Below are 221,021 nucleotides of genomic sequence, written 5' to 3'. Positions count from 1 at the left end.
TCCCACTACTTATTTGGTGGACACCACTTTGTCTAATTCGTCAGATTCTGACCAGACGGTTCAGGCTGTACGCTTACCACTATTTTATCCCTGTTGAATTTGGTTAAGCCGGTGCAGACGCGCCGGGAAACGCACACCTGAACCGGCACAATAAAATACAATACAACCCCCTGTTACTGGAGATACGAATGGAATGACGAGGCAGCCTGTCAGTCACAGGGGGCTGTTGGCATAAAATCAACGGAAAGGCCACCAACACCGGAATTAAGCTCCACAGTCCCCGCACTGGCAATCCATTCCCGGGAAAGGCATCACCGCAAACTGCTCCGGAGGCAACCATTACAGCCTCTGTAACGGATTATCAGCCCTGGCATCTTCCGACGGCACCTCCTGCCGCCCCCACGCCCTGCTGTATACCCCGGTACCGCAGCGTGGGCAGCACTTTTCCCCCTCATAATCTTCGTCACACATCACACAAAACCACTTTCTCACCTTCACCGTATAATCCGGAACCGTCATGCCCTGCAGATGCAAACGACGGGCCTCTTTCTCCGCCGGGTCAAGCCAGGTACATCGCAGCAGGATTTTTTCAGCGACAGTCATCTGGTCATGTTCAAACCACGGTGGTTGTCCGTCATTGCCCCGCTGAAGTGTTAACGGGCATCCACAGGACACACAGCACAAAACGTCCTGTCGGTTGTGCTTCGCAGCTTCTTTCGCCGTAACAAAATGGCCTTTGCTGTCATTCGCCATATAACAGTTCAGAATTCGCATATTTCCTCCTGAGTTGTCCGGGGAATACTGAATCCTCCGGTCTGGCAGTGTGTGCAGTACTGCTCCCCATAATAATCGTGGTGACATTGTCTGCAGTGCCAGCTGGCTTTACGCACCACGGGTAAGGCATCCGGTACGAATTGCTGCAGACGTTTAATCAACTGTATTTCTCTGCGCTCCGGCCTGACATAAGGGCACTGTTGACCGTGCTCTGTCAGCCTGTCGTCAGTGTGTTCAAACCAGGGAAGTTCAGTGTCGTATTGCGGATGGTATCTGAGTGCACTGCCACACAAGTGGCAGGTGTAGTGAGCATAAGGTGCGGCCTGTGCAGTACGGGCGCCCGTCAGACGTCCGTTGCCATCAAGAGCGATAAAGGATTTTGCGTACATAGTCATATTCCTTAGCCGCCAGACGACACGCAGGCAACAGCCGTCCCGGTACGGGCAGCGTGGTCAGGGTGTGAATGGCGGTTCAGTTAAAATCTGGACTGGAGTTTGGGTAAAGCAGGCTGGTTGCTGTTACAGCACTGTGGTTGTCACACAATGGAACACTGACGTAAAAAACAGTCAGTGGGCGAGTGGATACATCGTTGCCGCCAGACAACAACCCATACTTTTGGTTTGCCGGATATTGGCGCGCCAGTCGTGCTCAACTCCGGCTACAGCCAAAATTGCGCTCACCGGTGCAGTGAGCTTTGGTATACTCCTTCGCCAGATAGTCAGCACGTTCCAGCACTTGCTGAAAGCCGGTGTCATCATTACGCGCCAGCCACACCGCCGGCCAGGCCGGAAAATGCACCAGCGTGGCATGGCACCCGACATCCACTCCCAGGGCACTGCACCACGCCTGTTTAATCATCCCGGCCAGAGACTCCGGAGCGCGGTAATCACCGGCACGACACCAGGTATCCCGGTTGACCAGCAGCATCAGGTGATAGTGTTTTTTACCTTTGCACTCCCCAAACTCCCGGGCCCAGACGTAATGCAGGGTTGTGGGATGCACGCGTTTACCTTCCCGATGCTTACGTTTCTGGTAAGCGTCGATTCGGGCTTTCAGGGCATTGATGAAGCGGGATATCACAGCTGCGTCCGTTGCTGCCGGTACATCCGGGAGACGCAGGTCAACCCGCAATGCCGTCAGGCGGGGATGAACATTCAGTGCGTGCCGCACCGTCTCACGAATACGTTGCTGCCAGAAGGGGTTGTATTTGTAGGTCATGGTTAAATCTCCGTATGGTTCATACGGAATAGCCACGTCGTAAAAAATGCGCAGAGTCCCTGAAGTGACCTCCGGCAGGACACTGTCTCAGGCACTCTGTGATAACCCGAACGGTCGTCTCCGGACTGACGGTTGAATTTTCAGCGTTGTTTTTTTAATGTAAAAAATCGGTTACGGGTAAGGCTGTGAGGAGGGAGTGATGGTGATACGCAAAAAGAAGTGCAGGGACTGTGGAAACGCGATTACTCATAATACAGTGTGTTGCCCGTATTGTGGTTCTGTCGACCCCTTCGGCTACTACCGGAATACAGACCGTATCGTTACCATACTGCTGGCGCTGATTATTGTGGTCCTGCTGACTACTGTCAGCGTCAGTGTGTGTATACTGTGTAGCTGGTGAGATAACGGTTCATGTATCCCCTGAGCTGACAGTGTACCGTGTATATTAAGCGTAACCGACAGGTTCTCCTTCATACCATATTAAATTTTTCCAGGTATTGCCGCTGCCTTATTTCGTCCCATAAAGGAAAACTCATCTGGGTTTCTGACAAATACGCGAAACTCACAGCCCCTCAATATCAACCACACGTTGTAAGCCGGTAATACCTGAAAATCAGCCTATTACCGCCCACGCCTCCGGCACCATTCCCTTTTGATTTCGAATTCTTTGTTGTCGCTATACCGCTTAATGTTCCCGGTCCTCCGGTGCAGATAACACCGGACTTATCGTAGCGCTGGCTAAAAGTTCAGGTGACCAGAAGGAAGCAGGAACACGATCGTAAAGTTTGCGGTCAGTTCCGTCAGTCGGTGGGCAACCGCAGAGTTACGGGCTTCCAGGTCCACAGGAGTGAGTCTATAACGCGTGTGAAAAATCATTTTTTCTGGCGTTGACAGAACACATTACAGGCTGCCACTTACCCGGTGTCCCGCAATACAGCCTTAGTGTTCCGTTATCGGGGATCCGGACGCACCGCAACAACCGGGGAAGTATTTCTGGTTTAGAGCTGTGTCAAGAGGGATTTCTCAGCCCCTCACTCACCGGCTCAGTCTCAGAGCAGGAGCATTAATACGCTCAGTTCATGTCTTATACAGGAATGGGCACAGGGGGAGCTGGCGTGTCACTGCTGATTTTACGCATCAGCGTTCATGTATTTGCACTCTGATACAGAATGCTTCACAGCGCTCTGTTACCGGAGAGATTTACTCTCTTAGCTTACTCTGGCAAATCCTTTACGTTACTCTCTGATGACTTCTTATATTTATAATACCAATCAGACAGCCTTATCCCATCGGTGATATCAGTCTCCTCCTCGCCAGGAACGGGCTGACTCACTGTAACCACCTCCGAAAACAACTCTGCAATTATCAGAACGCTAGTTTTCCCCTTGTCTCACGAAAGTCCTCCCTCCTTTATCGCGCGTGCGTGCGGAAGCATCTTTTCGCAACAACCACCCGGGATTCCGCTACGGCTCTGCCATCGCAATCCCCCCGTTTATCTCCGGACAGCCACATTCCCGATTATTTTTTACGTTTCTCCCCGGTTGTTATGCCAGTGAAGGTGGCGCGCTGTTTTCATGACCACACCGGCTGGTTTAACAACATCCGGAGGAACATTCTCATGGCTACCCCTGTTTCGCTGATGGATGACCAGATGGTCGACATGGCGTTTATCACTCAACTTACCGGCTTAACCGATAAGTGGTTTTACAAACTCATCAAAGATGGGGGCTTTCCTGCCCCCATCAAAATGGAGCGCAGCTCCCGCTGGCTGAAAAGTGAAGTGGAAGCCTGGCTGCAGGCGCGTATTGCACAGTCCCGTCCGTAATTTCTGACCGTTATCCGTTCACCCGCAGCAGACGTAATCTCCGGCCTGCCGGCGGCATTCTGCTGCCTGTTATATCCCCGTGAGGAATATGAAAATGAAACAACAGTATCAGACCCGCTACGAATGGCTCCACGAAAGCTACCAGAAATGGCTGACCGGCTTCACCCGGCACGCCGTATCCTGGGGCGTGTGTCATCCGAATATCTACTACTTCCATAATCTGACGCCCGGTTGGGTGTCATTCAATGGTGAAAAACCGGAGATTGCCATCGTACCCCAGAGCCTGCACCGGCTGATTTATGGCCCTGACAAACGGGCCACACCGCCCCTGGATGATGATCTGATAGTGAATTTATGCACCAGTGAACATCTGCTGGTTCATCATCCGATGCTGGAAGGCATTCTCCTGTCTGAATGTGAACGTCTGAGGCAGCGTTCTCTGGCAAATAAACTGATCAGCCTCTTCCGTCAGTTTGGTGGCACGGAGTTGCGCCTCAAACTAGTCTGGCTTTGCTGGCTTGATTTAATGACCGGAAACTGCCTTGACGACTGGACGGAGAATCTGAAACGGAAATCAGAAAAAGAGCTGGAGGAATGGATCATCAACCGTCAGAAGCAGAGCGCAGCACTGACGGATCTGATGGATCAGTACGTGCTCCTGTCATACCGCACAACGGTTGACGATAAGCGCACCTGATGCCAGTTGTTTCAGGGAAGCTGGTATCCGGGCAGGGTGCCAGGGCTGACTGAACGGCCTGTCTGCCTGCCGTTTCGCTCTCCGTGCGTTCTGTCACACGCTGCACCTGAACGCCGGACTGCGGGCACGCAAACAGGAAAGTCGCAGGCTGGAACTTCTGACCGGCGGGTATCAGTTATATGCCTGTTGATTCATCACCACCACGCAGCTCCTGAGCTTTAGTTCATCACCGATATTCATACATCTGAATATCGGTGATGAAATCCCCATAATAATCAATCATCTAAGTCTGAAGCATAATGGAGAAAAACTGCTCACCGGTTACTTCGCTCTCAGCTTATTGTAGTGATAACCCGAGGTAAAAATACCAGAGACATCAGACAACTTTAAACTGGCTATCTGGGGAAGCAGAACATACATGGTTTTTCCTTCCGGCACGACAGAAAGCCTGAACTGAGATTCAAGAATGTTCAGCAATGCGTTCAGTTTTTTCCTGTTTCTGAACCGGCCCGGGCCACACTGGAGAATATAATTTTTCCTGACACGGGGCGGGCATTCTCCGCGGCACTCCTCAATGAGCCAGTCGAACAGCTCCTCGGCGTCCTTCTGCTGCAGTTCAGATTCATCAGGTAACGCAAATAATTTTTTATATTCATCTGTGTACCACGAACTTATTACGACAGCAGACGTCATGATATCGGCAGAGATTTTCCCTTCACCATAGCTGAAATACTGAAATAACGCTGCAATTCTTGCAATGTTTTCTGTTTTTTTTGAAACATGTCCCCGAAACGGGCTTAAGGGTCCGGAAGGGGATAAATCCTGCTCCAGAACATTATAGTGCTCAATAAATATTTTTTGCGCTTCAGGCGAAAAATGCAGACAATACCGTTCATCCTCACTGGATTTTTCAATACTGCCTCTGGCCAGTTCCATTAATCGTTCATGAAATGCCGTTAATGATCCTCCCGGAATCACAGCTCCGTTAATAAAGCGTTTCCCCTGCGTGGTTGCAGGTTTACTGATAAGACAACGGGCAAGAAAACCACTGTCCCTGGCAACAGAACCTTTTCGCTCCATATATCGGTCAAAAAGACCGGGTTGCACCATGAGGGATAACGTCATTCTGGCATTTTCAATCATCTGTTCGGGTTCATTCTTTCTGTCCACAGACAATACAGAGCCATCCCACATTTTGTTAATAAAAGGCAACTCAGACAGGGTATATCCATCAAATATAATACCGGCTTCATCTGACATAATACCAACTGAACGCCATTTACCACAAAGCTGATTCTTAATTGCCGCAGTCGTGGCATCATTAAAAATGAATTTATACCTCACAGGTTCTTCCGCACTGTTTTTCTGAAGTACTTCCAGTTGTCTGAGGGTTTCTGACTCATCCGCGCCTTTGCGGAGTTCTTTATTCAGTTTTGACAACAATGCTTTTTTCTGAGCCTTTAAAAGCTCTTCCTTGTTTTTCCAGACAGCCAGTTCACTTTTGTATCTGGAATATAACTGCATCTCCTGCTGGTACAGGGGCTTCATTAATAATTTGTCCACTGCGGTTTTTCGTTCTCCGGACTCGGCAAGCGTCAGGAAAAAAAGAGAGACCGGCCCCCGCAGTGTATTCAGTCTGCAGACATCAATCAGATTCTGGCAGACAAGTGAAACAGCGCCCAGGGCAGACGCTGCCACAAGCCCAAGGGGAGCCTGCGTAATTTGCTGAGCTTCAATAACGGCATCACGAATGAGTGGAGGCAGCGAACTCAGGGGAAACTCATCACAAGGCTGACCGAATGACATAGTAACCTCACTATACACAGATATAAAAGCACTGCAATTCTGGCTATTAATAGCAAAAATAGCAGTCAAATCAATATGAGGTAAAATTTTTTGTTGATTTAATGGTTAAATAATAACCACAGTGTATTTTGCTGCTGAAGAAAGACAAAATGAATCTGTGTGTCCCCTCCTTCCCTTCGGAGCACATCCACTATTCAAATTTTACACAACCACGTACGAACAAAAAGCATCATCCCGGGTATTGCAGATACCGGTTTCCTGCCGGGAAGAATCATAAACAGAACACCGGGAATAACGCCTTCAGGAATCACCCCCCCTCCTGAAGAAGAATAAAATAAAGAAGACTACAGTTCCTGCACTGAATGCTGAGTACAATATTTTATGGACAGGATGACATTTTTATAAATAACAAAAACCATTTAATACTGATACATCAATAAAATACTTCTTCCCTGCTGACACAGATAAAATGCACCATTTTTTCTTCAAATACTTCTGTATAATCGCCAGCCAATGATGAGAATGGATTAAAATAACACTTCTTCGACAAACACAAAAACAGCCTTCATTTTACATCATCATCCAGTTTCAGTTAACCCCGGACGAGCGACAGTGTTTCAGTACAGGAATTAAAAGCCAGCTTTTGCTCAGTAAAACACACTCAACTAATAATATCTCAGCAGATATTATCCTGACCAGGACACCTCACATTACTGAATTCTCTTCCGACAGTATCACTGCACAAATAAAAAAGAACGGGATAAATATTCAGACCGGAAGAATGGTGTCACAAAAGCATTTAATCATTACGCATGACCAGGAAGGGAAACACTTAACCACATGGTATCAACAGATATCATTACGTGTGCACTCTTATAAAAAACACACAGAAGAAGTAAGATAATTATAAACGTAAATTTAATATCTCCCACTGACATCTCCCCCACAATACACTAAAAAATACTCACAGCAGTAAACACAGACACACCTGATAATCATACAGCCGATAAATATTTTCCCCTTTACGGAGAAATCAGCCTGCTGTTTAACAATAACGGCGTATTTTCATGGAAGGAGATCACCCAGTAACGGATAAGTCCTGATCTCCTTCATGTTAATACGCAACAATCCCATCGATTCAAAACAATTTCAGACAGATATTATCTCCGTGAATCCCCCGCCACCTTTCCGGTGCGCGGGGTTTTGTCTTTTTTCACCGGGAATACATGTATGAATCCGTCTGATGCCATTGAGGCAATTGAAAAACCGCTCTCCTCCCTGCCTTACTCACTTTCCCGTCACATCCTGGAACATCTGCGCAAACTCACCAGTCACGAACCCGTGATTGGCATTATGGGTAAAAGCGGGGCCGGTAAATCCTCACTCTGTAATGCACTGTTTCAGGGGGAGGTCACCCCGGTCAGTGATGTTCACGCCGGCACCCGGGAAGTGCGGCGCTTCCGTCTGAGTGGCCACGGTCACAGCATGGTTATCACTGACCTGCCCGGGGTGGGCGAGAGCCGGGACAGGGATGCAGAGTATGAAGCCCTGTACCGTGACATTCTGCCCGAACTGGACCTGGTGCTGTGGCTGATTAAAGCCGATGACCGCGCCCTGTCTGTGGATGAGTATTTCTGGCGACACATCCTGCACCGGGGACATCAGCAGGTGCTGTTTGTGGTGACGCAGGCCGACAAAACGGAGCCCTGCCATGAATGGGATATGGCCGGCATTCAGCCTTCTCCCGCACAGGCACAGAACATTCGTGAGAAAACAGATGCGGTATTCCGGCTGTTCCGGCCCGTACATCCGGTTGTGGCCGTATCGGCCTGCACCGGCTGGGAACTGGATACGCTGGTCAGTGCGCTCATGACAGCGCTTCCCGACCATGCCGCCAGTCCCCTGATGACCCGCCTGCAGGACGAGCTGCGCACGGAATCTGTCCGGTCTCAGGCCCGTGAACAGTTTACCGGTGCGGTGGACCGGATATTTGACACGGCGGAGAGCGTCTGTATTGCCTCTGTTGCACGCACGGTTCTGCGTGCCGTCCGTGACTCGGTGGTCTCTGTTGCCCGCGCTGTATGGAACTGGATTTTCTTCTGAACAGTCTGCCAGGGGAAATGCCTGATTACATTGCGTTAACCAACTGAAAACATGATACCCCCCCCCTCATATCCACCTCTTTCTCTTGCGTGACTGCCTTGCTGTTAATAGAATAAAACGATCGATAAAACAGGTATCGATCGTTGCTATCGATCGTTTATAGTGGTTAATGGTCTGCGAAAAGGCAGCTGAATCTCTTCATCATGCAGAACGGAATTGCACACAACGGACTGATACTTCTCTGGCGGATGAGAGAGGGGAAGCATTTATGTCCGGGAAAAACCACTTTATCTGAGCATGCTGTTTTGTACCTGCCGGTATCCACATTTGTGGGTACCGGCTTTTTTATTCACCCTCTGTAAGGAAAAGCTGATGAAACGACATCTGAACACCAGCTACAGGCTGGTATGGAATCACATTACGGGCACCCTGGTGGTGGCCTCCGAACTGGCCCGCTCACGGGGAAAACGCGCTGGTGTGGCGGTTGCGCTGTCTCTTGCTGCTGTCACATCAGTCCCGGCACTGGCTGCTGACAAGGTTGTACAGGCGGGAGAAACCGTGAACGACGGAACACTGACAAATCATGACAACCAGATTGTCCTCGGTACGGCCAACGGAATGACCATCAGTACCGGTCTGGAGTATGGGCCGGATAACGAGGCCAATACCGGCGGACAATGGATACAAAATGGCGGTATCGCCAACAACACTACTGTCACCGGTGGTGGTCTTCAGAGAGTGAATGCCGGAGGAAGCGTTTCAGACACGGTTATCAGTGCCGGAGGCGGACAGAGCCTTCAGGGGCAGGCAGTGAACACCACTCTGAACGGCGGTGAGCAGTGGGTACATGAAGGCGGGATTGCAACGGGTACCGTCATTAATGAGAAGGGCTGGCAGGCCATCAAATCCGGCGCAGTGGCAACCGACACGGTTGTGAATACCGGCGCGGAAGGGGGACCGGATGCGGAAAATGGTGATACCGGGCAGACCGTCTACGGAGATGCCGTACGCACCACCATCAATAAAAATGGTCGTCAGATTGTGGCTGCTGAAGGAACGGCAAATACCACTGTGGTTTATGCCGGCGGCGACCAGACTGTACATGGTCACGCACTGGATACCACGCTGAATGGGGGGTACCAGTATGTGCACAACGGCGGTACGGCGTCTGGCACTGTTGTAAACAGTGACGGCTGGCAGATTGTCAAAAACGGGGGTGTGGCCGGGAATACCACCGTTAATCAGAAGGGCAGACTGCAGGTGGACGCCGGTGGTACAGCCACGAATGTCACCCTGAAGCAGGGCGGCGCACTGGTTACCAGTACGGCTGCAACCGTTACCGGCATAAACCGCCTGGGAGCATTCTCTGTTGTGGAGGGTAAAGCTGATAATGTCGTACTGGAAAATGGCGGACGCCTGGATGTGCTGACCGGACACACAGCCACTAATACCCGCGTGGATGATGGCGGAACGCTGGATGTCCGCAACGGTGGCACCGCCACCACCGTATCCATGGGAAATGGCGGTGTACTGCTGGCCGATTCCGGTGCCGCTGTCAGTGGTACCCGGAGCGACGGAAAGGCATTCAGTATCGGAGGTGGTCAGGCGGATGCCCTGATGCTGGAAAAAGGCAGTTCATTCACGCTGAACGCCGGTGATACGGCCACGGATACCACGGTAAATGGCGGACTGTTCACCGCCAGGGGCGGCACACTGGCGGGCACCACCACGCTGAATAACGGCGCCATACTTACCCTTTCCGGGAAGACGGTGAACAACGATACCCTGACCATCCGTGAAGGCGATGCACTCCTGCAGGGAGGCTCTCTCACCGGTAACGGCAGCGTGGAAAAATCAGGAAGTGGCACACTCACTGTCAGCAACACCACACTCACCCAGAAAGCCGTCAACCTGAATGAAGGCACGCTGACGCTGAACGACAGTACCGTCACCACGGATGTCATTGCTCAGCGCGGTACAGCCCTGAAGCTGACCGGCAGCACTGTGCTGAACGGTGCCATTGACCCCACGAATGTCACTCTCGCCTCTGGTGCCACCTGGAATATTCCCGATAACGCCACGGTGCAGTCGGTGGTGGATGACCTCAGCCATGCCGGACAGATTCATTTCACCTCCACCCGCACAGGGAAGTTCGTACCGGCAACCCTGAAAGTGAAAAACCTGAACGGACAGAATGGCACCATCAGCCTGCGTGTACGCCCGGATATGGCACAGAACAATGCTGACAGACTGGTCATTGACGGTGGCAGGGCAACCGGAAAAACCATCCTGAACCTGGTGAACGCCGGCAACAGTGCGTCGGGGCTGGCGACCAGCGGTAAGGGTATTCAGGTGGTGGAAGCCATTAACGGTGCCACCACGGAGGAAGGGGCCTTTATCCAGGGGAATAAGCTGCAGGCCGGTGCCTTTAACTACTCCCTCAACCGGGACAGTGATGAGAGCTGGTATCTGCGCAGTGAAAATGCTTATCGTGCAGAAGTCCCCCTGTATGCCTCCATGCTGACACAGGCAATGGACTATGACCGGATTCTGGCAGGCTCCCGCAGCCATCAGACCGGTGTAAGCGGTGAAAATAACAGCGTCCGTCTCAGCATTCAGGGCGGTCATCTCGGTCACGATAACAACGGCGGTATTGCCCGTGGAGCCACGCCGGAAAGCAGCGGCAGCTATGGCTTCGTCCGTCTGGAGGGTGACCTGCTCAGAACAGAGGTTGCCGGTATGTCTGTGACCGCGGGGGTATATGGTGCTGCTGGCCATTCTTCCGTTGATGTTAAGGATGATGACGGCTCCCGTGCCGGCACGGTCCGGGATGATGCCGGCAGCCTGGGCGGATACCTGAATCTGATACACAACGCCTCCGGCCTGTGGGCTGACATTGTGGCCCAGGGAACCCGCCACAGCATGAAAGCCTCATCGGACAATAACGACTTCCGCGTCCGGGGCTGGGGCTGGCTGGGTTCGCTGGAAACCGGTCTGCCCTTCAGTATCACTGACAATCTGATGCTGGAGCCGCAACTGCAGTACACCTGGCAGGGACTCTCCCTGGATGACGGCCAGGATAACGCCAGTTATGTGAAGTTCGGGCATGGCAGTGCACAACATGTGCGTGCCGGCTTCCGTCTGGGCAGCCACCACGATATGAACTTTGGTAAAGGCACCTCATCCCGTGACACCCTGCGCGGCAGTGCCAAACACAGTGTGCGTGAACTGCCGGTGAACTGGTGGGTACAGCCTTCTGTTATCCGCACCTTCAGCTCCCGGGGGGACATGAGCATGGGTACAGCCGCAGCCGGCAGTAACATGACGTTCTCACCGTCACAGAATGGTACGTCACTGGACCTGCAGGCCGGACTGGAAGCCCGTGTCCGGGAAAATATCACCCTGGGCGTTCAGGCAGGTTATGTCCACAGCGTCAGCGGCAGCAGCGCTGAAGGCTATAACGGTCAGGCCACGCTGAATGTGACCTTCTGACAGAACCATCGCCTCTCTGTGGTCCCGGTCATCATGATCGGGACCCGGACCGGCGCAACGGATATTCAACGCCACATTCGCTGGCATTAACAATAACATGATATTCATCACGGAGTGACTATGTTACAGATAGTCGGCGCGCTGATCCTGCTGATCGCAGGATTTGCCATTCTTCGCCTTTTGTTCAGAGCATTAATCAGCACGGCTTCTGCGCTGGCAGGGCTCATATTGCTGTGTCTGTTCGGCCCGGCCTTACTGGCTGGCTATATCACCGAACGCATAACCCGGTTGTTCCATATTCGCTGGCTGGCAGGCGTATTTCTGACGATTGCCGGAATGATCATCAGCTTCATGTGGGGACTTGATGGTAAACATATCGCGCTGGAGGCTCACACCTTTGACTCTGTGAAATTTATTCTGACCACCGCTCTCGCCGGTGGTCTGCTGGCTGTTCCCCTGCAGATCAAAAACATTCAGCAGAACGGGATCACACCAGAAGATATCAGCAAGGAAATTAACGGGTATTACTGCTGTTTTTATACTGCCTTTTTCCTTATGGCGTGTTCTGCATGCGCACCATTGATCGCGTTACAGTACGATATTTCACCGTCACTGATGTGGTGGGGCGGGTTGTTGTACTGGCTGGCTGCATTAGTGACGCTGCTATGGGCGGCCAGCCAAATCCAGGCGCTGAAAAAACTGACCTGTGCCATCAGCCAGACACTGGAAGAACAACCGGTGCTCAACAGTAAATCGTGGCTGACCAGTTTGCAAAACGATTACAGCCTTCCTGACTCACTGACGGAGCGCATCTGGCTGACGCTCATTTCTCAACGGATTTCCCGGGGAGAGCTGAGGGAATTTGAACTGGCAGACGGAAACTGGTTACTGAACAATGCCTGGTATGAAAGAAACATGGCAGGGTTTAACGAACAGTTGAAAGAGAACCTGTCATTCACACCTGATGAACTGAAAACGCTCTTCCGGAACCGCCTGAATTTATCACCGGAAGCGAATGACGATTTTCTCGATCGTTGCCTGGACGGCGGTGACTGGTATCCCTTTTCAGAAGGTCGCCGTTTTGTATCATTCCATCACGTGGATGAGCTTCGTATCTGTGCCTCCTGCGGGCTGACAGAAGTACATCATGCCCCGGAAAATCATAAGCCGGATCCGGAATGGTACTGCTCCTCTCTTTGTCGCGAAACAGAAACACTGTGTCAGGAAATTTATGAACGCCCTTACAACAGCTTTATTTCCGATGCAACGGCGAATGGTCTGATTCTCATGAAACTGCCGGAAACCTGGAGTACAAATGAGAAAATGTTTGCTTCCGGAGGGCAGGGACATGGGTTTGCCGCTGAACGGGGAAACCATATTGTCGACAGAGTCCGTCTGAAAAACGCACGGATCCTCGGTGATAATAATGCCAGAAATGGAGCAGACAGACTGGTCAGCGGAACAGAAATCCAGACGAAATATTGTTCAACTGCAGCCCGTAGCGTCGGTGCGGCATTCGACGGACAAAACGGACAGTATCGTTACATGGGAAATAATGGCCCCATGCAACTGGAAGTCCCCCGTGATCAGTATGCCGGCGCTGTTGAAACCATGAGGAATAAGATCCGCGAAGGTAAAGTACCCGGTGTAACCGATCCCGCAGAAGCATCCCGGCTGATTCGTCGGGGACATCTGACTTATACTCAGGCCCGTAATATCACCCGGTTCGGGACCATCGAATCGGTCACTTATGATATTGCCGAGGGTTCGGTTGTCAGTCTGGCGGCCGGAGGGATCAGTTTTGCCCTGACGGCATCGGTCTTCTGGCTCAGCACCGGCGATCGCGATGCTGCCCTGCAGACAGCTGCTGTCCAGGCAGGAAAAACCTTCACCCGCACACTGGCTGTCTACGTCACAACCCAGCAACTCCACCGGCTCAGTGTTGTTCAGGGTATGCTGAAGCACATTGATTTTTCGACTGCCAGCCCGACTGTTCGACTGGCTCTTCAGAAGGGGACCGGTGCAGGAAATATCAGTGCCCTGAACAAAGTGATGAAGGGTACGCTGGTGACATCTCTGGCACTGGTAGCTGTCACAACCGGCCCTGACATGATCAAAATGTTGCGGGGACGGATCTCCGGTACGCAGTTCATCAGGAATCTTGCCGTGGCATCTTCCGGTGTGGCAGGTGGTGCTGTCGGGTCAGTGGCGGGCGGAATACTGTTCAGTCCACTGGGACCATTTGGTGCACTGACAGGGCGTGTGGTTGGCGGTGTTCTGGGGGGAATGATTGCCTCCGCTGTATCAGGAAAAATTGCCGGAGCGCTGGTTGAAGAAGATCGCGTCAAAATTCTGGCAATGATTCAGGAGCAGGTGACATGGCTTGCCGGCAGTTTCCTGCTGACCGGACATGAGATTGAAAATCTGAACGAGAATCTGGCCCGTGTTATCGATCAGAATGCTCTGGAGATCATTTTCGCCGCCGGTATACAACAACGGGCCGCGACCAATATGTTAATCAAACCACTGGTGGTCAGTATCATCAGGCAACGCCCCGTCATGGAATATGATGCATCCCATCTCGGCAATATGGTTAACCGACTGGAAGAAGCATTACCCCCGGAGTTACCGGCATAACGGCTATTCTGCGCCTTTTACGCTTTATCACCTGATTTGTCAGTGTCATCGTCATGACTCAGAGAGGTAAATACCATGATTCACCTGTTCAAAACCTGCATGATTACCGCCTTCATTCTGGGGTTAACGTGGTCTGCCCCACTCCGGGCACAGGATCAACGTTACATCAGTATACGCAATACAGATACGATATGGCTCCCGGGAAATATTTGTGCTTACCAGTTCCGGCTGGATAATGGCGGAAACGATGAAGGATTTGGCCCCCTCACCATCACTCTGCAACTCAAAGACAAATATGGTCAGACGCTGGTGACCAGAAAAATGGAAACGGAAGCTTTTGGTGACAGTAATGCCACGCGAACCACAGACGCATTTCTGGAAACGGAGTGCGTGGAAAATGTCGCCACAACCGAAATCATCAAAGCAACTGAAGAAAGTAACGGCCATCGTGTCAGTCTGCCGTTATCGGTTTTCAATCCCCAGGACTACCATCCACTGCTGATTACCGTTTCCGGAAAAAACGTTAACTGATCCCTGAAGTCAGTTTCATGCTTCAGCCTCTGTCACAACGCGTGGCAGAGGCTTTTTATTTATCAGGAGAAAACAGATATGCCGGGTTACACAGAGTATGTCCTGGCTGAAGGATCTTTCTCATACGGGCAGGCGGTTGCTGTCATAACCGCTTACCGCAATGTGTTTATCCAGGATGACCCGGGAATGCATTTCCGTCGGGTTATCCGCAACGCGGAAGGTCAGCGACGCTGGCGCTGCCGGAATTCTGAACCCGATGCCGGAAAGGTGCTTAATACGCGGCTCGCCAGTGACGGTCTTCTCAGACAATAAACGTCATTCATTTCACCCATCAGGCCGCGTCTTCTCCGGGAGACGTGGCTTTTTCATTTATTACACCAGTAAATCTTAACCACCGATAAGGAGCAAATTATGCGACTAGCCAGTCGTTTTGGTTATGCGAACCAGATACGCCGTGACCGTCCGCTGACACACGAAGAACTGATGCACTATGTGCCGGGGATTTTCGGGGAAGATAAACACACGTCCCGAAGCCAGAACTATACGTACATCCCCACCATCACCGTACTGGAAAGCCTGCAGCGGGAAGGCTTTCAGCCATTCTTCGCCTGCCAGACCCGTGTGCGCGACCCGGGCCGCCGGGGATACACAAAACACATGCTGCGTCTGCGGCGGGCCGGAGAGATAAACGGAGAACATGTCCCTGAAATTATTCTGCTCAACTCTCATGACGGTACCTCCAGCTACCAGATGCTGCCGGGTTACTTCAGGTTCGTCTGCCAGAACGGATGCGTCTGTGGTCAGTCTCTGGGGGAAGTGCGTGTTCCGCACCGGGGAAATGTGGTGGACAGAGTCATTGAAGGGGCTTACGAGGTGGTGGGCGTGTTTGACCGGATTGAGGAAAAGCGTGATGCCATGCAGTCGCTGATTCTGCCGCCACCGGCACGCCAGGCGCTGGCACAGGCGGCACTGACTTACCGTTATGGTGACGAACATCAGCCCGTCACCACCGCCGACATTCTGACGCCACGACGCCGGGAGGATTACGGTAAGGACCTGTGGAGTGCTTATCAGACCATTCAGGAGAATATGCTGAAAGGCGGAATTTCAGGTCGCAGCGCTAAAGGAAAACGTATCCATACCCGTGCCATTCACAGCATTGACACTGACATTAAGCTCAACCGCGCATTGTGGGTGATGGCGGAAACCCTGCTGGAGAGCCTGCGCTGATTCAGCCATTACCCTGAAAACCACGCATTTATTTGTCCTTTAAGGAGTCATTTCATGAAAACCATTTCACATAATTCCACCACATCTTCTGTTTCCGTAACCGCTGCATCAGGGAATGACCAGCCTCAGTTGGTTGCCACCCTCGTCCCTGATGAACAGCGCATCAGCTTCTGGCCGCAGCACTTTGGCCTCATTCCACAGTGGGTGACCCTGGAGCCCCGTGTCTTCGGCTGGATGGACCGTCTGTGTGAAGACTACTGCGGTGGTATCTGGAATCTGTACACCCTGAACAACGGCGGGGCATTTATGGCACCCGAACCGGATGACGATGATGACGAAACATGGGTACTGTTCAATGCCATGAACGGTAACCGCGCTGAAATGAGTCCGGAAGCTGCCGGCATTGCTGCCTGTCTGATGACGTACAGTCATCATGCCTGTCGTACGGAGTGTTATGCCATGACGGTCCATTATTACCGGCTGCGGGATTACGCCCTGCAGCATCCGGAATGCAGCGCCATTATGCGCATCATCGACTGAATGGAGAGAAGTACAATGCAACAGCTTTCCTTTCTGCCCGGAGAGATGACGCCCGGCGAGCGCAGCCTCATTCAACGGGCCCTGAAAACCCTGGACCGCCATCTTCATGAACCCGGCGTGGCCTTCACCTCCACCCGTGCGGCACGAGAATGGCTGATTCTGAACATGGCGGGACTGGAGCGTGAAGAGTTCCGGGTGCTGTATCTGAACAACCAGAATCAGCTGATTGCCGGTGAAACCCTCTTCACCGGCACCATCAACCGCACGGAAGTCCATCCCCGTGAAGTGATTAAACGCGCCCTGTATCACAATGCCGCTGCTGTGGTGCTGGCACACAATCACCCGTCCGGTGAAGTCACACCCAGCAAGGCAGACCGCCTTATCACGGAACGTCTGGTACAGGCACTGGGCCTGGTGGATATCCGGGTGCCGGACCATCTGATAGTCGGTGGCAGCCAGGTTTTCTCCTTTGCCGAACATGGTCTGCTTTAACCCGTCACAACCACATCACACCTGTTTTCACTTTTATCTTCTGTCTTCAGAGGTATCCCACTATGAAAATCATCACCCGTGGCGAAGCCATGCGTATTCACCGTCAGCATCCGGCATCCCGTCTTTTTCCGTTCTGTACCGGCAAATACCGCTGGCACGGCAGTGCTGAAGCGTATACCGGTCGTGAAGTGCAGGATATTCCCGGTGTGCTGGCCGTGTTTGCAGAACGCCGTAAGGACAGTTTTGGTCCGTATGTCCGGCTGATGAGCGTCACCCTGAACTGATGTTCCGTCACCCGGAAAACGAGTACGACTGGCTGAGCTCAGACGCCGCTGTGGATGAGGTCCTGCTCATCAACGAATACACCTTTACCGAAGCCGGTCTGCGCGCCGGCTGACCCGTCATCGTTAAACTATCATTCACCGATTTTCTGTGAGGATTTTATCGTGTCAGACACACTTTCCGGGACAACGCATCCCGATGACAATGACGACCATCCCTGGTGGAGACTACCCTGCACAGTGACGCCCTGTTTCGGCGCCCGTCTGGTGCAGGAGGGTAACCGCCTGCATTACCTTGCCGACCGCGCCGGTATCAGAGGCCTGTTCAGCGATGCAGATGCGTACCACCTGGACCAGGCCTTTCCGCTGCTGATGAAACAACTGGAACTCATGCTCACCAGCGGTGAACTGAATCCCCGCCATCAGCATACCGTCACGCTGTATGCAAAAGGTCTGACCTGCAAAGCTGACACTCTCGGTAGCGGTGGTTACGTTTATCTGGCTGTTTATCCGACGCCCGAAACGAAAAAGTAAACCACCGGAATAACCTTCTGCTCCGGCCTGGTGCTTTCACCACGCCACTTTTCCATTTTTCATCTCTGCATATCAGGAAAACCTTCAGTATGAAAACATTACCCGATACACACGTACGGGAGGCATCGAGCTGCCCGTCTCCCGTCACCATCTGGCAGACTCTGCTCTCCCGACTACTGGGCCAGCATTACGGCCTTACACTGAATGACACACCGTTCGCCGATGAACGTGTGATTGAGCAGCATATTGAAGCTGGCATTTCACTGTGTGATGCGGTGAATTTTCTCGTGGAAAAATACGCGCTGGTGCGTACCGACCAGCCGGGATTCAGCACTTGTCCCCGCTCTCAGTTAATAAACAGTATTGATATCCTCCGGGCTCGCAGGGCGACCGGCCTGATGACCCGCGACAATTACAGAACGGTAAATAACATTACCCTGGGTAAGCATCCGGAGAAACGATGAAACTTTCCCTGATGCTGGAAGCCGACAGAATTAATGTGCAGGCACTGAACATGGGGCGAATTGTCGTTGACGTCGATGGTGTTAATCTCACTGAACTGATTAACAAGGTCGCTGAAAACGGTTATTCACTCCGCGTGGTGGAGGAATCCGACCAACAGTCAACCTGCACACTACCACCGTTTGCAACCCTTGCCGGCATACGCTGCAGTACCGCACATATCACGGAAAAGGATAACGCCTGGCTGTACTCGCTGTCGCATCAGACCAGTGACGTTGGTGAATCAGAATGGATTCATTTCACAGGTAGCGGATATCTGTTACGTACCGATGCGTGGTCATATCCGGTTCTGCGGCTTAAACGCCTGGGGCTGTCAAAAACGTTCCGTCGTCTGGTTATCACACTTACCCGACGTTATGGCGTCAGTCTCATTCATCTGGATGCCAGCGCTGAATGCCTGCCGGGTTTACCCACTTTCAACTGGTAACCAGGAACAACATGAAATCATTAACCACGGAAACCGCACTGGATATTCTGATTGCGTGGCTGCAGGACAATATCGACTGCGAATCGGGAATTATCTTTGACAACAATGAGGATAAAACGGATTCAGCAGCACTGTTGCCCTGTATCGAACAGGCCAGAGAGGATATCCGTACCCTGCGCCAACTGCAGCTTCAGCACCAGAACCGGTGAGTCTTACTCACCAGACTTCATTCCACTGACGCCAGCCTGAACAGGGCTGGCATTTTCATTTATCTGCAAAAAGGAATATCGATTATGTCTGATATCACAGCCTACCGTCCGGAAGTGGTCAACGAGAATACGGACGTTATCTGCTCAACCAGCATCCGCCGCATTCTGGCTGTACGAAAGAGTTCACTGCTGCAAATCGACACAATTATCCGGCATCAAGTGAGCGATATCAGTTAACAGATATAGATGGAGAAGATGCTTTTATCCGGATTGGTTCTATCGCGATGGTGCGAGTACTACTTGATGCAATGAAGCCTGTCGAGGAAGATGACGAGTAACAGAGCTCGGTATCTCAATCAGGAGCTGATTGTCCTGGTTCGATGCCGAAAACCAGTGATTTTTCGTGTTGGTATCTGTGTTGGTATAAGATGATATTGTTTATTATTAACAATTTTAAATCATGAGGTTAAGTCACATGTTTTAGTCCGGCCTTCGCACCTTCGCACCTTCGCACCATCGGAACATCAATAGACATCAACGGACGTTTTTTTATGACTGAAATCCGCGCCACACAAGGCTTTTCGCTATTTTTCGCTCAACCTAAGTCAACCTACATCAACTTACTGATGTGGATACAGCTACAGCTGCGGCTATACCCCGATTCGATAATGTTTGTACCCACACAAAACCCTTGAAAGGCTACAAGGCTGAAATTGTCTAAACCATAGAGATGATTTTTATGATCCAGTCTTTCTCTTGTTGAGATAGTTCCAGTTTGCTCACTCGTGTTAAGAAGGTATTGATCACCTGAACATCCGAATTGGTGAGCCTATTTAATAGAGCGGGTGGTATACCTTTACTAACAATCGCTTTGCGGTGACTTTCGTAGTTTTTATTACTCATTGTTGATCCTAAAAAATCATTGTATGGCGGCATTGATCGTTTCCAGCAACCTTTACTTACTCACTTCGAACTGCATCCTCGTAGACTGTTCCACTACAATAATCGAAAAGGCGCGGATGTCCATTCAGGTATCCCGCTAATACGTATAGCAATAACAATGGCTTATGCGGCGCGCGCTGTTCACCCTTGTGCCAGATTTTTATATTGGCAATTGCCTGCTGTAGCGATTTACTGGAAGCTATTGATATCCCTGGCAGTGAAATAATTGCGATCATGCTCGCAAATTTTCTGCTGTTCAAGCCTGCAAGTGAAGATATATTACCTTGATCTCATTTGTTTTTTTGCTGCCTGTTCTGAGAACGTATAAGGACATTCTCCATGAATAAACTCCCTGATCATCTTCCGCGGCGGTATATCATCGAAGCTATCCATTTATGGGATGCGGGAGAAACTCATCAGTTCCAGCCTGCGCGGTTGTATGAGATTGAATATCATGGCCGACGTTACCCCTCGAAGGCGATTGCTGGCATCGCAGCGACATTGATGACGGGGACGCAATTTACCCCTGCGGATTTCACCGGCGGAATAAAATCTAAATGTGTCAAGCTACTCATAGAGCAGGGATTTCATATTCATCTGGATAAAGCCGCTGCGGCTCCCATAGCCGACGTTCTGTTCCCGGATGAGTTGCCGTCGCAGGAGACATACCTTGAAGGTGCGGCGATAAAGGTGACAGTAAACCGCTATGAACGCGATAAAAAGGCCCGAGATAAAGCGGTCGAACATCATGGATGCCAGTGCAACGTATGCGGTGTTGATCTGGTGAAGATCTATGGTGATATCGCTGAAGGCTTTATCCATGTGCATCACCTGGTGCCGCTGTCAGCCATTAAAGAGGATTACCAGCTGGATCCAGTTAATGATTTGCTGCCTGTGTACCCTAATTGCCATGCGATGTTGCACCGACGCAAACCACCGTTTACGCCGGAGCAGTTAAAAGCGCTGATGGATGCGAATAAATCAAATTAATGAACGCTCACCTTTCGCGCCAAAACTGCAAAATTGCTTCTACAAACTTGTCAGAAATAATCCCCCGACGGGCTGCCGTGCTGAAATGACTGCTTCGCAGTGCCGTCGTCCAGTTCTCCGGTGACCGGTACGCTGAACCGTAATATCCCGTGCTTAAATCGTCCGGGTCTTCATCAGGCGCGTTCGTCAGTCCTCTTTCACCTTGTTGCTGGAAGTCGACGAAAATAATATTGGCTAAAACATTATTTTGATAATTGCCATAAATAACTTCATACGCATGAGGGAAATTTTCTTTCCAGTACCAGGTGGTATCGCCGCAAAACCACGGTGCGTCAGTAATATTATTAAGCTGAGAATGGTATTGTTTTAGATCCCTACGAAAGGCTTCAACCATATGATTAAAGTGTTGAGGGTGTGACGCGTAGTCACTGGTCATTAAGTCAAATTCGCCTTGCATCCAGCATACGCCGAGGAATTTGTTATGCGGATTTTTTGCCAGTGCGGCTCGCGTTCTGCTGACTAAATCCTGGTATAGCGGAGTATCCGTTCCCCAACGACAAGCATCATGGCTGGCTCCGTGCCGTTCTGAATATGTTCCTTCGCTGCCCGCGGTAAAAGCCGATCCGCCACGGCAACACGGAACGATGAGAACCCCTGCATTATCAGGAATAAAGGGCAGTAATTTCCGTGCTATATGCAGTGCCTGGCCAACGGTGCCGTACTGTGTTTGATGATTCGTTGCCAGAGGATGGTGATAACCCTGCATATCCTGAACATCGTGTGGGCAGTGAGTCAGTGGAATAATGTCGTTAAAGTGACATGACGGGCCTCCGGGATGCGTATGCGCAAATCTCGCTAATTGTTTAATTCTGGGATGAGGCGCATCTTCCCTGTCCGGTAATGGCAGTCCTTCGCCATACGCCATGGCATTAGACTGACCAGCAACGGTAAGAATATAGTAATAATCAGGCGATATTATTGCGTTCATATAAATTTCGCGTAATTGAAATGACAAATTGATAGCAGGGCCCCTTTACCGGGGCCCTGAAGCGTTAGTTTTGTACTGTGACTTTATTATCCTTCACAGAAATTAAAACTGAATCCATCACTGCTTTGCCGCCTGCAGTTTCACCGCCAATAATTAATAAACTATTATTCCAGGGCAATGATACTCCGTAGGCCCGACCTTGCGATAATTCACCCGATTTATCCCATTTCCCGTTATACCAAAGATGAATATCAACGCTATATGATTTTTTCAGGCCTTCATGCGCATAGTTCTTACCGTTCTGGTAATTTTCTCGTGAACCTTTGAATCCGGCCCCTCCAGCAAATATAAGAGAATCATTGCTTATCCCCGCAAAACCGCCAGCGACGCCATCTGGTGATGAGACGGGATCAAGCTTATTCCATTTTAAATTATCACCGGTGAAGTCAAGTTCAAATACGGCATCCGTTCGCAATCCTGGTTTGGCTTCGCCATTAATAAGCCAGGTTTTATCACCTTTATTCACAACCGCCGCACCAGCCGTTCCGTACCAGGGAGATTCGCCAGCGTAACTCCATTGCTGTGTTGAGGGATCAAAAGACAACAGAAACTTATTGAAGAAATAATCTTCTGCTTTTTTGTCAAAATAGTAGGCGTTGATTTTATCTATAGCGGTTGAATCTTTTCCAGCTTCGTTGAGATCTTCAAAATAGCCATTGAAGATATTCTGGTTAACACCGCCAGTAACATAAGCCTTGCCGTTGTGTACAAAAGTCACATGGCCCGCCATGCCCATCGGCGCGTGCGACATCAATTTAACCCAGCTATTGGTTTTGGGGTTGTATTTGTGTACGTCATTAAATACCTGAGTCAAGCCCTCGCTGTTTTTGCCAATGCCGCCAAACACATACAGATTGCCATCAATAAATGCAGAGGTTGCTTGATCTCTCGGTCCGCCAGGGAATGCAGCTAACGCTGTCCATCTTTTATCTTTGGCCTGTGTATCCAGCTTGTACCATGCCGTACCTGCGCTACCTAAACCAATGTAGACAGTGTCGTTATCAATTGCTCCGGTACCACTTTTAAATGGCACAGGAGTTTCCGGTAATACAGACGCGTTTGCGGCAAATGAAGCCATTATGATAGTAAGCGCCGTTATTGTTTTATTCATTGTGACTGTCTCCTGTCTACTACAGTTTAAATGACACACCAATGCGATAACTGTTTTCCGATAAATTATCTCTGCCGTTGTAAACACCCTGACGGTCAAGGTAGTCATATTCTATGTATGGCGTAATATCGGGCGTCATATGGTATTGTAGAACAAATGCATTTTCCGTCGCCCATTTCTTATGGTTTGCATAGCGATAATCGTTCTGTTTACTGTATAGCGTCGTTTGCCATGCGAAGGTGAAATCACTATTAATATGGTAAGTGACATATCCATCCCAACGATGAACGTTATCACGAGACATATCACCAGATAAGTCTTGTTGTCGGTAAGCTTTCCAGTCGTAACGATAGCGAATGCCAAAATTAAGATCTTTTGTCGCGTCCCAGGACAGTTTTACGTAGGGTCCGTAGCGTGTGCCATTGCTGCTAAAATGCGTTAACATTCCCGGGCGCACCGTCCATTGATCATCAAGTTTAATCGCGTAATTAACTTCAACCTGAACATCATTGAGTGCGGCATTTTCCTTTTTATTATCATGAATGGTATTCCAGGTATTACTTTCCATGCTTGCCCACCATCCATTTTGCCATCCCTCACTGACTTTGAGTCGAGTCTCATAGGCGTGGCTTCCACTACGATATCCACCACGTACGTCCAGTGTCGCAGCCTGAGAAATTAATGGGGACGAAAAGCACAGTAATAATACGCTAGAAAGTATTTTAGCCTTTTTCATAAATTTCACTCATTTGTAGGATACAGAAAGCAATACAAAGCCCGCATAAACAATTAGCATTTATGTTGTGTAATATTTTTTTGCCAGGCTTATAGTGTCTTTGGCAACCGGTAGCTGTATTTTATATTTTTTGTATAATATCTCCTGTGAAAAATCTCTTTCCACATTATTTAAATAAACAGAGGGCCAGATTAAATACCTGAGTATAAAATCTCTGCTGATGTTTAATTGATTTGAATTTTCGTAAGCTATATCGCTTACTCAATCCATTTTACCCAGAGTCATAAAATAGAGTGTCTGTTGATCTCATTTTCATATTCCTTTCAGACTGAAGTGCGTTTTCATCACCCGATGAGAAAGAACTGAAGTGATGTTTGCCATAGATTACGAGATGCCCAGTCTCATTGACTATCGCGGTGCACCTTTATACCTGTTATACCAGATCAAAAATCACGCAATCCATACAACAAAACCAGATTTGCAATTCGTGTCACAAAATATGTCGATCTTTTCCTAAGAAGCAGATGCCATGTGAAGCCAGACGAACACTTGCATTGGTCTTCAAAAACTAAAGGTTTTCTTTTAACAATCTGTTTTGTAAATAATTTATTTAGAATCTAAACAAAGAAAGCTTTGCAAGCTAACTCAGTGAGCTTGGTGAAAATAAGTGTTTACCCGCCATCAGGCTGAGTATAATTCTCATCATGAAATATGTTTCTTGGTTTGTGGCTTGTAACTGGTCACTCCTGATGTCGATCTGGAGAGGCTTGTTGATGTTGGTGTTTTCAGGATGATGTTTCACTTAGTTTGTTTGCCGTATCGCCCGGCGAATAGCTGTGATTGAGGAAGGTTTAAGTCGTAGTGACCAAAGCCATAGTTACCAACGGATGTAGATGAAAAAGCGTCGCCTGCGTTCCCCCATATCTCCAGGATAAAAGGGAATGTAACAATCTCATGGCCTAAGCTGACGAACCAGGCAGGAATAATCGCTAGGGATCTAAGAATTAGCATGATAATAGCCACTAAGAAATTACTGCGTTCCATGAAATAGCCATTTTGTGGCAAATGCAGTTGACTAATAATGTCATATGTGAGACGGCTAGTTGAACGAATATTAAATTTTGCTGAATTTTTTATGTTGATTTTACTTGTTACAGAACATATCACATGATATATAGATAAGATTAGTTGCATTAATGATGAGGGTTATTATTCGATTCGTATCAGATTTATAAATATATAAAGGTACATAGCATGCAAGAGCATGGCGTTTGTATGGCAAAGTTATTATAAGTAACTATCGCTACTCCATTTAAGTTCACTCAGAAGAACTGGTCCACTTACGTTAGTTATTAAGCAAACGTTCGCTTTTATAAACATAATCAGGATTAAAATGTTGGATTATTGCTAACCCAGCACAGCTAGTGCGCGTCTGTAATTATAAGGGAAAACGATGAAGAATAAGGCTGATAACAAAAAAAGGAACTTCCTGACCCATAGTGAAATCGAATCACTCCTTAAAGCAGCAAATACCGGGCCTCATGCAGCACGTAATTATTGTCTGACTTTGCTTTGTTTTATTCATGGTTTCCGGGCGAGTGAAATTTGTCGATTGAGGATTTCGGATATTGATCTTAAGGCAAAGTGTATCTATATCCATCGATTAAAAAAAGGCTTTTCAACAACGCACCCGCTATTGAACAAAGAAGTTCAGGCTTTAAAAAACTGGTTGAGTATCCGTACTTCGTACCCGCATGCTGAGAGCGAATGGGTATTTTTATCGCGTAAGGGGAATCCGCTTTCTCGGCAACAGTTTTACCATATTATCTCGACTTCCGGTGGTAATGCCGGGTTGTCACTGGAGATTCATCCGCACATGTTACGCCATTCGTGTGGTTTTGCTTTGGCGAATATGGGAATAGATACGCGACTTATCCAGGATTATCTTGGGCATCGCAATATTCGTCATACTGTCTGGTATACCGCCAGCAATGCAGGGCGTTTTTACGGCATCTGGGATAGGGCCAGAGGACGACAGCGTCACGCTGTTTTATAGAGATAGTTGAGATACCAGGGATGGTGTTAAAAACTACATTATTCTTACGATATATCAAAAATGATTAACCATTTATTAATTGATGTTATTGTAAGTGTGATTCTTAATTATAATAATAAACATTAAGTTAACCATATCCATACAAAATACAATGGTTTATGTTCTTCAAAATAAATAAACAAAATCATTCATAAATTTACACATCACTTAAATTCATCTGTTTTCACATTTTTTCTTTATTTTTTAAGCAACTGGAAGTTAATCCACTGCAATCTATTGTTATATTGAATCAAATCAATGAAAATAGATGTTATCACATCAGTGATATTTTATTTTTGTATGATATTTAATGTAATTGACTGATAGCCACATCACTTCGTGTGTGGTTATCTTTTTATCTATTGGGCTAATTTTGACCGATTGAGGTTTCCTATAGGTATTCATTCAAATATATCTCAGTCAGGAGTACTACTATTGTGAGTAAACGTCGTTATCTTACCGGTAAAGAAGTTCAGGCCATGATGCAGGCGGTTTGTTACGGGGCAACGGGAGCCAGAGATTATTGTCTTATTCTGTTGGCATATCGGCATGGGATGCGTATTAGTGAACTGCTTGATCTGCATTATCAGGACCTTGACCTTAATGAAGGTCGAATAAATATTCGCCGACTGAAGAACGGATTTTCTACCGTTCACCCGTTACGTTTTGATGAGCGTGAAGCCGTGGAACGCTGGACCCAGGAACGTGCTAACTGGAAAGGCGCTGACCGGACCGACGCTATATTTATTTCTCGCCGCGGGAGTCGGCTTTCTCGCCAGCAGGCCTATCGCATTATTCGCGATGCCGGTATTGAAGCTGGAACCGTAACGCAGACTCATCCTCATATGTTAAGGCATGCTTGCGGTTATGAACTGGCGGAGCGTGGTGCAGATACCCGTTTAATTCAGGATTATCTCGGGCATCGAAATATTCGCCATACTGTGCGTTATACCGCCAGTAATGCTGCTCGTTTTGCCGGATTATGGGAAAGAAATAATCTTATAAACGAAAAATTAAAAAGAGAAGAGGTTTAATTTAACTTATTGATAGTAAAGGTAAAAAACAAATAAATACAAGACAATTGGGGCCAAAACTGTCCATATCATAAATAAGTTACGTATTTTTTCTCAAGCATAAAAATATTATAAAACGACAAAAAGCATCTAACTGTTTGATATGTAAATCATTTCTCTTGTAAATTAATTTCACATCACCTCCGCTAAATGTAAAGCTAACGTTTCTGTGTCTCGAAGCAACTTCCTCATTCTTCTCTCCAAAAACCACCTCATGCAATATAAAAATCTATAAATAAAGATAACAATAGAATATAAAGCCAACAAATAAACTGAAAAAGTTTGTGCGCGATGCTTTCCTCTATGAGTCAAAATGGCCCCAAATGTTTCATCTTTTGGGGGGAAACTGTGCAGTGTTGGCAGTCAAACTCGTTGACAAAACAAAGTGTACGGAACGACTGCCCATGTCGATTTAGAAATAGTTTTTTGAAAGGAAAGCAGTATGAAAATTAAAACTCTGGCAATTGTTGTTCTGTCGGCTCTGTCCCTGAGTTCTACAGCGGCTCTGGCTGAAACTACACCCACGACGGTAAATGGTGGGACCGTTCACTTTAAAGGGGAAGTTGTTAACGCCGCTTGCGCAGTTGATGCAGGCTCTGTTGATCAAACCGTTCAGTTGGGCCAGGTTCGTACCGCTAGTCTGAAGCAGACTGGAGCAACCAGCTCTGCTGTCGGTTTTAACATTCAGCTGAATGATTGCGATACCAGTGTTGCCACAAAAGCCGCTGTTGCCTTCTTGGGGACTGCGATTGACAGTGCTCATCCTAAAGTACTGGCTCTGCAGAGTTCAGCTGCGGGTAGCGCAACAAATGTTGGTGTGCAGATACTGGACAGAACAGGAAATGAGCTGACGCTGGACGGTGCGACATTTAGTGCACAAACAACCCTGAATAACGGTACCAACACCATTCCGTTCCAGGCGCGTTATTATGCAATCGGCGAGGCAACCCCGGGTGCTGCTAATGCGGATGCGACCTTCAAGGTTCAGTATCAATAACCTACCCAGGTTCAGGGACGTCATTACGGGCAGGGATGCCCACCCTTGTGCGATAAAAATAACGATGAAAAGGAAGAGATTATTTCTATTAGCGTCGTTGCTGCCAATGTTTGCTCTGGCCGGAAATAAATGGAACACCACGCTGCCCGGCGGAAATATGCAATTTCAGGGCGTCATTATTGCGGAAACTTGCCGGATTGAAGCCGGTGATAAACAAATGACGGTCAATATGGGGCAAATCAGCAGTAACCGGTTTCATGCGGTAGGGGAAGATAGCGCACCGGTGCCTTTTGTTATTCATTTACGGGAATGTAGCACGGTGGTGAGTGAACGTGTGGGTGTGGCGTTTCACGGTGTCGCGGATGGTAAAAATCCAGATGTGCTTTCCGTGGGAGAGGGGCCAGGGATAGCCACCAATATTGGCGTAGCGTTGTTTGATGATGAAGGAAACCTCGTACCGATTAATCGTCCTCCAGCAAACTGGAAACGGCTTTACTCAGGCTCTACTTCGCTACATTTCATCGCCAAATATCGTGCTACCGGGCGTCGGGTTACTGGCGGCATCGCCAATGCCCAGGCCTGGTTCTCTTTAACCTATCAGTAATTGTTCAGCAGATAATGTGATAACAGGAACAGGACAGTGAGTAATAAAAACGTCAATGTAAGGAAATCGCAGGAAATAACATTCTGCTTGCTGGCAGGTATCCTGATGTTCATGGCAATGATGGTTGCCGGACGCGCCGAAGCGGGAGTGGCCTTAGGTGCGACTCGCGTAATTTATCCGGCAGGGCAAAAACAAGTGCAACTTGCCGTGACAAATAATGATGAAAATAGCACCTATTTAATTCAATCATGGGTGGAAAATGCCGATGGTGTAAAGGATGGTCGTTTTATCGTGACGCCACCTCTGTTTGCGATGAAGGGAAAAAAAGAGAATACCTTACGTATTCTTGATGCAACAAATAACCAATTGCCACAGGATCGGGAAAGTTTATTCTGGATGAACGTTAAAGCGATTCCGTCAATGGATAAATCAAAATTGACTGAGAATACGCTACAGCTCGCAATTATCAGCCGCATTAAACTGTACTATCGCCCGGCTAAATTAGCGTTGCCACCCGATCAGGCCGCAGAAAAATTAAGATTTCGTCGTAGCGCGAATTCTCTGACTCTGATTAACCCGACACCCTATTACCTGACGGTAACAGAGTTGAATGCCGGAACCCGGGTTCTTGAAAATGCATTGGTGCCTCCAATGGGCGAAAGCACGGTTAAATTGCCTTCTGATGCAGGAAGCAATATTACTTACCGAACAATAAATGATTATGGCGCACTTACCCCCAAAATGACGGGCGTAATGGAATAACGCAGGGGGGATTTTTCGCCTGAATAAAAAGAATTGACTGCCGGGTGATTTTAAACCGGAGGAATAATGTCATATCTGAATTTAAGACTTTACCAGCGAAACACACAATGCTTGCATATTCGTAAGCATCGTTTGGCTGGTTTTTTTGTCCGGCTCTTTGTCGCCTGTGCTTTTGCCGCACAGGCACCTTTGTCATCTGCCGAACTCTATTTTAATCCGCGCTTTTTAGCGGATGATCCCCAGGCTGTGGCCGATTTATCGCGTTTTGAAAATGGGCAAGAATTACCGCCAGGGACGTATCGTGTCGATATCTATTTGAATAATGGTTATATGGCAACGCGTGATGTCACATTTAATACGGGCGACAGTGAACAAGGGATTGTTCCCTGCCTGACACGCGCGCAACTTGCAAGTATGGAGCTGAATACGGCTTCTGTCTCCGGTATGAATCTGCTGGCGGATGATGCCTGCGTGCCATTAACCTCAATGATCCATGACGCTACTGCGCATCTGGATGTTGGTCAGCAGCGACTCAACCTGACGATCCCTCAGGCATTTATGAGTAATCGCGCGCGTGGTTATATTCCTCCTGAGTTATGAGATCCTGGTATTAATGCCGGATTGCTCAATTATAATTTCAGCGGAAATAGTGTACAGAATCGGATTGGGGGTAACAGCCATTATGCATATTTAAACCTACAGAGTGGGTTAAATATTGGTGCGTGGCGTTTACGCGACAATACCACCTGGAGTTATAACAGTAGCGACAGTTCATCAGGTAGCAAAAATAAATGGCAGCATATCAATACCTGGCTTGAGCGAGACATAATTCCGTTACGTTCCCGGCTGACGCTGGGTGATGGTTATACCCAGGGCGATATTTTCGATGGTATTAACTTTCGCGGCGCACAATTGGCCTCAGATGACAATATGTTACCCGATAGCCAAAGAGGATTTGCTCCGGTGATCCACGGTATTGCTCGTGGTACTGCACAGGTCACTATTAAACAAAATGGGTATGACATTTATAATAGTACGGTGCCGCCGGGGCCTTTTACCATCAACGATATCTATGCCGCAGGTAATAGTGGTGACTTGCAGGTAACGATTAAAGAGGCTGACGGCAGCACGCAGATCTTTACCGTACCCTATTCGTCAGTCCCGCTTTTGCAACGTGAAGGGCATACTCGTTATTCCATTACGGCAGGAGAATACCGTAGTGGAAATGCGCAGCAGGAAAAACCCCGCTTTTTCCAGAGTACATTACTCCACGGCCTTCCGGCTGGCTGGACAATATATGGTGGAACGCAACTGGCGGATCGTTATCGTGCGTTTAATTTCGGTATCGGGAAAAACATGGGGGCACTGGGCGCTCTGTCTGTGGATATGACGCAGGCTAATTCCACACTTCCCGATGACAGTCAGCATGACGGACAATCGGTGCGTTTTCTCTATAACAAATCGCTCAATGAATCAGGCACGAATATTCAGTTAGTGGGTTACCGTTATTCGACCAGCGGATATTTTAATTTCGCTGATACAACATACAGTCGAATGAATGGCTACAACATCGAAACACAGGATGGTGTTATTCAGGTTAAGCCGAAATTCACCGACTATTACAATCTCGTTTATAACAAACGCGGGAAATTACAACTCACCGTTACTCAGCAACTCGGGCGCACATCAACACTGTATTTGAGTGGTAGCCATCAAACTTATTGGGGAACGAGTAATGTCGATGAGCAATTCCAGGCTGGTTTAAATACTGCATTCGAAGATATCAACTGGACGCTCAGCTATAGCCTGACGAAAAACGCCTGGCAAAAAGGACGGGATCAGATGTTAGCGCTTAACGTCAATATTCCTTTCAGCCACTGGCTGCGTTCTGACAGTAAATCTCAGTGGCGACATGCCAGTGCCAGTTACAGCATGTCACACGATCTCAACGGTCGGATGACCAATCTGGTCGGTGTATACGGTACGTTGCTGGAAGACAACAACCTCAGCTATAGCGTGCAAACCGGTTACGCCGGGGGAGGTGATGGTAATAGCGGAAGTACAGGCTACGCCACGCTGAATTATCGCGGTGGTTACGGCAATGCCAACATCGGTTACAGCCATAGCGATGATATTAAGCAGCTCTATTACGGAGTCAGCGGTGGGGTACTGGCTCATGCCAATGGCGTAACGCTGGGGCAGCCGTTAAACGATACGGTGGTGCTTGTTAAAGCGCCTGGCGCAAAAGATGCAAAAGTCGAAAACCAGACGGGGGTGCGTACCGACTGGCGCGGTTATGCCGTGCTGCCTTATGCCACTGAATATCGGGAGAACAGAGTAGCGCTGGATACCAATACCCTGGCTGATAACGTCGATTTAGATAACGCGGTCGCTAACGTTGTTCCCACCCGTGGGGCGATCGTGCGAGCAGAGTTTAAAGCGCGCGTTGGGATAAAACTGCTCATGACGCTAACCCACAATAATAAGCCGCTGCCGTTTGGGGCGATGGTGACATCAGAGAGTAGCCAGAGTAGCGGCATTGTTGCGGATAATGGTCAGGTTTACCTCAGCGGAATGCCTTTAGCGGGAAAAGTTCAGGTGAAATGGGGAGAAGAGGAAAATGCTCACTGTGTCGCCAATTATCAACTGCCACCAGAGAGTCAGCAGCAGTTATTAACTCAGCTATCAGCTGAATGTCGTTAAGGGGGCGTGATGAGAAACAAACCTTTTTATCTTCTGTGCGCTTTTTTGTGGCTGGCGGTAAGTCACGCTTTGGCTGCGGATAGCACGATTACTATCCGCGGCTATGTCAGAGATAACGGCTGTAGTGTGGCCGCTGAATCAACCAATTTTACTGTTGATCTGATGGAAAACGCGGCGAAGCAATTTAACAACATTGGCGCGACGACTCCTGTCGTTCCATTTCGTATTTTGCTGTCACCCTGTGGTAATGCCGTTTCTGCCGTAAAAGTTGGGTTTACCGGTGTTGCAGATAGCCACAATGCCAACCTGCTTGCACTTGAAAATACGGTGTCAGCGGTTGCGGGACTGGGAATACAGCTTCTGAATGAGCAACAAAATCAGATACCCATTAATGCCCCATCGTCCGCGATTTCGTGGACGACCCTGACGCCGGGTAAACCAAATACGCTGAATTTTTACGCCCGGCTAATGGCGACACAGGTGCCTGTCACTGCGGGGCATATCAATGCCACGGCTACCTTCACTCTTGAATATCAGTAACTGGAGAGGCTCATGAAATGGTGCAAACGTGGGTATGTATTGGCGGCAATATTGGCGCTCGCAAGTGCGACGATACAGGCAGCCGATGTCACCATCACGGTGAACGGTAAGGTCGTCGCCAAACCGTGCACGGTTTCCACCACCAATGCCACGGTAGATCTCGGCGATCTTTATTCTTTCAGTCTGATGTCTGCCGGGGCGGCATCGGCCTGGCATGATGTTGCGCTTGAGTTGACTAATTGTCCGGTGGGAACGTCGAGGGTCACTGCCAGCTTCAGCGGGGCAGCCGACAGTACCGGATATTATAAAAACCAGGGGACCGCGCAAAACATCCAGTTAGAGCTACAGGATGACAGTGGCAACACATTGAATAGTGGCGCAACCAAAACAGTTCAGGTGGATGATTCCTCACAATCAGCGCACTTCCCGTTACAGGTCAGAGCATTGACGGTAAATGGCGGAGCCACTCAGGGAACCATTCAGGCAGTGATTAGCATCACCTATACCTACAGCTGAAGCCGAAGAGATGATTGTAATGAAACGAGTTATTAACCTGTTTGCTGTACTGCTGATGGGCTGGTCGGTAAATGCCTGGTCATTCGCCTGTAAAACCGCCAATGGCACCGCTATCCCTATTGGCGGTGGCAGCGCCAATGTTTATGTAAACCTTGCGCCCGCCGTGAATGTGGGGCAAAACCTGGTCGTGGATCTTTCGACGCAAATCTTTTGCCATAACGATTACCCGGAAACCATTACAGATTATGTCACACTGCAACGAGGCTCGGCTTATGGCGGCGTGTTATCTAATTTTTCCGGGACCGTAAAATATAGTGGCAGTAGCTATCCATTTCCGACCACCAGTGAAACGCCGCGGGTTGTTTATAATTCGAGAACGGATAAGCCGTGGCCGGTGGCGCTTTATTTGACGCCTGTGAGCAGTGCGGGCGGGGTGGTGATTAAAGCTGGCTCATTAATTGCCGTGCTTATTTTGCGACAGACCAACAACTATAACAGCGATGATTTCCAGTTTGTGTGGAATATTTACGCCAATAATGATGTGGTGGTGCCCACTGGCGGCTGCGATGTTTCTGCTCGTGATGTCACCGTTACTCTGCCGGACTACCCTGGTTCAGTGCCGATTCCTCTTACCGTTTATTGTGCGAAAAGCCAAAACCTGGGGTATTACCTCTCCGGCACAACCGCAGATGCGGGCAACTCGATTTTCACCAATACCGCGTCGTTTTCACCTGCACAGGGCGTCGGCGTACAGTTGACGCGCAACGGTACGATTATTCCAGCGAATAACACGGTATCGTTAGGAGCAGTAGGGACTTCGGCGGTAAGTCTGGGATTAACGGCAAATTACGCACGTACCGGAGGGCAGGTGACTGCAGGGAATGTGCAATCGATTATTGCCGTGACTTTTGTTTATCAATAAAGAAATCACAGGGCATTGCTAATGCAGGTACGCAATATTACCTGAAGCTAAAACCTGCACGTTAGCCCTTTGTAGGCCAGATAAGACGCGTCAGCGTCGCATCTGGCATAAACAAAGCGCACTTTACCGACAATCCGAACAGAGCCTGCCAATGGCAGGCTCAGGTGCTCTTTTACGCTACCATGCTAATAATCAGCACAATAATCAGCCCAACCACGGAGTTGACCAGCTCCAGCAGACCCCAGGTTTTCAACGTGTCTTTTACTGACAGGTCAAAGTAACCTTTGAACAACCAGAATGAGGCATCGTTAATGTGGGTGAGGGTGTTGGAACCCGCAGCCGTCGCCAGTACCAGCAGCGCCGGATTCACGCCAACCAGCTGACCAGTTGCTGGATCAAGGATTGCTGCACTGATAATCCCGGCGGCGGTCATCGCTGAAACCACACCCTGACCCGTCGCCAGACGAATCAGTACGGTGATCAGCCATGCCATGATGTAGGGCGAGATATTGCCGTGGGACATCAGCATGCCGATGGTGTCGCCGATGCCGGTGTCGATGATGGTCTGCTTCAGCACGCCACCTGCACCGATGATCAGAATCACCATTGCAATGCTTTTCACCGCGCTTTCAAAAGCGTTCATTACCCACTGCATATCGTGCCCGCGCGCGGTGCCAAAGAGTACGAATGCAACCACCATCGCAATAAACATTGCAATCGGCGAGGAACCGATAAAGTTAACCACTTCCCACGCAGGGGTATCTTTTACCAGCCAGATATTGGCGATGGTGGTAGAGATCATAATGATCGCCGGGATCAACGGCACCAGAATCGAAACGCCGAAAGAGGGCAGATTATTCATATCTACCGGTTGATCTGCTTTCAGGAATGATGGCGTTGGGCGCTCAAGATTGCCGAGGAACTTCGGCAGGATCAGACCTGCGCAGATGACACTTGGGATCGTCACCAGTACGCCATAGATATAAACCATCCCCATATCCGCGCCATAAGCATTCACCAGCGCCACCGGACCCGGCTGCGGTGGGAACAGTGAATGTGCGGTAGTGGCAGCTGCTACTGCCGGGATCGCCAGTTTCAGGAACGGAATTTTAGCTTCGGCGGCAATAACAATAACCAGCGGTGCTAACATGATAAAGGCCACTTCATAGAACATCGCCAGACCGAAAATCAGGCCGATGATAATCACCGACAGCTGTACATAACGCAGACCGAGACGTGCCAGCAGCGTATGCGCTATCTGGTGAGCCGCGCCGGAGTCGACCATCAATTTACCGATGACCGCACCGAACACCACGATGATAGCCAGTTCCCCCAGCGTGTTGCCGAAGCCCGCTTTCATGGTGTGCAGCAGCGACATCAAATCCATGCCCGCCAGCATCCCGACGGACAGCGCCGCCACCAACAAGGCCACCATTGAATTGATTTTGAACTTCAAATTCAGTACCAGCATCAGACCAATGCCGAATACCACCCAGAGAATGTTAAGCACATGCATAACGTTTTACCTTACCTGGTTGAACCGTTGTTATTTTGGGCGACATGTTATGTAAATTGGTCAACCATTGTTGCGATGAATGTCACATCCTCTGATCAATAACCATCGATTACCTTTTGCTGCAATTTGCAGCAACAACCAGGAGAGTGAAATTCTTGTGATGTGGTTAACCAATTTCAGAATTCGGGTTGACATGTCTTACCAAAAGGTAGAACTTATACGCCATCTCATCCGATGCAACGCCACGGCTGCGGTCTGGTTGTTCATCCGGATACCTAAACAACTCCAGGGTTCCGCGTCTCTTTGCTGTGGAACCCACTATGTGAAAGAGGAAAAATCATGGAACAGACCTGGCGCTGGTACGGCCCAAACGATCCGGTTTCTTTAGCTGATGTCCGTCAGGCGGGCGCGACTGGCGTGGTTACCGCTTTGCACCATATCCCGAACGGTGAAGTATGGTCCGTAGAAGAGATCCTCAAACGCAAGGCTATCGTTGAAGATGCAGGCCTGGTGTGGTCTGTCGTAGAAAGCGTGCCAATTCACGAAGATATCAAAACCCACACTGGCAACTATGAGCAGTGGATCGCTAACTATCAGCAGACTCTGCGCAACCTGGCGCAGTGCGGTATTCGCACCGTGTGCTACAACTTCATGCCGGTGCTCGACTGGACCCGTACTGACCTCGAATACGTGCTGCCAGACGGCTCCAAAGCTCTGCGCTTCGACCAGATCGAATTCGCTGCATTCGAAATGCATATCCTGAAACGCCCAGGTGCGGAAGCGGATTACACCGAAGAAGAAATTGCTCAGGCAGCTGAACGCTTCGCCACTATGAGCGACGAAGACAAAGCGCGTCTGACCCGTAACATCATTGCCGGTCTGCCGGGCGCGGAAGAAGGGTACACCCTCGACCAGTTCCGTAAGCACCTGGAGCTGTACAAAGATATCGACAAAGCCAAACTGCGCGAAAACTTTGCCGTCTTCCTGAAGGCGATTATTCCGGTTGCCGAAGAAGTTGGCGTGCGTATGGCTGTTCACCCGGACGATCCGCCGCGCCCAATCCTCGGCCTGCCGCGCATTGTTTCTACCATTGAAGATATGCAGTGGATGGTTGATACCGTAAATAGCATGGCGAACGGTTTCACCATGTGCACCGGTTCCTACGGCGTGCGTGCTGACAACGATCTGGTTGATATGATCAAGCAGTTCGGTCCGCGTATTTACTTCACCCATCTGCGCTCCACCATGCGTGAAGATAACCCGAAAACCTTCCACGAAGCGGCGCACCTGAACGGTGACGTTGATATGTACGAAGTGGTGAAAGCGATTGTTGAAGAAGAACACCGTCGTAAAGCGGAAGGCAAAGAAGACCTGATCCCGATGCGTCCGGACCACGGTCATCAGATGCTGGACGACCTGAAGAAGAAAACCAACCCAGGTTACTCCGCAATTGGTCGTCTGAAAGGCCTGGCCGAAGTTCGCGGTGTCGAACTGGCGATCCAGCGCGCTTTCTTTAGCCGTTAATATCCACCGGCATGGCTGCGCGCCGTGCCGGTTCCTTCTTCCTTGCCGTCACTCTCTGAAGACGGATTCTGGAGTTTACGATGACTACTATTGTTGACAGCAATCTGCCGGTTGCCCGCCCGTCATGGGATCATTCTCGTCTGGAATCACGCATTGTGCATCTCGGTTGCGGGGCGTTTCACCGTGCGCACCAGGCGCTGTACACCCATCATCTGCTGGAAAGCACCGACAGCGACTGGGGTATCTGCGAAGTTAACCTGATGCCAGGCAACGACCGCGTGCTGATCGAAAACCTGAAAAAACAGCAACTGCTGTACACCGTGGCGGAAAAAGGCGCGGAAAGCACCGAGCTGAAAATTATCGGTTCGATGAAAGAAGCGCTGCACCCGGAAATCGACGGCTGCGAAGGTATTCTCAACGCGATGGCGCGTCCGCAAACGGCGATTGTCTCTCTGACGGTCACGGAAAAAGGCTACTGCGCTGATGCGGCAAGCGGTCAACTGGATCTCAATAACCCGCTGATCAAGCACGATCTGGAAAACCCGACTGCGCCGAAGTCCGCGATTGGTTACATCGTCGAAGCCTTGCGTCTGCGTCGTGAAAAAGGGCTGAAAGCATTTACGGTGATGTCCTGCGATAACGTGCGTGAAAACGGTCATGTGGCGAAGGTCGCGGTACTGGGGCTGGCTCAGGCGCGTGACCCGCAGCTAGCGGCATGGATTGAAGAGAACGTCACCTTCCCGTGCACCATGGTTGACCGCATCGTTCCGGCGGCGACGCCAGAAACCTTACAGGAAATTGCTGACCAGCTGGGCGTTTACGACCCGTGCGCCATTGCCTGCGAACCGTTCCGTCAGTGGGTGATTGAAGATAATTTCGTTAATGGTCGCCCGGACTGGGATAAAGTGGGCGCACAGTTCGTTGCAGACGTTGTGCCGTTCGAAATGATGAAGCTGCGTATGCTGAACGGTAGCCACTCTTTCCTGGCGTACCTCGGTTACCTCGGCGGCTATGAAACTATTGCCGACACCATGACTAACCCGGATTATCGCAAAGCGGCCTTTGCCCTGATGATGCAGGAACAAGCGCCAACGCTGTCGATGCCGGAAGGTACGGACCTGAACGCCTATGCGACGCTGCTGATCGAGCGTTTCAGCAACCCGTCTCTGCGTCACCGTACCTGGCAGATTGCGATGGACGGCAGCCAGAAGTTACCGCAGCGTCTGCTGGACCCGGTGCGTCTGCACCTGCAAAACGGCGGCAGCTGGCGTCACCTGGCGCTGGGCGTGGCTGGCTGGATGCGTTACACCCAGGGCGTGGATGAGCAGGGTAATGCCATTGACGTGGTCGACCCGATGCTGGCCGAGTTCCAGAAGATTAACGCGCAGTATCAGGGCGCAGACCGCGTGAAAGCGCTGCTAGGCCTGAGCGGTATTTTTGCCGATGATCTGCCGCAGAATGCCGACTTTGTTGGCGCGGTGACGGCGGCATATCAGCAGCTGTGCGAACGCGGTGCGCGCGAGTGTGTGGCTGCGCTGTAACTAACTGATTACCCTACAGACTTACTGGTCAATCAAACTGATATTTGGTTGACCAGTTTTCGTTTTTTTGCCCACCTGTACGTGCCAACTTCCAGTGCTAATGGTATAGTTTGAGATTAACAGGGGCCGTAAAATTGCCCGTTGTAGGCCGGATAAGGCGTTCACGCCGCATCCGGCAAAAATTTGATTAACCGCACCTAACGGACACAACACCATGAAATCTGCCACCTCTGCGCAAAGACCTTACCAGGAAGTCGGGGCGATGATCCGCGATCTGATCATAAAGACGCCGTACAATCCTGGCGAACGGCTGCCGCCGGAGCGTGAAATTGCAGAAATGCTTGATGTCACGCGGACGGTGGTACGTGAAGCGCTGATCATGCTGGAGATCAAAGGGCTGGTGGAAGTGCGCCGGGGTGCCGGTATCTATGTTCTTGATAGCTCAGGCAGCCACAACACAGACAGTTCGGATGCCAACGTCTGTAATGATGCGGGTCCTTTTGAGCTGTTACAGGCGCGTCAGTTACTGGAAAGTAACATCGCGGAATTTGCCGCTTTGCAGGCTACCCGCGAAGATATCGTCAAAATGCGTCAGGCATTGCAACTGGAAGAGCGTGAACTGGCTTCCAGCGCGCCGGGTAGCAGCGAAAGCGGTGATATGCAGTTCCATCTCGCCATTGCCGAAGCAACGCATAACAGCATGCTGGTGGAGTTATTCCGTCAGTCCTGGCAGTGGCGGGAAAACAATCCAATGTGGATCCAGTTGCACAGCCATCTGGATGACAGCCTGTATCGCAAAGAGTGGTTGGGCGATCACAAACAGATCCTCGCCGCGTTAATCAAAAAAGATGCCCGAGCGGCGAAGCTGGCAATGTGGCAGCATCTGGAAAACGTTAAGCAACGTCTGCTGGAATTCTCGAACGTTGACGATATTTATTTTGACGGCTATCTGTTTGATTCATGGCCGCTGGATAAAGTCGACGTCTGACTTATTATAATAAGCGCAAGGGTAAACGTTCCTTGCGCTTTCTTAAATTAAGAAGTCGCAATGAGTATTGCTTTGTAAATTGCAGGGTATTGTTTAAATATCTGTATAACCTGAATATTAGTACTCATTCTTCTCAGTTGCTATTTACCAATATAATTCCATTCACCATTTTTTAATTCAAACAGTTCTGGAAGAGATGACGGTTGCAGAGTCATGCGTTTGAGTGGCGCATCTTCATCACCGGGGATAACTTTATATCCCATTTTTGCATGGATCTCCGCGGTACCAGGATAGGCTTCTATACCAATGATTGGGTCATTTCCCATCTCAATATTAGCATTAAGTAATGCGGCAAGGGCGAATCCGGAAGAATTTGCTACCCCTGAGGCAGTTATTATCTGATCAATATAGATATCAATTCTTGGCTGCTCATTGGTCCATCTTTTTGCCTGAGAAACTGGAAGGGTTGAAATATATCCTATCGTGGTTCCGACGTAACCTGGAACATTGCAACCAGGGCCTAATGTTATTTCATGAACTGTATAGTCCTCAACAGGATCGAAAGGGCTCTTCATAAATAAATTTAGCCGTAAACCTTCTGCTAATTCTGTAGCAGCATGCGCCTTTTTACATATGCCACCATATATTTCGTCTAAAGCTGAGGTGATTTTCAAGTTTCGATAGAGCATACGTCCTGTTGTTGTAATACCATCGGATTCTCTGCATGCTTCTGTCACATAATTAAATGGCCAGGACTCTTTACTAATATCAAGTTTTCTAATTTCGACAACGCTTTTTCCATCGTAATTATGGTTATTGCCACGAGCAAGAGGCAGAAGATAGATATTTTCCGTATCCAGGCGTGCACGTTCATATTTACGTGTTAACTCACTGTCGACTTTTGGATGATGAAGGAAGTGATTATCTGTAATAATTTGGCTCTGAAGGGTATTGCTTAATGGCATAGACATAATAGTTACCTTTTATGAGTATTTCACTGATGTTTAGAAAAATAGATAAATTTTTCTGTAGTAAAATGAGAAGTAAACAAATGACATGCATGTTTCTGTTGTAGTGATATCAACTCTACACGGTGATATTAAAGGGTAGGAAACACTCTAAAGTATCAAAAAACGCTCATTTGAAATTATTTTCATGCAATTTAAAAGCATATCTTATTACTAATTGGAATTTGATGTTGCTATATTGATGTCTATATTAATAATGCCTGTGAATGGTATTTTTGATGTATTTGATATGTTATCAATTTATATTATTTACAAACTAATTGTTTCAAATAATACATGGCTGATTATGCGGAAATAAATAATTTCACACCGGAATTAAGTAGCGGTGGTGACAAGTATTTTCATCTACGTAACTATTCGGAATATTCAGAATATACTAGCGGTTTTTTTTTGAGTTTGATGATTTTTATCAAATCATGACTTTTTTCCTGAAAAGTCAGTAGATATTCATAGGCAAGTAAGGTTTTATACTTTGCTGACAGGATTCAGGCCTGTCTCAGACTGACATGGATGTAATGAACAAAAGGGAATGGCTATGGAAAATGAGCATCAATACAGTGGTGCCCGGTGTTCAGGGCAAGCCGCATATGTTGCTAAACGTCAGGAGTGCGCAAAATGATGCGCCAATCACGTCAGGCTGTTTTACCTGAAATTTCAGGCAATAAAACGTCATCGCTGCGTAAATCAATATGTAGCGATCTCCTCACTCTTTTTAATTCTCCTCATTCGGCATTACCGTCATTACTTGTTTCAGGCATGCCCGAGTGGCAAGTGCATAACCAGAGCGACAAACATCTCCAGAGCTGGTATTGCCGTCAGCTGCGTTCTGCACTGTTATTTCATGAGCCACGGATTGCGGCGTTGCAGGTCAATCTGAAAGAAGCGTACAGCCACACGCTGGCGATCAGCCTTGAGATAATGCTGTACCACGACGATGAACCGCTAACGTTTGATCTGGTCTGGGATAATGGCGGTTGGCGTAGTGCGACGCTCGAGAATGTCAGCTAAGTACAATCTCCAGCTCGCGCAGTTCACGCCAGAAGCGTTCGGCAACTGGATTCATGCGGGTATTCATTCGGTATGCATAGGCCTGAATCGGGATCACCAGTTCGTCCCGATTCAGTACAACGAGCTGCCCGCTGCGAATTTCTTGTTGGATGGCGTACTCCGGCAGCCAGGCAATCCCACAGCCGTCGAGGGCAACCTGCTTTAAAAGCTCGCTCATCGAAGAGACAAAAAAGGTGCTGAAACTTAACTCACTGTGGCGCGTCAGGGTGCGATTAATCAATCGCCCCATGTAGGAGTTGCGGCTGTAATTCAGTAACGGAAAGTGTGGCTGCGCGAGGTTAAAAAGTGCTTCTCCGTGTTCGTCACTGGCGCAGACAGGGAACAATTGAGATTCAAATAAGCGAATGTGGTCAAACGGCGCTTCCAGCAAATCTTCGTCGTGAAAGGAAAAAATACAGTCACTTTGCCCTTCACGCAGTTTATCGACCGCTTCATCGACATCAATAGCTTCAATTGCCCAGGTAAAGAGCGGCGGCATCTGGCTGATAATGGACGGTAACAGCCCGAGGGAAAGAGAGTGTGCAGCGGCTATTTTAATTTTGCGTTGCGCGTAATCGCTGCCACCACGGAGTTCTGCAAGGTTGCTCTCTAACTGTTGCAACAGATGGCGGATCTGCGAATGGAATATTTTACCTTGTTCCGAGAGTTGCAGCGGCGTCACCTGGCGGTTAAACAATTCAACGCCAATCGCCTGTTCCAGCGCACGGATGCGGCGGCTGAATGCCGGTTGCGAGACGTTGCGACTGACTGCTGCCTGGGAAAAATTGCGGCATTTTTCCAGGGTCAGAAAATCATAAAGCCATTTAGTTTCAATATTATGCAAAACCGCACCACAGTCATCCATTACGTTTTACTCTGTCAGCCGCCCTTGCGGGCATTCTACGTCCATTCGGGCGGCTGACAACCGTTTATGCCGTTTCAAACGTTCCTTTCACGCAGGCTTTGCCGTCTTTGACCATCAGCTTGCCGCGAGCGTATACCTGCTCAATGCGTAATTCTGGCGTCATGACCAGTAAGTCTGCGTCATTGCCTGGCAGAATTTCGCCTTTCCCGCTCAGGTTAAGGAAACCGGCTACGCTACTGGTGAGCGGGCGCAGGGCATCGCTGATACTGAAATCATAATCTTTGACCAGCACCTGCACGGTTTCCAGCAACGTTTCAAAACCGGCAACACCGATATGGGTTAAATTCCCTTCGTCATCGAAGAACGGCTGGCTACCGTTGCCGTCGGAGCTGAGGGTGACGCGTGCCAGCGGAATACCCGCCTGAACGGCGCGGGCAATACCTTCGGCAGGGGCGACTGGTTCGTCAATGCTGCTGGTGATATCGATGGTGCCGCCTTTGCGCGCGAACTCCAGCGCCTGCTCAAACAACGGAACGTTGCGGTTAACGTGGGTCGGCAGCAACTTGCTAATCGGCACATCGCAGTTTTCCAGCAGGTCATAGACAGGCTGTAACGCCTTTTTGCTGTCGCCCATGTGGAACACGGTGACGCCAGGTTTACCGCCGAGCAAACCGCCAACGCGGGATTCCGCCGCCATATTAGCCAGGTGATAAACGTCCGGTGCGGCAGAACGGTGATCAGAGATGGCGCATTTCACGCCAATCACGCGATCGATAATCGCCACGTCTTTTTCCACGGAACCCGTAATAGTGCGGGAAGGGACATGATAAGCGCCGGTCAGCATCCAGGCGCTGATGCCTTCTTCATTGAGCGCACGGGTCTTGGCGAGCAGGGATTCCGGGTGGCGAGAGATAGAGTCGGTGCCCAGCAGACCAACCACTGACGTGACGCCTGCTTCCGTCAGACGACTTAACGCCACTTCCGGCGTGCGCGTCGTGGGACCTGCTTCGCCGCCACCGCCAATCAAATGGACGTGTTGATCAATAAAACCTGGGCAGAGGATCTGCCCGCTGAGATCGACAACCGTGCAGTCCGGTACAATGTCAGAAGGGATATTACTGGCAACGGCGATAATTTTGCCGTTAGCGACGAGGACATCGCAAATTCCCCGATCTTCCGGCGCATACAAATGCGCTCCCTGCAGCAGGGTAAAACCGGCTGCGGTATAATCAATCATGGTAACTCCTTGTTAAACAATAAGCTGCATAACCCAGATCGACAGCAATGCGTTAATCACGCAGACCGTAATGATATGCGGGTAATATTTGGCATTCACTTCGGCTGTCCCCAGGCAGCGACCGACATTTTGCACCGGGTTGCCCATTAAATACATCGCGGGCAGTAAAACGGTGACATCGTGACCGGTTAATGCGCCAGCGGTTGCCAGACTGGCGGCAACACCGACTGCGCCACCCATACTCATTAATGCGGCTAAAAGGACGGTTGCCGCTTCACCGGGTAATCCCCACAGCGCCATTACGGGTTCACAGATATGCCCCACCCAGTCGAGCAGGCCGGTAATTTTCAGCGCCTGAATGATGACAAACGCCATCACTACGTTTGGCAGCAGGTTGGTCGTGGCGATAGTAAAGCCACGGCGCGCACCATCGATAAACATATCCATGACGTTTTTGCGGACCTGAGTTGTCATGCTTGCGCTCCTTGCGTTGGGTTGCGACGTTCTTCGAAGTTAAGCCAGACGCGCAAAATGTTGGCTCCGACAAATTTAAACACCAGGATGACTGCTAAAGGTACGATTACGGACGTGCCCAGAAAGGCAAACACCGCGACGCCGGAAGAGAAGTAGTTGGTGATAATGGCGCTACCGCTGGTTTGATATGCGGCGAAAATCACTTTATCGCGTTCGGTAATTTCACCTTCCTGCGCCAGCTCTTTGGTCATACCTGCGGCGGCATCGGTGTTTTGCAGGTTAGCGATCAGCGCCAGCGAGCAGATCCCTGGAATGCCCAACAACGGTTTTAGCACTGGCGTCATTAACTGCTGCGCGGCGCGTAATCCGCCAAGACCATCGGTAATTGAAATAATCCCCAGAGAGAGAATGACTGACGGTGCCAGCTCCAGCGCAAAGAGAAAGCCATCTTTAGCCCCCGCGCCACCCGCGCCGCGAAACGAGGTGGTGGCTCCGTTCGCACCAGGCAGTTGCCCAAACGATCCGTTCAGAACGGAAAAATCAAAAACGCGCCACCAACTGTCTGTCCCGGAAAAAACACCGGAAAAAAAGATTATGGTGAGAAAAAAAGCCAGATACCCTTTAATGCCCACTTTTTCTGTCGCCAGCTCCCCGGCTACAGCATCCCCTTGTTGTGTCATAACAATCCCCATTGTTTTTTTGTGTTTGTGTGTTGCTTGAGCCAGGAAAATTCCTGGAGCTGAAAAACCTTATCAGCCATGTGGGTATGGGGAAAATGCAAGTATGTTTCTGACTATGCGTTTTTTGCATAGCGGTAAAATTACGCTGTGTGGAAAAGGTTCTACGCAGGATTGAGTTGCAGAAAATTCATAAACCCAGTGACAATGACATAGTAAATAAAAAACAGATAATCCAGGGACGAAAACGCGATGGCAAAGTACAACGAAAAAGAGCTGGCGGATACGAGCAAGTTTTTAAGTTTTGTCCTCCGACACAAACCGGAGGCGATTGGTATCGTACTGGACCGTGAAGGATGGGCGGATATCGATAAGCTCATACTTTGTGCCCAAAAAGCGGGCAAGCGGTTAACCCGTGCATTGCTGGATACTGTGGTTGCCACCAGCGATAAAAAGCGTTTTAGTTATTCCAGTGATGGTAGGTGCATCCGCGCGGTTCAGGGGCATTCGACTTCGCAGGTCGCTATTTCCTTTGCCGAAAAAACACCGCCACAGTTTCTCTACCACGGTACGGCAAGCCGTTTCCTTGACGAGATAAAAAAACAGGGGCTGATTGCAGGTGAGCGTCACTACGTACATCTCTCTGCTGATGAAGCAACGGCACGCAAAGTGGGAGCAAGACACGGATCGCCGGTTATTTTAACCGTCAAAGCACAGGAAATGGCGAAACGAGGCCTCCCTTTCTGGCAAGCGGAAAACGGGGTCTGGCTGACATCAACGGTTGCGGTTGAGTTTCTTGAGTGGTAAGGGAAACTTCCCTCATGAAGTGACCACTTGTAGCTTAAATAATTGCACTGTGCTGATAAGCGCAGCAATAAACAACGCCGCCGCGCCGCAGAGAGTGGCGCTGGCAAGCGCCGATGTTCCATTGCCGAGCATACTGGTCAGCGCCGGGCCGAGGATTTGTCCAATGCCGTAAATGAGCGTCACAAAGCCTAAAAGATTGAGATTTCCCGGAACGCTCAGTTGGCGGGCGATAGTCATCACCAGAGATGTCGTGCCCATAAAGGTACCGCCAAAACCGATACTACTAATGATAAGCAAGAGAGGAGAGTCGCTGGCGAGAGTAAGCAGCACACTGATAGCCTGCACCAGCAAATTCGCCGTCAGGCAAGGCAAAGCCCCCCAACGTTTTGCTGCCCATAGCCAGCCAAAGCAGCCTGGCACAATTGATAAGCCGACTAACGTCCAGAGATGGGCGGTTAACAATGGTGAGCCTGCATCTTTCGCCATGAGCGGCAGGTAAGTCGCGACGATGATATAACCAAATCCCGCCAGGCCGTACAGAATAGCCAGTAACCACCAGCTCATTATCTGTTGCTCCGTTTTTGCCAATGGCATTGGTGCGATGGCGTGTTTTTTCGAGGGCATTAAAAGCGTAAGTGCAATCAGCATCATGCCAGAAAGCGCCCCGGCGCCTTGCCATAACGTTTGCGAGGAGAAGGCAAAATGCAGGCCTGCCAGAACATATTCGTTGCCCAGTGCAATGCCAATGCCAACGCCAGAAAACAAAGCTGCCAGCACAAAAGGATGGCGCGTGTGCTGCATAATCAGCGTCGAACCAAAAATCAGCATACCGGCGCTGGCGACACCCGCCAGGAAGCGAATCAATAACACCAGAATAAATGGCGGCAACCATGCCATTGCGAGGATCAACAACCCGCTCGCCAGGGCAGAAACCAACAGAAATGGGCGCAGGCGCGACGGCTGGTGAAATGCGCCAAACGAAAATAGCAGACTGCCAGCCAGATACCCCGCATAGTTGCCGCTGGCAATCCACGAGAGCTGGCTAAATGAAAACGCCCCTTCCGCCATCATGACGGGCAACATAGGCGTATAAAGGAAGCGACCTAATCCCATACCTAAGGTCAGAACCAGCATCCCGAAAAGCGCGGTGCTGAAAGAAAAGCGTTCTACGGGATGCGAGGACGAAGGCATGTTTAACCTTGTATGTCATTTTTGTTGTTAACAAGTTAATAACAAAAAGGTGAAATATGCCAGCCTGTTAATGCGATGATTTAGGGGTAAAGCGATAAAAACGATTTGGTTCGCTAACGATATAAATATTACCAGAGGCATCCATCGCAATCCCTTCGGCCTGTTTGATGTTATGCGACAAACCTCGACTGCCTTTGGTTAGTGATATTTCACCGATAACCTCGCCAACCAGGGTTACTTCCTGGAGTGCGCGAGATTCATGAGACAGCACCAGAAGCGTATTTTTTTGCTGGTTAAATTCTGCGCCGGACACATCATCTAAAGTAAATTGCCGTTGTAGTGCCTCGTCTTTGCTGATGTGTAATTCATTGCTACTTAACAGCCCGTTAACTTTGTAGACCTCAATCGGATTTTTCTCTTTAAAAAACCAGAAAGTGTGATCCTGGCGAGAATAAGCCAACCCTTCAAAACCGCAATTGGTTGGGGAGTCTTGCAGCGGGATTTTTATTTTTTTGAGGATTTTTACTTCCGAGTTTGGGGTCAGTGAAATCACATAAATGGCGTAATCGCGCTCATCGCTAATGACAAACTGATTATCGCCAATGTATTCGATCGTCTCGAGATCCTTAACAAAATCCAGAGGAATTGTGCGGATAAAATCACCATTGGTGGTCATTTCAACAATGGCGGCAGGTTTGTTGATAGTGCTAAAAAGAGTATTGCTTTGTGCCGACCAGGTCAGCGAAGAGATATTATTCGTTATGCCTGCAATTTCTTTGCCGTCAATGGTGGCGTGGTAATTCTGAAATGATGCTGCATGATTGCTTTTACGGGCGCAAGATTGCACGAAGAAAGTACACACTGCCACAATGGCAAAAAGAATCACAATAACGGAGATGCGTTTACTTAACGAAATACTTTTTGTCACGGTAATCCCTTTAAGGCAAATCAATAAGATATCGAGAAGTATACGTAGCGACCTTAATGAATCCTTAACGCGGAGAAACCCGGTAATGTGCAATGCAGCGCCAGACACCATCCTGCTGACAATAAATTGACTCAGTCAGCCCAGGGATCACCCATTGTATTTCCTCGCCGGGGGGACAGGTCAGCCAAATGCATAACCCGCAGCCGCCGCGTAAATCACGGGGAATATCGCTGACGCGAAAAGTCATGCCCGCTGCCTGCAACGCTTTGCGGGTTTGTATGACGCCGACTGTGGAGTGAAATAAAAATAAAAACTCTTTCATCGGCGTGTCCTCACTCGTTGACCAATTACCGCCGCGCCAATTGCGCCAGCAAATTGCGCATCAGGATGGGTATTTACCGGCATTCCCAGATGAGATTCCAGCATCCGGGCAAACGTCTGGCAATGACTAACGCCACCAGTAAACAGAATCGGCGCTTCACAGGAGAGACGAGCAATGAAATTGGCACTCCTCCGCGCCATCGCGTTAATCACTCCGGCGAGAATCGCTTCTGGCGCGACGCCCGCTGAGCGCAGGCTGATCACTTCTGATTCGGCAAACACTGTGCACATACTCGTGATGGCGTGCGGCGTGACATTTTCGGTAATGCTGTCGAGTTGCTCGACGCTGGTGCCAAGCGTGCGCGAGATCACCTCCAGGAAACGCCCGGTGCCCGCCGCGCATTTGTCATTCATCAGGAAATCGCACAGGTTACCGTCATCATCAAGCTGAATCACTTTGCTGTCCTGACCACCGATGTCGATTACCGCGCGCGTTGCTGGCGCAAGAAACCGTGCGCCCAGCCCATGACAGGAGATTTCCGTCACTTGTTTATCGGCAAAATCCACCAGTTGCCGTCCATAGCCGGTGAGCGTCAGAAACGGCGTTGTCTCTAACCCTTCGCGCAGAGTTTCCCAGGCTTCAGTAATTGCTGTTGCCGGACGAAAGGGTGTTGGAACGAGGAAACGGCGCGTAATCACGCCGTCTGCCAGTAAGATCCCTTTGGTGGCGGTAGAACCAGAATCAATGCCAATCGAATATGTCACTGCCACTCCTTACAGCATCTCAATAAAGGCCGCGACACGGGTACTGAGCTGCCCGACATCTGAGGTGGAATAGTCTGTTTCAATAGCGATATAAGGAATGTTGTGCTGCTGACGCACATGACGTTTAATCGCCAGCGATTCCACCGCGTAGGTATGGCACGCCTGCAAAATCACATCAACTACGCCATCGACCTGATATTCTTCCACCATCTGGCTGAGCATTTGCAGGCGCTGATCGTTCGGCGAAACACAGGAGCAGCCAATCGCCAGATATTTATCCGCCAGCGCGTCGTAGACATCGCCCGTTTCCGCCACGCATTGCTCGGTCGCTTTCGCCCCAGTGCAGTTTTCATAACCGACAACCCAGCCGCCATTCTCTTCAATTGCCCGCACCACTTTTTCTGCTGCGCCGCCAATCGGGCAGCCGGTGATTAAAATGCGTGGACGCGGGTCCAGTCGCTGGCCTTCTTCCCACTGCTGACGAACGCGGGCGGTCATTGCATCCAGTTCATTGATCAACGCCTCTTTATCGAACCGGAAGGTTGCGCCGTAGACCACTTTCAGAATGTCGCTGCCGCTAAGCGCCGGAGGATTTAACTGCCCAAGATGATAAAAATTGGCCAGTGCGCGACGTTCGCGGTTTTTCAGCGCAATGGCATCGCGCAGAGCATCTTCGCTAATCTCGTGCCCAAAACGTTCTTCTACCGTTTTTTGCAAGCGCAGCATCTCGGCTTTCCATAACGCACGCGAGGCATCGTCCTTAACGCTGTTCGGCAACTGCATCACATGAACGGGCTTAAACTCCGCCATGTATTCATACATTTTCTTTTTGCCGTCGCAGGTGGTTTCACCGACCACCAGATCCGAAAAGTAGAAGTAGGGGCATTTATCGGTTTTGCCGAAGCCGTAGCTGCTTTTAATCAGCGGGCAGAGGTTGCGCGGCAGATCTTTCTCCGCTTCTTCAATGGTTTCATCAGAGGTAGAACAGAGCGAAACCACAACCGCACCGGCTGCCATCGGGATCTCTTGCGGCATAAAGGTGCAGTAAGTGCCAACCAGCGGAATGCCGCGCTCCTTGAGATCCATGACGGTGAGAAAGCCTTTCTGGCGAGCTTCAGAGAACTGATCGAAAATGGCGGGTAGATCGGTGACAAGTGACATGATTTTCCTTCCCCGTACCACGGGAGATAATGAAAAGAGGCCACATTATTACCATTCTTTTAGTGTGGTTTATTTGATCTCTCTCGCGGTTAGCCACTTAGTTTTTCATGGATTTCTAAAAATTGCTGAGGGGGAACAAGGCCGGGAGCTGCGACAACAAATATAAAATTAGCCCAATACAACCGCCAACCAGCGTACCGTTGACACGGATAAACTGCAGATCTTTGCCGATATTTAACTCGATTTGCCGCGACATATCCCGAGCATCCCAGCTTTTTACTGTATCGCTGATGTGGCGCGTCAGGAATGCGGAAAACTCAGGCGCGACGCGGTGCGCGGCTTGTTCCAGGTGACCATTTAACGATGCCCGCAAGGCATCATCGGCAATTAACGTTTCGCCAAACCATTGACCCGCCCGCGCGATACGTTCTTTCACACGAGAATCTTCACTGTTGATATCCGCTTTCAGCCATTCCCGTAAATCCCCCCACAATTCACTGAGATAGCGGTTAAAAGCTTCATCTTCTTTCAGATAACTTTTTACGGCATCGGCTCGCGCTGCCATTTCCGGATCGTTTTTCAACTTGTCGATCAGGGCAAAGGTGGCGCGATCAAATGCATGGCGGATCTGATGCGCACGATCGCGGCTGATATCATCAAGCAAAGAATTCACCGCGTCAGAAACCAACTCCGCGCTATGTTCGCCCAGCCATTCAGTAGGCAAAATTTTGGCTTTCAGCGGATGCTCGCTCTCCAGCCAGCGAACAATTTGCTGGGCAATAAACTTGCGCGATTTATCGCGCTGGAGAAGGGCGATCAACTGTGCGATCAGCGTATCCAGCAGCACCTGATGACGATTGTTTTTGGTCATACTCTCCAGCATCAACGCACTGGTGCCGGAAAGATCGACCTTATCAATCGCCCGATGGACCGCGCGCTTAAGCAGGCGCTGAATACGCGCATCATCGGTCAGTTCAAGAAAACCGCTCATGATCTGCAACAGATGCTGACCAACGCGGCGGGCGTTCTCCGGCTGACTAAACCAGTTGCCAATCAACAACGCCGGTTCGTGACGTCGAATCAATGCCACCAGCGACTGGGTATCGAGAAATTTTTCCTGCACGAACTGGCCGAGATTTTCGCCAATCCGGTCTTTATTACGCGGGATAATCGCCGTATGACGAGAAATGATCGGAATCGGCACGCGGCGAAACAGCGCCACCACCGCAAACCAGTCCGCCAGCGCGCCGACCATCGCCGCTTCAGCAATCGCCTTCACGCCGCTCACCCAAAAATTGGGCGGCAAAAACAGCGTAACGACAAAGGTAGCAGCGGCGATAAGCAGTAAAGAGAGCGCCAACATTTTGGCGCGTCTGAGTTCAATGAGTTTATTCATAACGTTAAGAATAGAGCCTGACGGCAGGATCGCGCAAAAATCACCGCTCCTCCGCCAGCTCGGCAGCCTGATGTTGGCGCACGCGATTAAGCAATCCTGCCAGGGTGAAAACGACGATAACGCCCGCCACGACGGCTAACAGATGAAACGGCAAGCGACCGCCGTTAAACCACAGCCAGCGGCCGATTTCGACCGAGACAGACATCACCATCAGGATCACCATATTCAGCGATGCGGAGACGGTCCCTTTCGGTAAGTTATTGGAAAAAAGCGTAAAGCGGAATAAGGTCGGGAAGATCAAACCAATCCCGAAAGCATACAAACTGGTGCCCAGCACCGACCACAGCCAGACGTGCGGTGACAGCAGATTGCCGATAATCAACAGCGCGAGGCCGACCAGTTGAATGGGTACGGCACGCCAGATGAAGCGCGGTTCGGTTGGATCTTTAACGAAACGCGCCACGATGGCATTCGCGACAATCACCGCGCCGAACACCGGAACCTGTGTCCAGGCGAACTGCGAAGTTGTTAAGCCGCCCGCGTCGATCAGGATCACCGGCGAGACAGCCACCCAACTCATCATTGGGATATAGCTTAAAGAGATGGTTGCTGCGCCAAAGAGGAACAGCCGATTGCAAAAGACATTACGAAAATCGCGCAAGACGCTTTTGGCGCTAAATGGAACCGCGCCGCGCTTCACCGTCTCTGGCATCGCCAGCAGTAAGCCAACAAATGAGATAAACCCCATAACCGCAATGATGGCAAAAAGGACTTTCCAGTGCACAAAGTGCATCAGAGCTGCGCCGGAAAGCGGGCCAATAATCGGCGCAATCAGTACGATGGAGGTGATAATCGCCATCAACCTGATCCCTTTTGTCTGGCCGAACGCCTCCTGCACCGTGACATAACCAACGGTGGCAATAAAACAGATACTGGTGCCCTGAATTGCACGCGCGATAAGAAACTGTGTCATAGACGTTGTGAACATTGTCGCAGCGCAGGCAAGGGTAAATATTAGCGCCCCGGTAATCAGCACCGGCCTGCGGCCAATCCTGTCGGAAAGCGGCCCCAGCAGCCACTGTAACGCCATACCGCCCGCGAGATAGAGACTGACGGCTGCCGGGGCCAGACTGACATCGGCATTAAAATCACGGACCACATTAATGATCCCCGGCTGAATCAGGTCCGTCGACAGGTACGCGGCAAAATCATACAAAATCAACGCCATCGGGAAAAACAGCGTGGCGGCATGCGTTGCTTTTAATCCCGCCATTAAGCCTTTACCAAAATGGTTATTCATCGTTCACTTTATTCGCTATATATCGCCATATATAGCGATATTTTAGGCAAAGAACGACTTTTGCGCACGCTATTTTTTCATGCTTGTTTAAGACGTAATCCCGTAAGAGATAAACCTATCAGGAGAGATATTTATCAAACCATTTCAGTGTCCTTTGCCAGGCAAGATCGGCGGCAGATTTGTCATAACGGGGCGTGGAATCATTATGGAATCCGGGTAATGCTGCCAACTTACTGATTTAGTGTATGATGGTGATTTTAAGGTGCTTGCGTGGCTTCCATTTCCATCAGATGTCCTTCCTGCTCCGCTACTGAAGGCGTGGTGCGTAACGGCAAAAGCACTGCCGGACATCAGCGCTATCTCTGCTCTCATTGCCGTAAAACATGGCAACTACAGTTCACTTACACCGCCTCTCAGCCCGGTACGCACCAGAAAATCATTGATATGGCCATGAATGGCGTCGGATGTCGCGCCAGTGCACGCATTATGGGCGTTGGCCTCAACACGGTTTTACGTCACTTAAAAAACTCAGGCCGCAGTCGGTAACCTCGCGCATACAACCGGGCAGTGATGTGATTGTCTGCGCTGAAATGGACGAACAGTGGGGCTACGTCGGTGCTAAATCACGTCAGCGCTGGCTGTTTTACGCGTATGACAGGATACGGAGGACGGTTGTGGCGCACGTCTTCGGTGAACGCACTCTGGCCACACTGGAACGTCTTCTGAGCCTGCTGTCGGCCTTTGAGGTCGTGGTATAGATGACGGATGGCTGGCCGCTGTATGAATCACGCCTGAAGGGAAAGCTGCACGTTATCAGCAAGCGTTACACTCAGCGCATTGAGCGACATAATCTGAATCTGAGACAACATCTGGCAAGGCTGGGACGGAAGTCACTGTCGTTCTCAAAATCGGTGGAGCTGCATGACAAGGTCATCGGGCATTATCTGAACATAAAACACTATCAGTAAGTTGGAGTCATTACCCGACAGCGAGGTGTTTAGTGTGCCATGTCAGGCGAGAAATTCTATTGGATGAATCAAGTCCAACTTACTCATTGTCAATTTCATGGTTGATTATTCGAAACGTGATGCTATTTCCAACATCAACGCTATAATTGCAGAATAATTGTAGATACATTTTTGTATATACAATTAGGGATGGCAATTATGCCAATGGAGTTTGAATGGGATGAAAACAAGGCCAAAAGTAATCGGGTGAAACATGGCATCCGCTTTGAAGATGCGGTGTTATTGTTTGATGATCCACAACATTTGTCACAGCAAGAACGTATAGAAAACGGTGAGTATCGCTGGCAGACAATCGGCCTGGTTTACGGCATCGTGGTTATTCTGGTTGCGCATACCATCCGTTTCGAAAGCGGAAATGAAATTATTCGAATCATCAGTGCACGAAAAGCAGATCGTAAAGAGAGGAATCGCTATGAGCATGGTTAAACATAAACGAGGGACCTCCTCTACACTCGATGTGCAGCATGAGGCCGAACTGAAGGCGCTGGCGAATAAATCCGACGAAGATATTGATTACAGTGATATCCCACCTTCCAGCGATGAGCAATGGTCTAACGCCGAACGCGGTAAGTTTTATCGGCCATTGAAAACTCAGGCTTCGGTGCGTATTGATGCTGATGTGATGGAATGGTTGAAGCGACCAGGTAAAGGCTATCAAACTCGCCTGAACGCAATTTTACGTGAAGCGATGCTGCGCGATCAGAACAAAAAATAATTCAGGCCGCCACATGGCGGCCATCATCCAAAATTACTTCCTCAACCCCGCAAACGCTGCCCGAATCTCTTCCTCCGGCAACTGAATCCCGATAAACACCATCGTGCTATGCGGTTTTTCATCGCCCCACGGGCGGTCCCAGTCGGCGCTGTAGAGGCGTTGGACGCCCTGGAATAGCAGGCGGTTAGGTTCGCCGTCAATCCATAGCATCCCTTTGTAACGCAGTAGTTTATCCGCCGACTCCAGCAGCAGGTTTTCCATCACCCGGGAAACTTCGCTGATATCTACCGGGTAATCCAGTTCCACCACAATCGACGAAATATCGTTTTGTTTGTCCGCGATAAAGTGGAAACGCGGTTTGGTGCTGACGACGTTTTCTTCCAGCATAAAACCGTTGGTGTTGAACAGAAGGCCCAGGTCGATATCGCCGTGGGTAACGGTGTAGACCGGTGCGCGGGCGTTGATGCGCGCCAGGCGTTCACGCAGTTTCTCTGCTTCGCCTGCGACGTCGGTTTTCGTCAGCAGAATACGGTCGGCGTAGCCAACCTGGGACTGGGCGATGGTGAACTGGTTCATCTGCTCATCGGCATGTACCGCATCCACCAGCGCAATCACGCCGTCCAGCAGGTAGCGCTGGCATAAAATCTCATGGGAGAAAAAGGTCTGAATAATCGGGCCGGGATCGGCCATGCCGGTGCATTCAATGACCAGACGGTCGAACTGAATATTGCCCTTGTCGAGATTATCCAGCAGGTCGAGTAGTGCGTCTTCCAGCTCGTTGGAGCGCGAACAGCAGATGCAGCCGTTGGTCAGCGTTTTGATCTGCGTGGCGCGGTCGCCAATCAGTTGATCATCAACGGAGACTTCGCCGAATTCGTTTTCAATCACGGCAATCTTGTAGCCGTGTTGTTCGTTAAGAATATGGCGCAGCAGGGTGGTTTTGCCCGCGCCTAAAAAACCGGTGAGTAGGGTAACTGCAATCGGGTTCATGCTCTCTCCATTAACAACAGCGCATACCGCCTTTACCATCGCCGCCGTAGCGTGCGTTCTGGCGTTCGCGGAAGAATTCTTCATAGCTCATGTACGGCTTGTCGGGATGGTTGGTCTTCATATGCTCGACGTAGTTGTCGTAGTCTGGAATGCCAATCAACATCTTCGCCGCCTGGCCGAGATATTTTTTTGCCTGTCCTAAGTTACCAAACATAGTTCACTCTGATAAGAACAAAGCCCCGCCGAAGCGGGGCTAAACACGGTTAGTGGTGCGAAGAGATCTTCACGCCGCCTTCCGGGATTGGAACGTACGGTGTTTCTTTGTCAGTACGTTTGTCGCTGTTACGCACCGCAAGCCAGGTTTTGAAACCGTAGAAGATGATGCTGTACACCACAATCAGGAACAGAATACTCAGACCTGCGTTGGTGTAGTTGTTCACAACGATGTGGTTCATGTTGGCAATCTGCTGCGCCGTCAGGTCAGTACCGTTAGCAATCTTCTCTTTGTACTGGCTTGCCATGTAGAAGAAGCCTTCCATCTGCGGGTTGGTGCTGAACAGTTTCAGGCCCAGCGCCCAGGTGGTGCAGATAAGCAGCCATACAGCCGGAACAACAGTTACCCAGATGTATTGGGTGCGCTTCATCTTAATCAGCACAACGGTGCCCAGTACCAGCGCTACGGCTGCCAGCATCTGGTTGGAAATACCGAACAGCGGCCACAGGCTCTTAACGCCGCCCAGCGGATCGACCACGCCCTGATACAGCAGGTAGCCCCACAGACCCACACAGCCCGCAGTACCGATGATACCGGCAACCAGAGAGTCGGTTTTTTTCAGGAACGGGATGAAGTTACCCAGCAGGTCTTGCAGCATAAAGCGGCCAGAACGGGTACCCGCATCCAGCGCGGTCAGGATGAACAGTGCTTCGAACAGAATACCGAAGTGATACCAGAAGCCCATGTCAGCCATCGGCAGCACTTTGTGGAACACGTGAGCGATACCTACCGCCAGCGTCGGCGCACCACCTGCACGGTTCAGGACAGAAGGCTCACCAATGTCTTTCGCGGTTTGCAGGATCTGCTCTGGCGAAATCACGAAGCCCCAGGAGCTGACGGTCGCTGCCGCGTGTGCGGTAACGTCTTTCAGCTGCGCCATGATGATCGGCGCGTTCTCGCCACCCATTTCATGCAGGTTAGGCATGGTGATGCCAAGGCCAGCAGGCGGGGTGTTCATCGCGAAGTAAAGACCCGGTTCGATGATGGACGCAGCAACCAGCGCCATAATCGCCACGAAGGACTCCATCAGCATTGCGCCGTAGCCGATGAAACGTGCGTCGGTTTCATTAGCCAGCAGTTTTGGCGTCGTACCGGAAGAGATCAGCGCGTGGAAGCCAGATACCGCACCACAGGCGATGGTGATGAACAGGAACGGGAACAGAGCGCCTTTCCACAGCGGGCCAGTACCGTCAATGTACTGGGTCATGGCAGGCATTTTCAGTTCCGGGTTCAGCACCACGATACCCAGCGCCAGGCCGACGATAACGCCGATTTTCAGGAAGGTTGCCAGATAGTCGCGCGGTGCGAGGATCAGCCACACCGGCAGCAGTGCGGAAACAAACGCATAGCCAATCAGCGCGAAGGTAATGGTGGTGTCTTTAAAGGTCAGTGCCGGACCCCAGTACGGATCGTGAGCAATCACGCCACCGAAGTAGATAGAGGCAACCAGCAGCACGATACCAATGACAGAGACTTCACCCACACGCCCCGGACGAATAAAGCGCATGTAGATACCCATAAACAGCGCAATCGGTACGGTTGAGCAAACGGTGAAGACACCCCACGGACTTTCGGCCAGGGCTTTAACCACAATCAGCGCCAGGACGGCGAGGATGATGATCATGATTAAGAAACAGCCAAACAGCGCGATAGTCCCCGGTACTGGTCCCATCTCTTCTTTGATCATCTCACCAAGAGATGCGCCATTACGGCGAGAGGAGATAAACAGCACCATAAAGTCCTGAACCGCACCGGCCAGCACGACCCCCGCCAGCAGCCACAGCGTGCCAGGCAGGTAGCCCATCTGCGCGGCGAGAACCGGACCCACCAGCGGACCAGCACCGGCGATAGCGGCGAAGTGGTGACCAAACAACACGTAACGGTTGGTCGGAACGTAGTTCAGACCGTCGTTGTTAATAACCGCAGGCGTCGCGCGCGTGGGGTCGAGTTTCATCACCTTCTGGGCGATGTACAGACTGTAGTAGCGATACGCCACCAGATACACCGATACAGAGGCGACCACGATCCACAGGGCGCTGACGTGCTCCCCCCGACGTAATGCAACTACCGCGAGGCAGAATGCACCGATGATTCCGAGAATCACCCAGGGTATGTGCTTGAATATCTTTTTAGTATCCATAGTAAAACCTGGCATGTATTGATTAATAGTTGGCCGAAGCCGTTCTAGGTTTGCGTTGCGTTTGAGGAGGTAAATTGACCGCTATCCTGTAGTGATGTTGCCAGAGTTACGCGCGCGTAAAGTAAGGTAAATAACTGAGTGGTTATTTTAGGGATGTAAGCGGTCAGTTTTGCGGTTGAGCGGCAAAGGCGTCGTTTAAGTGACGATAAATATGTGATTCATATCACATATTTATATTGTGAATAATTTATGTAAATAATGGCTTTTTAAATTCAGAGTGTGAATAAAATTACTCGGCGTAATCTCCGCGGGATATTCATAAAGTTTTTCCTTTCCAGGCCGAAAATCTTGCATCGGTCCACAGGAAAGAGAAACCATGTTAAAACGTATCAAAATTGTGACCAGCTTACTGCTGGTTTTGGCCGTTTTTGGCCTTTTACAACTGACATCAGGCGGTCTGTTCTTTAATGCCTTAAAGAATGACAAAGAAAATTTCACTGTTTTACAAACCATTCGCCAGCAGCAATCCACGCTGAATGGCAGCTGGGTCGCGTTGTTGCAGACGCGTAACACCCTCAACCGCGCGGGTATCCGCTACATGATGGATCAGAATAATATTGGTAGCGGTTCAACCGTTGCTGAGCTGATGCAGAGTGCCAGTATTTCGCTGAAACAGGCGGAAAAAAACTGGGCGGATTACGAAGCGTTGCCGCGTGACCCGCGTCAGAGCACCGCCGCAGCGGCAGAGATCAAACGTAATTACGATATTTATCACAATGCGCTGGCGGAGCTGATCCAACTGTTAGGTGCAGGCAAAATCAACGAGTTCTTTGATCAGCCGACTCAGGGATATCAGGACGGTTTCGAGAAGCAGTATGTGGCTTACATGGAACAAAACGATCGGCTCCATGATATCGCCGTCAGCGATAACAATGCCTCCTACAGCCAGGCGATGTGGATTCTGGTGGGCGTGATGATCGTCGTACTGGCGGTCATCTTCGCCGTCTGGTTCGGTATTAAAGCCTCGCTGGTAGCGCCAATGAATCGCCTGATTGACAGCATTCGTCATATTGCAGGCGGCGATCTGGTGAAACCGATTGAGGTGGATGGCTCTAATGAGATGGGGCAACTGGCAGAGAGTTTGCGCCATATGCAGGGAGAGCTGATGCGTACCGTCGGTGATGTGCGCAACGGGGCCAATGCCATCTATAGCGGTGCCAGCGAAATCGCTACCGGCAATAACGATCTCTCTTCGCGCACCGAGCAACAGGCTGCTTCGCTGGAAGAGACGGCAGCCAGCATGGAGCAACTGACCGCAACGGTGAAACAGAACGCCGAGAATGCGCGCCAGGCCAGCCACCTGGCGTTAAGTGCTTCTGAAACGGCGCAACGCGGCGGCAAAGTGGTAGATAACGTGGTGCAGACTATGCGTGATATCTCCACCAGTTCGCAGAAAATCGCCGATATTATCAGCGTAATTGACGGCATTGCCTTCCAGACCAATATTCTGGCTTTGAACGCGGCGGTTGAAGCAGCGCGTGCGGGTGAGCAAGGACGTGGTTTTGCGGTGGTTGCGGGAGAAGTGCGTAATCTGGCCCAGCGTAGCGCTCAGGCGGCTCGCGAAATTAAAAGCCTGATTGAAGACTCGGTGGGCAAAGTGGATGTTGGCTCTACGCTGGTCGAAAGCGCCGGGGAAACCATGGCAGAGATTGTCAGCGCTGTGACCCGCGTGACGGACATTATGGGCGAAATTGCTTCGGCTTCTGATGAGCAGAGCCGTGGTATCGATCAGGTTGGCTTAGCAGTAGCTGAGATGGACCGAGTAACCCAACAGAACGCTGCGCTGGTGGAAGAATCTGCCGCCGCCGCCGCCGCGCTGGAGGAGCAGGCCAGTCGCCTGACCGAAGCTGTGGCAGTGTTCCGGATTCAGCAAGAGCAGCAACGCCAGCGCGAAGCATCGGCAGTAGTAAAAACTGTGACGCCATCTGCGCCGCGCAAAGTGGCAGTGGCAGATAGCGGAGAGAACTGGGAAACGTTTTAATCGCCATAAAAATGCCCGATAAGCAAAATGTTATCGGGCATAGGGAAATTAATCTTTACGTGGGTCGTTGATCGGCTGACGAACCAGGAAGATGTATGCCAGTGCACCCGCCGCGGTGACGCAACCGCAGATGATTAGCGCCAGACGGAATGAGTGGGTGGTATCGACAATAAAACCAGTAATGATCGGCGCGAAAGAAGCGCAGATGAAGCTGGCAAAGTTCTGGATACTGCCCACCGATGCAGTCATGCGAGAAGCGACAGCGACGTGGATCAATCCCCAGCAGGATGTTCCGGCAAAGTGAATGCAGAACAGTGCCATGCCAATCAGCAGAACCGCTGTCATGGATGTTGTCGCTTGCGGTACGACCAGCGTAAAGGCGGCAGAACAGAACATCCCGGCAATAATGCAGATCTTACGGCTTTTAATCGGAGCCATTCCCCCTTTGACCAGCCAGTCGGTAACGTAACCGTTGACCAGCATCCCGGCAGCCCCAAACAGGAAAGGGATAGCCGCCATCAATCCTGTGCTTTTTAAATCCAGGTTATAGGCTGTTTGCAGGTAACCAGGAAGCCAGGCCAGATACAGCCACGCAGTGTAATTGATGCCACTGAATCCGAGCATCATTCCCCACATTGTGCGGTTACGGAACAGGCTGCGCCATTCAGCAAAACTGAGTGGATCACGGCGGGCATTGACGCTACCGGCATTGAGATAGGCTTGTTCAACGGCAGTCAGTTCAACGTGCTCGCGGTTGCGATAGAGCATATACCAACCGATGGCGAGAAAAATACCCAACACACCAATGGTAATAAACATCCCGCGCCAGCCCATCACCAGCATCATCGCCGCCAGAATTGGCGGGCTTACGGCAACGCCAATGGTGGAGGCGGCGTTGAAGAAGCCCATTGGGCGTCCGCGCTCTTTGATGTTGAACCAGTCGTTAATGACTTTTACGCCGCACGGGTTCATTGGTGCTTCACCAATTCCCATACCGATACGCACCAACACGAACTGCGTGAAGCTGTGCACCATGCCAGACATTGCCTGGAACAGTGACCAGAAGAACATCCCCAGTCCCAGCATCAGGCGAGGGCCTTTACGATCCAATAGCGGGCCGCAAGGAAGCTGCGCAATCCCGTAGGCGAGTGAAAACACGGAGAGCAAAGCGCCGATTTCGGTGGCACTTAATCCCAATTCTTCACGAATCGTTAAATTTGCTACCGACAGCGAACTGCGGTCGAGATAATTGATTACCGCCGCAAAAAATAATAACAACATGGCGGTGGTTTGAATGCGTTTAATTCGGGTACTGCGTTGAACTAATCCATCTGGTGGCACGGGAATATCTGCCGACGAAGATGGAGTAAATGAAGAACGCGGATCGAGGGTGATATTTTCTTTTTCCACGCCGGACTCCTGTATTTATAATTTTAATTGTTTACGTAATTGTGCATTACGCAAGGTTGACATTAACGGCAGGTAAAAGTTTTAGGACTTTACTACCGCTCACAAAAACATTTTTAGTCGACTGATTGTGAGCATAGGTAAGCGGGAATTTTCCGGTATTTATCTTTTGATAAAACCGTGCACCCGCTAATAGTTTGCTGTTTTTAATCCGTACTTAATGAGCATAACGCGTGTTCTCATTAATGGATCGAATCATTGATTGTTTAGCTGAATTCAAATGGTTACGGAGCGCAAGGGTGGCATCCAGGTCACTGCGGCAAATCAGAGCGCTGAGAATGGTCATATGCTCATCGACGGCAATGATATTGCGCTGTTTAAGATCGCTTTCGTCCCATTGATAGTGAAAATGAAAGATGACTGAGATGATCTCAAGCGATTGATCAAAAAAGATATTATCGGCAGCTGAAAGCAGTAAGGAGTGAAAATCTCTGTCAAGTTGCGAGAACATGCGAAAGCTGTTGCCGATGTTGTCACGCAGTAGTCGATGACGTTCGAGCATGGTTTTCGCCTGCAACCAGCGTGGATCATGATCAGGCAGGTTGAGAAAGTGCTGAAGTGAATGCGTTTCGAGCATTTCGCGTAGCTCAAACAGCTGCTCGGCGTAGGATTGATCGAATTGCTTCATGCTCCACTGGCCGCGCTTTTCGCTCTGAATAAGATTATAATGACCGAATTTTAAAAGATATTCTCTTACTACAACCGGGCTGACACCCGCGGCCCGAGCCAGTTGCAGTTCAGAAAAAGTTTCCCCTGGGCGTAACTGGCGCTGGTTTATCATCGTGAAAAAAGCCTGCTCAAACACTTTGTTTTGTTCACTCATTGAAGCGGTAGTACAGGCGAAACCGTCATCATGGTCAGGTTTACGCGCAATAACATAGTCGTTTCCAACCTGCGTCAAGACGCCGCATTCGCGTAAGTGGCTGAGAATATGACGCACTGTGGTGCGGCTGATGTTGTACATTTCCGCCAGCGCACTTTGCGATGGAAGTGGGGAAGGGATGTGACCCCGCGACATATCATCAATGACCTGGTTAATCACATTGTGGCGTAAATTTTGTGAGCGACTCATATTTTCCTCCTTGTGAGTCCATTAAAACCCGATTTAAAACATTTTTATGCGTGTGTTTTCACAAAACAGATTTTCCGTTCCGCTGCCATTTTTCATTTTCATTGATATCTAAGGCAACAAAAAATGGAGAGCCGAATCATGTCTACGATGAATGTTTTAATTTGCCAGCAGCCGAAAGAATTAGTCTGGAAACAACGCGAGATACCTATTCCGGGTGACAATGAAGCATTAATAAAAATTAAGTCTGTCGGGATTTGCGGTACCGATATTCATGCCTGGGGTGGAAATCAACCATTTTTTAGTTATCCACGCGTTTTAGGCCATGAAATATGTGGGGAGATTGTTGGGCTGGGTAAAAATATTGCTGATCTTAAAAATGGTCAGCAAGTTGCGGTGATCCCTTATGTTGCCTGTCAGCAATGCCCGGCATGTAAAAGCGGTCGCACCAATTGCTGTGAAAAAATTTCAGTTATTGGTGTGCATCAGGATGGTGGTTTTAGTGAGTATTTGAGCGTGCCGGTGGCGAACATTTTGCCCGCAGATGGTATTGACCCGCAGGCGGCAGCATTGATTGAACCTTTCGCTATTAGCGCACATGCGGTGCGTCGTGCAGCCATTGCTCCCGGCGAGCAGGTGCTGGTGGTCGGGGCGGGGCCAATCGGTCTGGGCGCGGCGGCAATCGCTAAAGCTGATGGCGCACAGGTGGTGGTGGCGGATACCAGTCCGGCACGCCGAGAACATGTGGCAACGCGTCTGGAGTTGCCCGTGCTGGACCCGTCAGCCGAAGATTTTGACGCGCAGCTGCGGGCGCAGTTTGGTGGTTCGCTGGCGCAGAAAGTGATCGACGCGACAGGTAATCAACATGCGATGAATAACACCGTGAATCTGATTCGTCACGGCGGCACGGTGGTATTTGTCGGCCTGTTTAAAGGTGAGTTGCAGTTCTCCGATCCGGAATTCCATAAAAAAGAAACGACGATGATGGGCAGCCGCAACGCCACGCCGGAAGATTTCGCTAAAGTCGGTCGACTTATGGCGGAAGGGAAAATCACTGCCGACATGATGTTAACCCATCGCTATCCGTTCGCCACGCTGGCAGAAACCTACGAGCGCGATGTGATTAACAATCGTGAGTTAATTAAAGGCGTAATTACTTTCTGATAAGGCGAGATTATTAAAGTTGCCATGCAGCGTCCGGGGAAGTGTTGGGCGCTGTTTTTTTTCTGTTTCTCAATGATGTTTTGTAGGCCGGAGAAGGTGTGTAGGTCGCACCTTATGCGACCTACACATCAGTCAGGAATTACCCTTCACGTTCCACAACTTTAATTTCCACCATGCCGATCCCGAGCTTACGCGGCGAGTGTCCGAGGATATTCCCTTCGTTGGTTGAGACAGGTTCCGGCGGCACAATTACCAGTGTGTCGGCATCGGTTGGGTTATCGAAATGCAGTGTGGTGGTGGTCACTTCATTGCCCAGCACAAGGGTTTGTTCTTCATTGCCTACGCGTACCGGAATAGGACGGCTGGCGTTATTGCCGTATGCTTTGGCGGTAATCACCAGGTCAAATTTCTTCGGCAGCGGATGCTTGTACTCGATTTTGACTTCATCGCCCAACTGCGCGTTGGACCAGCGGCCCCACGACTCCGGACGGGAAATCCCACTAAATTGTTTCACCTCTTCCGGCGCACCGGCGACGTTAAAAATGAAGCTGTCGGCTTTGTAGCGAATATCGTTATCAACAATCTTCAGCGAATCGACATTGCCTTTGTAACGCGCCATGTCGATGACCGTATCTTTAAATGCCGTTTTGCCCTTCCATGTTGTTTTATCAACATGCTGGACAATTTGCTGACCGCCAAGCTGCCCTTGCGAGACACACCAGTCGGTGGAAAGTGCCAGTTCCGGAGCCCAGAGTTGTGCCATCTTATAGCAACGGTCAACCCAGACGAAATTGTCGCGTGGAGCAAAATCGGCCAACTGGAAACGCAGTGGTGCTGAGTATTCACTTTCCGGCAGCGGTTCCACGCGCTTGTCTGAAACCCGCAACAGCAGCGGCAAACGGAAATGGCTACCCGAGAAGGCAATCATGTTTTTCTGCTGGTCGATGGTGAACTCTTTCATCTCTTTAGGGAATTTCCACAGGCGGATGATATCTGGCTTCCACGCCAATGTTTTCTCTTTGATATTGAGGAAGATTTCCGACATTGACTGCCCGGATAAACTGCTACGACCAAGTCCGAGATAGTTATCGCCACCGAGAATGTCCAGCACCGTCGCGCCGTTATCCATCGTGTTACGCTTCACCGCCAGCGTCTCTTGCTGCGGCTTGTCGCCACGAATGACGAAAAACAGATTATTGCGATCTTGCTTATTGAGGTATTTCCACGCCGTGTTGTTCATCGCTAAATGGTCAGACGAGACGACGATAACGGTATCCTTAAACCACGGTGATGCTTTGATTTTGTTGATAAACGTTGCGATGTTCTCCTGGCTGCAACTTACCGCACTGAATGACTGATTTGGCTTACCGTCAAAATCATATTTTTTGCGGTTACAGGTGCGCGAGATAAAACCATCCGGGTGATGGGTATCGACCGTCAGGGTAAACAGTGAGAATCGCTGGCCAGAGCGGGAAAGCTCTTCAAACTTTTTCCACGCTTCATCGAGAACGGTATCGTCGTAGAATCCCCAGTCGTTGCGATAGTGCGGGTCGGCCACCACGCTTTTCAGCTCTTCTGAGCCGTATAAGTGGTCGAAGCCATGCGACTTCAGGAAAACATCTTTACCGGCAAAACGCAGATTCGCGCCCTGCACGAAATAGTTCTGATAACCCGAGTTTTTCAGGATATCGCCCAGACAGATGTTCTGCGGGAAGAAGCTGGAGACAGAGGCGGAGGCGTTGCCTTCAAAGGGGGCAAACAGCGGTATGCCGCACTGAGAAGCCACCATGCCCGCAATCGTGTAATCCGTTCCTGGCAGCTGCTGCGTGTGGCTGAAATCCAGGCCTTCATTTTTCAACGCGCCCAGTTCAGGCGTGAGATCCGGGAAAGCTTCGTTATCAAAATAGGTTCGCTCGAGACTTTCGCCGTAGATATAAACCAGGTTGAGTTTCGGGTCAGGGATAGTTTTCGACGGCTCTTTATAATAAGCCGCAAAGTCCGGGTCGCCATCGCGTGACTGGGATTTCACCAGTTCCGTTATCTGACGAAATGCCGGGCTGGCGTCCACCGAACCCAGCGCCAGTAAGAGCGCCAGCAGGCTGTAACCAAAATGGTGCGGATGATGGCGACGACGGCGCAGGATCCAGCCCAGCGCACCGAACACCGCTGTCAGCCCCAGCACAATGCCGATACCCGGCAGGATGTATTTGCTGACGCCAGCACCGGTCAGGCTGTTGGTTAAGGTATAGAGAACCGCGTCGTTAATACCAGCGCCAGTAAAATAGTCGCTGGCAAACAGGGTGATATTTAAAACGACAAATAGCCCCAGCACCGTTAATGTGGCTGCAAACCACCAGGTGTTACGTCCCGCTTTCCATGCGTAAATCAGCACAGAGGCGAGAAAAAGGGCGAAAGAGAGTAGTTCTGACAACGGGCGATCCTCACTAAACCGGGCCGTTTAGCCAACGTTTAAGCTTTTTGAGAAGCACAATGTAATGGCGTCGCCATATTGCTGCAATTCTAGTGTCAAAAAAATGCGATGTTGTTAGGAATTAGTTTATAAACAGACTTTTTTGATCGCGGTCGCTTCCCGTGTAACAGGGGGAAAACCGTCCAGGAGCAGGGAAAAGGGCAGGAGAGAGCCGCGTCAGCCGGGTAACAGCTAAAACGCGGCGTTTCGCGGTTCAGGAAATGAAGTTCAGCCCCTGCTTTAACACCAGATCGCAGGCTTTGGTTTTCACCTTTTCTGCCAGCGGAGTCGTTCCGATGTTATCCAGATTGAGTTGCTGACCATCTTTGGTTTTCAGCAAACCCTGAATGCCATCCAGATAGTTGGTGTCTTCTTTTTGTTCTTCACTGTTCAGGCCCAGCTTTTCCAGCACCTGGTTCTTGATGTTTTCGGCATCGGTTACCGACGCCAGCTTTTGCTTCGCGCAGTATTGCAGAATGCCTGCGGCGTTGTTCATGTTATCTGCGCTTAAGGCCTGGTTCCCGCTGCTAAGCAAGTTAGTTAATGACGCGAGCGACCAACCGCCTTCCTGTGTCGTGCTGTTTTGGTTGCCAAGTTCGCTGGCGGCGCTGGAGAGCGCATCTTTCCAGGACGCAGCATGCACCCCGGTGGAAATTAATGCGCTGGCGGCAATGGCACAGCACAGAAGATGTTTAACAGTTTTCATCATCATTACTCAAGGTGGAATTGTGTCGCAGTATACCGCCAGAAACGGGGATTAATACTCTTTACCTGTTACCCGGCTACGGTAGCTATCCCAGTTGAAGATCACCCACAAACTGTTACCCAGGCGCATACGGTCCATCACGCGTTCGCCCAGCAACTTGGTCATCTCTTCCATATTACTGTTGGTCAGCATCCCGGTTGGGCGTTTGGAAGAAGAGCGGCGATCGACGATCTGGTTGATGATCACTTTTTCGTATTTCGATTCGGTCTGCACGCCGATCTCATCGATCACCAGCAGATCAACGTTGCTCAGATCGTTAAGCAGTTGTTCTTCGCTGGTACCGCTATTCCTGAAGGTATCTTTCATCGCCGACATAATATCGGCCACGGTGATGATCAATACGGATTTACCGCGTAGCAGCAGCTCGTTGCAGATTGCCGCCGCCAGATGGTTTTTGCCGGTTCCTGGCTTACCAGAAAAGATGAAGCTGGCGATGTTGCCGTCAAACTCTTCGACATACTGGCGCGCTTTGCTTAACGCATTCATCTGCCCTTCACACTCAACGCGATAGTTCTCAAAGGAGCAGTTCTGATGCAGTGGACGAATACCGGAGCGGTTAAAGGTGCGCTGCATTTTCATCGCCCGATTTTCACGTTCGAGAGCGGCGGAGCGGATCGCCCCTTGTTCTTTCTGCCAGGCCAGTAGCTCTTCACCCGTTTTGAATGCAGGTTTGATATGGGCAGGCATCATTTTTTGCAGGCGTTGCATCAGGTCGCCAACGTTTTTCATCGTTACCCTCTGAATCCTGGTGGAATTTGGCTGTCAGGTTCGCTGACCGTATTCACATCTCGTTTCGGCAGTCCGCCGTTGCTGGCACGACCGATTTGCAGGCTGCGCGCCAGTTTTTGTTGCCACTGCACATGGTGAAAGACTTTACCTTCCGCCTGCCAGTAGGCAATGAATGAGGCCAGTTCTTCGGTGGTCACCGGCTCTCTTAGCGCCACGCCCCATAGCGCCGCCAGGCGGATAAAGTCGGCATCGGGTTGCCAGTCCGGATACATGGCGAATTTCCCCATGGGGACAGCAACGGGAGCGGCTTGCGGTTCCTGATAGAGTTGATCGTCCAGAGCGACATCGCTTCCCGGACGCGCCAGCTTTTCTTCCAGCGCCAGCAGTTCAGCCAGGCGTGCAGGCGTGACGGCATAAAACGCCGGGGCATTGTTAGCAAATACGGCAACCACACCGCCTTCAGCTTTTGCCAGAACGGTTTGGTGATCGTGTACCAGGGCGTCAATACCAACGACGTCCGGGGTCAAAACTCTGGAAGACATACTGTTTCTCAAATATGGAACGATGAACGAGAAGGGAGATAACTTTTATAGTAACACACGGAGGAGAGGAGGCTGTCTCTCATCCGCGTGCTTTAAGTGAGGCAATTTTATACGCGAGGGCGTTTGCGGTACAACCATAATCCAGGAATGGAAAGGCCGATGGATAATGCACCAACAATCGATGAAGCTGTAAGAAAGTTGGTTAACAGGGTAATCATCAACGGTTCGCTGTAACCTAGCTGGCTGATTTTTACCGCCGAAATCATTGCAGTATAAGCAGAGATGCCCGGAAACATGGGGATAACAGCCGCCACGGTAAACACTTTCGGATGTGCCAGATACCAGCGCGACCATTGAATACCAATGGTGCCGACCAGCATAGAGGCCATAAAGGTTGACCATTCAATATTCAGCCCGCTGGTCATTAAGATCATTCGGGAACCATGACCTATCGCACCAAGCAGCGCACACCAGCGTAACGCCCGAACGGGAACGTTGAACACCATCGCAAAGCCGACCGCTGGAATGGCGGCGAGGATCATATCCTGCGCCAATGCTAACAGAAATTCGATCACACCCATCCGCGTAGCCCCCAAATCGTCAGTGCCATCACCACGCCGACGCAGGTAGCCAGTGTCAGCAGACTGGCGATCGCCCAGCGTGCCAGTCCGGTATTGATGTGGCCTTTAAACATATCGGCGACGGCATTAATCAACGGAAAGCCCGGCACCAGCAAGAGAACGCTGGCGGCCATCGCAATGGTGGGGGTATTACTGAAAGTGGGAAGTTGCAAAAGCAAACCGGAAATGGTGGTGGCGGCGAAAGCGGTGAGGCAAAAGTTGATCTGTGGATGAAGATGACGTTGTGCCAGCAGCTGGCGGATATACATTGCGACCGTACTGGCAAAGAAGGTGATGACGGCACCGTCCCAGCCACCGTTATTGAGTTTACAGAAACAGGCGCAAGAAAGGCCGACCATCAAGGCTACCAGCCATCGCGGGTAACGTAATGGCCGAATTTGGCTAAATCTTTTCTCTACGCCTTTGTAATCCAGCAGATGATGCTCCGCCAGAATCACAATGTGCTGGACTTCAGTCACCACATGCATATTAATGCCGCGATCGTGATTTTTACGTGTCGATGTCAGGCATTGCCCATCTTTAATGGTTGTCAGCACGATGGCGTTCGAAGAGATAGAACTTTCGACGCTGTCCATTCCCAGCGCCCGACCCAGTCGTGAGGAAAGTTCATCGACCAACGCGCTTTCCGCACCATGTTGCAAAAGAAATAATCCGCACTGGATACAAAGCCGTGTCACGGCTCGCTGTTGCTCAGTTTGCATAACTCGCCCTTTGTCATAGACGCGCTGCGTATTGTTCAAATTATGAGAATCCATTTGTATCATGAAGCGCGGTTGTTTTGCGGCAGGTTAAGATCAAAATTGCGCTGATTAATCCTGGTTATCGGGAGAGGCTCGGAGGGTAAAAAACGAATAATCTCAAGCTGTAAATAAATTATAACGTGAATATTATCGACATAATGAATGTATGGTCTGGTTTTTACGAATCGGGATTATCGATAACTGAGTGCTTTTTTAGGCTTTACAAAAGATAAAACTATCAGATTTTATTGAATAAATATTGATTGTGTGATTTTTTATTTTGCGAGAAGAAATATTTTTTAATTATAAATTAAATGAATGAGAATTCTGTTTTTCATTAAGTATTTCTAACAACTTAATGTAGATATTTTAAATGTCTCCAGGCTATTTCACCAGGTTATCATTTGATGCTAACCTTCTGACACATGCAGTGGAGTTATTGTGCAGCAGGAGTATGCTGATATGAAAGTGAATGCAAAGGATAATTTATTCGCTTAATCTATTAATTTGCTGGAAACATTTAAGGAATGAATATCCTGAATAGACCATCATGATTTTTAGACAGTGGATGTGGAGGAAATATGTTGCCAGGATGCTGCAAAAATGGAATTGTTATCAGTAAAATACCTGTTATGCAAGCAGGGTTAAAAGAGGTCATGAGGACTCACTTCCCTGAATATGAAATAATATCCAGCGCCTCTGCGGAGGACCTTACCTTATTACAATTACGTCGTTCCGGATTAGTTATTGCAGATTTAGCCGGTGAAAGTGAAGATCCTCGTTCTGTTTGTGAGCATTATTATTCTTTAATCTCACAATATCGGGAAATTCACTGGGTTTTCATGGTGTCACGCTCCTGGTATTCCCAGGCGGTAGAACTGCTCATGTGCCCTACGGCGACATTATTGTCTGATGTTGAACCCATTGAGAATCTGGTCAAGACCGTGCGTTCTGGCAATACGCACGCAGAGCGTATCAGTGCCATGCTGACCTCTCCGGCAATGACTGAAACGCATGATTTTAGCTATCGCTCCGTTATTCTCACTCTTTCAGAGCGCAAAGTACTGCGGCTATTAGGTAAAGGATGGGGCATCAACCAGATAGCTTCATTGCTTAAGAAAAGTAATAAAACTATCAGCGCCCAAAAAAACAGTGCGATGCGTCGACTGGCAATTCACAGCAACGCTGAAATGTATGCATGGATAAATAGCGCGCAGGGTGCAAGAGAACTTAACTTGCCTTCTGTTTATGGAGATGCCGCAGAATGGAACACAGCCGAATTAAGAAGAGAAATGTCGCACTCATAGAAAAATGCGTCATGAGCAGTATCGGTATTGAGAGTTTATTCAGAAAATTTGCGGGTAACCCTTATAAGCTCCATATCTATACCAGTCAGGAGTCATTTCAGGATGCCATGTCGCGGATCTCATTTGCGGCGGTCATTTTTTCTTTTTCTGCCATGAGAAGTAAACGCAGAGAGGGATTATCTTGCCTGACTGAACTGGCGATTAAGTTTCCGCGTACCCGACGTTTAGTTATTGCGGATGATGATATTGAAGCTCGGCTGATTGGTTCATTGTCGCCATCACCGCTGGACGGTGTATTAAGTAAAGCGTCGACGCTGGAGATTTTTCATCAAGAACTCTTTTTGTCATTAAATGGTGTGCGTCAGGCGACCGACCGATTGAACAATCAGTGGTACATTAACCAAAGCCGGACGCTAAGCCCGACGGAGAGAGAAATATTGCGCTTTATGTCGCGTGGCTACTCAATGACACAAATTGCCGAGCAGCTTAAACGCAATATCAAAACGATCCGCGCGCATAAATTTAATGTAATGTCGAAACTGGGCGTCAGTTCTGATGCAGGGTTGTTGGAGGCCGCGGACATTCTGTTATGTATGCGTCATTGCGAAGCAAGTAACGTGTTGCACCCCTATTAATACGCTTAATGCCGGGTTTACTTCCCCGGCAAATTTTTCTATTTCAGCGTACAGTCACCACATTGCTGCACATCCGGCAAGCGATAACGCTGGCAGCAAGTGCGGCGCACCAGCAGGCCGTCGCGCAGCACCACGGTACGCCAGAGTGGATTATCTTCACCGGTAGTGAGCGTTTTCTCAAAAAAGAGGGCATGGCGCAGCGATTCAACCGTCGCCTCGCCGAGCAGCTGCTTCATCTCAGTGAGGTACCAGTTGATCAAATAACCGGTATTACTCCAGATAAGTTTACCGTTAATTTCTCCAGTCGCTTCTAATGCTTGCACAACCGGAACAAGCGCCTTGCTAATTAACGTTTCCATTCGCTGCTGCGGTGAATGTGGTGTTGCGTTTTTATCTTCATACACATCGACCCAGAAACAGGCGGCGCGTCCGGTTTCGTGAAACTCAACGTGGAAATGTTCCGGCGACACATCTAATGCTTTTTCCTGCGTTAACAGGGCCAGCATTAATGGCGGCACCATCAGGCCGATGTACCATTGCGCCCACAGGGAGATCAGCGGCTTATTCTCGCGGATCATCGTTGGTTGATTGCGGTAGATATGATCGGAATAAACAGCTAACAGAGAACTTAACGCATTCGGTGATGACCATTGCGCCAGCGTCAGGGCACTGAATGGGGCGGGTTCATCCAGGCGGATAAACTCCAGCAAATGTTCACGATTTTCTGCGATCGTCGACCGTACTGCTTCTGCAAGTCCAGCATCCTGCGGCTGGAGATGCGTTCGCCAGATAACATCTTCATAGAGCGGTGCGGAACGATAGGCCATAATCGGGATAGTAATCTAAATGATAATGATTGCTAATCCTAGCGATAGGTTTACCCGATAGCAAGGGATTTCTCTGGCTTGCAAATGATAAAAATTATCATATGATATTGGTTATCATTATCAATGAAAGAGATGAAACCATGTTGCAACGTATGCTGGGCAGTGGCTGGGGAGTGTTGCTGCCAGGATTGCTGATTGCAGGGCTGACGTATGGGGATTTATCGCCGGATCAGTGGCGGATTGTTATTCTGATGGGATTGGTGTTGACGCCAGTGATGTTGTATCACAAACAGTTACGGCATTACATTTTGCTACCATCGTGCCTGGCGCTTATTGCTGGCGTCATGCTGATGATAATGAACTGGAATCAGGGATGAAAAAACAAGGAAGAAACAAGAAAGGAAGTAAAGATAATTGGTGCGAGGGGGGGGACTTGAACCCCCACGTCCGTAAGGACACTAACACCTGAAGCTAGCGCGTCTACCAATTCCGCCACCTTCGCATACCATCAATTCTTAAAAAGAATTGCTACCACGGAGGCGCATTCTAGTGGTTTTCAGCTTTTCGTCAATAGTTAATTATCGACGGAGGTGTAATTGCTGGAAAAATGTCCATCAGGAAACTAACGTGCAGGTTTTGTAGGTCGGATAAGGCGTTCACGCCGCATCCGACACGGTATTTGGGTGCAGATGCCAGATGCGACGCGGGCGCGTCTTATCTGGCCTACGAAGGGCTAACTTGCAGGTTTTGTAGGTTGTATAAGGCGAGCACGCCGCATCCGGCAAGGCTTGCGGCGGGATACTTAACCTTTCTTCGCCTGGCGGGTCATAATGGCGCGATACACCTTGAAGCGCCCGGTTTGCGCGATCACTTCATGGAAGCCAAATGTCTCATCCAGCACGTCCGGGTAAGGCAGGAAGGCGTTCGCCACAATTCTCAGCTCGCCGCCGCTGTTAAGATGACGCACCGCGCCGCGAATCAGCGTTTGTGCTGCATCCAGACTGGTTTGCATCCCCTCGTGGAACGGCGGATTGGAGATGATCATATCAAAACGACCTTTCACCTCAGAAAAGACGTTGCTGGCAAAGACTTCACCTTCAACACCGTTGGCCGCAAGTGTTGCACGGCTGGCTTCAACTGCTGGCGCAGAAACATCGCACAACGTGAGACGAATCTTCGGTGAGTGGCGTGCAAAGGCAACTGAAAGAACGCCTGCACCGCAGCCGACATCCAGCACTTTACCTTTCGTGTGCGGAGTTAACGTCGAGAGCAGCAACTGGCTACCGACATCCAGACCGTCGCGGCTAAACACGCCAGGCAGCGTTTTCACCGTCAGGCCATCGACGCTGTATTCGCCCCAGAATTTATCGGCATCAAATACCGGCTGTTTTTCCAGACGACCAAAATAGAGGCCACAGCGACGGGCGCTGTCGACTTTATTCAACGGCGCATAATCTGCAAGCATCTGCTCGGCGCTGCGCACGCCGCTGCGGTTCTCGCCAACAACAAAAATATCCGTCCCCACCGGCAGCAGAGAAAGTAAATTCATTAACTGAAACTGGGCTTCCGGTTTGTTCTTCGGCCAGTAGTAAATCAGCGTATCGCAATCTGCGACGTCATCCGCCGTTGCCACCAGGCTAAAACGGGCGTTATCACCCATTTGGCGGCTTAACACCTGCCAATGGTGGAATTGCTGGGTATGAGCACGGCTGGCCGCGGTATCTAAACGCGCGGGCAGGTCATCCTGTAAGTCTCCGGCAAACAGAATACGGCTTTGTTCGAAATCATCACTGTGACGCAGCAAGACTTCACTTGCCGGGGTAAATGCAGACATGGAATGCTCCTCAATTGATACTGGCGGCGATTATAGCCATATGTTGGCGCGGTATCGACGAATTTGCTATATTTGCGCCCCTGACAACAGGAGCGATTCGCTATGACATCCCGACGAGACTGGCAGTTACAGCAGCTGGGCATTACCCAGTGGTCGCTGCGTCGCCCTGGCGCGTTGCAGGGGGAGATTGCCATTGCGATCCCGGCACACGTCCGTCTGGTGATGGTGGCAAACGATCTTCCCGCCCTGACCGATCCTCTGGTGAGCGATGTTCTGCGTGCATTAACCGTCAGCCCCGATCAAGTGCTGCAACTGACGCCAGAAAAAATCGCGATGCTGCCGCAAGGCAGTCGCTGCAACAGCTGGCGGTTGGGTACTGATGAACCGCTATCACTGGAAGGCGCTCAGGTGGCATCACCGGCGCTCACCGAATTACGGGCAAACCCAACGGCACGCGCCGCGTTATGGCAACAAATTTGCACATATGAACACGATTTCTTCCCTCGAAACGACTGATTTACCAACGGCTTTCCACATTGAACAACGCGCCCACGCCTTTCCGTGGAGTGAAAAAACCTTTGCCAGTAATCAGGGCGAGCGTTATCTCAACTTTCAGTTAACGCAAAACGGCAAAATGGCGGCGTTTGCGATTACGCAAGTGGTGCTGGATGAAGCTACATTGTTCAATATTGCGGTCGATCCTGACTATCAGCGTCAGGGACTGGGAAGGGCGCTGCTGGAACATCTGATCGACGAACTGGAAAAACGCGGCGTGGCGACGCTATGGCTGGAAGTCCGTGCCTCAAACGCTGCCGCCATTGCCCTGTACGAAAGTTTAGGCTTTAACGAGGCGACGATTCGCCGCAATTACTACCCCACCAAGGACGGTCGCGAAGACGCCATCATCATGGCGTTGCCAATCAGTATGTAAGACAAGGTGGAATAATGAAGTGGGACTGGATTTTCTTTGATGCCGATGAAACGCTGTTTACCTTTGACTCGTTCACCGGCCTGCAGCGGATGTTTCTTGATTACAGCGTCACTTTTACCGCTGAAGATTTTCAGGACTATCAGGCCGTTAACAAGCCCCTGTGGGTAGATTATCAAAACGGCGCGATCACTTCATTACAGCTTCAGCACGGGCGTTTTGAGAGCTGGGCCGAACGGCTGAACGTCGAGCCAGGTAAACTCAACGAGGCCTTCATTAATGCGATGGCGGAAATTTGCACGCCGCTGCCGGGCGCGGTTTCCCTGCTTAATGCCATTCGCGGCAACGCCAAAATCGGCATCATCACCAACGGCTTTAGCGCCTTGCAGCAAGTGCGTCTGGAACGCACGGGCCTGCGTGATTATTTCGATTTGCTGGTGATTTCCGAAGAAGTTGGCGTAGCCAAACCGAATAAGAAAATTTTCGATTATGCGCTGGAACAGGCGGGCAATCCTGACCGTTCACGCGTGCTGATGGTTGGCGACACTGCCGAGTCCGATATTCTCGGTGGCATCAACGCCGGGCTTGCGACCTGCTGGCTGAATGCGCACAATCGCGAGCAACCAGAAGGCATCGCGCCTACCTGGACCGTTTCTTCGTTGCACGAACTGGAGCAGCTCCTGTGTAAACACTGATTGCCTCCCCCCCATTGATGGGTAAAATAGCCGCAATTTTTCGTTTTCAACAAGCGCGGCGCGATGCCGCTTACTCAAGAAGAAAGAATTATGACGTTGTCTCCTTATTTGCAAGAGGTGGCGAAGCGCCGCACTTTTGCCATTATTTCTCACCCCAATAATTAAGCCCAAATAAAAGCTCTTTTACTCTTTCAAAATCCTTTCGATTAATTGAGTGATAATTATATAACTCATTTAATAATATGATGTTATGTGATTTCTTTGATTGAAAATTCTTTCATGTAACTTTAAATTGATCAGGTTACTTTCATCAAAAATCTGTACATGTGCTTGTACATAATGTACAAAACAGCAGAGGTTTTTTGTTATTTGTACAAGGTGAGTAATGGCGCTGTCTGATGCGTGGTTGCGTTCAGTCGTTGGAAAGGAACGTGATAAGGTTTTGGTTAAATCCGATCGTGATGGTCTGTCTGTTAGAGTATCACCGAAAGGTCGCGTAGTGTTCCAATATCGTTATCAGTGGGCGGGGAAAGGTGAGCGTCTTGATATCGGAACTTACCCGGCAACTGGACTAAAAGAGGCCAGAGAAGAAGTTATCCGTCTTCGTGGTGAACTCGAGTCAAACCGCAATCCACGATTGGTCAAGCTGGCAGAAAAACGTAAAGCTACTGAAGCCATGACGGTAGAATCTGTGATCCGTGCTTGGTATGAAGCATATTGTGTAAAAAATAAAAAAGGTTCTGAACAGATACTCCGCTCGTTTGAGCTGCACCTGTTCTCTAAAATCGGGAATATCCCTCACGATGCAGCTACATTGCATGATTGGTTAGAAGTCCTGGAGCCTCTTAGCACTAAGACTCCAGCAATAGCAGACCGATTGCTAATTAACGCAAAGCAGGCCCATGTCTGGGCGTATAAGAGAAAGCTCATTGAAACTCGCCCGCTGTCGGATATCACGGGTAAAGATATGGATATCCGTAAAGGTCAGAAGAAACGGTTTCTGACACATGATGAAATTAAAATCCTTTATGCTGCGATCGATGGTTCTCGAATGGTTCCTAAATACCGGGCCTTCATTAAACTATTGCTGCATTTTGGTTGCCGTAGTTCAGAGCTAATTACTGCCAAGGTGGACGATTTTGATTTCATTAATAAAATATGGACTGTACCACCAGAACGACATAAGACAGGGGATATAACAGGCGAACCGCTAAAGCGGCCCATTATTGAACCGGTTGAAGAGCTTATAAAATACGTTATCTCTATGAACAACGGTTCCGATATGCTTTTTACTAAGGAAGGAAGCAGGGAACCAGTTGGTCGGACATCATTGCAGTCGCTGCCTTACAATTTAATGCAGTACGCATGGCGGCGTTTGGGGTATCAATTTCCTCATTGGTCTCTTCATGATTTGAGACGAACAGCACGAACAAACTTTTCTGATCTTACTGCGCCTCATATTGCTGAAATAATGCTCGGTCATAAACTGCCAGGTGTATGGCAAGTTTATGACAAGAGTGATTATCTAGAAGAACAGCGTAAAGCCTACCAGGCATGGTGGGAGAGAGTTGAATCGATTGTTACTTGTACTCGTTTAGGCTCGAAATGATATTTTGCGTAGCTAGAACGCAATCAAATCTAGCAGTCCGCTTTGTTCGGAGTTCGGACATTATGAGTTGGCAAGTAAAGTAGCTTGCTAGGAAGCCGGATTTGCACGGTCGGTATAATAAGATGTAACCCCTTGCCTTCATTTACTCGAATGAACGTGCACATTGGATAGGAGGAAAAGGAATGCAATTCATTACCAACGGCCCTGATATTCCTGATGAGCTTTTGCAGGCGCACGAGGAAGGGCGCGTTGTGTTCTTCTGTGGAGCAGGCATTTCCTACCCTGCTGGTTTACCTGGTTTCAAAGGGTTGGTAGAACTAATTTACCAGAGGAACGGAACAACACTTTCAGAAATTGAGCGTGAGGTTTTCGAGCGTGGGCAATTTGACGGCACATTAGATTTGCTGGAACGGCGCTTACCAGGGCAGCGTATAGCCGTCCGACGCGCGTTGGAAAAAGCCCTTAAGCCAAAGTTCCGTCGTAGGGGCGCTATTGATACTCAGGCGGCGCTGTTACGTTTAGCCCGTAGCCGCGAGGGTGCCCTTCGATTGGTCACTACCAACTTTGACCGTCTCTTTCATGTGGCAGCTAAACGTACAGGCCAGGCTTTTCAGGCCTATGTAGCGCCGATGCTGCCAATTCCAAAAAACAGCCGCTGGGATGGACTTGTATACCTGCATGGGCTGTTACCGGAAAAGGCGGATGATACTGCCCTGAATCGTCTGGTTGTTACCAGCGGTGACTTTGGCTTGGCTTATCTCACTGAGCGTTGGGCAGCTCGCTTTGTGAGTGAGTTATTTCGTAACTATGTGGTCTGCTTCGTTGGCTACAGCATCAACGACCCGGTACTGCGCTACATGATGGATGCGCTTGCAGCAGATCGGAGGCTCGGTGAAGTCACACCACAAGTATGGGCACTGGGGGAGTGTGAGCCGGGGCAGGAGCACCGGAAAGCCATCGAGTGGGAGGCCAAAGGGGTCACTCCTATCCTTTACACCGTACCGGCGGGCTCCACTGATCATTCAGTGCTGCATCAAACGTTGCACGCTTGGGCAGATACTTATCGAGATGGTATACAGGGTAAAGAGGCTATAGTCGTCAAACATGCTCTGGCTCGCCCGCAGGACAGCACTCGTCAGGACGATTTCGTTGGTCGGATGTTGTGGGCCTTGTCAGATAAATCAGGTTTACCAGCAAAACGCTTTGCGGAACTCAATCCTGCACCGCCGCTGGATTGGTTATTGAAAGCTTTCTCGGACGAACGATTTAAATACAGCGATCTGCCACGCTTTTGTGTATCTCCGCATGTCGAAATTGACCCGAAACTCCGATTCAGTCTGGTTCAGCGTCCTGCGCCCTATGAGCTGGCCCCGCAGATGTCGCTGGTTTCTGGATGTGTCAGTGCTAGCAAATGGGATGACGTAATGTCCCATATAGCCCGTTGGCTAGTTCGTTATCTGGGCGACCCTAGGTTGATCATATGGATTGCTGAACGCGGCGGACAAATACACGACCGTTGGATGTTTCTGATTGAGAGCGAACTAGATCGCTTAGCAGCACTGATGCGGGAGCGTAAGACTTCTGAGTTAGATGAAATTCTCTTGCATTCCCCCCTGGCTATTCCTGGTCCACCTATGTCTACTTTATGGCGGCTTCTGCTTAGTGGTCGTGTGAAATCGCCATTGCAGAACCTGGATTTGTATCGTTGGCAAAACCGCTTAAAGAATGAAGGCTTGACGACTACATTGCGCTTGGAGTTACGCGAGTTGCTTTCTCCCAAGGTTATGTTGAAGCGGCCGTTTCGCTATAGTGAAGACGATTCGAGCAGCACTGATGAACCCTTGCGAATCAAGCAATTGGTGGATTGGGAGCTGGTGCTGACTGCTGATTACGTACGTTCAACCCTGTTCGACCTTGCTGACGAGTCATGGAAATCGTCCTTGCCATACCTGTTGGAAGATTTTCAGCAGTTGTTGCGTGATGCACTGGACTTGTTGCGGGAGTTGGGAGAGTCCGACGATCGTCACGACCGCTCGCATTGGGATTTGCCGTCCATCACTCCGCACTGGCAGAACCGGGGGTTCCGCGATTGGGTGAGCCTGATTGAATTACTTCGGGATTCATGGTTAGCCGTTCGAGCCAAAGACAGCGATCAGGCCACGCGCATTGCTCAGAATTGGTTTGAGTTGCCATATCCCACCTTCAAACGTCTGGCACTGTTTGCCGCAAGCCAAGACAACTGCATACCACCTGAGCGGTGGGTTAATTGGTTGTTAGAGGACGGTTCATGGTGGTTGTGGGCCACGGATACTGGGCGAGAGGTATTCAGACTGTTTGTTTTGCAGGGACGACATCTGACAGGAATTGCACAAGAGCGTCTGGAAACTGCTATCTTGGCAGGGCCTCCGCGCGAGATGTACGAGGATAATTTGGAAGCAGACAGGTGGCATTATTTGGTGGCTCATTCCGTCTGGTTGTGTCTAGCGAAGCTCAGGGGAGCGGGCCTTGTTTTGGGAGAGTCTGCGGCTACACGTTTGACGGAAATATCCACAGCATACCCAAAATGGCAACTGGCAACCAACGAGCGTGATGAATTCTCTCACTGGATGAGCGGAACCGGTGATCCAGGCTTCGAGGAGAGTATAGATGTCGACATTGCGCCCCGTAAGTGGCAGGAATTAGTGCAATGGCTCGCAAAGCCTATGCCAGAAAGACTGCCTTTCTATGAGGACACTTGGAGTGATGTTTGCCGTACGCGCTTTTTTCACAGTCTGTATGCGTTACGTAAACTATCACAAGATGATGTGTGGCCTGTTGGTCGGTGGCGTGAAGCTCTGCAGACTTGGGCTGAACCAGGGATGATTTTGCGTTCGTGGCGGTACGCCGCACCGTTGGTGCTTGACATGCCTGACGCAGTACTTCAGGAGATTTCCCACGCTGTCACTTGGTGGATGGAGGAGGCTTCGAAGACCATCCTCTGCCACGAGGAGATTCTACTGGCCCTTTGTCGTCGGGTTCTGATGATAGAAACAAGCCCAGAGTCTAGCACCATTCGAAACGGAATTGAGACCTATGATCCTGTTTCTACGGCGATCAATCATCCCATTGGGCATGTCACGCAATCACTGATCACCCTATGGTTCAAACAGAACCCGAATGACAATGATTTGCTTCCTGTTGAATTGAAAACACTTTTCACCAAATTGTGTAATGTACAGATAGAGCTATTCCGCCATGGTCGGGTGTTGCTGGGGTCGCGGCTGATCGCTTTTTTTCGCGTAGATCGACCTTGGACCGAACAGTATCTATTGCCCTTGTTTGCTTGGAGTAATCCCGTCGAAGCAAAAGCTGTGTGGGAAGGCTTCCTCTGGTCGCCACGCCTGTATGAACCGTTGCTGATAGCTTTCAAGTCAGATTTTTTGGAGAGCGCCAATCACTATTCTGATCTTGGCGAGCACCGGCAGCAATTCGCTACTTTCCTGACTTATGCAGCTCTGGGCCCTACCGAGGGATATACCGTGGAGGAGTTCCGAACGGCAATTAGTGCTCTTCCACAAGAAGGTCTGGAGGTAGCCGCGCAGGCGTTATACCAGGCACTTGAAGGTGCGGGCGATCAGCGCGAGGAGTATTGGAAAAATCGTGTCCAGCCATTTTGGCAACAGGTTTGGCCAAAGTCCCGCAACTTGGCCACCCCACGCATAACCGAATCGTTGACTCGTATGGTGATTGCTGCCCGAGGTGAATTTCCGGCGGCTTTGGCAGTGGTGCAGGACTGGCTGCAACCGCTCGAACACCTTAGCTACGACGTTCGCCTTTTGCTAAAATCAGATATTTGCAGCCGATATCCTGCGGACGCTCTATCCCTGCTGAATGCCGTGATTGCCGAACAACACTGGGGGCCTCGAGAGTTGGGGCAATGCTTGCTTCAAATTGTTCAAGCTGCTCCACAACTGGAGCAAGATGTTCGTTATCAGCGATTAAATGAATATTCTCGAAGGCGCAGCGTGTGAAAGTGACAGGCGTTGGACAGTGCGAACTGTGGAGCCTAACAAGGTAAAGACACTCTAACTGATAATGCTGCGCCGCTCGTGCAATGCAATACAGTTTTTATCTAGCGGTGAATTATGGTGTTAAAAGTTAGCCCCTGACACAGGGTGGGTAGTTGGCTCTGTGTCATTGATGGGTATTAGTTCTGATATGAGCTAATACCCATCACTCAATAACTCCAGCAAACCTGTATATCTTGCGTGATGCCCATTTATTTGGGCAGGATTTAATATCAGGATCTGGAAAGTCAGGCCTGTATTTCTGGCCAGTTCTCCTGTTTACGCTGTTCCAGCGAAGAACGGTCGATACTGAAACGCCACAGAAGTCGGCGACTTGTTTAGTTGTCATTAAGTTGTTCATTACTTCACCTCCTGCGGTGGCTCCGGTAGCGGCATCCAGTGGGTTACTTTCAATGCCGGTTCTTCCCCATCGTCAGTAACTGCCCACCATTTGTTTCTCGAACAATCGTAATACCCTTCGAAGGTATCGCACTCAGTCCAGCCGTAAGACTTACCCCAACACCAAACATATTGTTTATCGTTCGGCATTCGCTCACTACAGCTTATCCAACCATCCGGAGTTACCGGAGAGTTGCCAGACAGCTTGTTCAACTTGTAAGTCTGGCTTACAGGTTTGACACCGTGAAGCATGGTGGCGCGGCAGGCGTTCCAGCCTTCATCAAAACCGACTATGCCATTATTTAAAGTCGGACGAGCATCTGGCACCACCGGCACTGGCTTGGCTATATATAGCGGCTGAACATACCAGCCCTTTGATAACCAACTGTCAGCAATGTTTTTACTCCTGGTTATTGCTGGAATACCTAAGCCATTGTCTGAATGTAGCCATGCCACCGGCTCCTCTTCCAGCGATGCCAGAGCAATTTCATAAGCACGGCGCTCAATATCGTCTCGAACCTCCAGGCTGCTGATACGCTCTTTGATTTCTTTAATCAGTTCTTTATCGGTAAATGTGGTCATTATGCTCCAGCCTCCGGTGCTTTTGGCATTACTGCCCAGTGAATGATATTGACGCTTTCAATGTCCCCGACCTGAAATGTCCACTGCCATTCTCCGGTTTCTTTTTGTCCCCAGGTGCACCAGAGAGAACGCCAGCCAATCAGCCAGCCTTCTCCGTTAGCATCAAATAACAGAACACTTTCATTTGCTGGTGGCAGTTCAGCTGACACTGGTATTATTTTGTTTTCCAGTGCCGCACATTTAGCTTCAAGCGCATCGAATTTACGTACCAGGTACTCAGCATTTGTTTCGTTCACTTTCAGATCTCGCGGTACACATTTCCCGCGAAGAAACCCTTCCATTTCGAAAAAATTCATGCGCATTTGCGTAACTCCGATAACTCGTTAAAACGTTCCATAAACATCCCGTAGGCATGGCCTGGAGCCAGTGGAATCACTTTGAACATCTCTGTTGCCGGGATACCTTCCAATACAGGCCAGAAAGAGCCATCATCAAGTCCGAGATCGCGGCGTTCGGTTGCCAGCATGATGAGATCGGCATATTTCACTGGCGTGCTCATAACAGGAGGTAACCCGTATTTCTCACGGATTACGGCGTCTATTTTTTCTTCCATCCGTTTATAGTCAGGAAGAAGGCGTTTCAGTGGTGCGGGGATGTCCTGGCAATATGCTTCTGTTGCATCATGCATTAACGCTTCAAAAGCAAATTCCTGCGGTACCAGCTGGCTGCAAAGCACCGCATGTTGGGCGACGCTGTAGAAGTGTGAAAGATGTCCTGCAAAGCGACAGATATTTGAAAGGGAAACCGCGATATCGTTAATCACGATGTCGTCTTTATTTATCCTGTCATAATAAAAATGCTTCCCGGAAAAAGTTTTAATAAATGACATTTTGTTCTCCACGTATATGCGCTGCACCGCGCTGAATTCTGGTAAAAGGAAGCCATCACCATCCGGCGATTATTGAGTAAATTATGTTTCCATAAATGCCCCCGCAGGGGCATTTGCAGTAATGAAATCAGGCGGTGAAAGTACCAATAAAGGTTTCTACTTTGCTGTCTTTAAATTTCTCAACAAGCAGATCACGAAATTCGTTAGCCATTTCTTCCTGCACCGCTTCCAGCTGAATAATGCGCAGAACCAGTACAGGACGATCGCCAGTGATAATGCTGAGGCGTAATTTAAACGGACGTTCTTTAAGGCCTTCAAACGGAACGCATTTAAATTCAAATGCCACTGGCATAATGTCTTTAGTCTTCGCTTCGACAGACTCCATCAGGGAGCGTTTGCCGCTGAAGTCATTATCTTCAAAATCAGCGGTCTGGTTTGCTTCAATCGTGATTTTACGGACCGCCGCAGCCGCTTTTGTTGCCTGAATGGTGTCACCATTAGCATCAAAGCCCACAAGGTAGTCGGCCCAGTCTTCAATCCATTCTGCCAGTGATTTCTGGGAGTTACGCTCGCCATTAACAGACAACAGAGCAGAGAATGGTGCTGTCTTTTTCAGTTTGAGAGTGGCGGTGTTATCTGCGTGACCTGGTTCATCAATAGTACCCAGGTTAAGCACACTGACGGCACGCATATTATCAGCATCGATAAAGCAGCGGGTGCCTTCATCTGCAAGATCTTTAGAATAACGGGTAAAGTCATCGATGCTGGCAGTGGAAAGCGCACCACGGAAACGGAAGCGATTTAAATTAAATTTTTCCAGATCATGAATGCGGAAATTCTCAGGCAATGCCACAGCATCGGCACCAATCTTACTGATGATTTCATTAACACCCTGAGCAGAAATAAGGGCATGGATTTGATTAATTGCGGTTGCGTCTAAGTTCTGAGACATAATAAGTCCTCACTATATAAAGATATTCAGTGATGAGATAAATAATCAGTTAATTAAGAACGATATTAATGACCTGCTGCGCGGAGTTTTCCGTCAGGTTCACCAGCAAGAGTCAGTAATTGTCCCTGGTCTTCCTGCAGAATAGTCAGGCGACCACCGCGATTGACATACATCGGCGTTTCGGTGGTGTCTTCTTCGGAAATTTTCCCGCGGTTAGTCGGGCGAACATACGAGAGTTTGTGTTTGATTTTCACACGATTCTCATCAAACGGTTCGATTTCCAGGTTGAGCGAGACCTTACCTTTGGTTTTCGTGTTCATCACACCGGAAGCGACTTCACTGAGAACTGCGCCGATTTTGGTTTCAAATACGCCGCCGTCCAGCTCCCCAATAAATGCCTGCACATCAGTACTGCGTTCGCTAGCCATTTTGCTGCTCCTCATCATATCGACCCTGCAAGGTCGGTTGGTTTCTCCACAAAACGGAGAAGAACACCTGCGGTGGCAGCCGCCCGGATGGATTGGGTTATGAGCCCGTCGTCCGGTGATGCTCTTCTCTGTTTTGTAAAAAGAGCGGTACCAGCCGGAAGCAAGGGTACAAACTGGTACCGCCAAAGCAGTGGCTGTTGTGGTGGGGTTGTCACTCAGGCGTATGGTCAACCTGACAATCCGGTGTCCTCAACGGGGAAAGAGTAACCCCGCCATACTTACCGCCGCGCCATTTCGCGGATTACCACAACGCTGAGAGCACTTAGCCAGTTACGGCACCACACTTTGTCGCGGCTCCATAAATGCCCTCATCTTTGCACCCTGGTCTCTTCCCAGGCGTCAAACCGAATCGCCACGCTGGTTAGGCGTCTTATCAGCATCATCATTGACTTGCACATTCCGGCTACCTGGTTTGTTTGCCCGAGCAAGGAGTGGATTGTCCCCTTTAACGTCCCCAGACCGCTAACGACGCATGTGCCATACCCCGTGTTACAACCAAATTTTGTTAGTACCTTGTTTGTTTGTCTGGAAAGAAAGATAAAATGAAGTTGCGCATTATGCAAGTGTTTTTGTTGCGAGACGTGCAATTTAAAGGGTAATGAAAAGCCACCTTTGGGTGGCTAATTGATGAGGAGGTAAGGGTTAATTGTGTCGCTTAAGGGTTTGTGACTGGCTGATTAAGACCTTTCCAAAGACCATAAACCGGTGTTCATTTTCGCTGGTAATTCCCCATTCACGGTAAATCTGGTTATCAGAAATCACCAGTAGTTTGTCAGGTATCATTTGCAGTCGTTTGACATAAATTTTATCATCAAAACCAAATACATAGATACCATCTCCATCAAACTGATTGATACTGACATCAACGAAGATGAGATCTCCTGGCTCAATGGTTGGACACATACTGTCCCCACGAACGTTGATAACTTTAATGTGATTGGCTGGCCGTCCGCCAAACATCGATACAGCATTATCAGTTCTGTATTCAATGGCATGAATTACATCAATGACATCACCGCCCTGGATAAGGCCATTTCCCGCACTGGCACTGACATCCAGCATTTCAATACGGAATACATCCTTCACCTGCGCAACATCCTCACTAATACTGTTTTTACATACAGTATTACTTTTGAAGTCTGAGGTAAAGAGATCAGCAATATCAACACCTAAGCTCCTGGCAATATTACTCAGGGCTTGTTCAGTGAATTGTTTCTGCTTACCTGTTTCCAGGCGTGAGATATTCGCCGCATCCACTCCTATTGCTTCAGCGAGATCGGCGATTTTCATGTTCTTCGCCTGGCGAAGTTGTCTGACTCGGTTTCCTATGTTCATGCGTTTATTACATTTCTTTATTGCGCGTTAAGCAAATCAACTTGCGCAAAATATTTGCGTGAAATAATATGCTCATCACGCAATATGTGGAGGTCATATGCAATCACCATTACGGAATGTGCGTAAGGCGCACGGATTTACTTTGCAGCATGTTGCTGCTGGCGTTCAGGTCAATCCAGCGACGCTGAGTCGTATTGAAAGACTGGAACAAATTCCATCTATCGATCTTGCAGAACGTCTGGCCAATTTTTTTAAGGGTGAAATCAGCGAAATGCAGATTCTTTATCCGGCACGTTTTCAATCTAGCCAAAACCAGAATGGGTTTAAACCACAGGAACAGGAGGTAAGCCGTGGGTAATCATCACTGGAAAGTGGAAAAACAGCCTGAGTGGTACGTGAAAGCTGTCAGAAAAACTATCGCGGCGTTGCCGGGGGGTTACGCTGAAGCTGCTGAGTGGCTGGATGTAACAGAGAACGCATTATTTAACCGCCTTCGTGCCGATGGCGATCAGATTTTCCCGCTGGGATGGGCAATGATTTTACAACGTGCTGGTGGCACTCACTTCATTGCTGACGCTGTGGCGCAGTCTGCAAATGGCGTCTTTGTGTCTCTTCCTGACGTCGAGGATGTGGACAATGCCGATATTAACCAGCGTTTACTGGAAGTCATTGAACAGATCGGCAGTTATTCAAAACAGATTCGTTCGGCAATCGAAGACGGTGTAGTGGAACCGCATGAGAAGACAGCAATTAACGACGAGCTGTACCTCTCAATTTCGAAGCTGCAGGAGCATGCAGCACTTGTCTACAAAATTTTTTGCGTTTCAGAAAGTAATGACGCCCGCGAGTGTGCAGCTCCGGGCGTCGTGGCGTCGATTGCTTCTGGTTGTGGAGAAACTAACGCATGAACAGTTTAACAACACACTACCGTCGCTCGCAACTGATTGCGCTTCCTGTACCGGGTGGAAAAGCGAAGGTGGAGTATTGCTATGCAGTAAATGTACCAGGTGACAGGGAAATTGTAACCCACAGCTTTGCTGAGTGGGCTGTGGGGGATTTCAACCGGCAGAAGGAGACAGTCCTTTGCGACAAGTTAACCGCTGGTTCAAAGATCACTACGGAGTGCCCGTCAGAGTCATTCGTTGGGAGCCGGAAACACAACGGGTTATCTACCTCCGTGAAGGCTATGAGCATGAGTGCTTCAGCCCGCTCGAACAGTTTCGTCGTAAATTCAGGGAAATAGAGGTCGGTCATGAGCACTAAATTAACCGGCTATGTATGGGATGGTTGCGCTGCGTCAGGCATGAAATTATCCAGCGTGGCAATTATGGCCCGCCTGGCTGATTTCAGTAATGACGAAGGTGTGTGCTGGCCATCAATTGAAACTATTGCCCGTCAGATTGGCGCGGGGATGAGTACCGTCAGAACGGCTATCGCACGGCTGGAAGCAGAAGGCTGGTTAACGCGTAAGGCGCGTCGCCAGGGTAACCGCAATGCGTCGAATGTTTATCAGCTTAACGTTGCGAAGCTTCAGGCAGCGGCATTTTCTCAACTGTCAGATTCTGACCCGTCAAAATCTGACGCATCAAAATCTGACCCGTCAAAATTTGATGCGTCGAAATCTGGCAAAAAAGCGGGTTTTCACCCGTCAGAATCTGGCGGGAATCCGTCAGTAAAATCAAAACATGATCCGTCAGATAAAAAACCTTCTCGTCCGGACGCTTCGCAACCGGACACGCAGACGGCTGAACAGGATTTTTTAACTCGCCATCCTGATGCGGTTGTATTCAGCCCTAAAAAGCGCCAGTGGGGAACGCAGGATGATTTGACCTGCGCACAGTGGCTCTGGAAAAAAATCATTGCCCTGTACGAGCAGGCCGCCGAATGTGACGGCGAGGTGGTTCGTCCCAAAGAACCGAACTGGACAGCATGGGCAAACGAAATTCGCCTGATGTGTGTGCAGGATGGTCGTACTCACAAACAAATCTGCGAGATGTACAGCCGCGTCAGCCGCGATCCGTTCTGGTGCCGTAACGTGCTCAGCCCGTCGAAGTTGCGGGAAAAATGGGATGAGCTTTCCCTGCGCTTATCGCCGTCCGTCAGCACGCACACAGAAAAACGTGAAGACCCGTACTTCAAAGCCAGTTACGACAACGTGGACTACAGCCAGATCCCGGCAGGATTCAGGGGGTGATCATGAGTCTTTTGAATGACGTTCAGAAATTCATTGAAGCCCATCCGGGCTGTACTTCCGGAGACATTGCAGATGCTTTTGCTGGTTACTCACGGCAGCGCGTTCTGCAGTCAGCAAGCAAGTTACGTCAGAGTGGGCGTGTGGCTCACCGTTGTGAAGGAGATACACGCAGACATTTCCCGCGCCTGACTGAGAGAGCGCAGGAGCCGGAACCACAATCTGTTCGTGAAACCAGACCTGTGCGCAATTTCTATGTCGGCACTAACGACCCCCGGGTGATTTTGTGCCTGACCCGCCAGGCTGAAGAACTGGAGTCCAGGGGCTTATTCCGTCGAGCTGCAACGGTGTGGATGGCGGCATTCCGTGAAAGCCACTCCCAGCCAGAACGAAACAATTTTCTGGCGCATCGTGAGCGGTGCTTACGGAAAAGCAGCAAGCGCGCTGCATCGGGTGAAGAGTGGTATCTGTCAGGGAATTACGTGGGGGCTTAATGAGTAATAAATATTGCCAGGCGCTGGTGGAGCTGCGGAACAAACCAGCCCATGAACTGAAGGAAGTGGGCGATCAGTGGCGCACGCCGGACAACATTTTCTGGGGAATTAACACCCTGTTTGGCCCGTTTGTTCTGGATCTGTTTACTGATGGTGATAACGCCAAATGTGCTGCGTATTACACTGCGGAAGACAACGCGCTGGCGCATGACTGGTCAGAACGTCTTGCGGAGCTTAAAGGTGCTGCCTTTGGTAATCCCCCGTACAGCCGCGCCAGTCAGCATGAGGGGCAATACATCACCGGCATGCGTTACATCATGAAACATGCCAGTGCTATGCGTGATAAAGGCGGGCGCTATGTTTTCCTGATCAAAGCTGCCACCAGCGAAGTGTGGTGGCCGGAAGATGCAGACCATATTGCTTTTATTCGCGGGCGTATTGGTTTTGAACTGCCTGCCTGGTTTATCCCGAAGGATGAGAAGCAGGTGCCGACAGGCGCTTTCTTCGCTGGTGCTATTGCTGTTTTCGATAAGACCTGGAAGGGACCGGCAATCAGCTACATCGGGCGCGATGAACTTGAGGCATGTGGTGAGGCGTTTCTGGCGCAGGTTCGCCAGCAGGCGGAAAAACTGGTCAGGGAGATGGCGGCATGACGACGTTAACTCAATGCCAGCAGCAGGTGCTGGATATGCTGATTTCTTATCAGAAAGAACGTGGCTTCCCGCCAACCAATCAGGTGGTGGCAACCATGCTGGGATACCGTTCGGTGAATGCAGCGGTGGAGCATCTTCGCGCACTGGAGAAAAAAGGCGTCATCACGATAAAGCGTGGTGTGGCCCGGGGGATCACGCTTCATACCGCGGTGAAGGACGACGACAGCGAGGCAGTCGGGATTATCCGCTCACTGCTTGCCGATGAGGAAAACGCAAGGCTGCGTGCAACTCACTGGTTACATGAGAGAGGCCTGAAAGTATGAAGCTGATCCTGCCTTTCCCGCCCAGCGTGAACACGTACTGGCGACACCCCAACAAAGGGGCATTTGCAGGTAAGAGCCTGATAAGCGCGGCGGGGCGAAAATTTCAGAGCGCGGCGTGCGCAGCAATAGTTGAGCAGTTACGTCGTCTGCCAAAACCAACGTCGGCACCTGCTTCAGTGGAGATCGTGTTGTTTCCTCCGGATAACCGGATCCGCGATCTGGACAACTATAACAAGGCGCTGTTTGACGCCCTGACCCACACGGGTGTGTGGGAAGACGACAGACAGGTGAAAAGAATGCTGGTGGAGTGGGGGCCGGTTATCCCGAAAGGGAAGGTCGAGATCACTATCAGTAAGTATGAGAAACCGGCGGGTGCAGCCGCCTGATTAAGAGGAGAAACGAAGTATGAATAATCTGATGGTTATTGATGGTATTGAAGTTCGTTGTGATGCTTATGGGCGTTACAGCCTGAACGATCTACACAGGGCTGCCGGTTCTCTGGATAAGCATAAGCCTGCATTCTGGCTCCGCAATGAGCAAACTGAACGTTTAATAAGCGAGTTGCAGATTTGCAACTCGGTCAATATAGAGCCAGTTAACGTTATTCGTGGCGGAAATAACCAGGGGACGTATGTCTGCAAAGAACTGGTGTATGCCTATGCAATGTGGATCAGTCCGTCATTCCATCTGAAGGTGATCCGTACTTTCGATATGGTAACCAGCGCACCGGAAAAATTATCCGGGCAGGCTGCTGACAAGATGCAGGCTGGTGTGATTCTGCTGGACTTTATGCGCCGGGAGTTAAACCTGTCTAACTCATCTGTGCTTGGTGCCTGTCAGAAACTCCAGGAGGCTGTTGGCTTACCGAATCTGGCACCGCGCTATGCCATTGATGCTCCTGCTGACGCGCCTGATGGCTCAAGTCGCCCCACGCTGTCGCTGAGTGCACTGCTGAAACAGTATGGTATCCGCCTGACGGCTAATCAGGCATATCACCAGATGGTGAAGCTGGGGATCGTCGAGCAGCGCGAACGATACAGCCGTACCGCGATTAACAACATCAAAAAATTCTGGTCGCTGACAGCGAAAGGCTGCATGTTCGGCAAGAACATCACCAGTCCCGCAAATCCGCGCGAGACGCAGCCGCATTTCTTCGAATCCCGGTTCCCTGAGCTGTTAAAGCTGCTCGATACCGTTCATTGAGGTGACCGTGAGAGCGCTACTGACCCCTGAAATTGCCCCGCGTATGGGGATCGTATTGTTCAGGCCAGGTTCAGAACTGATGCCCCTGTTTATGCAGGGGCGTGTCCTGCTGGAGCCTGAGCCGGAACGTTATTCATCTTTCGCCAGTGGTGCCGTTCCGGCGGCATCACAACCGCTGGCGGATGATCCTGCCGTTCGGGCCGTGTTCCGCAATGAGGCAGTGATTCGTCGTGCTGGTGGAGTGGAATGTCTTGAACGCTGGTTACTTCGTGAAAAAGGTTGCCAGTGGCCTCATTCCGACTGGCACAGCGAGAACATGACCACAATGCGACACGCGCCGGGTGCAATCCGTCTGTGCTGGCACTGCGATAACCAGCTGCGCGATCAGTTCACGGAACGGCTGGAATCAATGGCAACGGATAACTGTGCCCGCTGGGTGTTGTCTGTTGTGCGTCGGGATCTCGGTTTTGATGACAGTCACGTTGTGACAATGCCGGAACTGTGCTGGTGGCTGATTCGTAATGACCTGGCGGATGCCTTACCGGAAAGCGCAGCCCGTAAGGCACTGAGATTACCGAAGCCTGTTGTGCCGTCTGTCACCCGGGAAAGTGACCTTGTGCCTTCGGTTCCTGCCACCAGCATCATCCAGGATAAGGCGAAAAAGGTGCTGGCGCTGAAAGTGGATCCGGAGTCGCCGGAGTCTTTTATGTTACGCCCAAAACGTCGCCGCTGGGTTAATGAAAAGTACACGCGCTGGGTTAAGACACAGCAGTGTGCATGTTGTGGAAAGCCCGCAGATGATCCCCACCACCTGACAGGTCACGGTCAGGGTGGAATGGGAACAAAAGCGCATGACCTTTTTGTGTTGCCTTTGTGCAGAAAGCATCACGACGAGCTGCATGCGGATACCGTGGCATTTGAAGAGAAGTATGGCTCCCAGCTGGAGCTGATATTTCGTTTTATCGATCGTGCGCTGGCAATAGGCGTACTGGCGTAAGTGGAGAACGAGCATGAACCTTGAAGCCTTACCAAAATATTACTCCCCAAAATCTCCAAAATTGAGTGATGACGCACCGGCGACAGGCTCTGGTGGTTTAACGATTACGGATGTGATGGCTGCGCAGGGGATGGTGCAGTCGAAAGCACCGCTTGGGTTTGCCTTATTCCTGGCAAAAGTTGGTGTTCAGGATCCTCAGTTTGCGATTGAAGGTCTGCTCAATTACGCGATGGCACTGGATAACCCGACATTGAATAAATTGAGTGAAGAAACCCGGCTACAGATTATTCCTTACCTTGTGAATTTTGCCTTTGCTGATTATTCCAGGTCTGCGGCAAGTAAGGCTCGTTGTGAGCATTGTGCTGGTACTGGATTTCATAATGTATTGCGCGAAGTGGTGAAACACTCCAGAAGCGGGGAATCTGTTATCAAAGAAGAGTGGGTGAAGGAACTATGTCAGCATTGCCATGGTAAGGGAGAAGTCAGCACAGCGTGTAGAGGGTGTAAGGGTAAAGGTATTGTCCTGGATGAAAAAAGGACCCGGCTTCATGGCACACCTGTTTATAAGATTTGTGGGCGTTGCAATGGAAAACGGTTTAGTCGTTTACCAACCACACTGGCGCGGCATCATGTCCAGAAGCTGGTACCGGACCTGAGTGATTATCAGTGGTATAAAGGATATGCAAATGTCATTGATAAACTGGTTACAAAGTGCTGGCAGGAGGAATCTTACGCTGAAGCACAATTGAGAAAGGTGACGAGATAAGTGATTTTCGCCGAAGATGGCGACGTGATGCTTGCATTTTTCAAAAAATATGGATAAAATTTTTTCAACGATGGGCTTTGTATACCCGAAGTTAAGAAAAAGTAGAAAACCCGCTGATGAGCGGGTTTTTGTGCTTTAAATAGGGTAATAGAGATGTTGAATCTCATTACGGGATTCATGTTAGTTTACTTATTATTTATCGGGTGACTTTGTTTTTTGCCTGATGTTTAAAATGTTTTCTTCCAGTACAATGTCCATAGATACAATGAGTCTGCTTATTACATTATTAGCAGAGCTATTAAGGTCAAAGTACAGCATAAGCTTTTAAAGCCAATCAACCAGTCATCAAGACAGACGGGTTTATTCATGAAAACTCTCCATGTTTGATTCGATGGGGCTTGAAGTTAAAGCTTTAATATAGCTCATGAAAGGTAAACATTGGCAGCTGATGGTCCACGCAGACCATTTATCCGGCAAAATTCCACGCGTAATCCGGTGGTAATTTCTTCTGCATCGCGGAGATTGAGCGCTGAAACATGAAGCTGGACATCGATACGACCATCGGATGGGGTTATAAGACCTTTGCCGCTTTTGCCGTCAAAGGTTTTGAGAATTCCTGTCATTTTACGGGACAAAAAAATTCCTTAATACTGATAACTTGGCGCACTATACACACGTTCCTGAAGAAAGCTATAGTTTTTTGATGGGGTTGAAGATGGCTGGATGTCTAAAATAAACATTGCTTCATATGTTCAACTATGCGTTAATGATTGCGTCGGTTTGAAGAACAGACGATATACGAAGTAGTTTACTAAAGCAGTTCTCATTTCAGGTGTTATTCACTTATTCCTTCTTTGAGTCTCTCCAATTAAGTACGAAGTCGTTTCTGTTATACAAGCCATTTATGCCGAAAGGCTCAAGTTAAGGAATGTAGAATGTCAAATAAAATGACTGGTTTAGTAAAATGGTTTAACGCTGATAAAGGTTTTGGCTTTATTTCTCCTGTTGATGGTAGTAAAGATGTGTTTGTGCATTTTTCTGCGATTCAGAATGATAATTATCGAACCTTATTTGAAGGTCAAAAGGTTACCTTCTCTGTAGAGAGTGGTGCTAAAGGTCCTGCAGCAGCAAATGTCATAATTACTGATTAAAATTCATAGTTTGTCTGTATACGATAACGAAGAAGGCTGATGCCTGAGTGGAGATACAGACAGAGTGGTGAATATTGGATCTCTTTAATAAATAGTAAGGAGGTCCAATACATGAAACAATGGCCAGCATATTTGGCAATAACTTAATCAGGAAAAGTATGCTAACCATTGTGGTGAAGTGCAGGTTTGCTGCATGAATAGTTTTACAGCAGAAGCTAACTGCTGGCATAGCAAAACAAAGTGCGTAAGTGGATGACTCCCACAAAAAGTACCACAATATTAAACCCGCTCAGGCGGGTTTTTTATTATCTGCTTTAAATATGCTATTAAAATATAAAAAATACTTGTTACGAATAAAATCAATCAAGCTACAGCTTTAAGATTTGTCTGGAATACTTTGTTGCAATGAGGGCAGATCAAAAGGGCACCTTTTTGTATTCTTGAAAAACTGTGTTCTGACTCTTGGGTGCAGTTTGGGCAGGAACATTTAACGAGATAATTACGGCGTGATTTTGAGTCTTTACGTTCTGACATAGGCTTTTCCTGTATAAATGGCCGTATACAGTACACTAAATATGAAAACATATCTCGTATTATTATTTAACATATGATTTTCTTTTAAAATAATTACCCACATTTTTAATGTGTCTGTTTTTTAGCGCCGTTGAGAACAACGTTTGCTATAAAAACTACCCCATAGACTCCGATCTTTTCAAACATATTGCACCATCTGTGTACATCGGGGTGAGGATATGAAATCAATGGATAAGTTAACAACAGGTATCGCCTATGGCACATCGGCTGGTAATGCTGGTTTCTGGGCATTGCAGTTACTCGATAAAGTAACTCCGTCACAGTGGGCTGCAATCGGTGTGCTGGGTAGTCTGGTATTTGGCTTGCTGACGTACCTGACAAACCTTTATTTCAAGATTAAAGAAGACAAGCGTAAGGTTGCACGGGGAGAGTAATTCAATGACACAAAACTATGAACTGATTGTGAAAGGGATCCGCAATTTTGAGAATAAAGTTGCGGTAACTGTAGCATTAAGGGACAAAAAACGCTTTGACGGTGAAATTTTTGACCTGGACATCTCGCTGGACCGTGTTGAAGGTGCCGCGCTGGAGTTTTATGAGGCAGCAGCCAGAAGGAGCATCAGACAGGTCTTCCTGGAAGTTGCAGCCGGGTTATGTGAAGGGGATGAGCAGTCGCCGGAAAAGCGCCCCATAATTTTAGAGGCGCAGAATGTGTGGATAACCTACAAAGGAAAGCTACCGGGAAGAATTACTGGTTCTCTGAAGACGCCACCGACGGCATTGCGGTCAGAAAAAGATGATATTGAATCGCCCATTGAAAAACTGGAGGGCAGCGTCGCTGATCTGAATAAAAAATTGTCGGTGCTGATTCCTTCTGAAGATGAAAAAAAACGCCGCGATGAGCAGTTTGCGGCGTTTTACGATTATTGCATTGAAGTTACTCGCAGGAATTTTGTGAAGATTTTTGAGGAGGGTAAATCTCTTCAGTAAGCTTAATGGCGGACGCTGCAATTAATTCAGGAAGGTCCGCAAGGTCATCTGTCAGTGGATATGATGAAAAATCGGCGGCAGTTCTGTTAAGAAGCGCTTTAACTAATTCCTTTTCCTTCTCCGGCAACAAGTTGATTAGGGCTACGACTGCTTGCCTGAGTGCGATTAAATCAGCAAAAGTTTGTTTTGGTAGATTTGTGTAATCCATAGTCACCTCTGTGTTTATCAGATTGACATCCTCCTCCCGCCAGTGCCCATCACTGGTGAGGTAAGATTTAACATATCCAGGGATTTGAAGCCGATAAATCCTGATAAATATCCATGAACGTAAAAATCAGATACAGCCTGTCGGCTGCTGTTCTGGCACTGATTGCCGCCAGTGCTCCTGCCCCTGACATTCTCGATCAGTTTCTGGATGAAAAAGAGGGGAATCACACCACTGCATACCGCGATGGCTCCGGCATATGGACCATCTGTCGGGGAGCAACGATGGTGGACGGTAAACCTGTTATTCCGGGAATGAAACTGTCGAAGGAAAAATGCGCCCAGGTTAACGCCATTGAGCGGGATAAGGCGCTGGCATGGGTGGAGCGCAATATAAAAGTTCCACTGACCGAGCCACAGAAAGCCGGTATCGCGTCATTCTGTCCCTATAACATTGGCCCTGGTAAGTGTTTTCCGTCGACGTTTTATAAGCGGCTTAATGCCGGTGATCGTAAAGGCGCATGCGAGGCGATTCGCTGGTGGATAAAGGACGGTGGACGTGATTGCCGCATTCGTTCAAATAATTGTTACGGTCAGGTTATTCGTCGTGACCAGGAGAGTGCATTAACCTGCTGGGGGATAGAACAGTGAATCAGATATTCACGGTGATTTTGCTCGTGTTGGTAGGATTTGTCGTAGGTAATGTCTGGAGCGACAGAGGATGGCAAAAAAAATGGGCGGAGCGTGATGCTGCCGAATTATCTCAAGAGGTAAATGTCCAATTTGCTGCTCGAATAATTGAACAGGGGCGAACTATATCCCGTGATGAGGCTGTTAAAGATGCACAACAGAAAGCCGCTGAAATTTCTGCCAGGGCTGCTGATCTGTCTGATAGTGTTAACCAGCTGCGTGCCGAAGCAACAAAATATACCATACGCCTTGACGCAGCGCAGCATACCGCAAATCTTGCCGCTGCCGTCAGAGGCAAAACAACCAAAGCCGCCGAAGGAATGCTCACCAACATGCTCGGAGATATTGCAGCAGAAGCTCAGCTTTATGCTGAAATTGCTGACAAACGCTACATCGCAGGAGTGACTTGTCAACGGATTTATGAATCTTTAAGAGATAAAAAATATCAGATGTAGATTAATATTAAATCGGATTATTTTTAGCGCTGAATGTGAAATTTAAATAAAAAGGACTCTTCCATGAGTCAAAATCCTTGAAATCTTAAGGGTAAGATAAAAGGTCATTAGACAGAATGACACGTTTTATTAATAAATAAAGCTATTGTTTCATTCGTGTGTTTTTCTTTACAAAAGTAATCCTTGCTATGGTTGGTTAATCATGCGTTAATGGTGTTCTGGTTTGTTACAAAATTATCTGAAGCAGTCATTGTTATAAATTTATTATTTGTACCTCTTGAGATTTCCTTGTTGGTTTTTCTCTCTGATATTTTTTTTCGGACCATTCTGCCCAAGGGCTAACTTCTTCAAAAGGTAATAATGATGTCTAACAAAATGACTGGTTTAGTGAAATGGTTTAACCCTGAAAAAGGTTTTGGTTTCATCACGCCGAAAGATGGTAGCAAAGATGTGTTTGTCCATTTCTCAGCTATTCAGAGCAACGATTTCAAAACGTTAACTGAGAATCAGGAAGTCGAATTTGGTATTGAGAACGGACCTAAAGGCCCCGCGGCTGTTCATGTAGTGGCACTTTGAGGTAGAAAATATTACAAACCATATTCACTTTAGATGCCCGTGTTGCCATGGTTCTCAGTATAGAACATCATCTTTTGATGTTTCTGACAGGAATCCTTTCGGGGCAAAATGTATCTTTTGTAAATCAATGATGATTACATTTGATAATATTTCACAATACTTAAATGTTAGCCGTCTGTCGTTAGATTTAAGAAAGTGAAAATGAAGGCTCCTTCGGGAGCTTTTTTGCTTAGTGTCTAGTCGATGGATACTCACATATTACGGTAACATTATGAAAAAAATAATAGTTTTTTTTAACTCTGAACCAGCAATGGTAGTGCCAGTGATGACCGGAGTTAACACCATCATGCGTGAATATCCAAATGGCGAAACAACACACCTCACTGTAATGGCTGCAGGGTTTCCATCTCTGACCGGAGATCATAAAGTCATTTATGTAGCAGCGGATCGACATGTAACTTCAGAAGAAATTCTGGAAGCAGCAATGAGACTCTTGAATTGATTTGATTCTAATGCATTGATAATAAATGATAATCATCTTTATCTGTTTGTGTGAAATTTAGACCGTCGTATGTTGATTATTGCGATGTTTCATCTTATCTTTTATACGTTTGCTCCATATAATTGACACTACTGTGTACCAGGAAAGTCATAACAGACTAAAAGAGGAAATGATGAACATTGAAGAGTTAAAAACAAAAACAGAAGCAGATATTTCTGAATATATAACAAAAAAAATCATTGAGCTTAAGAAAAAGACCGGGAAAGAAGTTACCAGTATCCAGTTTACTGCACGGGAAAAAATGACTGGTCTTGAAAGCTATGATATCAAGATTGATTTAATCTAGTATGTTTATAGTATTAGCATCAATTTCTCATCAGATGCTATTCAACAATACAAATTACCCATAAACCTCGTTTTTACGGGGTTTTGTTATATTTAAACATTACCGAATAGATATAAATCTCGATTGTCGATGGTATTGGTTGTGTGACAATACCTAGTCTTTCCGGTATACCTGAAGAGAATACAAATGACAGATTATGTAAGGGAAACGCGCTGAAACTTTCACTCTTTCATGCTGAGTGATTTGACGTTATATTTTTAGCCGCAAGTGAAGAGCAAACGCATGGAGCGACAAAATGCATAAAGATCAATACACTGATGCCCCCTCCCAGGAGCAGGTTCGTGTAAAAACTATGCTTAATAGCACCATTTCGATGGGTTACCCGGATGTTGTAATTGCATGTATAGAACATCAAGTGTCTCTGGAAGCATTCAGGGCAATTGAGGCAGCGTTGGTGAAGCACGATAAGAATTCGAAGGATTATTCCTTGGTGGTTGACTGATCACCATAACTGCTAACCATTCAAACTATTTCACCTGTGACAGAGTCAATATCGCATTCTGTCACTGTCAGGCTAATACAGAACTACAATTCAACTACTGCAATGCCTCGTAATTAGGTGAATTTACAATATCGTCCTGTTCGGATGCCAACTGCATTTCTGAGGATAAGGCGTTTATGACTCACATATTTGTCCCACACGCTCGCCAGTCCTGTGCGGGGTGGGAGGGGAGGTAAAGAAACCGGGATATTCATTCTTCATCACTTTTGATTGATGTATATGCTCTCTTTTCTGACGTTAGTCTCCGACGGCAGGCTTCAATGACCCAGGCTGAGAAATTCCCGGACCCTTTTTGATCAAGAGCGATGTTAATTTGTTCAATCATTTGGTTAGGAAAGCGGATGTTGCGGGTTGTTGTTCTGCGGGTTCTGTTCTTCGTTGACATGAGGTTGTCCCGTATTCTGTGTTGCTGATTTGTATTGTCTGAAGTTGTTTTTACGTTAAGTTGATGCGGATCAATTAATACGATACCTGCGTCATAATTGATTATTTGACGTGGTTTGATGGCGTACACGCACGTTGTGATATGTAGATGATAATTATTATCATTTTTCGGGTCCTTTCCGGCGATCCGACAGGTTACGGGGCGGCGACCTCGCGGTTTTTCGCTATTTATGAGATTTTTTGAGGGGGTGGTTGTTGTTTAATTGTTTGGTATATCTAATTGATAAGTAAGGTGAAAATAAAATAAATACAACAACCTTACGATGTGCTTTGATGTCATTAATGTGAAAAAATTAAATGATATCAAATGGTTTTGTAAAAACACATGGTTGTTGTATCGCTTTTTATCGATGACTTATGGAGAGGAGATGGCCTTTTTATTGAATAAAAGTGATATGGCCTCCTCCATCGGTATCTCTGTTCAGGCATTTGATAAATGGGGCGTTCCTCCTGTCGAGCGTCGGGGGAGGGAAGTTTTTTATGACGTTAAAACTGTACTGGAGATAGATCGCGAGCGGCGACAACACAATCATAGAACACCTGATGACGGGGGCGATCTGGAGGAAAGGCTGCTTCGGGCCAGAGCTGAACTGACAGAAGAACAGGCCGTAGCTCAAAAACTTAAAAATCAGGTAACCGAAGGTAAGCTCATCGATTCAGACTTCTGCGTTTTCGCCCTCAGCAAGCTGGCGATGGCATTGTCCAGTACGCTTGATTCTATTCCGTTATCCATGCAGCGACAGTTCCCGGATTTAACGCCACGTCATCTTGACCATCTGAAAACCCTTATTGCGAAGGGCGCAAATCAGTGTGCGCGGGCAGGGGATAAATTACCGGATTTGCTGGATGAATATATCAGAGCAACAACTGAATAATCTGATGGCTGCCGTTTCGGTTGCGCTGCAGCCTCTGGTCAGGGTTGTACCGATGACGGCAGTTGAATGGGCTGACCAGTATTATTATCTGCCGAAAGAATCCTCATACGGTGACGGCGAATGGAAAACGCTGCCGTTCCAGATCGCCATCATGAACAGTATGGGGAATGATCAGGTCCGCACTGTTAATCTGATTAAATCTGCCCGTGTTGGCTATACAAAGATGTTGCTGGGGGTGGTCGGGTATTTTATTGAGCATAAATCCCGAAACAGTCTGCTTTTTCAGCCCACGGATTCTGCCGCTGAAGATTTTATGAAGTCTCACGTGGAGACGACGATTAGGGACGTGCCATGCCTGAAAGACCTTTCCCCATGGCTGGGTCGTAAACATCGTGATAATACCCTCACGCTGAAACGCTTTTCATCGGGCGTCGGTTTCTGGTGCCTGGGCGGCGCTGCCGCCAAAAACTACCGTGAAAAATCCGTGGATGTGGTCTGTTATGACGAGCTTTCCTCGTTCGAACCGGATGTTGAAAAAGAGGGTTCGCCAACCCTGCTGGGGGATAAACGTATTGAGGGCTCTGTATGGCCAAAATCCATTCGCGGCTCGACGCCTAAAATCAAAGGCTCCTGCCAGATCGAAAAAGCCGCTAACGAGTCGGCACACTTCATGCGTTTTTATGTGCCCTGTCCGCACTGTGGGGAGGAGCAGTATCTGAAATTTGGCGATGATGCCTCGCCTTTCGGTCTTAAGTGGGAGAAGAATAAGCCAGAAAGTGTTTTCTACCTTTGTGAGCATCATGGCTGTGTGATCCATCAGTCTGAGCTTGACCAGAGTAACGGGCGGTGGATCTGTGAAAACACGGGCATGTGGACCCGTGACGGCCTGATGTTTTTCAGCGCCCGGGGTGATGAAATTCCGCCGCCGCGCTCCATCACTTTCCATATCTGGACGGCGTACAGTCCGTTCACCACCTGGGTACAGATTGTCTATGACTGGCTGGATGCACTGAAAGATCCCAACGGCCTGAAAACCTTTGTGAACACCACGCTGGGCGAGACCTGGGAAGAGGCTGTGGGCGAAAAACTCGATCACCAGGTGCTGATGGATAAGGTTGTGCGTTACACGGCGGCGGTGCCTGCCCGGGTGGTTTATCTGACGGCGGGCATTGACTCGCAGCGAAACCGTTTTGAGATGTATGTCTGGGGATGGGCTCCGGGAGAGGAAGCCTTTCTGGTGGATAAAATCATCATTATGGGGCGTCCCGATGAGGAAGAGACGCTGTTACGTGTGGATGCGGCGATCAACAAAAAATACCGCCATGCAGACGGAACCGAAATGACTATTTCCCGTGTCTGCTGGGACATCGGGGGGATCGATGGCGAAATCGTTTATCAGAGGTCAAAAAAACACGGTGTTTTCCGGGTGCTGCCGGTAAAAGGCGCATCTGTCTATGGCAAGCCGGTGATCACCATGCCAAAAACCCGCAATCAGCGGGGCGTGTATCTGTGTGAAGTGGGGACGGACACCGCAAAAGAAATTCTCTATGCCCGTATGAAAGCCGATCCCACGCCTGTGGATGAAGCCACGTCGTATGCTATCCGTTTTCCTGATGATCCGGAGATTTTTTCGCAGACAGAGGCGCAGCAACTGGTCGCGGAAGAGCTTGTGGAGAAGTGGGAAAAAGGAAAGATGCGTCTGCTGTGGGATAACAAAAAGCGGCGTAACGAAGCGCTGGACTGCCTGGTGTATGCCTACGCGGCATTACGTGTGTCCGTGCAACGCTGGCAGCTTGATCTGGCTGTACTGGCAAAATCCCGGGAAGAAGAGACGACCCGGCCAACCCTTAAAGAACTGGCAGCGAAGCTGTCCGGAGGAGTGAATGGTTACAGTCGCTGAACTGCAGGCGCTGCGTCAGGCGCGCCTTGATTTATTAACCGGTAAACGGGTGGTGTCTGTCCAGAAAGATGGTCGCAGAATTGAATATACGGCGGCTTCTCTGGATGAGCTTAACCGGGCGATCAATGATGCGGAGTCGGTACTGGGGACAACCCGGTGTCGCCGTCGTCCGCTGGGAGTGAGGTTATGAAACGAACGCCTGTCCTGATTGATGTGAACGGCGTTCCGCTTCGTGAGAGTCTCAGCTACAACGGGGGCGGTGCAGGATTTGGCGGGCAAATGGCTGAGTGGTTGCCACCGGCGCAGAGTGCCGATGCGGCCCTGCTGCCCGCGTTGCGTCTGGGGAATGCCCGGGCAGATGATCTGGTGCGCAATAACGGAATAGCGGCTAATGCGGTGGCTCTGCATAAGGATCACATTGTCGGGCATATGTTTCTGATCAGCTACCGTCCGAACTGGCGCTGGCTGGGGATGCGGGAGACCGCAGCAAAAAGCTTTGTCGATGAGGTGGAGGCGGCCTGGTCGGAATACGCCGAAGGGATGTTTGGCGAGATCGACGTGGAAGGAAAACGCACGTTCACGGAATTTATCCGTGAAGGTGTGGGCGTTCATGCGTTTAACGGCGAAATCTTTGTGCAGCCGGTCTGGGATACGGAAACCACGCAGTTATTCCGTACGCGTTTTAAAGCCGTGAGTCCGAAACGGGTGGACACGCCTGGACACGGTATGGGGAACCGTTTTCTGCGGGCCGGTGTGGAGGTCGATCGATATGGCCGTGCCGTCGCGTACCATATCTGTGAGGATGATTTTCCGTTCTCTGGTAGTGGACGATGGGAACGGATCCCGCGTGAACTTCCCACCGGGCGTCCGGCCATGCTGCATATTTTCGAGCCGGTGGAGGACGGGCAGACCCGTGGGGCTAATCAGTTTTACAGCGTCATGGAACGGCTGAAGATGCTCGATTCCCTGCAGGCAACACAGCTTCAGTCGGCCATAGTGAAGGCGATGTATGCAGCGACGATTGAAAGTGAACTTGATACCGAAAAGGCCTTTGAATATATCGCCGGCGCGCCACAGGAGCAGAAGGATAATCCGCTTATTAATATTCTGGAGAAGTTTTCCAGCTGGTATGACACGAATAACGTGACACTGGGCGGTGTCAAAATTCCGCACCTTTTCCCTGGTGATGATCTGAAACTACAGACTGCGCAGGATTCAGACAATGGATTTTCTGCGCTTGAACAGGCGCTGCTGCGGTATATCGCCGCCGGTCTTGGCGTTTCCTACGAACAGTTGTCCCGTGATTACTCGAAGGTCAGTTACTCAAGTGCCCGCGCCTCCGCCAATGAGTCGTGGCGCTATTTTATGGGGCGGCGAAAATTTATTGCGGCCCGGCTGGCCACGCAGATGTTTTCCTGCTGGCTGGAAGAGGCACTTCTTCGGGGGATTATTCGTCCGCCACGGGCACGTTTTGATTTTTATCAGGCGCGATCAGCCTGGTCACGGGCAGAGTGGATTGGTGCCGGAAGAATGGCCATTGACGGGCTCAAGGAAGTCCAGGAATCAGTGATGCGCATTGAGGCCGGACTGAGCACGTATGAGAAAGAGCTGGCGCTGATGGGCGAGGATTATCAGGACATTTTCCGCCAGCAGGTCAGGGAATCTGCTGAGCGGCAAAAAGCCGGACTCTCACGTCCGGTGTGGATAGAGCAGGCGTATCAGCAGCAGATAGCGGAGAGTCGCAGGCCGGAAGAGGAGACAACACCACGTGAGACGTAATCTTTCACACATTATTGCCGCAGCATTCAATGAACCGCTGCTTCTGGAGCCCGCCTATGCGCGGGTTTTCTTTTGCGCGCTCGGGCGCGAGATGGGGGCAGCAAGTCTTTCGGTACCACAACAGCAGGTACAGTTTGATGCTCCCGGAATGCTGGCTGAAACGGACGAGTACATGGCCGGAGGTAAACGACCGGCCCGTGTTTACAGGGTGGTGAACGGTATTGCTGTACTGCCGGTGACCGGCACGCTGGTGCACCGGCTGGGTGGTATGCGGCCATTTTCCGGAATGACAGGCTATGACGGTATTGTCGCCTGTCTTCAGCAGGCAATGGCGGATAGCCAGGTGCGGGGCGTACTGCTGGACATTGACAGTCCGGGCGGGCAGGCCGCCGGCGCGTTTGACTGCGCTGACATGATTTACCGCCTCCGTCAGCAGAAGCCGGTCTGGGCACTGTGCAATGACACGGCCTGTTCTGCAGCCATGCTGCTGGCGTCGGCCTGCTCCCGACGGCTGGTTACCCAGACATCCCGTATCGGTTCCATTGGCGTGATGATGAGCCATGTCAGCTATGCCGGTCATCTGGCGCAGGCCGGTGTGGATATCACGCTGATTTACTCAGGGGCGCACAAGGTGGATGGCAATCAGTTTGAAGCGTTGCCGGCAGAGGTTCGCCAGGACATGCAGCAGCGGATTGATGCGGCGCGCCGGATGTTTGCCGAAAAAGTGGCGATGTTTACCGGTCTGTCTGTTGATGCAGTCACGGGAACAGAGGCCGCTGTTTTTGAAGGTCAGTCCGGCATTGAGGCCGGGCTGGCGGATGAATTAATCAATGCGTCGGATGCCATCAGTGTGATGGCCACGGCGCTGAACAGTAATGTCAGAGGAGGCACTATGCCGCAATTAACTGCAACGGAAGCCGCCGCGCAGGAGAACCAGCGAGTGATGGGGATCCTGACATGCCAGGAAGCGAAAGGACGTGAACAGCTTGCCACGATGCTGGCAGGACAACAGGGCATGAGCGTTGAACAGGCCCGGGCGATTCTGGCCGCGGCGGCACCGCAGCAGCCGGTGGCATCCACGCAGAGTGAAGCCGATCGCATTATGGCGTGTGAAGAAGCGAACGGTCGTGAACAACTGGCGGCAACGCTGGCGGCGATGCCGGAGATGACGGTGGAAAAAGCCCGCCCGATCCTGGCTGCTTCACCGCAGGCGGATGCCGGACCATCACTCCGTGATCAGATCATGGCACTGGATGAGGCAAAAGGGGCTGAGGTGCAGGCTGAACAGCTGGCTGCCTGCCCGGGAATGACTGTGGAGAGCGCCCGGGCTGTGCTGGCTGCGGGATCAGGTAAGGCAGAACCGGTCTCTGCATCCACAACCGCCATGTTTGAACATTTCATGGCGAACCATTCACCGGCAGCGGTACAGGGTGGCGTGCCACAGACGTCAGCAGACGGTGATGCGGACGTGAAAATGCTCATGGCCATGCCATGAAGCCAGTGCTGACCATCAATAGGAGGTTTTTACAATATGGTGACGAAAACCATCACTGAACAGCGTGCGGAAGTACGTATTTTTGCCGGTAATGATCCGGCTCATACCGCCACAGGCAGCAGCGGGATTTCCTCGCCAACACCGGCACTGACGCCCCTGATGCTGGATGAAGCCACCGGGAAACTGGTGGTCTGGGACGGACAGAAAGCCGGTAGTGCGGTTGGCATACTGGTACTGCCGCTTGAAGGCACAGAGACGGCGCTGACGTATTACAAGTCGGGAACCTTTGCGACGGAGGCAATCCACTGGCCTGAAAGTGTGGATGAACACAAAAAGGCCAACGCCTTTGCCGGCAGTGCCCTGAGTCACGCGGCGCTGCCGTAACACGTTATCAGGCCACCGCGGTGGCCTGACTGATTTCTGAATGAAAGGAACTGATTTATGGGATTGTTTACGACCCGCCAGTTACTCGGTTATACCGAACAAAAAGTTAAATTTCGTGCGCTGTTTCTGGAGCTGTTTTTCCGCCGTACGGTGAATTTCCATACCGAAGAGGTGATGCTGGACAAAATTACCGGAAAAACGCCGGTGGCGGCCTATGTCTCCCCGGTTGTTGAAGGAAAAGTGCTGCGTCATCGTGGTGGTGAAACCCGCGTGTTGCGTCCGGGCTACGTCAAGCCGAAACACGAATTTAATTACCAGCAGGCGGTTGAGCGCCTTCCTGGTGAAGATCCATCTCAACTGAATGATCCGGCTTACCGCCGTCTGCGTATCATTACCGATAACCTCAAACAGGAAGAGCACGCGATTGTCCAGGTGGAAGAAATGCAGGCGGTAAATGCTGTGTTGTATGGCAAATACACCATGGAAGGAGACCAGTTCGAGAAAATTGAGGTCGATTTTGGCAGGTCGACGAAGAATAACATCACTCAGGGTAGTGGTAAGGAGTGGTCAAAACAGGATCGTGACACGTTCGATCCTACACATGATATTGACCTCTACTGCGACCAGGCCAGCGGTCTTGTGAATATTGCCATTATGGACGGTACCGTCTGGCGTCTGCTGAATGGTTTTAAGCTGTTCCGCGAAAAACTGGATACCCGTCGCGGTTCAAATTCTCAACTCGAAACGGCAGTGAAAGATCTGGGCGCAGTGGTGTCCTTCAAGGGGTATTACGGCGATCTGGCCATTGTGGTGGCGAAAACGTCTTATATAGCAGAAGACGGTATCGAAAAACGTTATCTTCCAGATGGCATGCTGGTTCTGGGGAATACTGCTGCAGATGGGATCCGTTGTTACGGTGCCATTCAGGATGCGCAGGCGTTGTCCGAAGGTGTGGTGGCCTCTTCCCGTTATCCGAAACACTGGCTGACGGTAGGGGATCCCGCCCGTGAATTTACCATGACGCAGTCCGCGCCGCTGATGGTGTTGCCGGACCCGGATGAGTTTGTGGTGGTACAGGTGAAATAATCCGTGAGCGGGGGCGAAATGCCCCCGTGTCTTTTTTCACAGGGGGCTGATATGGCAACGAAAGAGCAAAATCTGAAACGGCTTGATGAACTGGCCCTGATTCTGGGGCGTGAGCCGGATATATCCGGGAGTGCCGCAGAGATAGCGCAGCGGGTGGCGGAATGGGAAGAGGAAATGCAGTCATCCGGCGATGATGTACAGGTTATGAATATGGATATCCGGGAGCGTGAAACCGCGGCTCATGATGTTCGTGAGGAAACATCCGGCGCGTTAACGCGCATCAGAGTTCTGACCTGCCTCCATCTCTGTGGCATTGATGGTGAAACGGGGGAATCCGTTGAGCTTGCGGATGTTGGTCGGGTGATTCTGATTATGTCCTCAGATGCAAAAACACACGTTGATGGCGGAATGGCTGTTTATGCGTGATTTTCAGAATGCCTTTGATGCCGCCCTTGCCGGGGTGGACAGTACGATTGTTGAAGTGATGGGCATCAGTGCGCAGTTCACCTCCGGTGCACAGCGTGGCGGCGAGGTTCATGGCGTTTTTGACGATCCGGAGTCGCTGGGTTTTGCCAGTAGTGGGATCCGTATTGAAGGAAGCAACCCGTCATTATTTGTGCTTACGGATACGGTTTGTGCTGTACGGCGTGGTGACACGCTGACCATTAACGGCGAGATATTCTGGGTGGATCGTGTTTCTCCGGATGACGGAGGGAGTTGTTATCTCTGGCTCAACCGGGGGCAACCACCTGCCGTTAACCGTCGCCGCTGAAAGGGGATGTATGGCCATAAAAGGTCTTGAGCAGGCCGTTGAAAACCTCAGTCGTATCAGCAAAACGGCGGTGCCGGGTGCCGCCGCAATGGCCATTAACCGCGTTGCTTCATCCGCGATATCGCAGTCGGCGTCACAGGTTGCCCGTGAGACAAAGGTACGCCGGAAACTGGTAAAGGAAAGGGCCAGGCTGAAAAGGGCCACGGTCAAAAATCCGCAGGCCAGAATCAAAGTTAACCGGGGGGATTTGCCCGTAATCAAGCTGGGTAATGCGCGGGTTGTCCTGTCCCGACGCAGGCGTCGTAAAAAGGGGCAGCGTTCAGCCCTGAAAGGTGGCGGCAGTGTGCTTGTGGTGGGAAACCGTCGTATTCCCGGCGCGTTTATTCAGCAACTGAAAAATGGCCGCTGGCATGTCATGCAGCGTGTGGCGGGGAAAAACCGTTACCCCATTGATGTGGTGAAAATCCCGATGGCGGTGCCGCTTACCACGGCGTTTAAACAGAATATTGAGCGGATACGGCGTGAGCGTCTTCCGAAAGAGCTGGGCTATGCGCTGCAGCATCAACTGAGGATGGTAATAAAGCGATGAAACATACTGAACTCCGAGCAGCCGTACTGGATGCACTGGAGAAGCATGACACCGGGGCGACGCTTTTTGATGGTCGCCCCGCTGTTTTTGATGAGGAAGATTTTCCGGCAATTGCCGTTTATCTCACCAGCGCTGAATACACGGGCGAAGAGCTGGACAGCGATACCTGGCAGGCGGAGCTGCATATTGAAGTTTTCCTGCCTGCTCAGGTGCCGGATTCAGAGCTGGATTCGTGGATGGAGTCCCGGATTTATCCGGTGATGAGCGATATCCCGGCACTGTCAGATTTGATCACCAGTATGGTGGCCAGTGGCTATGACTACCGACGCGACGATGATGCGGGCCTGTGGAGTTCAGCCGATCTGACTTATGTCATTACCTATGAAATGTGAGGACGATATGCCTGTACCAAATCCTACAATGCCGGTGAAAGGTGCCGGGACCACACTGTGGGTTTATAAGGGGAACGGTGACCCTTATGCGAACCCGCTTTCAGACGTTGACTGGTCGCGTCTGGCAAAAGTTAAAGACCTGACACCCGGCGAACTGACCGCTGAGTCCTATGACGACAGCTATCTCGATGATGAAGATGCGGACTGGACTGCGACCGGGCAGGGGCAGAAATCAGCCGGAGATACCAGCTTCACGCTGGCGTGGATGCCCGGAGAGCAGGGGCAGCAGGCGCTGCTGGCGTGGTTTAATGAAGGTGATACCCGTGCCTATAAAATCCGCTTCCCGAACGGCACGGTCGATGTGTTCCGTGGCTGGGTCAGCAGTATCGGTAAAGCGGTGACGGCGAAGGAAGTGATCACCCGCACGGTGAAGGTCACCAATGTTGGACGCCCGTCGATGGCTGAAGATCGCAGTACGGTGACGGCAGCAACCGGCATGACGGTAACGCCAGCCAGTGCTTCCGTAGTGAAAGGGCAGAGCACCACGCTGACCGTGGCATTCCAGCCGGAAGGTGTAACCGACAAGAGCTTCCGTGCGGTGTCTGCGGATAAAACAAAAGCCACCGTGTCGGTCAGTGGTATGACCATCACCGTGAACGGCGTTGCTGCAGGCAAGGTCAACATTCCGGTTGTATCCGGTAATGGTGAGTTTGCTGCGGTTGCAGAAATCACCGTCACCGCCAGTTAATCCGGAGAGTCAGCGATGTTCCTGAAAACCGAATCATTTGAATATAACGGCGTGACCGTCACGCTTTCTGAACTGTCAGCCCTGCAGCGTATTGAGCATCTCGCCCTGATGAAACAGCAGGCAGAATCCGACAGTAACCGGAAGTTTACTGTGGAAGACGTCATCAGAACCGGCGCTTTTGTGGTGGCGATGTCTCTGTGGCATAACCATCCGAAGAAGACGCAGATGCCGTCCATGAATGAAGCCGTTAAACAGATTGAGCAGGAAGTGCTTACCACCTGGCCCACAGAGGCAATTTCTCATGCTGAAAACGTGGTGTACCGGCTGTCCGGTATGTATGAGTTTGTGGTGAATAATGCCCCTGAACAGGCAGAGGACGCCGGGCCTGCAGAGCCTGTTTCTGCGGGAAAGTGTTCGACGGTGAGCTGAGTTTTGCCCTGAAACTGGCGCGTGAGATGGGGCGACCCGACTGGCGCGCCATGCTTGCCGGGATGTCATCCACGGAGTATGCCGACTGGCACCGTTTTTACAGTACCCATTATTTTCATGATGTTCTGCTGGATATGCACTTTTCCGGGCTGACGTACACCGTGCTCAGCCTGTTTTTCAGCGATCCGGATATGCATCCGCTGGATTTCAGTCTGCTGAACCGGTGTGAGGCTGACGAAGAGCCTGAAGATGATGTGCTGATGCAGAAAGCGGCAGGGCTTGCCGGAGGCGTCCGCTTTGGTCCGGACGGGAATAAAGTTATCCCCGCTTCCCCGGATGTGGCGGACATGACGGAGGATGACGTAATGCTGATGACAGTATCAGAAGGGATCGCAGGAGGAGTCCGGTATGGCTGAACCGGTAGGCGATCTGGTCGTTGATTTAAGTCTGGATGCGGCCAGATTTGACGAGCAGATGGCCAGAGTCAGGCGTCATTTTTCCGGTACGGAAAGTGATGCGAAAAAAACAGCGGCAGTCGTTGAACAGTCGATGAACCGGCAGGCGCTGGCTGCACAGAAAGCGGGGATTTCCGTCGGACAGTATAAAGCCGCCATGCGTATGCTGCCTGCACAGTTCACCGACGTGGCCACGCAGCTTGCAGGCGGGCAAAGCCCGTGGCTGATCCTGCTGCAACAGGGTGGTCAGGTTAAGGACTCCTTCGGCGGGATGATCCCCATGTTCCGGGGGCTTGCCGGTGCGATCACCCTGCCGATGGTCGGGGCCACCTCGCTGGCGGTGGCGACCGGTGCGCTGGCGTATGCCTGGTATCAGGGTAACTCAACCCTGTCCGATTTCAACAAAACGCTGGTCCTTTCCGGTAATCAGTCGGGTCTGACGGCAGATCGTATGCTGGTCCTGTCCAGAGCCGGGCAGGCGGCAGGGCTGACGTTTAACCAGACCAGCGAGTCACTCAGTGCACTGGTTAAGGCGGGGGTAAGCGGTGAGGCTCAGATTGCGTCCATCAGCCAGAGTGTGGCGCGTTTCTCTTCTGCATCCGGCGTGGAGGTGGACAAGGTCGCTGAAGCCTTCGGGAAGCTGACCACTGACCCGACGTCGGGGCTGACGGCGATGGCGCGCCAGTTCCATAACGTGACGGCGGAGCAGATTGCGTATGTTGCTCAGTTGCAGCGTTCCGGCGATGAGGCCGGGGCATTGCAGGCGGCGAACGAGGCAGCAACGAAAGGGTTTGATGACCAGACCCGACGCCTGAAAGAGAACATGGGCACGCTGGAAACCTGGGCAGACAGGACAGCACGGGCATTCAAATCCATGTGGGATGCGGTGCTGGATATTGGTCGTCCTGATACCGCTCAGGAGATGCTGATTAAGGCAGAGGCTGCGTTTAAGAAAGCGGACGACATCTGGAATCTGCGCAAGGATGATTATTTTGTTAACGATGAAGCGCGGGCGCGTTACTGGGATGATCGTGAAAAGGCCCGTCTTGCGCTTGAAGCCGCCCGAAAGAAGGCTGAACAGCAGAGTCAACAGGACAAAAATGCGCAGCAGCAGAGCGATACCGAAGCATCACGGCTGAAATATACCGAAGAGGCGCAGAAGGCTTACGAACGGCTGCAGACACCGCTGGAGAAATATACCGCCCGTCAGGAAGAACTGAACAAGGCACTGAAAGACGGGAAAATCCTGCAGGCAGATTACAACACGCTGATGGCGGCGGCGAAAAAGGATTATGAAGCGACGCTGAAAAAGCCGAAACAGTCCGGCGTGAAGGTGTCTGCGGGCGATCGTCAGGAAGACAGTGCTCATGCTGCCCTGCTGACGCTTCAGGCAGAACTCCGGACGCTGGAGAAGCATGCCGGAGCGAATGAGAAAATCAGCCAGCAGCGCCGGGATTTGTGGAAGGCGGAAAATCAGTTCGCGGTACTGGAGGAGGCGGCACAACGTCGCCAGCTGTCTGCACAGGAGAAATCCCTGCTGGCGCATAAAGATGAGACGCTGGAGTACAAACGCCAGCTGGCTGCACTTGGCGACAAGGTTACGTATCAGGAGCGCCTGAACGCGCTGGCGCAGCAGGCGGATAAATTCGCACAGCAGCAACGGGCAAAACGGGCCGCCATTGATGCGAAAAGCCGGGGGCTGACTGACCGGCAGGCAGAACGGGAAGCCACAGAACAGCGCCTGAAGGAACAGTATGGCGATAATCCTCTGGCGCTGAATAACGTCATGTCAGAGCAGAAAAAGACCTGGGCGGCTGAAGACCTGCTTCGCGGGAACTGGATGGCAGGCCTCAGGTCCGGCTGGAGCGAGTGGAAAGAGAGTGCCACGGACAGTATGTCGCAGGTTAAAAGTGCAGCCACGCAGACCTTTGATGGTATTGCGCAGAATATGGCGGCGATGCTGACCGGCAGTGAGCAGAACTGGCGCAGCTTCACCCGTTCCGTGCTGTCCATGATGACAGAAATTCTGCTTAAGCAGGCAATGGTGGGGATCGTCGGGAGTGTGGGCAGTGTCATTGGCGGTGCTGTCGGTGGTGACGCATCAGCGTCAGGCGGTACAGCCATTCAGGCAGCTGCGGCGAAATTCCATTTTGCGACCGGGGGATTTACGGGAACCGGCGGCAAATATGAGCCTGCGGGGATTGTTCACCGTGGTGAATTTGTCTTCACGAAGGAGGCAACCAGCCGGATTGGCGTGGGGAATCTCTACCGGCTGATGCGCGGCTATGCCACCGGTGGTTATGTCGGTACACCGGGCAGCATGGCGGACAGCCGGTCGCAGGCGTCCGGGACGTTTGAGCAGAATAACCATGTGGTGATTAACAACGACGGCACGAACGGTCAGATAGGGCCACAGGCGCTGAAGGCTGTTTATGACGTAGCCCGTAAGGCGGCAATGGATGTTGTGACCGGGCAGATGCGCGATGGTGGTCTGTTCTCCGGAGGTGGACGATGAAAACCTTCCGCTGGAAAGTGAAACCCGGTATGGATGTGGCTTCGGCCCCTTCCGTAAGAAAGGTGCGCTTTGGTGATGGCTATTCCCAGCGAGCGCCTGCCGGGCTGAACACTGACCTGAAAACGTACAGCGTGACGCTTTCTGTTCCCCGTTGGGAGGCCGCGGCGCTGGAGTCGTTTCTGGCTGAGCACGGGGGCTGGAAGGCCTTTCTGTGGACGCCGCCTTATGGCTACCGGCAGATAAAGGTGACCTGCGCAAAATGGTCGTCGCGGGTCAGTATGTTGCGTGTTGAGTTCAGCGCAGAGTTTGAACAGGTGGTGAACTGATGCAGGATATCCAACAGGAAACACTGAATGAATGCACCCGTGCGGAGCAGTCGGCCAGCGTGGTGCTCTGGGAAATCGACCTGACAGAGGTCGGTGGAGAACGTTATTTTTTCTGTAATGAGCAGAACGAAAAAGGTGAGCCGGTCACCTGGCAGGGGCGACAGTATCAGCCGTATCCCATTCAGGGGAGTGGTTTTGAACTGAATGGCAAAGGCACCAGTACGCGCCCCACGCTGACGGTTTCTAACCTGTACGGTATGGTCACCGGGATGGCGGAAGACCTGCAGAGTCTGGTCGGCGGAACGGTGGTCAGGCGTAAGGTTTATGCCCGTTTTCTGGATGCGGTGAACTTCGTCAACGGAAACAGCGACGCCGATCCGGAGCAGGAGGTGATCAGCCGCTGGCGCATCGAGCAGTGCAGCGAACTGAGCGCGGTCAGTGCCTCTTTTGTACTGTCCACGCCGACGGAAACGGATGGTGCCGTTTTTCCGGGGCGCATCATGCTGGCCAACACCTGCACCTGGACCTATCGCGGTGATGAGTGCGGTTATCACGGTCCGGCTGTCGCTGATGAATATGACCAGCCGACGTCCGATATCACGAAGGATAAATGCAGCAAATGCCTGAGTGGCTGTAAGTTTCGCAATAACGTCGGCAACTTTGGCGGCTTCCTTTCCATTAACAAACTTTCGCAGTAATCCCATGACAGAGACAGAATCAGCGATTCTGGCGCACGCCCGGCGATGTGCGCCAGCGGAGTCGTGCGGCTTCGTGGTGAGAACGCCGGAGGGGGAAAGATATTTTCCCTGCGTGAATATCTCCGGTGAGCCGGAGGATTATTTCCGGATGGCTCCGGAGGACTGGCTGCAGGCAGAGATGCAGGGTGAGATTGTGGCACTGGTCCACAGCCATCCCGGTGGTCTGCCCTGGCTGAGTGAGGCTGACCGGCGGCTGCAGGTGCAGAGTGATTTGCCGTGGTGGCTGGTCTGCCGGGGGGCGATTCACAAGTTCCGCTGTGTGCCGCATCTCACCGGGCGGCGCTTTGAGCACGGGGTGACGGACTGTTACACGCTGTTCCGGGATGCTTATCATCTGGCGGGGATTGAGATGCCGGATTTTCATCGCGGGGATGACTGGTGGCGTCACGGTCAGAATCTCTATCTGGATAATCTGGAGGCCACAGGGCTGTATCAGGTGCCGTTGTCATCAGCACAACCGGGCGATGTGCTGCTGTGCTGTTTTGGTTCATCGGTGCCGAATCATGCCGCCATTTACTGTGGTGACGGCGAGCTGCTGCACCATATTCCTGAACAACTGAGCAAACGAGAGAGGTATACCGACAAATGGCAGCGACGCACACACTCCCTCTGGCGTCACCGGGAATGGCACGCATCTGCCTTTACGGGGATTTGCAACGATTTGGCCGCCGCATCGACCTTCGTGTGAAAACGGGGGCTGAAGCCATCCGCGCACTGGCCACACAGCTCCCGGCGTTTCGTCAGAAACTGAGCGACGGCTGGTATCAGGTACGGATTGCCGGGCGGGACGTCAGCACGTCCGGATTAACGGCGCAGTTACATGAGACTCTGCCTGATGGCGCTGTGATTCATATTGTTCCCAGAGTCGCCGGGGCCAAGTCAGGTGGTGTATTCCAGATTGTCCTGGGAGCAGCCGCCATTGCCGGATCATTCTTTACCGCCGGAGCCACCCTTGCAGCATGGGGGGCAGCCATTGGTGCCGGTGGTATGACCGGCATTTTGTTTTCTCTCGGTGCCAGTATGGTGCTCGGTGGTGTGGCTCAGATGCTGGCACCGAAAGCCAGAACTCCCCGCACACAGACAACGGATAACGGTAAGCAGAACACCTATTTCTCCTCACTGGATAACATGGTTGCCCAGGGGAATGTTCTGCCCGTTCTGTACGGTGAAATGCGCGTGGGGTCACGCGTGATTTCTCAGGAGATCAGCACGGCAGACGAAGGGGATGGTGGTCAGGTTGTGGTGATTGGTCGCTGATGCAAAATGTTTTATGTGAAACCGCCTCCGGGCGGTTTTATCGTTTATGGATCATGACGAATGGGTAAAGGCAGCAGTAAGGGGCATACCCCGCGCGAAGCGAAGGACAACCTGAAATCATCCCAGATGCTGAGCGTGATAGACGCCATCAGTGAAGGGCCGGTTGAAGGTCCGGTGGACGGATTAAAAAGTGTGCTGCTGAACAGTACGCCAGTGCTGGACAGTGAGGGGAATACCAATATCTCCGGTGTCACGGTGGTGTTCCGGGCAGGTGAGCAGGAGCAGACACCGCCGGAGGGATTTGAATCCTCCGGCTCCGAGACGGTGCTGGGTACGGAAGTGAAGTACGACACGCCGATTACCCGGACCATCACGTCTGCAAACATCGACCGTCTGCGCTTTACCTTCGGTGTGCAGGCACTGGTGGAAACCACCTCAAAGGGGGACCGGAATCTGTCGGAAGTTCGCCTGCTGGTTCAGATACAGCGTAATGGTGGCTGGGTGACGGAAAAAGACATCACCATTAAGGGCAAAACCACCTCACAGTATCTGGCCTCGGTGGTGGTGGATAACCTGCCGCCGCGCCCGTTTAATATCCGGATGCGCAGAATGACGCCGGACAGCACCACAGACCAGCTGCAGAACAAAACGCTCTGGTCGTCATACACCGAAATCATCGATGTGAAACAGTGCTACCCGAACACGGCACTGGTCGGCGTGCAGGTGGATTCGGAGCAGTTCGGCAGCCAGCAGGTGAGCCGTAATTATCATCTTCGCGGGCGCATTCTGCAGGTGCCGTCGAACTATAACCCGCAGACGCGGCAATACAGCGGTATCTGGGACGGAACGTTTAAGCCAGCATACAGCAACAACATGGCCTGGTGTCTGTGGGATATGCTGACCCATCCGCGCTACGGCATGGGGAAACGTCTTGGTGCGGCAGATGTGGATAAATGGGCGCTGTATGTCATCGGCCAGTATTGCGACCAGTCGGTGCCGGATGGTTTTGGCGGCACGGAGCCGCGCATCACCTGTAATGCGTACCTGGCCACACAGCGCAAGGCGTGGGATGTGCTCAGTGATTTTTGCTCGGCGATGCGCTGTATGCCGGTATGGAACGGGCAGACGCTGACATTCGTGCAGGACCGACCGTCGGATAAGGTGTGGACCTATAACCGCAGTAATGTGGTGATGCCGGATGATGGCGCGCCGTTCCGCTACAGCTTCAGCGCCCTGAAGGACCGCCATAATGCCGTTGAGGTGAACTGGATTGACCCGAACAACGGCTGGGAGACGGCGACAGAGCTTGTGGAGGACACGCAGGCCATTGCCCGTTACGGTCGTAACGTCACGAAGATGGATGCCTTTGGCTGTACCAGCCGGGGGCAGGCACACCGCGCCGGGCTGTGGCTGATTAAAACGGAACTGCTGGAAACGCAGACCGTGGATTTCAGCGTCGGCGCAGAAGGGCTTCGCCATGTACCGGGCGATGTTATTGAAATCTGTGATGATGACTATGCCGGTATCAGCACCGGTGGTCGTGTACTGGCGGTGAACAGCCAGACCCGGACGCTGACGCTCGACCGTGAAATCACGCTGCCATCCTCCGGTACCACGCTGATAAGCCTGGTTGACGGAAGTGGCAATCCGGTCAGCGTGGAGGTTCAGTCCGTCACCGACGGCGTGAAGGTAAAAGTGAGCCGTGTTCCTGACAGTGTTGCTGAATACAGCGTATGGGGGCTGAAGCTGCCGACGCTGCGCCAGCGCCTGTTCCGCTGCGTGAGTATCCGTGAGAACGACGATGGCACGTATGCCATCACCGCCGTGCAGCATGTACCGGAGAAAGAAGCCATCGTGGATAACGGGGCGCACTTTGACGGTGACCAGAGCGGCACGGTGAATGGTGTCACGCCGCCAGCGGTGCAGCACCTGACTGCCGAAGTCACCGCAGACAGCGGGGAGTATCAGGTACTGGCCCGCTGGGACACGCCGAAGGTGGTGAAGGGCGTGAGCTTCCTGCTTCGCCTGACCGTGGCAGCGGACGACGGCAGTGAGCGGCTGGTCAGCACGGCCAGGACGACGGAAACCACATACCGCTTCAGGCAACTGGCGCTGGGGCGTTACACGCTGACGGTCCGGGCGGTAAATGCGTGGGGACAGCAGGGCGATCCGGCATCGGTATCGTTCCGGATTGCCGCACCGGCAGCGCCGTCGCGGATTGAGCTGACGCCGGGCTATTTTCAGATAACCGCCACGCCCCATCTTGCCGTTTATGATCCGACGGTACAGTTTGAGTTCTGGTTCTCGGAAAAGCGGATTGCGGATATCAGGCAGGTTGAAACCACAGCCCGCTATCTTGGCACGGCGCTGTACTGGATAGCTGCCAGTATCAATATCAAACCGGGCCATGATTATTATTTTTACATCCGCAGTGTGAACACCGTTGGCAAATCGGCATTTGTGGAGGCTGTTGGCCAGCCGAGTGATGATGCATCCGGCTATCTGGATTTTTTCAAAGGCGAGATAGGGAAAAGCCATCTGGCTCAGGAGCTGTGGACGCAGATTGATAACGGTCAGCTTGCGCCTGACCTGGCTGAAATCAGGACGTCCATTACGGATGTCAGCAATGAAATCACGCAGACCGTCAATAAGAAACTGGAAGACCAGAGTGCGGCAATTCAGCAGATACAGAAGGTTCAGGTTGATACAAATAATAACCTGAACAGCATGTGGGCTGTGAAGCTGCAGCAGATGCAGGACGGACGCCTTTATATCGCGGGTATTGGTGCCGGTATTGAGAACACCCCTGACGGCATGCAGAGTCAGGTGCTGCTGGCGGCGGACAGGATTGCGATGGTTAATCCTGCGAATGGCAACACAAAGCCGATGTTTGTTGGTCAGGGCGATCAGATATTTATGAATGAAGTGTTCCTGAAATATCTGACGGCTCCCACCATTACCAGCGGCGGTAATCCTCCGGCATTTTCCCTGACACCGGACGGGCGGCTGACGGCGAAAAATGCCGATATCAGCGGTAACGTGAATGCGAACTCCGGGACGCTCAACAACGTCACGATTAACGAGAACTGCCGGGTTCTGGGAAAACTGTCCGCGAACCAGATTGAAGGCGATCTCGTTAAAACAGTGGGCAAAGCTTTCCCCCGGGACTCCCGTGCACCGGAACGGTGGCCATCAGGGACCATTACCGTCAGGATTTATGACGATCAGCCGTTTGACCGGCAGATTGTTATTCCGGCGGTGGCATTCAGCGGCGCTAAACATGAGAGAGAGCATACTGATATTTACTCCTCATGCCGTCTGATAGTGCGGAAAAACGGTGCTGAAATTTATAACCGTACCGCGCTGGATAATACGCTGATTTACAGTGGCGTTATTGATATGCCTGCCGGTCACGGTCACATGACGCTGGAGTTTTCGGTGTCAGCATGGCTGGTAAATGACTGGTATCCCACAGCAAGTATCAGCGATTTGCTGGTTGTGGTGATGAAGAAAGCCACCGCAGGCATCAGTATCAGCTGAATTTTATAACCCCAATACGGGCGTCAGAAATGACGCCTTTTTTATTGCAGAAAAGCGAGAGGTAATTATGCGTAAATTATGTGCTGTTATTCTGTCCGCAGTAGTCTGGCTGGTTGCCGCTGGTACGCCAGCGAGCGCAGCAGAGCATCAGTCCACACTAAGCGCCGGGTATCTTCAGACCCATACTGATATGCCAGGCAGTGATGACCTGAAGGGCATTAACGTGAAATACCGTTATGAATTTACGGACACGCTGGGGCTGGTGACGTCATTCAGTTATGCCAATGCCAAAGATGAGCAAAAAACGCATTACAGCGATACCCGCTGGCATGAAGATTCCGTGCGTAACCGCTGGTTCAGCATGATGGCGGGGCCATCTGTACGCGTGAATGAATGGTTCAGTGCTTATGCGATGGCGGGTATGGCTTACAGCCGTGTGTCGACCTTCTCCGGGGATTATCTCCGCGTAACTGACAACAAGGGGAAAACGCACGATGTGCTGACCGGAAGTGATGACGGTCGCCACAGCAACACGTCTCTGGCGTGGGGGGCTGGCGTGCAGTTTAACCCGACCGAATCCGTGGCCATTGACCTTGCTTATGAAGGTTCCGGCAGTGGTGACTGGCGCACTGACGGTTTCATCGTGGGTGTCGGTTATAAATTCTGATTAGCCAGGTAACACAGTGTTATGACAGCCCGCCGGTTCAGGCGGGCTTTTTTGTGGAGTGGATATGGCAGCAGTAAAAATCTCAGGTGTGCTGAAAGATGGTGCGGGAAAACCAATACAGAACTGCACTATTCAACTGAAGGCAAAGCGTAACAGCACCACGGTACTGGTGAACACGGTGGCCTCTGAAAATCCGGATGAAGCCGGGCGTTACAGCATGGATGTTGAGTATGGCCAGTACAGCGTTATCCTGCTTGTTGAAGGTTTTCCGCCTTCACATGCCGGAACCATTACCGTCTATGAAGGTTCCAGACCAGGTACGCTGAATGATTTTCTCGGTGCCATGACGGAAGATGATGTCATGCCGGAGGCATTGCGTCGTTTTGAGGAAATGGTGGAAGAAGCGGCACGCAACGCCGAAGCCGCCTCTCAGAGCGCAGCGGCGGCAAAGAAATCCGAAACTGCAGCGGCATCATCGAAGAACGCGGCGAAAACCTCAGAAACGAATGCAGCTAATAGTGCACAGGCGGCAGCGACCTCACAGACTGCATCAGAAAACTCCGCGACAGCAGCCAAAAAATCAGAAACCAACGCGAAAAATAGCGAGACAGCCGCAAAGACGAGCGAAACCAACGCAAAGTCCAGCCAGACGGCAGCGAAGACCAGCGAAACGAATGCCAAAGCCAGTGAAACTGCGGCAAAAAACAGCCAGGTTGCAGCAGCCCAAAGCGAGAGCGCGGCAGCCGGTTCTGCGACTTCAGCAACTGGATCAGCAACTGCTGCGGCTAACAGCCAGAAAGCTGCGAAGACGAGTGAAACTAACGCAAAGTCCAGCCAGACGGCAGCGAAGACCAGCGAAACGAATGCCAAAGCCAGTGAAACTGCGGCGAAAAACAGTCAGGATGCAGCAGCCCAAAGCGAGAGTGCCGCAGCTGGTTCTGCAAGTGCGGCGGCTTCTTCTGCCTCTGCATCAGCCAACAGTCAAAAAGCTGCAAAAACCAGTGAAACCAACGCAAAGGCGAGCGAGACTGCGGCGGCTAACTCAGCGAAAGCATCGGCAGCAAGCCAGACGGCTGCAAAAGCAAGTGAAGACGCAGCCAGAGAGTATGCAAGCCAGGCTGCGGAGCCGTATAAACAAGTTTTGCAGCCGCTTCCCGATGTGTGGATACCGTTTAACGATTCACTGGATATGATTACGGGCTTTTCGCCGTCATATAAAAAGATTGTTATTGGTGATGATGAAATAACGATGCCTGGCGATAAGGTTGTAAAGTTTAAACGCGCATCAACTGCCACATATATCAATAAATCAGGCGTATTTAGTGTTGCTAAAATTGATGAGCCACGATTTGAAAAAGAAGGTTTATTGATTGAAGGACAGCGCACTAACTATTTTGTTAAATCCAATATCCCCGCTGAATGGACGAGTACCAGCAATATCGATAAAACTAATAATGGTGTTGATGAATTTGGTTTTTCATATGCCAAAATGCGAACAAAAGATAATATGACAGGACAATCATCTGCACTTAGTCTGCATACATGCAGTGCATCCCGGGGGATTGATGTTAGTGGCGATAATAAGTATTGCACTGTTTCATGCAGGGTTAAAGCTCCTGATGGTCTTCGTTGTCGTTTGCGTTTTGAAAAATACGATGGGTCGGTTTATACATTTTTAGGAGATGCTTATTTAACTTTCGGAACTCTGATAATAGAAAAAACTGGCGGAGCAGCCAATAGAATAGCAGCTACTGCAACTAAAGATCCGGTTACAGGGTGGATTTTCTATGAGGCAACTATAGAAGCTGTTGAAGGTGAAACCTTAATTGGCGCAATGATTCAGTATGCGCCGAAAAAAGGTGGTGTAACTGAAGCGGGAGATTATATTTACCTTGCAACACCACAATTTGAAAACGGCGGATGTGCTTCATCTTTTGTTATTACGACAACTGTACCCGCAACCCGCTCCAGTGATATGGTGACGATCCCAACTGAAAATAATATCTATAATAGACCGTTTACGTGCCTGGTCGAGGTTAATAGAAATTGGGGCGATATTCCTCCTAATGTAGCACCGCGTATTTTTGATTTTTCTGGTGTGCCACCTATTGAGTCAATTACATACGCTTTTAACACAACTGAGAAATATTACGGTCAGCTTTATATGCAAACTTATAAAGCGTCGACAAGTACTTACGTTTCTAGTGTGTTTGCTGGTCGAACTGATGTTCGAAAATTCATTGGTGGTTTTAATATTTATTCTGATGGTACTAAACGAGTAGTTTCTAACGGTGAGGCTACTAAAACCATGAAAACGGAGTGGACGGGCGTAAAAACACGGACCTTTATTCGAATTGGAGGTCAAGCCACATCGGGAACTCGTCATCTATTCGGCCATTTGAGAAATCTTCGTCTCTGGCATAAAGAATTAACTGATGCGCAAATGGGGGAGAGTATTAAATGAAAGATTTAACGCTCAAATTTGCAGACAGGGCCGACTTTTCGGCCTTTATGGAGAGTATTGGCTATTATGATGACGAGTCGATGCAGGGTGATATTCTTATTGACGTGATAGGTAACGTGTACAAAGAAACCGGAGAACTGACTGAAGATGGCGAACCGGTATGTGTTAAGGAGGACGGATATTTTGTAAACGTGCGCATCATTAATGATGCAAAAAAATCGTCAATATTCGATAAATACGCGATTGTTGTTGAGCATCAACTTCGTGGCTGGATGTGAGGGAGACAAATGGCTACATCGACAGTAATTCCTGATGACATCAAAACGCTAAAATCCGACGTTAGCAAATTAAAAAACGATCAAGGAAGCTACGCAACAAAATTATATGTAGACAGCAAAGATGAAATCGTTGGTGACTGGTCTGCTTCATGGTATCAGCAGGTATTGCCAACTAGCGGAGCTATATTTGGGAGAAAACTCCGCTCAACTCACAGGACGGCAGGTGTTGAGGATGCGTATTGCGAACTATACCTCAAAAAATGGATAGACAGTCCAGGTAACGCAATGGCGCGCCTTAACCTGAACGATAACGGGACAAACATTTGCTGGGACTTTACCAACCTTTATGGCGGTACGATGATTTTTCCCGGTGACAGCGGATACCTCAAAATGGGTAACTGCCTTATGTCATACAGCAAGCGTGGAAGTAACGCGCTTATTAAATTTGATTACACCGACACATTACAGATCAAATATGCCAATCATGGGTCAACCATGACATTAAACACACAGGGAACCGCTTATGCTGGTGTTACTGCTCAATTGTGGGGCAACTCCAGCCGTCCTGTTGTTTATGAAGTCGGTGTTGATGGTGGCGCTTATATGTTCTATGCGCAAAAAAATACCGATAACACCTATATGTTAAGCGTTAATGGTGCATGTCATGCCACCGCATTTAACCAGCATTCCGACCGGGATCTGAAAGACAACATTCAGGTGATCGATAATGCAACCGACCGCATCCGTAAAATGAACGGCTATACATACACGCTTAAAGAAAACGGTATGCCCTATGCTGGTGTCATTGCACAGGAAGCTCTGGAAGCAATCCCAGAAGTTGTAGGTTCCGCAATGAAATATCAGGACGGTGCAAGCGGATCGGAAGGTGAAGAAGGTGAACGTTATTACACAGTAGATTATTCTGGTGTTACTGGCTTGCTTGTTCAGGTAGCCAGAGAGTCAGACGACAGAATAACAGCACTGGAAGAAGAAAACGCAGAATTAAGACAAAGATTATCTGCAATTGAGGCGGCGCTTGCGTCTAAATAATATCAAGGGGCCGAGCGCCCCGTTTTATTGGGTAGGATGAAAATGGATATAACACCTTTCCTTCATGCGCTTTGTGCTGTGGCTGCGCAGCTACTGGTTGGTCTTTTTACCGGGAACTGGGCTTACGGGGCGATAGCCGGTTGTACGTTCTTCATTGCGCGTGAACACACCCAGGCGGAATATCGCTGGATTGAAATGTTTGGGCATGGCAAGAGGATTAACATGCCGTGGTGGGGCGGTTTTGATCCGCGCGTGTGGGATGTGGCAAGCCTGATGGATTTTGCTGTGCCGGTGGTGGCGTGTCTGCTGGTCTGGCTGTTGGTTAATCGTGGGTGAAAAAAGGTGAGCTGTATATGCAACGGAGGAAGAAACCCCGTTGCTGGAAGCCTGGAAAAAGTATCGGGTGTTGCTGAACCGTGTTGATACGTCAACTGCACAGGATATTGAATGGCCAGCACTGCCGTAGGGTAAAACATATAAATTCTATAATTAGATGTATCTTTCCATTTACGGCAAGGAAGGGGGCTTGGAAGACGTAAAGCATCTCACACCGAGATTATTTTTTATATGTCAGGTGTCTGAAGTTTTGCTTTGGCTCTTAAAATGGTTTGCCGCGAGGTTTTGAATTCCCGGGCAATGGCACTTATACTTACACCTGACTTAATTCGTTCGAATACCACCTGTTTCTGTTCTTCATTTAACACAGGTGGTCGACCAAAACGTTTCCCTGCGCCCCGGGCTCTTACTATCCCGGAATGAGTGCGTTCAAGTAAAAGGTCTCGTTCAAATTCAGCGACTGCTGAAATTACTTGCATCATCATTTTTCCTGTTGGACTGGTCAGGTCAATGCCCCCCAATGCTAAGCAATGCACTCTGATACCTGTTTCGGTCAGTTGTTCCACTGTTTTCCTGATATCCATTGCATTACAACCAAGGCGATCCAGTTTTGTCACAATCAATTGATCACCACATTTCAGGCGAGCAAGCAACCGGTTAAAACCAGGACGCTCACTGGTTGCTGCTGAGCCGCTAATGTGTTCTTCGATTATTTGCTGAGGTTTGATTTTAAAACCTGCACTTTCGATTTCCCGGCGTTGATTTTCGGTGGTCTGATCCAGAGTTGATATCCGACAGTAAGCAAAAATTCGAGACATAGTGAGACTCTATACGAAATTGGTGTACATATCATAATGCATATCCAAAAATTATTTCGCTTATTATTGTACATATTTGTATGTATACGTTCGAAAATAAACGAATTCGGATGCAGTCCCGTAATTTTGGTGTAACCCAAAATCGATTTTTTGAAAAATGGCTTTAACTCGGTTTGTTTTTCGAAATCCGGGCGGACTCGAGGAAGACGAATAATAGTGTTGTATGTTATTTTAACCAGATTTCAAGTTGTTTGGTCGTGGAAAAGTGGAGCAAAATGTTGTTAAAGTGGAAAAATGGTAAAAAAGTAGGTTGTTGAGGAATAACGTAGTTGTTGATATTTTTTAATGCATTAAAAAATTATTTTTCAGGGGGGTTACACTTTACCATTTAAATTTTGGTTGTCTTTAAGAACTGATATCGCTGTTTGTAATAATTCTTTGTTATCCAGCCATGACTTTTTCTTTATGTTTCCTTCAATGTAATCAAGCAATGTTCTGGTATTGATAGGTCTTCCCTGTTTTGCTACTTCCACGACAGCATCTCCCAGGATAATTCTGACTTCAGGAAGCTGCGCAGGGAACCACTTTAGGGTGTCTTTTGATTTCATGAAGATATTCCTTAAAATATTATTGGTTTTCATTGCAATATTGTATGTCTGATTAAGGATATGTTGACTTATACATCGGTTTTGTCCGGGTTATTGGATATGCCAATCCCTAATTTTATTAGAGCATGACCAAAAATGCTGAATATGATAAGTAGTGAAGTGATTATCAGTATGCTGTTCATATAACCTCGAATTAGTATGGTGTTATATATAATATAGTTGACAATTTTTATCCTGGGTGTTCTTAAAGTTCGTAGATGACCCCTGTAGTTTCAGGTATACAGGAATGCTTACAGATAGCGGCAAAAGTCAGGAGGTTAATGGCGCAAACTGAAGGGGTAACTGTGAACTAACTTAGGTAGAGACTCTACACGGATTCGGTTTAAAAGTATACATAGATAACAATTTTTATCTGAAGAAGAAAAATATTAAGGTGATATGGTCATATATACTTTAATGCGGAAGAATGAATGCGATGAGAGTGCTGTATCTAAATGGTTGAAAAACCGCAGACACGTCGTATGCAAGAACGTGCTGCGGTTGGCTGGTGAACTTCCGATAGTGCGAGTATTAAATGATTTCCAGCCGTTACCGATTTTACGTGTTAATTAGTGAACAAACCACTCGTCAGCAGACTCCCAGGTATCTTTCAGAGTTTCCTGAACAAAAGTTTTAGCTGAATCTTTATCGGCGGTGCGCGTAACAGAAAGGCCATCGTTGCTGGTGGCTTTTACGATCACCTCTACATCGTCATAACGCTTACTGATGCGTCGAGTTAATTCTTCCTTTAACGCATCCACAGCACCGTTTGGCATTTTAGTCATTTTCTCTTTGGCTATGCAGATCTCAATACGCATAAAAATCCCTCTATACTGTGTTTGTATACAGTGTTATTTTTAACTGTATGAATAAACAGTGTCAATAGAACAAAGATTGCTGCATGTACAAATGTTCTTTGGCTACAAATACACCTACTGATCATGTTCTGCTATGCTCTGATACCTCCAAAATGTACAATCAGCGGCATGAATTTTTCTTTGTACATATGATTGTACATAATCAAAGAGACAACAATTATGACAAGCCTTTTGGCCGCAGAGGTAGCGAAAAGAAGAACCTTTGCAATTATTTCTCACCCGGACGCCGGTAAAACGACCATCACCGAGAAGGTGCTGCTGTTCGGACAGGCCATTCAGACCGCCGGTACAGTAAAAGGCCGTGGTTCCAACCAGCACGCTAAGTCGGACTGGATGGAGATGGAAAAGCAGCGTGGGATCTCCATTACCACGTCTGTGATGCAGTTTCCGTATCACGACTGCCTGGTTAACCTGCTCGACACCCCCGGGCACGAAGACTTCTCGGAAGATACCTATCGTACCCTGACGGCGGTGGACTGCTGCCTGATGGTTATCGACGCCGCAAAAGGTGTTGAAGATCGTACCCGTAAGCTGATGGAAGTTACCCGTCTGCGCGATACGCCGATCCTCACCTTTATGAACAAACTTGACCGTGATATCCGCGATCCGATGGAGCTGCTCGATGAAGTTGAGAACGAGCTGAAAATCGGCTGTGCGCCGATCACCTGGCCGATTGGCTGCGGCAAGCTGTTTAAAGGTGTTTACCACCTTTATAAAGACGAAACCTATCTCTATCAGAGCGGTAAAGGCCACACCATTCAGGAAGTCCGCATTGTTAAAGGGCTGAATAATCCGGATCTCGATGCTGCGGTTGGTGAAGATCTGGCACAGCAGCTGCGTGACGAACTGGAACTGGTGAAAGGCGCGTCTAACGAGTTCGACAAAGAATTGTTCCTTGCGGGCGAAATCACTCCAGTGTTCTTTGGTACTGCGCTGGGTAACTTCGGCGTCGATCATATGCTGGATGGCCTGGTAGAGTGGGCACCTGCGCCGATGCCGCGTCAGACTGATACCCGTATCGTAGAGGCGAGCGAAGATAAATTTACCGGCTTCGTATTTAAAATTCAGGCCAACATGGACCCGAAACACCGCGACCGCGTGGCGTTTATGCGTGTGGTATCTGGTAAATATGAAAAAGGTATGAAGCTGCGCCAGGTGCGCACCGCGAAAGATGTGGTGATCTCCGACGCGCTGACCTTTATGGCGGGCGACCGTTCGCATGTTGAAGAAGCGTATCCGGGCGACATCCTTGGTCTGCACAACCACGGCACTATTCAGATCGGCGACACCTTTACCCAGGGTGAGATGATGAAGTTCACCGGTATCCCGAACTTTGCGCCGGAACTGTTCCGTCGTATCCGCCTGAAAGATCCGCTGAAGCAAAAACAGCTGCTCAAAGGGCTGGTACAGCTTTCCGAAGAGGGCGCGGTGCAGGTGTTCCGTCCGATCTCCAACAACGACCTGATCGTTGGTGCGGTTGGTGTGCTGCAGTTTGATGTGGTGGTAGCGCGCCTGAAGAGCGAATACAACGTTGAAGCAGTGTATGAGTCAGTCAACGTTGCCACTGCACGCTGGGTAGAATGTGCGGACGCGAAGAAATTCGAAGAGTTCAAGCGTAAGAACGAAAGCCAACTGGCGCTTGATGGCGGCGATAACCTCGCTTACATCGCTACCAGCATGGTCAACCTGCGCCTGGCGCAGGAACGTTATCCGGACGTTCAGTTCCACCAGACTCGCGAGCATTAATTCTTGCCTCCAGGGCGCGGTAGCCGCTGCGCCCTGTCAATTTCCCTTCCTTATTAGCCGCTTACGGAATGTTCTTAAAACATTCACTTTTGCTTATGTTTTCGCTGATATCCCGAGCGGTTTCAAAATTGTGATCTATATTTAACAAAGTAATGACATTTCTGACGGCGTTAAATACCGTTCAATGCGTAGATATCAGTATCTAAAGCCGTCGATTGTCATTCTACCGATATTAATAACTGATTCAGAGGCTGTAATGGTCGTTATTCATCACCCATCGATTTTGTGATGGAGACCGTTGACTTCTGTAGAGGGTGAAGTCTCTCCCTATTCAGCAATGCAACCTCGTGTTGCCAGGCTCAAATTACGAGCAAACATACAGGAATAAATCGATGACTATGACAAGACTGAAGATTTCGAAAACTCTGCTGGCTGTAATGTTGACCTCTGCCGTCGCGACCGGCTCTGCCTACGCAGAAAACAACGCGCAGACAACCAATGAAAGCGCAGGGCAAAAAGTCGATAGCTCTATGAATAAAGTCGGTAATTTCATGGATGACAGCGCTATCACCGCGAAAGTGAAGGCGGCCCTGGTGGATCATGACAACATCAAGAGCACCGATATCTCTGTCAAAACCGATCAAAAAGTCGTGACCCTGAGCGGTTTCGTTGAAAGCCAGGCCCAGGCCGAAGAGGCAGTGAAAGTGGCGAAAGGCGTTGAAGGCGTGACCTCTGTCAGCGACAAACTGCACGTTCGCGACGCTAAAGAAGGCTCTGTGAAGGGCTACGCGGGTGACACCGCCACCACCAGTGAAATCAAAGCTAAGCTGCTGGCGGACGATATCGTCCCTTCACGTAAAGTGAAAGTTGAAACAACCGATGGCGTGGTTCAGCTCTCCGGTACCGTAGATTCTCAGGCACAAAGTGACCGTGCTGAAAGTATCGCCAAAGCGGTAGATGGTGTGAAAAGCGTTAAAAATGATCTGAAAACTAAGTAATTCGTCGTAATTCGTCCTCCCGAACTTTGTCGGGAGGCGCGATGTGCACCACACTAAAAATATCGCATTGAGTGATTTTCACGCTCATATCAAGCGGTGACATTAACTATGGTAAAGGAGACGCTTATATGTTTCGTTGGGGCATCATATTTCTGGTTATCGCGTTAATCGCCGCCGCACTTGGGTTTGGTGGTCTGGCCGGTACTGCTGCAGGCGCAGCTAAAATTGTCTTTGTCGTCGGGATTATTCTGTTCCTGGTGAGTTTGTTCATGGGCCGAAAACGACCCTAGATTTCAGACCATTAAGAAAATTTTATCCAAAGCCAGTCCAGCGGACTGGCTTTTGCGGTTTTAGCGAATAATAAATTGCGTTACTTTGTCATTCTTTCACAACAAAACAGGAAGGCAGAGGTGGGGCAGCGAATACCTGTAACGCTTGGTAATATTGCGCCGTTGTCGCTAAGGCCGTTCCAGCCTGGACGAATAGCTCTGGTGTGCGAAGGCGGCGGGCAGCGTGGAATTTTCACAGCTGGCGTGCTGGATGAGTTTATGCGCGCGCAGTTTAATCCTTTCGATCTTTATCTCGGCACATCTGCCGGGGCGCAGAACCTCTCGGCGTATATCTGCAATCAGCCCGGTTACGCGCGCAAAGTCATCATGCGCTATACCACAAAACGCGAATTTTTCGATCCATTGCGCTTTGTCCGTGGAGGAAATCTTATCGATCTCGACTGGCTGGTGGAGGCCACCGCAAGCCAGATGCCGTTGCAAATGGACACCGCAGCGCGGCTATTTGACAGCGGCAAATCGTTTTATATGTGCGCCTGTCGTCAGGATGACTACGCGCCGAATTACTTTTTACCAACCAAACAAAACTGGCTGGATGTGATTCGCGCCTCCAGTGCAATACCTGGCTTTTATCGTAGCGGAGTGTCGCTGGAAGGCATTAATTACCTGGATGGCGGGATCAGTGATGCGATCCCGGTTAAAGAGGCGGCAAGGCAGGGCGCAAAAACGTTGGTCGTTATCCGCACTGTGCCGTCACAAATGTACTATACGCCGCAGTGGTTCAAACGCATGGAACGCTGGCTGGGTGACAGTAGCCTGCAGCCGCTGGTCAATCTGGTGCAGCATCATGAAACCAGCTATCGTGAGATTCAGCAATTTATTGAGAAACCACCGGGCCAGTTGAGGATATTCGAAATTTATCCGCCGAAGCCATTACATAGTATCGCGCTCGGCAGTCGGATTCCGGCGCTGCGTGAAGACTATAAACTTGGGCGTTTATGCGGGCGTTATTTTCTGGCAACGGTCGGTAAGTTATTGACTGAAAAAGCGCCGCTGAGCCGCCATCTGGTGCCGGTGGTGACGCCGGAGTCGATCGTTATTCCGCCTGCACCCGTCGCCAACGATACGCTGGTTACCGAGGTGATAGACGCTCCACAGGCGAACGACCCGACATTTAACAATGAGGATTTGGCTTGATTTGCCGTTTTATCGACACCCACTGCCATTTTGATTTCCCGCCGTTTAGTGGCGATGAAGAGGCCAGCCTGCAACGCGCGGCACAAGCGGGCGTAGGCAAGATCATTGTTCCGGCCACCGAGGCGGCAAATTTTGCCCGCGTGCAGGCGTTAGCGGAAAATTATCAACCGCTGTATGCCGCTTTAGGGTTGCATCCGGGGATGTTGGAAAAACATAACGATGCATCGCTGGATCAGTTACAGCAGGCGTTGGGAAGACGTCCGACGAAGGTGGTGGCGGTGGGGGAGATCGGCCTGGATCTCTTTGGTGACGATCCGCAATTTGAGAGGCAGCAGTGGTTGCTTGATGAACAACTGAAACTGGCGAAACGCTACGATCTGCCGGTGATCCTTCATTCACGGCGCACGCACGACAAACTGGCGATGCATCTTAAACGCCAAAATTTGCCACGCACTGGTGTGGTTCATGGTTTTTCTGGCAGCCTGCAACAGGCCGAACGGTTTGTGCAGCTGGGCTACAAAATTGGCGTAGGCGGTACTATCACCTATCCACGCGCCAGTAAAACCCGCGATGTCATCGCAAAGCTGCCGCTGGCATCGATGTTGCTGGAGACCGACGCACCAGATATGCCGCTCAATGGTTTTCAGGGGCAGCCTAATCGCCCTGAACAGGCCGCCCGTGTGTTTGCCGTGCTGTGCGAGTTACGCCCGGAACCCGCGGATGAGATTGCCGAAGTGTTGCTTAATAACACGTATGCGGTGTTTAACGTTCGTGGGTAGTCTGCCCTTCGTAAGCCGGATAAGGCGTTCACACCGCATCCGGCAGTCGACGCACAATGCCTGATGCGACGCTGACGCGTCTTATCATGCCTACAAGTCTGTGCCGAACCGTAGGCCGGATAAGGCGTTCACGCCGCATCCGGCAGTTGGCGCACAATGCCTGATGCGACGCTGACGCGTCTTATCATGCCTACAGGTCTGTGCCGAACCGTAGGCTGTCACAAATACAGCGCCGGAAATATCAACCGGCTCACCCCGTGCTCCCGTAACGCATCAGCCAATTGCTCAACGTCTTCCGGCGTGGCGCTCGCCCAGCTTTGCGCCTCGCCATACACGCCGTGGGCATGAAACGCGTTCAGGCGTACCGGAACATCGCCAAGTCCCTTGATAAACGCCGCCAGCTCATCGATATGCTGCAAATAATCCACGTGGCCTGGGATTACCAGCAAACGCAGTTCTGCCAGTTTGCCGCGCTCGGCAAGCAGACTAATGCTGCGCTTGATCTGCTGATTATCGCGTCCGGTTAGCTGTTGATGGCACGCGCCACCCCACGCTTTGAGGTCGAGCATCGCGCCGTCGCATACCGGGAGTAATTTTTCCCAGCCGGTTTCGTTCAACATGCCGTTACTGTCCACCAGACAGGTGAGATGACACAGTTGTGGATCATTTTTGATAGCAGTAAACAGCGCCACCACAAACGGCAACTGGGTCGTGGCTTCACCGCCGCTTACCGTTATCCCTTCAATAAACAGCACCGCTTTGCGGACGTGACTAAGCACCTCGTCCACGTTCATGGATTGCGCCATCGGCGTAGCGTGTTGTGGACACATCTTCAGGCAGGTATCACACTGCTCGCAGACGGCTGCGTTCCACACTACTTTGCTGTTAACAATCTGCAACGCCTGATGCGGACACTGTGGCACGCACTCCCCGCAATCATTACAGCGCCCCATTGTCCACGGATTGTGACAGTTTTTGCAGCGCAGATTACAGCCCTGTAAAAACAGAGCCAGACGACTGCCTGGCCCGTCAACGCAGGAGAAGGGGATAATCTTACTGACTAAAGCGCATCTGCTGTTCATGGCTTATAACGCGCGGCTGGCGTTCCAGAATACGAGTGTTGCGTGCGGCTTCTTCTCCCAGCCAGGTGGTATTGGTACGTGAACCTTCGGCACGATATTTTTCTAAATCCGACAAACGCACCATATAACCGGTAACGCGAACCAGATCGTTACCGCTGACATTGGCGGTAAATTCACGCATTCCGGCTTTAAAGGCACCGAGGCAAAGCTGTACCAGCGCCTGCGGATTACGTTTGATAGTTTCGTCGAGCGTCAGAATGTCGCTGATTCCAGAGTAATAATAAGCATGATGCGGGGCGACGGTTTGCAGATGGGTAATCGGATCTGGCTCATCACCATACGGCAAGCGTGCGCCCGGCGTGGTGCCAATATCAGAACTGATCCCCGACTGTGCGTGTAGCATGGCGCGATTTTGCCAGCCATATTTCACGGGGGTATTGGCGACAAACTCCGCCAGTTGCGCGCTAATGCGATAACCCACTTCATTTGCGGCGGCTTCTTTACCGTAACGCGCGGCAACTCCTTCTTTTTCACACAGCAAGTTAACCGCTTCCGCCAGCCCATACATGCCAAACATTGGCACAAAACGTTCAGGGTTAATCAGCCCTTCTTTCACCAGGAAGCTATTCTCAAAGAAGTGTGATTGTTGATAGAGGAATTCACACCGCGCATCGATGATGGCGATTTGCTGCTGGCAGTAGTGCGGTAGAGTGCGCGTAAAGAAATCATCCAGCGATTCACTGCGCTCGGCAATGGCTTTCAGGTTAAGGCGTACCAGCGTGCTGCCACCACCCGCCAGCGGCAGTGAGTTGTAACAGCTCACAATCCCGTAGCCCCCTTTTGTGAAAATTTTATCATGCACGGGACCGTTGGCGATGTGCGGTTTGCTACATTCACAGATGTTTTTCGCCACTTCCAGCAGCAGGTCATCAGGGGTGATTTCAGGATCGTAGATAAAAGTCAGGTTCGGTGAAACCTGCTTCAGCTCTGAATCTGCCCGTAAAATCGCACGGGTAATGGGCGAATCAGACGGGCCAATATTGGCGTGCATAAAGGCATCTGGCAGGGTTCTATCGAGGTAACGCCAGAAACGTTTTATTCGAATATCGATCTCGTTTTGTGTTAGAATTCTAACATACGGTTGCAACAACGCATCCAGTTGCCCCAGGTAGACCGGCATCGATGTGACCGAAGGAACGTGGTGGTAAAGAATGGTCAGCAGAGAGAGTGCGTCATCAAGATCTTTTGCGCCTTCCAGCTCCAGCCATTCGGAACCGTTGGCCAAAAAACGGGCGTAATCGGGTAAGACATAGCGCGGTTTATACGGCGCATGACCTTCAAACATATCGCAGATTACACCTTCATCCAGCGCGCGGCGGGCTTCGGCAGGAAGCTGTGGGTAAGGCAGATTGTTTTCTGCTTCCAGCGCCAGAAAATGGCGCTTCTGCTCCGGGCTAAGTACCGGACTGGTGACAATTTGCTGGCAACGTTGTTGCAGTGCATTTTCATGAGAAGTGGGCATCTTCTGTTCCTTTTTATGCCGAAGGTGATGCGCCATTGTAAGAAGTTTCGTGATGTTCACTTTGATCCTGATGCGTTTGCCACCACTGACGCATTCATTTGAAAGTGAATTATTTGAACCAGATCGCATTACAGTAATGCAATTTTGTAAGTAGATTTCCTTAATTGTGATGTATATCGAAGTGTGTTGCGGAGTCGATGTTAGAATACTAACAAACTCGCAAGGTGAATTTTATTGGCGACAAGCCAGGAGAATGAAATGACTGATCTGAAAGCAAGCAGCCTGCGTGCACTGAAATTGATGGACCTGACCACCCTGAATGACGACGATACCGACGAGAAAGTGATCGCTCTGTGTCATCAGGCCAAAACTCCGGTCGGTAATACCGCCGCTATCTGTATCTATCCTCGCTTTATCCCGATTGCTCGCAAAACGCTGAAAGAGCAGGGCACCCCGGAAATCCGTATCGCTACGGTAACTAACTTCCCACACGGTAACGACGACATCGAAATCGCGCTGGCAGAAACCCGTGCGGCAATCGCCTACGGTGCCGATGAAGTTGATGTGGTGTTCCCGTACCGTGCACTGATGGCGGGTAACGAGCAGGTTGGTTTTGATCTGGTGAAAGCCTGTAAAGAGGCTTGCGCAGCAGCGAATGTACTGCTGAAAGTGATCATCGAAACCGGCGAACTGAAAGACGAAGCGCTGATCCGCAAAGCGTCTGAAATATCCATTAAAGCGGGTGCTGATTTCATCAAAACCTCTACCGGTAAAGTAGCAGTGAACGCGACGCCGGAAAGCGCGCGCATCATGATGGAAGTGATCCGTGATATGGGCGTAGAGAAAACCGTTGGTTTCAAACCGGCGGGCGGCGTGCGTACTGCGGAAGATGCGCAGAAATATCTCGCGATTGCAGATGAACTGTTCGGTGCTGACTGGGCTGATGCGCGTCACTACCGCTTTGGTGCTTCCAGCCTGCTGGCAAGCCTGCTGAAAGCGCTGGGCCACGGCGACGGTAAGAGCGCCAGCAGCTACTAAGCTGCCTTTTGCCAGAGGGTGGATGCTATGGGTCGAGTACCCCTGTAGGCCTGATAAGATGCGTCAGCATTGCATCAGGCAATAACAACATCCGCCATCTGGCAACAACGCCTTCAAACTTATTCCACGGGAGGTTACCTTGTTTCTCGCACAAGAAATTATTCGTAAAAAACGTGATGGTCATGCGCTGAGCGATGAAGAAATTCGCTTCTTTATCAACGGCATTCGCGACAACACTATCTCCGAAGGGCAGATTGCCGCCCTCGCGATGACCATTTTCTTCCACGATATGACAATGCCGGAGCGTGTCTCGCTGACCATGGCGATGCGAGATTCAGGAACCGTTCTCGACTGGAAAAGCCTGCATCTGAATGGCCCGATTGTTGATAAACACTCCACCGGCGGCGTCGGCGATGTGACTTCGCTGATGTTAGGGCCGATGGTGGCTGCCTGCGGCGGCTATATTCCGATGATCTCCGGTCGCGGCCTCGGCCATACTGGCGGTACGCTCGACAAACTGGAATCCATCCCTGGCTTCGACATCTTCCCGGATGACAACCGTTTCCGCGAAATTATTAAAGATGTTGGCGTGGCGATTATCGGCCAGACCAGCTCGCTGGCTCCGGCGGATAAACGTTTCTATGCGACCCGCGACATTACCGCAACCGTGGATTCCATCCCGCTTATCACCGCCTCGATCCTGGCGAAGAAACTGGCGGAAGGTCTGGATGCGCTGGTGATGGACGTGAAAGTCGGTAGCGGCGCGTTTATGCCGACCTACGAACTCTCTGAAGCCCTTGCCGAAGCGATTGTTGGCGTGGCTAACGGTGCTGGCGTGCGCACCACCGCGCTACTCACCGACATGAATCAGGTGCTGGCCTCCAGTGCCGGTAACGCGGTTGAAGTTCGTGAAGCGGTGCAGTTCCTGACTGGTGAGTATCGTAACCCGCGTCTGTTTGATGTCACGATGGCACTGTGCGTGGAGATGTTGATCTCCGGCAAACTGGCGAAAGATGACGCCGAAGCGCGCGCGAAATTGCAGGCGGTGCTGGACAACGGTAAAGCGGCAGAAGTCTTTGGTCGTATGGTAGCGGCACAAAAAGGCCCGACCGACTTCGTTGAGAACTACGCGAAGTATCTGCCGACAGCGATGCTGACGAAAGCAGTCTATGCTGATACCGAAGGTTTTGTCAGTGAAATGGATACCCGCGCGCTGGGAATGGCAGTGGTTGCAATGGGCGGCGGTCGCCGTCAGGCATCTGACACCATCGATTACAGCGTCGGCTTTACTGATATGGCGCGTCTGGGCGACCAGGTAGACGGTCAGCGTCCGCTGGCGGTTATCCACGCGAAAGACGAAAACAGCTGGCAGGAAGCGGCGAAAGCGGTGAAAGCGGCAATTAAACTTGCCGATAAAGCACCGGAAAGCACACCGACTGTCTATCGCCGTATCAGCGAATAACGGTATACTGATCTGATCATTTAAATTTGAAGCACTGAGTACGGAGAACATATGAAACGTGCATTTATTATGGTGCTGGACTCATTCGGCATCGGCGCTACAGAAGATGCAGAACGCTTTGGTGACGTCGGGGCTGACACCCTGGGTCATATCGCAGAAGCTTGTGCCAAAGGCGAAGCTGATAATGGTCGTAAAGGCCCGCTCAATCTGCCAAATCTGACCCGTCTGGGGTTGGCGAAAGCACACGAAGGTTCTACCGGTTTCATTCCGGCTGGAATGGACGGCAACGCTGAAGTTATCGGCGCGTATGCATGGGCGCACGAAATGTCATCCGGTAAAGACACCCCGTCTGGTCACTGGGAAATCGCCGGTGTCCCGGTTCTGTTTGAGTGGGGATACTTCTCCGATCACGAAAACAGCTTCCCGCAAGAGCTACTGGATAAACTGGTCGAGCGCGCTAATCTGCCGGGTTACCTCGGTAACTGCCACTCTTCCGGTACGGTCATTCTGGATCAGCTGGGCGAAGAGCACATGAAAACCGGCAAGCCGATTTTCTATACCTCCGCTGACTCCGTGTTCCAGATTGCTTGCCACGAAGAAACTTTCGGTCTGGATAAACTCTACGAACTGTGCGAAATCGCCCGTGAAGAGCTGACCAACGGCGGCTACAACATCGGTCGTGTTATCGCTCGTCCGTTTATCGGCGACAAAGCCGGTAACTTCCAGCGTACCGGTAACCGTCATGACCTGGCTGTTGAACCGCCAGCACCGACCGTGCTGCAGAAACTGGTTGATGAAAAACACGGCCAGGTGGTTTCTGTCGGTAAAATTGCAGACATCTACGCTAACTGCGGCATCACCAAAAAAGTGAAAGCGACCGGCCTGGACGCGCTGTTTGACGCCACCATCAAAGAGATGAAAGAAGCGGGTGATAACACCATCGTCTTCACCAACTTCGTTGACTTCGACTCTTCCTGGGGTCACCGTCGCGACGTTGCCGGTTATGCTGCGGGTCTGGAACTGTTCGACCGCCGTCTGCCAGAGCTGATGTCTTTGCTGCGCGATGACGACATCCTGATCCTCACTGCTGACCATGGTTGTGATCCGACCTGGACCGGTACTGACCATACCCGTGAACACATTCCGGTACTGGTTTACGGCCCGAAAGTAAAACCGGGTTCGCTGGGGCACCGTGAAACTTTCGCGGATATCGGCCAGACTCTGGCAAAATATTTTGGTACTTCTGATATGGAATATGGCAAAGCCATGTTCTGATGGATTTGGGCGGAGCAGTGACTCCGCCTTTAATATGTCACAAAAAGGATAAAATGATGGCTACTCCACACATTAATGCAGAAATGGGCGATTTCGCTGACGTAGTTTTGATGCCAGGCGACCCGCTGCGTGCGAAGTATATTGCTGAAACTTTCCTTGAAGATGCTCGTGAAGTGAACAACGTTCGCGGTATGCTGGGCTTCACCGGTACTTACAAAGGCCGCAAAATTTCTGTAATGGGCCACGGTATGGGTATCCCGTCCTGCTCCATCTACACTAAAGAACTGATCACCGATTTCGGCGTGAAGAAAATCATTCGCGTTGGTTCCTGTGGTGCAGTTCTGCCGCACGTAAAACTGCGTGACGTAGTGATTGGTATGGGTGCCTGCACCGATTCCAAAGTTAACCGCATCCGTTTTAAAGACCATGACTTTGCAGCTATCGCTGACTTCGACATGGTGCGTAACGCAGTAGATGCAGCTAAAGCACTGGGCATTGATGCGCGCGTTGGTAACCTGTTCTCCGCTGACCTGTTCTACTCTCCGGACGGCGAAATGTTCGACGTGATGGAAAAATACGGCATTCTCGGTGTGGAAATGGAAGCTGCTGGTATCTACGGCGTCGCTGCAGAATTCGGCGCGAAAGCCCTGACCATCTGCACCGTGTCTGACCACATCCGCACTCACGAGCAGACCACTGCCGCTGAGCGTCAGACCACCTTCAACGACATGATCAAAATCGCACTGGAATCCGTTCTGCTGGGCGATAAAGAGTAATTGTGTTTCGCTGAAAGGCGATTGTCGTGTGAAGCCGGAGCGGGAGACCGCTCCGGCTTTTTAGTATTTATTCATCAATAGCAACTGATTTATAGATTCACTATTATTTTTCATATGGATAGAAAATTAAATCCATTCGAGTATCTATTCACGAATCTATTCATTTATGTTCAGCCGTCATCCAGTAAGGGCATATCAGCAACTCTGGCAGACAACCATAAATTCCTGCCATTTTGTTTTTGATGTTTGAACTAAGCCGTTCCGTCTTTTCGATTTGTTTTAGAGAATTAATCGAGATACCCAACATTTTACTAACTTCAGCAAGTGATAGTTTATGCCTGATACGCACGGCGGTTAGCCAGGATATACCCTGGCTGAACATTAAATTGATAATCTCCCGTTCCTGGTTCTTCAGATCGATCATATTTCCTTCCCTGGATATTTTAATCAGCGAGTTACCGCACCGCCCCTGCCATCCACGTCGACAACTCCCTTAGCTCTTTTTCCTGTTCAGGGAAGTCAACCAACAGCGCTTCACACTCTTGTTGCAGCATGTCAGCGCGGTACAGGCAGCCTTGCAGTCGTCCGGCGAGAGCTTCCAGAGGTGCGGGGTTGAGGCTATCGGTAAACACCTGGGCGCGGGTGATATGGCCTTTTTCGACGTCGAAATGCAGTTCTACGCCGCCCCAGGTAAAGCGTTCATCCAGCAGATGCGAGAACGCTGGAGCCTGTCCGAAATTCCATTCCCAGCTACTCTGGCGGGCAAAGGTTTCGGCGAAGTTCGGCAAGTCCGGCGTTTTGTCCGGGGAGATAATTTCCGCTTCTACACGCTCGCCATAATGGGCGAAAAAGGCCTCGGTTATGGCTTCGCAAACCTGCTCGTGGGTAATTCCCGGCAGCAATTCGGTCAGATTGGTCACGCGGGAACGTACCGACGTAATGCCTTTCGCCGCCAGTTTCTTTTTATCCGGGTTGAGATAGTTTGCCAGGCGGCTAAGGTCGGCATTGAGTAGCAAGGTGCCGTGATGGAAGCCACGATCTTTGGTTTCGCGATAGGCCGAGCCTGAGACTTTACGGTCGCCTTCGGCGGTTTTCACCACCAAATCGTTACGTCCGGACGCTTCGGCGCTGACACCGAGCGCGTTCAGTGCATTGAGCACAATCGAGGTGGAGATCGTTTTATCGTATTCCGGCTTGCCAGCCATGAAGGTAAAACAGGTATTGCCGAGATCGTGGAACACCGCGCCGCCACCGCTACTGCGCCGTGCCAGGCGAACGTTATCTTCTTCCATCCGCCGGGTATTACACTCTTTCCACGGGTTCTGCGCGCGACCAATCACTACCGTGTCGGCATTGCGCCAGAGAAACAAAACGCGCTGCGTGGCGGGCATCTGGCGAAAAATACACTCCTCCACCGCCAGGTTAAACCACGGATCGTAAGAGTCAGAGATGAGCAGGCGTAATGTGGACATAACGATTTCCTTTCTTGTAGTAATGGGTCACTCTTTTTTCTCGCTTTCTTCCTCTTCCGGCACCGGTTTGCTGGCGGTTAACAGGAAGGGGGATTGCTGCCAGCGGGTGCGTTTACCCTGTAGCAGCGTGCGGGTCAGCACTACGCCGATTGCCAGCGAGAGCAACAACATCAGGCGTAAAATGTTAGTGGTGTTATCCACCTGTTGAGCTTCGGTGGCGAGCGTATGGGTGTCGAGCGTCAGGCGCAGATAGCCAAGCGGACCATTTTTCCCTGCAATGGGTTCGACAATCTGCTGGTTAAAATAGCCGCCCGCTTTTTTACCGTCGAGCGCCAGCCGGTCGCGCACTTCGACGCTTTCGCCAGAACGTGCGATAAGATCGCCTTGTTCGTCATACACACCCGCGTCGAGGATACGGCTTTCATCCGTTAACTGATCGAGGATCGCCTGAATGCGTTTTTCATCCGGTGAGTCGGTACGCATCAGCGGTGCAACGTTCAGCGTCACCTGCCGCGCCAGGGTGCGGGCCAGTTCTTCCAGCTGCGGATTACGCTGTCGCTGGTGGTTTTGACTAAACCATGATGCCCCCTGCATCAGCGCCACTAACAAGGCAAGACAGAACAGGACAATCACTGCCCGATGCAGCCGGAATTTCAGTTTTGTGCGAGCCATCTTCCACCCTTTGAAAATTTGAGACTTAATGTTGCCAGAAGCAATGGATACAAGGTAGCCTCATGCGTTATTTTCCCTGCTTCGAACGATTTTACAGGAGCCTTAATGCCTAACATTACCTGGTGCGACCTTCCTGAAGATGTCTCTTTATGGCCAGGTCTGCCTCTTTCATTAAGTGGTGATGAAGTGATGCCACTGGATTACCACGCAGGTCGTAGCGGCTGGCTGCTGTATGGTCGTGGGCTGGATAAACAACGTCTGACCCAGTACCAAAGCAAACTGGGCGCAGCGATGGTGATTGTTGCCGCCTGGTGCGTGGAAGATTATCAGGTGATTCGTCTGGCAGGTTCGCTTACCGCCCGGGCTACGCGCCTGGCCCATGAAGCACAACTGGATGTCGCGCCGCTGGGGAAAATTCCGCATCTGCGCACGCCAGGTCTGCTGGTGATGGACATGGATTCCACCGCCATTCAGATTGAATGTATTGACGAAATTGCCAAACTGGCCGGAACCGGCGAGATGGTGGCGGAAGTAACCGAGCGGGCGATGCGCGGCGAACTCGATTTTACCGCCAGCTTGCGCAGTCGAGTGGCAACGCTGAAAGGCGCTGACGCCAATATTCTGCAACAGGTGCGTGAAAATCTGCCGCTGATGCCAGGCTTAACGCAACTGGTACTCAAGCTGGAAACGCTGGGCTGGAAAGTGGCGATTGCCTCCGGCGGTTTTACCTTCTTTGCCGAATACCTGCGCGATAAGCTGCGCCTGACCGCCGTAGTAGCCAATGAACTGGAGATCATGGACGGTAAATTTACCGGTAATGTGATTGGCGACATTGTAGACGCTCAGTATAAAGCGAAAACCCTGACCCGCCTGGCGCAGGAGTATGAAATCCCGCTGGCGCAAACCGTGGCGATTGGCGATGGTGCCAACGACCTGCCGATGATCAAAGCGGCAGGTCTGGGGATTGCCTACCATGCCAAGCCAAAAGTGAATGAAAAGACGGAAGTCACCATCCGTCACGCTGACCTGATGGGGGTATTCTGCATCCTCTCTGGCAGCCTGAATCAGAAGTAATTGTCCGCCCGTCATCCTGCGGGCGGCACAGTATTAACGAGGTACACCGTGGCAAAAGCTCCAAAACGCGCCTTTGTTTGTAATGAATGCGGGGCCGATTATCCGCGCTGGCAGGGGCAGTGCAGCGCCTGCCATGCCTGGAACACCATCACCGAGGTGCGTCTTGCTGCGTCGCCAACGGTGGCGCGTAACGAGCGTCTCAGTGGCTATGCCGGTAGCGCCGGGGTGGCAAAAGTCCAGAAACTTTCCGATATCAGCCTTGAGGAGTTGCCGCGTTTTTCAACCGGATTTAAAGAGTTCGACCGCGTATTAGGCGGTGGGGTGGTGCCGGGAAGCGCCATTCTGATTGGCGGTAATCCAGGCGCAGGGAAATCCACGCTGCTACTGCAAACGCTGTGCAAACTGGCCCAGCAGATGAAAACGCTGTATGTCACCGGCGAAGAGTCGCTGCAACAGGTGGCAATGCGCGCTCATCGCCTCGGCCTGCCGACTGACAATCTCAATATGTTGTCGGAAACCAGCATCGAACAGATCTGCCTGATTGCCGAAGAAGAGCAACCGAAGCTGATGGTAATTGACTCCATCCAGGTGATGCATATGGCGGATGTACAATCATCACCTGGCAGCGTGGCGCAGGTGCGTGAAACGGCGGCTTATCTGACGCGCTTCGCCAAAACGCGTGGCGTGGCGATTGTCATGGTGGGGCACGTAACCAAAGATGGTTCGCTGGCAGGCCCTAAAGTGCTGGAACACTGTATCGACTGCTCGGTGCTTCTGGACGGCGATGCCGATTCCCGTTTCCGCACCTTACGCAGCCATAAAAACCGTTTCGGCGCGGTGAATGAGCTGGGCGTCTTCGCGATGACTGAACAGGGACTGCGTGAAGTTAGCAACCCTTCCGCCATCTTCTTAAGTCGCGGCGATGAAGTGACCTCCGGCAGCTCAGTGATGGTGGTGTGGGAAGGAACGCGTCCGCTGCTGGTGGAGATCCAGGCGCTGGTCGATCACTCGATGATGGCGAATCCACGCCGCGTCGCAGTAGGGCTGGAGCAAAACCGTCTGGCAATCCTGCTGGCGGTGCTGCACCGTCACGGTGGGTTGCAAATGGCCGATCAGGATGTGTTTGTGAATGTGGTCGGTGGCGTGAAGGTAACCGAAACCAGTGCCGATTTAGCGTTACTGCTGGCGATGGTTTCCAGCCTGCGCGACAGACCACTACCGCAGGATCTGGTGGTGTTTGGTGAAGTCGGGCTGGCAGGGGAGATCCGCCCGGTGCCCAGCGGCCAGGAGCGGATTTCTGAAGCGGCGAAACATGGTTTTCGGCGGGCGATTGTTCCGGCAGCCAACGTGCCGAAAAAAGCGCCGGAAGGGATGCAGATTTTTGGCGTTAAAAAACTCTCCGACGCGCTTAGCGTGTTCGACGACTTATAATGAGAGATACGGAGGGAGATATGTCGTCATTTGATTATCTGAAAACTGCCATCAAGCAACAGGGCTGTACGCTACAGCAGGTGGCTGATGCCAGCGGTATGACCAAAGGGTATTTAAGCCAGTTACTGAATGCCAAAATTAAAAGCCCCAGCGCGCAAAAGCTGGAGGCGTTGCACCGTTATTTGGGACTTGAATTTCCCCGGCAGAAGAAAACTATTGGTGTTGTATTCGGTAAGTTTTACCCGCTGCATACCGGACATATCTACCTTATCCAGCGTGCCTGTAGTCAGGTTGACGAACTGCATATCATTATGGGCTTTGACGATACCCGCGACCGCGCGTTGTTCGAAGATAGCGCCATGTCGCAGCAGCCCACGGTGCCGGATCGTCTGCGCTGGTTATTGCAAACTTTTAAATATCAGAAAAATATTCGCATTCATGCTTTCAACGAAGAGGGCATGGAGCCGTATCCGCATGGCTGGGATGTGTGGAGCAACGGCATCAAAAAGTTTATGGCTGAAAAAGGGATCCAGCCGGATCTGATCTACACCTCGGAAGAAGCCGACGCGCCGCAGTATATGGAACATCTGGGGATCGAAACGGTGTTGGTCGATCCGAAACGCACCTTTATGAGTATCAGCGGTGCGCAGATCCGCGAAAACCCGTTCCGCTACTGGGAATATATTCCCACCGAAGTGAAGCCGTTCTTTGTGCGCACCGTGGCGATCCTCGGCGGCGAATCGAGCGGTAAATCCACCCTGGTAAACAAACTTGCCAATATCTTCAACACTACCAGTGCATGGGAATATGGTCGCGATTATGTCTTTTCGCATCTTGGCGGCGATGAGATTGCATTGCAGTATTCCGACTACGATAAAATCGCGCTTGGACACGCTCAATATATTGATTTTGCAGTAAAATATGCCAATAAAGTGGCGTTTATCGACACCGATTTTGTGACAACTCAGGCGTTCTGCAAAAAGTACGAAGGGCGCGAGCATCCGTTCGTACAGGCGCTGATCGATGAATACCGTTTTGATCTGGTGATTCTGCTGGAGAACAACACGCCGTGGGTGGCGGATGGTTTACGCAGTCTCGGCAGTTCGGTGGATCGCAAAGAGTTCCAGAACTTGCTGGTGGAGATGCTGGAAGAGAACAATATCGAATTTGTGCGGGTTGAAGAAGACGATTACGACAGCCGTTTCCTGCGCTGCGTGGAGCTGGTGCGGGAGATGATGGGGGAGCAGGGATAATCATCTTTATAAGATGTTGAGTGATATTACTGATTCAAAAGTGTACTTAGTACTCCATTTTGGTGTACAATGTACCTGCCAGGGAGGGGTAATGGGCAAGGCGATAATATTTATAGAGACGCCAATGTTTACGCGTCAGATCAAGCAGATTGCAACCGATGATGAATTAAAGGAATTGCAAAAAGAACTCATCGGAACTCCCGATAAAGGTGATCTCATTCAGCAGACTGGTGGATTGCGTAAAGTCCGAATGGCTGCGGGTTCACAGGGAAAAAGTGGCAGTGTCAGAATAATTTACTTTCTGGCGACGGAAGAGATTATTTATTTGATTATGGCCTATCCGAAGAATGCCAAAGACAGTCTGACAGATACGGAAAAAGCTCAACTAAAGAAGTTGACGAAACTGCTCAAAGGTGAGGTATAAAATGAGTTTTTTTGATGAGTTGAAAACCTCTCTGGAAGAGGCTGTCGAGATTAAACAAGGTTTAAAAGAACCTGCACGGGTGACCCGCTACGAAATTGCGGATGTTAAAGCTATTCGTGAGCAACTCAACGTTTCGCAAAGTGAGATGGCAAAAGCTCTGGGAACCAGTGTGGATACCATTAAAAGCTGGGAATCGAAGCGAAGAAATCCTACGGGATTGGCTGCAAAAGTACTTGCCACAATTAAAGAAAATCCTGCCTTTTTCCGGGAACTTGCCTCCCATTAATCATTTAACTATTACCGGATGCGATGCTGGCGCGCCGCATCCGGCATTTTACGCATTACTTCGCAATACGCTTGTACTTGATACGCTTCGGCTCCAGCGCGTCTGCGCCCAGCGTGCGTTTCTTGTACTCTTCGTACTCGGTAAAGTTACCTTCAAAGAACTCAACTTTACCTTCATCCTGGTAATCCAGAATGTGTGTGGCGATACGGTCGAGGAACCAACGGTCGTGCGAGATAACCATCGCGCAGCCCGGGAACTCCAGCAGGGCGTTTTCCAGCGCACGCAGGGTTTCGATATCCAGGTCGTTGGTCGGTTCGTCGAGCAGCAGCATGTTGCCGCCAACCTGCAGCAGCTTCGCCAGATGCAGACGACCACGCTCACCACCGGAGAGTTCGCCAACGCGTTTACCCTGATCAACCCCTTTAAAGTTAAAGCGGCCAACGTAGGCGCGGCTTGGCATCTCGGTGTTACCGATCTTCATGATATCCAGCCCGCCGGAAACTTCTTCCCAAACGGTTTTGCTGTTATCCATTGAGTCACGGAACTGATCGACAGATGCCAGTTTCACCGTTTCACCTAAAGTGATGGTGCCGCTGTCTGGCTGTTCCTGACCAGAGATCATACGGAACAGGGTTGATTTACCCGCGCCGTTCGGACCGATGATCCCGACGATCGCCCCTTTAGGGATCGAGAAGCTCAGATCATCAATCAGCAGACGATCGCCGTAAGATTTACGCAGGTTGCTGACTTCCAGCACTTTATCGCCCAGACGCGGTCCAGGTGGAATAAACAGTTCGTTGGTTTCGTTACGTTTCTGATATTCGGTGCTGTTCAGCTCTTCAAAGCGCGCCAGACGTGCTTTACCTTTCGACTGACGGCCTTTAGTTCCCTGACGTACCCACTCCAGCTCTTTCTCGATCGACTTACGACGCGCTGCTTCTTGTGAAGCTTCCTGCGCCAGACGCTGATCTTTCTGCTCCAGCCAGGAGGAGTAGTTACCTTCCCACGGAATACCTTCACCGCGGTCAAGTTCGAGGATCCAGCCTGCAACGTTATCGAGGAAGTAACGGTCGTGGGTAATCGCCACCACGGTGCCCTCGAAGTCGTGCAGGAAGCGTTCCAGCCACGCTACGGATTCGGCATCCAGGTGGTTGGTCGGTTCGTCGAGCAGCAGCATGTCTGGTTTTTCCAACAGCAGGCGGCACAATGCCACGCGACGACGCTCACCACCGGAAAGGTTAGCGATTTTCGCGTCCCAGTCCGGCAGACGCAGCGCATCCGCCGCACGCTCCAGCTGAACGTTCAGGTTATGACCGTCATGAGCCTGAATGATCTCTTCCAGACGGCCTTGTTCAGCGGCCAGCTTGTCAAAATCGGCATCCGGATCGGCGTACAGCGCATACACTTCATCCAGACGTTTCAGAGCGTTAACCACTTCAGAAACCGCTTCTTCAATGGACTCACGCACGGTGTGTTCCGGGTTCAGCTGAGGTTCCTGCGGCAGGTAACCAATCTTGATGTCTGGCTGCGGACGCGCTTCACCTTCGATGTCTTTATCAATGCCCGCCATAATGCGCAGCAGGGTAGACTTACCCGCGCCGTTCAGACCCAGGACACCAATTTTTGCCCCAGGGAAGAAACTCAGAGAGATGTTTTTCAAAATATGACGTTTCGGCGGAACAACTTTGCCGACACGATGCATGGTATAAACGAATTGAGCCACGTTGGACTTCGCCTCTATGTTTATCGTGATGATGAGTTTTCAAAGGCGAAGTGTAGCCTGTTTCCTTATCTAATCCCAGCCGGTCGATCACCCTCGCAGTAAAAGTAAAAAAGTGTCCGTAACGTGGCGTAAACGGCAATGACTGGTTAGCATAAATCTATTACGCGGCATGACGCTGCATTGATGTATTGACACTTAGAGGATGCGCTTGTGGAAAAAGCCAAACACGTTACCTGGCGGCTGTTGGCTGTCGGTGTCTGTCTGCTGACGGTCAGCAGCGTGGCGCGAGCCGACTCACTGGATGAGCAGCGTAGCCGTTACGCGCAAATTAAGCAGGCCTGGGATAATCGACAAATGGATGTGGTCGAACAAATGATGCCTGGACTGAAGGATTATCCACTTTATCCCTATCTGGAATACCGCCAGATCACCGATGACCTGATGAATCAACCGGCGGTGACGGTCACTAACTTTGTTCGCGCTAACCCCACGCTTCCTCCCGCTCGCACGCTGCAATCTCGTTTCGTCAATGAACTGGCGCGGCGTGAAGACTGGCGTGGTTTGTTAGCCTTTAGCCCGGAAAAGCCCGGAACTACCGAAGCGCAATGTAATTACTACTATGCGAAATGGAACACCGGGCAGAGTGAAGAAGCCTGGCAAGGGGCGAAAGAGCTGTGGCTAACCGGCAAGAGCCAGCCTAACGCCTGTGACAAGTTATTTAGCGTCTGGCGTGCGTCAGGCAAACAAGATCCGCTGGCGTATCTGGAGCGTATCCGTCTGGCGATGAAAGCGGGTAACACAGGCCTGGTGACAGTGCTGGCAGGGCAGATGCCTGCTGATTACCAGACTATCGCCTCGGCGATTATTTCTCTGGCGAACAACCCTAATACGGTACTGACCTTCGCGCGTACAACCGGTGCGACCGATTTTACCCGTCAAATGGCGGCGGTGGCGTTTGCCAGCGTGGCGCGGCAGGATGCTGAAAATGCACGGCTGATGATTCCATCGCTTGCTCAGGCACAGCAGCTTAATGAAGATCAGATTCAGGAACTGCGCGATATCGTCGCCTGGCGTTTGATGGGCAACGATGTCACCGACGAGCAGGCGAAATGGCGCGATGACGCCATTATGCGCTCGCAATCCACCTCGTTGATTGAACGCCGAGTGCGGATGGCGCTTGGCACTGGCGATCGGCGTGGCCTGAATACCTGGCTGGCGCGTTTGCCGATGGAAGCGAAAGAGAAAGATGAATGGCGTTACTGGCAGGCCGATTTATTGCTGGAACGCGGACGCGAAGCTGAAGCGAAAGAGATTCTGCATCAACTCATGCAACAGCGTGGTTTCTACCCGATGGTTGCTGCACAGCGCATCGGCGAAGAGTATGAGCTGAAGATTGATAAAGCGCCGCAGAATGTTGACAGCACCCTGACTCAGGGGCCGGAGATGGCGCGCGTGCGCGAGTTGATGTACTGGAATCTCGATAACACCGCGCGCAGCGAGTGGGCCAATCTGGTGAAGAGCAAGTCAAAAACAGAGCAGGCACAGCTGGCACGGTATGCTTTCAACAACCAATGGTGGGATCTCAGCGTTCAGGCGACGATCGCCGGGAAGTTGTGGGATCATCTGGAAGAACGATTCCCACTGGCCTACAACGATCTCTTCGAACGTTACACCAACGGCAAAGACATCCCGCAAAGCTATGCAATGGCGATTGCCCGTCAGGAGAGCGCCTGGAATCCGAAAGTGAAGTCACCGGTAGGGGCCAGCGGGCTGATGCAGATTATGCCTGGTACGGCGACCCATACGGTGAAGATGTTCTCTATTCCTGGCTACAGCAGCCCTGGGCAATTGCTGGATCCGGAAACGAACATCAACATCGGCACCAGTTACCTGCAATATGTTTATCAGCAGTTTGGCAATAACCGTATTTTCGCCTCAGCAGCTTATAACGCCGGACCTGGACGAGTGCGCACCTGGCTCGGCAACAGCGCTGGTCGTATCGACGCAGTGGCATTTGTCGAGAGTATTCCGTTCTCCGAGACGCGCGGTTATGTGAAGAACGTGCTGGCTTATGACGCTTACTACCGCTATTTCATGGGGGATAAACCAACGTTGATGAGCGCCACGGAATGGGGACGTCGTTACTGATCCGCACGTTTATGATATGCTATCGTACTCTTTAGCGAGTACAACCGGGGGAGGCATTTTGCTTCCCCCGCTAACAATGGCGACATATTATGGCCCAACAATCACCCTATTCAGCAGCGATGGCAGAACAGCGTCACCAGGAGTGGTTACGTTTTGTCGACCTGCTTAAGAATGCCTACCAAAACGATCTCCATTTACCGTTGTTAAACCTGATGCTGACGCCAGATGAGCGCGAAGCGTTGGGGACTCGCGTGCGTATTGTCGAAGAGCTGTTGCGCGGCGAAATGAGCCAGCGTGAGTTGAAAAATGAACTCGGCGCGGGCATCGCGACGATTACGCGTGGATCTAACAGCCTGAAAGCCGCGCCCGTCGATCTGCGCCAGTGGCTGGAAGAGGTGTTGCTGAAAGATCACTGATACACGGCATTATGAAACGGACTCAGCGCCAGGATCACCGCCTGGTGATAGACGCTGGCGCGAGTGAGCTTCCCGGCGGTAAATACGCCGATTGCACCTTCTTTACGGCCAATTTCATCAATGCCGGTATAACGCGACATCACAGGGCCGAGCGCCTCGCCTTCACGCACTTTCTCCAGAATCACCTCAGGCAACGGCAAAGTTGCCGAACGCGCTTCGCCACGCTGGCTGGCGTTTTCAATCACCACCCAACTGAAGGTGCTGTCACCATCAATGCCAGCTTCAATCGCCACCCAAAAATCAGCCTCTGGATGTAAACAGCGAGCATTTGCCACCCGATTTCGTGCGCCAGCGCGCGTTTCCTCACTACCAAAGGGCTGTTCCGGTACACCGCTCTCGACGGCAACGGATGCAATATGGCAGGATCCTTCGCCGAAGATCTCGTGAAATGCCTGCAGAATGGCCTGAATTTTAGCGGGATTGGTGGTCGCACAGACAACTTGGTGCATAATCAGCATTACTCAGAAAATTAACGTTACAGCAGTATACGGAAAAAAAGCATGTTACAGGTATACCTAGTCCGCCACGGTGAAACGCAGTGGAACGCCGAGCGACGTATTCAGGGCCAGTCTGACAGCCCGCTGACTGCCAAAGGTGAGCAACAGGCGATGCAGGTGGCGACCCGTGCCAAAGAGCTTGGCATTACGCATATCATCAGTAGCGATTTAGGGCGCACCCGCCGCACGGCGGAAATCATCGCCCAGGCCTGCGGCTGTGACATCATCTTTGATTCTCGCCTGCGTGAATTAAATATGGGTGTACTGGAAACAAGAAATATCGATTCACTCACCGAAGAAGAAGAAAACTGGCGTCGGCAGCTGGTCAATGGCACTGTCGACGGACGTATTCCTGAAGGCGAGTCTATGCAGGAGCTCAGCGATCGTGTCAATGCGGCACTGGAATCTTGTCGGGAATTACCGCAGGGAAGCCGACCGCTGCTGGTGAGCCACGGTATTGCACTGGGATGCCTGGTGAGTACGATTCTCGGATTACCAGCATGGGCAGAGCGTCGCTTACGTCTGCGTAACTGTTCTATTTCGCGCGTGGATTATCAGGAAAGCTTGTGGCTGGCGTCTGGCTGGGTGGTTGAAACCGCAGGGGACATCTCGCATCTGGACGCCCCTGCATTAGATGAGCTGCAGCGTTAACGACGGATCGGAATCAGCAGTTCACAGCGCAGATTAATTGGGCGATCTCCCGCTTTGGCATCTTCTGCCGGGTAGTATCGCTCAATATCCTGACCTTTACGGCGCGTCAGGTTAAGCATTGGCATGCACGTTCCGTATACCGTCAGGATAAACTCCTGCACGCCTGTTCCCAGACCTTCATAGGTAAACATCACATATTCACCGCCTTGCAGCATCACAGGATGCCCGGTCAATACATAGCCATCTGCCTGATCCTGGGCTAATGCGGTGGTATAGAACACCTCTTGCTCGTCGTCTTTATCCTGGCTCGGACGCGTTTCATTCAGGCCGTAGAGCACAGGCGGAATGGTCGGCGCGTTGCCAAGAAAATCGTGCCAGAACTGATAACGCATTTCATGGCGGAAATCAGAGATTTGTTCCAGCGAACAGGAGTAACTCTGGGTAACACCAATCAGCGGCGTATCTTCCAGCGTCACAAATTTGTGCTCTGGCATGGTGAATTCACCCAGACGTAGCGGCGGGCGAATACCAAAGGCGCTCCATTCAGGAGAACGGCGGTAAAGAGCAGGAGTTTGGGCAAACTGCTTCTTGAATGCGCGAGTAAATGTCTGTTGAGAGTCGAAGCGGTATTGCAGCGCGATATCCAGAATCGGACGCGCAGTCAGGCGTAGTGCGACCGCCGATTTCGACAAACGACGAGCACGAATATACGCGCCAATAGCATGACCAGTGACATCTTTAAACATTCTCTGTAAGTGCCACTTGGAATAACCTGCTTTCGCCGCTACATTGTCGAGCGACAGGGGCTGATCCAGATGACCTTCCAGCCAGATTAAAAGGTCGCGAATAATGCCGGCCTGATCCATAAAATATCCTCATCCTTTCAACAACGAGCACCTGACATCAGGTAATTGGATAATAGCATTTTTTGCTGTTTTAGCATTCAGTGTTTTTTTCTTAGTCGAGTATGTTTTAGGTCTTGACGGAAATAAAAGTATTGAGATTTTGTTCTTAATCAATATGTTATTTATCGTGGTGAACTAATTGCTCATGTCATAGATAAAAATGGTAACAATATGAAATACAAGCATTTGATTCTGTCTTTAAGCCTGATAATGCTGGGGCCGTTGGCTCATGCAGAAGAGATTGGTTCGGTCGACACTGTATTTAAAATGATCGGTCCTGATCACAAAATTGTCGTAGAAGCCTTTGACGATCCCGATGTGAAAAATGTCACCTGCTATGTGAGCCGGGCGAAAACCGGCGGTATTAAAGGGGGATTGGGCCTGGCGGAAGATACTTCCGATGCGGCTATTTCTTGTCAGCAAGTCGGGCCGATTGAACTGTCAGATCGCATTAAAAACGGCAAAGCTCAGGGCGAGGTAGTATTCAAAAAACGCACGTCCCTGGTCTTTAAGTCGTTACAGGTCGTGCGCTTTTATGACGCCAAACGCAACGCGCTCGCTTATCTGGCTTACTCCGACAAAGTCGTAGAAGGTTCGCCGAAAAACGCGATTAGCGCGGTTCCTGTCATGCCGTGGCGGCAATAACAGAGGCGATTTATGCAACGGGAAACGGTCTGGTTAGTGGAAGATGAGCAAGGGATAGCCGACACGCTAGTCTACATGTTGCAACAGGAAGGTTTTGCCGTCGAGGTCTTTGAGCGAGGCTTGCCGGTGCTGGATAAAGCTCGCCAGCAGGTTCCCGATGTCATGATTCTCGATGTTGGTTTGCCTGATATCAGCGGCTTTGAATTGTGCCGCCAGTTACTGGCGCTCCATCCGGCGTTACCTGTACTGTTCCTGACGGCCCGAAGTGAAGAGGTCGATCGCCTGCTTGGGCTGGAAATTGGCGCTGACGACTACGTGGCTAAACCGTTTTCACCTCGCGAAGTGTGCGCCAGAGTGCGCACCTTACTGCGTCGGGTGAGGAAGTTCTCGACGCCGTCTCCCGTTATCCGTATTGGTCATTTTGAATTGAATGAACCTGCGGCGCAGATCAGCTGGTTTGACACGCCATTAACGCTGACGCGGTATGAGTTTTTGCTGCTGAAAACATTACTCAAGTCGCCGGGCCGCGTCTGGTCCCGCCAGCAACTGATGGATAGCGTGTGGGAAGATGCGCAGGACACCTACGATCGCACCGTCGATACCCACATTAAAACGCTGCGTGCCAAGCTGCGCGCCATTAACCCCGATCTTTCCCCGATTAATACTCATCGCGGCATGGGATATAGCCTGAGGGGACTGTGATGCGTATCGGCATGAGGTTGTTGCTGGGCTATTTTTTACTGGTGGCAGTGGCGGCCTGGTTCGTACTGGCAATTTTTGTCAAAGAAGTTAAACCGGGCGTGCGAAGAGCAACGGAGGGAACGTTGATCGACACCGCAACATTGCTGGCAGAGCTGGCGCGTTCTGATTTGCTCTCTGGGGATCCAACGCATGGGCAACTGGCGCAGGCGTTTAATCAGCTACAACATCGCCCGTTTCGCGCCAATATCGGTGGCATTCACAAAGTTCGTAATGAATATCATGTCTACATGACCGATGCGCAGGGCAAAGTATTGTTCGATTCGGCAAATAAAGCCGTTGGACAGGATTACTCGCGCTGGAATGACGTCTGGCTAACGTTGCGTGGTCAGTATGGTGCGCGCAGCACGTTGCAAAATCCTGACGATCCCGAAAGTTCTGTGATGTATGTTGCCGCGCCAATTATGGACGGCTCGCGGCTTATTGGCGTTTTGAGCGTAGGCAAACCGAACGCGGCGATGGCTCCGGTCATTAAGCGCAGCGAGCGGCGAATTTTATGGGCCAGCGCCATTTTGTTGGGGATTGCACTGGTGATTGGCGCAGGCATGGTTTGGTGGATCAACCGCTCCATTGCCCGGCTCACTCGCTATGCTGATTCCGTCACTGACAATAAGCCCGTTCCTCTCCCCGATCTCGGTAGTAGCGAGCTGCGTAAACTCGCGCAGGCGCTGGAAAGTATGCGCGTGAAGCTGGAAGGGAAAAACTATATTGAGCAGTATGTTTACGCATTAACTCATGAGCTAAAAAGCCCACTGGCGGCGATTCGTGGAGCGGCGGAAATTTTACGCGAAGGCCCGCCGCCGGAAGTGGTGGCTCGTTTTACCGACAACATTCTGACGCAAAATGCGCGAATGCAGGCACTGGTGGAAACGTTACTACGCCAGGCAAGACTGGAGAATCGTCAGGAAGTCGTTCTGACTGCTGTTGATGTGACGGCATTATTTCGCCGCATCAGCGAAGCGCGCACCGTGCAGTTGGCGGAAAAAAACATCACTCTACATGTTATGCCCACCGAGGTTAACGTTGCTGCTGAATCGGCGTTACTGGAGCAGGCGCTGGGGAATTTACTGGATAACGCCATCGATTTTACCCCCGAGAGCGGTCGTATAACGCTAAGCGCCGAAGTGGAGCAGGAACACGTCACGCTTAAGGTGCTGGATACCGGTAGTGGTATTCCTGACTACGCCCTGTCGCGTGTTTTTGAGCGCTTTTACTCTTTGCCGCGTGCGAATGGGCAAAAAAGTAGTGGTCTGGGGTTGGCGTTCGTCAGTGAGGTTGCCCGTTTGCTTAATGGCGAAGTCACACTGTGCAACGTGCCACAAGGCGGTGTGCTGGCTTCGCTTCGACTTCACCGTCACTTCACATAGCTTCAAATTCTTCCCACATAGCCTTTGTAACCTGCGGTCATTGCAAAGGAGAAGACTATGTTGAAATCCCCCCTGTTCTGGAAAATGACCACCCTGTTTGCTGCAGTATTGCTGTTGTTGATTCCGATAATGCTGATTCGGCAGGTGATTGTCGAACGTGCCGATTATCGTAGCGATGTGGAAGATGCGATTCGGCAAAGTACCAGCGGGCCGCAGAAACTTGTTGGACCGCTCATCGCTATTCCTGTGACCGAGCTTTATACGGTGCAGGAAGAGGATAAAACCGTGGAGCGGAAACGAAGTTTTATCCATTTTTGGTTACCTGAGTCATTGATGGTTGATGGCAATCAGAACGTGGAAGAACGCAAGATTGGGATTTATACCGGTCAGGTCTGGCACAGTGATTTAACGCTAAAAGCCGATTTTGATGTTTCGCGTCTTAGCGAACTCAATGCGCCAAATATCACCTTAGGCAAGCCATTTATTGTGATTGGCGTCGGGGATGCGCGTGGTATAGGTGTGGTGAAAGCACCTGACGTTAACGGAACGGCGCTGACCATTGAACCCGGTACCGGGTTAGATCAAGGCGGGCAGGGCGTGCATATCCCTTTACCCGAAGGGGACTGGCGGAAGCAGAACCTGAAGCTGAATATGGCGCTGAATTTAAGCGGTACCGGCAATCTTTCTGTGGTGCCTGCCGGGCGTAATAGCGAAATGACCTTAACCAGCAACTGGCCGCATCCCAGTTTTTTAGGTGATTTTCTGCCAGCCAAACGGGAAGTTAGTGAGTCAGGTTTTCAGGCGCAATGGCAAAGCAGCTGGTTTGCTAATAATCTCGGTGAGCGTTTTGCTTCAGGCAATGATACCGGCTGGGAAAACTTCCCCGCGTTTAGCGTCGCAGTGACGACGCCAGCCGATCAATACCAATTAACGGACCGTGCGACTAAGTACGCCATTCTGCTGATTGCACTGACTTTTATGGCGTTCTTTGTTTTTGAAACGCTCACCGCGCAACGTTTACACCCAATGCAATATTTGCTGGTGGGGCTTTCATTGGTGATGTTTTATTTGCTCTTGCTGGCGCTTTCTGAACATACCGGTTTTACCGTGGCATGGATAATCGCCAGCCTGATAGGGGCGTTAATGAACGGTATTTACTTGCAGGCGGTATTAAAAGGCTGGCGCAACAGCATGTTGTTTACTCTCGCGCTGTTGTTGCTGGATGGTGTGATGTGGGGACTGCTCAACTCTGCCGATAGCGCACTGTTATTGGGAACCAGTGTGCTGATGGTGGCGCTGGCCGGCATGATGTTTGTGACCCGTAATATCGACTGGTATGCGTTTTCACTGCCGAAAATGAAAGCCAGTAAAGAAGTTACAACGGACGATGAGTTACGTATCTGGAAATAAGGTTGAAAAATAAAAACGGCGCTAAAAAGCGCCGTTTTTTTTGACGGTGGTAAAGCCGATTAATCTTCCAGATCACCGCAGAAGCGATAACCTTCACCGTGAATGGTGGCGATGATTTCCGGCGTATCCGGCGTAGATTCGAAATGTTTACGAATACGGCGGATCGTCACGTCTACAGTACGGTCGTGCGGTTTCAGCTCACGGCCGGTCATTTTCTTCAGCAGTTCAGCACGGGACTGAATTTTGCCTGGGTTTTCACAGAAGTGAAGCATGGCGCGGAACTCGCTGCGCGGCAGCTTGTACTGCTCGCCATCAGGGCCGATCAGCGAACGGCTGTTGATGTCCAGTTCCCAACCATTGAACTTGTAGCTTTCAACGCTACGACGTTCTTCGCTGACAGTACCAAGATTCATGGTACGGGACAGCAGGTTGCGTGCACGAATAGTCAGTTCACGCGGGTTGAACGGTTTGGTGATGTAATCATCTGCACCGATTTCGAGGCCGAGAATTTTATCGACTTCGTTGTCACGGCCAGTCAGGAACATCAACGCAACATTCGCCTGCTCGCGCAGTTCACGCGCTAACAGAAGACCGTTCTTACCCGGCAGATTGATATCCATGATCACCAGGTTGATGTCATATTCAGAGAGGATCTGATGCATTTCCGCGCCATCTGTCGCTTCGAAAACATCATAGCCTTCCGCTTCGAAAATACTTTTCAACGTGTTGCGTGTTACCAACTCGTCTTCAACGATAAGAATGTGCGGGGTCTGCATGTTTGCTACCTAAATTGCCAACTAAATCGAAACAGGAAGTACAAAAGTCCCTGACCTGCCTGATGCATGCTGCAAATTAACATGATCGGCGTAACATGACTAAAGTACGTAATTGCGTTCTTGATGCACTTTCCATCAACGTCAACAACATCATTAGCTTGGTCGTGGGTACTTTCCCTCAGGACCCGACAGTGTCAAAAACGGCTGTCATCCTAACCATTTTAACAGCAACATAACAGGCTAAGAGGGGCCGGACACCCAATAAAACTACGCTTCGTTGACATATATCAAGTTCAATTGTAGCACGTTAACAGTTTGATGAAATCATCGTATCTAAATGCTAGCTTTCGTCACATTATTTTAATAATCCAACTAGTTGCATCATACAACTAATAAACGTGGTGAATCCAATTGTCGAGATTTATTTTTTATAAAATTATCCTAAGTAAACAGAAGGATATGTAGCATTTTTTAACAATTCAACCATTAGTATAGTCAGGAAATAGTTTAGCCTTTTTTAAGTTAAGTGAAGGGCTTTTTCTGCGACTTACGTTAAGGGGTTGTAAATTCGATCCGCGTAATAAGTTGACAATGATCACCCTGTGCGCGGTTATTAGGTCAAGAAGAGTGTCAATATGCGTATAACGATTATTCTGGTCGCACCCGCCAGAGCAGAAAATATTGGGGCAGCGGCGCGGGCAATGAAAACGATGGGGTTTAGCGAGCTGCGAATTGTCGATAGTCAGGCACACCTGGAGCCAGCTACCCGCTGGGTTGCACATGGATCTGGTGATATTATTGATAATATTAAAGTTTTCCCAACTCTGGCTGAATCGTTACACGATGTCGACTTCACTGTCGCCACCACTGCACGCAGTCGGGCGAAATATCATTACTACGCCACGCCGGTGGAACTGGTGCCGCTGTTAGAGGAAAAATCCTCGTGGATGAGCCATGCAGCGCTGGTGTTTGGTCGCGAAGATTCCGGGCTGACTAACGAGGAGTTAGCCTTGGCTGACGTTCTTACTGGTGTGCCGATGGTGGCAGATTATCCTTCGCTGAATCTGGGACAGGCGGTGATGGTTTATTGCTATCAATTAGCAACATTAATACAACAACCGGCCAAAAGTGACACAACGGCAGACCAACATCAACTGCAAGCTTTACGCGAACGAGCCATGTCATTGCTGACGACCCTGGCAGTGGCAGATGACACAAAACTGGTCGACTGGTTACAACAACGGCTGGGGCTTTTAGAGCAACGAGACACGGCAATGTTGCATCGTTTGCTGCATGATATTGAAAAAAATATCACCAAATAAAAAACGCCTTAGTAAGTATTTTTCAGCTTTTCATTCTGACTGCAACGGGCAATATGTCTCTGTGTGGATTAAAAAAAGAGTCTCTGACAGCAGCTTCTGAACTGGTTACCTGCCGTGAGTAAATTAAAATTTTATTGACTTAGGTCACTAAATACTTTAACCAATATAGGCATAGCGCACAGACAGATAAAAATTACAGAGTACACAACATCCATGAAACGCATTAGCACCACCATTACCACCACCATCACCATTACCACAGGTAACGGTGCGGGCTGACGCGTACAGGAAACACAGAAAAAAGCCCGCACCTGACAGTGCGGGCTTTTTTTTCGACCAAAGGTAACGAGGTAACAACCATGCGAGTGTTGAAGTTCGGCGGTACATCAGTGGCAAATGCAGAACGTTTTCTGCGGGTTGCCGATATTCTGGAAAGCAATGCCAGGCAGGGGCAGGTGGCTACCGTCCTCTCTGCCCCTGCCAAAATCACCAACCACCTGGTGGCGATGATTGAAAAAACGATTAGCGGCCAGGATGCTTTACCCAATATCAGCGATGCCGAACGTATTTTTGCCGAACTTCTGACGGGACTTGCCGCCGCTCAGCCGGGATTCCCGCTGGCGCAGCTGAAAACTTTCGTCGACCAGGAATTTGCCCAAATTAAACATGTCCTGCATGGTATTAGTTTGTTAGGGCAGTGCCCGGATAGCATCAACGCGGCACTGATTTGCCGTGGCGAGAAAATGTCGATCGCCATTATGGCCGGCGTGTTAGAAGCGCGTGGTCACAACGTTACCGTAATCGATCCGGTCGAAAAACTGCTGGCAGTCGGTCATTACCTCGAATCTACCGTCGATATTGCTGAGTCCACCCGCCGTATTGCGGCAAGCCGCATTCCGGCTGACCACATGGTGCTGATGGCAGGTTTCACCGCCGGTAATGAAAAAGGCGAACTGGTGGTGCTTGGACGTAACGGTTCCGACTACTCCGCCGCGGTACTGGCTGCCTGTTTACGCGCCGATTGTTGCGAGATCTGGACGGACGTTGACGGGGTCTATACCTGCGACCCGCGTCAGGTGCCCGATGCGAGGTTGTTGAAGTCGATGTCCTATCAGGAAGCGATGGAGCTTTCCTACTTCGGCGCTAAAGTTCTTCACCCCCGCACCATTACCCCCATCGCCCAGTTCCAAATCCCTTGCCTGATTAAAAATACCGGAAATCCTCAAGCACCAGGTACGCTCATTGGTGCCAGCCGTGATGAAGACGAATTACCGGTCAAGGGCATTTCCAATCTGAATAATATGGCAATGTTCAGTGTTTCCGGCCCGGGGATGAAAGGAATGGTCGGCATGGCGGCGCGCGTCTTTGCAGCGATGTCACGCGCCCGTATTTCCGTGGTGCTGATTACGCAATCATCTTCCGAATACAGTATCAGTTTCTGCGTTCCACAAAGCGACTGTGTGCGAGCTGAACGGGCGATGCAGGAAGAGTTCTATCTTGAACTGAAGGAAGGCTTGCTGGAGCCGCTGGCGGTGACGGAACGGCTAGCCATTATCTCAGTGGTAGGTGATGGTATGCGCACCTTGCGTGGGATCTCGGCGAAATTCTTTGCCGCGCTGGCCCGCGCCAATATCAACATTGTCGCCATTGCTCAGGGATCTTCTGAACGCTCAATCTCTGTCGTGGTAAATAACGATGATGCGACCACTGGTGTGCGCGTTACTCATCAGATGCTGTTCAATACCGATCAGGTTATCGAAGTGTTTGTAATTGGCGTCGGTGGTGTTGGCGGTGCGCTGCTGGAGCAACTGAAGCGCCAGCAAAGCTGGCTGAAGAATAAACATATCGACTTACGTGTCTGCGGCGTTGCCAACTCAAAGGCTCTGCTCACCAATGTGCATGGCCTTAATCTGGAGAACTGGCAGGAAGAACTGGCGCAAGCCAAAGAGCCGTTTAACCTCGGGCGCTTAATTCGCCTGGTGAAAGAATATCATTTGCTGAATCCGGTGATTGTCGACTGTACCTCCAGCCAGGCGGTGGCGGATCAGTATGCTGACTTCCTGCGCGAAGGTTTCCACGTGGTTACGCCAAACAAAAAGGCCAACACCTCGTCGATGGATTACTACCATCAGTTGCGTTATGCGGCGGAAAAATCGCGGCGTAAATTCCTCTATGACACTAACGTTGGGGCTGGATTACCGGTTATTGAGAACCTGCAAAATCTGCTCAACGCAGGTGATGAATTAATGAAGTTCTCCGGCATTCTTTCCGGTTCGCTTTCTTATATCTTCGGCAAGTTAGACGAAGGCATGAGTTTCTCCGAGGCGACCACGCTGGCGCGGGAAATGGGTTATACCGAACCGGACCCGCGAGATGATCTTTCTGGTATGGATGTGGCGCGTAAGCTATTGATTCTCGCCCGTGAAACGGGACGTGAACTGGAACTGGCGGATATTGAAATTGAACCTGTGCTGCCCGCAGAGTTTAACGCAGAGGGTGATGTTGCAGCTTTTATGGCGAATCTGTCACAGCTCGACGATCTCTTTGCCGCACGCGTGGCGAAGGCTCGTGATGAGGGCAAAGTTTTGCGCTATGTTGGCAATATTGATGAAGATGGCATCTGCCGCGTGAAGATTGCCGAAGTGGATGGCAATGATCCGCTGTTCAAAGTGAAAAATGGCGAAAACGCCCTGGCCTTCTATAGCCACTATTATCAGCCGCTGCCGTTGGTTCTGCGCGGATATGGCGCGGGCAATGACGTTACAGCTGCTGGTGTCTTTGCCGATCTGCTACGTACCCTCTCATGGAAGTTAGGAGTCTGACATGGTTAAAGTTTATGCCCCGGCTTCCAGTGCCAATATGAGCGTCGGGTTTGATGTGCTCGGGGCGGCGGTGACACCCGTTGATGGTGCATTGCTCGGAGATGTAGTCACGGTTGAGGCGGCAGAGACATTCAGTCTCAACAACCTTGGACGCTTTGCCGATAAGCTGCCGTCAGAACCAAGGGAAAATATCGTTTATCAGTGCTGGGAGCGTTTTTGCCAGGAGCTGGGCAAGCAAATTCCAGTGGCGATGACTCTGGAAAAGAATATGCCGATCGGCTCGGGCTTAGGCTCCAGTGCCTGTTCGGTGGTCGCGGCGCTGATGGCGATGAATGAACACTGCGGCAAGCCGCTTAATGACACTCGTTTGTTGGCTTTGATGGGCGAGCTGGAAGGGCGTATCTCCGGCAGCATTCATTACGATAACGTGGCACCGTGTTTTCTTGGTGGTATGCAGTTGATGATCGAAGAAAACGACATCATCAGCCAGCAAGTGCCGGGGTTTGATGAGTGGCTGTGGGTGCTGGCATATCCGGGGATTAAAGTCTCGACGGCAGAAGCCCGGGCTATTTTACCGGCACAGTATCGCCGCCAGGATTGCATTGCGCACGGGCGACATCTGGCAGGCTTCATTCACGCCTGCTATTCCCGTCAGCCTGAGCTTGCCGCGAAGTTGATGAAAGATGTTATCGCTGAACCTTACCGTGAACGTTTACTGCCTGGCTTCAAGCAGGCGCGGCAGGCGGTCGCGGAAATCGGCGCGGTAGCGAGCGGTATCTCCGGCTCTGGCCCGACTTTGTTCGCTCTGTGTGACAAGCCGGATACCGCCCAGCGCGTTGCCGACTGGTTGGGTAAGAACTACCTGCAAAATCAGGAAGGTTTTGTTCATATTTGCCGGCTGGATACGGCGGGCGCACGAGTACTGGAAAACTAAATGAAACTCTACAATCTGAAAGATCACAACGAACAGGTCAGCTTTGCGCAAGCCGTAACTCAGGGGTTGGGCAAAAATCAGGGGCTGTTTTTTCCGCACGACCTGCCGGAATTTAGCCTGACTGAAATTGATGAGATGCTGAAACTGGATTTTGTCACCCGCAGTGCGAAGATCCTCTCGGCGTTTATTGGTGATGAGATCCCGCAGGAAATACTGGAAGAGCGCGTGCGCGCGGCGTTTGCTTTCCCGGCTCCGGTCGCCAATGTTGAAAGCGATGTCGGTTGTCTGGAATTGTTTCATGGGCCAACACTGGCATTTAAAGATTTCGGCGGTCGCTTTATGGCACAAATGCTGACCCATATTGCGGGCGATAAGCCAGTGACCATTCTGACCGCGACCTCCGGTGATACTGGAGCGGCAGTGGCTCATGCTTTCTACGGTTTACCGAATGTGAAAGTGGTTATCCTCTATCCAAGAGGCAAAATCAGTCCACTGCAAGAAAAACTGTTCTGTACATTGGGCGGCAATATTGAAACTGTTGCCATCGACGGCGATTTCGATGCCTGTCAGGCGCTGGTGAAGCAGGCGTTTGATGATGAAGAACTGAAAGTGGCGCTGGGGCTAAACTCTGCTAACTCCATTAACATCAGCCGTTTGCTGGCGCAGATTTGCTACTACTTTGAAGCTGTTGCGCAGCTGCCGCAGGAAGCGCGCAACCAGCTGGTTGTCTCGGTGCCGAGCGGTAACTTCGGCGATTTGACTGCGGGCCTGCTGGCGAAATCTCTTGGCCTGCCGGTGAAGCGTTTTATCGCTGCCACTAACGTGAACGATACCGTGCCGCGTTTCCTGCACGACGGGCAGTGGTCACCCAAAGCGACTCAGGCGACGTTATCCAACGCGATGGACGTGAGTCAGCCGAACAACTGGCCGCGTGTGGAGGAGTTATTCCGCCGCAAAATCTGGCAACTGAAAGAGCTGGGCTATGCAGCCGTGGATGATGAAACCACGCAACAGACAATGCGTGAGTTAAAAGCGCTGGGCTATACCTCGGAGCCGCACGCTGCCGTAGCTTATCGTGCGCTGCGCGACCAGTTGCATCCAGGCGAATATGGCTTGTTCCTCGGCACCGCGCATCCGGCGAAATTTAAAGAGAGCGTGGAGGCGATTCTCGGTGAAACATTGGATCTGCCAAAAGAGCTGGCAGAACGTGCTGATTTACCCTTGCTTTCGCATAATCTGCCCGCCGATTTTGCTGCGTTGCGTAAATTGATGATGAATCATCAGTAACATCTATTCATTATCTCAATCAGGCCGGGTTTGCTTTTATACAGCCCGGCTTTTTTATGAAGAAAATATGGAGAAAAACGACAGGAAAAAAGGAGAAATTCTCAATAAATGCGGTAACTTAGAGATTAGGATTGCGGAGAATAACAACCGCCGTTCTCATCGCGTAATCTCCGGATATCGACCCATAACGGGCAATGATAAAAGGAGTAACCTGTGAAAAAGATGCAATCTATCGTACTCGCACTTTCCCTGGTTCTGGTCGCTCCCATGGCAGCACAGGCTGCGGAAATTACGTTAGTCCCGTCAGTAAAATTACAGATAGGCGATCGTGATAATCGTGGCTATTACTGGGATGGCGGTCACTGGCGCGACCACGGCTGGTGGAAACAACATTATGAATGGCGAGGCAATCGCTGGCACCCACACGGACCGCCGCCACCGCCGCGCCACCATAAGAAAGCTCCTCATGATCATCACGGCGGTCATGGTCCAGGCAAACATCACCGCTAAATGACAAATGCCGGGTAACAATCCGGCATTCAGCGCCTGATGCGACGCTGGCGCGTCTTATCAGGCCTACGTTAATTCTGCAATATATTGAATCTGCATGCTTTTGTAGGCCGGATAAGGCGTTCACGCCGCATCCGGTATTTACTGCAAACTTAACGCTGCTCGTAGCGTTTAAACACCAGTTCGCCGTTGCTGGAGGAAGCTTCATCAAAGAAGTAACCTTCGCTATTAAAACCAGTCAGTTGCTCTGGTTTGGTCAGCCGATTTTCAATAATGAAACGACTCATCAGACCGCGTGCTTTCTTAGCGTAGAAGCTGATTATCTTAAATTTGCCGTTCTTCTCATCGAGGAACACTGGCTTGATAATCTCGGCATTCAATTTCTTCGGCTTCACCGATTTAAAATACTCATCTGACGCCAGATTAATCACCACATTATCGCCTTGTGCTGCGAGCGCCTCGTTCAGCTTGTTGGTGATGATATCTCCCCAGAATTGATACAGATCTTTCCCTCGGGCATTCTCAAGACGGATCCCCATTTCCAGACGATAAGGCTGCATTAAATCGAGCGGGCGCAGTACGCCATACAAGCCGGAAAGCATTCGCAAATGTTGTTGGGCAAAATCGAAATCGTCTTCGCTGAAGGTTTCGGCCTGCAAGCCGGTGTAGACATCACCTTTAAACGCCAGAATCGCCTGTCGGGCATTCTCTGGCGTGAAATCTGGCTGCCAGTCATGAAAGCGAGCGGCGTTGATGCCCGCCAGTTTGTCGCTGATGCGCATCAGCGTGCTAATCTGTGGAGGCGTCAGTTTCCGCGCTTCATGGATCAACTGCTGGGAATTGTCTAACAGCTCCGGCAGCGTATAGCGCGTGGTGGGCAACGGGCTTTGGTAATCGAGCGTTTTCGCAGGTGAAATAAGAATCAGCATATCCAGTCCTTGCAGGAAATTTATGCCGACTTTAGCAAAAAAAGAGAATGAGTTGATCGATAGTTGTGATTACTCCTGCGAAACATCATCCCACGCGTCCGGAGAAAGCTGGCGACCAATATCCGGATAACGCAACGGATCAAACACCGGGCGCACGCCGAGTTTACGCTGGCGTAGATAATCACTGGCAATGGTATGAACCACAGGCGAGAGCAGTAATATGGCGGTCAAATTGGTAATAGCCATGCAGGCCATTATGATATCTGCCAGTTGCCACATCAGCGGAAGACTTAGCAAGGTGCCGCCGATGACCGTTGCGAAGGTGCAGATTCGCAGACACCAGATCGCTTTAGGGTTGTTCAGGCGTAAGAAGAAGAGATTGTTTTCGGCATAAATGTAGTTGGCAACGATGGAGCTGAAGGCAAACAGAATAACCACGAGGGTAACAAACTCCGCACCCCAGGAACCCATTAACACCCGCATCGCCTTCTGGATAAGCTGAATACCTTCCAGTGGCATGTAGGTTGTGCCGTTGCCAGCCAGTAATATCAGCATGGCGCTTGCCGTACAGATGACCAGGGTGTCGATAAAAATGCCAATCATCTGGACAATCCCTTGCGCTGCGGGATGCGGAGGCCAGGACGCAGCTGCCGCTGCCGCGTTTGGCGTCGACCCCATTCCCGCCTCATTGGAAAACATACTGCGCTGAAAACCGTTAGTAATCGCCTGGCTTAAGGTATATCCCGCCGCGCCGCCTGCCGCTTCCTGCCAGCCAAAAGCACTCTCAAAAATAGACCAAATGACGTGGGGAAGTTGCCCGATATTCATTACGCAAATTACCAGGCTGGTCAGTACCCAGATTATCGCCATCAACGGGACAAACCCCTGCATGAGCCGGGCGACGCCATGAAGACCGCGAGTGATTGCCAGCAGAGCAAAGACAGCAAGAATAATGCCTGTCACCAGCGGGGGAAAATCAAAAGAAAAACTCAGGGCTCGGGCAACGGCGTTCGCCTGAACTCCGCTGAAAATTATGCCGTAGGCGATGAGCAAAAAGAGGGCGAACAGAACGCCCATCCAGCGCATCCCCAGCCCGCGCGCCATATACCATGCCGGTCCGCCACGAAACTGCCCATTAACGTCACGTTCTTTATAAAGTTGTGCAAGGGAACATTCGGCAAACGAGGTCGCCATGCCGATAAACGCGGCAACCCACATCCAGAAGACGGCACCTGGTCCACCGGCGGTAATAGCCAGCGCAACGCCAGCCAGGTTGCCGCTACCCACGCGCGCCGCAAGACTGGTACACAATGACTGAAATGAGGTTAAACCGCCTGGCTGTGGATGAATGCTATTTTTAAGACTTTTGCCAAACTGGCGGATGTAGCGAAACTGCACAAATCCGGTGCGAAAAGTGAACCAACAACCTGCGCCGAAGAGCAGGTAAATCATTACCGATCCCCAAAGGACGCTGTTAATAAAGGAGAAAAAATCTGGCATGCATATCCCTCTTATTGCCGGTCGCGATGACTTTCCTGTGTAAACGTTACCAATTGTTTAAGAAGTATATACGCTACGAGGTAGTTGATAACTTCTGCGTAGCATACATGAGGTTTTGTATAAAAATGGCGGGCGATATCAACGCAGTGTCAGAAATCCGAAACAGCCTCGCCTGGCGATAACCGTCTTGTCGGCGGTTGCGCTGACGTTGCGTCGTGATATCATCAGGGCAGACCGGTTACATCCCCCTAACAAGCTGTTTAAAGAGAAATACTATCATGACGGACAAATTGACCTCCCTTCGTCAGTACACCACCGTAGTGGCCGACACTGGGGACATCGCGGCAATGAAGCTGTATCAACCGCAGGATGCCACAACTAACCCTTCTCTCATTCTTAACGCAGCGCAGATTCCGGAATATCGTAAGTTGATTGATGATGCTGTCGCCTGGGCGAAACAGCAGAGCAACGATCGCGCGCAGCAGATCGTGGACGCGACCGACAAACTGGCAGTAAATATTGGTCTGGAAATCCTGAAACTGGTTCCGGGCCGTATCTCAACTGAGGTTGATGCGCGTCTTTCCTATGACACCGAAGCGTCAATTGCGAAAGCAAAACGCCTGATCAAGCTCTACAACGATGCAGGTATTAGCAACGATCGTATTCTGATCAAACTGGCTTCTACCTGGCAGGGTATCCGTGCTGCAGAACAGCTGGAAAAAGAAGGTATCAACTGTAACCTGACCCTGTTGTTCTCCTTCGCTCAGGCTCGTGCTTGTGCGGAAGCGGGCGTGTTCCTGATCTCGCCGTTTGTTGGCCGTATTCTTGACTGGTACAAAGCGAATACCGATAAGAAAGAGTACGCTCCGGCAGAAGATCCGGGCGTGGTTTCTGTATCTGAAATCTATCAGTACTACAAAGAGCACGGTTATGAAACCGTGGTGATGGGCGCAAGCTTCCGTAACATCGGCGAAATTCTGGAACTGGCAGGCTGCGACCGTCTGACCATCGCACCGGCACTGCTGAAAGAGCTGGCTGAGAGCGAAGGGGCTGTCGAGCGTAAACTGTCTTACACCGGCGAAGTGAAAGCGCGTCCGGCGCGTATCACTGAGTCCGAGTTCCTGTGGCAGCACAACCAGGATCCAATGGCAGTAGATAAACTGGCGGAAGGTATCCGTAAGTTTGCTGTTGACCAGGAAAAACTGGAAAAAATGATCGGCGATCTGCTGTAATCATTCTTAGCGTGACCGGGAAGTCGGTCACGCTACCTCTTCTGAAGCCTGTCTGTCACTCCCTTCGCAGTGTATCATTCTGTTTAACGAGACTGTTTAAACGGAAAAATCTTAATGAATACTTTACGTATTGGCTTAGTTTCCATCTCTGATCGCGCATCCAGCGGCGTTTATCAGGATAAAGGCATCCCTGCGCTGGAAGAATGGCTGACATCGGCGCTGACCACGCCGTTTGAACTGGAAACCCGCTTAATCCCCGATGAGCAGGCGATCATTGAGCAAACGTTGTGTGAGCTGGTGGATGAAATGAGTTGCCATCTGGTGCTCACCACGGGCGGAACTGGTCCGGCGCGTCGTGACGTCACGCCCGATGCGACGCTGGCAGTAGCGGACCGCGAGATGCCGGGCTTTGGTGAACAGATGCGCCAAATTAGCCTGCATTTTGTTCCAACCGCGATCCTTTCGCGCCAGGTGGGCGTGATTCGCAAACAAGCACTAATCCTTAACTTACCCGGTCAGCCGAAGTCTATTAAAGAGACGCTGGAAGGTGTGAAGGACGCTGAGGGTAACGTTGTGGTGCACGGTATTTTTGCCAGCGTACCGTACTGCATTCAGTTGCTGGAAGGGCCATACGTTGAAACGGCACCGGAAGTAGTTGCAGCATTCAGACCGAAGAGTGCAAGACGCGAAGTTAGCGAATAAAAAAATCCCCCCATGCGGGGGGATCTCAAAACAATTAGTGTGATTCACCAATCGGCAGAACGGTGCGACCAAACTGCTCGTTCAGTACTTCACCCATCGCCAGATAGATTGCGCTGGCACCGCAGATCAGACCAATCCAGCCGGCAAAGTGGATGATCGCGGCATTACCGACAATGTTACCGATCGCCAGCAGGGCAAACAGCACGGTCAGGCTAAAGAAAACGAATTGCAGAACGCGTGCGCCTTTCAGCGTGCCGAAGAACATAAACAGCGTAAATACGCCCCACAGACCCAGGTATACACCAAGGAACTGTGCATTTGGCGCATCGGTCAGACCCAGTTTCGGCATCAGCAGAATCGCAACCAGCGTCAGCCAAAAAGAACCATAAGAGGTGAATGCGGTTAAACCGAAAGTGTTGCCTTTTTTGTACTCCAGCAGACCAGCAAAAATTTGCGCGATGCCGCCGTAGAAAATGCCCATTGCAAGAATAATACCGTCAAGAGCGAAATAACCCACGTTGTGCAGGTTAAGCAGAATGGTGGTCATGCCGAAGCCCATCAGGCCCAGCGGTGCCGGATTAGCCAACTTAGTGTTGCCCATAATTCCTCAAAAATCATCATCGAATGAATGGTGAAATAATTTCCCTGAATAACTGTAGTGTTTTCAGGGCGCGGCATAATAATCAGCCAGTGGGGCAGTGTCTACGATCTTTTGAAGGGAAAATGAAAATTTTCCCCGGTTTCCGGTATCAGACCTGAGTGGCACTAACCATCCGGCGCAGGCAGGCGATTTGCAGTACGGCTGGAATCGTCACGCGATAGGCGCTGCCGCTGACCGCTTTAACCCCATTTAGTGCCGCGCCTACAGGGCCTCCCAGCCCCGCGCCGCGCAGCAAACCATGCCCAAGTACGCTCATTGCTGCGTGGGTGCGTAAAATGCGGGTCAATTGGCTGGAAAGCAAATGCGACACGCCTTTTGCCAATAATTTGTCTTTCATCAGCAGCGGCAGCAGCTCTTCCAGCTCATTCACCCTGGCATCGACCGCGTGCAGAAACTCCTGCTTATGTTCCTCATCCATTTTCTTCCAGGTATTACGCAGAAATTGTTCCAGTAACTGTTGCTCAATTTCAAACGTAGACATCTCTTTGTCGGCTTTCAGCTTCAATCGTTTTGAAACATCGAGCAAAATGGCCCGATACAATTTACCGTGTCCACGCAGTTTGTTGGCGATACTATCGCCACCAAAATGCTGTAATTCTCCGGCAATCAGCTGCCAGTTGCGGCGATGTTGCTCGGGATGTCCTTCCATCGATTTAAACAGTTCGTTGCGCATCAGTACGCTGGAGAGGCGAGTTTTGCCTTTTTCATTATGGGTGAGCAGCCGGGCGAAATTTGCCAATTGTTCCTCACTACATTGCTGGAGAAAATCCAGATCTGAATCATTCAGGTAATTAACATTCATTTTTTGTGGCTTCTATATTCTGGCGTTAGTCGTCGCCGATAATTTTCAGCGTGGCCATATCCGATGAGTTCACCGTATGGCCGGAAAAGGTGATTTTTGAGACGCAGCGTTTATTGTCGTTATCGCTGTTAATGTTGATCCAGTCAGTGGTTTGCCCTTCTTTTATTTCTGAAGGAATATTCAGGCTCTGACTGGCGCTACGGGCGGCTTTGAAATAAACCGATGCACCACTTAACTGTAAATCGCCATGGTCGGCAGTGAGTTGAATGCGTTTAACAATGCGACAAACAGGAAGTTTCAGCGCCAGATCGTTGGTTTCGTTACGCGGCATGGCAATGACGCCGAGGATTTTATGGTCGTTTGCCTGCGCCGTGCAGCACAGCAGCAGGCTAATCGCCAGGCTGGCGGAAAGCGTAAAAACGGATTTCATAAGTATTCTCTTAGTGGGGAGAGGTAGGGGATGAATACCCACTAGTTTACTGCTGATAAAGAGAAGATTCAGGTACGTAATATTTTCTTTTTATTACAATTTTTCTATGAATGTCTTGGCTGCCATTCATTCTTTATATGAATAAAATTGCTGTCAGTTTCGTGTCTTGTTCTGGCATATCGCGAAATTTCTGCGCAAAAGCACAAAAAATTTTTGCATCTCCCCCTTGATGACGTGGGTTACGACCCCATTTAGTAGTCAACCGCAGTGAGTGAGTCTGCAAAAAAATGAAATTGGGCAGTTGAAACCAGACGTTTCGCCCCTATTACAGACTCACAACCACATGATGACCGAATATATAGTGGAGACGTTTAGATGGGTAAAATAATTGGTATCGACCTGGGTACTACCAACTCTTGTGTAGCGATTATGGATGGCACCACTCCGCGAGTGCTGGAGAACGCCGAAGGCGATCGCACCACGCCTTCTATCATTGCCTATACCCAGGATGGTGAAACTCTGGTTGGTCAGCCGGCTAAACGTCAGGCAGTGACAAACCCGCAAAACACCCTGTTTGCGATTAAACGCCTGATTGGCCGCCGCTTCCAGGACGAAGAAGTACAGCGTGATGTTTCCATCATGCCGTTCAAAATTATTGCTGCTGATAACGGCGACGCTTGGGTCGAAGTTAAAGGCCAGAAAATGGCACCGCCGCAGATTTCTGCTGAAGTGCTGAAAAAAATGAAGAAAACCGCGGAAGATTACCTGGGCGAACCGGTAACTGAAGCTGTTATTACCGTACCGGCATACTTTAACGATGCTCAGCGTCAGGCAACCAAAGACGCAGGCCGTATCGCTGGTCTGGAAGTAAAACGTATCATCAACGAACCGACCGCAGCTGCGCTGGCTTATGGTCTGGACAAAGGTACTGGCAACCGTACTATCGCGGTTTATGACCTGGGTGGTGGTACTTTCGATATTTCTATTATCGAAATCGACGAAGTTGACGGCGAAAAAACCTTCGAAGTTCTGGCAACCAACGGTGATACCCACCTGGGTGGTGAAGACTTCGACAGCCGTCTGATCAACTACCTGGTTGAAGAATTCAAGAAAGATCAGGGCATTGACCTGCGCAACGATCCGCTGGCAATGCAGCGCCTGAAAGAAGCGGCAGAAAAAGCGAAAATCGAACTTTCTTCCGCTCAGCAGACCGACGTTAACCTGCCGTACATCACTGCAGACGCGACCGGTCCGAAACACATGAACATCAAAGTGACTCGTGCGAAACTGGAAAGCCTGGTAGAAGACCTGGTGAACCGTTCCATTGAGCCGCTGAAAGTTGCTCTGCAGGACGCTGGCCTGTCCGTATCTGATATTGACGACGTTATCCTCGTTGGTGGTCAGACTCGTATGCCAATGGTTCAGAAGAAAGTTGCTGAATTCTTTGGTAAAGAGCCGCGTAAAGACGTTAACCCGGACGAAGCTGTAGCCATCGGTGCTGCTGTTCAGGGTGGTGTTCTGACTGGTGACGTAAAAGACGTACTGCTGCTGGACGTTACCCCGCTGTCTCTGGGTATCGAAACCATGGGCGGTGTGATGACGACGCTGATCGCGAAAAATACCACTATCCCGACCAAGCACAGCCAGGTGTTCTCTACCGCTGAAGACAACCAGTCTGCGGTAACCATCCATGTGCTGCAGGGTGAACGTAAACGTGCAGCTGATAACAAATCTCTGGGTCAGTTCAACCTGGATGGTATCAACCCGGCACCGCGCGGCATGCCGCAGATCGAAGTTACCTTCGATATCGATGCTGACGGTATCTTGCACGTTTCCGCGAAAGATAAAAACAGCGGTAAAGAGCAGAAGATCACCATCAAGGCTTCTTCTGGTCTGAACGAAGATGAAATCCAGAAAATGGTACGCGACGCAGAAGCTAACGCCGAAGCTGACCGTAAGTTTGAAGAGCTGGTACAGACTCGCAACCAGGGCGACCATCTGCTGCACAGCACCCGTAAGCAGGTTGAAGAAGCAGGCGACAAACTGCCGGCTGACGACAAAACTGCTATCGAGTCTGCGCTGACTGCACTGGAAACTGCTCTGAAAGGTGAAGACAAAGCCGCTATCGAAGCGAAAATGCAGGAACTGGCACAGGTTTCCCAGAAACTGATGGAAATCGCCCAGCAGCAACATGCCCAGCAGCAGACTGCCGGTGCTGATGCTTCTGCAAACAACGCGAAAGATGACGATGTTGTCGACGCTGAATTTGAAGAAGTCAAAGACAAAAAATAATCGCCCTATAAACGGGTAATTATACTGACACGGGCGAAGGGGAATTTCCTCTCCGCCCGTGCATTCATCTAGGGGCAATTTAAAAAAGATGGCTAAGCAAGATTATTACGAGATTTTAGGCGTTTCCAAAACAGCGGAAGAGCGTGAAATCAAAAAGGCCTACAAACGCCTGGCCATGAAATACCACCCGGACCGTAACCAGGGTGACAAAGAGGCCGAGGCGAAATTTAAAGAGATCAAGGAAGCTTATGAAGTTCTGACCGACTCGCAAAAACGTGCGGCATACGATCAGTATGGTCATGCTGCTTTTGAGCAAGGCGGCATGGGCGGCGGCGGTTTTGGCGGCGGCGCAGACTTCAGCGATATTTTTGGTGACGTTTTCGGCGATATTTTTGGCGGCGGACGTGGTCGTCAACGTGCGGCGCGCGGTGCTGATTTACGCTATAACATGGAGCTCACCCTCGAAGAAGCTGTACGTGGCGTGACCAAAGAGATCCGCATTCCGACTCTGGAAGAGTGTGACGTTTGCCACGGTAGCGGTGCAAAACCAGGTACACAGCCGCAGACCTGTCCGACCTGCCATGGTTCTGGTCAGGTGCAGATGCGCCAGGGCTTCTTCGCTGTACAGCAGACCTGTCCACACTGTCAGGGCCGCGGTACGCTGATCAAAGATCCGTGCAACAAATGTCATGGTCATGGTCGTGTTGAGCGCAGCAAAACGCTGTCCGTTAAAATCCCGGCAGGAGTGGACACTGGAGACCGCATCCGTCTTGCGGGCGAAGGTGAAGCGGGCGAGCATGGCGCACCGGCAGGCGATCTGTACGTTCAGGTTCAGGTTAAACAGCACCCGATTTTCGAGCGTGAAGGCAACAACCTGTATTGCGAAGTCCCGATCAACTTCGCTATGGCGGCGCTGGGTGGCGAAATCGAAGTACCGACTCTTGATGGTCGCGTCAAACTGAAAGTGCCTGGCGAAACCCAGACCGGTAAGCTGTTCCGTATGCGCGGTAAAGGCGTCAAGTCTGTCCGCGGTGGCGCACAGGGTGATTTGCTGTGCCGCGTTGTCGTCGAAACACCGGTAGGTCTGAACGAGAAGCAGAAACAGCTGCTGCAAGAGCTGCAGGAAAGCTTCGGTGGCCCAACCGGTGAGCACAACAGCCCGCGTTCAAAGAGCTTCTTTGATGGTGTGAAGAAGTTTTTTGACGACCTGACTCGCTAACCTCCCCAAAAGCCTGCCTGTGGGCAGGCTTGGGTAAAAATAGGGTGCGTTGAAGATATGCGAGCACCTGTAAAGTGGCGGGGATCACTCCCCGCCGTTGCTCTTACTCGGATTCGTAAGCCGTGAAAACAGCAACCTCCGTCTGGCCAGTTCGGATGTGAACCTCACAGAGGTCTTTTCTCGTTACCAGCGCCGCCACTACGGCGGTGATACAGATGACGATCAGGGCGACAATCATCGCCTTATGCTGCTTCATTGCTCTCTTCTCCTTGACCTTACGGTCAGTAAGAGGCACTCTACATGTGTTCAGCATATAGGGGGCCTCGGGTTGATGGTAAAATATCACTCGGGGCTTTTCTCTATCTGCCGTTCAGCTAATGCCTGAGACAGACAGCCTCAAGCACCCGCCGCTATTATACTGCGCTTTTAATTCATTTCTGTTTTATCAATTCTTTTTCTGAAGACGCCTCGCATTTTTACGGAATAATATTTCAATACATCAATTTATTTAACTTAAATATATCCAGGGATTCACAAAAAAAAGTGTTTTCCTCTATCAAAAGTGAATAGTTAAAGGAAATTAATTATTAAATGTTAGTGTAATACTATAGAGAGACAAAGAAATACGTTCAGCAGTCAATGCTAAGTTCATCATGAAAAATGCCTATAAATCAAAGGGTGATATTTAAAATAGACACATTTTCTGAAACACGATATCTCTCCGCCCGTTCGCAAAAGTAATCTGCGATCTTCATCACGCTTCGATAGTCATCTTTAAATATACTGGCCTGGTCATTCTTAATAAAAATGAATTATCTGATGTATTGATTTCTATGGAACCATAAAAACAATGAATGGAGAGCATATTATATGTCTGCCAAAAGACGACTTCTTATTGCGTGTACCCTGATAACAGCTATCTATCATTTTCCTGCATATTCTTCATTAGAATATAAAGGAACCTTTGGTTCAATAAATGCGGGTTATGCAGACTGGAATAGTGGATTTGTAAACACTCACCGTGGTGAAGTATGGAAAGTGACTGCGGATTTTGGGGTAAATTTTAAAGAAGCAGAATTTTACTCATTTTATGAAAGTAATGTACTCAATCATGCTGTAGCAGGGAGAAATCATACGGTTTCAGCAATGACGCATGTCAGACTCTTTGACTCTGATATGACATTCTTTGGCAAAATTTATGGCCAATGGGATAACTCATGGGGTGACGATCTGGACATGTTTTATGGATTCGGTTACCTCGGCTGGAACGGCGAGTGGGGCTTTTTTAAACCGTATATTGGATTACATAATCAATCTGGTGACTACGTATCAGCTAAATATGGTCAAACGAATGGTTGGAATGGTTATGTTGTTGGCTGGACAGCAGTATTGCCATTTATGTTATTTGACGAAAAATTTGTTTTATCTAACTGGAATGAAATAGAACTGGACAGGAACGATGCTTACACGGAGCAGCAATTTGGCCGGAACGGATTAAATGGCGGTTTAACTATTGCCTGGAAGTTCTATCCTCGCTGGAAAGCCAGTGTGACGTGGCGTTATTTCGATAATAAGCTGGGCTACGATGGCTTTGGCGATCAAATGATTTATATGCTTGGTTATGATTTCTAATTTTTTATCAGGGAATAATTATGCAGAAAACGTTAATGGCCAGTTTGATCGGCCTTGCAGTTTGCACAGGGAATGCTTTTAATCCAGTCGTAGCTGCCGAGACTAAACAACCCAATTTAGTCATCATTATGGCGGATGATTTAGGCTATGGTGATTTAGCAACATATGGACATCAGATCGTTAAAACCCCCAATATTGACAGGCTTGCCCAGGAGGGCGTCAAATTTACTGACTACTATGCACCAGCTCCCTTAAGTTCTCCTTCGCGAGCGGGGTTATTAACGGGGCGGATGCCATTTCGTACCGGCATACGTTCATGGATCCCAACGGGAAAAGATGTGGCATTAGGGCGTAATGAACTCACGATTGCTAATCTACTCAAAGCGCAAGGGTATGACACGGCCATGATGGGTAAGCTGCATCTGAATGCAGGCGGCGATCGTACCGATCAGCCTCAGGCAAAAGATATGGGCTTTGATTACTCACTGGTTAATACGGCGGGCTTTGTTACCGACGCCACGCTAGATAACGCTAAAGAACGCCCGCGTTATGGCATAGTTTACCCGACAGGCTGGCTACGTAACGGGCAACCCACTCCACGAGCCGATAAAATGAGCGGTGAGTATGTCAGTTCGGAAGTCGTCAACTGGCTGGATAACAAAAAGGACAGCAAGCCTTTCTTCCTCTATGTTGCTTTTACCGAAGTGCATAGCCCCCTGGCTTCGCCCAAAAAATACCTCGACATGTACTCACAATATATGAGCGCGTATCAGAAACAGCATCCTGATTTATTTTATGGCGACTGGGCAGACAAACCCTGGCGTGGTGTGGGGGAATATTATGCCAATATCAGCTATCTGGATGCACAGGTTGGAAAAGTGCTGAATAAAATCAAAGCGATGGGTGAAGAAGATAACACAATCGTTATTTTTACCAGTGATAACGGTCCGGTAACGCGTGAAGCGCGCAAAGTGTATGAGCTGAATTTGGCAGGGGAAACGGATGGATTACGCGGTCGCAAGGATAACCTTTGGGAAGGCGGAATTCGTGTTCCAGCTATTATTAAATATGGTAAACATCTACCACAGGGAATGGTTTCAGATACTCCCGTTTATGGTCTGGACTGGATGCCTACTTTAGCGAAAATGATGAACTTCAAATTACCTACAGACCGTACTTTCGATGGTGAATCGCTGGTTCCTGTTCTTGAGCAAAAAGCATTGAAACGCGAAAAGCCATTAATTTTCGGGATTGATATGCCATTCCAGGATGATCCAACCGATGAATGGGCGATCCGTGATGGTGACTGGAAGATGATTATCGATCGCAATAATAAACCGAAATATCTCTACAATCTGAAATCTGATCGTTTTGAAACACTTAATCTGATCGGTAAAAAACCAGATATTGAAAAACAGATGTATGGTAAGTTTTTAAAATATAAAACTGATATTGATAATGATTCTCTAATGAAAGCCAGAGGTGATAAACCAGAAGCGGTGACCTGGGGCTAACCTGATAATCATAATAAATGTAATGTATGCCATTTAGGGCTATGCCCGCCTGATTCAGTGCTACGCATTGAATCAGGTTCTTTTCGCGTTGAACAATATCAAGATACGGCTATTCGCAGGGAGTGGATATGTTTACCAACGTAAATGTTGATTGTTGCAAAACACCAGGATGTAAAAACCTGGGGTTGCTGAATAGCTAGGATTATGTCGCACAGGGTAAAAATATTTTATGCCGTGAATGTGGTTACTTGTTTCCAGTGATATCTGAACAGTCGCTTAATATTTATCGTAATATTGTGAATCACTCCTGGAGAGGTTTGATTTGCCAATGTTCAACTTGCGGAAGTACGTCTCTCAAAAAATATGGATATTCTGCACAAGGCCAGAGAAGAATGTATTGCCATCATTGTGAGAAAACATTTATCACTCTGGAACATGTAATTACCACACCACGAGGAGCCCAGTTAGCATTGATGATTGAGCAAGGGGAGGCACTTGCGGATATCAGAAAGTCATTACTTCTTAACAGCACTGGACTTAGCCGAGAACTGTTAAAATTAGCGCGTGGAGCAAACTATAAAGAAAGTCGACAGCGTTTCTCTGCCTCTGATATTACCCTGAGTACCCGCGCTTTTCGCGTCAAGTATAATGGTAGCAATAACTCTCTTTATGCTCTTGTTACCGCAGAAGAACAAAGCGGTAGGGTGGTTGCCATCTCAACCAATTACTCCCCATCTGCCGTAGAGCCACATTATCAATACACATCGAGCTATGAAGAGCGTATGCCTCCAGGGACGCTGGCACATCATGTCCAACGCAAAGAGTTACTCACTATGCGGCGGGATACCTTGTTTGATATTGATTACGGCCCGGCAGTTTTACATCAAAACGATCCGGGAATGCTGGTGAAGCCGGTTCTTCCTGCATATCGTCATTTTGAACTAGTCAGAATACTGACCGATGAACATTCCATTAACGTTCAGCATTACCTTGATCACGAATGCTTTATATTGGGCGGATGCCTGATGGCTAATTTGCAGCATATTCATCAAGGTCGCTGCCATATTTCCTTTGTCAAAGAGCGCGGTGTGGCACCTGCCAGCATTGATTTTCCACCGCGATTATTCCTTAGTGGTGGGGTACGAAACAATGTCTGGCGTGCATTTTCTAACCGCAATTATTCAATGGCTGTATGCAATCTCACTGGCAGTAAGAAAGTCCGCGAGATGCGGCATGCAACATTGAACAGTGCGACGCGTTTTATCCACTTTGTGGAGAACCATCCTTTCCTTATATCATTGAACCGAATGTCTCCTGCGAATGTCGTTTCTACATTAGATATCCTCAAACATCTGTGGAATAAAAAACTAGAGCATGGAACAATTTAATTATTACTTTTCCGAATAATTTCTTCAGAAATCTTGGCCTTAGACTATGATTAATGGGGGTTAAGGTCATCAGCCGCCGCTTTCGGGCATCAAAAACTCATCTCTCGCTGATGGCGCAATTCTTTTAATAGATCGTAAAAAACGAATTATTCCTACACTATAATCTGATTTTAACGAAGATTTGTGCGGGGTAAAATAGTAAAAACGATCTATTCACCTGAAAGAGAAATAAAAAGTGAAACATCTGCATCGATTCTTTAGCAGTGATGCCTCGGGAGGCATTATTCTCATAATTGCCGCTGTCCTGGCGATGATTATGGCCAACAGCGGTACAACCAGTGGATGGTATCACGATTTTCTTGAGACGCCGGTTCAGCTCCAGGTTGGTTCACTTGAAATCAACAAAAACATGCTGTTATGGATAAATGACGCGCTAATGGCGGTATTTTTCCTGTTAGTCGGTCTGGAAGTTAAACGTGAACTGATGCAAGGATCGCTAGCCAGCTTACGGCAGGCCGCATTTCCAGTTATCGCCGCTATTGGTGGGATGATTGTTCCGGCATTACTCTATCTTGCCTTTAACTATGCCGATCCGATTACCCGCGAAGGGTGGGCGATCCCGGCGGCGACAGATATTGCATTTGCGCTTGGTGTGCTGGCGCTGTTGGGAAGTCGTGTTCCGTTAGCGCTGAAGATCTTTTTGATGGCTCTGGCTATTATCGACGATCTTGGGGCCATCATTATCATCGCTTTGTTCTACACTAATGACTTATCGATGGCCTCTCTTGGCGTCGCGGCTGTAGCAATTGCCGTACTCGCGGTACTGAATCTGTGTGGTGTACGCCGCACGGGCGTTTATATTCTGGTTGGCGTGGTGTTGTGGACTGCGGTGTTGAAATCGGGGGTTCACGCAACACTGGCGGGGGTAATTGTCGGCTTCTTTATTCCTTTGAAAGAGAAGCATGGGCGTTCTCCAGCGAAGCGACTGGAGCATGTGTTGCACCCGTGGGTGGCATATCTGATTTTGCCGCTGTTTGCATTTGCTAATGCTGGCGTTTCACTGCAAGGCGTCACGCTGGATGGCTTGACCTCCATTCTGCCATTGGGGATTATCGCTGGCTTGCTGATTGGCAAACCACTGGGGATTAGTCTGTTCTGCTGGTTGGCGCTGCGTTTGAAACTAGCGCATCTGCCTGAGGGAACGACTTATCAGCAAATTATGGCGGTGGGGATCCTGTGCGGTATCGGTTTTACTATGTCTATCTTTATTGCCAGTCTGGCCTTTGGTAGCGTAGATCCAGAACTGATTAACTGGGCGAAACTCGGTATCCTGGTCGGTTCTATCTCTTCGGCGGTAATTGGCTACAGCTGGTTACGCGTTCGATTGCGTCCATCAGTGTGACAGGACGGTTTACCGGGGAGCCATAAACGGCTCCCTTTTCATTGTTTTCAGGGAGAGAAATGAGCATGTCTCATATCAATTACAACCACTTGTATTACTTCTGGCATGTCTATAAAGAAGGTTCCGTGGTTGGCGCAGCGGAGGCGCTTTATTTAACACCACAAACCATTACCGGGCAGATCCGGGCGCTGGAAGAGCGTCTGCAAGGTAAACTATTTAAGCGCAAGGGACGTGGTCTCGAACCCAGCGAACTGGGAGAGCTGGTCTATCGCTATGCCGATAAAATGTTTACCTTAAGCCAGGAAATGCTGGATATCGTGAACTATCGCAAAGAGTCCAATTTATTGTTTGACGTTGGCGTGGCTGATGCACTTTCCAAACGCCTGGTCAGTAGCGTACTGAACGCCGCAGTGGTAGAAGGTGAGCCGATTCATCTTCGCTGCTTCGAATCCACCCACGAAATGCTGCTGGAGCAATTAAGTCAGCATAAATTGGATATGATCATTTCCGATTGCCCGATAGATTCTACGCAGCAGGAAGGCCTGTTCTCCGTGAGAATTGGCGAATGTGGCGTGAGCTTCTGGTGTACAAATCCACCACCGGAAAAACCATTCCCGGCTTGTCTGGAAGAACGGCGGCTTTTGATTCCTGGACGGCGTTCAATGTTAGGACGCAAATTGCTTAACTGGTTTAACTCCCAGGGATTAAACGTAGAAATCCTTGGCGAGTTTGATGATGCCGCATTAATGAAAGCTTTTGGTGCGATGCACAATGCAATCTTCGTTGCTCCAACGCTTTATGCATATGACTTTTATGCCGATAAAACTGTCGTGGAAATTGGTCGCGTAGAAAATGTGATGGAAGAGTACCATGCCATTTTTGCTGAGCGGATGATTCAGCATCCAGCGGTACAGCGAATCTGCAATACGGATTATTCTGCGCTTTTTAGCCCAGCGGCACGTTAATCGGCAGCTCCCCCAAAGTTAAAGTGGGGGAGATAGATTAGTTGTACATTACCACGATTTTGACTCGGCTCATTATTTGCCCGCTTGAGACATTGTTTCCATATGTACGCGGGTGAATAAATAGAGGAATTTGATTACTTCCTTCATGGGGATGCTGAAAAGAGTAGTAATTGCTTTTACCATACTGGATTTCATTCGTACCATCATTGGAGAGTGAAAGCCTATTTGACCCGCACCGTCCTCACTGTTTTCTAACTCATTTTTTAATATGCTGGTTCCTGACTCCTGTATCGTCACCGGTTCAAAGTAATATTCACCTTCGCTGGGTTCAAAAACTAATTCACCTTGCTCGCCCTGGATGCAGTCAAATCTTATATGATGAAACTGATAATTTTCACTATTGATACGAGACAGTACAAATCGTCCAGTGTCGATGGATTTGTCTTCAAAACCACAAGTCATTAAGTTAACCTGTAAAATGGTATTTAAATTAAAGTTAAAGCGGACGCTGTTACAATTAGTATTACTCCCTATGCATGAGCTCACTTCAATTTCGAACAACAAAGGAAAATGTGCCCCTGGAAAAATATCTGAGATGTGAGAATTATCTGGTAACGAAGTAATAGAATATGGAATCGTGAAATTTATTGCAGATAAGACTTCTTCTAAATTATAAGATGATTTACCGGGTAGTTCTATTTTTTTACCGTTAGATTCAAAAGGAAAATTAATAATATAATGACGCCCCCCCCACTTTAAACCTTAAGGCGTTCAGTGTTAAAAAATGAACTTTAATGGCGTTGGTCGTATCTTGCAAATCCGCACACTCAATGATATTTCCAGTGTTTTCAATTTTTTCAACTGCGAGATTACCTTTCATATTAAGTGGTTTTAGAGTGTAAGTTCCACGTTGTTCACCGACATTGGTCACTGCACAGGGAGCACTTTGCACAATAAAAGAATATAGACTCAAGGAGAGCAATAAAAGCCACTTCATAGTAAACTCCTTTTACTGACATATATATGTTTTATTTTCATCGATAACGTTTTTAAAAGTAATGGTACAAAATAAGTTCTGTTCATCGTTGAGAGCAATTTTTATGCCGGTGGATAAAGGTTGCATAATATTGGCAGAAAGGCTATTTTTTCTGCCAATATCATAAAAATCATCATATTCACTATGATGATTGTGTTTATCATTTTCGTAAAGATGGTCGCTGAATGTTCTATAATCCTGTGAAGCATAACGCCATGCGGCTACGCTAAAGCGAGTAGTCGTTTGCACTAAATATTTATTATAGGCGACCTGATAGCTTGTACCTTCGTGTATTTTATCATTATTTAACTTACTACTCGATCGGGTAGCGTCAAAAGAAATAGCACCCAGCGGTGTATTCCAACCATTTCCTAACGTTATTGCATTATAGTTATCGGTTAAAATCGTACCGCCATACAGTGTCACAAGATTGTTGAGGCCATATAAATAATTTGCCTCAAGAAAGTCCTCCTGATTGTTTACACCATATATCTTACTGCGTCCGGCGATAAAATCGAAATTTGAAACACCTGGTTGCAGCATGTTGGGCACGGAAGAGTAGGGCACCAAAAAGGAACGAACACTACCATCTGCTTCTTTTATGCTGACATCGAGATCAGAGCCGCTGCCCGAAAGTTGCAAATCTGCGATAGTAAATGGTCCCGGGGGAACCTCTTTTTGGTAAATGATGTAGCCATTTTGCGAAACCGTTATCAATGCATTACTTTGCGCAATACCTTGTACTAAAGGTGTAAAGCTCTGCATGGAATCAGGTAACATTTGCATATCGCGAAATAAGCGTATTCCGCTAAATCGCAGAGAGTCGAATATGAGTGAGGATGTATAATTTTCTCCTATCTGAACTATGCTTAATATTTGCGACCAGCCACGTTCCAGGTAAAGAGTATTACTTTGCCATGTGCCTTTCATATCATCAGGCTTGCTATAGCTGGCATCAGAGTGTAATTGCCAACTAAATAAATTTAATCCGCTGTTAAAACGACCATAACTGGCTGTATTACTGTTATTATTACTGTCATAAGAGCGATACTGACTATAAATTATAGGAGGTATAAAAAGCACCAATGCCGCGATCCCAACTTTCCGGGGGAACGTAACCTCTTTCAAGTTCATTGATATACGCCTGTGGGATCGTTAAAATTAGTCGGTGTTCACTGATATCCCACTGATATTGTCCACCATGAACCGCTTCATCCAGTAAAATACAATTATCTTCTGTATTGAGATTATCGGTCTTTACCTCCAGTGTGGTTAGTAGCACCTTAGGCAGACATGGTTTGGCTTGTGACTCTGGGATCGTGATATCTTGTTTCTCACGCCACTGGTGGTTTACATAAACATCAAGTTCGTAGTTTCCTGGAAGCGGTTGTTTATTATCTAAATGATATTCAGAAACTTTTTCTCCTCTCATGCCGCCGATCATAAAGTGTGTATCAAAAGTTTCTTCAGCATAACCTGGAAAAGAATACAAAATAATAATTGCAGCGACCCATCGTGTCGTCCTTAACATGACTTTTACCTGTTATTTTGCAGCGATTTTACTATTGATATTATTCCCGTAATCATCAACTACCGTTAGTTCATACTCTGAGGTGTTGTTATTTTTTAATGTAATGTCGTTATTAGAAAATGGAGGTAGTAATATACTTTCATTATTAACTTTCACATTTTGGGCTTTGATAGTTGTAATCGTTATCCAGTTCGCTGTTTCATTGTTTATTGAGATGGCATTATCTTTCTTTTTGATATTTAATTGAGACAGGCTTTTTTTATCTACCGGCGCTACTCCTTCGGGACGCCAAAATAACTTTATACGGTTTTGTAATGCAAGTTTAATTTTGTTTTTTCCAGCATTTTGTGGGTTGTTTGGAGGGATGTCTATAACATTTAGATAAAATAAACTTTCTTTATTGTGAGGTAAATTGTTTGGCATTTTTTTATTTTTAGTTGTTGGCCAGAACCTCCTGCTACACGACTTACTGGCGGAGTGAGAATAAATGGGACCTGAATTTTTTCTGGCGCGATAGTTGTGTTTCCATCATCGATCCATGCCTGAATCAAAGAGGCATTTTTGCTTTGATTCATTAACTGTACGAGAACTTCTCTGTTTTTTTTGGATAGATAATACGCGTACCATAGATGACCACACCCGCATGAACAGGTAAAATAAAAAATGACATCAGCAATGCTGTTATAATTCTCATGTAATCACTCCGTAAATAATACCGGTAGCAGAGCTACCGGCATAAAAATTTTAATCTGCACTGATTTTAATCGTCACGGTTGACTCCACGGAGCCTTTTGTTACAGGATCGGTACTTGTACGCTCATATTGTGCATTTAAATTAAGAAAATATTGTCCAGAACCATTATCTTTCAGCGGTGTTTTTACACCTGGCAATATTCTTGTCATATTTCCATCACCGAGGAAAAAGGCAAAGCCAACGTTTTCAGCAGTTCCTTTATTCAACGTAAAGTTATTAGCATCAAACTCTGAGGCTAATACTTCGATATTTGGTGCTGTATTGCCATCACACTGAATTTCTAAGTCATGAGCGGTTGAACCGGTTTTTAAAGTATAGATTTCATTATTAATAAGTTGATTCATTGCACTGGTTACAACATCTTCGACAACAATATCGGTTGTTGAATCACCATTAACAAAGTAACACGTTGTATCAACAACTTCTCCTCTAACGGTTAGTGTTCCTTGATCGACATCCTTGGCGAAGGTTGTTACGCTGAATATCAACGTTGTCGCCACGAACGGAATAATATACTTTTTCATAAATCATTCTTAATTGACTAGTATGGAAGGTTGCTCATTTTCAAACCTGATTATGTGATCAGGTTGTTAGTATTTATATTAATGTTTAAGTTTTTAAATTTTTGATGTGAAGTTGATGAAATGTTGAAAGTTTAATATTCTTCGTTGCTCGCTTCTTTATAAAAGTTCTGGGGTTCACTCATTAGAGTGAAGAGTAGGATATTTGAGTGCATGTTTCAGGTTTTTTTATTTCTCTGCAGTGAATTAATATACATCAGATGTAATTTTATTCTGAATAACATCTTTCTTTGGGGGGGGGATCCTGATGAGGGATGTTTGTCATAAGGAACATACTTTCATTGATGCTCTGAAGGTATTTACTCATTTCCGGAGATGTTTTGTCGTAATCGTGCATATACTTACTCAATTCTTGATACACATCATTATTTAGCGTTACATTGTCGCGAACTAATGTTTGAACCAATGGAATCAAAATTTCGAAACGAGACGCTTTGTCATCAATACTTCCCAGTGTTTTGAATACTCCTGTATATATATTACCTAAGTACTTATTGACAAGTTGAGTGGTCCATCGAACAGGCATAATATCTTCACAGAGAAGGTTTTTTATTTTTGTTTTAATGAAGAATACTCCAAATATATTACATTTTTTTAAGAAAAGATTATTTATTTCTCCATTGAAAAAGGTTGTGTTTGATAAGTCACTTTCAAAGCATGATATATTTGAGAATATACAAGTGGAATAATAACCATATGTCAGGTTGCTCTTTTCTATCGTTAAGTTTGATAGCAATATTTTATGTATGTTAATATTTGGAGCAGTCAAGTACTGGATTTTTTGCTTGTTAAGTTCATAAATCTCCATGGATTTATTATAAGGTAATAAAAGTATAAATTCCTTTATATAATATCCGTCGTAAGAAAAGACAACATTAAATTTATTGGTGGTCGTTTTTTCAGTTGTGCAGCAAGCTGTTTTTTGTATTAATTGATTAGTCGTAATTTTAAAAGATGATAATTTTTCACAAAGCTGTAAATATGCTGTGTTGCTAGTTTTAAAATTCTGCCATGTTATATCTTGGTTAACATCGATGGATAAGTAAGGGATTTTTTGATATTGCCCATTGTATAACTCAGGGTATGTATTCATTTTAATTAGCTTTTTGAGTTCCTTGCTAAGATAACCTTTTTTCTTGTCTATTTCTCTGTATTTTCTGTTTAGCAAGGTATCCTGATGATCATAAAATGACTGAACTTTTTTGCAGGCTTCATAAAATATTTCAGGAGTATATAACTGATCGTATATTTCCTGATCGAAGTTTGTCTTTAAAAATTTAAGGAATTTGACATGGCAATCTTCTGATATCTTAATATCTTCAGTAATATATTCACTTGTGACGTCATCAAAAACATCCAATCTAAGTAATGTGATGTTTTTGTCTTTTAAAAAAGAAAGTTGGATTGTGTGTTCTTGGACTTTACATCTATAAAAATGCGCATCTATCAAATTAGTTTGTTGAAATAAAAAATGAAGTGCTGGAGATATTTTAGGTAACTGTTGGCTTCTAAAAAAATCATCAAATAAAATAATTAACTCTGTTTTATACTCGCATAATATTTTTAATGAATTGTCTTTTCTTGTTTCCTTTATTGTTTCATTATCTGCTATATTTGATTTATAAAGATAATGTGGCAAAGTATATATACCATCTTTCATTATCAGTCCTTGAATTTGATGAGTTTTTTTATTAATTTATTTTAAAGTATATGTGATTACTATCAAAAATCGCTCATTAGTTTTTAATAAGTACATTATAAATAAGTATTTAACCTGTATTGATTGTGGTTAATAATTTATTAGATTTAATAAAGTGATATTTATGGATGGTTAAAGAGTATAGGAATTTAATTCAAAGGTAGAGTGGTCTTAAGTTTAATACCTCAATGTGTATCACAATCTCCACATTCTGTGTAGGGGGAGTCTGAAGATTGAGTAGATATTCTTATTCAGAATATATCAGCCGATGACTCTACGATTCTTAAGTCACGAAGAGTTCAGAGAGTGTAACGGCATGTCTGCAAGAACCTGTAACTTTTGACTCTCTGGCAATCGCCATTGTGTTCTCTCAGGCATCACAAAAGCCGCAGACATAAAAAAACCCGCTTGCGCGGGCTTTTTCACAAAGCTTCAGCAAATTGGCGATTAAGCCAGTTTGTTGATCTGTGCAGTCAGGTTAGCCTTATGACGTGCAGCTTTGTTTTTGTGGATCAGACCTTTAGCAGCCTGACGGTCCACGATCGGTTGCATTTCGTTAAATGCTTTCTGTGCAGCAGCTTTGTCGCCAGCTTCGATAGCTGCGTATACTTTCTTGATGAAAGTACGCATCATAGAGCGACGGCTTGCGTTGTGCTTACGAGCCTTTTCAGACTGAATGGCGCGCTTCTTAGCTGATTTGATATTAGCCAAGGTCCAACTCCCAAATGTGTTCTATATGGACAATTCAAAGGCCGAGGAATATGCCCTTTTAGCCTTCTTTTGTCAATGGATTTGTGCAAATAAGCGCCGTTAATGTGCCGGCACTCGTTACGTAGTGATGGCGCAGGATTCTACCAGCTTGCGTGGTGCGAATACAGCTTTTCCGCGATAAAAATTGCAGCAGGCGGTCTGTTTCTTCCCGTAATTTGCGGCATGGCAATGAAAAGCCACTTCTTTCTGATTTCGGTACTCAATCGCCGGTTAACCTTGACCGCTGTACAAGGTATACTCGGACGATTTTCACTGTTTTGAGCCAGACATGAAGCTGATACGCGGCATACATAATCTCAGCCAGGCCCCGCAAGAAGGGTGTGTGCTGACTATTGGTAATTTCGACGGCGTGCATCGCGGTCATCGCGCGCTGTTACAGGGCTTGCAGGAAGAAGGGCGCAAGCGCAACTTACCGGTGATGGTGATGCTTTTTGAACCTCAACCACTGGAACTGTTTGCTACCGATAAAGCCCCGGCACGGCTGACCCGACTGCGGGAAAAACTGCGTTACCTTGCAGAGTGTGGCGTTGATTACGTGCTGTGCGTGCGTTTCGACAGGCGTTTCGCGGCGTTAACCGCGCAAAATTTCATCAGTGACCTTCTGGTGAAGCATTTGCGGGTAAAATTTCTTGCCGTAGGTGATGATTTCCGCTTTGGCGCTGGTCGTGAAGGCGATTTCTTGTTATTACAGAAAGCTGGCGCGGAATACGGCTTCGATATCACCAGTACGCAAACTTTTTGTGAAGGTGGCGTGCGCATCAGCAGTACCGCTGTGCGTCAGGCGCTGGCGGATGACAATCTGGCTCTGGCAGAAAGTTTACTGGGGCACCCGTTTGCCATCTCCGGGCGTGTGGTCCACGGAGATGAATTAGGGCGCACTATAGGTTTCCCGACGGCGAATGTACCGCTGCGCCGTCAGGTTTCCCCGGTGAAAGGGGTTTATGCGGTAGAAGTGCTGGGCCTCGGTGAAAAGCCGTTACCCGGCGTGGCAAACATCGGAACACGCCCAACGGTTGCCGGTATTCGCCAGCAGCTGGAAGTGCATTTGTTAGATGTTGCAATGGACCTGTATGGTCGCCATATACAAGTAGTGCTGCGTAAAAAAATACGCAATGAGCAGCGATTTGCGTCGCTGGACGAACTGAAAGCGCAGATTGCGCGTGATGAATTAACCGCCCGCGAATTTTTTGGGCTAACAAAACCGGCTTAAGCCTGTTATGTAATCAAACCGAAATACGGAACCGAGAATCTGATGAGTGACTATAAATCAACCCTGAATTTGCCGGAAACAGGGTTCCCGATGCGTGGCGATCTCGCCAAGCGTGAACCGGGAATGCTGGCGCGTTGGACTGATGATGATCTGTACGGCATCATTCGTGCGGCTAAAAAAGGCAAAAAAACCTTCATTCTGCATGATGGCCCTCCTTATGCGAATGGCAGCATTCATATTGGTCACTCGGTTAACAAGATTCTGAAAGACATTATCGTGAAGTCCAAAGGGCTTTCCGGTTATGACTCGCCGTATGTGCCTGGCTGGGACTGCCACGGTCTGCCGATCGAGCTGAAAGTAGAGCAAGAATACGGTAAGCCGGGTGAGAAATTCACCGCCGCCGAGTTCCGCGCTAAGTGCCGCGAATACGCTGCGACCCAGGTTGACGGTCAGCGCAAAGACTTTATCCGTCTGGGCGTGCTGGGCGACTGGTCGCACCCGTACCTGACTATGGACTTCAAAACTGAAGCCAATATCATCCGCGCGCTGGGCAAAATCATCGGCAACGGTCACCTGCACAAAGGTGCGAAGCCGGTGCACTGGTGCGTTGACTGCCGTTCTGCGCTGGCGGAAGCGGAAGTTGAGTATTACGACAAAACTTCTCCGTCCATCGACGTCGCTTTCCAGGCGGTCGATCAGGATGCACTGAAAGCAAAATTTGGCGTAAGCAACGTTAACGGCCCAATCTCGCTGGTGATCTGGACCACTACGCCGTGGACTCTGCCTGCCAACCGCGCAATCTCCATTGCACCGGATTTCGACTATGCGCTGGTGCAGATCGACGGTCAGGCTGTGATTCTGGCGAAAGATCTGGTTGAAAGCGTAATGCAGCGTATCGGCGTGACCGATTACACCATTCTCGGCACGGTAAAAGGTGCGGAGCTGGAGCTGCTTCGCTTTACCCATCCGTTTATGGGCTTCGACGTTCCGGCAATTCTTGGCGATCACGTTACGCTGGATGCCGGTACCGGTGCCGTTCATACCGCGCCTGGCCACGGCCCGGACGACTATGTGATTGGTCAGAAATACGGCCTGGAAACCGCTAACCCGGTTGGCCCGGACGGCACTTATCTGCCGGGCACTTACCCGACGCTGGATGGCGTGAACGTCTTCAAAGCGAACGACATCGTTGTTGCGCTGCTGCAGGAAAAAGGCGCGCTGTTGCACGTTGAGAAAATGCAGCACAGCTATCCGTGCTGCTGGCGTCACAAAACGCCGATCATCTTCCGCGCGACGCCGCAGTGGTTCGTCAGCATGGATCAGAAAGGTCTGCGTGCGCAGTCACTGAAAGAGATCAAAGGCGTGCAGTGGATCCCGGACTGGGGCCAGGCGCGTATCGAGTCGATGGTTGCTAACCGTCCTGACTGGTGTATCTCCCGTCAGCGCACCTGGGGCGTACCGATGTCACTGTTCGTGCACAAAGACACGGAAGAGCTGCATCCGCGTACCCTCGAACTGATGGAAGAAGTGGCAAAACGCGTTGAAGTTGATGGCATCCAGGCGTGGTGGGATCTCGATGCGAAAGAGATCCTCGGCGACGAAGCTGACCAGTACGTGAAAGTGCCGGATACGCTGGACGTATGGTTTGACTCCGGATCTACCCACTCTTCTGTGGTTGACGTGCGTCCGGAATTTGCTGGTCACGCAGCGGACATGTATCTGGAAGGTTCAGACCAGCACCGTGGCTGGTTCATGTCCTCTCTGATGATCTCTACCGCGATGAAGGGCAAAGCACCGTATCGTCAGGTACTGACCCACGGCTTTACCGTGGATGGTCAGGGTCGCAAGATGTCTAAATCTATCGGCAACACCGTTTCGCCGCAGGACGTGATGAACAAACTCGGCGCGGATATTCTGCGTCTGTGGGTGGCATCAACTGACTACACCGGTGAAATGGCCGTTTCTGACGAGATCCTGAAACGTGCAGCCGACAGCTATCGTCGTATCCGTAACACCGCACGCTTCCTGCTGGCAAACCTGAACGGTTTTGATCCGGCAAAAGATATGGTGAAACCGGAAGAGATGGTGGTACTGGATCGCTGGGCCGTAGGTTGTGCGAAAGCGGCGCAGGAAGACATTCTCAAGGCATACGAAGCATACGATTTCCACGAAGTGGTACAGCGTCTGATGCGCTTCTGCTCCGTTGAGATGGGCTCTTTCTACCTCGACATCATTAAGGACCGCCAGTACACCGCGAAAGCGGACAGCGTGGCGCGTCGTAGCTGCCAGACTGCGCTGTATCACATCGCAGAAGCGCTGGTTCGCTGGATGGCACCAATCCTCTCCTTCACCGCTGATGAAGTGTGGGGCTATCTGCCGGGCGAACGTGAAAAATACGTCTTCACCGGCGAGTGGTACGAAGGCCTGTTTGGTCTGGCAGACAGCGAAGCGATGAACGATGCGTTCTGGGACGAGCTGTTGAAAGTGCGCGGTGAAGTGAACAAAGTCATTGAGCAAGCGCGTGCTGACAAGAAAGTGGGTGGCTCGCTGGAAGCGGCAGTAACCTTGTATGCAGAACCGGAACTGGCGGCGAAACTGACCGCGCTGGGCGATGAATTACGATTTGTCCTGTTGACCTCCGGCGCTACCGTTGCAGACTATAACGACGCCCCTGCTGATGCTCAGCAGAGCGAAGTACTCAAAGGGCTGAAAGTCGCGTTGAGTAAAGCCGAAGGTGAGAAGTGCCCACGCTGCTGGCACTACACCCAGGATGTCGGCAAGGTGGCGGAACACGCAGAAATCTGCGGCCGCTGTGTCAGCAACGTCGCCGGTGACGGTGAAAAACGTAAGTTTGCCTGATGAGTCAATCGATCTGTTCAACAGGGCTACGCTGGCTGTGGCTGGTGGTAGTCGTGCTGATTATCGATCTGGGCAGCAAGTACCTGATCCTCCAGAATTTTGCTCTGGGGGATACGGTCCCGCTGTTCCCGTCGCTTAATCTGCATTATGCGCGTAACTATGGCGCGGCGTTTAGTTTCCTTGCCGATAGCGGCGGCTGGCAGCGTTGGTTCTTTGCCGGTATTGCGATTGGTATTAGCGTGATCCTGATGGTGATGATGTATCGCTCGAAGGCCACGCAGAAGCTAAACAATATCGCTTACGCGCTGATTATTGGCGGTGCGCTGGGCAACCTGTTCGACCGCCTGTGGCACGGCTTCGTTGTCGATATGATCGACTTCTACGTCGGCGACTGGCACTTCGCTACCTTCAACCTTGCCGATACTGCCATCTGTGTCGGTGCGGCACTGATTGTGCTGGAAGGTTTTTTGCCTTCTAAAGCGAAAAAACAATAATAAACCCTGCCGGATGCGATGCTGACGCATCTTATCCGGCCTACAGATTGCTGCGAAATCGTAGGCCGCATCCGGCAAAAATCCTCAAAATATAAGAGCAAACCTGCATGTCTGAATCTGTACAGAGCAATAGCGCCGTCCTGGTGCACTTCACGCTGAAACTCGACGATGGCACTACCGCCGAGTCTACCCGCAACAACGGTAAACCGGCGTTGTTCCGCTTGGGCGATGTTTCTCTTTCTGAAGGGCTGGAGCAACACCTGCTGGGGCTGAAAGTGGGCGATAAAACCACCTTCTCGCTGGAGCCAGATGCGGCGTTTGGTGTGCCGTCACCGGACCTGATTCAGTACTTCTCCCGCCGTGAGTTTATGGATGCAGGCGAGCCAGAAATTGGCGCAATCATGCTTTTTACCGCAATGGATGGCAGTGAGATGCCTGGCGTGATCCGCGAAATTAACGGCGACTCCATTACCGTTGATTTCAACCATCCGCTGGCCGGGCAGACCGTTCATTTTGATATTGAAGTGCTGGAAATCGATCCGGCACTGGAGGCGTAACATGCAGATCCTGTTGGCCAACCCACGTGGTTTTTGTGCCGGGGTAGACCGCGCTATCAGCATTGTTGAAAACGCGCTGGCCATTTACGGCGCACCGATATATGTCCGTCACGAAGTGGTGCATAACCGCTACGTGGTCGATAGCCTGCGCGAGCGTGGGGCTATCTTTATTGAGCAGATTAGCGAAGTCCCGGACGGCGCGATCCTGATTTTCTCCGCACACGGTGTTTCTCAGGCGGTACGTAACGAAGCGAAAAGCCGTGATTTGACGGTGTTTGATGCCACCTGTCCGCTGGTGACCAAAGTGCATATGGAAGTCGCCCGTGCCAGCCGCCGTGGTGAAGAGTCTATTCTTATCGGTCACGCCGGTCACCCGGAAGTGGAAGGGACGATGGGTCAGTACAGCAACCCGGAAGGGGGAATGTATCTGGTCGAATCGCCAGACGATGTGTGGAAACTGACGGTCAAAAACGAAGAGAAACTCTCCTTTATGACCCAAACTACGCTGTCGGTGGATGACACGTCTGATGTGATCGATGCGTTGCGTAAACGCTTCCCGAAAATTGTCGGGCCGCGCAAAGATGACATTTGCTACGCCACCACTAACCGTCAGGAAGCGGTACGCGCTCTGGCAGAACAGGCGGAAGTAGTACTGGTGGTTGGTTCAAAAAACTCTTCCAACTCCAACCGTCTGGCGGAACTGGCCCAGCGTATGGGCAAACGCGCGTTTTTGATTGACGATGCGAAAGATATCCAGGAAGTGTGGGTAAAAGGCGTGAACTGCGTCGGCGTGACTGCGGGCGCATCGGCTCCGGATATTCTGGTGCAGAATGTGGTGGCACGTTTGCAGCAGCTGGGCGGTGGTGAAGCCATTCCGCTGGAAGGCCGTGAAGAAAACATTGTTTTCGAAGTGCCGAAAGAGCTGCGTGTCGATATTCGTGAAGTCGATTAAGTCATTAGCAGCCTAAGTTATGCGAAAATGCCGGTCCTGTTACCGGCATTTTTTATGGAGAAAACATGCGTTTACCTATCTTCCTCGATACAGACCCCGGTATTGACGATGCGGTCGCCATTGCCGCCGCGATTTTTGCCCCCGAACTCGACCTGCAACTGATGACCACCGTCGCGGGTAATGTTTCGGTTGAGAAAACTACCCGCAACGCCCTGCAACTGCTGCATTTCTGGAATGCGGATATCCCACTTGCCCAGGGAACCGCTGTGCCGCTGGTACGCGCACCGCGTAATGCAGCATCTGTACACGGTGAATCGGGAATGGCAGGCTACGACTTTGTTGAGCACAACCGAAAGCCACTGGAGTTACCGGCATTTCTGGCGATTCGTGATGCCCTGCTGCGTGCGCCTGAGCCTGTTACGCTGGTAGCCATCGGCCCGTTAACCAATATTGCGCTGTTACTTTCACAATGCCCGGAATGCAAACCGCATATTCGCCGTCTGGTGATCATGGGCGGTTCTGCCGGACGCGGCAACTGTACGCCAAACGCCGAGTTTAATATCGCTGCCGATCCAGAAGCGGCAGCCTGTGTCTTCCGTAGCGGCATCGAAATCGTTATGTGCGGTCTGGATGTCACCAATCAGGCAATATTAACTCCTGACTATCTCGCTACTTTGCCGGAGTTGAATCGTACCGGGAAAATGTTGCACGCCCTGTTTAGCCACTACCGTAGCGGCAGTATGCAAAGCGGTCTGCGTATGCACGATCTCTGCGCCATCGCCTGGCTGGTGCGCCCAGACTTGTTCACTCTCAAACCGTGTTTTGTGGCGGTGGAAACTCAGGGTGAATTTACCTCAGGCACGACGGTTGTTGATATTGATGGTTGCCTGAGTAAACCTGCAAACGTGCAGGTGGCGCTGGATCTGGATGTGAAAGGTTTCCAGCAGTGGGTGGCTGAGGTGCTGGCTCTGGCGTCGTAACCTGTCACATGTTATCGGCATGCAGTCATTCATCGACTCATGCCTTTCACTGATATCCCTCCCTGTTTATCATTAATTTCTAATTTTCAGCGTTTTTGGCTGGCGGCGTAGCGATGCGCTGGTTACTCTGAAAACGGTCTATGCAAATTAACAAAAGAGAATAGCTATGCATGATGCAAACATCCGCGTTGCCATCGCGGGAGCCGGGGGGCGTATGGGCCGCCAGTTGATTCAGGCGGCGCTGGCATTAGAAGGCGTGCAGCTGGGCGCGGCGCTGGAGCGCGAAGGATCTTCTTTACTGGGCAGCGACGCCGGTGAGCTGGCGGGTGCAGGAAAAACAGGCGTTACTGTGCAAAGCAGCCTTGATGCGATAAAAGATGATTTTGATGTGTTTATCGATTTTACCCGTCCGGAAGGTACGCTGAACCATCTCGCTTTTTGTCGCCAGCATGGCAAAGGGATGGTGATCGGCACTACGGGGTTTGACGAAGCCGGTAAACAGGCGATTCGTGACGCGGCCGCCGATATTGCGATTGTCTTTGCCGCCAACTTTAGCGTCGGCGTCAACGTCATGCTTAAGCTGCTGGAGAAAGCAGCGAAAGTGATGGGTGACTACACCGATATCGAAATTATCGAAGCGCATCATAGGCATAAAGTTGATGCTCCGTCAGGTACCGCACTGGCGATGGGGGAGGCGATAGCTCACGCGCTGGATAAAAACCTGAAAGAATGCGCGGTCTACAGTCGTGAAGGGCATACCGGTGAACGCGTACCTGGAACGATTGGTTTTGCTACCGTGCGTGCGGGTGACATCGTTGGTGAACATACCGCCATGTTTGCCGATATCGGCGAGCGTCTGGAGATCACCCATAAGGCTTCCAGCCGCATGACATTTGCTAACGGTGCGGTAAGATCGGCATTGTGGTTGAATGGTAAGGAAAGTGGTCTTTTTGATATGCGAGATGTGCTTGATCTCAATAATTTGTAACCACAAAACATTTGTGATGGTGCAAAAATAACATATTTAATTTATTGATTATAAAGGGCTTTAATTTTTAGCCCTTTTATTTTGAGTTTTTTATTTATAAAAGCGTATAGCGTGCTAAAAATAACATGTTTTCTCTTCTGTTTTTGTTGTTTTAATGTAAATTTTGACCATTTGGTCCACTTTTTTCTACGCGTTTTGATTTTATACAATCTTCTCGCTGCGCAAGCGTTTTCCAGAACGGGTTATGTGATATTTTTGTCGCTTAATGCCTGTAAAATATGTATGAGCCACAAAATAATATAAAAAATCCCGCCATTAAGTTGACTTTTAGCGCCCATATCTCCAGAATGCCGCCGTTTGCCAGAAATTCGTCGGTAAGCAGATTTGCATTGATTTACGTCATCATTGTGAATTAATATGCAAATAAAGTGAGTGAATATTCTCTGGAGGGTGTTTTGATTAAGTCAGCGCTATTGGTTCTGGAAGACGGAACCCAGTTTCACGGTCGGGCCATAGGGGCAACAGGTTCGGCGGTTGGGGAAGTCGTTTTCAATACTTCAATGACCGGTTATCAAGAAATCCTCACTGATCCTTCCTATTCTCGTCAAATCGTTACTCTTACTTATCCCCATATTGGCAATGTCGGCACTAATGACGCCGATGAAGAATCTTCTCAGGTACATGCACAAGGTCTGGTGATTCGCGACCTGCCGCTGATTGCCAGCAACTTCCGTAATACCGAAGACCTCTCTTCTTACCTTAAACGCCATAACATCGTGGCGATTGCTGATATCGATACCCGTAAGCTGACGCGTTTACTGCGTGAGAAAGGCGCACAGAATGGCTGCATTATCGCAGGCGATAACCCGGATGCGGCGCTGGCGTTAGAAAAAGCCCGCGCGTTCCCAGGTCTGAACGGCATGGATCTGGCAAAAGAGGTGACCACCGCAGAATCCTATAGCTGGACACAAGGGAGCTGGACGCTGACTGGCGGCTTGCCAGAAGCAAAAAAAGAAGACGAGTTACCGTTCCACGTCGTGGCTTATGATTTCGGCGCCAAACGCAACATCCTGCGCATGTTGGTTGACCGCGGCTGCCGCCTGACCATCGTTCCGGCGCAAACATCTGCCGAAGATGTACTGAAAATGAATCCAGACGGTATCTTCCTCTCCAACGGTCCTGGCGACCCGGCACCGTGTGATTACGCTATTACTGCCATCCAGAAATTCCTCGAAACCGACATCCCGGTATTCGGCATCTGCCTCGGCCATCAGTTGCTGGCGCTGGCGAGCGGTGCGAAGACTGTCAAAATGAAATTTGGACACCACGGCGGCAACCATCCGGTTAAAGATGTTGAAAAAAACGTGGTGATGATCACCGCCCAGAACCACGGTTTTGCGGTGGATGAAGCAACATTACCTGCAAACCTGCGTGTTACGCATAAATCCCTGTTCGACGGTACGTTACAGGGCATTCATCGCACCGATAAACCGGCATTCAGCTTCCAGGGGCACCCGGAAGCCAGCCCTGGTCCACACGACGCAGCGCCGTTGTTCGACCACTTTATCGAGTTAATTGAGCAGTACCGTAAAACCGCTAAGTAATCAGGAGTAAAAGAGCCATGCCAAAACGTACAGATATAAAAAGTATCCTGATTCTGGGTGCGGGCCCGATTGTTATCGGTCAGGCGTGTGAGTTTGACTACTCTGGCGCGCAAGCATGTAAAGCCCTGCGCGAAGAGGGTTACCGCGTCATTCTGGTGAACTCCAACCCAGCGACCATCATGACCGACCCGGAAATGGCCGATGCGACCTACATCGAGCCGATTCACTGGGAAGTGGTACGCAAGATTATTGAAAAAGAGCGTCCGGACGCGGTGCTGCCAACGATGGGCGGTCAGACAGCGCTGAACTGTGCGCTGGAGCTGGAGCGTCAGGGCGTGCTGGAAGAGTTCGGCGTCACCATGATTGGTGCCACCGCCGATGCGATTGATAAAGCCGAAGACCGCCGCCGTTTCGACGTGGCGATGAAGAAAATCGGTCTGGAAACTGCGCGTTCTGGTATCGCACACACCATGGAAGAAGCGCTGGCAGTTGCCGCTGAAGTGGGCTTCCCGTGCATTATTCGCCCATCCTTTACCATGGGTGGTAGCGGTGGTGGTATCGCTTATAACCGCGAAGAGTTTGAAGAAATTTGCGCCCGCGGTCTGGATCTCTCCCCAACCAAAGAGCTGCTGATTGATGAGTCGCTGATCGGCTGGAAAGAGTACGAGATGGAAGTGGTGCGTGATAAAAACGACAACTGCATCATCGTCTGCTCTATCGAAAACTTCGATGCGATGGGCATCCACACCGGTGACTCCATCACTGTCGCGCCAGCCCAAACGCTGACCGACAAAGAATATCAAATCATGCGTAACGCCTCGATGGCGGTACTGCGTGAAATCGGCGTTGAAACCGGTGGTTCCAACGTCCAGTTTGCGGTGAACCCGAAAAATGGTCGCCTGATTGTTATCGAAATGAACCCGCGCGTGTCCCGTTCTTCGGCGCTGGCGTCGAAAGCCACCGGTTTCCCGATTGCCAAAGTGGCGGCGAAACTGGCGGTAGGTTACACCCTCGATGAGCTGATGAACGACATCACCGGCGGACGTACTCCGGCCTCCTTCGAGCCGTCCATCGACTACGTGGTGACCAAAATTCCTCGCTTCAACTTCGAGAAATTCGCCGGTGCTAACGACCGTCTGACCACTCAGATGAAATCGGTTGGCGAAGTGATGGCGATTGGTCGCACGCAGCAGGAATCCCTGCAAAAAGCGCTGCGCGGCCTGGAAGTGGGCGCAACTGGCTTCGACCCGAAAGTCAGCCTCGATGATCCGGAAGCGCTGACCAAAATTCGCCGCGAGCTGAAAGACGCAGGCGCAGAGCGTATCTGGTATATCGCCGATGCGTTCCGTGCGGGCCTGTCCGTAGACGGCGTCTTCAATCTGACCAATATCGACCGCTGGTTCCTGGTTCAAATTGAAGAGCTGGTGCGCCTGGAAGAGAAAGTAGCGGAAGTGGGCATCACTGGCCTGAACGCTGACTTCCTGCGCCAGCTGAAACGCAAAGGCTTTGCCGATGCGCGTCTGGCAAAACTCGCGGGCGTGCGTGAAGCAGAAATCCGTAAGCTGCGTGACCAGTATGACCTGCACCCGGTTTACAAGCGCGTGGATACCTGTGCGGCAGAGTTCGCTACCGACACCGCTTATATGTACTCCACTTATGAAGAAGAGGGCGAATCCAACCCATCTGACCGTGACAAAATCATGGTCCTCGGCGGCGGCCCGAACCGTATCGGTCAGGGTATCGAATTCGACTACTGCTGCGTACACGCCTCACTGGCGCTGCGCGAAGACGGTTACGAAACCATTATGGTTAACTGTAACCCGGAAACCGTCTCCACTGACTACGACACTTCCGATCGCCTCTACTTCGAGCCGGTAACTCTGGAAGATGTGCTGGAGATCGTGCGTATTGAGAAGCCGAAAGGCGTTATCGTTCAGTACGGCGGTCAGACCCCGCTGAAACTGGCGCGCGCACTGGAAGCCGCTGGCGTACCGGTTATCGGCACCAGCCCGGATGCTATCGACCGTGCGGAAGACCGTGAACGCTTCCAGCATGCGGTTGACCGTCTGAAACTGAAACAACCGGCGAACGCCACCGTTACTGCTATCGAGATGGCTGTTGAGAAAGCGAAAGAGATTGGCTACCCGCTGGTGGTGCGTCCGTCTTACGTTCTCGGCGGTCGGGCGATGGAAATCGTCTACGACGAAGCCGACCTGCGTCGTTACTTCCAGACGGCGGTCAGCGTGTCTAACGATGCACCAGTATTGCTGGACCACTTCCTCGATGACGCGGTAGAAGTGGATGTGGACGCCATCTGCGACGGTGAAATGGTGCTGATTGGCGGCATCATGGAGCATATTGAGCAGGCGGGCGTACACTCCGGTGACTCCGCATGTTCTCTGCCAGCCTACACTTTAAGTCAGGAAATTCAGGATGTGATGCGCCAACAGGTGCAGAAACTGGCCTTCGAATTGCAGGTGCGCGGTCTGATGAACGTGCAGTTTGCGGTGAAAAACAACGAAGTCTACCTGATTGAAGTTAACCCGCGTGCGGCGCGTACCGTTCCGTTCGTCTCCAAAGCCACCGGCGTACCGCTGGCGAAAGTGGCGGCGCGTGTGATGGCTGGCAAATCGCTGGCTGAGCAGGGCGTAACTAAAGAAGTTATCCCGCCGTATTACTCGGTGAAAGAAGTGGTGCTGCCGTTCAACAAATTCCCCGGCGTTGACCCGCTGTTAGGGCCAGAAATGCGCTCTACCGGGGAAGTGATGGGCGTGGGCCGCACCTTCGCTGAAGCGTTTGCCAAAGCGCAGCTGGGCAGCAACTCCACCATGAAGAAACACGGTCGTGCGCTGCTTTCCGTGCGCGAAGGCGATAAAGAACGCGTGGTAGACCTGGCGGCAAAACTGCTGAAACAGGGCTTCGAGCTGGATGCGACCCACGGCACAGCGATTGTGCTGGGCGAAGCGGGTATCAATCCGCGTCTGGTAAACAAGGTGCATGAAGGTCGTCCGCACATTCAGGACCGCATCAAGAATGGCGAATATACCTACATCATCAACACCACTTCAGGCCGTCGTGCGATTGAAGACTCCCGCGTGATTCGTCGCAGTGCGCTGCAATATAAAGTGCATTATGACACCACCCTGAACGGTGGTTTCGCTACCGCGATGGCGTTGAATGCCGATGCGACCGAGAAGGTCATTTCGGTGCAGGAAATGCACGCGCAAATCAAAAAATAATCACTGGCGGTTAATAAAATAATATAGGCCGCTAAGTAAATAATCAGAACGGTTCTCAATTGAGGGCCGTTTTTTTATGCGCAGTACAAATTTTCGCGAATCGGTTTTAATACACAATTTGAACCTAATAATCCGGATATAGCTCACACATATGGATCATTAAGTCGCATACTATCAATATATCCACAATTTTAATATGGTCTTGATTAATATATAGACAAGCCATGACAAGATTTCTAATTAGTGCAACTGGAGTTCCTATGTGTGAAGGATATGTTGAAAAACCACTCTACTTGTTAATTGCCGAATGGATGATGGCAGAAAACAGATGGATTATTGCAAGAGAGATCTCTATTCATTTTGATATTGAACACAGCAAGGCAATAAATACCCTGTCTTATATTTTGGGTGAAGTTGCTGAAATTAGCTGTGAAGTGAAAATGATCCCCAATAAGCTGGAGGGGCGAGGGTGCCAGTGTCAGCGCCTGGTAAAAGTGGTTGATATCGATGAGCAAATTTACGCCCGCCTGCGACATAACAGCCGGGAAAAAGTCGTCGGTGTCAGAAAGACGCCGCGTATTCCTGCCGTTCCACTCACGGAACTTAACCGCGAGCAGAAGTGGCAAATGATGTTGTCGAAGAGTATGCGTCGTTAATTTACTTTCGTTGATACCGTGCGGTCTGGTTGCCGGATGCGATGCTGGCATCTTATCCGGCCTACGGTTGCTCTCCAGTCAGGTCGGATAAGGTGTTTACGCCGCATCCGGCAAGATCACCGTTTCGGCGTCACATCCGTCGTCCCCTGCAAACGGGGACGATTTTCCTCCATTTGTCTCAACGGCTGCGTTTCATGTAACGCTACATGGCAGCGGCCGACAAGATCCTGATACTCTTTGGTATTCAACTGCTTCCAGTGTAACTCGTCGTCACTAACACTGCGTACAGCGCGGGCAGGCGTGCCCATCAACAACTGGCGTTTCTCGCCGCTAAAGCCCGCTTTGACAAAGCTCATAGCGGCAACAATGCTCTCTTCGCCAATGACCGCGCCATCCATAATCACGCTGTTCATCCCGACCAATGCATCGCGACCAATCACACAACCATGCAGGATTGCTCCGTGCCCGATATGGCCGTTTTCCCCAACGATGGTGTCAGTGTCGCAGTAGCCATGCATAATGCAGCCATCCTGAATATTGGCTCCCGCTTGCACGATCAACCGCCCGTAGTCACCACGCAGTGAGGCGAGTGGGCCGATGTAGACACCGGCTCCCACAATCACATCGCCAATCAAGACCGCACTGGGATGGACAAACGCCGTCGGGTGAACCACCGGAATTAACCCTTCAAAGGCGTAATAGCTCACGGTTGTTAACGTCCTTTCCACACCGGATCGCGCTTCTCGGCAAACGCCAGTGGCCCTTCAATGGCATCTTCCGAATGCAGAACCGATGGATAGTGTTTCAACACGCCGCTGCGAATATAGCGATACGCTTCTTCTACTGGCATTTCGCTGGTGGTGCGGTAGATCTCTTTCAGCGCTGCGATCGCCAGTGGTGCGCTGTCAACGAGTTGCTGCGCCAGTTCGCGGGCATTATCCATCAGTTCCGCCTGACTAACCACGCGGTTGACTACCCCCCAACGCAGCGCCTCTTCTGCGCCCATTCTTCTGCCGGTCATTACCATTTCATTGACGATGGCAGGCGGCAGGATCTTCGGCAGACGCAGCACGCCGCCGCTGTCAGGAACGATGCCCAGTTTGGCTTCCGGCAGAGCGAAGCTGGCGTTATCGGCACAGACAATAAAATCTGCCGCCAGTGCCAGTTCAAAGCCGCCGCCAAAGGCGTAGCCGTTCACAGCTGCGATAACTGGTTTGTCGAGATTGAAAATTTCGGTTAATCCCGCAAAACCACCTGGACCAAAGTCAGCATCCGGTGCTTCGCCTTCTGCTGCCGCTTTTAAATCCCAGCCTGCGGAAAAGAATTTCTCTCCGGCACCGGTAATAATGGCGACGCGTAATTGTGGATCGTCACGGAAATTTAGAAATACTTCGCCCATTTCAAAGCTGGTTTTTGCATCAATAGCATTCGCTTTTGGGCGATCAAGGGTAATTTCCAGAATTGATCCATTGCGGGTCAGATGTAATGATTCACTCATTCCTTTTCTCCATTTTTGCTTTTTCAGGGACGACAATACCCCTGCAAAAAAATGCATATTATTTTTGAACGTGATTATTACCAGACAGAGTAGTACCCTGCTGTAGTGTTTATTTCAGCGCCTTTCTGATTATTTTCCCCGAGCAATTACGTGGCAGATCTTTTCTGATCTCCAGATAAGAGGGCACTTTAAATTTCGCCATATTCTGCTCGCAGAAGCAGAAGAACTCCTCTTCGCTCAATGTTTCACCTTCATTCAGCACCACAAATGCTTTGATAGCTTCATCACGAATCGAATCTTTAATACCAACAACTACGATGTCCTGAATTTTCGGATGTGCGGCGATAATATTTTCCAGCTCCACGCAGGAGACATTCTCGCCACCGCGTTTAATCATATTGCAGCGGCGATCGACGAAATAAAAAAAGCCCTCTTCGTCGCGGTATCCGGTATCGCCAGTGTGTAGCCAGCCATCGGCTTCCAGGACTCTGGCAGTGGCTTGCGGGTTAAGAAAATATTCTTTGAAGATGGTTTTCCCTGGTACGCCTTTAATGCAGATTTCACCGATTTCACCAGCCGGGAGCGGACGATTGTGATCGTCGCGGATCTCCGCTTCGTAGCAAAATCCTGCACGGCCAATTGACGGCCAGCGTCGTTTATCGCCGGGGCGATCGCCGATAATGCCAACAATGGTTTCCGTCATCCCGTAAGACGTCAGCAAGCGGACACCAAAGCGTTCACAAAATGCGTCTTTTTCCTGCTCCGACAGGTTGAGATAAAACATCACTTCCCGCAGATGGTGTTGCCGATCGTTCACAGAAGGCGGCTGCACCATCAAGGTACGGATCATCATCGGAATGCATTCGGTAACGGTGGCGCGGTACTTTTGTACCTGTCCCCAGAAGGCGCGGGCGCTGTATTTCTCGACCAGCACAAAAGTGGCTCCGGCAGAAAATGCCGCCATCGCCGCAGTACACTGACAATCGATATGAAACGCAGGCATTACTGTCAGGTAGATGTCATCGTCACGCAGTGCACACTGCCAGGCGGAGTAATATCCGGCGAAGCGCAGGTTGTAATGGGTAATCACCACCCCTTTCGGTCGGGAGGTGGTGCCGGAGGTGAAGAGAATTTCCGCCGTATCGTCAGTCGATAGCGGCGGTGCATAGCACAAGGTGGCAGGTTGTTGATTTTTCAGTTGAGTAAACGAACTCACGCCATCATCAGCGGGAAGCGCCACATCTGTCAGGCAAATGTGCCGCAGTTGCGTGGCATCTTCCTGCTGAATCTGTTGATACATGGGATAGAACTGCGCACTGGTCACCAGCAGGCACGCCTGGCTATTTTGCAGGATCCACGCGCTTTCTTCGCGCAACAGGCGGGCGTTAATCGGCACCATAATTGCGCCAATTTTTACCAGCCCGAACCAGCAAAAGATAAATTCCGGGCAGTTGTCGAGATGTAGAGCAACCTTGTCGCCTTTGCGAATCCCCAGCGTATAAAACAGGTTTGCCGTGCGGTTAATTTCCTGATTTAACTCAAGATAACTGTACCGGTTAACGACTCCGCCGCTGGATTCACAAATCAGCGCCGTTTTATGACCGTAAACGTCCGCCAGATCGTCCCACATTTGACGTAGATGTTGTCCGCCAATGATATCCATTGCACCTCTATCCATTTTTGTTCGTTTGTTATTGGGCGGGCGCTAGTCAGGCAAGCCGACTGACGCCACGCGTTTAGTCCTCAACTTTGGCCAGACCTTTGCTGACCAACTCCTGAATGTCGTTTTCGCTGTAGCCGATGGTTTTCAAAATGGCTGCCGTGTCCATGCCATGTGATGGCATTCCGCGCCAGATTTGGCCTGGGTTATTTTTGAATTTCGGCATCACGTTTGGCCCTTTGCAGGTGCGACCATCCATTGTTTGCCACTGGGTGATTGATTCACGGGCCACATACTGTGGATTGCTTTCCAGTTCCGGTACGGTCAGCACTTTGGCGCAGGCGATATTCAGTTCGGCAAAGCGTTCTTTTACTTCTGCGATGGTACGTGTCGCTAGCCAGGCATCGAGTTTCTCTTCTACCAATGGGCCGTAAGGGCATTCGATACGGTGGATAAGCTGAGTGCCTTCCGGGATTTCCGGCGTACCGAGCAGATGTGCGAGGCCAATATCTTTAAAACATTCTGCAATCTGAGTAATACCCACCAGTTCCATTACGATGTAGCCGTCGGCGCATTTGTACAGACCGCAACCTGCATAGTAGGGATCTTTACCTTTGGTCATGCGCGGGCACATTTCGCCGCCGTTGAAGTAATCCATCATGAAGTACTGGCCCATACGCAGCATCACCTCATACATGGCGATGTCGATACTTTCGCCTTTACCGGTTTCACGCACTTTATGCAGTGCTGCCAGCGCCGCAGTGGTTGCGGTCAGGCCAGAAAAGTAATCGGCGGTATACGGGAAGGCAGGCATTGGCTGGTCAACATCACCGTTCTGAATCAGGTAACCACTGAAGGCCTGGGCGATGGTGTTATAGGCCGGAAGATTGGTGTACTCCTCGGTGCCGTACTGACCAAAACCGGACAGGTGAGCGATAACCAGTTTCGGGTTGTGCTGCCACAGGACTTCATCGGTAATGCCACGACGGGCAAAGGCCGGACCTTTACTGGCTTCGATGAAGATATCGGTGGTTTCCATTAATTTCAGAAACGCTTCGCGGCCTTCATCTTTGAAAATATTTAACGACAGCGCGTGCAAATTACGGCGGGAGAGCTGCGGGTAGTTCGGTTGAACGCGAATGGTGTCGGCCCAGGCGACGTTCTCGATCCAGATAACTTCCGCCCCCCATTCTGCGAACATTTGCCCGGCGAACGGCCCGGCGATTTCGATACCGGAGAAGACAACGCGCAATCCGGCCAGCGGCCCGAATTTCGGCATGGGTAGATGATCCATTATTAGCTCCTGAAAAATTTATGTAGCGCATGACTGCCGGATGCGGCGTAAACGCTTTATCCGGCCGACATTCGTGCTCCCGTAGGCCTGATAAGACGCGTCAGCGTCGCATCAGGCAGCGCACGGACTTAGCGGTATTGCTTCAGCACCGCGCGACCCAGCGTCAGGATCTGCATTTCGTCAGATCCTCCGGAAACGCGGTCTACACGCAGGTCACGCCAGAAGCGGCTGATGCGGTGGTTGCCCGCAATCCCAACACCGCCCAGCACCTGCATTGCGCTATCCACCACTTCAAATGCCGCATTGGCGCAGAAGTATTTGCACATCGCTGCATCGCCAGAGGTGATGGTGCCGTTGTCTGCTTTCCACGCTGCTTCATACAGCATGTTTTTCATGGAGTTTAATTTGATCGCCATGTGGGCGAATTTTTCCTGAATCAACTGGAAACGACCAATAGCCTCGCCAAACTGTACGCGTTGGTTGGCGTATCGCGCCGCATCTTCAAAGGCGCACATCGCCGTACCGTAGTTGGTGAGAGCTACCAGGAAACGTTCATGATCGAACTCTTCTTTGACGCGGTTAAAGCCGTTACCTTCCCGACCGAACATGTCTTTCTCGTCCAGTTCCACATCGTCAAAGGTGATTTCACAGCAGCTATCCATACGCAGACCGAGCTTCTCTAGTTTGGTCACTTTGATGCCCGGTTTGCTCATATCAACAAACCATTCGGTGTAGACAGGTTTGTCCGGAGAAGCCCCGTCACGTGCCATCACCACGATGTACGGGGTGTAGGCGCTGCTGGTAATAAAACACTTACTACCATTAAGATAAATCTTACCATTTCTACGGGTATAAGTCGTTTTCAGGCTACCCACGTCAGAGCCAGCCCCTGGTTCGGTAATCGCTGAGTTCCACATCTGCTTACCAGTACCACGAAACGCCATAATCTTGTCGATCTGCTCTTGTGTGCCTTCGCGCAGGAAGGTGTTGAATCCACCCGGCAACTGGTACAGCACGTAGGTTGGTGCCCCCAAACGACCCAATTCCATCCACACGGCGGCGAGGGTGACAAAACCTGCGTCCAGCCCGCCGTGCTCTTCCGGGATAAGCAGGCTGTCGATACCCATATCTGCCAGTGCTTTGACAAAACGTTCCGGGTAGACGCTGTCACGGTCGCACTCGGCAAAATAGGCCTCCCAGTTTTCGCTGGCCATCAGTTCGCGGATACCGGCGACAAACAGTTCCTGCTCATCATTTAAATTAAAATCCATCTTTCAACCTCTTGATATTTTGTGGGTTAATTAATCTTTCCAGTTCTGTTTCGCGTCTTTAATAAAGGAGAGCGTCACCATAATATTGACGAAGAACAGCGGGCATCCTCCGGCGATAATGGCGGTTTGAATCGGTTTCAGGCCGCCGAGCGCCAACAGAACGATACCGATAATGCCGACCAGAATTGACCAGCCGATACGCACCAGCAGCGGTGGTTCTTCACCATCGCGTACTTCGCGGCAAGTGGACATCGCCAGGGTATAAGAGCAGGCGTTAACCAACGTAACGGTGGCAATAAAGCAGAGGATGAAGAAGCCCCACATGGTGGCGGTGCTGAGTGGCAGAGCGGCCCAGGTTTCGATGATGGCGCGCGCCACACCGTACTGTTCGATCAGATGCGGAATGTTGATGATGTTTTTATCCATCAACAGCAGAGTGTTACTACCGAGTACAGTCCACAGGATCCAGGTGGATGCGGTCAGACCCAGCACCATGCCGAAGCACAGTTCACGCACGGTACGACCACGGGAGATGCGGGCGAGGAAGATACTCATCTGGATAGCGTAAATCACCCACCATGCCCAGTAGAACACGGTCCAGCCCTGCGGGAAGCCGCCTTTAGCGATGGGATCGGTATAGAACAACATGCGCGGCAGATACATCAGCAACATCCCCACCGAATCGGTGAAGTAGTTCATGATGAAGCTGGCACCGCTGACGATGAACACCCAACCCAGCATCAGGAAGCTCAGGTAACTACGCACGTCACTGGCGATACGTACGCCTTTTTGCAGACCGCAGGCGACGCAAATGGCGTTGAGGATAATCCAGCAGGTAATGATGATAGCGTCCAGTTGCAGGGTATGCGGAATACCAAACAACCACTGCATACACTCGGTCACCAGCGGCGTAGCAAGGCCCAGGCTGGTGCCCATGGCGAAGATCAAGGCGACGAGATAGAAGTTGTCGACGATAGTGCCAAACAGCCCTTTGGCGTGTTTTTCACCTACCAGCGGCACCAGGGTGGAGCTGGGGCGAATCACTTCCATTTTGCGGACAAAGAAGAAGTAAGCGAAGGCGACGGAGAGGAAGCTGTAAGTGGCCCACGGCAACGGTCCCCAGTGGAACAAGCTGTAAGCCAGCCCCAGCTCTTTCGCACCCGTCGAGTTCGGTTCTAAGCCAAACGGCGGGGTAGAGATGTAGTAGTAGATCTCAATCGATCCCCAGAACAGTACGGCAGCAGACGTACAGGAGGCGAACATCATAAAGATCCAACTGGCGGTACTGAATTCTGGTGGTTCGTTACCTAAACGCTTTTTGGCATACGGGCCAAACACCAGCCAGAACCAACCGAAAAGCATCACCACCATATACCATTCAAATGCCCATCCCCAGACATTGGTGACGTAACTGAATACAGCATTAATAACGACATTCGCTGCATCCAGGTCTCTGACTGTAAGCCAACAAAGTATGCCAACGATTATTAACGGCGGAAAGAAAACCTTCGGTTCTATTCCCGTTTTTCTCTTTTCATTTTTCATGAGTTAATTCCACTGTGAAAACGAATATTTATTTTGCGTTCCCGTTTGTTTTATTTTTGTTAACATTTAATATAATTATTATTAACCTCGTGGACGCGTTAATGGCTAACTCATAATGGGTATTCAACAAGCTGCATTCTGTGATTGTTATCACATTTTTGTTTCGGGTGAATAGAGGGCATTTTTGTGTTAATTTTGATTATTAATCATAGTGTTATGTTCTGATATGAGTAAAAAAATAGCATCTGACTTTCAATATTGGTGATCCATAAAACAATATTGAAAATTTCTTTTTGCTACGCCGTGTTTTCAATATTGGTGAGGAACTTAACAATATTGAAAGTTGGATTTATCTGCGTGTGACATTTTCAATATTGGTGATTAAAGTTTTATTTCCAAATTAAAGGGCGTGATATCTGTAATTAACACCACCGATATGAACGACGTTTCCTTCATGATTTCTGGAGATGCAATGAAGATTATTACTTGCTATAAGTGCGTGCCTGATGAACAGGATATTGCGGTCAATAATGCTGATGGTTCGTTAGACTTCAGTAAAGCCGATGCCAAAATAAGCCAATACGATCTCAACGCTATTGAAGCGGCTTGCCAGCTAAAGCAACAGGCAGCAGAGGCGCAGGTGACGGCCTTAAGTGTGGGCGGTAAAGCCCTGACCAACGCCAAAGGGCGTAAAGATGTGCTATCGCGCGGCCCGGATGAACTGATTGTGGTGATTGATGACCAGTTCGAGCAGGCACTGCCGCAACAAACGGCGACCGCACTGGCTGCTGCCGCCCAGAAAGCAGGCTTTGATTTGATCCTTTGTGGCGATGGTTCTTCCGACCTTTATGCCCAGCAGGTTGGTTTGCTGGTGGGCGAAATCCTCAATATTCCGGCAGTTAACGGCGTCAGCAAAATTATCTCCCTGACGGCAGATACCCTCACCGTTGAGCGCGAACTGGAAGATGAAACAGAAACGTTAAGCATTCCGCTGCCTGCGGTTGTTGCTGTTTCCACTGATATCAATTCCCCACAAATTCCTTCGATGAAAGCCATTCTCGGCGCGGCGAAAAAGCCAGTCCAGGTATGGTCGGCGGCGGACATTGGCTTTAACGCCGTGGAAGCCTGGTCTGAACAACAGGTTGCCGCACCGAAACAGCGCGAGCGTCAGCGCATCGTGATTGAAGGCGACGGCGAAGAACAGATCGCCGCATTTGCTGAAAATCTTCGCAAAGTCATTTAATTACAGGGGATGCTATGAACACGTTTTCTCAAGTCTGGGTATTCAGCGATACCCCTTCTCGTCTGCCGGAACTGATGAACGGTGCGCAGGCTTTAGCTAATCAAATCAATGCCTTTGTCCTCAATGATGCCGACGGCGCACAGGCAATCCAGCTCGGCGCTAATCATGTCTGGAAATTAAACGGCAAACCGGACGATCGGATGATCGAAGATTACGCCGGTGTCATGGCTGACACTATTCGCCAGCACGGCGCAGACGGTCTGGTGCTGTTGCCGAATACTCGTCGTGGCAAATTACTGGCGGCAAAACTGGGTTATCGCCTTAAAGCGGCGGTGTCTAACGATGCCAGCACCGTCAGCGTACAGGACGGTAAAGCGACAGTGAAACACATGGTTTACGGCGGTCTGGCAATTGGCGAAGAACGCATTGCCACGCCGTATGCGGTACTGACCATCAGCAGCGGCACGTTTGATGCGGCTCAGCCAGACGCGTCACGTACTGGCGAAACACACACCGTGGCGTGGCAGGCTCCGGCGGTGGCGATTACCCGCACGGCAACGCAGGCGCGCCAGAGCAACAGCGTCGATCTGGATAAAGCCCGTCTGGTGGTCAGCGTCGGTCGCGGCATTGGCAGCAAAGAGAACATTGCGCTGGCAGAACAGCTTTGCAAGGCGATAGGTGCGGAGCTGGCCTGTTCTCGTCCGGTGGCGGAAAACGAAAAATGGATGGAGCACGAACGCTATGTCGGTATCTCCAACCTGATGCTGAAACCTGAATTGTACCTGGCGGTGGGGATCTCCGGGCAGATCCAGCACATGGTTGGCGCTAACGCGTCGCAAACTATTTTCGCCATCAACAGAGATAAAAATGCGCCGATCTTCCAGTTCGCGGATTACGGCATTGTTGGTGACGCCGTGAAGATCCTTCCGGCGCTGACCGCCGCTTTAGCGCGTTGATCCACTCTGGCAGGGCTGCATTTCGGCCCTGCCGCTGACAGGGAGCTCTTATGTCCGAAGATATCTTTGACGCCATCATCGTAGGTGCAGGGCTTGCCGGTTCGGTTGCCGCACTGGTGCTCGCCCGCGAAGGTGCGCAAGTGTTAGTTATCGAGCGTGGCAATTCCGCAGGTGCCAAGAACGTCACCGGCGGGCGTCTCTATGCCCACAGTCTGGAACACATTATTCCTGGTTTCGCCGAATCCGCCCCCGTAGAACGCCTGATCACCCATGAAAAACTCGCGTTTATGACGGAAAAGTCAGCGATGACTATGGACTACTGCAATGGCGACGAAACCTCGCCATCCCAGCGTTCTTACTCCGTTTTGCGCAGTAAATTTGATGCCTGGTTGATGGAGCAGGCCGAAGAGGCGGGCGCGCAGTTAATTACCGGGATTCGTGTCGATAACCTCGTACAGCGCGATGGCAAAGTTGTCGGCGTAGAAGCCGATGGCGATGTGATTGAAGCGAAAACGGTGATCCTTGCTGACGGAGTGAATTCGATCCTTGCCGAAAAGCTGGGGATGGCAAAACGCGTCAAACCGACGGATGTGGCGGTTGGCGTGAAGGAACTGATCGAGTTACCGAAGTCGGTTATCGAAGACCGTTTTCAGTTGCAGGGTAATCAGGGGGCGGCTTGCTTATTTGCGGGATCACCTACTGATGGCCTGATGGGCGGCGGCTTCCTTTATACCAATGAAAATACCCTGTCGCTGGGGCTGGTTTGCGGTCTGCATCATCTGCATGACGCAAAAAAATCGGTGCCGCAAATGCTGGAAGATTTCAAACAACATCCGGCAGTTGCACCGCTGATTGCGGGTGGCAAGCTGGTGGAATATTCCGCTCACGTAGTGCCGGAAGCAGGCATCAACATGCTGCCGGAGCTGGTCGGTGACGGCGTGTTGATTGCCGGTGATGCCGCCGGAATGTGTATGAACCTCGGTTTTACTATTCGCGGTATGGATCTGGCGATTGCCGCCGGGGAAGCTGCTGCAAAAACCGTGCTTTCAGCGATGAAAAGCGACGATTTCAGTAAGCAAAAACTGACGGAATATCGTCAGCATCTGGAGAGTGGCCCACTGCGCGATATGCGCATGTACCAGAAACTACCGACGTTCCTTGATAACCCACGCATGTTTAGCGGCTACCCGGAACTGGCGGTGGGCGTGGCGCGTGACCTGTTCACCATTGACGGCAGCGTGCCGGAACTGATGCGCAAGAAAATCCTCCGCCACGGCAAGAAAGTGGGCTTCATCAATCTGATCAAGGATGGCATGAAAGGAGTGACCGTTTTATGACTTCTCCCGTCAATGTGGACGTCAAACTGGGCGTCAATAAATTCAATGTCGATGAAGAGCATCCGCACATTGTTGTAAAGGCCGATGCGGATAAACAGGCGCTGGAGCTGCTGGTGAAAGCGTGCCCCGCAGGTCTGTATAAGAAGCAGGATGACGGCAGCGTGCGTTTCGATTACGCCGGATGTCTGGAGTGTGGCACCTGCCGAATTCTGGGGCTGGGGTCGGCGCTGGAACAGTGGGAATACCCGCGCGGCACCTTTGGTGTGGAGTTTCGTTACGGCTGATGTTGGTTTGATACGTAACGCCGTACTGACTCTCATTGTAAAAAAACAGGAATAACCCATGCAACCGTCCAGAAACTTTGACGATCTCAAATTCTCCTCAATTCACCGCCGCATTTTGCTGTGGGGAAGCGGTGGCCCGTTTCTGGATGGTTATGTACTGGTAATGATTGGCGTGGCGCTGGAGCAACTGACTCCGGCGCTGAAACTGGACGCTGACTGGATTGGCTTGCTGGGGGCGGGAACGCTCGCCGGGCTGTTTGTCGGTACATCGCTGTTTGGCTATATCTCCGATAAAGTCGGACGGCGCAAAATGTTCCTCATTGATATCATCGCCATTGGTGTGATATCGGTAGCAACGATGTTTGTCTCATCCCCCATCGAACTACTGGTGATGCGGGTACTCATCGGCATTGTCATCGGTGCGGATTATCCCATCGCGACTTCGATGATCACCGAGTTCTCCAGCACCCGACAGCGGGCGTTTTCAATCAGCTTTATCGCCGCGATGTGGTATGTCGGCGCGACCTGCGCCGATTTGGTCGGCTATTGGCTTTATGATGTGGAAGGCGGCTGGCGCTGGATGCTGGGTAGCGCAGCGATTCCCTGTTTGTTGATTTTGATTGGTCGATTCGAACTGCCTGAATCTCCCCGCTGGTTGTTACGCAAAGGGCGAGTAAAAGAGTGCGAAGAGATGATGATCAAACTGTTTGGCGAACCGGTGGCTTTCGATGAAGAGCAGCCGCAGCAAACCCGTTTTCGCGATCTGTTTAATCGCCGCCATTTTCCTTTTATTCTGTTTGTTGCCGCCATCTGGACCTGCCAGGTGATCCCGATGTTCGCCATTTACACCTTTGGACCGCAAATTGTTGGTTTGTTGGGATTGGGGGTTGGCAAAAACGCGGCGCTGGGGAACGTGGTGATTAGCCTGTTCTTTATGCTCGGCTGTATTCCGCCGATGCTGTGGTTAAACACTGCCGGACGGCGTCCATTGTTGATTGGCAGCTTTGCCATGATGACACTGGCGCTGGCGGTTTTGGGGCTGATCCCTGATATGGGGATCTGGCTGGTGGTAATGTCCTTTGCGGTGTATGCCTTTTTCTCTGGCGGGCCAGGTAATTTGCAGTGGCTCTATCCTAATGAGCTCTTCCCGACGGATATCCGCGCCTCTGCTGTGGGCGTGATTATGTCCTTAAGCCGTATTGGTACTATTGTTTCGACCTGGGCACTGCCGATCTTTATCAATAATTACGGTATCAGTAACACGATGCTAATGGGGGCGGGTATCTCGCTGTTTGGCTTGTTGATTTCCGTAGCGTTTGCTCCGGAAACTCGTGGGATGTCACTGGCCCAGACCAGCAACATGACGATCCGCGGGCAGAGAATGGGGTAATTTATTCAGATTTCTGCCTTTTTTGAATCAATATTATTGACTATTAGCTGCGTGAATATGTGACTACACTTTGTGGGAAAACAAAGTCGTAAACACGCGAGTTAACTATGATCCTCATAATTTATGCGCATCCGTATCCGCATCATTCTCATGCGAATAAACGGATGCTTGAACACGCAAGGACGCTGGAAGGCGTCGAAGTTCGCTCTCTTTATCAACTCTATCCTGACTTCAATATCGATATTGCCGCCGAGCAAGAGGCGCTGTCTCGCGCTGATCTGATCGTCTGGCAGCACCCGATGCAGTGGTACAGCATTCCACCGCTCCTCAAACTTTGGATCGATAAAGTTTTCTCGCACGGCTGGGCTTACGGTCACGGCGGTACGGCGCTGCATGGCAAACATTTGCTGTGGGCGGTGACGACCGGCGGCGGGGAAAGCCATTTTGAGATTGGTGCACATCCGGGCTTTGATGTGCTGTCGCAGCCGCTACAGGCGACGGCAATCTACTGCGGGCTGAACTGGCTGCCACCGTTTGCCATGCACTGCACCTTTATTTGTGACGACGAAACCCTCGAAGGGCAGGCGCGTCATTATAAGCAACGTCTGCTGGAATGGCAGGAGGCACATCATGGATAGCCATACGCTGATTCAGGCGCTGATTTATCTCGGTTCGGCGGCGCTGATTGTACCCATTGCGGTACGTCTTGGTCTGGGATCGGTACTTGGCTACCTGATCGCCGGCTGCATTATTGGCCCGTGGGGGCTGCGACTGGTGACCGATGCCGAATCTATTCTGCACTTTGCCGAGATCGGCGTGGTGCTGATGCTGTTTATTATCGGCCTCGAACTCGATCCACAAAGGCTGTGGAAGTTGCGTGCGGCAGTGTTTGGTGGTGGTGCATTACAGATGGTGGTTTGCGGCGGCCTGCTGGGGCTGTTCTGCATGTTCCTTGGTCTGCGCTGGCAGGTAGCGGAACTGATCGGCATGACACTGGCGCTCTCATCAACGGCAATTGCCATGCAGGCGATGAATGAACGCAACCTGATGGTGACACAAATGGGCCGTAGCGCCTTTGCGGTGCTGCTGTTCCAGGATATCGCCGCGATCCCGCTGGTAGCGATGATCCCGCTACTGGCGGCGAGCAGTGCCTCGACGACGATGGGCGCATTTGCTCTCTCGGCGTTAAAAGTGGCGGGTGCACTGGTGCTGGTGGTACTGCTGGGGCGCTATGTCACGCGTCCGGCGCTGCGTTTTGTTGCCCGCTCTGGCTTGCGGGAAGTGTTTAGTGCCGTGGCGTTATTCCTCGTGTTTGGCTTTGGTTTGCTGCTGGAAGAGGTCGGCTTGTCGATGGCGATGGGCGCGTTTCTGGCGGGCGTACTGCTGGCAAGCTCGGAATACCGCCATGCGTTAGAAAGCGATATCGAGCCATTTAAAGGTTTGCTGTTGGGGCTGTTTTTCATCGGTGTTGGCATGTCGATAGACTTTGGCACGCTGATTGAAAACCCATTGCGTATTGTCATTTTGCTGCTTGGTTTCCTGATCATCAAAATCGCTATGCTGTGGCTGATTGCCCGACCGTTGCAGGTGCCGAATAAACAGCGTCGCTGGTTTGCGGTGCTGTTAGGGCAGGGCAGTGAGTTTGCCTTTGTGGTATTTGGCGCGGCGCAAATGGCGAATGTGCTGGAGCCGGAGTGGGCGAAGTCGCTGACCCTGGCGGTGGCGCTGTCGATGGCGGCAACGCCGATTCTGCTGGTGATCCTCAATCGCCTTGAGCAATCTTCTACCGAACAAGCGCGTGAAGCCGATGAGATTGATGAAGAACAGCCGCGGGTGATCATTGCTGGATTCGGTCGTTATGGACAGATTACCGGACGTTTACTGCTCTCCAGCGGGGTGAAAATGGTGGTGCTCGATCATGATCCTGACCATATCGAAACCTTGCGCAAATTTGGCATGAAAGTGTTTTACGGCGATGCCACGCGGATGGATTTACTGGAATCTGCCGGAGCGGCGAAAGCAGAAGTGCTGATTAACGCTATTGATGATCCGCAAACCAACCTGCAACTGACGGAGATGGTGAAAGAACATTTCCCGCATTTGCAGATTATTGCCCGCGCCCGCGATGTCGATCACTACATTCGTTTGCGTCAGGCAGGCGTTGAAAAGCCAGAGCGTGAAACCTTTGAAGGTGCGCTGAAAACCGGGCGTCTGGCGCTGGAAAGTTTAGGTCTGGGACCGTATGAAGCACGGGAGCGCGCCGATGTTTTTCGCCGTTTTAATATTCAGATGGTGGAAGAGATGGCAATGGTTGAGAACGACACCAAAGCCCGTGCGGCGGTCTATAAACGCACCAGCGCGATGTTAAGTGAGATCATTACCGAAGACCGTGAACATCTGTCATTAATTCAACGACATGGCTGGCAGGGAACCGAAGAAGGGAAACATACCGGCAATATGGCGGATGAACCGGAAACGAAGCCCTCATCCTAATAAAGAGTGACGTAAATCACACTTTACAGCTAACTGTTTGTTTTTGTTTCATTGTAATGCGGCGAGTCCAGAGGGAGAGCGTGGACTCGCCAGCAGAATATAAAATTTTCCTCAACATCATCCTCGCACCAGTCGACGACGGTTTACGCTTTACGTATAGTGGCGACAATTTTTTTTATCGGGAAATCTCAATGATCAGTCTGATTGCGGCGTTAGCGGTAGATCGCGTTATCGGCATGGAAAACGCCATGCCGTGGAACCTGCCTGCCGATCTCGCCTGGTTTAAACGCAACACCTTAAATAAACCCGTGATTATGGGCCGCCATACCTGGGAATCCATCGGTCGTCCGCTGCCAGGACGCAAAAATATTATCCTCAGCAGTCAACCGGGTACGGATGATCGCGTAACGTGGGTTAAATCGGTGGATGAAGCCATCGCGGCGTGTGGTGACGTACCAGAAATTATGGTGATTGGCGGTGGTCGCGTTTATGAGCAGTTTCTGCCAAAAGCGCAAAAACTGTATCTGACGCATATCGACGCAGAAGTGGAAGGCGACACCCATTTCCCGGATTACGAGCCGGATGACTGGGAATCGGTATTCAGCGAATTCCACGACGCTGATGCGCAGAACTCTCATAGCTATTGCTTTGAGATTCTGGAGCGGCGGTAATTCTTCTCAAGATAAAGTGTTTACATGGCATAAGGAGACCGATGTGAATTACTTTTATCAACTTAAAATTACGCTTAAACATGTCGAACCGGCAGTCTGGCGCCGGTTTGTTGTTCCCGCCAATCTGACGCTTGATCGATTACACGATGTTGTGCAGATCGTCATGGGTTGGGATGACAGTCATTTGCACAATTTTAAATTCAAAAAGCAAATTTATACGGAATTCCCCGAAGCGGTAAATGAGACGGATGAAGCTGAAATTCGGCTAAACGAACTGCTTAAGAGTAAAAGGAATAAATTAACCTACACCTATGATTTTGGTGATTGCTGGGAGCATGAAATCGTCCTTGAAGATAAAAGCCACTTTGGGGATGAAATGCAGACTCCTTTTGAGTGCGTTGAAGGCTCGATGATGTGTCCTCCTGAAGATAGCGGTGGACCTGAAAGCTACATGCATTTTCTGAAGGTTATTTTTGATCCGCAGAATAATGAAGAAGAGTATGAAGCGTATCTTGAGATACTGGGCCTGGAAGAAAAGAGTGAAAGTGATATTAAGGAATTCATTTTCAGCTATGACCGTGATGTCGTGAATGCGGCCCTGCAATTATATGCGCGCTGGTCGCGAGAGCGCACGCTAGCCTTCAATGATGATTATTGAACCATACAAAGCAGCGCGGAGTTTTTTTGCCGCGCTGCGTTGTTGAAATTTTGCGATGCCAGCGCGCACCGAACTTTGATTCAAGGAGCATTAGATTTTATGCTCGACGGGATTTAAGACGCGACCGCCTCTCCCTCACCCAAATCCTTATGCCGGTTCGACGGCTGGACAAAATACTGTTTATCTTCCCAGCGCAGGCAGGTTAATGAACCGCCCCAGCAGCAGCCGGTATCCAGCGCGTAAATACCTTCCGGCGTACCTTTGCCCTCCAGCGATGCCCAGTGACCAAAGGCGATGCTGTACTCTTCAGCGACGGGGCCAGGAATCGCAAACCACGGTTTCAGTGGGGCAGGGGCTTCTTCCGGCGATTCTTTGCTGTACATATCCAGTTGACCGTTCGGGAAGCAAAAGCGCATACGGGTAAAGGCGTTGGTGATAAACCGCAGTCTTCCCAGCCCCCGCAATTCCGGTGACCAGTTATTTGGCATATCGCCGTACATGGCATCAAGGAAGAAGGGGTAGGAGTCGCTCGACAGCACCGCTTCTACATCGCGCGCGCACTCTTTGGCAGTCTGCAGATCCCACTGCGGCGTGATCCCGGCGTGGGCCATCACCAACTTTTTCTCTTCGTCGATTTGCAGCAGAGGCTGGCGACGCAGCCAGTTAAGCAGCTCGTCGGCATCCGGCGCTTCCAGCAGCGGTGTCAGGCGATCTTTCGGTTTATTGCGGCTGATCCCGGCAAATACCGCCAGCAGATGCAGATCGTGATTGCCCAGCACCAGACGTACGCTGTCGCCTAAAGATTTCACATAGCGCAGAACATCCAGCGAACCAGGGCCGCGCGCGACCAGATCGCCTGTCAGCCAGAGGGTGTCTTTCCCAGGGGTAAATTCTACTTTATGCAGCAATGCGATCAGTTCATCGTAACAACCATGAACGTCGCCAATTAGGTATGTCGCCATATTCTTTTAATGAATGAGTGTGGGAACGGCGAGTCGGAATACGGGAATGTCGATGCTGAAGGGGACGCCATTTTCATCGATCATTTCGTAGTGACCCTGCATGGTGCCCAGCGGTGTTTCAATGATTGCACCGCTGGTGTACTGGTACTCTTCGCCAGGCGCGATAAGTGGCTGAACGCCAACCACTCCTTCGCCCTGGACTTCGGTTTCACGGCCATTGCCATTGGTGATCAGCCAGTAACGCCCCAACAACTGCACTGGCGCTCGCCCCAGATTGCGTATGGTTACGGTATAAGCAAAAACGTAACGTTCATTATCAGGTGAAGATTGTGCCTCAATGTAGACGCTTTGAACCTGAATACACACTCGGGGCGAATTGATCATCGTTAACTCTCCTGCAAAGGCGCGTTCTCCGCCAGATAGTTCGCCATCTGGCAATATTGCGCGACAGAGATATTTTCCGCTCGCATCGCCGGGTCGATCCCCATTCCTGTTAATACCTCGACGCTAAACAGGTTGCCGAGGCTGTTACGAATGGTTTTACGACGCTGGTTAAAGGCTTCGGTGGTGATGCGGCTCAACACGCGAACATCTTTGACCGGGTGAGGCATCGTTGCATGAGGAACCAGGCGCACGACGGCGGAATCCACTTTGGGTGGTGGTGTAAAGGCTGACGGCGGAACTTCCAGCACCGGGATCACGTTGCAATAGTATTGCGCCATGACGCTTAATCGACCATACGCCTTGCTGTTCGGTCCTGCAACCAGACGATTCACCACCTCTTTTTGCAACATAAAGTGCATGTCGGCAATGGCATCAGTATAGCTAAACAGATGGAACATCAACGGCGTGGAGATGTTATAAGGCAGGTTGCCGAAAACACGCAGCGGCTGGCCCATTTTCTCGGCCAGTTCGCCAAAGTTAAAGGTCATCGCATCCTGCTGATAAATAGTCAGTTTCGGGCCTAAGAATGGATGCGTTTGCAGACGTGCCGCCAGATCGCGGTCAAGTTCGATGACCGTCAGCTGGTCCAGACGTTCGCCGACCGGTTCGGTCAATGCCGCCAGACCGGGGCCGATTTCGACCATCGCCTGGCCCTTCTGCGGGTTAATGGCAGAAACAATGCTGTCGATCACGAACTGATCGTTGAGAAAGTTTTGCCCGAAGCGTTTACGGGCTAAGTGGCCCTGGTGGACTCGATTATTCATTGGGTGTTAACAATCATTTTGATGGCGAGATTAAGCGCCGTAATAAAACTGCCGACATCGGCTTTGCCACGTCCCGCCAGTTCAAGCGCGGTGCCGTGGTCCACTGATGTGCGAATAAAGGGCAGGCCCAGCGTAATGTTCACACCGCGCCCGAAGCCCTGGTATTTTAGCACGGGAAGACCCTGATCGTGGTACATCGCCAGCACAGCGTCGGCGTTATCGAGATATTTCGGCTGAAACAGGGTATCGGCAGGTAGTGGCCCGTTGAGTTTCATCCCCTGCGCCCGCAGCTCGTCGAGCACCGGAATAATGGTGTCTATCTCTTCCGTACCCATATGACCGCCTTCGCCTGCGTGCGGATTCAGCCCGCAGACCAGAATGCGCGGTTCGGCAATACCAAATTTGGTCCGCAAATCGTGATGCAAAATAGCAATCACTTCGTGCAAAAGCGCAGGGGTGATAGCGTCTGCGATATCGCGCAGCGGTAAATGCGTCGTTGCCAGCGCCACGCGAAGTTCTTCGGTCGCCAGCATCATTACCACTTTTTTCACCTGCGAACGCTCTTCGAAAAACTCGGTATGACCGGTAAACGGAATGCCTGCGTCGTTAATGACGCCTTTATGCACGGGGCCTGTGATCAGCGCAGCAAATTCACCGTTCAGACAGCCATCACACGCTCGCGCCAGCGTCTCCACCACATAATGCCCATTTTCAACCGCTAACTGCGCCGCAGTGACAGATTCACGTAGCGCGACAGGAAGTAGCGTTAATGTGCCCGCAGTTTGCGGTTGTGCAGGGGAGTTGGGGGAATAAGGGCGGAGGGTGAGCGGTAAACCGAGCATCGCTGCCCGGTCGGTAAGGAGAGTGGCATCGGCACAAACAACCAGTTCGACCGGCCACTCACGCTGTGCAAGCTGGACAACTAAGTCCGGGCCAATCCCGGCGGGCTCGCCGGGAGTGATCACAACACGTTGGGTTTTAACCATTAGTTGCTCAGGATTTTAACGTAGGCGCTGGCACGTTGTTCCTGCATCCAGCTTGCTGCTTCTTCCGAGAACTTACGGTTCATCAGCATGCGGTACGCACGATCTTTCTGCGCCGCGTCGGTTTTATCGACATTACGGGTATCCAGCAGCTCGATTAAATGCCAGCCGAATGAAGAGTGAACCGGTACACTCATTTGACCTTTGTTCAGGCGGGTCAGCGCATCACGGAAGGCTGGATCGAAAATATCTGGTGTAGCCCAGCCGAGATCGCCGCCCTGGTTAGCAGAGCCTGGATCCTGAGAAAACTCTTTCGCTGCAGCGGCAAAAGTCGTTTTACCACTCTTGATATCGGCAGCAATTTGCTCCAGTTTCACGCGGGCCTGTTCGTCAGTCATGATCGGCGACGGTTTCAGCAGAATATGGCGAGCATGAACTTCGGTCACCGAGATGTTTTTGCTTTCACCGCGCAGGTCGTTAACTTTCAGAATATGGAAGCCAACGCCGGAACGAATCGGGCCAACAATGTCGCCTTTCTTCGCGGTGCTTAATGCCTGGGCGAAGATCCCCGGCAGCTCCTGAATGCGACCCCAGCCCATCTGGCCGCCGTTCAGCGCCTGCTGGTCGGCAGAGTGAGCAATCGCCAGTTTACCGAAATCAGCGCCATTACGCGCCTGATCGACAATAGCGCGCGCCTGGCTTTCCGCTTCGTTCACCTGATCAGAGGTCGGGTTTTCTGGCAGCGGAATCAGGATGTGGCTCAGGTTCAGCTCAGTGCTGGCATCGTTTTGGTTACCCACCTGCTGCGCCAGAGATTCGACTTCCTGCGGCAGGATGGTGATGCGACGACGCACCTCGTTGTTACGCACTTCAGAGATAATCATCTCTTTGCGGATCTGGTTACGATAGGTGTTGTAGTTCAGACCGTCGTAAGCCAGACGGCTGCGCATCTGATCCAGCGTCATGTTGTTTTGTTTAGCGATGTTAGCAATCGCCTGATCGAGCTGCTCATCGGAGATTTTCACTCCCATTTTCTGCCCCATCTGCAGGATGATTTGATCCATGATCAAACGTTCCATGATTTGGTGGCGCAGCGTCGCGTCATCAGGAAGTTGCTGTCTTGCCTGAGCAGCGTTCAGTTTTACCGACTGCATTAATCCATCAACGTCGCTTTCCAGCACGACGCCGTTATTGACGACGGCTGCGACTTTATCGACTACCTGGGGGGCAGCGAAACTGGTATTCGCGATCATGGCGATACCGAGAAGCAGCGTTTTCCAGTTCTTCATACTTTTTCCATTTCAATTAACCGCACTGCGGATTACGTGGTAAATCAACAAATCACAAAGTGTTTTGATACGGCAGAATGTTCGAACGCAGCATCTCTTGCGTACCCAGACCATAGTTGGAGCTCAGGCCGCGAAGTTCGATGTTAAAGCCGATTGCGTTGTCATATACCGCATGTTGTTTATCGTTATCCCAACCGTTCAGCTTCCGCTCGTAACCGACGCGAATCGCATAGCAGCAGGAGCTATATTGCACACCTAACATAGAGTCGGCTTGCTTGTTCGCATTGGTGTCGTAGTAGTAGGCCCCGACAATTGACCAACGATCGGCAATTGGCCAGCTGGCGACGGCACCTACCTGCGAAATACCATTCTTATACTGCTCTGCCGTGGAATAGTACTTAGGCAGCGTAGCCTGAATATATTCCGGGCTGGCGTAACGGTAGTTCAACTGCACCAGACGGTCTTCATCCCGACGGTATTCAATGCTGGAGTTACTGGTGGCTACGTTATCCAGGCGCGTGTCGTACTGAATCCCGCCACGCAACCCCCAGCGCTCGGAGATACGCCAGTAGGTATCGCCTGCCCATACCAGTGAGCCCGTTTTGTCGTCATTCTCCCATGTTATGTTGTCATCGCCAGTGCGAGACTCCGTGAAATAGTAGATTTGACCAACGGAAATATTAAAACGTTCAACGGCAGCATCATCATATATGCGAGATGTGACACCGGTCGTCACCTGGTTAGCGGAGG

General features: G+C 50.2%; 228 protein-coding genes, 1 tRNA gene, 16 pseudogenes and 1 other annotated feature (1 of these 246 cut by a window edge). Of the genes and pseudogenes, 159 read left to right on the top strand and 86 right to left on the bottom strand.

Annotated features, from left to right (window positions below; translation table 11 throughout):
* Positions 1–339: 339 nt before the first annotated feature.
* The 3 genes from BEB42_RS03925 to BEB42_RS03915 form a co-directional block, all read right to left on the bottom strand.
* Positions 340–774 (bottom strand): zinc-ribbon domain-containing protein, encoded by a 435-nt coding sequence (locus BEB42_RS03925; RefSeq protein ID WP_001221615.1) that lies wholly within the window; start codon positions 772–774, stop codon positions 340–342.
* Positions 762–1,163, bottom strand: a complete 402-nt coding sequence (locus tag BEB42_RS03920) for a putative zinc ribbon protein (RefSeq protein ID WP_000270962.1) — start codon at positions 1,161–1,163, stop codon at positions 762–764. Before BEB42_RS03920 ends, BEB42_RS03925 begins: the two co-directional genes overlap by 13 nt.
* A gap of 259 nt (positions 1,164–1,422) precedes the next feature.
* On the bottom strand, positions 1,423–1,992 hold the full coding sequence (locus tag BEB42_RS03915; protein WP_000221545.1) for an inovirus Gp2 family protein: 570 nt from the start codon (positions 1,990–1,992) through the stop codon (positions 1,423–1,425).
* Between the two features lie 199 nt (positions 1,993–2,191).
* Here BEB42_RS03915 and BEB42_RS26645 point away from each other — a divergent pair, with 199 nt between their 5' ends.
* Positions 2,192–2,392 (top strand): hypothetical protein, encoded by a 201-nt coding sequence (locus tag BEB42_RS26645; RefSeq protein ID WP_001297219.1) that lies wholly within the window; start codon positions 2,192–2,194, stop codon positions 2,390–2,392.
* A gap of 338 nt (positions 2,393–2,730) precedes the next feature.
* Here the strand turns inward: BEB42_RS26645 and BEB42_RS27085 are convergent, their stop codons facing one another.
* Positions 2,731–2,868 (bottom strand): hypothetical protein, encoded by a 138-nt coding sequence (locus BEB42_RS27085; RefSeq protein ID WP_001418354.1) that lies wholly within the window; start codon positions 2,866–2,868, stop codon positions 2,731–2,733.
* A gap of 742 nt (positions 2,869–3,610) precedes the next feature.
* Here BEB42_RS27085 and BEB42_RS03895 point away from each other — a divergent pair.
* Together BEB42_RS03895 and BEB42_RS03890 are read left to right on the top strand one after the other, a co-directional pair.
* Complete coding sequence (locus BEB42_RS03895) at positions 3,611–3,817, top strand: helix-turn-helix transcriptional regulator (RefSeq protein WP_000235215.1); 207 nt, start codon at positions 3,611–3,613, stop codon at positions 3,815–3,817.
* A gap of 94 nt (positions 3,818–3,911) precedes the next feature.
* Complete coding sequence (locus BEB42_RS03890) at positions 3,912–4,514, top strand: hypothetical protein (protein ID WP_000813451.1); 603 nt, start codon at positions 3,912–3,914, stop codon at positions 4,512–4,514.
* Between the two features lie 321 nt (positions 4,515–4,835).
* On the opposite strand, the gene BEB42_RS03875 is transcribed toward BEB42_RS03890, so the two are convergent.
* Positions 4,836–6,320, bottom strand: coding sequence for a YfjI family protein (locus BEB42_RS03875; RefSeq protein WP_001297234.1), 1,485 nt, complete (start codon positions 6,318–6,320; stop codon positions 4,836–4,838).
* A gap of 1,230 nt (positions 6,321–7,550) precedes the next feature.
* Here BEB42_RS03875 and BEB42_RS03865 point away from each other — a divergent pair.
* The 15 genes and pseudogenes from BEB42_RS03865 to BEB42_RS27080 form a co-directional block, all read left to right on the top strand.
* Positions 7,551–8,423, top strand: coding sequence for a GTPase family protein (locus BEB42_RS03865; protein ID WP_001565136.1), 873 nt, complete (start codon positions 7,551–7,553; stop codon positions 8,421–8,423).
* Between the two features lie 372 nt (positions 8,424–8,795).
* Positions 8,796–11,915, top strand: a complete 3,120-nt coding sequence (gene agn43, locus BEB42_RS03860; protein WP_000820497.1) for an autotransporter adhesin Ag43 — start codon at positions 8,796–8,798, stop codon at positions 11,913–11,915.
* Positions 11,916–12,035: 120 nt separating this feature from the next.
* A complete protein-coding gene (locus tag BEB42_RS03855) occupies positions 12,036–14,552 on the top strand; it encodes a hypothetical protein (protein ID WP_001315618.1) in 2,517 nt (838 codons plus the stop codon).
* 75 nt (positions 14,553–14,627) lie between these two features.
* Positions 14,628–15,083, top strand: a complete 456-nt coding sequence (locus tag BEB42_RS03850; RefSeq protein WP_000581504.1) for an IrmA family protein — start codon at positions 14,628–14,630, stop codon at positions 15,081–15,083.
* A 78-nt stretch (positions 15,084–15,161) separates the two neighbouring features.
* A complete protein-coding gene (locus tag BEB42_RS03845) occupies positions 15,162–15,395 on the top strand; it encodes a DUF905 family protein (protein ID WP_001119729.1) in 234 nt (77 codons plus the stop codon).
* A 99-nt stretch (positions 15,396–15,494) separates the two neighbouring features.
* Complete coding sequence (locus tag BEB42_RS03835; protein WP_001234620.1) at positions 15,495–16,313, top strand: DUF932 domain-containing protein; 819 nt, start codon at positions 15,495–15,497, stop codon at positions 16,311–16,313.
* A 54-nt stretch (positions 16,314–16,367) separates the two neighbouring features.
* Positions 16,368–16,853: an antirestriction protein gene (locus tag BEB42_RS03830; RefSeq protein WP_000849588.1), complete on the top strand. Its 486-nt coding sequence runs from the start codon at positions 16,368–16,370 to the stop codon at positions 16,851–16,853.
* A 15-nt stretch (positions 16,854–16,868) separates the two neighbouring features.
* The gene (locus tag BEB42_RS03825) at positions 16,869–17,345 is read left to right on the top strand and encodes a JAB domain-containing protein (RefSeq protein WP_001186774.1); all 477 of its coding nucleotides are present in this window, start codon (positions 16,869–16,871) and stop codon (positions 17,343–17,345) included.
* Positions 17,346–17,407: 62 nt separating this feature from the next.
* Positions 17,408–17,629, top strand: coding sequence for a DUF987 domain-containing protein (locus BEB42_RS03820; RefSeq protein WP_000692345.1), 222 nt, complete (start codon positions 17,408–17,410; stop codon positions 17,627–17,629).
* A gap of 162 nt (positions 17,630–17,791) precedes the next feature.
* On the top strand, positions 17,792–18,160 hold the full coding sequence (locus BEB42_RS03815; RefSeq protein WP_021542768.1) for a type IV toxin-antitoxin system YeeU family antitoxin: 369 nt from the start codon (positions 17,792–17,794) through the stop codon (positions 18,158–18,160).
* An 89-nt stretch (positions 18,161–18,249) separates the two neighbouring features.
* Positions 18,250–18,624, top strand: coding sequence for a TA system toxin CbtA family protein (locus BEB42_RS03810; RefSeq protein ID WP_000854753.1), 375 nt, complete (start codon positions 18,250–18,252; stop codon positions 18,622–18,624).
* Positions 18,621–19,109 carry a DUF5983 family protein gene (locus tag BEB42_RS03805; RefSeq protein WP_000777547.1) on the top strand — a complete coding sequence of 163 codons (489 nt, stop codon included), beginning with the start codon at positions 18,621–18,623 and terminating at the stop codon, positions 19,107–19,109. Before BEB42_RS03810 ends, BEB42_RS03805 begins: the two co-directional genes overlap by 4 nt.
* An 11-nt stretch (positions 19,110–19,120) precedes the next feature.
* A complete protein-coding gene (locus BEB42_RS03800; protein WP_000839281.1) occupies positions 19,121–19,318 on the top strand; it encodes a DUF957 domain-containing protein in 198 nt (65 codons plus the stop codon).
* Between the two features lie 84 nt (positions 19,319–19,402).
* Positions 19,403–19,552: pseudogene (locus tag BEB42_RS26465) on the top strand (DUF4942 domain-containing protein); the annotation flags it as partial.
* Positions 19,528–19,656: pseudogene (locus BEB42_RS27080) on the top strand (helix-turn-helix transcriptional regulator); the annotation flags it as partial. The pseudogenes BEB42_RS26465 and BEB42_RS27080, both read left to right, overlap by 25 nt.
* A 657-nt stretch (positions 19,657–20,313) precedes the next feature.
* Here the strand turns inward: BEB42_RS27080 and BEB42_RS26640 are convergent.
* Positions 20,314–20,463: pseudogene (locus BEB42_RS26640) on the bottom strand (phosphorothioated DNA-binding restriction endonuclease); the annotation flags it as partial.
* A 136-nt stretch (positions 20,464–20,599) separates the two neighbouring features.
* On the opposite strand from BEB42_RS26640, the gene BEB42_RS03775 reads away from it, so the two are divergent.
* Positions 20,600–21,250: an HNH endonuclease gene (locus tag BEB42_RS03775; protein ID WP_001037966.1), complete on the top strand. Its 651-nt coding sequence runs from the start codon at positions 20,600–20,602 to the stop codon at positions 21,248–21,250.
* Positions 21,250–21,339, top strand: coding sequence for a hypothetical protein (locus BEB42_RS27185; protein ID WP_418267963.1), 90 nt, complete (start codon positions 21,250–21,252; stop codon positions 21,337–21,339). Before BEB42_RS03775 ends, BEB42_RS27185 begins: the two co-directional genes overlap by 1 nt.
* A gap of 332 nt (positions 21,340–21,671) precedes the next feature.
* Here BEB42_RS27185 and BEB42_RS27180 read toward each other — a convergent pair.
* From BEB42_RS27180 to nanC, 3 genes and pseudogenes are all read right to left on the bottom strand, one after another.
* A pseudogene (locus tag BEB42_RS27180) lies at positions 21,672–22,016 on the bottom strand (sialate O-acetylesterase); the annotation flags it as partial.
* A gap of 286 nt (positions 22,017–22,302) precedes the next feature.
* Positions 22,303–23,409 carry an N-acetylneuraminate epimerase gene (gene nanM, locus BEB42_RS03765; RefSeq protein WP_001353974.1) on the bottom strand — a complete coding sequence of 369 codons (1,107 nt, stop codon included), beginning with the start codon at positions 23,407–23,409 and terminating at the stop codon, positions 22,303–22,305.
* 19 nt (positions 23,410–23,428) lie between these two features.
* Entirely contained in the window at positions 23,429–24,145 is a 717-nt protein-coding gene (gene nanC, locus BEB42_RS03760; RefSeq protein WP_001360088.1) for an N-acetylneuraminic acid outer membrane channel NanC, read from the bottom strand.
* 1,453 nt (positions 24,146–25,598) lie between these two features.
* On the opposite strand from nanC, the gene fimB reads away from it, so the two are divergent.
* From fimB to fimH, 9 genes and pseudogenes are all read left to right on the top strand, one after another.
* Positions 25,599–26,201 (top strand): type 1 fimbria switch DNA invertase FimB, encoded by a 603-nt coding sequence (gene fimB, locus BEB42_RS03745; RefSeq protein ID WP_000790583.1) that lies wholly within the window; start codon positions 25,599–25,601, stop codon positions 26,199–26,201.
* A 476-nt stretch (positions 26,202–26,677) separates the two neighbouring features.
* Positions 26,678–27,274: a type 1 fimbria switch DNA invertase FimE gene (gene fimE, locus BEB42_RS03740; RefSeq protein ID WP_000044711.1), complete on the top strand. Its 597-nt coding sequence runs from the start codon at positions 26,678–26,680 to the stop codon at positions 27,272–27,274.
* A gap of 481 nt (positions 27,275–27,755) precedes the next feature.
* Complete coding sequence (gene fimA, locus BEB42_RS03730; protein WP_000695589.1) at positions 27,756–28,310, top strand: type 1 fimbrial major subunit FimA; 555 nt, start codon at positions 27,756–27,758, stop codon at positions 28,308–28,310.
* A 64-nt stretch (positions 28,311–28,374) separates the two neighbouring features.
* Complete coding sequence (locus BEB42_RS03725) at positions 28,375–28,914, top strand: fimbrial protein (RefSeq protein WP_000824114.1); 540 nt, start codon at positions 28,375–28,377, stop codon at positions 28,912–28,914.
* A gap of 36 nt (positions 28,915–28,950) precedes the next feature.
* A complete protein-coding gene (gene fimC, locus BEB42_RS03720; RefSeq protein WP_000066560.1) occupies positions 28,951–29,676 on the top strand; it encodes a type 1 fimbria chaperone FimC in 726 nt (241 codons plus the stop codon).
* A 66-nt stretch (positions 29,677–29,742) separates the two neighbouring features.
* Positions 29,743–32,379: pseudogene (gene fimD, locus BEB42_RS03715) on the top strand (fimbrial usher FimD).
* A 9-nt stretch (positions 32,380–32,388) separates the two neighbouring features.
* Positions 32,389–32,919 carry a type 1 fimbria minor subunit FimF gene (gene fimF / locus BEB42_RS03710; RefSeq protein WP_001244828.1) on the top strand — a complete coding sequence of 177 codons (531 nt, stop codon included), beginning with the start codon at positions 32,389–32,391 and terminating at the stop codon, positions 32,917–32,919.
* Positions 32,920–32,991: 72 nt separating this feature from the next.
* Positions 32,992–33,435, top strand: a complete 444-nt coding sequence (locus BEB42_RS03705) for a fimbrial protein (protein WP_306234496.1) — start codon at positions 32,992–32,994, stop codon at positions 33,433–33,435.
* 19 nt (positions 33,436–33,454) lie between these two features.
* A complete protein-coding gene (fimH, locus tag BEB42_RS03700) occupies positions 33,455–34,357 on the top strand; it encodes a type 1 fimbria D-mannose specific adhesin FimH (protein ID WP_001297233.1) in 903 nt (300 codons plus the stop codon).
* A 172-nt stretch (positions 34,358–34,529) separates the two neighbouring features.
* Here fimH and gntP read toward each other — a convergent pair whose 3' ends face one another.
* Positions 34,530–35,873 (bottom strand): gluconate permease GntP, encoded by a 1,344-nt coding sequence (gene gntP / locus BEB42_RS03695; RefSeq protein ID WP_000558251.1) that lies wholly within the window; start codon positions 35,871–35,873, stop codon positions 34,530–34,532.
* Between the two features lie 339 nt (positions 35,874–36,212).
* On the opposite strand from gntP, the gene uxuA reads away from it, so the two are divergent.
* The 3 genes from uxuA to uxuR all read left to right on the top strand — a co-directional run bounded on the left by uxuA (position 36,213) and on the right by uxuR (position 39,926).
* Positions 36,213–37,397, top strand: coding sequence for a mannonate dehydratase (gene uxuA / locus BEB42_RS03685; RefSeq protein WP_000438582.1), 1,185 nt, complete (start codon positions 36,213–36,215; stop codon positions 37,395–37,397).
* A gap of 80 nt (positions 37,398–37,477) precedes the next feature.
* A complete protein-coding gene (locus BEB42_RS03680; RefSeq protein ID WP_000208194.1) occupies positions 37,478–38,938 on the top strand; it encodes a fructuronate reductase in 1,461 nt (486 codons plus the stop codon).
* Between the two features lie 214 nt (positions 38,939–39,152).
* The gene (uxuR, locus tag BEB42_RS03670; RefSeq protein ID WP_000833691.1) at positions 39,153–39,926 is read left to right on the top strand and encodes a Uxu operon transcriptional regulator; all 774 of its coding nucleotides are present in this window, start codon (positions 39,153–39,155) and stop codon (positions 39,924–39,926) included.
* Positions 39,927–40,066: 140 nt separating this feature from the next.
* On the opposite strand, the gene BEB42_RS03665 is transcribed toward uxuR, so the two are convergent.
* Positions 40,067–40,897 carry a DUF2686 family protein gene (locus BEB42_RS03665; RefSeq protein WP_105267167.1) on the bottom strand — a complete coding sequence of 277 codons (831 nt, stop codon included), beginning with the start codon at positions 40,895–40,897 and terminating at the stop codon, positions 40,067–40,069.
* Positions 40,898–41,135: 238 nt separating this feature from the next.
* On the opposite strand from BEB42_RS03665, the gene BEB42_RS27175 reads away from it, so the two are divergent.
* The 4 genes from BEB42_RS27175 (at position 41,136) to iraD (ending at position 41,962) form a co-directional block, all read left to right on the top strand.
* Positions 41,136–41,252: a hypothetical protein gene (locus tag BEB42_RS27175; protein ID WP_001427063.1), complete on the top strand. Its 117-nt coding sequence runs from the start codon at positions 41,136–41,138 to the stop codon at positions 41,250–41,252.
* The gene (gene ytiD, locus BEB42_RS26975) at positions 41,231–41,374 is read left to right on the top strand and encodes a protein YtiD (protein ID WP_001297228.1); all 144 of its coding nucleotides are present in this window, start codon (positions 41,231–41,233) and stop codon (positions 41,372–41,374) included. Before BEB42_RS27175 ends, ytiD begins: the two co-directional genes overlap by 22 nt.
* Positions 41,375–41,489: 115 nt before the next feature.
* Positions 41,490–41,573: an iraD leader peptide IdlP gene (gene idlP / locus BEB42_RS26170; protein WP_120795393.1), complete on the top strand. Its 84-nt coding sequence runs from the start codon at positions 41,490–41,492 to the stop codon at positions 41,571–41,573.
* Positions 41,570–41,962 (top strand): anti-adapter protein IraD, encoded by a 393-nt coding sequence (gene iraD / locus BEB42_RS03655; RefSeq protein WP_001297236.1) that lies wholly within the window; start codon positions 41,570–41,572, stop codon positions 41,960–41,962. The genes idlP and iraD overlap by 4 nt, the downstream gene beginning before the upstream one ends.
* Here iraD and hypT read toward each other — a convergent pair.
* From hypT to BEB42_RS03635, 4 genes are all read right to left on the bottom strand, one after another.
* Positions 41,955–42,866 carry a hypochlorite stress DNA-binding transcriptional regulator HypT gene (gene hypT, locus BEB42_RS03650; protein WP_000340758.1) on the bottom strand — a complete coding sequence of 304 codons (912 nt, stop codon included), beginning with the start codon at positions 42,864–42,866 and terminating at the stop codon, positions 41,955–41,957. The genes iraD and hypT overlap by 8 nt on opposite strands.
* Before the next feature lie 64 nt (positions 42,867–42,930).
* Positions 42,931–44,103, bottom strand: coding sequence for a beta-aspartyl-peptidase (gene iadA, locus BEB42_RS03645; protein ID WP_000568416.1), 1,173 nt, complete (start codon positions 44,101–44,103; stop codon positions 42,931–42,933).
* A 12-nt stretch (positions 44,104–44,115) separates the two neighbouring features.
* A complete protein-coding gene (locus tag BEB42_RS03640) occupies positions 44,116–44,577 on the bottom strand; it encodes a YjiG family protein (RefSeq protein WP_000211971.1) in 462 nt (153 codons plus the stop codon).
* Positions 44,574–45,257: a nucleoside recognition domain-containing protein gene (locus tag BEB42_RS03635; protein WP_001295597.1), complete on the bottom strand. Its 684-nt coding sequence runs from the start codon at positions 45,255–45,257 to the stop codon at positions 44,574–44,576. The genes BEB42_RS03640 and BEB42_RS03635 overlap by 4 nt, the downstream gene beginning before the upstream one ends.
* A 249-nt stretch (positions 45,258–45,506) precedes the next feature.
* On the opposite strand from BEB42_RS03635, the gene kptA reads away from it, so the two are divergent.
* Complete coding sequence (gene kptA, locus BEB42_RS03630) at positions 45,507–46,061, top strand: RNA 2'-phosphotransferase (protein WP_001151855.1); 555 nt, start codon at positions 45,507–45,509, stop codon at positions 46,059–46,061.
* Between the two features lie 12 nt (positions 46,062–46,073).
* Here the strand turns inward: kptA and BEB42_RS03625 are convergent, their stop codons facing one another.
* The 8 genes and pseudogenes from BEB42_RS03625 to BEB42_RS03590 all read right to left on the bottom strand — a co-directional run.
* Positions 46,074–47,252, bottom strand: a complete 1,179-nt coding sequence (locus BEB42_RS03625; RefSeq protein ID WP_001141196.1) for an MFS transporter — start codon at positions 47,250–47,252, stop codon at positions 46,074–46,076.
* Between the two features lie 67 nt (positions 47,253–47,319).
* On the bottom strand, positions 47,320–48,180 hold the full coding sequence (locus BEB42_RS03620; RefSeq protein ID WP_001298932.1) for an SdiA-regulated domain-containing protein: 861 nt from the start codon (positions 48,178–48,180) through the stop codon (positions 47,320–47,322).
* 64 nt (positions 48,181–48,244) lie between these two features.
* Positions 48,245–48,502: a DUF3343 domain-containing protein gene (locus BEB42_RS03615; RefSeq protein ID WP_000657676.1), complete on the bottom strand. Its 258-nt coding sequence runs from the start codon at positions 48,500–48,502 to the stop codon at positions 48,245–48,247.
* On the bottom strand, positions 48,499–49,266 hold the full coding sequence (gene yjiL, locus BEB42_RS03610; protein WP_000222495.1) for a putative 2-hydroxyacyl-CoA dehydratase activator YjiL: 768 nt from the start codon (positions 49,264–49,266) through the stop codon (positions 48,499–48,501). Before yjiL ends, BEB42_RS03615 begins: the two co-directional genes overlap by 4 nt.
* A gap of 9 nt (positions 49,267–49,275) precedes the next feature.
* On the bottom strand, positions 49,276–50,427 hold the full coding sequence (locus tag BEB42_RS03605; RefSeq protein ID WP_001298064.1) for a double-cubane-cluster-containing anaerobic reductase: 1,152 nt from the start codon (positions 50,425–50,427) through the stop codon (positions 49,276–49,278).
* Between the two features lie 115 nt (positions 50,428–50,542).
* Positions 50,543–51,823, bottom strand: a complete 1,281-nt coding sequence (locus BEB42_RS03600; RefSeq protein WP_001037400.1) for a DUF445 domain-containing protein — start codon at positions 51,821–51,823, stop codon at positions 50,543–50,545.
* A gap of 40 nt (positions 51,824–51,863) precedes the next feature.
* Complete coding sequence (gene mdtM, locus BEB42_RS03595; RefSeq protein ID WP_024186283.1) at positions 51,864–53,096, bottom strand: multidrug efflux MFS transporter MdtM; 1,233 nt, start codon at positions 53,094–53,096, stop codon at positions 51,864–51,866.
* A 145-nt stretch (positions 53,097–53,241) separates the two neighbouring features.
* Positions 53,242–53,337 (bottom strand): annotated as a pseudogene (locus BEB42_RS03590) (dienelactone hydrolase family protein); the annotation flags it as partial.
* A 56-nt stretch (positions 53,338–53,393) separates the two neighbouring features.
* Between BEB42_RS03590 and BEB42_RS03585 the strand changes: the two are divergent.
* From BEB42_RS03585 to BEB42_RS03575, 3 genes and pseudogenes are all read left to right on the top strand, one after another.
* A pseudogene (locus BEB42_RS03585) lies at positions 53,394–54,091 on the top strand (IS1 family transposase).
* Positions 54,092–54,289: 198 nt separating this feature from the next.
* Entirely contained in the window at positions 54,290–54,577 is a 288-nt protein-coding gene (locus tag BEB42_RS03580; protein WP_001297643.1) for a BrnT family toxin, read from the top strand.
* The gene (locus BEB42_RS03575) at positions 54,564–54,866 is read left to right on the top strand and encodes a BrnA antitoxin family protein (protein ID WP_000063156.1); all 303 of its coding nucleotides are present in this window, start codon (positions 54,564–54,566) and stop codon (positions 54,864–54,866) included. The genes BEB42_RS03580 and BEB42_RS03575 overlap by 14 nt, the downstream gene beginning before the upstream one ends.
* A gap of 33 nt (positions 54,867–54,899) precedes the next feature.
* Here the strand turns inward: BEB42_RS03575 and yjiA are convergent, their stop codons facing one another.
* The 3 genes from yjiA to btsT are packed head-to-tail and all read right to left on the bottom strand — an operon-like array spanning position 54,900 to position 58,270.
* Positions 54,900–55,856, bottom strand: a complete 957-nt coding sequence (yjiA, locus tag BEB42_RS03570) for a GTPase (protein ID WP_001297640.1) — start codon at positions 55,854–55,856, stop codon at positions 54,900–54,902.
* A 10-nt stretch (positions 55,857–55,866) separates the two neighbouring features.
* On the bottom strand, positions 55,867–56,070 hold the full coding sequence (locus BEB42_RS03565; RefSeq protein WP_000467859.1) for a YbdD/YjiX family protein: 204 nt from the start codon (positions 56,068–56,070) through the stop codon (positions 55,867–55,869).
* Between the two features lie 49 nt (positions 56,071–56,119).
* Positions 56,120–58,270 carry a pyruvate/proton symporter BtsT gene (gene btsT, locus BEB42_RS03560; protein WP_001295524.1) on the bottom strand — a complete coding sequence of 717 codons (2,151 nt, stop codon included), beginning with the start codon at positions 58,268–58,270 and terminating at the stop codon, positions 56,120–56,122.
* Positions 58,271–58,646: 376 nt separating this feature from the next.
* Between btsT and tsr the strand changes: the two genes are divergently transcribed.
* Positions 58,647–60,311 carry a methyl-accepting chemotaxis protein gene (gene tsr, locus BEB42_RS03550; protein ID WP_105267166.1) on the top strand — a complete coding sequence of 555 codons (1,665 nt, stop codon included), beginning with the start codon at positions 58,647–58,649 and terminating at the stop codon, positions 60,309–60,311.
* Between the two features lie 48 nt (positions 60,312–60,359).
* Here tsr and BEB42_RS03545 read toward each other — a convergent pair whose 3' ends face one another.
* Both BEB42_RS03545 and BEB42_RS03540 read right to left on the bottom strand, forming a co-directional pair.
* Positions 60,360–61,721, bottom strand: a complete 1,362-nt coding sequence (locus BEB42_RS03545) for an MFS transporter (protein WP_000410144.1) — start codon at positions 61,719–61,721, stop codon at positions 60,360–60,362.
* Between the two features lie 214 nt (positions 61,722–61,935).
* Positions 61,936–62,850 carry a GntR family transcriptional regulator gene (locus tag BEB42_RS03540; protein ID WP_105267165.1) on the bottom strand — a complete coding sequence of 305 codons (915 nt, stop codon included), beginning with the start codon at positions 62,848–62,850 and terminating at the stop codon, positions 61,936–61,938.
* A gap of 138 nt (positions 62,851–62,988) precedes the next feature.
* On the opposite strand from BEB42_RS03540, the gene lgoD reads away from it, so the two are divergent.
* Positions 62,989–64,011: an L-galactonate oxidoreductase gene (gene lgoD / locus BEB42_RS03535; RefSeq protein ID WP_000106033.1), complete on the top strand. Its 1,023-nt coding sequence runs from the start codon at positions 62,989–62,991 to the stop codon at positions 64,009–64,011.
* A gap of 139 nt (positions 64,012–64,150) precedes the next feature.
* Here the strand turns inward: lgoD and opgB are convergent, their stop codons facing one another.
* The 6 genes from opgB to BEB42_RS03505 form a co-directional block, all read right to left on the bottom strand.
* Entirely contained in the window at positions 64,151–66,442 is a 2,292-nt protein-coding gene (gene opgB / locus BEB42_RS03530) for a phosphatidylglycerol--membrane-oligosaccharide glycerophosphotransferase (protein WP_105267164.1), read from the bottom strand.
* A gap of 253 nt (positions 66,443–66,695) precedes the next feature.
* Positions 66,696–67,190 carry a DUF2501 domain-containing protein YjjA gene (gene yjjA, locus BEB42_RS03525; protein WP_001308243.1) on the bottom strand — a complete coding sequence of 165 codons (495 nt, stop codon included), beginning with the start codon at positions 67,188–67,190 and terminating at the stop codon, positions 66,696–66,698.
* Positions 67,191–67,238: 48 nt separating this feature from the next.
* On the bottom strand, positions 67,239–67,976 hold the full coding sequence (gene dnaC, locus BEB42_RS03520) for a DNA replication protein DnaC (RefSeq protein ID WP_000799911.1): 738 nt from the start codon (positions 67,974–67,976) through the stop codon (positions 67,239–67,241).
* A gap of 2 nt (positions 67,977–67,978) precedes the next feature.
* Positions 67,979–68,518, bottom strand: a complete 540-nt coding sequence (gene dnaT / locus BEB42_RS03515) for a primosomal protein DnaT (RefSeq protein WP_000098818.1) — start codon at positions 68,516–68,518, stop codon at positions 67,979–67,981.
* A 107-nt stretch (positions 68,519–68,625) separates the two neighbouring features.
* A complete protein-coding gene (locus tag BEB42_RS03510; RefSeq protein ID WP_000538188.1) occupies positions 68,626–69,099 on the bottom strand; it encodes a threonine/serine exporter in 474 nt (157 codons plus the stop codon).
* Entirely contained in the window at positions 69,090–69,860 is a 771-nt protein-coding gene (locus BEB42_RS03505; protein WP_105267163.1) for a threonine/serine ThrE exporter family protein, read from the bottom strand. Before BEB42_RS03505 ends, BEB42_RS03510 begins: the two co-directional genes overlap by 10 nt.
* A gap of 620 nt (positions 69,861–70,480) precedes the next feature.
* On the opposite strand from BEB42_RS03505, the gene BEB42_RS03500 reads away from it, so the two are divergent.
* Positions 70,481–71,206, top strand: a complete 726-nt coding sequence (locus BEB42_RS03500; RefSeq protein ID WP_000936635.1) for a helix-turn-helix domain-containing protein — start codon at positions 70,481–70,483, stop codon at positions 71,204–71,206.
* Positions 71,164–71,841: a DNA-binding transcriptional activator BglJ gene (gene bglJ / locus BEB42_RS03495; protein ID WP_001353481.1), complete on the top strand. Its 678-nt coding sequence runs from the start codon at positions 71,164–71,166 to the stop codon at positions 71,839–71,841. The genes BEB42_RS03500 and bglJ overlap by 43 nt, the downstream gene beginning before the upstream one ends.
* A 38-nt stretch (positions 71,842–71,879) precedes the next feature.
* Here bglJ and fhuF read toward each other — a convergent pair whose 3' ends face one another.
* The gene (gene fhuF / locus BEB42_RS03490; RefSeq protein ID WP_000331568.1) at positions 71,880–72,668 is read right to left on the bottom strand and encodes a siderophore-iron reductase FhuF; all 789 of its coding nucleotides are present in this window, start codon (positions 72,666–72,668) and stop codon (positions 71,880–71,882) included.
* Positions 72,669–72,808: 140 nt separating this feature from the next.
* Here fhuF and BEB42_RS03485 point away from each other — a divergent pair, with 140 nt between their 5' ends.
* Entirely contained in the window at positions 72,809–73,045 is a 237-nt protein-coding gene (locus BEB42_RS03485; protein ID WP_074388960.1) for a DUF1435 domain-containing protein, read from the top strand.
* Between the two features lie 38 nt (positions 73,046–73,083).
* Here the strand turns inward: BEB42_RS03485 and BEB42_RS03480 are convergent.
* Positions 73,084–73,170: transfer RNA gene (locus BEB42_RS03480), tRNA-Leu, on the bottom strand.
* Positions 73,171–73,470: 300 nt separating this feature from the next.
* On the bottom strand, positions 73,471–74,502 hold the full coding sequence (gene rsmC / locus BEB42_RS03475; RefSeq protein WP_001272324.1) for a 16S rRNA (guanine(1207)-N(2))-methyltransferase RsmC: 1,032 nt from the start codon (positions 74,500–74,502) through the stop codon (positions 73,471–73,473).
* Positions 74,503–74,604: 102 nt separating this feature from the next.
* Here rsmC and holD point away from each other — a divergent pair, with 102 nt between their 5' ends.
* From holD to dsr1, 6 genes and pseudogenes are all read left to right on the top strand, one after another.
* A complete protein-coding gene (gene holD / locus BEB42_RS03470) occupies positions 74,605–75,018 on the top strand; it encodes a DNA polymerase III subunit psi (protein ID WP_000204018.1) in 414 nt (137 codons plus the stop codon).
* Positions 74,987–75,433, top strand: a complete 447-nt coding sequence (rimI, locus tag BEB42_RS03465; protein WP_001092471.1) for a ribosomal protein S18-alanine N-acetyltransferase — start codon at positions 74,987–74,989, stop codon at positions 75,431–75,433. Before holD ends, rimI begins: the two co-directional genes overlap by 32 nt.
* A gap of 14 nt (positions 75,434–75,447) precedes the next feature.
* Positions 75,448–76,125, top strand: coding sequence for a pyrimidine 5'-nucleotidase (gene yjjG / locus BEB42_RS03460; RefSeq protein ID WP_000870712.1), 678 nt, complete (start codon positions 75,448–75,450; stop codon positions 76,123–76,125).
* Positions 76,126–76,215: 90 nt separating this feature from the next.
* Positions 76,216–76,284, top strand: a pseudogene (locus BEB42_RS27170) (hypothetical protein); the annotation flags it as partial.
* A 226-nt stretch (positions 76,285–76,510) separates the two neighbouring features.
* Positions 76,511–77,734: a tyrosine-type recombinase/integrase gene (locus BEB42_RS03455; RefSeq protein WP_033810571.1), complete on the top strand. Its 1,224-nt coding sequence runs from the start codon at positions 76,511–76,513 to the stop codon at positions 77,732–77,734.
* Between the two features lie 182 nt (positions 77,735–77,916).
* The gene (dsr1, locus tag BEB42_RS03450; RefSeq protein WP_102778298.1) at positions 77,917–81,744 is read left to right on the top strand and encodes an anti-phage defense-associated sirtuin Dsr1; all 3,828 of its coding nucleotides are present in this window, start codon (positions 77,917–77,919) and stop codon (positions 81,742–81,744) included.
* Positions 81,745–82,140: 396 nt separating this feature from the next.
* On the opposite strand, the gene BEB42_RS27165 is transcribed toward dsr1, so the two are convergent.
* From BEB42_RS27165 to BEB42_RS03405, 6 genes are all read right to left on the bottom strand, one after another.
* A complete protein-coding gene (locus BEB42_RS27165) occupies positions 82,141–82,761 on the bottom strand; it encodes a DUF551 domain-containing protein (RefSeq protein WP_033810580.1) in 621 nt (206 codons plus the stop codon).
* Positions 82,761–83,123 carry a hypothetical protein gene (locus BEB42_RS03435; RefSeq protein ID WP_105267162.1) on the bottom strand — a complete coding sequence of 121 codons (363 nt, stop codon included), beginning with the start codon at positions 83,121–83,123 and terminating at the stop codon, positions 82,761–82,763. The genes BEB42_RS27165 and BEB42_RS03435 overlap by 1 nt, the downstream gene beginning before the upstream one ends.
* The gene (gene yfdR, locus BEB42_RS03430) at positions 83,114–83,650 is read right to left on the bottom strand and encodes a 5'-deoxynucleotidase (RefSeq protein WP_000008230.1); all 537 of its coding nucleotides are present in this window, start codon (positions 83,648–83,650) and stop codon (positions 83,114–83,116) included. Before yfdR ends, BEB42_RS03435 begins: the two co-directional genes overlap by 10 nt.
* A gap of 127 nt (positions 83,651–83,777) precedes the next feature.
* Positions 83,778–84,602: a YfdQ family protein gene (locus BEB42_RS03425; protein ID WP_000081297.1), complete on the bottom strand. Its 825-nt coding sequence runs from the start codon at positions 84,600–84,602 to the stop codon at positions 83,778–83,780.
* A gap of 65 nt (positions 84,603–84,667) precedes the next feature.
* On the bottom strand, positions 84,668–85,030 hold the full coding sequence (gene yfdP, locus BEB42_RS03420; RefSeq protein WP_000135680.1) for a protein YfdP: 363 nt from the start codon (positions 85,028–85,030) through the stop codon (positions 84,668–84,670).
* A gap of 702 nt (positions 85,031–85,732) precedes the next feature.
* On the bottom strand, positions 85,733–86,425 hold the full coding sequence (locus BEB42_RS03405; protein WP_001311077.1) for an XRE family transcriptional regulator: 693 nt from the start codon (positions 86,423–86,425) through the stop codon (positions 85,733–85,735).
* Positions 86,426–86,522: 97 nt separating this feature from the next.
* Between BEB42_RS03405 and BEB42_RS03395 the strand changes: the two genes are divergently transcribed.
* The 11 genes from BEB42_RS03395 to BEB42_RS03345 all read left to right on the top strand — a co-directional run bounded on the left by BEB42_RS03395 (position 86,523) and on the right by BEB42_RS03345 (position 93,052).
* Complete coding sequence (locus tag BEB42_RS03395; protein ID WP_001191669.1) at positions 86,523–86,783, top strand: helix-turn-helix domain-containing protein; 261 nt, start codon at positions 86,523–86,525, stop codon at positions 86,781–86,783.
* Positions 86,776–87,333, top strand: a complete 558-nt coding sequence (gene ymfL / locus BEB42_RS03390) for a protein YmfL (RefSeq protein ID WP_000526668.1) — start codon at positions 86,776–86,778, stop codon at positions 87,331–87,333. Before BEB42_RS03395 ends, ymfL begins: the two co-directional genes overlap by 8 nt.
* 175 nt (positions 87,334–87,508) lie before the next feature.
* On the top strand, positions 87,509–87,688 hold the full coding sequence (locus BEB42_RS03385; RefSeq protein ID WP_001250269.1) for a DUF4222 domain-containing protein: 180 nt from the start codon (positions 87,509–87,511) through the stop codon (positions 87,686–87,688).
* Positions 87,678–88,619, top strand: coding sequence for a helix-turn-helix domain-containing protein (locus tag BEB42_RS03380; RefSeq protein ID WP_102778302.1), 942 nt, complete (start codon positions 87,678–87,680; stop codon positions 88,617–88,619). Before BEB42_RS03385 ends, BEB42_RS03380 begins: the two co-directional genes overlap by 11 nt.
* The gene (locus BEB42_RS03375; RefSeq protein WP_013009328.1) at positions 88,616–89,110 is read left to right on the top strand and encodes a PerC family transcriptional regulator; all 495 of its coding nucleotides are present in this window, start codon (positions 88,616–88,618) and stop codon (positions 89,108–89,110) included. The genes BEB42_RS03380 and BEB42_RS03375 overlap by 4 nt, the downstream gene beginning before the upstream one ends.
* A complete protein-coding gene (locus BEB42_RS03370) occupies positions 89,110–89,763 on the top strand; it encodes a phage N-6-adenine-methyltransferase (RefSeq protein ID WP_000066917.1) in 654 nt (217 codons plus the stop codon). Before BEB42_RS03375 ends, BEB42_RS03370 begins: the two co-directional genes overlap by 1 nt.
* Positions 89,760–90,086: a LexA family transcriptional regulator gene (locus tag BEB42_RS03365; RefSeq protein WP_102778303.1), complete on the top strand. Its 327-nt coding sequence runs from the start codon at positions 89,760–89,762 to the stop codon at positions 90,084–90,086. Before BEB42_RS03370 ends, BEB42_RS03365 begins: the two co-directional genes overlap by 4 nt.
* Positions 90,083–90,472: a RusA family crossover junction endodeoxyribonuclease gene (locus tag BEB42_RS03360; protein WP_086186353.1), complete on the top strand. Its 390-nt coding sequence runs from the start codon at positions 90,083–90,085 to the stop codon at positions 90,470–90,472. Before BEB42_RS03365 ends, BEB42_RS03360 begins: the two co-directional genes overlap by 4 nt.
* Positions 90,473–90,491: 19 nt before the next feature.
* Positions 90,492–91,289 (top strand): KilA-N domain-containing protein, encoded by a 798-nt coding sequence (locus BEB42_RS03355; protein ID WP_021518591.1) that lies wholly within the window; start codon positions 90,492–90,494, stop codon positions 91,287–91,289.
* Between the two features lie 7 nt (positions 91,290–91,296).
* Positions 91,297–92,286 (top strand): DUF968 domain-containing protein, encoded by a 990-nt coding sequence (locus tag BEB42_RS03350; RefSeq protein WP_105267161.1) that lies wholly within the window; start codon positions 91,297–91,299, stop codon positions 92,284–92,286.
* A 13-nt stretch (positions 92,287–92,299) separates the two neighbouring features.
* On the top strand, positions 92,300–93,052 hold the full coding sequence (locus BEB42_RS03345; protein ID WP_001047103.1) for an antitermination protein: 753 nt from the start codon (positions 92,300–92,302) through the stop codon (positions 93,050–93,052).
* Between the two features lie 278 nt (positions 93,053–93,330).
* On the opposite strand, the gene BEB42_RS26155 is transcribed toward BEB42_RS03345, so the two are convergent.
* Complete coding sequence (locus tag BEB42_RS26155; protein WP_122632654.1) at positions 93,331–93,420, bottom strand: hypothetical protein; 90 nt, start codon at positions 93,418–93,420, stop codon at positions 93,331–93,333.
* 54 nt (positions 93,421–93,474) lie between these two features.
* The gene (cspF, locus tag BEB42_RS03340; protein ID WP_000087755.1) at positions 93,475–93,687 is read right to left on the bottom strand and encodes a cold shock-like protein CspF; all 213 of its coding nucleotides are present in this window, start codon (positions 93,685–93,687) and stop codon (positions 93,475–93,477) included.
* Between the two features lie 300 nt (positions 93,688–93,987).
* Between cspF and cspB the strand changes: the two genes are divergently transcribed.
* Positions 93,988–94,203 carry a cold shock-like protein CspB gene (cspB, locus tag BEB42_RS03335; protein ID WP_000066486.1) on the top strand — a complete coding sequence of 72 codons (216 nt, stop codon included), beginning with the start codon at positions 93,988–93,990 and terminating at the stop codon, positions 94,201–94,203.
* A 363-nt stretch (positions 94,204–94,566) separates the two neighbouring features.
* Here the strand turns inward: cspB and ynfU are convergent, their stop codons facing one another.
* Complete coding sequence (gene ynfU / locus BEB42_RS26630) at positions 94,567–94,737, bottom strand: putative zinc-binding protein YnfU (RefSeq protein WP_021567015.1); 171 nt, start codon at positions 94,735–94,737, stop codon at positions 94,567–94,569.
* Positions 94,738–94,955: 218 nt separating this feature from the next.
* Here ynfU and BEB42_RS03330 point away from each other — a divergent pair, with 218 nt between their 5' ends.
* Both BEB42_RS03330 and BEB42_RS26625 read left to right on the top strand, forming a co-directional pair.
* Positions 94,956–95,171 carry a class II holin family protein gene (locus BEB42_RS03330; RefSeq protein WP_000839580.1) on the top strand — a complete coding sequence of 72 codons (216 nt, stop codon included), beginning with the start codon at positions 94,956–94,958 and terminating at the stop codon, positions 95,169–95,171.
* Between the two features lie 4 nt (positions 95,172–95,175).
* A pseudogene (locus tag BEB42_RS26625) lies at positions 95,176–95,511 on the top strand (YdfR family protein); the annotation flags it as partial.
* Positions 95,512–95,674: 163 nt separating this feature from the next.
* Here the strand turns inward: BEB42_RS26625 and BEB42_RS03320 are convergent.
* Entirely contained in the window at positions 95,675–95,935 is a 261-nt protein-coding gene (locus tag BEB42_RS03320; protein ID WP_001306174.1) for a hypothetical protein, read from the bottom strand.
* Positions 95,936–96,048: 113 nt separating this feature from the next.
* On the opposite strand from BEB42_RS03320, the gene BEB42_RS03315 reads away from it, so the two are divergent.
* From BEB42_RS03315 to BEB42_RS03285, 8 genes and pseudogenes are all read left to right on the top strand, one after another.
* Positions 96,049–96,582: a lysozyme gene (locus BEB42_RS03315; protein WP_001101173.1), complete on the top strand. Its 534-nt coding sequence runs from the start codon at positions 96,049–96,051 to the stop codon at positions 96,580–96,582.
* Positions 96,579–97,076, top strand: coding sequence for a DUF2514 domain-containing protein (locus BEB42_RS03310; RefSeq protein ID WP_102778337.1), 498 nt, complete (start codon positions 96,579–96,581; stop codon positions 97,074–97,076). Before BEB42_RS03315 ends, BEB42_RS03310 begins: the two co-directional genes overlap by 4 nt.
* A 363-nt stretch (positions 97,077–97,439) precedes the next feature.
* Positions 97,440–97,652 (top strand): cold shock protein CspI, encoded by a 213-nt coding sequence (cspI, locus tag BEB42_RS03305; RefSeq protein WP_000066495.1) that lies wholly within the window; start codon positions 97,440–97,442, stop codon positions 97,650–97,652.
* Positions 97,653–97,662: 10 nt separating this feature from the next.
* Positions 97,663–97,851, top strand: a complete 189-nt coding sequence (ymcF, locus tag BEB42_RS03300; RefSeq protein ID WP_071528545.1) for a cold shock small protein YmcF — start codon at positions 97,663–97,665, stop codon at positions 97,849–97,851.
* A gap of 2 nt (positions 97,852–97,853) precedes the next feature.
* Positions 97,854–97,892 (top strand): annotated as a pseudogene (locus tag BEB42_RS26620) (hypothetical protein).
* 31 nt (positions 97,893–97,923) lie between these two features.
* A complete protein-coding gene (gene ynfN, locus BEB42_RS03295; RefSeq protein ID WP_000720960.1) occupies positions 97,924–98,154 on the top strand; it encodes a protein YnfN in 231 nt (76 codons plus the stop codon).
* Between the two features lie 172 nt (positions 98,155–98,326).
* Positions 98,327–98,500 carry a GnsA/GnsB family addiction module toxin gene (locus BEB42_RS03290; protein WP_001019207.1) on the top strand — a complete coding sequence of 58 codons (174 nt, stop codon included), beginning with the start codon at positions 98,327–98,329 and terminating at the stop codon, positions 98,498–98,500.
* A gap of 295 nt (positions 98,501–98,795) precedes the next feature.
* Positions 98,796–99,002 carry a hypothetical protein gene (locus tag BEB42_RS03285; protein ID WP_000548592.1) on the top strand — a complete coding sequence of 69 codons (207 nt, stop codon included), beginning with the start codon at positions 98,796–98,798 and terminating at the stop codon, positions 99,000–99,002.
* A 250-nt stretch (positions 99,003–99,252) separates the two neighbouring features.
* On the opposite strand, the gene BEB42_RS03280 is transcribed toward BEB42_RS03285, so the two are convergent.
* Positions 99,253–99,447: a YlcI/YnfO family protein gene (locus BEB42_RS03280; RefSeq protein WP_001300120.1), complete on the bottom strand. Its 195-nt coding sequence runs from the start codon at positions 99,445–99,447 to the stop codon at positions 99,253–99,255.
* 427 nt (positions 99,448–99,874) lie between these two features.
* Here BEB42_RS03280 and BEB42_RS03275 point away from each other — a divergent pair, with 427 nt between their 5' ends.
* From BEB42_RS03275 to BEB42_RS27160, 22 genes and pseudogenes are all read left to right on the top strand, one after another.
* Positions 99,875–100,381, top strand: a complete 507-nt coding sequence (locus tag BEB42_RS03275) for a terminase small subunit (RefSeq protein ID WP_001519435.1) — start codon at positions 99,875–99,877, stop codon at positions 100,379–100,381.
* Complete coding sequence (locus BEB42_RS03270; RefSeq protein ID WP_021519249.1) at positions 100,353–102,281, top strand: phage terminase large subunit family protein; 1,929 nt, start codon at positions 100,353–100,355, stop codon at positions 102,279–102,281. The genes BEB42_RS03275 and BEB42_RS03270 overlap by 29 nt, the downstream gene beginning before the upstream one ends.
* On the top strand, positions 102,265–102,471 hold the full coding sequence (locus tag BEB42_RS03265) for a phage head-tail joining protein (RefSeq protein WP_000258997.1): 207 nt from the start codon (positions 102,265–102,267) through the stop codon (positions 102,469–102,471). The genes BEB42_RS03270 and BEB42_RS03265 overlap by 17 nt, the downstream gene beginning before the upstream one ends.
* Positions 102,468–104,060: a phage portal protein gene (locus tag BEB42_RS03260; RefSeq protein ID WP_000831761.1), complete on the top strand. Its 1,593-nt coding sequence runs from the start codon at positions 102,468–102,470 to the stop codon at positions 104,058–104,060. Before BEB42_RS03265 ends, BEB42_RS03260 begins: the two co-directional genes overlap by 4 nt.
* Positions 104,050–105,555, top strand: a complete 1,506-nt coding sequence (locus BEB42_RS03255; RefSeq protein WP_001253910.1) for a S49 family peptidase — start codon at positions 104,050–104,052, stop codon at positions 105,553–105,555. Before BEB42_RS03260 ends, BEB42_RS03255 begins: the two co-directional genes overlap by 11 nt.
* A 36-nt stretch (positions 105,556–105,591) precedes the next feature.
* Positions 105,592–105,939: a head decoration protein gene (locus tag BEB42_RS03250; RefSeq protein ID WP_000256840.1), complete on the top strand. Its 348-nt coding sequence runs from the start codon at positions 105,592–105,594 to the stop codon at positions 105,937–105,939.
* Between the two features lie 57 nt (positions 105,940–105,996).
* Positions 105,997–107,025, top strand: coding sequence for a major capsid protein (locus tag BEB42_RS03245; RefSeq protein WP_000522651.1), 1,029 nt, complete (start codon positions 105,997–105,999; stop codon positions 107,023–107,025).
* A 51-nt stretch (positions 107,026–107,076) separates the two neighbouring features.
* Positions 107,077–107,451, top strand: coding sequence for a DNA-packaging protein FI (gene gpFI / locus BEB42_RS03240; RefSeq protein WP_123058294.1), 375 nt, complete (start codon positions 107,077–107,079; stop codon positions 107,449–107,451).
* Entirely contained in the window at positions 107,444–107,797 is a 354-nt protein-coding gene (locus tag BEB42_RS03235; protein WP_001204538.1) for a head-tail joining protein, read from the top strand. Before gpFI ends, BEB42_RS03235 begins: the two co-directional genes overlap by 8 nt.
* 10 nt (positions 107,798–107,807) lie before the next feature.
* A complete protein-coding gene (locus BEB42_RS03230; protein ID WP_000975067.1) occupies positions 107,808–108,386 on the top strand; it encodes a phage tail protein in 579 nt (192 codons plus the stop codon).
* Positions 108,383–108,778 (top strand): phage minor tail U family protein, encoded by a 396-nt coding sequence (locus tag BEB42_RS03225; RefSeq protein ID WP_000683147.1) that lies wholly within the window; start codon positions 108,383–108,385, stop codon positions 108,776–108,778. Before BEB42_RS03230 ends, BEB42_RS03225 begins: the two co-directional genes overlap by 4 nt.
* A gap of 7 nt (positions 108,779–108,785) precedes the next feature.
* Entirely contained in the window at positions 108,786–109,526 is a 741-nt protein-coding gene (locus BEB42_RS03220) for a phage tail protein (protein ID WP_001306179.1), read from the top strand.
* Positions 109,527–109,541: 15 nt separating this feature from the next.
* Complete coding sequence (gpG, locus tag BEB42_RS03215) at positions 109,542–109,955, top strand: phage tail assembly chaperone G (protein ID WP_000479202.1); 414 nt, start codon at positions 109,542–109,544, stop codon at positions 109,953–109,955.
* The gene (locus BEB42_RS03210; RefSeq protein WP_000459448.1) at positions 109,937–110,371 is read left to right on the top strand and encodes a phage tail assembly protein T; all 435 of its coding nucleotides are present in this window, start codon (positions 109,937–109,939) and stop codon (positions 110,369–110,371) included. Before gpG ends, BEB42_RS03210 begins: the two co-directional genes overlap by 19 nt.
* Entirely contained in the window at positions 110,364–112,925 is a 2,562-nt protein-coding gene (locus BEB42_RS03205) for a phage tail tape measure protein (RefSeq protein ID WP_021552712.1), read from the top strand. Before BEB42_RS03210 ends, BEB42_RS03205 begins: the two co-directional genes overlap by 8 nt.
* Positions 112,922–113,251, top strand: a complete 330-nt coding sequence (locus BEB42_RS03200; RefSeq protein ID WP_000847355.1) for a phage tail protein — start codon at positions 112,922–112,924, stop codon at positions 113,249–113,251. Before BEB42_RS03205 ends, BEB42_RS03200 begins: the two co-directional genes overlap by 4 nt.
* Positions 113,251–113,949 (top strand): phage minor tail protein L, encoded by a 699-nt coding sequence (locus tag BEB42_RS03195; RefSeq protein ID WP_062865224.1) that lies wholly within the window; start codon positions 113,251–113,253, stop codon positions 113,947–113,949. The genes BEB42_RS03200 and BEB42_RS03195 overlap by 1 nt, the downstream gene beginning before the upstream one ends.
* A 4-nt stretch (positions 113,950–113,953) precedes the next feature.
* Positions 113,954–114,697, top strand: coding sequence for a C40 family peptidase (locus BEB42_RS03190; RefSeq protein ID WP_102778334.1), 744 nt, complete (start codon positions 113,954–113,956; stop codon positions 114,695–114,697).
* Positions 114,694–115,266: a tail assembly protein gene (locus BEB42_RS03185; protein ID WP_001306183.1), complete on the top strand. Its 573-nt coding sequence runs from the start codon at positions 114,694–114,696 to the stop codon at positions 115,264–115,266. Before BEB42_RS03190 ends, BEB42_RS03185 begins: the two co-directional genes overlap by 4 nt.
* Positions 115,267–115,326: 60 nt before the next feature.
* The gene (gene gpJ, locus BEB42_RS03180) at positions 115,327–118,806 is read left to right on the top strand and encodes a phage attachment tail tip protein J (protein WP_105267160.1); all 3,480 of its coding nucleotides are present in this window, start codon (positions 115,327–115,329) and stop codon (positions 118,804–118,806) included.
* 67 nt (positions 118,807–118,873) lie between these two features.
* The gene (locus BEB42_RS03175; protein WP_001228249.1) at positions 118,874–119,473 is read left to right on the top strand and encodes an Ail/Lom family outer membrane beta-barrel protein; all 600 of its coding nucleotides are present in this window, start codon (positions 118,874–118,876) and stop codon (positions 119,471–119,473) included.
* 64 nt (positions 119,474–119,537) lie between these two features.
* Positions 119,538–119,904 (top strand): annotated as a pseudogene (locus BEB42_RS27160) (prophage tail fiber N-terminal domain-containing protein); the annotation flags it as partial.
* Here BEB42_RS27160 and BEB42_RS27155 read toward each other — a convergent pair.
* Positions 119,903–120,343, bottom strand: coding sequence for a hypothetical protein (locus BEB42_RS27155; RefSeq protein ID WP_011076512.1), 441 nt, complete (start codon positions 120,341–120,343; stop codon positions 119,903–119,905). The pseudogene BEB42_RS27160 and the gene BEB42_RS27155 overlap by 2 nt on opposite strands.
* Here BEB42_RS27155 and BEB42_RS27150 point away from each other — a divergent pair.
* From BEB42_RS27150 to BEB42_RS03150, 6 genes and pseudogenes are all read left to right on the top strand, one after another.
* Positions 120,337–120,666, top strand: coding sequence for a hypothetical protein (locus tag BEB42_RS27150; protein ID WP_015674605.1), 330 nt, complete (start codon positions 120,337–120,339; stop codon positions 120,664–120,666). The two genes, BEB42_RS27155 and BEB42_RS27150, sit on opposite strands and share 7 nt — an antisense overlap.
* Positions 120,663–121,937, top strand: a complete 1,275-nt coding sequence (locus BEB42_RS27145) for a phage head spike fiber domain-containing protein (RefSeq protein WP_374704714.1) — start codon at positions 120,663–120,665, stop codon at positions 121,935–121,937. The genes BEB42_RS27150 and BEB42_RS27145 overlap by 4 nt, the downstream gene beginning before the upstream one ends.
* Positions 121,934–122,215 carry a hypothetical protein gene (locus BEB42_RS03165; RefSeq protein WP_000654158.1) on the top strand — a complete coding sequence of 94 codons (282 nt, stop codon included), beginning with the start codon at positions 121,934–121,936 and terminating at the stop codon, positions 122,213–122,215. The genes BEB42_RS27145 and BEB42_RS03165 overlap by 4 nt, the downstream gene beginning before the upstream one ends.
* A gap of 9 nt (positions 122,216–122,224) precedes the next feature.
* Positions 122,225–123,265: a tail fiber domain-containing protein gene (locus BEB42_RS03160; RefSeq protein ID WP_001306186.1), complete on the top strand. Its 1,041-nt coding sequence runs from the start codon at positions 122,225–122,227 to the stop codon at positions 123,263–123,265.
* A gap of 42 nt (positions 123,266–123,307) precedes the next feature.
* A complete protein-coding gene (locus tag BEB42_RS03155) occupies positions 123,308–123,601 on the top strand; it encodes a hypothetical protein (protein WP_001306187.1) in 294 nt (97 codons plus the stop codon).
* A gap of 19 nt (positions 123,602–123,620) precedes the next feature.
* A pseudogene (locus BEB42_RS03150) lies at positions 123,621–123,731 on the top strand (tail fiber assembly protein); the annotation flags it as partial.
* 97 nt (positions 123,732–123,828) lie between these two features.
* On the opposite strand, the gene BEB42_RS03145 reads toward BEB42_RS03150, so the two are convergent.
* The 4 genes from BEB42_RS03145 to BEB42_RS03135 all read right to left on the bottom strand — a co-directional run bounded on the left by BEB42_RS03145 (position 123,829) and on the right by BEB42_RS03135 (position 125,884).
* A complete protein-coding gene (locus BEB42_RS03145; protein ID WP_000086527.1) occupies positions 123,829–124,419 on the bottom strand; it encodes a recombinase family protein in 591 nt (196 codons plus the stop codon).
* Positions 124,420–124,793: 374 nt separating this feature from the next.
* A complete protein-coding gene (ydfK, locus tag BEB42_RS03140) occupies positions 124,794–125,027 on the bottom strand; it encodes a cold shock protein YdfK (protein WP_000836769.1) in 234 nt (77 codons plus the stop codon).
* Between the two features lie 68 nt (positions 125,028–125,095).
* Positions 125,096–125,209 carry a YnaM/YnfT family protein gene (locus BEB42_RS26150; RefSeq protein ID WP_001372053.1) on the bottom strand — a complete coding sequence of 38 codons (114 nt, stop codon included), beginning with the start codon at positions 125,207–125,209 and terminating at the stop codon, positions 125,096–125,098.
* 426 nt (positions 125,210–125,635) lie between these two features.
* Positions 125,636–125,884, bottom strand: a complete 249-nt coding sequence (locus tag BEB42_RS03135) for a DinI-like family protein (protein WP_001217539.1) — start codon at positions 125,882–125,884, stop codon at positions 125,636–125,638.
* Between the two features lie 219 nt (positions 125,885–126,103).
* Between BEB42_RS03135 and prfC the strand changes: the two genes are divergently transcribed.
* The 5 genes from prfC (at position 126,104) to BEB42_RS03110 (ending at position 130,951) form a co-directional block, all read left to right on the top strand.
* Positions 126,104–127,690: a peptide chain release factor 3 gene (gene prfC, locus BEB42_RS03130; protein WP_000202561.1), complete on the top strand. Its 1,587-nt coding sequence runs from the start codon at positions 126,104–126,106 to the stop codon at positions 127,688–127,690.
* Between the two features lie 392 nt (positions 127,691–128,082).
* On the top strand, positions 128,083–128,688 hold the full coding sequence (gene osmY / locus BEB42_RS03125; RefSeq protein WP_001295410.1) for a molecular chaperone OsmY: 606 nt from the start codon (positions 128,083–128,085) through the stop codon (positions 128,686–128,688).
* A 128-nt stretch (positions 128,689–128,816) separates the two neighbouring features.
* On the top strand, positions 128,817–128,978 hold the full coding sequence (locus BEB42_RS03120; protein ID WP_000490275.1) for a DUF1328 domain-containing protein: 162 nt from the start codon (positions 128,817–128,819) through the stop codon (positions 128,976–128,978).
* A 120-nt stretch (positions 128,979–129,098) separates the two neighbouring features.
* Positions 129,099–130,172, top strand: a complete 1,074-nt coding sequence (locus BEB42_RS03115) for a patatin-like phospholipase family protein (protein ID WP_000531528.1) — start codon at positions 129,099–129,101, stop codon at positions 130,170–130,172.
* A complete protein-coding gene (locus tag BEB42_RS03110) occupies positions 130,169–130,951 on the top strand; it encodes a metal-dependent hydrolase (protein ID WP_000563038.1) in 783 nt (260 codons plus the stop codon). The genes BEB42_RS03115 and BEB42_RS03110 overlap by 4 nt, the downstream gene beginning before the upstream one ends.
* A 218-nt stretch (positions 130,952–131,169) precedes the next feature.
* On the opposite strand, the gene BEB42_RS03105 is transcribed toward BEB42_RS03110, so the two are convergent.
* A complete protein-coding gene (locus tag BEB42_RS03105) occupies positions 131,170–132,033 on the bottom strand; it encodes a YjjW family glycine radical enzyme activase (RefSeq protein WP_105267158.1) in 864 nt (287 codons plus the stop codon).
* Positions 132,005–133,555 carry a YjjI family glycine radical enzyme gene (locus tag BEB42_RS03100; protein WP_105267157.1) on the bottom strand — a complete coding sequence of 517 codons (1,551 nt, stop codon included), beginning with the start codon at positions 133,553–133,555 and terminating at the stop codon, positions 132,005–132,007. The genes BEB42_RS03105 and BEB42_RS03100 overlap by 29 nt, the downstream gene beginning before the upstream one ends.
* A 258-nt stretch (positions 133,556–133,813) precedes the next feature.
* Between BEB42_RS03100 and deoC the strand changes: the two genes are divergently transcribed.
* The 4 genes from deoC (at position 133,814) to deoD (ending at position 138,106) form a co-directional block, all read left to right on the top strand.
* Complete coding sequence (gene deoC / locus BEB42_RS03095; RefSeq protein ID WP_001295412.1) at positions 133,814–134,593, top strand: deoxyribose-phosphate aldolase; 780 nt, start codon at positions 133,814–133,816, stop codon at positions 134,591–134,593.
* A gap of 139 nt (positions 134,594–134,732) precedes the next feature.
* On the top strand, positions 134,733–136,055 hold the full coding sequence (gene deoA / locus BEB42_RS03090; RefSeq protein ID WP_000477811.1) for a thymidine phosphorylase: 1,323 nt from the start codon (positions 134,733–134,735) through the stop codon (positions 136,053–136,055).
* A gap of 51 nt (positions 136,056–136,106) precedes the next feature.
* Positions 136,107–137,330 (top strand): phosphopentomutase, encoded by a 1,224-nt coding sequence (gene deoB / locus BEB42_RS03085; protein ID WP_000816471.1) that lies wholly within the window; start codon positions 136,107–136,109, stop codon positions 137,328–137,330.
* 56 nt (positions 137,331–137,386) lie between these two features.
* Positions 137,387–138,106, top strand: coding sequence for a purine-nucleoside phosphorylase (gene deoD / locus BEB42_RS03080; RefSeq protein WP_000224877.1), 720 nt, complete (start codon positions 137,387–137,389; stop codon positions 138,104–138,106).
* Positions 138,107–138,266: 160 nt separating this feature from the next.
* Here the strand turns inward: deoD and BEB42_RS03075 are convergent, their stop codons facing one another.
* Genes BEB42_RS03075 through BEB42_RS03065 form a run of 3 tightly spaced genes read right to left on the bottom strand, consistent with a single transcriptional unit; the run spans position 138,267 to position 140,250 of the window.
* Positions 138,267–138,530: a sigma factor-like helix-turn-helix DNA-binding protein gene (locus BEB42_RS03075; RefSeq protein ID WP_000566246.1), complete on the bottom strand. Its 264-nt coding sequence runs from the start codon at positions 138,528–138,530 to the stop codon at positions 138,267–138,269.
* 31 nt (positions 138,531–138,561) lie between these two features.
* Positions 138,562–139,578 carry a lipoate--protein ligase LplA gene (gene lplA / locus BEB42_RS03070; RefSeq protein ID WP_000105852.1) on the bottom strand — a complete coding sequence of 339 codons (1,017 nt, stop codon included), beginning with the start codon at positions 139,576–139,578 and terminating at the stop codon, positions 138,562–138,564.
* Positions 139,579–139,605: 27 nt separating this feature from the next.
* The gene (locus BEB42_RS03065; RefSeq protein ID WP_000124615.1) at positions 139,606–140,250 is read right to left on the bottom strand and encodes a YtjB family periplasmic protein; all 645 of its coding nucleotides are present in this window, start codon (positions 140,248–140,250) and stop codon (positions 139,606–139,608) included.
* Between the two features lie 105 nt (positions 140,251–140,355).
* Here BEB42_RS03065 and serB point away from each other — a divergent pair, with 105 nt between their 5' ends.
* The 5 genes from serB to nadS all read left to right on the top strand — a co-directional run bounded on the left by serB (position 140,356) and on the right by nadS (position 144,718).
* The gene (gene serB / locus BEB42_RS03060) at positions 140,356–141,324 is read left to right on the top strand and encodes a phosphoserine phosphatase (RefSeq protein WP_001132956.1); all 969 of its coding nucleotides are present in this window, start codon (positions 140,356–140,358) and stop codon (positions 141,322–141,324) included.
* A 48-nt stretch (positions 141,325–141,372) separates the two neighbouring features.
* Positions 141,373–142,755 (top strand): DNA repair protein RadA, encoded by a 1,383-nt coding sequence (gene radA / locus BEB42_RS03055; RefSeq protein ID WP_001029698.1) that lies wholly within the window; start codon positions 141,373–141,375, stop codon positions 142,753–142,755.
* 20 nt (positions 142,756–142,775) lie between these two features.
* Positions 142,776–144,008 (top strand): multifunctional transcriptional regulator/nicotinamide-nucleotide adenylyltransferase/ribosylnicotinamide kinase NadR, encoded by a 1,233-nt coding sequence (nadR, locus tag BEB42_RS03050; protein ID WP_000093833.1) that lies wholly within the window; start codon positions 142,776–142,778, stop codon positions 144,006–144,008.
* Between the two features lie 91 nt (positions 144,009–144,099).
* Positions 144,100–144,432: a type II toxin-antitoxin system RelE/ParE family toxin gene (locus tag BEB42_RS03045; protein ID WP_000513551.1), complete on the top strand. Its 333-nt coding sequence runs from the start codon at positions 144,100–144,102 to the stop codon at positions 144,430–144,432.
* A 1-nt stretch (position 144,433) separates the two neighbouring features.
* Positions 144,434–144,718 carry a NadS family protein gene (gene nadS / locus BEB42_RS03040; protein WP_000007436.1) on the top strand — a complete coding sequence of 95 codons (285 nt, stop codon included), beginning with the start codon at positions 144,434–144,436 and terminating at the stop codon, positions 144,716–144,718.
* A gap of 55 nt (positions 144,719–144,773) precedes the next feature.
* Here nadS and ettA read toward each other — a convergent pair whose 3' ends face one another.
* A complete protein-coding gene (ettA, locus tag BEB42_RS03035; protein ID WP_000046749.1) occupies positions 144,774–146,441 on the bottom strand; it encodes an energy-dependent translational throttle protein EttA in 1,668 nt (555 codons plus the stop codon).
* Between the two features lie 210 nt (positions 146,442–146,651).
* On the opposite strand from ettA, the gene sltY reads away from it, so the two are divergent.
* Together sltY and trpR are read left to right on the top strand one after the other, a co-directional pair.
* A complete protein-coding gene (gene sltY / locus BEB42_RS03025) occupies positions 146,652–148,589 on the top strand; it encodes a murein transglycosylase (protein WP_000409430.1) in 1,938 nt (645 codons plus the stop codon).
* A gap of 89 nt (positions 148,590–148,678) precedes the next feature.
* The gene (gene trpR, locus BEB42_RS03020) at positions 148,679–149,005 is read left to right on the top strand and encodes a trp operon repressor (protein WP_000068675.1); all 327 of its coding nucleotides are present in this window, start codon (positions 148,679–148,681) and stop codon (positions 149,003–149,005) included.
* On the opposite strand, the gene yjjX is transcribed toward trpR, so the two are convergent.
* Positions 148,999–149,514, bottom strand: coding sequence for an inosine/xanthosine triphosphatase (gene yjjX, locus BEB42_RS03015; protein ID WP_022646480.1), 516 nt, complete (start codon positions 149,512–149,514; stop codon positions 148,999–149,001). The two genes, trpR and yjjX, sit on opposite strands and share 7 nt — an antisense overlap.
* Before the next feature lie 51 nt (positions 149,515–149,565).
* Here yjjX and gpmB point away from each other — a divergent pair, with 51 nt between their 5' ends.
* Positions 149,566–150,213, top strand: a complete 648-nt coding sequence (gene gpmB, locus BEB42_RS03010) for a 2,3-diphosphoglycerate-dependent phosphoglycerate mutase GpmB (RefSeq protein WP_000942351.1) — start codon at positions 149,566–149,568, stop codon at positions 150,211–150,213.
* Here gpmB and robA read toward each other — a convergent pair.
* Complete coding sequence (gene robA, locus BEB42_RS03005; protein WP_000371666.1) at positions 150,210–151,079, bottom strand: MDR efflux pump AcrAB transcriptional activator RobA; 870 nt, start codon at positions 151,077–151,079, stop codon at positions 150,210–150,212. The two genes, gpmB and robA, sit on opposite strands and share 4 nt — an antisense overlap.
* A 210-nt stretch (positions 151,080–151,289) precedes the next feature.
* Between robA and creA the strand changes: the two genes are divergently transcribed.
* Genes creA through creD form a run of 4 tightly spaced genes read left to right on the top strand, consistent with a single transcriptional unit; the run spans position 151,290 to position 155,299 of the window.
* On the top strand, positions 151,290–151,763 hold the full coding sequence (creA, locus tag BEB42_RS03000) for a protein CreA (protein ID WP_000875487.1): 474 nt from the start codon (positions 151,290–151,292) through the stop codon (positions 151,761–151,763).
* 12 nt (positions 151,764–151,775) lie between these two features.
* On the top strand, positions 151,776–152,465 hold the full coding sequence (gene creB, locus BEB42_RS02995; RefSeq protein WP_001188682.1) for a two-component system response regulator CreB: 690 nt from the start codon (positions 151,776–151,778) through the stop codon (positions 152,463–152,465).
* A complete protein-coding gene (gene creC, locus BEB42_RS02990) occupies positions 152,465–153,889 on the top strand; it encodes a two-component system sensor histidine kinase CreC (protein ID WP_001219627.1) in 1,425 nt (474 codons plus the stop codon). Before creB ends, creC begins: the two co-directional genes overlap by 1 nt.
* A gap of 57 nt (positions 153,890–153,946) precedes the next feature.
* Positions 153,947–155,299: a cell envelope integrity protein CreD gene (gene creD, locus BEB42_RS02985; RefSeq protein WP_000920296.1), complete on the top strand. Its 1,353-nt coding sequence runs from the start codon at positions 153,947–153,949 to the stop codon at positions 155,297–155,299.
* A gap of 59 nt (positions 155,300–155,358) precedes the next feature.
* On the opposite strand, the gene arcA is transcribed toward creD, so the two are convergent.
* A complete protein-coding gene (gene arcA, locus BEB42_RS02980) occupies positions 155,359–156,075 on the bottom strand; it encodes a two-component system response regulator ArcA (RefSeq protein WP_001194358.1) in 717 nt (238 codons plus the stop codon).
* Positions 156,076–156,170: 95 nt separating this feature from the next.
* Here arcA and yjjY point away from each other — a divergent pair, with 95 nt between their 5' ends.
* The 7 genes from yjjY (at position 156,171) to BEB42_RS02945 (ending at position 162,950) form a co-directional block, all read left to right on the top strand.
* A complete protein-coding gene (gene yjjY / locus BEB42_RS02975; RefSeq protein WP_001303782.1) occupies positions 156,171–156,311 on the top strand; it encodes a protein YjjY in 141 nt (46 codons plus the stop codon).
* Between the two features lie 399 nt (positions 156,312–156,710).
* On the top strand, positions 156,711–157,397 hold the full coding sequence (locus tag BEB42_RS02970; RefSeq protein ID WP_001223153.1) for a tRNA/rRNA methyltransferase: 687 nt from the start codon (positions 156,711–156,713) through the stop codon (positions 157,395–157,397).
* 213 nt (positions 157,398–157,610) lie between these two features.
* Positions 157,611–157,676, top strand: a complete 66-nt coding sequence (thrL, locus tag BEB42_RS02965; protein WP_001386572.1) for a thr operon leader peptide — start codon at positions 157,611–157,613, stop codon at positions 157,674–157,676.
* Positions 157,612–157,731 (top strand) — a sequence feature (Thr leader region). (Overlaps the previous gene by 65 nt.)
* A gap of 25 nt (positions 157,732–157,756) precedes the next feature.
* Positions 157,757–160,219, top strand: a complete 2,463-nt coding sequence (thrA, locus tag BEB42_RS02960; RefSeq protein WP_001264706.1) for a bifunctional aspartate kinase/homoserine dehydrogenase I — start codon at positions 157,757–157,759, stop codon at positions 160,217–160,219.
* A 1-nt stretch (position 160,220) separates the two neighbouring features.
* Complete coding sequence (thrB, locus tag BEB42_RS02955; RefSeq protein ID WP_000241655.1) at positions 160,221–161,153, top strand: homoserine kinase; 933 nt, start codon at positions 160,221–160,223, stop codon at positions 161,151–161,153.
* Positions 161,154–162,440 (top strand): threonine synthase, encoded by a 1,287-nt coding sequence (gene thrC / locus BEB42_RS02950; protein WP_000781057.1) that lies wholly within the window; start codon positions 161,154–161,156, stop codon positions 162,438–162,440. It begins immediately after the preceding gene.
* A gap of 213 nt (positions 162,441–162,653) precedes the next feature.
* Positions 162,654–162,950, top strand: a complete 297-nt coding sequence (locus tag BEB42_RS02945; RefSeq protein ID WP_000738723.1) for a DUF2502 domain-containing protein — start codon at positions 162,654–162,656, stop codon at positions 162,948–162,950.
* 152 nt (positions 162,951–163,102) lie between these two features.
* Here the strand turns inward: BEB42_RS02945 and yaaA are convergent, their stop codons facing one another.
* Complete coding sequence (yaaA, locus tag BEB42_RS02940) at positions 163,103–163,879, bottom strand: peroxide stress protein YaaA (RefSeq protein ID WP_000906178.1); 777 nt, start codon at positions 163,877–163,879, stop codon at positions 163,103–163,105.
* Positions 163,880–163,948: 69 nt separating this feature from the next.
* The gene (locus BEB42_RS02935) at positions 163,949–165,379 is read right to left on the bottom strand and encodes an alanine/glycine:cation symporter family protein (protein ID WP_001112573.1); all 1,431 of its coding nucleotides are present in this window, start codon (positions 165,377–165,379) and stop codon (positions 163,949–163,951) included.
* Between the two features lie 278 nt (positions 165,380–165,657).
* Here BEB42_RS02935 and tal point away from each other — a divergent pair, with 278 nt between their 5' ends.
* Both tal and mog read left to right on the top strand, forming a co-directional pair.
* The gene (gene tal, locus BEB42_RS02930; RefSeq protein WP_000130188.1) at positions 165,658–166,611 is read left to right on the top strand and encodes a transaldolase; all 954 of its coding nucleotides are present in this window, start codon (positions 165,658–165,660) and stop codon (positions 166,609–166,611) included.
* A 114-nt stretch (positions 166,612–166,725) separates the two neighbouring features.
* Positions 166,726–167,313 carry a molybdopterin adenylyltransferase gene (gene mog, locus BEB42_RS02925; protein ID WP_001094685.1) on the top strand — a complete coding sequence of 196 codons (588 nt, stop codon included), beginning with the start codon at positions 166,726–166,728 and terminating at the stop codon, positions 167,311–167,313.
* 34 nt (positions 167,314–167,347) lie between these two features.
* Here mog and satP read toward each other — a convergent pair whose 3' ends face one another.
* The 3 genes from satP to BEB42_RS02910 form a co-directional block, all read right to left on the bottom strand.
* On the bottom strand, positions 167,348–167,914 hold the full coding sequence (gene satP, locus BEB42_RS02920; protein ID WP_000528541.1) for an acetate uptake transporter: 567 nt from the start codon (positions 167,912–167,914) through the stop codon (positions 167,348–167,350).
* Positions 167,915–168,062: 148 nt separating this feature from the next.
* The gene (gene msyB, locus BEB42_RS02915; protein ID WP_001102400.1) at positions 168,063–168,776 is read right to left on the bottom strand and encodes an acidic protein MsyB; all 714 of its coding nucleotides are present in this window, start codon (positions 168,774–168,776) and stop codon (positions 168,063–168,065) included.
* Between the two features lie 25 nt (positions 168,777–168,801).
* Positions 168,802–169,206, bottom strand: coding sequence for a DUF2541 family protein (locus tag BEB42_RS02910; protein ID WP_000843576.1), 405 nt, complete (start codon positions 169,204–169,206; stop codon positions 168,802–168,804).
* 375 nt (positions 169,207–169,581) lie between these two features.
* On the opposite strand from BEB42_RS02910, the gene dnaK reads away from it, so the two are divergent.
* Both dnaK and dnaJ read left to right on the top strand, forming a co-directional pair.
* Entirely contained in the window at positions 169,582–171,498 is a 1,917-nt protein-coding gene (dnaK, locus tag BEB42_RS02905) for a molecular chaperone DnaK (RefSeq protein WP_000516135.1), read from the top strand.
* Positions 171,499–171,586: 88 nt separating this feature from the next.
* A complete protein-coding gene (dnaJ, locus tag BEB42_RS02900) occupies positions 171,587–172,717 on the top strand; it encodes a molecular chaperone DnaJ (RefSeq protein ID WP_001118464.1) in 1,131 nt (376 codons plus the stop codon).
* Positions 172,718–172,820: 103 nt separating this feature from the next.
* Here dnaJ and mokC read toward each other — a convergent pair whose 3' ends face one another.
* On the bottom strand, positions 172,821–172,973 hold the full coding sequence (mokC, locus tag BEB42_RS02895) for a type I toxin-antitoxin system toxin MokC (protein WP_000809168.1): 153 nt from the start codon (positions 172,971–172,973) through the stop codon (positions 172,821–172,823).
* Positions 172,974–173,587: 614 nt separating this feature from the next.
* Here mokC and BEB42_RS02885 point away from each other — a divergent pair.
* From BEB42_RS02885 to nhaR, 5 genes are all read left to right on the top strand, one after another.
* Positions 173,588–174,349 (top strand): outer membrane protein OmpK, encoded by a 762-nt coding sequence (locus tag BEB42_RS02885; protein WP_001274831.1) that lies wholly within the window; start codon positions 173,588–173,590, stop codon positions 174,347–174,349.
* 20 nt (positions 174,350–174,369) lie between these two features.
* Positions 174,370–175,863 carry a sulfatase family protein gene (locus BEB42_RS02880; RefSeq protein WP_105267156.1) on the top strand — a complete coding sequence of 498 codons (1,494 nt, stop codon included), beginning with the start codon at positions 174,370–174,372 and terminating at the stop codon, positions 175,861–175,863.
* A gap of 224 nt (positions 175,864–176,087) precedes the next feature.
* A complete protein-coding gene (locus BEB42_RS02875) occupies positions 176,088–177,251 on the top strand; it encodes an IS1/IS1595 family N-terminal zinc-binding domain-containing protein (RefSeq protein WP_236942401.1) in 1,164 nt (387 codons plus the stop codon).
* Positions 177,252–177,486: 235 nt separating this feature from the next.
* A complete protein-coding gene (gene nhaA / locus BEB42_RS02870) occupies positions 177,487–178,653 on the top strand; it encodes a Na+/H+ antiporter NhaA (protein ID WP_039021792.1) in 1,167 nt (388 codons plus the stop codon).
* A 65-nt stretch (positions 178,654–178,718) separates the two neighbouring features.
* On the top strand, positions 178,719–179,618 hold the full coding sequence (gene nhaR / locus BEB42_RS02865) for a transcriptional activator NhaR (RefSeq protein ID WP_001300855.1): 900 nt from the start codon (positions 178,719–178,721) through the stop codon (positions 179,616–179,618).
* A gap of 37 nt (positions 179,619–179,655) precedes the next feature.
* On the opposite strand, the pseudogene BEB42_RS26145 reads toward nhaR, so the two are convergent.
* The 6 genes and pseudogenes from BEB42_RS26145 to rpsT form a co-directional block, all read right to left on the bottom strand.
* Positions 179,656–180,615: pseudogene (locus tag BEB42_RS26145) on the bottom strand (fimbrial family protein).
* A 102-nt stretch (positions 180,616–180,717) separates the two neighbouring features.
* A pseudogene (locus BEB42_RS02850) lies at positions 180,718–182,185 on the bottom strand (fimbria/pilus outer membrane usher protein); the annotation flags it as partial.
* 12 nt (positions 182,186–182,197) lie between these two features.
* Positions 182,198–182,879, bottom strand: a pseudogene (locus tag BEB42_RS02845) (fimbria/pilus periplasmic chaperone).
* Between the two features lie 50 nt (positions 182,880–182,929).
* Positions 182,930–183,463 carry a fimbrial protein gene (locus tag BEB42_RS02840; protein WP_088541465.1) on the bottom strand — a complete coding sequence of 178 codons (534 nt, stop codon included), beginning with the start codon at positions 183,461–183,463 and terminating at the stop codon, positions 182,930–182,932.
* Between the two features lie 265 nt (positions 183,464–183,728).
* Positions 183,729–185,180, bottom strand: a complete 1,452-nt coding sequence (locus BEB42_RS02835; RefSeq protein ID WP_105267154.1) for a type III effector — start codon at positions 185,178–185,180, stop codon at positions 183,729–183,731.
* Positions 185,181–185,666: 486 nt separating this feature from the next.
* Positions 185,667–185,930, bottom strand: coding sequence for a 30S ribosomal protein S20 (rpsT, locus tag BEB42_RS02830; RefSeq protein ID WP_001274021.1), 264 nt, complete (start codon positions 185,928–185,930; stop codon positions 185,667–185,669).
* Positions 185,931–186,032: 102 nt separating this feature from the next.
* Here rpsT and BEB42_RS02825 point away from each other — a divergent pair, with 102 nt between their 5' ends.
* From BEB42_RS02825 to caiF, 11 genes are all read left to right on the top strand, one after another.
* Positions 186,033–186,251 (top strand): DUF2575 family protein, encoded by a 219-nt coding sequence (locus BEB42_RS02825; RefSeq protein WP_001353471.1) that lies wholly within the window; start codon positions 186,033–186,035, stop codon positions 186,249–186,251.
* Between the two features lie 7 nt (positions 186,252–186,258).
* Positions 186,259–187,200: a bifunctional riboflavin kinase/FAD synthetase gene (gene ribF / locus BEB42_RS02820; RefSeq protein WP_000767324.1), complete on the top strand. Its 942-nt coding sequence runs from the start codon at positions 186,259–186,261 to the stop codon at positions 187,198–187,200.
* A gap of 42 nt (positions 187,201–187,242) precedes the next feature.
* Positions 187,243–190,059, top strand: coding sequence for an isoleucine--tRNA ligase (gene ileS, locus BEB42_RS02815; protein ID WP_001286887.1), 2,817 nt, complete (start codon positions 187,243–187,245; stop codon positions 190,057–190,059).
* Positions 190,059–190,553, top strand: coding sequence for a signal peptidase II (gene lspA / locus BEB42_RS02810; protein WP_000083377.1), 495 nt, complete (start codon positions 190,059–190,061; stop codon positions 190,551–190,553). Before ileS ends, lspA begins: the two co-directional genes overlap by 1 nt.
* A gap of 107 nt (positions 190,554–190,660) precedes the next feature.
* On the top strand, positions 190,661–191,110 hold the full coding sequence (gene fkpB, locus BEB42_RS02805; RefSeq protein WP_000004664.1) for an FKBP-type peptidyl-prolyl cis-trans isomerase: 450 nt from the start codon (positions 190,661–190,663) through the stop codon (positions 191,108–191,110).
* Between the two features lies 1 nt (position 191,111).
* Complete coding sequence (gene ispH / locus BEB42_RS02800; protein WP_001166401.1) at positions 191,112–192,062, top strand: 4-hydroxy-3-methylbut-2-enyl diphosphate reductase; 951 nt, start codon at positions 191,112–191,114, stop codon at positions 192,060–192,062.
* Between the two features lie 65 nt (positions 192,063–192,127).
* Positions 192,128–193,042, top strand: coding sequence for a ribonucleoside hydrolase RihC (rihC, locus tag BEB42_RS02795; protein WP_105267153.1), 915 nt, complete (start codon positions 192,128–192,130; stop codon positions 193,040–193,042).
* A 166-nt stretch (positions 193,043–193,208) separates the two neighbouring features.
* Complete coding sequence (gene dapB, locus BEB42_RS02790; protein WP_105267152.1) at positions 193,209–194,030, top strand: 4-hydroxy-tetrahydrodipicolinate reductase; 822 nt, start codon at positions 193,209–193,211, stop codon at positions 194,028–194,030.
* 455 nt (positions 194,031–194,485) lie between these two features.
* Positions 194,486–195,634: a glutamine-hydrolyzing carbamoyl-phosphate synthase small subunit gene (gene carA, locus BEB42_RS02780; RefSeq protein WP_039021800.1), complete on the top strand. Its 1,149-nt coding sequence runs from the start codon at positions 194,486–194,488 to the stop codon at positions 195,632–195,634.
* Positions 195,635–195,651: 17 nt separating this feature from the next.
* Positions 195,652–198,873 (top strand): carbamoyl-phosphate synthase large subunit, encoded by a 3,222-nt coding sequence (carB, locus tag BEB42_RS02775; protein WP_105267150.1) that lies wholly within the window; start codon positions 195,652–195,654, stop codon positions 198,871–198,873.
* 260 nt (positions 198,874–199,133) lie between these two features.
* Positions 199,134–199,529, top strand: a complete 396-nt coding sequence (gene caiF, locus BEB42_RS02765; RefSeq protein WP_000333114.1) for a carnitine metabolism transcriptional regulator CaiF — start codon at positions 199,134–199,136, stop codon at positions 199,527–199,529.
* A 116-nt stretch (positions 199,530–199,645) separates the two neighbouring features.
* Here the strand turns inward: caiF and caiE are convergent, their stop codons facing one another.
* The 6 genes from caiE to caiT all read right to left on the bottom strand — a co-directional run bounded on the left by caiE (position 199,646) and on the right by caiT (position 206,797).
* Positions 199,646–200,236 carry a carnitine operon protein CaiE gene (caiE, locus tag BEB42_RS02760; RefSeq protein WP_024212258.1) on the bottom strand — a complete coding sequence of 197 codons (591 nt, stop codon included), beginning with the start codon at positions 200,234–200,236 and terminating at the stop codon, positions 199,646–199,648.
* A 5-nt stretch (positions 200,237–200,241) separates the two neighbouring features.
* On the bottom strand, positions 200,242–201,027 hold the full coding sequence (gene caiD, locus BEB42_RS02755) for a crotonobetainyl-CoA hydratase (protein WP_000004398.1): 786 nt from the start codon (positions 201,025–201,027) through the stop codon (positions 200,242–200,244).
* A 109-nt stretch (positions 201,028–201,136) separates the two neighbouring features.
* Positions 201,137–202,690 carry a crotonobetaine/carnitine-CoA ligase gene (caiC, locus tag BEB42_RS02750; protein WP_105267149.1) on the bottom strand — a complete coding sequence of 518 codons (1,554 nt, stop codon included), beginning with the start codon at positions 202,688–202,690 and terminating at the stop codon, positions 201,137–201,139.
* A gap of 73 nt (positions 202,691–202,763) precedes the next feature.
* Complete coding sequence (gene caiB / locus BEB42_RS02745) at positions 202,764–203,981, bottom strand: L-carnitine CoA-transferase (protein WP_105267148.1); 1,218 nt, start codon at positions 203,979–203,981, stop codon at positions 202,764–202,766.
* 128 nt (positions 203,982–204,109) lie between these two features.
* A complete protein-coding gene (gene caiA / locus BEB42_RS02740; RefSeq protein WP_000347117.1) occupies positions 204,110–205,252 on the bottom strand; it encodes a crotonobetainyl-CoA dehydrogenase in 1,143 nt (380 codons plus the stop codon).
* A gap of 30 nt (positions 205,253–205,282) precedes the next feature.
* Positions 205,283–206,797, bottom strand: a complete 1,515-nt coding sequence (gene caiT, locus BEB42_RS02735) for an L-carnitine/gamma-butyrobetaine antiporter (protein ID WP_105267147.1) — start codon at positions 206,795–206,797, stop codon at positions 205,283–205,285.
* 472 nt (positions 206,798–207,269) lie between these two features.
* Between caiT and BEB42_RS02730 the strand changes: the two genes are divergently transcribed.
* From BEB42_RS02730 to BEB42_RS26615, 10 genes and pseudogenes are all read left to right on the top strand, one after another.
* A complete protein-coding gene (locus tag BEB42_RS02730) occupies positions 207,270–208,040 on the top strand; it encodes an electron transfer flavoprotein FixA (RefSeq protein ID WP_000692221.1) in 771 nt (256 codons plus the stop codon).
* A 14-nt stretch (positions 208,041–208,054) separates the two neighbouring features.
* Positions 208,055–208,996 carry an electron transfer flavoprotein subunit alpha/FixB family protein gene (locus BEB42_RS02725; RefSeq protein WP_105267146.1) on the top strand — a complete coding sequence of 314 codons (942 nt, stop codon included), beginning with the start codon at positions 208,055–208,057 and terminating at the stop codon, positions 208,994–208,996.
* 50 nt (positions 208,997–209,046) lie between these two features.
* On the top strand, positions 209,047–210,333 hold the full coding sequence (locus tag BEB42_RS02720; protein ID WP_001287744.1) for an FAD-dependent oxidoreductase: 1,287 nt from the start codon (positions 209,047–209,049) through the stop codon (positions 210,331–210,333).
* The gene (gene fixX, locus BEB42_RS02715) at positions 210,330–210,617 is read left to right on the top strand and encodes a ferredoxin-like protein FixX (RefSeq protein ID WP_000203741.1); all 288 of its coding nucleotides are present in this window, start codon (positions 210,330–210,332) and stop codon (positions 210,615–210,617) included. Before BEB42_RS02720 ends, fixX begins: the two co-directional genes overlap by 4 nt.
* A 58-nt stretch (positions 210,618–210,675) precedes the next feature.
* Complete coding sequence (locus BEB42_RS02710) at positions 210,676–212,007, top strand: MFS transporter (RefSeq protein ID WP_105267145.1); 1,332 nt, start codon at positions 210,676–210,678, stop codon at positions 212,005–212,007.
* A 107-nt stretch (positions 212,008–212,114) separates the two neighbouring features.
* A complete protein-coding gene (gene kefF / locus BEB42_RS02705; RefSeq protein ID WP_032183187.1) occupies positions 212,115–212,645 on the top strand; it encodes a glutathione-regulated potassium-efflux system oxidoreductase KefF in 531 nt (176 codons plus the stop codon).
* Positions 212,638–214,500 (top strand): glutathione-regulated potassium-efflux system protein KefC, encoded by a 1,863-nt coding sequence (gene kefC, locus BEB42_RS02700; protein WP_105267144.1) that lies wholly within the window; start codon positions 212,638–212,640, stop codon positions 214,498–214,500. Before kefF ends, kefC begins: the two co-directional genes overlap by 8 nt.
* A 191-nt stretch (positions 214,501–214,691) precedes the next feature.
* On the top strand, positions 214,692–215,171 hold the full coding sequence (gene folA, locus BEB42_RS02695; RefSeq protein ID WP_000624375.1) for a type 3 dihydrofolate reductase: 480 nt from the start codon (positions 214,692–214,694) through the stop codon (positions 215,169–215,171).
* Positions 215,172–215,214: 43 nt separating this feature from the next.
* Positions 215,215–215,829: a plasmid pRiA4b ORF-3 family protein gene (locus tag BEB42_RS02690; RefSeq protein ID WP_001106129.1), complete on the top strand. Its 615-nt coding sequence runs from the start codon at positions 215,215–215,217 to the stop codon at positions 215,827–215,829.
* 45 nt (positions 215,830–215,874) lie between these two features.
* Positions 215,875–215,946 (top strand): annotated as a pseudogene (locus tag BEB42_RS26615) (CcdB family protein); the annotation flags it as partial.
* On the opposite strand, the gene apaH reads toward BEB42_RS26615, so the two are convergent.
* The 6 genes in view from apaH to lptD are tightly spaced (at most 52 nt apart) and all read right to left on the bottom strand, a layout consistent with a single transcriptional unit that may run on beyond the window.
* Complete coding sequence (apaH, locus tag BEB42_RS02685; protein ID WP_000257187.1) at positions 215,943–216,791, bottom strand: bis(5'-nucleosyl)-tetraphosphatase (symmetrical) ApaH; 849 nt, start codon at positions 216,789–216,791, stop codon at positions 215,943–215,945. The pseudogene BEB42_RS26615 and the gene apaH sit on opposite strands and share 4 nt — an antisense overlap.
* 6 nt (positions 216,792–216,797) lie before the next feature.
* Positions 216,798–217,175, bottom strand: coding sequence for a Co2+/Mg2+ efflux protein ApaG (gene apaG / locus BEB42_RS02680; RefSeq protein WP_000610901.1), 378 nt, complete (start codon positions 217,173–217,175; stop codon positions 216,798–216,800).
* Positions 217,176–217,177: 2 nt separating this feature from the next.
* Positions 217,178–217,999: a 16S rRNA (adenine(1518)-N(6)/adenine(1519)-N(6))-dimethyltransferase RsmA gene (rsmA, locus tag BEB42_RS02675; protein WP_001065381.1), complete on the bottom strand. Its 822-nt coding sequence runs from the start codon at positions 217,997–217,999 to the stop codon at positions 217,178–217,180.
* Positions 217,996–218,985, bottom strand: a complete 990-nt coding sequence (gene pdxA / locus BEB42_RS02670) for a 4-hydroxythreonine-4-phosphate dehydrogenase PdxA (RefSeq protein WP_000241242.1) — start codon at positions 218,983–218,985, stop codon at positions 217,996–217,998. Before pdxA ends, rsmA begins: the two co-directional genes overlap by 4 nt.
* A complete protein-coding gene (gene surA, locus BEB42_RS02665; protein WP_000800459.1) occupies positions 218,985–220,271 on the bottom strand; it encodes a peptidylprolyl isomerase SurA in 1,287 nt (428 codons plus the stop codon). The genes pdxA and surA overlap by 1 nt, the downstream gene beginning before the upstream one ends.
* A 52-nt stretch (positions 220,272–220,323) precedes the next feature.
* Positions 220,324–221,021, bottom strand: partial view of an LPS assembly protein LptD gene (lptD, locus tag BEB42_RS02660; RefSeq protein WP_000746151.1) — the 3' portion only. Its footprint extends 1,657 nt past the window's final position; only the last 698 of its 2,355 coding nucleotides appear in the window; its start codon lies beyond the right edge, outside the window; it ends in the stop codon at positions 220,324–220,326.

Origin of the sequence: Escherichia sp. MOD1-EC5990, from assembly GCF_002965285.1 — a bacterium.
Lineage (GTDB): Bacteria > Pseudomonadota > Gammaproteobacteria > Enterobacterales > Enterobacteriaceae > Escherichia > Escherichia coli_F.
Note: the sequence above shows the minus strand (reverse complement) of the source record. Positions and strands in the feature narration are given on the sequence as shown.

Coding starts and splice junctions, on each gene's coding strand:
- BEB42_RS03925 (WP_001221615.1), bottom strand. CDS start 774: ATGCGAATTCTGAACTGTTATATGGCGAATGACAGCAAAGGCCATTTT.
- BEB42_RS03920 (WP_000270962.1), bottom strand. CDS start 1,163: ATGTACGCAAAATCCTTTATCGCTCTTGATGGCAACGGACGTCTGACG.
- BEB42_RS03915 (WP_000221545.1), bottom strand. CDS start 1,992: ATGACCTACAAATACAACCCCTTCTGGCAGCAACGTATTCGTGAGACG.
- BEB42_RS26645 (WP_001297219.1), top strand. CDS start 2,192: ATGGTGATACGCAAAAAGAAGTGCAGGGACTGTGGAAACGCGATTACT.
- BEB42_RS27085 (WP_001418354.1), bottom strand. CDS start 2,868: ATGATTTTTCACACGCGTTATAGACTCACTCCTGTGGACCTGGAAGCC.
- BEB42_RS03895 (WP_000235215.1), top strand. CDS start 3,611: ATGGCTACCCCTGTTTCGCTGATGGATGACCAGATGGTCGACATGGCG.
- BEB42_RS03890 (WP_000813451.1), top strand. CDS start 3,912: ATGAAACAACAGTATCAGACCCGCTACGAATGGCTCCACGAAAGCTAC.
- BEB42_RS03875 (WP_001297234.1), bottom strand. CDS start 6,320: ATGTCATTCGGTCAGCCTTGTGATGAGTTTCCCCTGAGTTCGCTGCCT.
- BEB42_RS03865 (WP_001565136.1), top strand. CDS start 7,551: ATGAATCCGTCTGATGCCATTGAGGCAATTGAAAAACCGCTCTCCTCC.
- agn43 (WP_000820497.1), top strand. CDS start 8,796: ATGAAACGACATCTGAACACCAGCTACAGGCTGGTATGGAATCACATT.
- BEB42_RS03855 (WP_001315618.1), top strand. CDS start 12,036: ATGTTACAGATAGTCGGCGCGCTGATCCTGCTGATCGCAGGATTTGCC.
- BEB42_RS03850 (WP_000581504.1), top strand. CDS start 14,628: ATGATTCACCTGTTCAAAACCTGCATGATTACCGCCTTCATTCTGGGG.
- BEB42_RS03845 (WP_001119729.1), top strand. CDS start 15,162: ATGCCGGGTTACACAGAGTATGTCCTGGCTGAAGGATCTTTCTCATAC.
- BEB42_RS03835 (WP_001234620.1), top strand. CDS start 15,495: ATGCGACTAGCCAGTCGTTTTGGTTATGCGAACCAGATACGCCGTGAC.
- BEB42_RS03830 (WP_000849588.1), top strand. CDS start 16,368: ATGAAAACCATTTCACATAATTCCACCACATCTTCTGTTTCCGTAACC.
- BEB42_RS03825 (WP_001186774.1), top strand. CDS start 16,869: ATGCAACAGCTTTCCTTTCTGCCCGGAGAGATGACGCCCGGCGAGCGC.
- BEB42_RS03820 (WP_000692345.1), top strand. CDS start 17,408: ATGAAAATCATCACCCGTGGCGAAGCCATGCGTATTCACCGTCAGCAT.
- BEB42_RS03810 (WP_000854753.1), top strand. CDS start 18,250: ATGAAAACATTACCCGATACACACGTACGGGAGGCATCGAGCTGCCCG.
- BEB42_RS03805 (WP_000777547.1), top strand. CDS start 18,621: ATGAAACTTTCCCTGATGCTGGAAGCCGACAGAATTAATGTGCAGGCA.
- BEB42_RS03800 (WP_000839281.1), top strand. CDS start 19,121: ATGAAATCATTAACCACGGAAACCGCACTGGATATTCTGATTGCGTGG.
- BEB42_RS03775 (WP_001037966.1), top strand. CDS start 20,600: ATGAATAAACTCCCTGATCATCTTCCGCGGCGGTATATCATCGAAGCT.
- BEB42_RS27185 (WP_418267963.1), top strand. CDS start 21,250: ATGAACGCTCACCTTTCGCGCCAAAACTGCAAAATTGCTTCTACAAAC.
- nanM (WP_001353974.1), bottom strand. CDS start 23,409: ATGAATAAAACAATAACGGCGCTTACTATCATAATGGCTTCATTTGCC.
- nanC (WP_001360088.1), bottom strand. CDS start 24,145: ATGAAAAAGGCTAAAATACTTTCTAGCGTATTATTACTGTGCTTTTCG.
- fimB (WP_000790583.1), top strand. CDS start 25,599: ATGAAGAATAAGGCTGATAACAAAAAAAGGAACTTCCTGACCCATAGT.
- fimA (WP_000695589.1), top strand. CDS start 27,756: ATGAAAATTAAAACTCTGGCAATTGTTGTTCTGTCGGCTCTGTCCCTG.
- BEB42_RS03725 (WP_000824114.1), top strand. CDS start 28,375: ATGAAAAGGAAGAGATTATTTCTATTAGCGTCGTTGCTGCCAATGTTT.
- fimF (WP_001244828.1), top strand. CDS start 32,389: ATGAGAAACAAACCTTTTTATCTTCTGTGCGCTTTTTTGTGGCTGGCG.
- fimH (WP_001297233.1), top strand. CDS start 33,455: ATGAAACGAGTTATTAACCTGTTTGCTGTACTGCTGATGGGCTGGTCG.
- gntP (WP_000558251.1), bottom strand. CDS start 35,873: ATGCATGTGCTTAACATTCTCTGGGTGGTATTCGGCATTGGTCTGATG.
- uxuA (WP_000438582.1), top strand. CDS start 36,213: ATGGAACAGACCTGGCGCTGGTACGGCCCAAACGATCCGGTTTCTTTA.
- BEB42_RS03680 (WP_000208194.1), top strand. CDS start 37,478: ATGACTACTATTGTTGACAGCAATCTGCCGGTTGCCCGCCCGTCATGG.
- uxuR (WP_000833691.1), top strand. CDS start 39,153: ATGAAATCTGCCACCTCTGCGCAAAGACCTTACCAGGAAGTCGGGGCG.
- BEB42_RS03665 (WP_105267167.1), bottom strand. CDS start 40,897: ATGTCTATGCCATTAAGCAATACCCTTCAGAGCCAAATTATTACAGAT.
- BEB42_RS27175 (WP_001427063.1), top strand. CDS start 41,136: ATGTCTATATTAATAATGCCTGTGAATGGTATTTTTGATGTATTTGAT.
- ytiD (WP_001297228.1), top strand. CDS start 41,231: ATGGCTGATTATGCGGAAATAAATAATTTCACACCGGAATTAAGTAGC.
- idlP (WP_120795393.1), top strand. CDS start 41,490: ATGGAAAATGAGCATCAATACAGTGGTGCCCGGTGTTCAGGGCAAGCC.
- iraD (WP_001297236.1), top strand. CDS start 41,570: ATGATGCGCCAATCACGTCAGGCTGTTTTACCTGAAATTTCAGGCAAT.
- hypT (WP_000340758.1), bottom strand. CDS start 42,866: ATGGATGACTGTGGTGCGGTTTTGCATAATATTGAAACTAAATGGCTT.
- iadA (WP_000568416.1), bottom strand. CDS start 44,103: ATGATTGATTATACCGCAGCCGGTTTTACCCTGCTGCAGGGAGCGCAT.
- BEB42_RS03640 (WP_000211971.1), bottom strand. CDS start 44,577: ATGACAACTCAGGTCCGCAAAAACGTCATGGATATGTTTATCGATGGT.
- BEB42_RS03635 (WP_001295597.1), bottom strand. CDS start 45,257: ATGACACAACAAGGGGATGCTGTAGCCGGGGAGCTGGCGACAGAAAAA.
- kptA (WP_001151855.1), top strand. CDS start 45,507: ATGGCAAAGTACAACGAAAAAGAGCTGGCGGATACGAGCAAGTTTTTA.
- BEB42_RS03625 (WP_001141196.1), bottom strand. CDS start 47,252: ATGCCTTCGTCCTCGCATCCCGTAGAACGCTTTTCTTTCAGCACCGCG.
- BEB42_RS03615 (WP_000657676.1), bottom strand. CDS start 48,502: ATGAAAGAGTTTTTATTTTTATTTCACTCCACAGTCGGCGTCATACAA.
- BEB42_RS03605 (WP_001298064.1), bottom strand. CDS start 50,427: ATGTCACTTGTCACCGATCTACCCGCCATTTTCGATCAGTTCTCTGAA.
- BEB42_RS03600 (WP_001037400.1), bottom strand. CDS start 51,823: ATGAATAAACTCATTGAACTCAGACGCGCCAAAATGTTGGCGCTCTCT.
- mdtM (WP_024186283.1), bottom strand. CDS start 53,096: ATGGCGGGATTAAAAGCAACGCATGCCGCCACGCTGTTTTTCCCGATG.
- BEB42_RS03580 (WP_001297643.1), top strand. CDS start 54,290: ATGCCAATGGAGTTTGAATGGGATGAAAACAAGGCCAAAAGTAATCGG.
- BEB42_RS03575 (WP_000063156.1), top strand. CDS start 54,564: ATGAGCATGGTTAAACATAAACGAGGGACCTCCTCTACACTCGATGTG.
- yjiA (WP_001297640.1), bottom strand. CDS start 55,856: ATGAACCCGATTGCAGTTACCCTACTCACCGGTTTTTTAGGCGCGGGC.
- BEB42_RS03565 (WP_000467859.1), bottom strand. CDS start 56,070: ATGTTTGGTAACTTAGGACAGGCAAAAAAATATCTCGGCCAGGCGGCG.
- btsT (WP_001295524.1), bottom strand. CDS start 58,270: ATGGATACTAAAAAGATATTCAAGCACATACCCTGGGTGATTCTCGGA.
- tsr (WP_105267166.1), top strand. CDS start 58,647: ATGTTAAAACGTATCAAAATTGTGACCAGCTTACTGCTGGTTTTGGCC.
- BEB42_RS03540 (WP_105267165.1), bottom strand. CDS start 62,850: ATGAGTCGCTCACAAAATTTACGCCACAATGTGATTAACCAGGTCATT.
- lgoD (WP_000106033.1), top strand. CDS start 62,989: ATGTCTACGATGAATGTTTTAATTTGCCAGCAGCCGAAAGAATTAGTC.
- yjjA (WP_001308243.1), bottom strand. CDS start 67,190: ATGATGAAAACTGTTAAACATCTTCTGTGCTGTGCCATTGCCGCCAGC.
- dnaC (WP_000799911.1), bottom strand. CDS start 67,976: ATGAAAAACGTTGGCGACCTGATGCAACGCCTGCAAAAAATGATGCCT.
- dnaT (WP_000098818.1), bottom strand. CDS start 68,518: ATGTCTTCCAGAGTTTTGACCCCGGACGTCGTTGGTATTGACGCCCTG.
- BEB42_RS03510 (WP_000538188.1), bottom strand. CDS start 69,099: ATGGGTGTGATCGAATTTCTGTTAGCATTGGCGCAGGATATGATCCTC.
- BEB42_RS03505 (WP_105267163.1), bottom strand. CDS start 69,860: ATGCAAACTGAGCAACAGCGAGCCGTGACACGGCTTTGTATCCAGTGC.
- BEB42_RS03500 (WP_000936635.1), top strand. CDS start 70,481: ATGTTGCCAGGATGCTGCAAAAATGGAATTGTTATCAGTAAAATACCT.
- bglJ (WP_001353481.1), top strand. CDS start 71,164: ATGGAACACAGCCGAATTAAGAAGAGAAATGTCGCACTCATAGAAAAA.
- fhuF (WP_000331568.1), bottom strand. CDS start 72,668: ATGGCCTATCGTTCCGCACCGCTCTATGAAGATGTTATCTGGCGAACG.
- BEB42_RS03485 (WP_074388960.1), top strand. CDS start 72,809: ATGTTGCAACGTATGCTGGGCAGTGGCTGGGGAGTGTTGCTGCCAGGA.
- rsmC (WP_001272324.1), bottom strand. CDS start 74,502: ATGTCTGCATTTACCCCGGCAAGTGAAGTCTTGCTGCGTCACAGTGAT.
- holD (WP_000204018.1), top strand. CDS start 74,605: ATGACATCCCGACGAGACTGGCAGTTACAGCAGCTGGGCATTACCCAG.
- rimI (WP_001092471.1), top strand. CDS start 74,987: ATGAACACGATTTCTTCCCTCGAAACGACTGATTTACCAACGGCTTTC.
- yjjG (WP_000870712.1), top strand. CDS start 75,448: ATGAAGTGGGACTGGATTTTCTTTGATGCCGATGAAACGCTGTTTACC.
- BEB42_RS03455 (WP_033810571.1), top strand. CDS start 76,511: ATGGCGCTGTCTGATGCGTGGTTGCGTTCAGTCGTTGGAAAGGAACGT.
- dsr1 (WP_102778298.1), top strand. CDS start 77,917: ATGCAATTCATTACCAACGGCCCTGATATTCCTGATGAGCTTTTGCAG.
- BEB42_RS27165 (WP_033810580.1), bottom strand. CDS start 82,761: ATGACCACATTTACCGATAAAGAACTGATTAAAGAAATCAAAGAGCGT.
- BEB42_RS03435 (WP_105267162.1), bottom strand. CDS start 83,123: ATGCGCATGAATTTTTTCGAAATGGAAGGGTTTCTTCGCGGGAAATGT.
- yfdR (WP_000008230.1), bottom strand. CDS start 83,650: ATGTCATTTATTAAAACTTTTTCCGGGAAGCATTTTTATTATGACAGG.
- BEB42_RS03425 (WP_000081297.1), bottom strand. CDS start 84,602: ATGTCTCAGAACTTAGACGCAACCGCAATTAATCAAATCCATGCCCTT.
- yfdP (WP_000135680.1), bottom strand. CDS start 85,030: ATGGCTAGCGAACGCAGTACTGATGTGCAGGCATTTATTGGGGAGCTG.
- BEB42_RS03405 (WP_001311077.1), bottom strand. CDS start 86,425: ATGAACATAGGAAACCGAGTCAGACAACTTCGCCAGGCGAAGAACATG.
- BEB42_RS03395 (WP_001191669.1), top strand. CDS start 86,523: ATGCAATCACCATTACGGAATGTGCGTAAGGCGCACGGATTTACTTTG.
- BEB42_RS03380 (WP_102778302.1), top strand. CDS start 87,678: ATGAGCACTAAATTAACCGGCTATGTATGGGATGGTTGCGCTGCGTCA.
- BEB42_RS03370 (WP_000066917.1), top strand. CDS start 89,110: ATGAGTAATAAATATTGCCAGGCGCTGGTGGAGCTGCGGAACAAACCA.
- BEB42_RS03365 (WP_102778303.1), top strand. CDS start 89,760: ATGACGACGTTAACTCAATGCCAGCAGCAGGTGCTGGATATGCTGATT.
- BEB42_RS03360 (WP_086186353.1), top strand. CDS start 90,083: ATGAAGCTGATCCTGCCTTTCCCGCCCAGCGTGAACACGTACTGGCGA.
- BEB42_RS03355 (WP_021518591.1), top strand. CDS start 90,492: ATGAATAATCTGATGGTTATTGATGGTATTGAAGTTCGTTGTGATGCT.
- BEB42_RS03345 (WP_001047103.1), top strand. CDS start 92,300: ATGAACCTTGAAGCCTTACCAAAATATTACTCCCCAAAATCTCCAAAA.
- BEB42_RS26155 (WP_122632654.1), bottom strand. CDS start 93,420: ATGAATAAACCCGTCTGTCTTGATGACTGGTTGATTGGCTTTAAAAGC.
- cspB (WP_000066486.1), top strand. CDS start 93,988: ATGTCAAATAAAATGACTGGTTTAGTAAAATGGTTTAACGCTGATAAA.
- ynfU (WP_021567015.1), bottom strand. CDS start 94,737: ATGTCAGAACGTAAAGACTCAAAATCACGCCGTAATTATCTCGTTAAA.
- BEB42_RS03330 (WP_000839580.1), top strand. CDS start 94,956: ATGAAATCAATGGATAAGTTAACAACAGGTATCGCCTATGGCACATCG.
- BEB42_RS03320 (WP_001306174.1), bottom strand. CDS start 95,935: ATGGATTACACAAATCTACCAAAACAAACTTTTGCTGATTTAATCGCA.
- BEB42_RS03315 (WP_001101173.1), top strand. CDS start 96,049: ATGAACGTAAAAATCAGATACAGCCTGTCGGCTGCTGTTCTGGCACTG.
- cspI (WP_000066495.1), top strand. CDS start 97,440: ATGTCTAACAAAATGACTGGTTTAGTGAAATGGTTTAACCCTGAAAAA.
- ynfN (WP_000720960.1), top strand. CDS start 97,924: ATGAAAAAAATAATAGTTTTTTTTAACTCTGAACCAGCAATGGTAGTG.
- BEB42_RS03290 (WP_001019207.1), top strand. CDS start 98,327: ATGAACATTGAAGAGTTAAAAACAAAAACAGAAGCAGATATTTCTGAA.
- BEB42_RS03285 (WP_000548592.1), top strand. CDS start 98,796: ATGCATAAAGATCAATACACTGATGCCCCCTCCCAGGAGCAGGTTCGT.
- BEB42_RS03280 (WP_001300120.1), bottom strand. CDS start 99,447: ATGTCAACGAAGAACAGAACCCGCAGAACAACAACCCGCAACATCCGC.
- BEB42_RS03275 (WP_001519435.1), top strand. CDS start 99,875: ATGGCCTTTTTATTGAATAAAAGTGATATGGCCTCCTCCATCGGTATC.
- BEB42_RS03270 (WP_021519249.1), top strand. CDS start 100,353: ATGAATATATCAGAGCAACAACTGAATAATCTGATGGCTGCCGTTTCG.
- BEB42_RS03265 (WP_000258997.1), top strand. CDS start 102,265: ATGGTTACAGTCGCTGAACTGCAGGCGCTGCGTCAGGCGCGCCTTGAT.
- BEB42_RS03260 (WP_000831761.1), top strand. CDS start 102,468: ATGAAACGAACGCCTGTCCTGATTGATGTGAACGGCGTTCCGCTTCGT.
- BEB42_RS03250 (WP_000256840.1), top strand. CDS start 105,592: ATGGTGACGAAAACCATCACTGAACAGCGTGCGGAAGTACGTATTTTT.
- BEB42_RS03245 (WP_000522651.1), top strand. CDS start 105,997: ATGGGATTGTTTACGACCCGCCAGTTACTCGGTTATACCGAACAAAAA.
- gpFI (WP_123058294.1), top strand. CDS start 107,077: ATGGCAACGAAAGAGCAAAATCTGAAACGGCTTGATGAACTGGCCCTG.
- BEB42_RS03235 (WP_001204538.1), top strand. CDS start 107,444: ATGCGTGATTTTCAGAATGCCTTTGATGCCGCCCTTGCCGGGGTGGAC.
- BEB42_RS03230 (WP_000975067.1), top strand. CDS start 107,808: ATGGCCATAAAAGGTCTTGAGCAGGCCGTTGAAAACCTCAGTCGTATC.
- BEB42_RS03225 (WP_000683147.1), top strand. CDS start 108,383: ATGAAACATACTGAACTCCGAGCAGCCGTACTGGATGCACTGGAGAAG.
- BEB42_RS03220 (WP_001306179.1), top strand. CDS start 108,786: ATGCCTGTACCAAATCCTACAATGCCGGTGAAAGGTGCCGGGACCACA.
- gpG (WP_000479202.1), top strand. CDS start 109,542: ATGTTCCTGAAAACCGAATCATTTGAATATAACGGCGTGACCGTCACG.
- BEB42_RS03205 (WP_021552712.1), top strand. CDS start 110,364: ATGGCTGAACCGGTAGGCGATCTGGTCGTTGATTTAAGTCTGGATGCG.
- BEB42_RS03200 (WP_000847355.1), top strand. CDS start 112,922: ATGAAAACCTTCCGCTGGAAAGTGAAACCCGGTATGGATGTGGCTTCG.
- BEB42_RS03195 (WP_062865224.1), top strand. CDS start 113,251: ATGCAGGATATCCAACAGGAAACACTGAATGAATGCACCCGTGCGGAG.
- BEB42_RS03190 (WP_102778334.1), top strand. CDS start 113,954: ATGACAGAGACAGAATCAGCGATTCTGGCGCACGCCCGGCGATGTGCG.
- gpJ (WP_105267160.1), top strand. CDS start 115,327: ATGGGTAAAGGCAGCAGTAAGGGGCATACCCCGCGCGAAGCGAAGGAC.
- BEB42_RS03175 (WP_001228249.1), top strand. CDS start 118,874: ATGCGTAAATTATGTGCTGTTATTCTGTCCGCAGTAGTCTGGCTGGTT.
- BEB42_RS27150 (WP_015674605.1), top strand. CDS start 120,337: ATGCCAAAGCCAGTGAAACTGCGGCGAAAAACAGTCAGGATGCAGCAG.
- BEB42_RS27145 (WP_374704714.1), top strand. CDS start 120,663: ATGATTACGGGCTTTTCGCCGTCATATAAAAAGATTGTTATTGGTGAT.
- BEB42_RS03165 (WP_000654158.1), top strand. CDS start 121,934: ATGAAAGATTTAACGCTCAAATTTGCAGACAGGGCCGACTTTTCGGCC.
- BEB42_RS03160 (WP_001306186.1), top strand. CDS start 122,225: ATGGCTACATCGACAGTAATTCCTGATGACATCAAAACGCTAAAATCC.
- BEB42_RS03155 (WP_001306187.1), top strand. CDS start 123,308: ATGGATATAACACCTTTCCTTCATGCGCTTTGTGCTGTGGCTGCGCAG.
- BEB42_RS03145 (WP_000086527.1), bottom strand. CDS start 124,419: ATGTCTCGAATTTTTGCTTACTGTCGGATATCAACTCTGGATCAGACC.
- ydfK (WP_000836769.1), bottom strand. CDS start 125,027: ATGAAATCAAAAGACACCCTAAAGTGGTTCCCTGCGCAGCTTCCTGAA.
- BEB42_RS26150 (WP_001372053.1), bottom strand. CDS start 125,209: ATGAACAGCATACTGATAATCACTTCACTACTTATCATATTCAGCATT.
- BEB42_RS03135 (WP_001217539.1), bottom strand. CDS start 125,884: ATGCGTATTGAGATCTGCATAGCCAAAGAGAAAATGACTAAAATGCCA.
- prfC (WP_000202561.1), top strand. CDS start 126,104: ATGACAAGCCTTTTGGCCGCAGAGGTAGCGAAAAGAAGAACCTTTGCA.
- osmY (WP_001295410.1), top strand. CDS start 128,083: ATGACTATGACAAGACTGAAGATTTCGAAAACTCTGCTGGCTGTAATG.
- BEB42_RS03120 (WP_000490275.1), top strand. CDS start 128,817: ATGTTTCGTTGGGGCATCATATTTCTGGTTATCGCGTTAATCGCCGCC.
- BEB42_RS03105 (WP_105267158.1), bottom strand. CDS start 132,033: ATGAACAGCAGATGCGCTTTAGTCAGTAAGATTATCCCCTTCTCCTGC.
- BEB42_RS03100 (WP_105267157.1), bottom strand. CDS start 133,555: ATGCCCACTTCTCATGAAAATGCACTGCAACAACGTTGCCAGCAAATT.
- deoC (WP_001295412.1), top strand. CDS start 133,814: ATGACTGATCTGAAAGCAAGCAGCCTGCGTGCACTGAAATTGATGGAC.
- deoB (WP_000816471.1), top strand. CDS start 136,107: ATGAAACGTGCATTTATTATGGTGCTGGACTCATTCGGCATCGGCGCT.
- deoD (WP_000224877.1), top strand. CDS start 137,387: ATGGCTACTCCACACATTAATGCAGAAATGGGCGATTTCGCTGACGTA.
- BEB42_RS03075 (WP_000566246.1), bottom strand. CDS start 138,530: ATGATCGATCTGAAGAACCAGGAACGGGAGATTATCAATTTAATGTTC.
- lplA (WP_000105852.1), bottom strand. CDS start 139,578: ATGTCCACATTACGCCTGCTCATCTCTGACTCTTACGATCCGTGGTTT.
- BEB42_RS03065 (WP_000124615.1), bottom strand. CDS start 140,250: ATGGCTCGCACAAAACTGAAATTCCGGCTGCATCGGGCAGTGATTGTC.
- serB (WP_001132956.1), top strand. CDS start 140,356: ATGCCTAACATTACCTGGTGCGACCTTCCTGAAGATGTCTCTTTATGG.
- nadR (WP_000093833.1), top strand. CDS start 142,776: ATGTCGTCATTTGATTATCTGAAAACTGCCATCAAGCAACAGGGCTGT.
- BEB42_RS03045 (WP_000513551.1), top strand. CDS start 144,100: ATGGGCAAGGCGATAATATTTATAGAGACGCCAATGTTTACGCGTCAG.
- nadS (WP_000007436.1), top strand. CDS start 144,434: ATGAGTTTTTTTGATGAGTTGAAAACCTCTCTGGAAGAGGCTGTCGAG.
- trpR (WP_000068675.1), top strand. CDS start 148,679: ATGGCCCAACAATCACCCTATTCAGCAGCGATGGCAGAACAGCGTCAC.
- yjjX (WP_022646480.1), bottom strand. CDS start 149,514: ATGCACCAAGTTGTCTGTGCGACCACCAATCCCGCTAAAATTCAGGCC.
- gpmB (WP_000942351.1), top strand. CDS start 149,566: ATGTTACAGGTATACCTAGTCCGCCACGGTGAAACGCAGTGGAACGCC.
- robA (WP_000371666.1), bottom strand. CDS start 151,079: ATGGATCAGGCCGGCATTATTCGCGACCTTTTAATCTGGCTGGAAGGT.
- creA (WP_000875487.1), top strand. CDS start 151,290: ATGAAATACAAGCATTTGATTCTGTCTTTAAGCCTGATAATGCTGGGG.
- creB (WP_001188682.1), top strand. CDS start 151,776: ATGCAACGGGAAACGGTCTGGTTAGTGGAAGATGAGCAAGGGATAGCC.
- creC (WP_001219627.1), top strand. CDS start 152,465: ATGCGTATCGGCATGAGGTTGTTGCTGGGCTATTTTTTACTGGTGGCA.
- creD (WP_000920296.1), top strand. CDS start 153,947: ATGTTGAAATCCCCCCTGTTCTGGAAAATGACCACCCTGTTTGCTGCA.
- arcA (WP_001194358.1), bottom strand. CDS start 156,075: ATGCAGACCCCGCACATTCTTATCGTTGAAGACGAGTTGGTAACACGC.
- yjjY (WP_001303782.1), top strand. CDS start 156,171: ATGACTAAAGTACGTAATTGCGTTCTTGATGCACTTTCCATCAACGTC.
- BEB42_RS02970 (WP_001223153.1), top strand. CDS start 156,711: ATGCGTATAACGATTATTCTGGTCGCACCCGCCAGAGCAGAAAATATT.
- thrA (WP_001264706.1), top strand. CDS start 157,757: ATGCGAGTGTTGAAGTTCGGCGGTACATCAGTGGCAAATGCAGAACGT.
- thrB (WP_000241655.1), top strand. CDS start 160,221: ATGGTTAAAGTTTATGCCCCGGCTTCCAGTGCCAATATGAGCGTCGGG.
- thrC (WP_000781057.1), top strand. CDS start 161,154: ATGAAACTCTACAATCTGAAAGATCACAACGAACAGGTCAGCTTTGCG.
- yaaA (WP_000906178.1), bottom strand. CDS start 163,879: ATGCTGATTCTTATTTCACCTGCGAAAACGCTCGATTACCAAAGCCCG.
- BEB42_RS02935 (WP_001112573.1), bottom strand. CDS start 165,379: ATGCCAGATTTTTTCTCCTTTATTAACAGCGTCCTTTGGGGATCGGTA.
- tal (WP_000130188.1), top strand. CDS start 165,658: ATGACGGACAAATTGACCTCCCTTCGTCAGTACACCACCGTAGTGGCC.
- mog (WP_001094685.1), top strand. CDS start 166,726: ATGAATACTTTACGTATTGGCTTAGTTTCCATCTCTGATCGCGCATCC.
- satP (WP_000528541.1), bottom strand. CDS start 167,914: ATGGGCAACACTAAGTTGGCTAATCCGGCACCGCTGGGCCTGATGGGC.
- msyB (WP_001102400.1), bottom strand. CDS start 168,776: ATGAATGTTAATTACCTGAATGATTCAGATCTGGATTTTCTCCAGCAA.
- BEB42_RS02910 (WP_000843576.1), bottom strand. CDS start 169,206: ATGAAATCCGTTTTTACGCTTTCCGCCAGCCTGGCGATTAGCCTGCTG.
- dnaK (WP_000516135.1), top strand. CDS start 169,582: ATGGGTAAAATAATTGGTATCGACCTGGGTACTACCAACTCTTGTGTA.
- dnaJ (WP_001118464.1), top strand. CDS start 171,587: ATGGCTAAGCAAGATTATTACGAGATTTTAGGCGTTTCCAAAACAGCG.
- mokC (WP_000809168.1), bottom strand. CDS start 172,973: ATGAAGCAGCATAAGGCGATGATTGTCGCCCTGATCGTCATCTGTATC.
- BEB42_RS02885 (WP_001274831.1), top strand. CDS start 173,588: ATGTCTGCCAAAAGACGACTTCTTATTGCGTGTACCCTGATAACAGCT.
- BEB42_RS02880 (WP_105267156.1), top strand. CDS start 174,370: ATGCAGAAAACGTTAATGGCCAGTTTGATCGGCCTTGCAGTTTGCACA.
- nhaR (WP_001300855.1), top strand. CDS start 178,719: ATGTCTCATATCAATTACAACCACTTGTATTACTTCTGGCATGTCTAT.
- BEB42_RS02840 (WP_088541465.1), bottom strand. CDS start 183,463: ATGAAAAAGTATATTATTCCGTTCGTGGCGACAACGTTGATATTCAGC.
- BEB42_RS02835 (WP_105267154.1), bottom strand. CDS start 185,180: ATGAAAGATGGTATATATACTTTGCCACATTATCTTTATAAATCAAAT.
- BEB42_RS02825 (WP_001353471.1), top strand. CDS start 186,033: ATGTGCCGGCACTCGTTACGTAGTGATGGCGCAGGATTCTACCAGCTT.
- ribF (WP_000767324.1), top strand. CDS start 186,259: ATGAAGCTGATACGCGGCATACATAATCTCAGCCAGGCCCCGCAAGAA.
- ileS (WP_001286887.1), top strand. CDS start 187,243: ATGAGTGACTATAAATCAACCCTGAATTTGCCGGAAACAGGGTTCCCG.
- lspA (WP_000083377.1), top strand. CDS start 190,059: ATGAGTCAATCGATCTGTTCAACAGGGCTACGCTGGCTGTGGCTGGTG.
- fkpB (WP_000004664.1), top strand. CDS start 190,661: ATGTCTGAATCTGTACAGAGCAATAGCGCCGTCCTGGTGCACTTCACG.
- ispH (WP_001166401.1), top strand. CDS start 191,112: ATGCAGATCCTGTTGGCCAACCCACGTGGTTTTTGTGCCGGGGTAGAC.
- rihC (WP_105267153.1), top strand. CDS start 192,128: ATGCGTTTACCTATCTTCCTCGATACAGACCCCGGTATTGACGATGCG.
- dapB (WP_105267152.1), top strand. CDS start 193,209: ATGCATGATGCAAACATCCGCGTTGCCATCGCGGGAGCCGGGGGGCGT.
- carB (WP_105267150.1), top strand. CDS start 195,652: ATGCCAAAACGTACAGATATAAAAAGTATCCTGATTCTGGGTGCGGGC.
- caiF (WP_000333114.1), top strand. CDS start 199,134: ATGTGTGAAGGATATGTTGAAAAACCACTCTACTTGTTAATTGCCGAA.
- caiD (WP_000004398.1), bottom strand. CDS start 201,027: ATGAGTGAATCATTACATCTGACCCGCAATGGATCAATTCTGGAAATT.
- caiC (WP_105267149.1), bottom strand. CDS start 202,690: ATGGATATCATTGGCGGACAACATCTACGTCAAATGTGGGACGATCTG.
- caiB (WP_105267148.1), bottom strand. CDS start 203,981: ATGGATCATCTACCCATGCCGAAATTCGGGCCGCTGGCCGGATTGCGC.
- caiA (WP_000347117.1), bottom strand. CDS start 205,252: ATGGATTTTAATTTAAATGATGAGCAGGAACTGTTTGTCGCCGGTATC.
- caiT (WP_105267147.1), bottom strand. CDS start 206,797: ATGAAAAATGAAAAGAGAAAAACGGGAATAGAACCGAAGGTTTTCTTT.
- BEB42_RS02730 (WP_000692221.1), top strand. CDS start 207,270: ATGAAGATTATTACTTGCTATAAGTGCGTGCCTGATGAACAGGATATT.
- BEB42_RS02725 (WP_105267146.1), top strand. CDS start 208,055: ATGAACACGTTTTCTCAAGTCTGGGTATTCAGCGATACCCCTTCTCGT.
- BEB42_RS02720 (WP_001287744.1), top strand. CDS start 209,047: ATGTCCGAAGATATCTTTGACGCCATCATCGTAGGTGCAGGGCTTGCC.
- fixX (WP_000203741.1), top strand. CDS start 210,330: ATGACTTCTCCCGTCAATGTGGACGTCAAACTGGGCGTCAATAAATTC.
- BEB42_RS02710 (WP_105267145.1), top strand. CDS start 210,676: ATGCAACCGTCCAGAAACTTTGACGATCTCAAATTCTCCTCAATTCAC.
- kefF (WP_032183187.1), top strand. CDS start 212,115: ATGATCCTCATAATTTATGCGCATCCGTATCCGCATCATTCTCATGCG.
- kefC (WP_105267144.1), top strand. CDS start 212,638: ATGGATAGCCATACGCTGATTCAGGCGCTGATTTATCTCGGTTCGGCG.
- folA (WP_000624375.1), top strand. CDS start 214,692: ATGATCAGTCTGATTGCGGCGTTAGCGGTAGATCGCGTTATCGGCATG.
- apaH (WP_000257187.1), bottom strand. CDS start 216,791: ATGGCGACATACCTAATTGGCGACGTTCATGGTTGTTACGATGAACTG.
- apaG (WP_000610901.1), bottom strand. CDS start 217,175: ATGATCAATTCGCCCCGAGTGTGTATTCAGGTTCAAAGCGTCTACATT.
- rsmA (WP_001065381.1), bottom strand. CDS start 217,999: ATGAATAATCGAGTCCACCAGGGCCACTTAGCCCGTAAACGCTTCGGG.
- pdxA (WP_000241242.1), bottom strand. CDS start 218,985: ATGGTTAAAACCCAACGTGTTGTGATCACTCCCGGCGAGCCCGCCGGG.
- surA (WP_000800459.1), bottom strand. CDS start 220,271: ATGAAGAACTGGAAAACGCTGCTTCTCGGTATCGCCATGATCGCGAAT.